The organism is Pseudomonas rhizoryzae, from assembly GCF_005250615.1.
In the GTDB taxonomy this organism is placed as follows: domain Bacteria; phylum Pseudomonadota; class Gammaproteobacteria; order Pseudomonadales; family Pseudomonadaceae; genus Chryseomonas; species Chryseomonas rhizoryzae.
This window is the reverse complement of the sequence record NZ_SULM01000001.1, coordinates 343000-552998: the sequence shown is the minus strand read 5'-3', so window position 1 is coordinate 552998 and position 209999 is coordinate 343000. Positions and strand designations below refer to the sequence as shown.

Annotated in this window: 188 protein-coding genes, 3 tRNA genes, 1 other RNA gene, 3 pseudogenes and 2 riboswitches (1 of these 197 running past the window's edge); of the genes and pseudogenes, 91 read left to right on the top strand and 104 right to left on the bottom strand. The window is 66.3% G+C overall.

Annotated elements, in window-relative coordinates:
• Nucleotides 1-155: 155 nt before the first annotated feature.
• Genes FAZ11_RS02465 through cobW form a run of 4 tightly spaced genes read right to left on the bottom strand, consistent with a single transcriptional unit; the run spans nucleotide 156 to nucleotide 6674 of the window.
• A complete protein-coding gene (locus FAZ11_RS02465; RefSeq protein ID WP_240043617.1) occupies nucleotides 156-776 on the bottom strand; it encodes a vWA domain-containing protein in 621 nt (206 codons plus the stop codon).
• A 44-nt stretch (nucleotides 777-820) separates the two neighbouring features.
• The gene (locus FAZ11_RS02460) at nucleotides 821-1864 is read right to left on the bottom strand and encodes a magnesium chelatase ATPase subunit I (RefSeq protein ID WP_058771962.1); all 1044 of its coding nucleotides are present in this window, start codon (nucleotides 1862-1864) and stop codon (nucleotides 821-823) included.
• Between the two features lies 1 nt (nucleotide 1865).
• Nucleotides 1866-5615 carry a cobaltochelatase subunit CobN gene (cobN, locus tag FAZ11_RS02455; protein ID WP_058771963.1) on the bottom strand — a complete coding sequence of 1250 codons (3750 nt, stop codon included), beginning with the start codon at nucleotides 5613-5615 and terminating at the stop codon, nucleotides 1866-1868.
• Between the two features lie 6 nt (nucleotides 5616-5621).
• Nucleotides 5622-6674, bottom strand: a complete 1053-nt coding sequence (gene cobW / locus FAZ11_RS02450) for a cobalamin biosynthesis protein CobW (RefSeq protein ID WP_058771964.1) — start codon at nucleotides 6672-6674, stop codon at nucleotides 5622-5624.
• 103 nt (nucleotides 6675-6777) lie between these two features.
• Nucleotides 6778-6954, bottom strand: a riboswitch (cobalamin riboswitch).
• 220 nt (nucleotides 6955-7174) lie between these two features.
• Nucleotides 7175-7380: riboswitch (cobalamin riboswitch) on the top strand.
• A gap of 86 nt (nucleotides 7381-7466) precedes the next feature.
• On the opposite strand from cobW, the gene FAZ11_RS02445 reads away from it, so the two are divergent.
• From FAZ11_RS02445 to FAZ11_RS02435, 3 genes are read left to right on the top strand one after another with little or no spacing between them, the layout of a single operon-like run.
• Nucleotides 7467-7652, top strand: a complete 186-nt coding sequence (locus tag FAZ11_RS02445; RefSeq protein WP_058771965.1) for a CbtB domain-containing protein — start codon at nucleotides 7467-7469, stop codon at nucleotides 7650-7652.
• An 11-nt stretch (nucleotides 7653-7663) separates the two neighbouring features.
• On the top strand, nucleotides 7664-8338 hold the full coding sequence (locus FAZ11_RS02440; RefSeq protein ID WP_058771966.1) for a CbtA family protein: 675 nt from the start codon (nucleotides 7664-7666) through the stop codon (nucleotides 8336-8338).
• Nucleotides 8338-8712, top strand: a complete 375-nt coding sequence (locus FAZ11_RS02435; protein WP_058771967.1) for a cobalamin biosynthesis protein — start codon at nucleotides 8338-8340, stop codon at nucleotides 8710-8712. Before FAZ11_RS02440 ends, FAZ11_RS02435 begins: the two co-directional genes overlap by 1 nt.
• Here the strand turns inward: FAZ11_RS02435 and FAZ11_RS02430 are convergent.
• From FAZ11_RS02430 to FAZ11_RS02420, 3 genes are all read right to left on the bottom strand, one after another.
• The gene (locus FAZ11_RS02430; RefSeq protein ID WP_167497005.1) at nucleotides 8703-9431 is read right to left on the bottom strand and encodes a segregation and condensation protein A; all 729 of its coding nucleotides are present in this window, start codon (nucleotides 9429-9431) and stop codon (nucleotides 8703-8705) included. The genes FAZ11_RS02435 and FAZ11_RS02430 overlap by 10 nt on opposite strands.
• Before the next feature lie 110 nt (nucleotides 9432-9541).
• Nucleotides 9542-10171, bottom strand: a complete 630-nt coding sequence (locus FAZ11_RS02425) for an L-threonylcarbamoyladenylate synthase (protein ID WP_058762764.1) — start codon at nucleotides 10169-10171, stop codon at nucleotides 9542-9544.
• Nucleotides 10168-11040 carry a PHP domain-containing protein gene (locus FAZ11_RS02420; protein ID WP_058762763.1) on the bottom strand — a complete coding sequence of 291 codons (873 nt, stop codon included), beginning with the start codon at nucleotides 11038-11040 and terminating at the stop codon, nucleotides 10168-10170. The genes FAZ11_RS02425 and FAZ11_RS02420 overlap by 4 nt, the downstream gene beginning before the upstream one ends.
• Before the next feature lie 61 nt (nucleotides 11041-11101).
• On the opposite strand from FAZ11_RS02420, the gene FAZ11_RS02415 reads away from it, so the two are divergent.
• The 4 genes from FAZ11_RS02415 to FAZ11_RS02400 all read left to right on the top strand — a co-directional run bounded on the left by FAZ11_RS02415 (nucleotide 11102) and on the right by FAZ11_RS02400 (nucleotide 14354).
• A complete protein-coding gene (locus FAZ11_RS02415) occupies nucleotides 11102-11686 on the top strand; it encodes a septation protein A (RefSeq protein WP_058762762.1) in 585 nt (194 codons plus the stop codon).
• A 4-nt stretch (nucleotides 11687-11690) separates the two neighbouring features.
• Nucleotides 11691-12368, top strand: coding sequence for a response regulator transcription factor (locus FAZ11_RS02410; protein ID WP_058768422.1), 678 nt, complete (start codon nucleotides 11691-11693; stop codon nucleotides 12366-12368).
• A gap of 123 nt (nucleotides 12369-12491) precedes the next feature.
• Nucleotides 12492-12926 carry a Spy/CpxP family protein refolding chaperone gene (locus FAZ11_RS02405; protein ID WP_058771969.1) on the top strand — a complete coding sequence of 145 codons (435 nt, stop codon included), beginning with the start codon at nucleotides 12492-12494 and terminating at the stop codon, nucleotides 12924-12926.
• Nucleotides 12927-12980: 54 nt separating this feature from the next.
• Nucleotides 12981-14354 carry a sensor histidine kinase gene (locus tag FAZ11_RS02400; RefSeq protein WP_058771970.1) on the top strand — a complete coding sequence of 458 codons (1374 nt, stop codon included), beginning with the start codon at nucleotides 12981-12983 and terminating at the stop codon, nucleotides 14352-14354.
• Here FAZ11_RS02400 and FAZ11_RS02395 read toward each other — a convergent pair.
• Nucleotides 14317-14895, bottom strand: coding sequence for a nitroreductase family protein (locus FAZ11_RS02395; protein ID WP_058771971.1), 579 nt, complete (start codon nucleotides 14893-14895; stop codon nucleotides 14317-14319). The genes FAZ11_RS02400 and FAZ11_RS02395 overlap by 38 nt on opposite strands.
• Before the next feature lie 200 nt (nucleotides 14896-15095).
• Between FAZ11_RS02395 and FAZ11_RS02390 the strand changes: the two genes are divergently transcribed.
• Nucleotides 15096-16478 carry an adenylate/guanylate cyclase domain-containing protein gene (locus tag FAZ11_RS02390; RefSeq protein WP_058762757.1) on the top strand — a complete coding sequence of 461 codons (1383 nt, stop codon included), beginning with the start codon at nucleotides 15096-15098 and terminating at the stop codon, nucleotides 16476-16478.
• A gap of 9 nt (nucleotides 16479-16487) precedes the next feature.
• Here the strand turns inward: FAZ11_RS02390 and FAZ11_RS02385 are convergent, their stop codons facing one another.
• A complete protein-coding gene (locus FAZ11_RS02385; protein WP_058771972.1) occupies nucleotides 16488-17333 on the bottom strand; it encodes an MBL fold metallo-hydrolase in 846 nt (281 codons plus the stop codon).
• A gap of 1 nt (nucleotide 17334) precedes the next feature.
• Nucleotides 17335-17919, bottom strand: a complete 585-nt coding sequence (locus FAZ11_RS02380) for a sugar ABC transporter (RefSeq protein WP_241495057.1) — start codon at nucleotides 17917-17919, stop codon at nucleotides 17335-17337.
• 108 nt (nucleotides 17920-18027) lie between these two features.
• On the opposite strand from FAZ11_RS02380, the gene FAZ11_RS02375 reads away from it, so the two are divergent.
• On the top strand, nucleotides 18028-18936 hold the full coding sequence (locus FAZ11_RS02375; RefSeq protein WP_058768417.1) for a LysR substrate-binding domain-containing protein: 909 nt from the start codon (nucleotides 18028-18030) through the stop codon (nucleotides 18934-18936).
• A 90-nt stretch (nucleotides 18937-19026) separates the two neighbouring features.
• Here the strand turns inward: FAZ11_RS02375 and FAZ11_RS02370 are convergent, their stop codons facing one another.
• Together FAZ11_RS02370 and FAZ11_RS02365 are read right to left on the bottom strand one after the other, a co-directional pair.
• Nucleotides 19027-20721: a DEAD/DEAH box helicase gene (locus FAZ11_RS02370; RefSeq protein ID WP_058771973.1), complete on the bottom strand. Its 1695-nt coding sequence runs from the start codon at nucleotides 20719-20721 to the stop codon at nucleotides 19027-19029.
• Nucleotides 20722-21002: 281 nt separating this feature from the next.
• Complete coding sequence (locus tag FAZ11_RS02365) at nucleotides 21003-21752, bottom strand: spermidine synthase (protein ID WP_058771974.1); 750 nt, start codon at nucleotides 21750-21752, stop codon at nucleotides 21003-21005.
• Nucleotides 21753-21864: 112 nt separating this feature from the next.
• On the opposite strand from FAZ11_RS02365, the gene FAZ11_RS02360 reads away from it, so the two are divergent.
• The gene (locus tag FAZ11_RS02360; protein WP_058762754.1) at nucleotides 21865-23211 is read left to right on the top strand and encodes a class II 3-deoxy-7-phosphoheptulonate synthase; all 1347 of its coding nucleotides are present in this window, start codon (nucleotides 21865-21867) and stop codon (nucleotides 23209-23211) included.
• 32 nt (nucleotides 23212-23243) lie between these two features.
• Here FAZ11_RS02360 and FAZ11_RS02355 read toward each other — a convergent pair whose 3' ends face one another.
• The 3 genes from FAZ11_RS02355 to FAZ11_RS02345 all read right to left on the bottom strand — a co-directional run bounded on the left by FAZ11_RS02355 (nucleotide 23244) and on the right by FAZ11_RS02345 (nucleotide 25510).
• On the bottom strand, nucleotides 23244-24443 hold the full coding sequence (locus FAZ11_RS02355; protein WP_058771975.1) for a winged helix-turn-helix domain-containing protein: 1200 nt from the start codon (nucleotides 24441-24443) through the stop codon (nucleotides 23244-23246).
• 125 nt (nucleotides 24444-24568) lie between these two features.
• Nucleotides 24569-25030 (bottom strand): hypothetical protein, encoded by a 462-nt coding sequence (locus FAZ11_RS02350; protein ID WP_058771976.1) that lies wholly within the window; start codon nucleotides 25028-25030, stop codon nucleotides 24569-24571.
• Nucleotides 25031-25258: 228 nt separating this feature from the next.
• Nucleotides 25259-25510 carry a DUF1127 domain-containing protein gene (locus FAZ11_RS02345; RefSeq protein ID WP_058771977.1) on the bottom strand — a complete coding sequence of 84 codons (252 nt, stop codon included), beginning with the start codon at nucleotides 25508-25510 and terminating at the stop codon, nucleotides 25259-25261.
• A gap of 101 nt (nucleotides 25511-25611) precedes the next feature.
• On the opposite strand from FAZ11_RS02345, the gene FAZ11_RS02340 reads away from it, so the two are divergent.
• Nucleotides 25612-26463: a LysR substrate-binding domain-containing protein gene (locus tag FAZ11_RS02340; RefSeq protein WP_058768412.1), complete on the top strand. Its 852-nt coding sequence runs from the start codon at nucleotides 25612-25614 to the stop codon at nucleotides 26461-26463.
• On the opposite strand, the gene FAZ11_RS02335 is transcribed toward FAZ11_RS02340, so the two are convergent.
• The 3 genes and pseudogenes from FAZ11_RS02335 to earP all read right to left on the bottom strand — a co-directional run.
• Nucleotides 26464-27204, bottom strand: coding sequence for a sulfite exporter TauE/SafE family protein (locus FAZ11_RS02335; RefSeq protein ID WP_058786853.1), 741 nt, complete (start codon nucleotides 27202-27204; stop codon nucleotides 26464-26466). It abuts the gene before it with no gap.
• 122 nt (nucleotides 27205-27326) lie between these two features.
• The gene (gene efp, locus FAZ11_RS24750; RefSeq protein WP_167371469.1) at nucleotides 27327-27893 is read right to left on the bottom strand and encodes an elongation factor P; all 567 of its coding nucleotides are present in this window, start codon (nucleotides 27891-27893) and stop codon (nucleotides 27327-27329) included.
• 48 nt (nucleotides 27894-27941) lie between these two features.
• Nucleotides 27942-29069: pseudogene (gene earP, locus FAZ11_RS24745) on the bottom strand (elongation factor P maturation arginine rhamnosyltransferase EarP); the annotation flags it as partial.
• Between the two features lie 138 nt (nucleotides 29070-29207).
• On the opposite strand from earP, the gene FAZ11_RS02325 reads away from it, so the two are divergent.
• Nucleotides 29208-29900, top strand: a complete 693-nt coding sequence (locus FAZ11_RS02325) for an endonuclease (RefSeq protein WP_058771979.1) — start codon at nucleotides 29208-29210, stop codon at nucleotides 29898-29900.
• Between the two features lie 6 nt (nucleotides 29901-29906).
• Here the strand turns inward: FAZ11_RS02325 and FAZ11_RS02320 are convergent, their stop codons facing one another.
• From FAZ11_RS02320 to FAZ11_RS02310, 3 genes are all read right to left on the bottom strand, one after another.
• Nucleotides 29907-30518 (bottom strand): MiaE family protein, encoded by a 612-nt coding sequence (locus tag FAZ11_RS02320; protein WP_167371470.1) that lies wholly within the window; start codon nucleotides 30516-30518, stop codon nucleotides 29907-29909.
• A 73-nt stretch (nucleotides 30519-30591) separates the two neighbouring features.
• Nucleotides 30592-31068, bottom strand: coding sequence for a DUF1289 domain-containing protein (locus FAZ11_RS02315; RefSeq protein WP_058768409.1), 477 nt, complete (start codon nucleotides 31066-31068; stop codon nucleotides 30592-30594).
• Nucleotides 31069-31164: 96 nt separating this feature from the next.
• Nucleotides 31165-32610: an NCS1 family nucleobase:cation symporter-1 gene (locus FAZ11_RS02310; protein WP_058771981.1), complete on the bottom strand. Its 1446-nt coding sequence runs from the start codon at nucleotides 32608-32610 to the stop codon at nucleotides 31165-31167.
• Nucleotides 32611-32907: 297 nt separating this feature from the next.
• On the opposite strand from FAZ11_RS02310, the gene FAZ11_RS02305 reads away from it, so the two are divergent.
• The 12 genes from FAZ11_RS02305 to FAZ11_RS02250 all read left to right on the top strand — a co-directional run bounded on the left by FAZ11_RS02305 (nucleotide 32908) and on the right by FAZ11_RS02250 (nucleotide 47284).
• On the top strand, nucleotides 32908-33612 hold the full coding sequence (locus FAZ11_RS02305; protein WP_058762745.1) for a GntR family transcriptional regulator: 705 nt from the start codon (nucleotides 32908-32910) through the stop codon (nucleotides 33610-33612).
• An 8-nt stretch (nucleotides 33613-33620) separates the two neighbouring features.
• Nucleotides 33621-34352, top strand: coding sequence for an aspartate/glutamate racemase family protein (locus FAZ11_RS02300; RefSeq protein ID WP_058771982.1), 732 nt, complete (start codon nucleotides 33621-33623; stop codon nucleotides 34350-34352).
• Nucleotides 34353-34720: 368 nt separating this feature from the next.
• Entirely contained in the window at nucleotides 34721-37321 is a 2601-nt protein-coding gene (acnB, locus tag FAZ11_RS02295) for a bifunctional aconitate hydratase 2/2-methylisocitrate dehydratase (protein WP_058771983.1), read from the top strand.
• 301 nt (nucleotides 37322-37622) lie between these two features.
• Complete coding sequence (locus FAZ11_RS02290; RefSeq protein WP_058768407.1) at nucleotides 37623-37838, top strand: hypothetical protein; 216 nt, start codon at nucleotides 37623-37625, stop codon at nucleotides 37836-37838.
• Between the two features lie 87 nt (nucleotides 37839-37925).
• Nucleotides 37926-39005 (top strand): endo-1,4-beta-xylanase, encoded by a 1080-nt coding sequence (locus tag FAZ11_RS02285; RefSeq protein WP_058771984.1) that lies wholly within the window; start codon nucleotides 37926-37928, stop codon nucleotides 39003-39005.
• A gap of 131 nt (nucleotides 39006-39136) precedes the next feature.
• Complete coding sequence (locus FAZ11_RS02280) at nucleotides 39137-39361, top strand: hypothetical protein (protein WP_058762740.1); 225 nt, start codon at nucleotides 39137-39139, stop codon at nucleotides 39359-39361.
• Between the two features lie 160 nt (nucleotides 39362-39521).
• The gene (gene kdpF / locus FAZ11_RS02275; protein ID WP_081049711.1) at nucleotides 39522-39611 is read left to right on the top strand and encodes a K(+)-transporting ATPase subunit F; all 90 of its coding nucleotides are present in this window, start codon (nucleotides 39522-39524) and stop codon (nucleotides 39609-39611) included.
• A gap of 9 nt (nucleotides 39612-39620) precedes the next feature.
• Nucleotides 39621-41318, top strand: coding sequence for a potassium-transporting ATPase subunit KdpA (kdpA, locus tag FAZ11_RS02270; protein ID WP_058771985.1), 1698 nt, complete (start codon nucleotides 39621-39623; stop codon nucleotides 41316-41318).
• Nucleotide 41319: 1 nt separating this feature from the next.
• Nucleotides 41320-43350: a potassium-transporting ATPase subunit KdpB gene (gene kdpB / locus FAZ11_RS02265; RefSeq protein WP_137279459.1), complete on the top strand. Its 2031-nt coding sequence runs from the start codon at nucleotides 41320-41322 to the stop codon at nucleotides 43348-43350.
• Nucleotides 43351-43360: 10 nt separating this feature from the next.
• Nucleotides 43361-43912, top strand: a complete 552-nt coding sequence (gene kdpC / locus FAZ11_RS02260) for a potassium-transporting ATPase subunit KdpC (RefSeq protein WP_058762663.1) — start codon at nucleotides 43361-43363, stop codon at nucleotides 43910-43912.
• Nucleotides 43909-46533 (top strand): sensor histidine kinase, encoded by a 2625-nt coding sequence (locus tag FAZ11_RS02255; protein WP_137279458.1) that lies wholly within the window; start codon nucleotides 43909-43911, stop codon nucleotides 46531-46533. Before kdpC ends, FAZ11_RS02255 begins: the two co-directional genes overlap by 4 nt.
• A gap of 61 nt (nucleotides 46534-46594) precedes the next feature.
• Nucleotides 46595-47284, top strand: a complete 690-nt coding sequence (locus FAZ11_RS02250; protein WP_058762661.1) for a response regulator — start codon at nucleotides 46595-46597, stop codon at nucleotides 47282-47284.
• A 292-nt stretch (nucleotides 47285-47576) separates the two neighbouring features.
• Here the strand turns inward: FAZ11_RS02250 and FAZ11_RS02245 are convergent, their stop codons facing one another.
• The 10 genes from FAZ11_RS02245 to FAZ11_RS02200 form a co-directional block, all read right to left on the bottom strand.
• On the bottom strand, nucleotides 47577-47951 hold the full coding sequence (locus FAZ11_RS02245; RefSeq protein ID WP_058762660.1) for a histone-like nucleoid-structuring protein, MvaT/MvaU family: 375 nt from the start codon (nucleotides 47949-47951) through the stop codon (nucleotides 47577-47579).
• A 513-nt stretch (nucleotides 47952-48464) separates the two neighbouring features.
• Entirely contained in the window at nucleotides 48465-49322 is an 858-nt protein-coding gene (locus tag FAZ11_RS02240) for a PfkB family carbohydrate kinase (RefSeq protein WP_058772905.1), read from the bottom strand.
• A 3-nt stretch (nucleotides 49323-49325) separates the two neighbouring features.
• Complete coding sequence (locus FAZ11_RS02235; RefSeq protein ID WP_058762658.1) at nucleotides 49326-50183, bottom strand: MurR/RpiR family transcriptional regulator; 858 nt, start codon at nucleotides 50181-50183, stop codon at nucleotides 49326-49328.
• The gene (locus FAZ11_RS02230) at nucleotides 50183-51154 is read right to left on the bottom strand and encodes an ABC transporter permease (RefSeq protein ID WP_058772906.1); all 972 of its coding nucleotides are present in this window, start codon (nucleotides 51152-51154) and stop codon (nucleotides 50183-50185) included. Before FAZ11_RS02230 ends, FAZ11_RS02235 begins: the two co-directional genes overlap by 1 nt.
• Nucleotides 51155-51189: 35 nt before the next feature.
• Nucleotides 51190-52689 carry a sugar ABC transporter ATP-binding protein gene (locus FAZ11_RS02225; RefSeq protein ID WP_058772907.1) on the bottom strand — a complete coding sequence of 500 codons (1500 nt, stop codon included), beginning with the start codon at nucleotides 52687-52689 and terminating at the stop codon, nucleotides 51190-51192.
• 17 nt (nucleotides 52690-52706) lie between these two features.
• Complete coding sequence (locus tag FAZ11_RS02220) at nucleotides 52707-53747, bottom strand: sugar ABC transporter substrate-binding protein (RefSeq protein WP_058772908.1); 1041 nt, start codon at nucleotides 53745-53747, stop codon at nucleotides 52707-52709.
• A gap of 62 nt (nucleotides 53748-53809) precedes the next feature.
• On the bottom strand, nucleotides 53810-54790 hold the full coding sequence (locus FAZ11_RS02215; RefSeq protein ID WP_058772909.1) for a sugar phosphate isomerase/epimerase family protein: 981 nt from the start codon (nucleotides 54788-54790) through the stop codon (nucleotides 53810-53812).
• A 344-nt stretch (nucleotides 54791-55134) separates the two neighbouring features.
• The gene (locus tag FAZ11_RS02210) at nucleotides 55135-55710 is read right to left on the bottom strand and encodes a hypothetical protein (protein ID WP_058772910.1); all 576 of its coding nucleotides are present in this window, start codon (nucleotides 55708-55710) and stop codon (nucleotides 55135-55137) included.
• A 153-nt stretch (nucleotides 55711-55863) separates the two neighbouring features.
• Nucleotides 55864-55940: transfer RNA gene (locus FAZ11_RS02205), tRNA-Asp, on the bottom strand.
• A 164-nt stretch (nucleotides 55941-56104) separates the two neighbouring features.
• On the bottom strand, nucleotides 56105-57052 hold the full coding sequence (locus FAZ11_RS02200) for a LysR family transcriptional regulator (RefSeq protein ID WP_058772911.1): 948 nt from the start codon (nucleotides 57050-57052) through the stop codon (nucleotides 56105-56107).
• A gap of 185 nt (nucleotides 57053-57237) precedes the next feature.
• Here FAZ11_RS02200 and FAZ11_RS02195 point away from each other — a divergent pair, with 185 nt between their 5' ends.
• From FAZ11_RS02195 to madM, 18 genes are all read left to right on the top strand, one after another.
• Entirely contained in the window at nucleotides 57238-58536 is a 1299-nt protein-coding gene (locus tag FAZ11_RS02195; RefSeq protein WP_058772912.1) for an MFS transporter, read from the top strand.
• A gap of 12 nt (nucleotides 58537-58548) precedes the next feature.
• Nucleotides 58549-59733 (top strand): L-rhamnonate dehydratase, encoded by a 1185-nt coding sequence (gene rhmD, locus FAZ11_RS02190; protein WP_058772913.1) that lies wholly within the window; start codon nucleotides 58549-58551, stop codon nucleotides 59731-59733.
• A gap of 21 nt (nucleotides 59734-59754) precedes the next feature.
• Nucleotides 59755-61089, top strand: a complete 1335-nt coding sequence (locus tag FAZ11_RS02185) for an MFS transporter (protein ID WP_058772914.1) — start codon at nucleotides 59755-59757, stop codon at nucleotides 61087-61089.
• Nucleotides 61090-61109: 20 nt separating this feature from the next.
• Nucleotides 61110-61910, top strand: a complete 801-nt coding sequence (locus FAZ11_RS02180) for an aldolase/citrate lyase family protein (RefSeq protein WP_058772915.1) — start codon at nucleotides 61110-61112, stop codon at nucleotides 61908-61910.
• A 25-nt stretch (nucleotides 61911-61935) separates the two neighbouring features.
• Nucleotides 61936-62118: a hypothetical protein gene (locus FAZ11_RS02175; RefSeq protein ID WP_081318285.1), complete on the top strand. Its 183-nt coding sequence runs from the start codon at nucleotides 61936-61938 to the stop codon at nucleotides 62116-62118.
• Between the two features lie 150 nt (nucleotides 62119-62268).
• The gene (locus FAZ11_RS02170; RefSeq protein WP_058772916.1) at nucleotides 62269-63303 is read left to right on the top strand and encodes a LacI family DNA-binding transcriptional regulator; all 1035 of its coding nucleotides are present in this window, start codon (nucleotides 62269-62271) and stop codon (nucleotides 63301-63303) included.
• Between the two features lie 147 nt (nucleotides 63304-63450).
• On the top strand, nucleotides 63451-64806 hold the full coding sequence (locus tag FAZ11_RS02165) for an MFS transporter (protein WP_058772917.1): 1356 nt from the start codon (nucleotides 63451-63453) through the stop codon (nucleotides 64804-64806).
• 18 nt (nucleotides 64807-64824) lie between these two features.
• On the top strand, nucleotides 64825-66183 hold the full coding sequence (gene gudD, locus FAZ11_RS02160; protein ID WP_058772918.1) for a glucarate dehydratase: 1359 nt from the start codon (nucleotides 64825-64827) through the stop codon (nucleotides 66181-66183).
• Between the two features lie 208 nt (nucleotides 66184-66391).
• Nucleotides 66392-67102, top strand: coding sequence for a YfdX family protein (locus FAZ11_RS02155; RefSeq protein ID WP_058762644.1), 711 nt, complete (start codon nucleotides 66392-66394; stop codon nucleotides 67100-67102).
• 164 nt (nucleotides 67103-67266) lie between these two features.
• Nucleotides 67267-68943 (top strand): malonate decarboxylase subunit alpha, encoded by a 1677-nt coding sequence (gene mdcA, locus FAZ11_RS02150; protein ID WP_058772919.1) that lies wholly within the window; start codon nucleotides 67267-67269, stop codon nucleotides 68941-68943.
• The gene (locus tag FAZ11_RS02145; protein ID WP_137279457.1) at nucleotides 68943-69800 is read left to right on the top strand and encodes a triphosphoribosyl-dephospho-CoA synthase; all 858 of its coding nucleotides are present in this window, start codon (nucleotides 68943-68945) and stop codon (nucleotides 69798-69800) included. The genes mdcA and FAZ11_RS02145 overlap by 1 nt, the downstream gene beginning before the upstream one ends.
• A complete protein-coding gene (locus tag FAZ11_RS02140) occupies nucleotides 69800-70114 on the top strand; it encodes a malonate decarboxylase subunit delta (protein ID WP_058766477.1) in 315 nt (104 codons plus the stop codon). Before FAZ11_RS02145 ends, FAZ11_RS02140 begins: the two co-directional genes overlap by 1 nt.
• A complete protein-coding gene (locus FAZ11_RS02135; RefSeq protein WP_137279456.1) occupies nucleotides 70107-70973 on the top strand; it encodes a biotin-independent malonate decarboxylase subunit beta in 867 nt (288 codons plus the stop codon). The genes FAZ11_RS02140 and FAZ11_RS02135 overlap by 8 nt, the downstream gene beginning before the upstream one ends.
• Complete coding sequence (gene mdcE, locus FAZ11_RS02130; protein WP_137279455.1) at nucleotides 70970-71785, top strand: biotin-independent malonate decarboxylase subunit gamma; 816 nt, start codon at nucleotides 70970-70972, stop codon at nucleotides 71783-71785. The genes FAZ11_RS02135 and mdcE overlap by 4 nt, the downstream gene beginning before the upstream one ends.
• Nucleotides 71786-71799: 14 nt before the next feature.
• Nucleotides 71800-72486 carry a malonate decarboxylase holo-ACP synthase gene (locus FAZ11_RS02125; protein WP_420849690.1) on the top strand — a complete coding sequence of 229 codons (687 nt, stop codon included), beginning with the start codon at nucleotides 71800-71802 and terminating at the stop codon, nucleotides 72484-72486.
• Nucleotides 72483-73418 carry a malonate decarboxylase subunit epsilon gene (gene mdcH, locus FAZ11_RS02120; protein ID WP_137279453.1) on the top strand — a complete coding sequence of 312 codons (936 nt, stop codon included), beginning with the start codon at nucleotides 72483-72485 and terminating at the stop codon, nucleotides 73416-73418. Before FAZ11_RS02125 ends, mdcH begins: the two co-directional genes overlap by 4 nt.
• 337 nt (nucleotides 73419-73755) lie before the next feature.
• On the top strand, nucleotides 73756-74160 hold the full coding sequence (gene madL, locus FAZ11_RS02115) for a malonate transporter subunit MadL (RefSeq protein ID WP_058762637.1): 405 nt from the start codon (nucleotides 73756-73758) through the stop codon (nucleotides 74158-74160).
• Between the two features lie 8 nt (nucleotides 74161-74168).
• On the top strand, nucleotides 74169-74936 hold the full coding sequence (gene madM / locus FAZ11_RS02110; RefSeq protein WP_137279462.1) for a malonate transporter subunit MadM: 768 nt from the start codon (nucleotides 74169-74171) through the stop codon (nucleotides 74934-74936).
• Here madM and FAZ11_RS02105 read toward each other — a convergent pair.
• From FAZ11_RS02105 to FAZ11_RS02095, 3 genes are all read right to left on the bottom strand, one after another.
• A complete protein-coding gene (locus FAZ11_RS02105) occupies nucleotides 74933-75841 on the bottom strand; it encodes a LysR family transcriptional regulator (protein ID WP_058766473.1) in 909 nt (302 codons plus the stop codon). The two genes, madM and FAZ11_RS02105, sit on opposite strands and share 4 nt — an antisense overlap.
• Nucleotides 75842-76069: 228 nt before the next feature.
• Nucleotides 76070-77368, bottom strand: a complete 1299-nt coding sequence (locus FAZ11_RS02100) for an MFS transporter (protein ID WP_058772926.1) — start codon at nucleotides 77366-77368, stop codon at nucleotides 76070-76072.
• Nucleotides 77369-77447: 79 nt separating this feature from the next.
• Nucleotides 77448-78197 carry an SDR family NAD(P)-dependent oxidoreductase gene (locus tag FAZ11_RS02095; protein ID WP_058766486.1) on the bottom strand — a complete coding sequence of 250 codons (750 nt, stop codon included), beginning with the start codon at nucleotides 78195-78197 and terminating at the stop codon, nucleotides 77448-77450.
• Nucleotides 78198-78391: 194 nt separating this feature from the next.
• On the opposite strand from FAZ11_RS02095, the gene FAZ11_RS02090 reads away from it, so the two are divergent.
• Complete coding sequence (locus FAZ11_RS02090; protein ID WP_137279452.1) at nucleotides 78392-79303, top strand: LysR substrate-binding domain-containing protein; 912 nt, start codon at nucleotides 78392-78394, stop codon at nucleotides 79301-79303.
• On the opposite strand, the gene FAZ11_RS02085 is transcribed toward FAZ11_RS02090, so the two are convergent.
• Nucleotides 79300-80181, bottom strand: a complete 882-nt coding sequence (locus tag FAZ11_RS02085; RefSeq protein WP_137279451.1) for a LysR family transcriptional regulator — start codon at nucleotides 80179-80181, stop codon at nucleotides 79300-79302. The two genes, FAZ11_RS02090 and FAZ11_RS02085, sit on opposite strands and share 4 nt — an antisense overlap.
• 128 nt (nucleotides 80182-80309) lie before the next feature.
• Between FAZ11_RS02085 and FAZ11_RS02080 the strand changes: the two genes are divergently transcribed.
• Genes FAZ11_RS02080 through FAZ11_RS02070 form a run of 3 tightly spaced genes read left to right on the top strand, consistent with a single transcriptional unit; the run spans nucleotide 80310 to nucleotide 83284 of the window.
• Nucleotides 80310-81620, top strand: coding sequence for a CitMHS family transporter (locus FAZ11_RS02080; RefSeq protein ID WP_137279450.1), 1311 nt, complete (start codon nucleotides 80310-80312; stop codon nucleotides 81618-81620).
• Complete coding sequence (locus FAZ11_RS02075) at nucleotides 81621-82973, top strand: acyclic terpene utilization AtuA family protein (protein ID WP_137279449.1); 1353 nt, start codon at nucleotides 81621-81623, stop codon at nucleotides 82971-82973. It abuts the gene before it with no gap.
• Nucleotides 82970-83284 (top strand): AtuA-related protein, encoded by a 315-nt coding sequence (locus tag FAZ11_RS02070; RefSeq protein WP_058779088.1) that lies wholly within the window; start codon nucleotides 82970-82972, stop codon nucleotides 83282-83284. The genes FAZ11_RS02075 and FAZ11_RS02070 overlap by 4 nt, the downstream gene beginning before the upstream one ends.
• A gap of 9 nt (nucleotides 83285-83293) precedes the next feature.
• Here FAZ11_RS02070 and FAZ11_RS02065 read toward each other — a convergent pair whose 3' ends face one another.
• Nucleotides 83294-83575 carry a hypothetical protein gene (locus FAZ11_RS02065; RefSeq protein WP_058786356.1) on the bottom strand — a complete coding sequence of 94 codons (282 nt, stop codon included), beginning with the start codon at nucleotides 83573-83575 and terminating at the stop codon, nucleotides 83294-83296.
• A gap of 206 nt (nucleotides 83576-83781) precedes the next feature.
• Between FAZ11_RS02065 and FAZ11_RS02060 the strand changes: the two genes are divergently transcribed.
• A complete protein-coding gene (locus FAZ11_RS02060; protein WP_137279448.1) occupies nucleotides 83782-84249 on the top strand; it encodes a type 1 periplasmic-binding domain-containing protein in 468 nt (155 codons plus the stop codon).
• Between the two features lie 199 nt (nucleotides 84250-84448).
• Here FAZ11_RS02060 and FAZ11_RS02055 read toward each other — a convergent pair whose 3' ends face one another.
• Nucleotides 84449-84898: a chemotaxis protein CheD gene (locus FAZ11_RS02055; RefSeq protein WP_240043616.1), complete on the bottom strand. Its 450-nt coding sequence runs from the start codon at nucleotides 84896-84898 to the stop codon at nucleotides 84449-84451.
• Between the two features lie 694 nt (nucleotides 84899-85592).
• Nucleotides 85593-87464, bottom strand: a complete 1872-nt coding sequence (locus tag FAZ11_RS02045) for a sigma-54-dependent Fis family transcriptional regulator (protein ID WP_058772934.1) — start codon at nucleotides 87462-87464, stop codon at nucleotides 85593-85595.
• A 301-nt stretch (nucleotides 87465-87765) separates the two neighbouring features.
• On the opposite strand from FAZ11_RS02045, the gene FAZ11_RS02040 reads away from it, so the two are divergent.
• From FAZ11_RS02040 to FAZ11_RS02015, 6 genes are read left to right on the top strand one after another with little or no spacing between them, the layout of a single operon-like run.
• A complete protein-coding gene (locus FAZ11_RS02040) occupies nucleotides 87766-88548 on the top strand; it encodes an SDR family NAD(P)-dependent oxidoreductase (protein ID WP_058762625.1) in 783 nt (260 codons plus the stop codon).
• A 10-nt stretch (nucleotides 88549-88558) separates the two neighbouring features.
• A complete protein-coding gene (locus FAZ11_RS02035) occupies nucleotides 88559-89608 on the top strand; it encodes an ATP-NAD kinase family protein (protein WP_058772935.1) in 1050 nt (349 codons plus the stop codon).
• A gap of 1 nt (nucleotide 89609) precedes the next feature.
• Nucleotides 89610-90587, top strand: a complete 978-nt coding sequence (locus FAZ11_RS02030; RefSeq protein ID WP_058772936.1) for a thiamine pyrophosphate-dependent dehydrogenase E1 component subunit alpha — start codon at nucleotides 89610-89612, stop codon at nucleotides 90585-90587.
• A 25-nt stretch (nucleotides 90588-90612) separates the two neighbouring features.
• Nucleotides 90613-91632 carry an alpha-ketoacid dehydrogenase subunit beta gene (locus FAZ11_RS02025; protein WP_058772937.1) on the top strand — a complete coding sequence of 340 codons (1020 nt, stop codon included), beginning with the start codon at nucleotides 90613-90615 and terminating at the stop codon, nucleotides 91630-91632.
• Nucleotides 91629-92750, top strand: a complete 1122-nt coding sequence (locus tag FAZ11_RS02020) for an acetoin dehydrogenase dihydrolipoyllysine-residue acetyltransferase subunit (protein WP_058772938.1) — start codon at nucleotides 91629-91631, stop codon at nucleotides 92748-92750. The genes FAZ11_RS02025 and FAZ11_RS02020 overlap by 4 nt, the downstream gene beginning before the upstream one ends.
• A gap of 12 nt (nucleotides 92751-92762) precedes the next feature.
• A complete protein-coding gene (locus tag FAZ11_RS02015) occupies nucleotides 92763-93827 on the top strand; it encodes a 2,3-butanediol dehydrogenase (protein ID WP_058772939.1) in 1065 nt (354 codons plus the stop codon).
• A 50-nt stretch (nucleotides 93828-93877) separates the two neighbouring features.
• On the opposite strand, the gene FAZ11_RS02010 is transcribed toward FAZ11_RS02015, so the two are convergent.
• The 3 genes from FAZ11_RS02010 to FAZ11_RS02000 all read right to left on the bottom strand — a co-directional run bounded on the left by FAZ11_RS02010 (nucleotide 93878) and on the right by FAZ11_RS02000 (nucleotide 97023).
• Nucleotides 93878-94456 (bottom strand): glutathione S-transferase family protein, encoded by a 579-nt coding sequence (locus tag FAZ11_RS02010; RefSeq protein WP_058772940.1) that lies wholly within the window; start codon nucleotides 94454-94456, stop codon nucleotides 93878-93880.
• A gap of 61 nt (nucleotides 94457-94517) precedes the next feature.
• The gene (locus FAZ11_RS02005; RefSeq protein ID WP_058773004.1) at nucleotides 94518-95480 is read right to left on the bottom strand and encodes a N5-glutamine methyltransferase family protein; all 963 of its coding nucleotides are present in this window, start codon (nucleotides 95478-95480) and stop codon (nucleotides 94518-94520) included.
• A 70-nt stretch (nucleotides 95481-95550) separates the two neighbouring features.
• Nucleotides 95551-97023 (bottom strand): iron-containing redox enzyme family protein, encoded by a 1473-nt coding sequence (locus FAZ11_RS02000; protein WP_058772941.1) that lies wholly within the window; start codon nucleotides 97021-97023, stop codon nucleotides 95551-95553.
• A 598-nt stretch (nucleotides 97024-97621) separates the two neighbouring features.
• Here FAZ11_RS02000 and FAZ11_RS01990 point away from each other — a divergent pair.
• On the top strand, nucleotides 97622-100717 hold the full coding sequence (locus FAZ11_RS01990) for a hybrid sensor histidine kinase/response regulator (protein WP_137279447.1): 3096 nt from the start codon (nucleotides 97622-97624) through the stop codon (nucleotides 100715-100717).
• A gap of 15 nt (nucleotides 100718-100732) precedes the next feature.
• On the opposite strand, the gene FAZ11_RS01985 is transcribed toward FAZ11_RS01990, so the two are convergent.
• The 3 genes from FAZ11_RS01985 to FAZ11_RS01975 form a co-directional block, all read right to left on the bottom strand.
• Nucleotides 100733-102049: an APC family permease gene (locus FAZ11_RS01985; protein WP_058762616.1), complete on the bottom strand. Its 1317-nt coding sequence runs from the start codon at nucleotides 102047-102049 to the stop codon at nucleotides 100733-100735.
• Nucleotides 102050-102324: 275 nt separating this feature from the next.
• Nucleotides 102325-103257: a SphA family protein gene (locus FAZ11_RS01980; RefSeq protein ID WP_167497003.1), complete on the bottom strand. Its 933-nt coding sequence runs from the start codon at nucleotides 103255-103257 to the stop codon at nucleotides 102325-102327.
• A 95-nt stretch (nucleotides 103258-103352) separates the two neighbouring features.
• Nucleotides 103353-104345: a helix-turn-helix transcriptional regulator gene (locus FAZ11_RS01975; protein WP_137279446.1), complete on the bottom strand. Its 993-nt coding sequence runs from the start codon at nucleotides 104343-104345 to the stop codon at nucleotides 103353-103355.
• A gap of 276 nt (nucleotides 104346-104621) precedes the next feature.
• On the opposite strand from FAZ11_RS01975, the gene FAZ11_RS01970 reads away from it, so the two are divergent.
• On the top strand, nucleotides 104622-105587 hold the full coding sequence (locus FAZ11_RS01970; RefSeq protein ID WP_137279445.1) for an alpha/beta hydrolase: 966 nt from the start codon (nucleotides 104622-104624) through the stop codon (nucleotides 105585-105587).
• A gap of 12 nt (nucleotides 105588-105599) precedes the next feature.
• Here FAZ11_RS01970 and FAZ11_RS01965 read toward each other — a convergent pair whose 3' ends face one another.
• The 4 genes from FAZ11_RS01965 to FAZ11_RS01950 form a co-directional block, all read right to left on the bottom strand.
• Nucleotides 105600-106769: a D-alanyl-D-alanine carboxypeptidase family protein gene (locus tag FAZ11_RS01965; RefSeq protein WP_420849687.1), complete on the bottom strand. Its 1170-nt coding sequence runs from the start codon at nucleotides 106767-106769 to the stop codon at nucleotides 105600-105602.
• A 274-nt stretch (nucleotides 106770-107043) separates the two neighbouring features.
• Nucleotides 107044-107952 (bottom strand): tetratricopeptide repeat protein, encoded by a 909-nt coding sequence (locus FAZ11_RS01960; protein ID WP_137279444.1) that lies wholly within the window; start codon nucleotides 107950-107952, stop codon nucleotides 107044-107046.
• A 228-nt stretch (nucleotides 107953-108180) separates the two neighbouring features.
• A complete protein-coding gene (locus FAZ11_RS01955) occupies nucleotides 108181-109554 on the bottom strand; it encodes a sensor histidine kinase (protein ID WP_137279443.1) in 1374 nt (457 codons plus the stop codon).
• Nucleotides 109532-110209, bottom strand: coding sequence for a response regulator transcription factor (locus tag FAZ11_RS01950; RefSeq protein WP_058789856.1), 678 nt, complete (start codon nucleotides 110207-110209; stop codon nucleotides 109532-109534). The genes FAZ11_RS01955 and FAZ11_RS01950 overlap by 23 nt, the downstream gene beginning before the upstream one ends.
• A gap of 139 nt (nucleotides 110210-110348) precedes the next feature.
• On the opposite strand from FAZ11_RS01950, the gene FAZ11_RS01945 reads away from it, so the two are divergent.
• Nucleotides 110349-111143 carry a substrate-binding domain-containing protein gene (locus FAZ11_RS01945; RefSeq protein ID WP_081323590.1) on the top strand — a complete coding sequence of 265 codons (795 nt, stop codon included), beginning with the start codon at nucleotides 110349-110351 and terminating at the stop codon, nucleotides 111141-111143.
• 165 nt (nucleotides 111144-111308) lie between these two features.
• On the opposite strand, the gene FAZ11_RS01940 is transcribed toward FAZ11_RS01945, so the two are convergent.
• From FAZ11_RS01940 to FAZ11_RS01930, 3 genes are all read right to left on the bottom strand, one after another.
• The gene (locus FAZ11_RS01940; protein ID WP_081323589.1) at nucleotides 111309-112658 is read right to left on the bottom strand and encodes a CitMHS family transporter; all 1350 of its coding nucleotides are present in this window, start codon (nucleotides 112656-112658) and stop codon (nucleotides 111309-111311) included.
• An 89-nt stretch (nucleotides 112659-112747) separates the two neighbouring features.
• On the bottom strand, nucleotides 112748-114061 hold the full coding sequence (gene dctA / locus FAZ11_RS01935) for a C4-dicarboxylate transporter DctA (RefSeq protein WP_137279442.1): 1314 nt from the start codon (nucleotides 114059-114061) through the stop codon (nucleotides 112748-112750).
• Between the two features lie 57 nt (nucleotides 114062-114118).
• Nucleotides 114119-115198, bottom strand: coding sequence for a 4-oxalomesaconate tautomerase (locus FAZ11_RS01930; RefSeq protein ID WP_137279441.1), 1080 nt, complete (start codon nucleotides 115196-115198; stop codon nucleotides 114119-114121).
• A 146-nt stretch (nucleotides 115199-115344) separates the two neighbouring features.
• Between FAZ11_RS01930 and FAZ11_RS01925 the strand changes: the two genes are divergently transcribed.
• The 5 genes from FAZ11_RS01925 (at nucleotide 115345) to FAZ11_RS01905 (ending at nucleotide 120291) form a co-directional block, all read left to right on the top strand.
• Nucleotides 115345-116244, top strand: coding sequence for a LysR family transcriptional regulator (locus tag FAZ11_RS01925; protein WP_137279440.1), 900 nt, complete (start codon nucleotides 115345-115347; stop codon nucleotides 116242-116244).
• Nucleotides 116245-116386: 142 nt separating this feature from the next.
• Entirely contained in the window at nucleotides 116387-117304 is a 918-nt protein-coding gene (locus tag FAZ11_RS01920) for a cytochrome ubiquinol oxidase subunit II (RefSeq protein WP_137279439.1), read from the top strand.
• Nucleotides 117297-119360 (top strand): cbb3-type cytochrome c oxidase subunit I, encoded by a 2064-nt coding sequence (locus tag FAZ11_RS01915; protein WP_137279438.1) that lies wholly within the window; start codon nucleotides 117297-117299, stop codon nucleotides 119358-119360. The genes FAZ11_RS01920 and FAZ11_RS01915 overlap by 8 nt, the downstream gene beginning before the upstream one ends.
• Nucleotides 119357-119986, top strand: a complete 630-nt coding sequence (locus tag FAZ11_RS01910; RefSeq protein ID WP_137279437.1) for a cytochrome (ubi)quinol oxidase subunit III — start codon at nucleotides 119357-119359, stop codon at nucleotides 119984-119986. Before FAZ11_RS01915 ends, FAZ11_RS01910 begins: the two co-directional genes overlap by 4 nt.
• The gene (locus FAZ11_RS01905; protein WP_137279436.1) at nucleotides 119983-120291 is read left to right on the top strand and encodes a cytochrome o ubiquinol oxidase subunit IV; all 309 of its coding nucleotides are present in this window, start codon (nucleotides 119983-119985) and stop codon (nucleotides 120289-120291) included. The genes FAZ11_RS01910 and FAZ11_RS01905 overlap by 4 nt, the downstream gene beginning before the upstream one ends.
• Nucleotides 120292-120315: 24 nt before the next feature.
• Here FAZ11_RS01905 and FAZ11_RS01900 read toward each other — a convergent pair whose 3' ends face one another.
• Together FAZ11_RS01900 and FAZ11_RS01895 are read right to left on the bottom strand one after the other, a co-directional pair.
• Nucleotides 120316-121611 (bottom strand): PQQ-dependent sugar dehydrogenase, encoded by a 1296-nt coding sequence (locus FAZ11_RS01900; protein ID WP_058772952.1) that lies wholly within the window; start codon nucleotides 121609-121611, stop codon nucleotides 120316-120318.
• The gene (locus FAZ11_RS01895) at nucleotides 121608-122036 is read right to left on the bottom strand and encodes a DUF2231 domain-containing protein (RefSeq protein ID WP_058766441.1); all 429 of its coding nucleotides are present in this window, start codon (nucleotides 122034-122036) and stop codon (nucleotides 121608-121610) included. The genes FAZ11_RS01900 and FAZ11_RS01895 overlap by 4 nt, the downstream gene beginning before the upstream one ends.
• 263 nt (nucleotides 122037-122299) lie before the next feature.
• On the opposite strand from FAZ11_RS01895, the gene FAZ11_RS01890 reads away from it, so the two are divergent.
• Nucleotides 122300-123424: an MFS transporter gene (locus tag FAZ11_RS01890; protein WP_058766440.1), complete on the top strand. Its 1125-nt coding sequence runs from the start codon at nucleotides 122300-122302 to the stop codon at nucleotides 123422-123424.
• A 45-nt stretch (nucleotides 123425-123469) separates the two neighbouring features.
• Here FAZ11_RS01890 and FAZ11_RS01885 read toward each other — a convergent pair whose 3' ends face one another.
• Nucleotides 123470-124795: a M20/M25/M40 family metallo-hydrolase gene (locus tag FAZ11_RS01885; protein WP_058772953.1), complete on the bottom strand. Its 1326-nt coding sequence runs from the start codon at nucleotides 124793-124795 to the stop codon at nucleotides 123470-123472.
• Nucleotides 124796-124999: 204 nt separating this feature from the next.
• The gene (locus tag FAZ11_RS01880) at nucleotides 125000-125914 is read right to left on the bottom strand and encodes a LysR substrate-binding domain-containing protein (protein ID WP_058772954.1); all 915 of its coding nucleotides are present in this window, start codon (nucleotides 125912-125914) and stop codon (nucleotides 125000-125002) included.
• A gap of 112 nt (nucleotides 125915-126026) precedes the next feature.
• Here FAZ11_RS01880 and metC point away from each other — a divergent pair, with 112 nt between their 5' ends.
• Nucleotides 126027-127178 (top strand): cystathionine beta-lyase, encoded by a 1152-nt coding sequence (gene metC / locus FAZ11_RS01875; RefSeq protein WP_058772955.1) that lies wholly within the window; start codon nucleotides 126027-126029, stop codon nucleotides 127176-127178.
• A gap of 63 nt (nucleotides 127179-127241) precedes the next feature.
• On the opposite strand, the gene FAZ11_RS01870 is transcribed toward metC, so the two are convergent.
• Nucleotides 127242-128456 carry a cyclic di-GMP phosphodiesterase gene (locus FAZ11_RS01870; protein WP_058772956.1) on the bottom strand — a complete coding sequence of 405 codons (1215 nt, stop codon included), beginning with the start codon at nucleotides 128454-128456 and terminating at the stop codon, nucleotides 127242-127244.
• A gap of 525 nt (nucleotides 128457-128981) precedes the next feature.
• Here FAZ11_RS01870 and FAZ11_RS01865 point away from each other — a divergent pair.
• The 3 genes from FAZ11_RS01865 (at nucleotide 128982) to FAZ11_RS01855 (ending at nucleotide 132735) form a co-directional block, all read left to right on the top strand.
• On the top strand, nucleotides 128982-129281 hold the full coding sequence (locus FAZ11_RS01865) for a hypothetical protein (protein ID WP_058772957.1): 300 nt from the start codon (nucleotides 128982-128984) through the stop codon (nucleotides 129279-129281).
• On the top strand, nucleotides 129278-130921 hold the full coding sequence (locus FAZ11_RS01860) for a phospholipid carrier-dependent glycosyltransferase (RefSeq protein WP_240043615.1): 1644 nt from the start codon (nucleotides 129278-129280) through the stop codon (nucleotides 130919-130921). Before FAZ11_RS01865 ends, FAZ11_RS01860 begins: the two co-directional genes overlap by 4 nt.
• Before the next feature lie 140 nt (nucleotides 130922-131061).
• Complete coding sequence (locus FAZ11_RS01855) at nucleotides 131062-132735, top strand: ArnT family glycosyltransferase (protein ID WP_058772958.1); 1674 nt, start codon at nucleotides 131062-131064, stop codon at nucleotides 132733-132735.
• Nucleotides 132736-133115: 380 nt separating this feature from the next.
• On the opposite strand, the gene FAZ11_RS01850 is transcribed toward FAZ11_RS01855, so the two are convergent.
• From FAZ11_RS01850 to FAZ11_RS01810, 10 genes and pseudogenes are all read right to left on the bottom strand, one after another.
• On the bottom strand, nucleotides 133116-134075 hold the full coding sequence (locus tag FAZ11_RS01850; protein WP_158295280.1) for a restriction endonuclease: 960 nt from the start codon (nucleotides 134073-134075) through the stop codon (nucleotides 133116-133118).
• A 124-nt stretch (nucleotides 134076-134199) separates the two neighbouring features.
• On the bottom strand, nucleotides 134200-134496 hold the full coding sequence (locus FAZ11_RS25295) for a hypothetical protein (protein WP_420849691.1): 297 nt from the start codon (nucleotides 134494-134496) through the stop codon (nucleotides 134200-134202).
• A 4-nt stretch (nucleotides 134497-134500) separates the two neighbouring features.
• Nucleotides 134501-134585: pseudogene (locus tag FAZ11_RS25290) on the bottom strand (methyl-accepting chemotaxis protein); the annotation flags it as partial.
• A gap of 283 nt (nucleotides 134586-134868) precedes the next feature.
• Nucleotides 134869-135495, bottom strand: a complete 627-nt coding sequence (locus FAZ11_RS01840; protein ID WP_058772960.1) for a response regulator transcription factor — start codon at nucleotides 135493-135495, stop codon at nucleotides 134869-134871.
• Complete coding sequence (locus FAZ11_RS01835; RefSeq protein ID WP_137279435.1) at nucleotides 135492-136550, bottom strand: sensor histidine kinase; 1059 nt, start codon at nucleotides 136548-136550, stop codon at nucleotides 135492-135494. The genes FAZ11_RS01840 and FAZ11_RS01835 overlap by 4 nt, the downstream gene beginning before the upstream one ends.
• A gap of 40 nt (nucleotides 136551-136590) precedes the next feature.
• Nucleotides 136591-136666: non-coding RNA, sX9 sRNA (locus FAZ11_RS01830), on the bottom strand.
• A gap of 61 nt (nucleotides 136667-136727) precedes the next feature.
• Complete coding sequence (locus FAZ11_RS01825) at nucleotides 136728-138035, bottom strand: ABC transporter ATP-binding protein (protein ID WP_058776888.1); 1308 nt, start codon at nucleotides 138033-138035, stop codon at nucleotides 136728-136730.
• Nucleotides 138036-138048: 13 nt separating this feature from the next.
• On the bottom strand, nucleotides 138049-139803 hold the full coding sequence (locus FAZ11_RS01820; protein ID WP_137279434.1) for an ABC transporter permease: 1755 nt from the start codon (nucleotides 139801-139803) through the stop codon (nucleotides 138049-138051).
• Nucleotides 139804-139949: 146 nt separating this feature from the next.
• The gene (locus tag FAZ11_RS01815; RefSeq protein ID WP_137279433.1) at nucleotides 139950-141128 is read right to left on the bottom strand and encodes a sensor histidine kinase; all 1179 of its coding nucleotides are present in this window, start codon (nucleotides 141126-141128) and stop codon (nucleotides 139950-139952) included.
• A complete protein-coding gene (locus FAZ11_RS01810) occupies nucleotides 141125-141811 on the bottom strand; it encodes a response regulator (RefSeq protein ID WP_058762585.1) in 687 nt (228 codons plus the stop codon). The genes FAZ11_RS01815 and FAZ11_RS01810 overlap by 4 nt, the downstream gene beginning before the upstream one ends.
• Before the next feature lie 97 nt (nucleotides 141812-141908).
• Between FAZ11_RS01810 and FAZ11_RS01805 the strand changes: the two genes are divergently transcribed.
• From FAZ11_RS01805 to FAZ11_RS01735, 15 genes are all read left to right on the top strand, one after another.
• Nucleotides 141909-143345 (top strand): efflux transporter outer membrane subunit, encoded by a 1437-nt coding sequence (locus tag FAZ11_RS01805; protein ID WP_137279432.1) that lies wholly within the window; start codon nucleotides 141909-141911, stop codon nucleotides 143343-143345.
• A gap of 11 nt (nucleotides 143346-143356) precedes the next feature.
• Nucleotides 143357-144142 (top strand): MipA/OmpV family protein, encoded by a 786-nt coding sequence (locus tag FAZ11_RS01800; RefSeq protein ID WP_137279431.1) that lies wholly within the window; start codon nucleotides 143357-143359, stop codon nucleotides 144140-144142.
• 14 nt (nucleotides 144143-144156) lie between these two features.
• A complete protein-coding gene (locus FAZ11_RS01795; RefSeq protein WP_137279430.1) occupies nucleotides 144157-145248 on the top strand; it encodes an efflux RND transporter periplasmic adaptor subunit in 1092 nt (363 codons plus the stop codon).
• Between the two features lie 4 nt (nucleotides 145249-145252).
• A complete protein-coding gene (locus FAZ11_RS01790; RefSeq protein ID WP_137279429.1) occupies nucleotides 145253-148294 on the top strand; it encodes an efflux RND transporter permease subunit in 3042 nt (1013 codons plus the stop codon).
• A gap of 90 nt (nucleotides 148295-148384) precedes the next feature.
• The gene (locus tag FAZ11_RS01785) at nucleotides 148385-149386 is read left to right on the top strand and encodes a LacI family DNA-binding transcriptional regulator (protein WP_137279428.1); all 1002 of its coding nucleotides are present in this window, start codon (nucleotides 148385-148387) and stop codon (nucleotides 149384-149386) included.
• Nucleotides 149383-150399, top strand: coding sequence for an ABC transporter substrate-binding protein (locus tag FAZ11_RS01780; RefSeq protein WP_137279427.1), 1017 nt, complete (start codon nucleotides 149383-149385; stop codon nucleotides 150397-150399). The genes FAZ11_RS01785 and FAZ11_RS01780 overlap by 4 nt, the downstream gene beginning before the upstream one ends.
• 1 nt (nucleotide 150400) lies before the next feature.
• Nucleotides 150401-151258 carry an ABC transporter permease gene (locus tag FAZ11_RS01775; RefSeq protein WP_137279426.1) on the top strand — a complete coding sequence of 286 codons (858 nt, stop codon included), beginning with the start codon at nucleotides 150401-150403 and terminating at the stop codon, nucleotides 151256-151258.
• Complete coding sequence (locus FAZ11_RS01770) at nucleotides 151255-152049, top strand: ABC transporter permease (protein WP_074527975.1); 795 nt, start codon at nucleotides 151255-151257, stop codon at nucleotides 152047-152049. Before FAZ11_RS01775 ends, FAZ11_RS01770 begins: the two co-directional genes overlap by 4 nt.
• The gene (locus tag FAZ11_RS01765; RefSeq protein ID WP_058762576.1) at nucleotides 152046-153077 is read left to right on the top strand and encodes an ABC transporter ATP-binding protein; all 1032 of its coding nucleotides are present in this window, start codon (nucleotides 152046-152048) and stop codon (nucleotides 153075-153077) included. Before FAZ11_RS01770 ends, FAZ11_RS01765 begins: the two co-directional genes overlap by 4 nt.
• 14 nt (nucleotides 153078-153091) lie before the next feature.
• Nucleotides 153092-153919 carry a phosphodiesterase gene (locus FAZ11_RS01760; protein ID WP_137279425.1) on the top strand — a complete coding sequence of 276 codons (828 nt, stop codon included), beginning with the start codon at nucleotides 153092-153094 and terminating at the stop codon, nucleotides 153917-153919.
• A gap of 223 nt (nucleotides 153920-154142) precedes the next feature.
• Nucleotides 154143-154829: a GntR family transcriptional regulator gene (locus FAZ11_RS01755; protein ID WP_058772976.1), complete on the top strand. Its 687-nt coding sequence runs from the start codon at nucleotides 154143-154145 to the stop codon at nucleotides 154827-154829.
• A 40-nt stretch (nucleotides 154830-154869) separates the two neighbouring features.
• On the top strand, nucleotides 154870-155676 hold the full coding sequence (locus tag FAZ11_RS01750) for an ABC transporter substrate-binding protein (RefSeq protein ID WP_058772977.1): 807 nt from the start codon (nucleotides 154870-154872) through the stop codon (nucleotides 155674-155676).
• 12 nt (nucleotides 155677-155688) lie between these two features.
• Entirely contained in the window at nucleotides 155689-156456 is a 768-nt protein-coding gene (locus FAZ11_RS01745) for an amino acid ABC transporter permease (protein WP_058772978.1), read from the top strand.
• A 2-nt stretch (nucleotides 156457-156458) separates the two neighbouring features.
• The gene (locus FAZ11_RS01740; RefSeq protein WP_058772979.1) at nucleotides 156459-157235 is read left to right on the top strand and encodes an amino acid ABC transporter ATP-binding protein; all 777 of its coding nucleotides are present in this window, start codon (nucleotides 156459-156461) and stop codon (nucleotides 157233-157235) included.
• Nucleotides 157236-157265: 30 nt separating this feature from the next.
• Complete coding sequence (locus FAZ11_RS01735; protein WP_058772980.1) at nucleotides 157266-158882, top strand: gamma-glutamyltransferase family protein; 1617 nt, start codon at nucleotides 157266-157268, stop codon at nucleotides 158880-158882.
• 3 nt (nucleotides 158883-158885) lie between these two features.
• Here FAZ11_RS01735 and FAZ11_RS25285 read toward each other — a convergent pair whose 3' ends face one another.
• The 21 genes and pseudogenes from FAZ11_RS25285 to leuC form a co-directional block, all read right to left on the bottom strand.
• On the bottom strand, nucleotides 158886-159716 hold the full coding sequence (locus tag FAZ11_RS25285; RefSeq protein ID WP_420849689.1) for a methyl-accepting chemotaxis protein: 831 nt from the start codon (nucleotides 159714-159716) through the stop codon (nucleotides 158886-158888).
• A gap of 27 nt (nucleotides 159717-159743) precedes the next feature.
• Nucleotides 159744-160718 (bottom strand): annotated as a pseudogene (locus FAZ11_RS25280) (methyl-accepting chemotaxis protein); the annotation flags it as partial.
• Nucleotides 160719-160929: 211 nt separating this feature from the next.
• Complete coding sequence (locus tag FAZ11_RS24645) at nucleotides 160930-161067, bottom strand: hypothetical protein (protein WP_157772788.1); 138 nt, start codon at nucleotides 161065-161067, stop codon at nucleotides 160930-160932.
• A gap of 414 nt (nucleotides 161068-161481) precedes the next feature.
• Nucleotides 161482-161558 (bottom strand) — tRNA-Asp (locus FAZ11_RS01725).
• 38 nt (nucleotides 161559-161596) lie between these two features.
• A tRNA-Val gene (locus FAZ11_RS01720) sits at nucleotides 161597-161672 on the bottom strand.
• Between the two features lie 78 nt (nucleotides 161673-161750).
• Entirely contained in the window at nucleotides 161751-162518 is a 768-nt protein-coding gene (locus tag FAZ11_RS01715; RefSeq protein ID WP_058772982.1) for an SDR family oxidoreductase, read from the bottom strand.
• Nucleotides 162515-163726 (bottom strand): O-succinylhomoserine sulfhydrylase, encoded by a 1212-nt coding sequence (locus FAZ11_RS01710; protein ID WP_058762567.1) that lies wholly within the window; start codon nucleotides 163724-163726, stop codon nucleotides 162515-162517. Before FAZ11_RS01710 ends, FAZ11_RS01715 begins: the two co-directional genes overlap by 4 nt.
• 10 nt (nucleotides 163727-163736) lie before the next feature.
• Nucleotides 163737-165245, bottom strand: a complete 1509-nt coding sequence (purF, locus tag FAZ11_RS01705) for an amidophosphoribosyltransferase (protein WP_058762566.1) — start codon at nucleotides 165243-165245, stop codon at nucleotides 163737-163739.
• A gap of 82 nt (nucleotides 165246-165327) precedes the next feature.
• The gene (locus FAZ11_RS01700) at nucleotides 165328-165873 is read right to left on the bottom strand and encodes a CvpA family protein (RefSeq protein ID WP_058762565.1); all 546 of its coding nucleotides are present in this window, start codon (nucleotides 165871-165873) and stop codon (nucleotides 165328-165330) included.
• A gap of 54 nt (nucleotides 165874-165927) precedes the next feature.
• Nucleotides 165928-166581 carry an SPOR domain-containing protein gene (locus FAZ11_RS01695; RefSeq protein ID WP_058772983.1) on the bottom strand — a complete coding sequence of 218 codons (654 nt, stop codon included), beginning with the start codon at nucleotides 166579-166581 and terminating at the stop codon, nucleotides 165928-165930.
• A 4-nt stretch (nucleotides 166582-166585) separates the two neighbouring features.
• Complete coding sequence (folC, locus tag FAZ11_RS01690; RefSeq protein ID WP_058772984.1) at nucleotides 166586-167878, bottom strand: bifunctional tetrahydrofolate synthase/dihydrofolate synthase; 1293 nt, start codon at nucleotides 167876-167878, stop codon at nucleotides 166586-166588.
• Nucleotides 167878-168747, bottom strand: coding sequence for an acetyl-CoA carboxylase, carboxyltransferase subunit beta (accD, locus tag FAZ11_RS01685; protein WP_058772985.1), 870 nt, complete (start codon nucleotides 168745-168747; stop codon nucleotides 167878-167880). Before accD ends, folC begins: the two co-directional genes overlap by 1 nt.
• Before the next feature lie 208 nt (nucleotides 168748-168955).
• Entirely contained in the window at nucleotides 168956-169585 is a 630-nt protein-coding gene (locus FAZ11_RS01680) for a phosphoribosylanthranilate isomerase (RefSeq protein ID WP_058772986.1), read from the bottom strand.
• A 60-nt stretch (nucleotides 169586-169645) separates the two neighbouring features.
• Nucleotides 169646-170491: a tRNA pseudouridine(38-40) synthase TruA gene (truA, locus tag FAZ11_RS01675; RefSeq protein ID WP_058772987.1), complete on the bottom strand. Its 846-nt coding sequence runs from the start codon at nucleotides 170489-170491 to the stop codon at nucleotides 169646-169648.
• Nucleotides 170492-170563: 72 nt separating this feature from the next.
• Nucleotides 170564-173131, bottom strand: coding sequence for a motility hub landmark protein FimV (locus FAZ11_RS01670; protein WP_081320002.1), 2568 nt, complete (start codon nucleotides 173129-173131; stop codon nucleotides 170564-170566).
• 174 nt (nucleotides 173132-173305) lie between these two features.
• Entirely contained in the window at nucleotides 173306-174301 is a 996-nt protein-coding gene (locus tag FAZ11_RS01665) for an aspartate-semialdehyde dehydrogenase (RefSeq protein ID WP_058772989.1), read from the bottom strand.
• A gap of 77 nt (nucleotides 174302-174378) precedes the next feature.
• Nucleotides 174379-175491: an aspartate-semialdehyde dehydrogenase gene (gene asd / locus FAZ11_RS01660; protein ID WP_058767622.1), complete on the bottom strand. Its 1113-nt coding sequence runs from the start codon at nucleotides 175489-175491 to the stop codon at nucleotides 174379-174381.
• Between the two features lie 56 nt (nucleotides 175492-175547).
• A complete protein-coding gene (gene leuB, locus FAZ11_RS01655) occupies nucleotides 175548-176630 on the bottom strand; it encodes a 3-isopropylmalate dehydrogenase (RefSeq protein WP_058772990.1) in 1083 nt (360 codons plus the stop codon).
• 19 nt (nucleotides 176631-176649) lie between these two features.
• Nucleotides 176650-177414, bottom strand: a complete 765-nt coding sequence (locus FAZ11_RS01650; protein WP_058762555.1) for a class I SAM-dependent methyltransferase — start codon at nucleotides 177412-177414, stop codon at nucleotides 176650-176652.
• A 44-nt stretch (nucleotides 177415-177458) separates the two neighbouring features.
• Entirely contained in the window at nucleotides 177459-178103 is a 645-nt protein-coding gene (gene leuD, locus FAZ11_RS01645; RefSeq protein ID WP_058772991.1) for a 3-isopropylmalate dehydratase small subunit, read from the bottom strand.
• Between the two features lie 11 nt (nucleotides 178104-178114).
• Nucleotides 178115-179539, bottom strand: coding sequence for a 3-isopropylmalate dehydratase large subunit (gene leuC / locus FAZ11_RS01640; RefSeq protein ID WP_058767625.1), 1425 nt, complete (start codon nucleotides 179537-179539; stop codon nucleotides 178115-178117).
• 142 nt (nucleotides 179540-179681) lie between these two features.
• Between leuC and FAZ11_RS01635 the strand changes: the two genes are divergently transcribed.
• Nucleotides 179682-180557, top strand: coding sequence for a LysR family transcriptional regulator (locus FAZ11_RS01635; protein WP_058772992.1), 876 nt, complete (start codon nucleotides 179682-179684; stop codon nucleotides 180555-180557).
• Nucleotides 180558-180816: 259 nt separating this feature from the next.
• Here the strand turns inward: FAZ11_RS01635 and FAZ11_RS01630 are convergent, their stop codons facing one another.
• The 12 genes from FAZ11_RS01630 to edd form a co-directional block, all read right to left on the bottom strand.
• The gene (locus tag FAZ11_RS01630; RefSeq protein ID WP_058762551.1) at nucleotides 180817-181053 is read right to left on the bottom strand and encodes a DUF1289 domain-containing protein; all 237 of its coding nucleotides are present in this window, start codon (nucleotides 181051-181053) and stop codon (nucleotides 180817-180819) included.
• Between the two features lie 172 nt (nucleotides 181054-181225).
• Nucleotides 181226-182626: a carbohydrate porin gene (locus FAZ11_RS01625; RefSeq protein WP_058762550.1), complete on the bottom strand. Its 1401-nt coding sequence runs from the start codon at nucleotides 182624-182626 to the stop codon at nucleotides 181226-181228.
• A 62-nt stretch (nucleotides 182627-182688) separates the two neighbouring features.
• Nucleotides 182689-183900 carry an AGE family epimerase/isomerase gene (locus FAZ11_RS01620; protein ID WP_058762549.1) on the bottom strand — a complete coding sequence of 404 codons (1212 nt, stop codon included), beginning with the start codon at nucleotides 183898-183900 and terminating at the stop codon, nucleotides 182689-182691.
• 40 nt (nucleotides 183901-183940) lie between these two features.
• Nucleotides 183941-184846, bottom strand: a complete 906-nt coding sequence (locus FAZ11_RS01615; protein ID WP_058772993.1) for a carbohydrate kinase family protein — start codon at nucleotides 184844-184846, stop codon at nucleotides 183941-183943.
• A 126-nt stretch (nucleotides 184847-184972) separates the two neighbouring features.
• A complete protein-coding gene (locus FAZ11_RS01610) occupies nucleotides 184973-186073 on the bottom strand; it encodes an ABC transporter ATP-binding protein (RefSeq protein ID WP_058762547.1) in 1101 nt (366 codons plus the stop codon).
• Between the two features lie 11 nt (nucleotides 186074-186084).
• Nucleotides 186085-186915 carry a carbohydrate ABC transporter permease gene (locus tag FAZ11_RS01605; protein WP_058762546.1) on the bottom strand — a complete coding sequence of 277 codons (831 nt, stop codon included), beginning with the start codon at nucleotides 186913-186915 and terminating at the stop codon, nucleotides 186085-186087.
• Complete coding sequence (locus FAZ11_RS01600; protein ID WP_058783482.1) at nucleotides 186908-187825, bottom strand: carbohydrate ABC transporter permease; 918 nt, start codon at nucleotides 187823-187825, stop codon at nucleotides 186908-186910. The genes FAZ11_RS01605 and FAZ11_RS01600 overlap by 8 nt, the downstream gene beginning before the upstream one ends.
• Nucleotides 187826-188004: 179 nt before the next feature.
• Complete coding sequence (locus tag FAZ11_RS01595) at nucleotides 188005-189267, bottom strand: ABC transporter substrate-binding protein (RefSeq protein WP_058783483.1); 1263 nt, start codon at nucleotides 189265-189267, stop codon at nucleotides 188005-188007.
• Between the two features lie 124 nt (nucleotides 189268-189391).
• The gene (locus tag FAZ11_RS01590; RefSeq protein WP_058762543.1) at nucleotides 189392-190840 is read right to left on the bottom strand and encodes an ATP-binding protein; all 1449 of its coding nucleotides are present in this window, start codon (nucleotides 190838-190840) and stop codon (nucleotides 189392-189394) included.
• Complete coding sequence (locus FAZ11_RS01585; protein ID WP_058762542.1) at nucleotides 190830-191570, bottom strand: response regulator; 741 nt, start codon at nucleotides 191568-191570, stop codon at nucleotides 190830-190832. Before FAZ11_RS01585 ends, FAZ11_RS01590 begins: the two co-directional genes overlap by 11 nt.
• Nucleotides 191571-191673: 103 nt before the next feature.
• Entirely contained in the window at nucleotides 191674-192651 is a 978-nt protein-coding gene (locus FAZ11_RS01580) for a glucokinase (protein ID WP_058762541.1), read from the bottom strand.
• On the bottom strand, nucleotides 192648-194477 hold the full coding sequence (edd, locus tag FAZ11_RS01575; protein WP_058789844.1) for a phosphogluconate dehydratase: 1830 nt from the start codon (nucleotides 194475-194477) through the stop codon (nucleotides 192648-192650). Before edd ends, FAZ11_RS01580 begins: the two co-directional genes overlap by 4 nt.
• Nucleotides 194478-194611: 134 nt before the next feature.
• Between edd and gap the strand changes: the two genes are divergently transcribed.
• A complete protein-coding gene (gene gap / locus FAZ11_RS01570; protein WP_058789843.1) occupies nucleotides 194612-195616 on the top strand; it encodes a type I glyceraldehyde-3-phosphate dehydrogenase in 1005 nt (334 codons plus the stop codon).
• A gap of 686 nt (nucleotides 195617-196302) precedes the next feature.
• Here gap and scpB read toward each other — a convergent pair.
• Nucleotides 196303-197046, bottom strand: coding sequence for an SMC-Scp complex subunit ScpB (gene scpB / locus FAZ11_RS01565; protein WP_058762538.1), 744 nt, complete (start codon nucleotides 197044-197046; stop codon nucleotides 196303-196305).
• 134 nt (nucleotides 197047-197180) lie between these two features.
• Here scpB and FAZ11_RS01560 point away from each other — a divergent pair, with 134 nt between their 5' ends.
• Nucleotides 197181-198167: a GlxA family transcriptional regulator gene (locus FAZ11_RS01560; RefSeq protein ID WP_058772999.1), complete on the top strand. Its 987-nt coding sequence runs from the start codon at nucleotides 197181-197183 to the stop codon at nucleotides 198165-198167.
• Between the two features lie 17 nt (nucleotides 198168-198184).
• A complete protein-coding gene (locus FAZ11_RS01555) occupies nucleotides 198185-198379 on the top strand; it encodes a DUF1272 domain-containing protein (RefSeq protein WP_074527996.1) in 195 nt (64 codons plus the stop codon).
• A gap of 155 nt (nucleotides 198380-198534) precedes the next feature.
• On the opposite strand, the gene FAZ11_RS01550 is transcribed toward FAZ11_RS01555, so the two are convergent.
• Entirely contained in the window at nucleotides 198535-199446 is a 912-nt protein-coding gene (locus tag FAZ11_RS01550) for a bestrophin family protein (RefSeq protein WP_058773000.1), read from the bottom strand.
• 206 nt (nucleotides 199447-199652) lie between these two features.
• Between FAZ11_RS01550 and FAZ11_RS01545 the strand changes: the two genes are divergently transcribed.
• Nucleotides 199653-200999, top strand: a complete 1347-nt coding sequence (locus FAZ11_RS01545; RefSeq protein WP_058773001.1) for an 8-oxoguanine deaminase — start codon at nucleotides 199653-199655, stop codon at nucleotides 200997-200999.
• Here the strand turns inward: FAZ11_RS01545 and FAZ11_RS01540 are convergent.
• Genes FAZ11_RS01540 through FAZ11_RS01530 form a run of 3 tightly spaced genes read right to left on the bottom strand, consistent with a single transcriptional unit; the run spans nucleotide 200996 to nucleotide 203447 of the window.
• On the bottom strand, nucleotides 200996-201517 hold the full coding sequence (locus FAZ11_RS01540) for a chromate transporter (protein ID WP_058782145.1): 522 nt from the start codon (nucleotides 201515-201517) through the stop codon (nucleotides 200996-200998). The two genes, FAZ11_RS01545 and FAZ11_RS01540, sit on opposite strands and share 4 nt — an antisense overlap.
• Nucleotides 201514-202065 carry a chromate transporter gene (locus tag FAZ11_RS01535; RefSeq protein ID WP_058774514.1) on the bottom strand — a complete coding sequence of 184 codons (552 nt, stop codon included), beginning with the start codon at nucleotides 202063-202065 and terminating at the stop codon, nucleotides 201514-201516. Before FAZ11_RS01535 ends, FAZ11_RS01540 begins: the two co-directional genes overlap by 4 nt.
• 14 nt (nucleotides 202066-202079) lie before the next feature.
• On the bottom strand, nucleotides 202080-203447 hold the full coding sequence (locus FAZ11_RS01530; RefSeq protein ID WP_058787336.1) for a GntT/GntP/DsdX family permease: 1368 nt from the start codon (nucleotides 203445-203447) through the stop codon (nucleotides 202080-202082).
• Between the two features lie 390 nt (nucleotides 203448-203837).
• Here FAZ11_RS01530 and FAZ11_RS01525 point away from each other — a divergent pair, with 390 nt between their 5' ends.
• The 5 genes from FAZ11_RS01525 to FAZ11_RS01505 all read left to right on the top strand — a co-directional run.
• Nucleotides 203838-204473, top strand: a complete 636-nt coding sequence (locus tag FAZ11_RS01525; RefSeq protein WP_058762526.1) for a cyclodeaminase/cyclohydrolase family protein — start codon at nucleotides 203838-203840, stop codon at nucleotides 204471-204473.
• Between the two features lie 6 nt (nucleotides 204474-204479).
• Nucleotides 204480-205748, top strand: coding sequence for a DUF2254 domain-containing protein (locus tag FAZ11_RS01520; protein ID WP_058774516.1), 1269 nt, complete (start codon nucleotides 204480-204482; stop codon nucleotides 205746-205748).
• Between the two features lie 84 nt (nucleotides 205749-205832).
• Nucleotides 205833-207548, top strand: a complete 1716-nt coding sequence (locus FAZ11_RS01515) for an amidase (protein WP_137279424.1) — start codon at nucleotides 205833-205835, stop codon at nucleotides 207546-207548.
• A gap of 505 nt (nucleotides 207549-208053) precedes the next feature.
• A complete protein-coding gene (locus FAZ11_RS01510; protein ID WP_058774507.1) occupies nucleotides 208054-209391 on the top strand; it encodes an NAD(P)/FAD-dependent oxidoreductase in 1338 nt (445 codons plus the stop codon).
• A 28-nt stretch (nucleotides 209392-209419) separates the two neighbouring features.
• On the top strand, nucleotides 209420-209999 hold the 5' end (the start) of the coding sequence (locus FAZ11_RS01505; protein WP_420849688.1) for a gamma-aminobutyraldehyde dehydrogenase. Its footprint extends 848 nt past the window's final position; the window shows 580 of its 1428 coding nt (coding positions 1-580); it begins with the start codon at nucleotides 209420-209422; its stop codon lies off the right edge, out of view.

Here is a 209999-nt window from a genome sequence, read left to right as displayed (position 1 = left end):
GTGGAGAAAGGGAGCCGGCAGGCACATTCTACGAAACAGCATCGAGTGCTCAGGTTGGGTAGGTGCTCAGCCGGCTCCGGGTAATGAGGTAGCTAATCTCATTACCCAGGAGAGATACAAGGTTGGGTTGAGCGCAGCGAAGCCCAACAGCCTGGCTAGATCTCCGGCACCTCTTCCAGGTGCCGGTACTCCGCCCCCAGACGACGGGCGAGCTCCGTAGCCCGCCCCAGCCGAACCGGTCCAAGCTCGATATCCAGTACCAAGGTCCGGCAAGCGGGCACCGTTAATCCCGTCAGATCTCGTAGCCGACCATCGGTAACCAGCAGCAGTTGGCACTCCTCGCCCGGCTGCTGACGTCGGCGCCGCTCGAGCCACGTCCGGGCCTCCTCCAGCCCGGCCAGCAATGGAGTACCACCGCCTGCGCCCAAGGTCTCCAGCCAGGCCTGTAGCGCCTGACCACTGCGTTGCCCCTGGAAGGACCATTCCGGCCGCTCGCCGGCCGCCTGGAGCACAGCGACTCTTACTCGCTGCCGATAGGCTTGCTCGAACCAATCGACCAGCAGGCCCTTGGCCTGGGCCAGAGCACCATGCCGGCGGGTGGAAGCGGAATGGTCGAGGATCACCAACCAGAGCTGGGCCGGACGGCGGCTACGCGGTTGGCGAACCAAATCAGCAGCCCGCTGTGGACGACCGCGCAGCAGGGTTGGCAGCCAGGCGATGGCGCCCTCTTCGCCCCTTGTACGGGCACCCTGACGGCCACCCGCAGTCCTGCCCACCCCGGCCTGGGCATCACGATCCGCGGTGTGGGTGGATCGGATGCCTAGGGCTTTTTTGCCACGCCCAGCCGACGGCGCGGACCACTCGCCATAGGGTCGGGCGCCAGAGCCCCCCAGGCATCACCTGCACCGCCGGGAAGCTCAGGCTCGTCCCTGCCTTGTTGATTACCTGTCTCCTGCTCCGGTGTGGAGGAAGGTGACTCATCCTTTAGGGGTGGTATTACTGACGGGGCGGCGGTTGAATCCCGGCGACGATGCCGCAGGGCGAAGTCGGCCACGGCGGCGATGTCGGCGTGTTCGATGGAGGCGCCACCGCGCCAGGCGGCGTGGGCCCGAGCCGCACGCAGCCAGACCAGGTCGGCGCGCAGGCCATCGACACCGGCCTGATGGCAGCCCTCGGTGATGGTGTCCAGCGAGGCATCATCCAGGGGAATGGTGGCGAGGCGTGCGCGCGCCTGAGCGCAGCGCTGGCGCAACTCCGCTTGCGCGGTCTCCCACTGAGCGACGAAGGCCGCGGGATCGCTATCGAAGGCCAGCCGCCGGCGTAGGATCTCGGCCCGTTCGCGCGGTGCGGGCCGGCTATCCAGCGCCAGGGCGAAGCCGAAGCGATCGAGCAACTGCGGGCGCAACTCGCCCTCCTCCGGATTCATGGTGCCCACCAGCAGGAAACGGGAGGCGTGCTCGTGGGAGATGCCATCACGCTCCACCCGGTTGACGCCGCTGGCGGCCACGTCCAGCAGCAGGTCCACCAGGTGATCCGGCAGCAGGTTGACCTCGTCGACATAGAGCACCCCGCCATCGGCGGCGGCCAGCACCCCAGGGGCGAAGCGCGCGCGCCCTTCGCCGAGAGCGGCGTCCAAGTCCAGGGTGCCGACGATACGCTCCTCGCTGGCGCCCAGCGGTAAGGTCACGAAGGGGCCCCCACCGAGCAGGTCGGCCAGGCCGCGCGCCAGGGTGGACTTGGCCATGCCGCGTGGCCCTTCGATCAGCACCCCGCCGATACGGGGATCGATGGCGTTTAGGCACAGCGCCAGCTTCAAGGATTCCGCGCCGACCACGGCGGCCAGGGGAAAGACAGGGGCGGTCATCTCAGGCTTCATCCATATCCATCAGGAGCTGTTCCAAGGCTTCGCGATAGTCGCCGGGCTCTTGCCAGAGGCCGCGTTGCTGGGCTTCCAGCAGCCGTTCGGTCATGTCGCGCAGCGCCTCGGGGTTGTGGCGCTCGACGAAGCTGCGGGTGTCACCGTCTAGCAGGTAAGCATCGGCCAGTTGCTGGTATTGATGATCCTCCACCAGCTCGGTGGTGGCACCGAAGCCGAACAGGTAGTCCACGGTAGCGGCCATCTCGAAGGCGCCCTTGTAGCCGTGGCGCTTCATGCCGGCGATCCATTTGGGATTGGCCGCTCGCGAACGCACCACCCGACCCAGCTCTTCCTTCAGGGTACGGATACGGGGCAGATCGGCCTGGGCATGATCGCCGAAGTAGCTGGCGCGGCGCTGGCCGCTCAAGGTCTCGGCGGCGGCTAGCATGCCGCCCTGGAATTGGTAGTAGTCGTTGGAATCGAGCAGGTCGTGTTCGCGGTTGTCCTGATTCTGCAGTACCGCCTGCAGACGGCCCAGACGCCGGGAAAATTCATCACGGGCAGTGGTGCCCTCATCTTCGGCGCCATAGGCGTAGCCGCCCCAATTGAGATAGGCGGTCGCCAGCTCGCTGCGGTCCTGCCATTGGCGCTCTTCTACCGCGCCCTGGACTCCGGCGCCATAGGCGCCAGGCTGGGCGCCGAAGATGCGCCAGCCGGCCTGGCGCCGCGCCTGGTCGGCCTCGGCCCCGGCGGCTTCCAATTCGGCGCGTTCGCGACGGACCTGGGCGGCAAGCGGGTTGAGGTCATCCGGCTCGTCCAACGCGGCCACCGCCTGGACGGCGGCATCGAACAGCCGCACCAGCCCGCCGAAGGCATCGCGGAAGAAGCCGGAGATGCGCAGGGTGACGTCCACCCGCGGCCGGTCCAGCAGCGATAGCGGCAGGATCTCGAAGTCCTCGACCCGGGCGCTGCCGGTCTGCCATACCGGACGCACGCCCAGCAGGGCCATGGCCTGGGCGATGTCGTCGCCGCCGGTCCTCATGGTCGCCGTACCCCAGACCGACAGGCCCAGTTGGCGCAGATGGTCGCCCTCCTCCTGCAGATGCCGCTCCAGCAGCAGGTTGGCCGACTGCCAGCCCAGGCGCCAGGCGGTCATGCTCGGCAGGTTGCGCACGTCCACGGAAAAGAAGTTGCGCCCGGTGGGCAGCACGTCCAATCGGCCGCGACTGGGCGCACCACTGGGACCGGCCGGAACGAAGCGACCGTCCAGCGCCGCCAGCAGTCCACCGAGTTCGGCAGGACCGCAGCCATCCAAAGCCGGCGCCACCTGGGCCGCCAGGTGCTCCAGCACGGGACGCGTGATGGGGAGATCGTCCAGTGCCACTGGCAGAGGCTCGTCATCCACCGTCGCCGCTACCAGGGCAAGAGCCAACAACTCCAGGCGCTCGCGGGTATCGCCCAGGGTGCGCCAAGGTTCGGCGGAAAGCCTGGCCAGGCAGGTCGGACGCACGCCCTGCCAGGGCTCGCCCAGGTCGGCGGCCAGGGGATCGAAATCCAGCTGCAGGTCTTTGGCCAGGGCCCGCAGCAGGCTGGCGTTACCGCCTTGGGCGTCGCCACGGGGAATCCGCAGCAGCGCTACCAGGGTATCGCGGCGCAGCTGTCCGGTTGGCGATTCGCCGAACACGTGCAGGCCGTCGCGGATCTGGGACTCCTTGAGATCGCAGAGATAGGCGTCCAGCTGCGGCAGCCAACTGTCCGGATCCTCGGTGATGACCAGGCCCAGCTCGCGGTCCAGAGCGGTCTCGCGCACCAGTCGCAGGATCTCGCCACGCAGTTCGGTGGCGCGACGCAGGTCCAGCAGACTGGCGTCATAGTATTCGTCGGCCAGGCGCTCCAGATCGCGTAGCGGGCCGTAGCTTTCGGCGCGGGTCAGCGGCGGCATCAGGTGGTCGATGATCACCGCCTGAGTGCGTCGCTTGGCCTGGGCGCCCTCGCCCGGATCGTTGACGATGAAGGGATAGACATTGGGCAGCGGTCCGAGGATGGCGTCCGGCCAACACTCGGCGGACATTCCCACGCCCTTGCCCGGTAGCCACTCCAGGTTGCCGTGCTTGCCCAGGTGGACCACCGCCTGGGCGCCATAGACCTCACGCAGCCAGAAGTAGAAGGCCAGATAGCCATGGGGCGGTACCAGCGACGGATCGTGGTAGACCGCGGCGGGATCGACGTCATAGCCACGGGCCGGCTGGATGCCGACGAAGGTCAGGCCGAAGCGCACCCCGGCCACCATCAGGCGACCACGCCGATGCATGGGATCGGCCTCGGGCCCGCCCCAACGCTCGGTCACCGCCTGCTGCAGGCTTTGCGGCAGCTGGGCGAACAAGCCTTGGTAGTCGTCCAGGCTCAGGCTCTGCAAGGCCGGCCGCAGATCGCGCAGGGCACTGTCATTGGTTACGCCACCGAGCAGGCGCTCGATCAGGGCGGTCCCGCTCTCCGGCAAATTGGCCACCGGATAGCCCGCGGCCTGCAAGGCCTGCAGCACCTTGAGCGCCGCCGCCGGGGTATCCAGGCCGACACCATTACCGATGCGGCCGTCGCGAGTCGGATAGTTGGCCAGGATCAGGCCGATGCGCTTGTCTGCCGCTGGGCGTCGCTGCAGCTCGACCCAGTTGCGCGCCAGCCGGGCGACGAAGGCCATGCGCTCTTCATCGGCCTGGTAGTTGACCACGTCGCTCTGGCTGCGCTCACAGCGCCAAGCGAGGCCCTTGAAGCTGATGGGTCGGGTGATAATGCGCCCGTCCAGCTCCGGCAAGGCGATGTGCATGGCCAGGTCGCGGGCGCCCAGGCCCTGGGGATTCTCCAGCCAGCGCTCGCGATTGTCCTGGGCGCAGATGGCCTGGAGCACCGGCACTGGTCGGCGGAAGGGCGCAAGATTCGGTCGCTCCGGACTGGACTGGGCAAAACCCGTGGTATTGAGGATCAGGGCCGCCTCGGTCTCGTCCAGCAGCCGCTCCACCTCGGCCAGGCAGGCGGGCTCCTTGAGGCTGGCCACGGCGATGGGCAGCGGATTCAGGCCCTGGGCCTGCAGTTGCTGGCAGAAGGCGTCGACGAAGGCGGTGTTAGCCGATTGCAGATGGGTGCGATAGAACAGCAGCGCCGCAGTCGGCCAATCCGGTCGCCAGGTCGCACGCCAGCCCTCAAGGCCCAGGCCTTCCGCCTGGTAGACCGCGACTCGCGGCAACTCCCGCGGCGGCTCATAAGAATAGTCCGCACCCAGGCATTCGGCCGCCAGGCAATGCAGGAAATCCCGCGCATTGGCCAGGCCGCCCTGGCGCAAATAGCGCCACAACCGTTCGGCCAGCTCGGGCGCCACCGTCCCCAGGGCCATCAGCTCCGGATCGGGCCGGTCACAACCGGGCACCGCGATCAGGGTCAGTCCCCGGGCGGCCAATTCCGCCAGTCGCTCCATGCCGTAGCGCCAATAACCCTGGCCACCATGCAGCGAGATGAACACCACCCGCGCCTGGCTCAGTACCTCCTCGACATAGAGATCCACCGAGGCGTGGTTCTGCAGCTGCATGGGATTGGCCAGACGCAGGCTGGGATAGCCGGCATCCAGGGTGCGGGTGGCCTCGGCCAGCAGCGCTAGGTGCGAATCGCCACTGCAAAGGACGACGATTTCACCCGGCGTCTGCGCCAGATGGGCGATGCCGTCGTCCGGGACGAAGCCGCCCGGCTGGGTACGCAGCAGATGCATCTAGGCTCAGGCCACCGCGGCGCGCAGTTGGGCGGTGATGGCCGCCTGATCCAGCTCCTGACCGATCAGCACCAGTTGGGTGCTGCGGGCCTCACCCACCTGCCAGGCACGGTCAAAGTGCTTGTCGAAGCGGGTGCCGACGCCCTGTACCAGCAGACGCAGTGGCTTGCCGGCAATGGCGGCGAAGCCCTTCACCCGTAGCACGCCATGGGTCTTGACCACCTCGCCCAGGGCCGCCAGCAAGGTCGCCTCGGCCACCTCGGGCAGCTCGACACCGAAGGAATCGAATTCGTCGTGATCGTGGTCTTCGTGCCCTTCGAGGTCATGGTGGGTCGGACGGCTGTCGATATGGGCCTCGGACTCGGCCTGCAAGCCCAGCAGCACCGACAAGGGCAGCACGCCACGACTGGCCTCCACCACCTTGACCGCGGGCGGCAATTCTTCGCTCACCTCGGCACGCACTCGCGCCAGGGCCTCGGCGTCCAGACCGTCGGTCTTGTTGAGGATCACCAGGTCGGCGCTGGCCAACTGGTCTTCGAACAGTTCGTGCAACGGCGACTCATGGTCGAGGTTGGGGTCCTGGCGACGCTGGACGTCCACCTGCTCGGGGTGAGCGGCGAAGGTCCCAGCCGCTACCGCCGGGCTGTCGACCACGGTGATCACCGCGTCCACGGTGCAGGCGTTGCGGATCTCCGGCCACTGGAAGGCCTGCACCAGCGGCTTGGGCAGGGCCAGACCGCTGGTCTCGATGAGGATGTGGTCGATGTCGCCGCGACGCGCCACCAGCTCCTTCATCACCGGGAAGAATTCTTCCTGCACGGTGCAGCACAGGCAGCCGTTGGCCAGCTCGAAAACGCGGCCCTGGGCCTCTTCTTCGGTGCAGCCGATGCTGCACTGGCGCAGGATTTCACCATCGATACCCAGCTCGCCGAATTCGTTGACGATCACCGCGATGCGGCGGCCTTCGGCGTGGTCAAGCATGTGGCGCAGCAGCGTGGTCTTGCCGGCACCGAGGAAGCCGGTGACGATGGTGACGGGGGTCTTGGCCAGGGTTTTCATGGGCTGCCCTTAGGTAGAAAGCGTAAAGAGGACGGGCAGGCATGCCGGACGCTCGCACGCTGGCGAGGCCCTGATGGCAGCCCGGATCACCCCGCCCGGTTGCGTATGGGAAACTGGCGAGGCAGGTCTCCTGGCTCGCGGCGCCCTACTCCGGCCTTCCCGCGTGAGCAGTGGCCTAGTGGAGGGGCAGAAATGCCGCTTACAGTTGCGGGGGCAGCCGCGGTATCGCACCGCGTTCCCTTTCAAGCTCTTGCATAGAGCCTGTTCATAATCTCGTGAGCTACAGACCAACAAGGCAGAAAACCCTTAGGAAGCTGGAGTTTACACAGGGTAAATGAGCATTCCGACCGGGCTGGCGAACCAGGGCGTTTTCAACGCAGTTGGGCCGACGCGCAGCAGATTATGGACAGGCTCTTAGAGCACCTCGAAGCCCGACAGGCTACGAGTGCCCCGCCGGGGTGTCAATCGAACAGGCTTGACCGGCGGACGACGCCCATGGTCTGCTGAACCTTGCTTCAGGTGTCGCGACTCCGCCATGGGTCGCGGTGAAACGGGAAGCCGGTCCGAGTCCGGCACTGCCCCCGCAACGGTAGACGAGCGCAGGATCACGATGCCACCCGGCCGGCAAGCTTGGGGAAGGCGATCCTGGTAATTGCAGCCTGCAATCCTCGTAAGTCCGGAGACCGGCCTGTCGCTTTCAAGCAACCCGCGGTGGGCGGTCGTGCTGGACGGCGGCCGCCTGCGGCTCGCTGCCTAGGCGCGTCCCTGCCGCTTCGACTCCGAGGCCTTGCCATGACCGTCGCCCGCTCCGCCGCCACCCTGCCCCAGACCCATACCCGTGCCCAGCGCCTGACCGCCACCCTGCTAGCCTGTCTCCTCGGCCTGAGCCTGGTATACCTGTCCGGCTTCTCCCATGTCGAGGCGCTGCACAACGGCGCCCACGACACCCGCCACAGCGAAGGCTTTCCCTGCCACTAGAGGAGCTCGACATGTTCCAGCGAATTGCCTTCAGTGCTGGCGTTGCCGGCCTGCTGGCCGCCCTGCTGCTCAGTGTGCTGCAAGCCTTCTGGATGACACCGCTGATTCTCCAGGCGGAAACCTACGAGGTCCAGGCCGAGGCACCGTCCATGGCCGAACACCATGACCATGGCGAAGCAGCCTGGTCACCCGCGGATGGCTGGCCACGCACCCTGTCCACCTTCGGCGGCAATCTGGTGGTGGCAGTGGGCTTCGGCCTGGTGCTGGCTGGCTTGCTCAACCTGCGCGGTCCGACGCGCGTCCATCAGGGGCTGTTCTGGGGTCTGGCCGGCTATGCCACCTTCTGTCTCGCCCCCAGTCTCGGCTTGCCGCCGGAGTTGCCGGGCACCGTCGCCGCCGACCTGACCCTGCGCCAGCTCTGGTGGATCAGCACCGCTGGTGCCACGGCGGGCGCCCTTGCCCTGCTGGTCTTCACCCGTCACCCCGGCTTCAAGATCGCCGCCCTAGGCCTGTTGGTCCTGCCGCATCTGCTCGGCGCCCCGCAGCCGGTCGAACACGCCAGCCTGGCGCCAGAAGAGCTGCAGCGACACTTCCAGATCGCCGTGCTGGCGAGCAACCTGCCGTTCTGGCTGGTACTGGGCCTGGCCTGCAGCTGGCTGTTCCAGCGCCAGAGCAGCCGCGCCTGATGACCCTGATACTAGGCCTCGGCTGCCGCCGGGGTTGTTCAGTGGAGGAACTGGCCGAGCTTGCCCAGGCGGTATTGCAAGAAGCAGGCTGCCAGGTCGACCAAGTTACGGCGCTCGCTACCCTGGATGCACGGCTGGAAGAGCCGGGTCTGCAGGAACTCGCGCGTCTCTGGCAACTGCCGCTATGGGGCTTTCCGGCCGACCACCTGGCCGCTCGACCCGGCACCACCTCTGCCAGCGCTATTGCGCTGCAGCACACCGGCAGTCCGAGCATCGCCGAAGCCGCCGCCCTCCTGGCGGCTGGCGCAAAGGCGCGATTACTAGTGAGCAAACGCAAGAGCGCCGCGGCCACGGCGGCGCTGGCCTACGCCTGAAGCCCTTCTTCCGCGGCGGCGCCGCTGACCCGGGCGCGGACGTGAATGGGGCTGAAGGGCTCGTTCTGCACCAGCTCCACCAGGGATTCCTTGACCAGCTCGAGGATGGCCATGAAGGTCACCACCACCCCGAGACGGCCTTCTTCCAGGGTGAACAGGGCGACGAAGGGCACGAAGGCACCATCCTTCAACCGTTCCAGCACCTGACTCATGCGCTCGCGGGTGGACAGGATCTCGCGGGTCACCTGGTGGCTTTCGAACAGATCCGCGCGGCGCAACACCTCGCCCATGGCCAGCAGCAACTCGCCCAGCCCCACTTCCGGCAGCAGCTTGCGCGCCCGGGCCTCGGGCGCCGGCAGCGTCGGCACCACGAAGTCGCGGCCTTCGCGCGGCAGCTCGTCGAGGTCTTCGGCGGCCTTCTTGAAGCGCTCGTATTCCTGCAGACGGCGGATCAATTCGGCGCGTGGATCTTCCTCCTCCGCCTCCAGCCCCTCGGCGCGGGGCAGCAGCATGCGCGACTTGATCTCCGCCAGCATGGCGGCCATCAGCAGGTATTCGGCTGCCAACTCAAGCTGCACAGCCTTCATCAGCTCGACATAGCTCATGTACTGCCGGGTAATCTCGGCGACCGGGATATCGAGGATATCGATGTTCTGTTTGCGGATCAGATAGAGCAACAGATCCAGCGGCCCCTCGAAGGCTTCGAGAAAGACTTCCAGGGCATCCGGCGGGATATAGAGGTCCTGGGGCAGCTCGGTGAAGGCCTCGCCATAGACCAGTGCCAGCCGTAGTTGCTCGGGTTCGAGCAACTGGGCATCGAGAGCCTCGCTCATGCTTCGATCAGGAAGGGCGTCGGATCCCCGGCCCCCACCCGGATGACCTCCGGCTCGTCGTCGGCCAGGCTGATGACGGTGGACGGCTGCAGTCCACCAGGGCCACCTTCGATGACCAGATCGACGAAGTGTTCGAGTCGCTCGCGGATTTCCCAGGCATCGCCCAGGGCCTCGTCGTCCCCTGGCAGGATGAGGCTCACGCTCATCAGCGGCTCGCCCAAGGCCTCCAGCAGCGCCAGGGTAATGGGGTGCTGGGGGACCCGCACGCCGATGGTGCGTCGCTTGGGATGCAGCAACATGCGCGGCACTTCGCGGGTGGCATTGAGGATGAAGGTGTAGGGCCCGGGCGTGTAAGCCTTGAGCAGGCGGAAGGCACTGGTGTCCACCTTGGCGTAGATGCCCAACTCGGACAGATCGCAGCACACCAGGGTGAAGTTGTGCTTGTCGTCGAGCTGGCGGATGCGACGGATGCGTTCCACCGCGCTCTTCTCACCGATACGGCAACCCAGCGCATAGGACGAATCGGTGGGATAGGCGATCACCCCACCGGACTGGATGACTTCCACGGCCTGACGAATCAGCCGCGGCTGGGGATTCTGCGGATGAATCTCGATGAACTGGCTCATTGGGGTTCCCGATTCTGTGGGTACAGCGGTTGACTGAAGCGCGCCCAGAGTGGCGGCAGATCTTCGGGCAACGGGCGGTACATCCCCAGCTCCGACCAGTCGGCCGGGGCGTGGAAATCGCTGCCCGCACTCACCATCAGACCGAATTCCCGCGCCAGAATTGCCAGGGTGCCGACCTGCTCGGCCGGCTGCACGCCATTGACGACCTCGATGGCATGGCCACCGCCGGTCACGAATTCGCCAATCAGCTTGCGCAACTTGGTGCGCGTGAAACCGTAGGCCAGTGGATGCGCCAGACTGATCCAGGCCTTGGCCGCCTTGAGCGTGTCCAGGGTTTCGGCCAGGGTCGGCCAGTGCTGCTTGACGTCGCCGAGCTTGCCACCGCCCAGCCACTTGCGGAAGGCATCGCCCCTATCCTCGACGTGACCCGCCTGCACCAGGTATTCGGCGAAATGTGGTCGTGCCGGCGCATTACGGCTATCACCGAGGGCCATCTGCACCGCCCGGGCACCTTCCAGGGTACCGGGCATACCCTTGGCGGCCAGCCGCCGGTCGATTTCCCGCGCGCGTTCCCAGCGACCCTCGTGCAACGCATTCAGCGCCGCGATCAGCGTTGGGGAGTCGGGCGCGAAGTTATAGCCCAGCACGTGCAGCGTCGCACCACCCCAGGTACAGGACATCTCGATTCCCGACAGCAGCCTGACTCCCAGGCTCTCCGCCGTCGCCATCGCTTCGGCATAGCCATCCAGGGTGTCGTGATCGGTAATCGCCAGCAGTTGGACGCCACGCTCGTGGGCACGCCTGACCACCTCGGCGGGCGCGAAGGCGCCGTCGGACGCGGTGGTATGACAGTGCAAGTCGACACGCATGGGCTTTCTCCTCCGGCTTCATCGGGTATTATGCCGCGATGCACTGCTATCGGCTGCGGTAATGAAACAATTCATCGACTTCATCCCCCTCCTGCTGTTCTTCCTCGTCTACAAGCTCGATCCGCGTCCGGTGGAATTCGCCGGGCACGCCTTCACCCTGGGCGGCATCTTCAGCGCCACGGCCGTGCTCATCATTGCCTCGCTGGTGGTCTACGGCGCCATCTATGCGACCCAACGTCGCCTGGAAAAAGGCCAATGGCTGACACTGGCGGCCTGCCTGGTGTTCGGCGGCATGACCCTGGCCTTCCACAGCGAGACCTTCCTGAAGTGGAAAGCGCCAGTGGTGAATTGGCTGTTCGCCCTGGCGTTCCTGGGCAGTCATTTCATCGGCGACAAGCCGCTCATCCAGCGCATGCTCGGCCATGCGGTCAGGCTGCCGGCACCGATCTGGACGCGCCTGAACATCGCCTGGATCGTCTTCTTCATCGTCTGTGGCTGCGCCAACCTCTACGTGGCCTTCACCTACGAAAGCTTCTGGGTCGACTTCAAGGTATTCGGCAGCCTGGCGATGACCCTGGTCTTCATGCTCGGCCAGGGCTTGTATCTGGCGCGCCATCTGCAACCCATGGATGAACCGCGAGACTAGTGCCATGAGTCAGATTCTGCTGATCGACGATGACCAGGAATTGTGCGATCTGCTCGGTGCCTGGCTGAAACAGGAAGGCTTCGAGGTCACCGCCTGCCATGCCGGTACCGATGCTCGCCGGCACCTGCGCGAGGCCACGCCCGACGTGGTGGTACTCGACGTGATGCTGCCCGACGGCAGTGGCCTGGAACTGCTCAAGCAGCTGCGCAGTGATCATCCGCAGTTGCCGGTGCTCATGCTGTCCGGTCGTGGCGAGCCGCTGGATCGGATTCTGGGTCTGGAACTGGGCGCAGACGACTATCTGGCCAAGCCCTGCGATCCGCGTGAATTGACCGCTCGCCTGAGAGCCATCCTCAGACGCAGCCATCCGGTGCAGCCCGCCGCCCGCGTGCAATTGGGCGATCTGTCCCTGAGTCTGGCGCGGGGTGTCGCCAACATCGGCGAAACCGAGATCACCCTTACCCTCACCGAAAGCCGGATTCTCGAAGCCCTGTTGCGCCAGCCAGGCGAACCCCTGGAAAAACAGGCCCTGGCCCAGGCAGCCCTGGGACGCAAGCTGACCCTCTATGATCGCAGCCTGGACATGCACGTGAGCAATCTGCGACGCAAACTCGGCAACCATGCCGACGGTCGCCCACGCATCCTCGCCTTGCGCGGTCGCGGCTACTACTACAGCGTTTAGCCTCGCCCCGCCGATACGCGCAGGCCTTTACCCCCTCTTTACCTCCGCTGACTGCCCCTGACTCCCCCGCTCCTAGACTGGGCTCATCCGGTGCTGCACCGGCCATCCCAAGGAGATTTCCAGATGCGCAAACTCATCCCCGCCGTCCTGTTCACCGCCCTGCTGCCGACCTTGACCTTGGCCGCCACCCAGGACAGCGCCGACGTCACGCCACCGCCCCCCGGCAAGATGATGGATGGTGGTCCCCATGGCGGCGGCCCCCTGCGCGGGCTCAAGCTCACCACCGAGCAACGCGAGCAGGTGGGCAAGCTGATGGGCGAGGAACGCCGGCAAGAGCGCGAGATCGTCAAGAGCTACCTGGACAAGCTGCCCGAGGATCAACGCAAGGCACTGCACGACCAGCTCGGCGGCAATCGCGACAAGACTCGCCAGGCCATTCGGGCGCTGCTCAAGCCCGACCAGCAGAAGCGCTTCGACGAAATGGAGAAGAAGCGTGAGGATCACGCCAAGGAATGGGCCGAGTTCCAGCAGTGGAAGCAAGACCACAAATCCTCGTAAACCCCGTGCGCTGCGCCGAGAGTCCTCGGCGCAGCGTCTGAACAAGGCCAGTGCATGGTTTTTCGCTCCCTCTTCTGGCGCATCTTCGCCACCTTCTGGCTAGCGATTCTGTCCGCCGTCGGCCTGACCATGCTCCTCGGCCACCTGGCCGACCAGGATTCCTGGATCCTCGCGCAACATCCGGGCTTGCGTGACCTGCCCGAACAATGGGTGCAACGCTATGAAAACGACGGTCCCGCCGCCGCCCAGGCCCTCCTCGAACAACGCAAGGGCCGCTACGGCATCGATGTGCTGGTGCTGGGCGAAAACGGTTCGCCCCTGGTGCGCGGCACCCTGCCACCGCGGATCTTCGACCAGGATCTCGACCAACCACAGCGCCTGCAGCGCACCGGCCCCGGCGCCCGCGATCCCAATCGCCCGCTGCCCTGGCGACGCCTGACCGACGAATACACCAGCCCCAACGGCCAGAGCTATCTGTTCATCTACCACCTGCCCACCCCCGAACTGGGTGCCTGGCGCCGCCAGAGCCTGTTCTGGCCGGTCGGCCTGCTGGCCATCGCCACCGTGGTTCTGACCCTTTTCAGCCTGCTGCTGACCCTGAGCCTGACGCGCCCGCTCAATCATCTGCGCCGCGCCGTGCACGACCTCGGCCAGACCGCCTACCAGCAGGACACCCTGGCACGCCTGGCGCGCCGCAAGGACGAGCTGGGCGTGCTGGCCGAGGATTTCAATCGCATGGGCGCCCATCTGCAGCGCCTCATCGACAGCCAGCGACAACTGCTGCGCGACGTCTCCCACGAACTGCGCTCGCCGCTGGCACGACTGCGTATCGCCCTGGCCCTGGCCGAGCGCTCGGATCCCCATGACCTGGGCAACATGTGGCCACGCCTGACCCTGGAATGCGATCGCCTGGAAACCCTGATCGGCGAAATCCTCGCCCTCGCCCGCCAGGAAGCGGACCCCGGTCCGCCCGAGCAGGTCGACTTGCATCCCTTGCTGAGTGGCCTGGTCGAAGACGCCCAGCTCACCGCGCCGCAACAGCGGGTCGAGCTGGACGTACCCATAGCGCTGCAGCTGGACGGCTGGCCCGATGTGCTGGAGCGAGCGCTGGACAACCTGCTGCGCAATGCCTTGCGCTTCAATCCGCCGGCGCAGCCCATCGTCATCTCGGCAGCGCCCGTCGACGGCGAGATCCGTATCCAGGTCCGCGACCACGGCCCTGGCGTCAAGGCCGATGATCTACCACGCCTGGGCGAGCCCTTCTTCCGCGCGGACCACCAGCAGGCCACCGGTTACGGTCTGGGCCTGGCCATCGCCCGCCGCGCCGTGCAGCGGCACGGCGGCGACCTGCACCTGGCCAATCATGCCGAAGGCGGCTTCGTCGCCACCGTCACCCTGCCGTTGCGGCCGGTCCTGGCCAATGGCTGACTCGATCATCCAGGCTTCTGGCCGCCGGTACCCGCGGCGCCACTTCCGGCGTGCCCAGATAGATGTAGCCCACCAGTTGCTCGGCATCGGCCAGTCCCAAGCCCTTCAGGACCCAGGGATCGTAGCTGAAGTCACCGGAACGCCACACCGCGCCCAACCCCAGAGCGAAGGCCGCATTGACCAGGCCGTGGGCGACACAGCCCGCCGTGATGACTTGCTCCTGCAGCGGTACCTTGGGGTGCTCCTGGGGGGTCGCGATCACGGCGATCACCAAAGGTGCACGCAGCGGCATCTTCCGGGCCTTGTCCAGGGCCGCCGCATCCGCCTCGGGTTCGCGACGCTGCAAGGCTTCGGCAAAAAGTTCGCCCAGGGCCATCCGTGCATCGCCCGACACCAGGATCATTCGCCACGGACGCAGCTGCTTGTGGTCCGGCGCCCGGTCCGCGGCGCGCAGGAGCAACTCCCATTGCTCGGCAGTGGGACCCGGCTCGGTCAAGCGACCGACCGATACGCGATTGCAAAGGGCCTCAAGGGCATCCATGGCGTCACTCCTGTGGAAATGTCGCAGTGTACCCTAAGGACGGAGCCCGATTTTCGATGTCACACGAGTGGATTGGGTGACATCCTTGGCCGCTACCCAAGCTCTCAGCTAAGATCGCCACAGCTTGAAAACCCGGCCGCTTTCATCGTCGCGAACGGAGTTATCCCGACCTCTCGCCTTTCACGAAACGGACCCGTCAGATGAAGTTTGCGCTCAACCGGTTCCTGGCTGCTTCCGGTGACAGCCTGGGCGTTTACTACGCTCGGGTGTTCGCCTATCTGATCGCCGCCGCCAGCGTTACCGCTGGCTACTACACCCAGGCCAACCCCGTCGGCTGGTGGCTGATCCCCTACGCCCTGCTCTATCCGCATCTGGCCCAGACCCTCAGCCTGAAACTCAGGCGCGATCGTGGCCCCCAGACCGATATCCTGTTCGCCGCCATCGATGCCATTCATGTCGGCATGGCTGCGGTGGTGCTGCGTTTTCCGCTGATGCCCACGCTGATGCTGCTGATCATGCTCGGCTATACCAGCATGCTGCGCGGCGGCCCGCGCCTGCTCGGACTCTGCCTGCTGTTCGCCACCAGCGCCGCGGCGCTGGGCAGCGCCACCTTCTTCCAGGGCGTCGACCTGACCAGTCCGCTGCTGGTGGCCGTCACCAGCGTGGTGGGCACCATGCTGCACCTCTGGGGCACCGGCTACTTCCTGCACCGGCAGCGCAAGCGTCTCATCCAGATCAACGATGACCTCAAGCGCGAGCAGGAAAAGTCGGCGATCCTGGCACACAACCTGGCCAAGTACCTCTCGCCCCAGGTGTGGGAATCGATCTTCACCGGCAAGCAGCACATCGCCTTGGGCACCCAGCGCAAGAAGATCACGGTGTTCTTCTCCGACATCAAGGGCTTCACCGAGCTGTCGGAAGAACTCGAGGCCGAGGCCCTCACCGACATGCTCAACAACTATCTCAACGAGATGTCGAAGATCGCCGTGAAATACGGCGGCACCATCGACAAGTTCGTTGGCGATAGCGTCATGGTGTTCTTCGGCGACGCCAACAGCCAGGGCGCCAAGAAGGACGCCGTGGCCGCGGTATCCATGGCCATCGCCATGCGCAAGCACATGAAGGTGCTGCGCCAACAGTGGCGCAGCCAGGGCATCAACAAGCCCCTGGAAATTCGTATGGGCCTTAACACCGGTTACTGCACGGTCGGCAACTTCGGTTCCAGCACGCGCATGGACTACACCATCATCGGCCGCGAGGTGAATCTCGCCAGCCGCCTGGAAAACGCCGCCGATGCCGGCGAGATCCTGATCAGCCACGAGACCTACTCGCTGGTCAAGGAAACCATCATGTGCCGCGACAAGAGCCAGATCACCGTCAAGGGCTTCAGCAAGCCGGTGCAGATCTACCAGGTGGTGGACTTCCGCCGCGACCTCGGTGCCTCGCCCAGCTACGTCGAGCACGAACTGCCCGGCTTCTCCATGTATCTGGATACCAACAATATCCAGAACTACGACAAGGAACGGGTCATCCAGGCGCTGCAATTGGCCGCCGAGAAGCTGCGCGACAAGGTGATCTTCTAGCCACAAGACTCAAGTGCTAGCGACTTCAACCCCGTCGCCAAGCAGTTGATAGCGGTCCCCGGCACGCCTGATACGCACGAAACCGGGCTGCCCCAGGTGCATACCAGCCACCAGAATTCCCTCGTCACTGACCTGGTCGAATATCCGCCTGCGGGTAGCCACGGCACGCGAAGGATCCTGATCGAATCGCACGGTCGCTTCCGGGCATGCCACCTGCACCCCGGGAAAGTGAACGACATCCCCCCAGACGAGTAGACTTTGACCCGCCGATTCGAGTCGGTAACCGGTATGCCCAACCGTGTGCCCGGCCAGATCCACGGCCTGAATTCCAGGCAAAACCGCTCCCGCCGACACGGTACGCACTCTTCCGGCATAGCCAGCAAAGGCCCGGCGGGCGATCAGGAAGTTGGTGCGGGATCGGCCCAGGGCACGGGCGAAAGGTCCATCGTCTTGCCAGAACTCGAATTCGCGCTGATCGAGCACGAGCTCGGCGTTGGGAAAGGCAGCGGCTCCAGCTTCATCGAGCAGGCCGCCGACATGATCGGGATGGGCATGGGTCAAGAGCACGGTATCCACGGCGGCAGGAGTCACACCCAGCTCAGCCAAGCTGCCTACCAACTGCTGGTGATCCAGACCGCTATCTATCAGTACATTGCGTCCCTGCCCACGGACCAGATAGGCATTCAGATGAATCGATCCAGGCGCGATATCATCAGCCTGGCTCTGCAAGTCGAAAGCGACGTCGGCATCGATATTGGCCAAAGAATCCATACCGATAGGCAAAGATCCGCCGCTCAACGTGACGATCAAGAACTCCCCCACTCGCCGACACGGCAAAGACTTTCTGCTGGTCATTTCAGTCTCCCGAGCCAGTGGTCTGTGCCGCCATCAGTCGAGATGTCAGCGGCGTATAGCACCAGACATCCTCCGGCAAGGATCCAGCACAGATCGCCCAAGCCTTCGCCGTAGCAGACCAGCATTTGCCTGGCGCTTTATCGAGCGCGACCGCTGTCAACGGCGTGGGGTCCAATCCGAGGCCTAGAAGAGACTCGGCCCCCGTCGCGCTCAGCACCAGAACTTCGTCTTGGCCAACGGCGGGCGCATTGGCGAGCCCTGCATAGAGATTGCGTCTCCAGTTACAGATGTGGGATTGCCATTCAGCGAAATTCCCCCCTCCCTTGAGGCGATAGTCTGCGCCCTGCAACACCGCGAGCCCCTCAACCGAATGCATGGCAAGGTATGCGGGCCCTCCTTGTCCCCACCGCTTGAAGCGCTGGGAGGAATGGAACCCTGCGACCGACAGCAGTGCGGGCAACTTCGTCCGATCATAGAAAGCGTTCCATTCCGCCTCTCGGACAGGATCGCTGAAATCACATTCGACCAGATAGATCATCGAGCACCTCTTGGCCATAACGGCCTGTTCAGGTTGATTTTCCATCATGGTATTTTCGTACTCAGTCACTGAATAACGACTTATCGGCACCCTTCATTGACTGAAGATCAAGGTGAACCCGATGAGAAGATCGTAGGAATCAGACTGAGGCTTCCCATGCGGCGCAAACTACCCAGCAACTCGGCCTTGCTTGCCTTCGAAGCGGCAGCGCGCCATGGAAGTTTCGTGCGGGCGGCGAGCGAGCTGGCACTGACCGAGGGAGCGATCAGCCGGCAGATCGGTCGATTAGAGTCCTTCTTGGATGTCACCCTGTTCGAACGAGTTGGCAACAGAGTCAGGCTGCTACCCGCTGGCCAGCGCTACGCTCGACAGGTCCGCGAGATACTCGACCGGCTGGAGCATGAAAGTCAGTCGCTACGGGGTCAATCCAAAGACAGCATCGCCCTGGATATCGCCAGTCTGCCGACGTTCGCCTGTCGTTGGCTCATTCCGCGCCTGCTAAGCTTCCAGCGCCAGCATCCCCACATCACGATACATCTGGCCGAACGCCTGGAGCCCTTCGTACTGGCAGGCAGTGGCTTCGATGCTTTCATCCATTACGTTCATCCGGCCTGGCAGGGCGCGCATACCTATCCGCTGTGGCAAGAGCTGTTGACCCCCGTCTGTCATCCCGAACTACTGGAAAATCAGCCGTCGCCCGCTCTGGACCAGCTTCCTCGCCTGCATCGGCGGCAGAGCCTGGATGCTTGGCAGCGCTATGGCGAAGAAACCGGAATTCACTTGACCCATCCCGCCGTGGGCGCACGCTATGAATTGCATGCCATGCTCCTTGAAGCAGCCTTGGCCGGCTTGGGCGTGGCGCTCGTGCCACGGCTCTATGTCGAAGCTGACATTCAGCAAGGCCGCCTAGTCGCGCCCTGGCCAGAAGGCCAAACGGTCGGCAAGACCTTCTGTCTTGTCTTGCCTCAGGCGCTGGAGTTGAGTGCTCCGCCACTTCGTGCCTTCGCGCAGTGGATACTGGAGGAAGCCAAGGCGGCGAACGCGCCCCAGGCCCTAGCGGATTAGATGCCAACCGTCCTTACATAGCAAAGCGCCCGATGCAGGGCATCGGGCGCTCCGTGTTTTGCTTGAGAAGGCCGACATTCGGCCGGAATCTCAATCTTCGCGATAGCGACGCAGGCGCAGGGCCTTGCCGGCGACGCGGGTATCCTTGAGCTTGGTCAGCAGACGCTCCAGGCCTTCCTCGGGCAGTTCCACCAGGCTGAAGGAGTCACGGATCTGGATGCGGCCGATGGCCTCGCGATCCATGCCACCCTCGTTGATGATGGCGCCGAGCAGGTTCTTGGCGGCAATACCGTCGCGGGCGCCCAGGGCGGTACGGCAGCGGACGCGACCTTCCGGCAGCGGCTGCATCGGGCGACGCTCGCCACGATCCGGACGCTCACCGCGCTCGCCACGCTCAGGACGATCGCCACGCTCGGTACGCGGACGATCGCTGCGGCCGGCGCCGGGGGTCAGCGGCTGCTCACGGCGCACGGACTCGATGTCCAGGGCACGCCCGGAGGTCAGCTTGGCCAGCAGCGCGGCAGCCAGGGTCGAAGGATCGCACTGCAGACGCTCGCAGAGTTCCTGACGCAGCGCGCCATGGGTAGCATCGGCATCGGCCAGCAGCGAGCCCACGCCATCGGCCAGGCGGGAAATACGGGCTTCCAGTACGGCTTCGGCGTCGGGCAGGCGGATCTCGCCCACGCGCTGACCGGTGACGCGCTCGATGACCTGCAGCATGCGGCGCTCACGCGGGGTGACCAGCAGCAGGGCGCGGCCTTCACGACCGGCACGGCCGGTACGGCCGATACGGTGCACGTAGGACTCCGGATCGTAGGGCATGTCCACGTTCAGGACGTGGGTGATGCGCGCCACGTCCAGGCCACGGGCGGCCACGTCGGTGGCGACCACGATGTCCAGGGAGCCGTCCTTGAGCGATTCTATGACCTTTTCACGCTGGGCCTGGGGCATGTCGCCGTTCAGGGCGCTGACGCGATAGCCCTGGCGCTCGAGCAGCTCGGCCAGGTCCAGGGTCGCCTGCTTGGTGCGGACGAAGGCGATCAGGGCGTCGAAGTTCTCCACTTCCAACAGGCGAAGCACCGAGGCCGGCTTCTGGTCGGCGTGGACCATCAAGTGGGCCTGCTCGATGCGGGCGACGGTCTGGGTCTTGGCCGCGATGCGGACGTGCTGCGGCTCCTTCAGATGACGCTCGGCGATGGCGCGGATCGACGGCGGCAGGGTCGCCGAGAACAGCACGGTCTGGCGGGATTCCGGCATGGCTTCGAAGATGAATTCGAGGTCGTCCATGAAGCCCAGCTTGAGCATCTCGTCGGCTTCGTCGAGCACCAGGTGCTGGACGGTGGCCAGCAGGTTGTCGTCGCGACGCAGGTGATCGCACAGACGACCGGGGGTGGCGACCAGTACCTGGGCACCCATGCGCAGGGACTTCAGCTGCGGCCCCATGGGCGCGCCGCCGTAGAGCGCCACGACTTTCACGCCGGGCATCTCGGTGGAATAGGTTTCGCAGGCGGTGGCTACCTGCAGGGCCAGTTCCCGAGTGGGAACCAGCACCAGGATCTGGGGTTCGCGGCGGGACGGATCGAGCTTCGACAGCAGCGGCAGGGCGAAGGCTGCGGTCTTGCCGGTACCGGTCTGGGCCTGGCCGATCATGTCATAGCCGGCGAGGATCACCGGGATCGACTGCGACTGGATGGGCGACGGCTCTTCGTAGCCAACGGCCTTGATGGCGGCCAGGATGGCGGGATTGAGATTGAGCGCAGCGAAATTGCTGGTGTCCTGGGTCATTGTCTTGCCTCGTGTGCTTCGCAAAGACCCCAAAGCCAAGAGCTGCGCTTATCCGAATGACCGAAGTCGCCCAGGCAGCCAAGGTGTGAGCTTTTTGCGAAATAGCGGATGAAAAAGGGGTGTAGCGTCTAGGATTGTTCGCCGTCGGGCGAACGCACGACCGGTATGGCCAAGGCGGCGGACCGGGAAAATGCAGTTCCTGAACGGAAGGTCAAAAAGACCGGGGCGAATAATACCCGAACCCTGGACATTTCTCCAGAGAACCTTGGGCGATCTAGAGGTCAGGTTGCCGCACGCAGGGTATCGAGATACGGCTCCAGATCGAAGCCGGCTCGCGCCGCCAGGTCCCGGACGCGCCGCCGGGTGCCCGCCTCGTCCAACGACTGCTCCAGACTCGCCGGCACCAGCAGGATGACGTTCCCCTCCACCACCGGGCATTCCCAGTAGTGATGGCGGAACAAGCCGCGCAACAGCGCAGCGCCCAGCGGCTTGCCGTCGGTGGCGCTCCACTGGTTGATCACCAACCAGCCATCCGGATTGAGCTTGGCCTGGCAGTCTTCCAGAAAGCGCCAGGCCAGGTGGGCGCTGGACGGACCGACGTCGGTATAGAGGTCGACGAAGATCAGATCGGTTGCAGAAGCCGCTTCGAGCAATTCCATGGCATCGCCGATGCGGATGCTGAGGCGCGGATCGTCGCCCAACCCTAGGTACTGCCGTGCCAGGCGTGGAACGTCCGGACGCAGCTCCAGCGCCTCTACCGCCTCCAGTGGCAGCCACTTGAGGCAAGCCTGGGTCAGGGTGCCGGCACCCAGCCCCAGAAACAGCGCGCGGCGCGGCTGCACGTGGCAAAGCGCACCCAGCAACATGGCGCGATTGTAGTCGTATTCCAGCCAGGCCGGATCGCGGGTGAAGACGCAGCTCTGTTCGACCTCTTCACCGAATTCGAGGAAGCGATAGGGACCTACCTCGACCACCCTGATCCGCCCATGGTCGTCGATGACCTCTTCCAGCAACACTTCCGTAGCGGTCATGACCACCCTCCTCTATTGACGCCCATGGTAGCCGCGATGGGCATTGTCTATCGAGCGCTACGGCCTGCTTCGGTTACCATGGAAGGCTTCGTCGATCCACTTAGAGAGAATCATGTCCGCGCCCTGGAGCCCCACCAGCTGGAGAGGCCTGCCCATCCAGCAGCAGCCCGAATATCCCGATCAAGCCCGTCTCGCCGAGGTAGAGCGCACCCTGGCCAGCTATCCGCCGTTGGTGTTCGCCGGTGAAGCCCGCGAGTTGCGTCGGCAGTTCGCCGAAGTCACCCAGGGCCGGGCCTTCCTGTTGCAGGGCGGCGATTGCGCGGAAAGCTTCTTCGAATTCTCCGCCGGCAAGATTCGCGACACCTTCAAGGTGCTGCTGCAGATGGCGGTGGTCATGACCTTCGCTGCCGGTTGCCCAGTGGTCAAGGTCGGCCGCATGGCCGGTCAGTTCGCCAAACCGCGCTCTTCCGGCGAGGAAGTTCAGGATGGCGTATCCCTGCCGGCCTACCGCGGCGACATCGTCAACGGCATCGACTTCAACGAAGGCAGTCGCATTCCCGATCCCCAGCGGCTGATCCAGGCCTACAACCAGTCCACCGCCACCCTCAACCTGTTGCGTGCCTTCGCCCAAGGTGGTTTCGCCGACCTGCACCAGGTGCATCGCTGGAACCTGGACTTCATCGCCAATTCGGCCCTGGCCGAGCGCTATCACCAGTTGGCCGACCGCATCGACGAGACCCTGGCCTTCATGCGCGCCTGCGGCCTGGACACCGCGCCCCAGGTCAAGGAAACCAACTTCTTCACCGCCCACGAAGCGCTGTTGCTCAACTACGAGGAAGCCTTCGTCCGTCGCGACAGCCTGACCGGCGACTGGTATGACTGCTCCGCGCACATGCTGTGGATCGGTGACCGCACCCGCCAACCCGATGGTGCCCATGTCGAATTCCTGCGCGGGGTGAACAACCCCATCGGCGTCAAGGTCGGCCCGTCCACCACCAGTGAGGACCTGATCCGCCTGATCGACACCCTCAACCCCGAGAACGATCCGGGTCGCCTCAACCTGATCGTGCGCATGGGCGTGGGCAAGGTCGGCGACCATCTGCCACGGTTGATCCAGACCGTGGAGCGCGAGGGCCGCCAGGTGCTGTGGAGTTCCGACCCCATGCACGGCAATACCATCAAGGCCTCCACCGGCTACAAGACCCGGGATTTCGCCAGCGTGCTGGGTGAGGTCAAGGAGTTCTTCGGGGTGCACAAGGCGGAAGGCACCTATGCCGGCGGCATCCATATCGAGATGACCGGCCAGAACGTCACCGAATGCATCGGCGGCGCCCGCCCGGTAACCGAAGACGCCCTCTCCGACCGCTACCACACCCACTGCGATCCGCGCCTGAACGCCGACCAGTCCCTGGAACTGGCCTTCATGATCGCCGAGACCCTCAAGGGCATCCGCCGTTGAGTTTGCCGGGTGGTCGCCGACGCGGCGACCACCTAGTGGCGCGCCAGCGCCTCCTGTAATAGGCGGGCCGGGCCATGCAGCTGCACCTCGTCGAGGCCGAGCCAGTCGCCCAGGCCGCGTAGTTGTCCGGCCAGGGCATCCAGTCCCTCCTCGTCCAGCCCCTTGGGCTCCAGATGCACCGCATGGACCGCCAAGCGCGAGGCCGCTCGCTCGGCACGTAGATCCACCCGCGCCGCCAGCCGCTCACGATAGAGAAAGGGCAAGACGTAATAGCCGTAGACCCGCTTAGGCGCCGGCGTGTAGAGCTCCAGCCGATAGCGGAAAGCGAACAGCTGCTCGGTGCGTTCGCGCTCCCACACCAGCGAATCGAAGGGCGACAAGAGCGCCGCCGCGCGCACCGGTCGCCCGGGATTCGGCGCCTCCGCGACATAGGCGAGCTTCGACCAGCCCTGGACCTGAGCCGACTGCAGAGCGCCCTCCTCACACAACTCGAGGATACCTTGACGGGCCTCGGCAGGACTCAGGCGAAAATAGTCACGCAGTTGGACCTCCGTCGCGACGCCCAGGGCCTGGGCGCTACGCAGCAACAGTGCTCGGCGCGCCGCCGCGGGCGTGGGCGCCGGAGCCGCCAGGATAGTCGCGGGCAGAACTCGCTCGGGCAGATCGTAGAGGCGTTCGAAACCACGCCGACCCGCCACCGTCACCTCGCCCGCGGCGAACAACCATTCCAGCGCCAGCTTGCTGGGGCTCCAGTCCCACCAGGGGCCGGCCTGGCCGGCCCGTTTCGCCAAGCTCCCGGCGCCCAGTGCGCCCCGCTCCACCACGGCCGCCAACGTCTGGGCCACCAGCTGCGGCTGCTCCGCGGCGAAGCGCGCCAGTTGCCGATAGATGCCGACCCCCTGGCGCGCCAGGTCGCGCCGCCAACGCAATTCGGCCCAGACCTCGCCCGGTACCAGCGATGCCTCGTGGGCCCAGCACTCATAGAGTCGACGCGAGCGTCCTTGCCCCCAGGCCAGGGCATCGAAGTCGGCGAAGGCGTAACGGCCCAGGCGACTGAACAACGGCAGGTAGTGGGAGCGCACCAGCGCATTGACCGAATCGATCTGCAGCACACCTAGGCGCGCTGCCTGCCGGTACAGCGCGGCCAAGCCAGCGCCACCCTTGGGCTGAGCCCCAAAGCCTTGGGCACGCAAGGCCAGACGCCGCGCTTCACGCAGGGAGAGACTGTCCATCCAGAGTCCTGACAGTAAAGGGTCGTTCCCCACCCTAGCAGTATCGGCCAAGGGCGCGATGCCTTTGGAACCTTATTCAGGACGGGATAAACGCTCAAAAAAAGCCGGCCTTGCGCAGACTCGCCTTATTCGAAGAAAACGCCTTGCTCTCGATATTCCTGCACGACGTTGTAGCCGCCGATATGGGTAAGAACCAGCCCTTCTCTCGCTTTTTTGTAGTATGACAGAATACCGCTACAATCCCAGCCAGTACGCTCTTTGTCGGTAAGCAAGGTTCCATGAAGTACGTCTAATAAGTCATAAGCCGAGACATTTACTTGAGACTTGGCAAGACTCTTTTGATAGGACTCCACCAATTTCGCGATATTCTCCGCCTCTTCGCCGGCGCCTCTATCGTTACGGCATTGACTCATGGCCTGCTCAACCATCATCAGCGTCTGCGAGAGACGCTCTGGCTTGGCCGACGCATCGAATCCCTGATCGAGCTCAACGAGAAACAATGTCACCGAGCCACTGGTAGATAGGTCTTCGGCATAGCTGACAGATGCGAATACGCTTAGTAAAAAACCTGCTGCAATCCGTTTCATCTAATACACAGCTCCATCGCCGACGCAAACAAGTCAGGCTCATTACAACTATGCAAGGCCTACTGGCGGGCGATGATCGCATAAACGGCTGGAGAAGGGATCTCGCAGTTAAATACCCCACGAAGATAGCTATTATTACCGCTCAACCATAGAACACCATGGCTGAACGGTTTAACGATGAGTGCCCAAGCGCGCGCCTCAAGCGGGTTCTTGGGCAGACTTCCCACTCTAGCGGGAGTGGCATCCGGCCTCCTCCCCAGGCTGCTTCCAGAACGGTTTGTCGGCTTCCTGCCAGGCATCGGCGCGACTCAACCCGAGGTCGCTCAAGGCAGCATCATCCAGTTGATACAACGCTTGGCGCTGACGCGAAACTTCCACCGCGCGCTGCACCCAGGCGCGCACCTGGGCGAGGCGCAGCCTTAAGTGCGAAGAAGATTTGCTGCAGGAAAGCGAAAGGTGATGCGAACTGAGTTGAGCCATGGTGAAACTCCTTCTCTAAGGGCTGTGGCTCAAGTCTCCAATCCGGCTTAACATCAATCCAACGAATCTTTCTGATGCGATCCATTCCTTAGGCTGATGAGATGAACTATCCGAGCATAGAGACTGACCTGCTGCGCACCTTCGTCGCCATCGCTGACCAGGGTGGTTTTACTCGCGCTGCCGAGGTGGTCAATCGCACCCAGTCGGCGGTCAGCATGCAGATGCGCAAACTAGAGGAAGACGTGCTGCAGCGCCGACTGTTCGAACGCGAAGGGCGCCAGGTACGCCTGACCGCGGAAGGCCAGATCCTGCTGGGCTACGCGCGGCGCATCCTCAAGCTGCACGGCGAGGTGATGACCACCCTGCGCGAGCCGCACATGGTGGGGACGGTCCGCATCGGCACGCCCGACGACTACGTCATGAGGTTCATTCCGGGCATCCTGGCCGGCTTCGCCAAGGCCTACCCCCTGGTGCAGGTGGACGTCCACTGCGAGACCACCGCTGGCCTGCTGCAACGCCAGGATCTGGATCTGACCATCGTCACCCGCGAGCCGGGCAATGAGATCGGCTTGCCGCTGCGGCGGGAACGCTTCGTCTGGGCCGAGGCGCCCGGCTTCGACGTGCACCAGCGCGATCCGCTACCGTTGGCGATGTTCAATACTTCCTGCTTCCTCAGCGAATGGGCTCGACGCGCTCTGGACAATCGCGACCGTGGCTATCGTCTGGCCTACAGTAGCCCGAGCCTGGCGGCGCTGCTGGGCATCGTCAAGGCAGGACTGGCGGTCACCGCGCAACTGGAAAGCCTGCTGCCGAGCGAGCTGCGTCGACTCGGCGAAGCCGACGGCATGCCGGACCTGCCGTCCTGCTCCATCGAGCTGTTGCGCAGTCCCCGCAGCGCCTCGCCGATCATCGACACCCTCGCCGAACACATCGCCGAGGGCTTTCGGCAATAGTCAGCGGAGCGCCAAAAGCACTGCGCAGAATAGTAGAAAACCGCAGAACAACAGACGCAGCAGCCGCTCGGGAAGCTGGTGGGCCAGTTTTACGCCCCAGCTCACGCTGAGCAGGCCACCGATTGCGAGGGGAATACCGACGCGCCAGTCCACCTCGCCATGCCAGGCATAGCTGGCCAAGGTGACGCCAGTGGTGGGCAAGGCCATGGCCAGCGACATGCCTTGGGCGGCCACCTGGGTCAGACCCATCACGCCGGCCAGGATCGGCGTGGCGATCACCGCGCCACCCACACCGAACAACCCGCCCACCAAGCCGGCCACCAGCCCCAGCACGCCCAGCCCGGTGCGACTGGGCGTGGTCAGCGGTGGCTGGCCGCGACGATAGAGCTGCCAGAGGTTGTAGACCACCAGGAGCAGCAGGAAGCCGACGAAGCCGTGGCGCATCGAGCGGGCATCCAGGGATACCGCCAGCGCCGTACCGATCAAGGCCGAGAGCATGCCGGCCGCGGCGAGCAAGGCGGCGCGCTGCCAGTCGATACGGTTGCGCTGGTTGTACTTGTAGACCGACAGCAGCACATTGGGCACCACCATCACCAGGGCCGTACCCTGCGCCAATTGCTGGTCGAGCCCGAACAGCAGCGCCAATACCGGAATGGCGATCAACCCTCCGCCGATCCCGAACAGCCCACCCACGACACCCAGTACCGCCCCAAGAGCGACATCGATCAACAAGGTAAACAGCGATTCCACGGCAGTTATATCCAGCGGCAAACGCATTTGAAGAAACCGGCCAGGCCCGCTCGCGGCGAAAGCCCAGACAGCAAAAAGCCCGGCGAACCGGGCTTTCTGTCGAGACGCCTGGTTTAGACCTTGGCGCGCGACTTGTACTCGTTGGTACGGGTGTCGATCTCGATGTGGTCACCGATATCGCAGAACTCGGACACCTTCAGCTCGTAGCCGTTGTTCAGGCGAGCGGTCTTCATGACCTTGCCCGAGGTATCGCCGCGAACGGCCGGCTCGGTGTAGGCGATCTGGCGCACGATGGTGGTGGGCAGTTCGATGGAGATGACGCGATCGTTGTAGAACACGGCTTCGCAGACGTCGGTCATGCCGTCTTCGATGAAGGCAATGGCTTCGCCCAGATCGTCTTTCTCGACTTCGTACTGGTTGTACTCAGCGTCGACGAAGACGTACAGGGGATCGGCGAAGTAGGAGTAGGTGACTTCCTTGCGATCCAGAATGACCGGCTCCAGCTTGTCGTCGGCGCGGAAGACGGTTTCCGTCGCGCTGCCGGACAGCAGGCTCTTCAGCTTCATCTTGACCACTGCAGCGTTACGGCCGGACTTGTTGTATTCAGCTTTCTGGATGACCCAGGGAGCGTTGTCGATCATGGCCACTTGGCCGGCACGGAACTCTTGTGCGGTTTTCATGCGGTTATCCGTATGGATGGAAGAACGGGATTTCGAGGCGCCATATGATAGCCAATCTGTATGGAAAAGCACCAGGCTGCTGGCAAGATCGCTATGGGAAGCCATCCGCTCGCTCCAATCGCTCGCCAGTAACCGCCAATCCGCGACCTGCATCTCGAGTGCCGACCAGGCCGCAGCCAGGTCGCCACGACCGTTCCAGGCCAGCCAGAAGCTGCTGACCGCCTGGGCCAGCGTGGGCGCAGCCATCTCGACGTAGCGGGCGAGAAAGGCTTCGAGTTTGACGAAATGGGCATCTTCTTCCTGCGGATAGATATGCCAGACGAACGAATGGCCGGCCCATTGCGCGCGAACGAAGGAATCTTCGCCACGAATGGCGTTGAAGTCGCAACACCAGAGCAGGCGGTCGTAGTCCTGCTGGGAGACGAAGGGCAGCACCTGGACCCGCAGGGCACCGCGACCGTGGCCATCGCCCGCCTTGAGCCAGTCGACGCCCAGCCAGGCCGCTACGTTGGCCAGCACCCGCCCTTCCGGCACGAGCAGGCAGGTAGGTTGAGTACTCGCACTGAGGACATCCAGCCAGTCGATCAGCGCCGGGTTTTCGTAGGCGAACAGGGAAAACAGGCGCTCCCCTGGCTGGCGCTGAACACCCAGGCCGGCGAGAAAGTCAGCGCGGGCCCCGGGGGCGGCAAGAAAGCCGTCGCGCCGGGTCAACAGGTCCTGCTCGCGCAACAGTCCCCCTACCTTGGGGGTGAAGCCCGGAAAGAAGAAATACTTGTTCAGGCCGGTGGGCTGCAGGGAGGGCAAGGCATGGCAGCCTTCGATCCATTCCTCGGCGCTCAGGTACTCCAGGTTCAGCCACAGCGGCCGCTCGGCACGCCGCGCCATGGCGGCGATGAAGCCTTCCGGCAACTGGCAGGCGAAGGCCTCCACCACCACGTCGCCCGGCTCGGCGCCCTTCCAATCGGCATGCCAGAGACGGACCTCGACCCCCCGATGCCACTGCTGCTCGGCTGCCCTGTCGACCCCCGGCTGGATGCGCGCCAGCGGATAGAGATCGTCGATCCAGAGACGGACCTGCTGCCCGTGCTCGGCAACCAGTTGGTGGGCGAGACGCCAGGTGATGCCCGCGTCACCATAGTTGTCCACCACCGTGCAGAAGATGTCCCAGGCGGCCATGCCTTACCTCTAAGTCATTGATATCGAATTCTTTCCGCAACAGAATGCGGGCACGAGCGGGACGGCTTCCAGTGAACCCAGTCACACCGCGACCTCATGCGGGTCGGTAGTATCCGCGCTTTTTCGGACGGATTCTCCATGTCGTTGCGCCCCGCCCTGCTGCTCTGCCTGACCCTGGCCTCCCTGACAGCCCTGGCGACCCCTGAACCACCCCGCACCTTTCGCGAGGCCAAGGTGGTAGCCGCCAAGCTCTACGCCAAGCAGAGCGTGGACTTCTATTGCGGCTGCCATTACAGCGGCAAGACCGTGGATCTCAAGAGTTGCGGCTATGTCCCGCGCAAGAGCGCCCAGCGCGCCAGCCGGATCGAGTGGGAACACATCGTGCCGGCCTGGGTGATCGGCCATCAGCGGCAGTGCTGGCAGAAAGGCGGTCGCAAGAACTGCACGGCCCACGATCCGGTGTATCAGCAGGCCGAGGCGGATCTGTTCAACCTGGTACCGGTGGTCGGCGAGGTGAATGGCGACCGCAGCAATTTCACCTTCGGCTGGCTACCGCAGAAGCCGACCCAGTACGGCGCCTGCCAGATGGTGGTGGACTTCAAGGCCAAGACCGCCATGCCCCGCCCGGAGATCCGCGGCATGGTGGCGCGCACCTACTTCTATATGAGCGACCGCTACGGCCTGCGCCTGTCCAAGCAGGATCGCCAGCTCTACACCGCCTGGACCAAGCAGTATCCGCCGGAGGCCTGGGAGCGCCAGCGCAACCAGCGCCTGGCCTGCATCATGGGCCGCGGCAACCCCTACGTCGGCGAGACCAAGGCCTGCAAATGAGCTGGGTCAGGCCGCGGAAGGGATGCCGCTGTGGAATCTCATCTCCTGATCACTGGAGGTGATCAGCTCTACTTCCAGAGCGCGGACCTCGGCGATCTTGGCGTCGACGTCGTCCCTTTCGCCATAGAGATAGGCGAGCTTGAGATAATCCTGAAAATGCCGCGCCTCGGAGGCCAGCAGGCCGCTGTAGAACTTGCCCAGTTCTTCGTCGAGATGAGGCGCCACCGCACCGAAGCGCTCGCAAGAGCGGCATTCGATGAAGGCGCCGATCACCAGGCTATCGGTCAGCTTCAGCGGCTCGTGATTGCGGCAGAGCTTGCGCAGGGCACCGGCATAGCGGGCCGAACTGACGTTGCGGTGCTCGATGCCGCGGCGCTTCATGATCTGCAGCACCTGCTCGAAATGGCGCAGTTCTTCCCGGGCGATGCGCGACATCTTCCACGACAGCTCGGCGCGGTTGGAATAGGTGAACAGATAGTGGAAGGCGGCGCCGGCGGCCTTCTTCTCGTTGTTGGCGTGGTCTTGCAGCAACGTCGGCAGATCCTGCAGCGCGGCCTCGACCCAGGCATCCGGCGTGCGGCAACCGAGGAAGTCATTCATCTCGGGCAAGGACATCAGCGTAATCCCGTGCAAAAGCCGCGCATTATAGAGAAAGGTGCGCGCCTGGGCAGCGCCGCTCGCCTGACGACGCTCAGACGCGACTCTCGACGCCTTCGATGAGAAAGCGCGGGGCGATGTAGCGGTCGTAATGGGCCTCGGAGAGCAGGAAGAATTCCCGGTCGATGGCGTCGCGCAACTCGGCCAGGGGGCGCTCGCGAAATTCCGGCAGCAGGCGAATGCCATAGGCGTCCAGTTGCTGGATATGGCGCGCGCCGCGGGCCAGCAGCTGATAGGCCCAGCAATATTCCGACTGATCCGGGCGGAAGCGAATGCTGCGCTGCTGCAGTTGCTGGCGCAACAGCGCCGGATCGAAGACGTCGACCTTGGCCGACACCACCTGCACCAGCAGCAGCTCGAGGCGCGCCCAGACGGCCAGGCGCTCCTCTTCGCTATAGAGATTCCAGTTCACCACCTCATGATGGAATCTCTTGCAGCCACGACAGACGTGATCGCCGAACATCGTCGAGCAGAGGCCGACGCAGGGCGTCTTGATGACAGGAGTGGACATGGGTGAAGCGCCTTGGAGCAAAACGCCTAGTCTAGCCCGAAACGCCAGCGGCCGGAGCAGGTAGCCCACTCCGGCCGCTGGGGATCAGCGGGTCGATCAGACGGCGGTGGCGCCGCCAGCCGGCAGCGGACTGGTGCTGCGGCGGCTCAGGGCATAGAAGAACAGCCCGCCCAGGAAGCAGCCAGTGAACCAGGCGAAGTTGGCGATAGGCTTGAACCAGGGCACGAAGGTGAAGCACAGCCCAATCAGCGCCGCGGCGACCAGGGCCTGGACGGCCACCCAGTTGACCCCGCCGCTGTACCAGTAGGCACCAGTGGGGGTGTCATCGAACAGGGCATCGACGTCGATCTGGCCTTTGCGCAGCAGGTAGTAGTCCACCAGCAGGATGCCGAACAGCGGGCCGATGCAGGCGGCCAGGACATCCAGGGTGTAGTGGATCACCTCGGGGTTGTTGAACAGGTTCCAGGGGGTGATGAAGATCGAGGCCACGGCCGCGATCATGCCGCCGGCGCGCCAGCTGATCTTGCTCGGCGCCACGTTGGCGAAGTCGAAGGCCGGCGAGACGAAGTTGGCCACGATGTTGATGCCGATGGTGGCGGTGACGAAGGTGAAGGCGCCCAGCAGCACGGCGGTGGTGTTGTCGATGCGGGCCACGGTGGCGATGGGGTCGTGGATCATCTCGCCGAACACCGGCAGGGTGCCGGAGACGATCACCACGGTGACCAGGGAGAAGGCCAGGAAGTTGATCGGCAAGCCCCAGAAGTTGCCACGCCGGACGTCCTGCATGGAACGGCAGTAGCGGCTGAAGTCACCGAAGTTGAGCGTGGGCCCGGAGAAGTAGGACACCACCAGGGCGATGGCCATGATCACCTGGCCGAAGGCGGCCCAACCGGTCAATTGCTTCTCCGCCAGGGTGAAGCTGATGTTGCTCCAGCCGGCGCGCCAGACGATCCAGGCGGCGAGCACGAACATCACGGCGTACACGGCAGGACCGGCCCAGTCGATGAAGCGGCGGATCGATTCCATGCCGGCCCAGAACACGCAGGCCTGCAACACCCAGAGCGTCAGGAAACCCATCCAGCCGAGATAGGACAGGCCGAGGAAGTGGGTGTCGCCATAGACGGCCAGGGCCGGGAAAAAGCGGAGCACCACGATGACCAGCGCACTGGAGGCCAGGTACGTCTGGATGCCGTACCAGGCCACCGCGATCAGACCGCGGATCACTGCCGGGATGTTCGCGCCGAAGACGCCGAAGGCCAACCGACAGATCACCGGATAGGGCACGGCCGCCTGCTGGCTGGGGCGGGCGACCAGGTTGGCGATCACCTGGATGATGCAGATGCCCACCAGCAGCGCGATCAGCACCTGCCAACTGGCGAGGCCCAGGGCGAACAGGCTGGCGGCGAAGACGTAGCCACCCACGCTGTGCACATCGCTCATCCAGAAAGCGAAGATGTTGTACCAGCTCCATTTTTGCTCGACCGGGCCGAGATCTTCGTTATACAGACGTGGGCTGTAGCCCGGTGGAATGTGCTGGGTCACGAATCGCCTCCTCCGTGGTGGCAGGCACCTGCGTACGATGCCTGCCTGATTTTGTATACAATCCACCAGGCAGAGAACGTGCCAGTTACTCAAGAATCTAGTTAACTAGTTGGCTGAGCAAAGGAATTTATCGGCAAACCGCTCTGGCACAACGACAACACACAGTGCAGATGTGCACTTCTCTGGGGCATTTGGTATCAGTGAAGCGCTACCTTGGCGCATAACCGCTCAGCCTTTTTCTCGTCGTCGCCAACCAGAATTTTGTATACAATTCACGCAAATCGCCGGAGCACGCCCATGAGTGCAGTACCTTCGCCACTCGCCGTTGCCGCTTCCCCCCGAGACGAGCGGATCTATCAGGACATCCTCGAAGCCATCGTCGAACATCGCCTGGCGCCCGGTACCCGATTGCCGGAAGACACCTTGGCGGAGACCTTCGGTATCAGCCGCACCGGCATCCGCAAGGTGCTGCAGCGCCTGGCGCTGGAGCGCCTGGTGACCCTACGCGCCAACCGCGGCGCCCAGGTCGCCCAGCCCAGCGCCAAGGAAGCCCAGGACATCCTGGCTGCGCGGCAATTGATCGAGCCCGCACTGATGCCCCTGGTCGCCACCCGCGTGGACGCAGCACAACTGGCCCCGCTGCGACAACTCTGTATAGAGGAGCATGAGGCCCAGCACAGCGGTCGCCACAGCCTGGCGATCCAGCTGTCCGCCCGCTTCCACGTCGAACTCGCGGCCCTGGCCGACAACCAGGTGCTGACCGAACAGGTCGCCCAGCTAGCCAGTCGCTCGTCGCTGTTGATCGCCATCTATGGCTCGCGCCACAGCCTGGGCTGCGATTGCGGCCAGCACGGCGAGCTGCTGGACCTGCTCGCCCAGGGCGACGGGACCGCCGCCAGCGACTGGATGGCGCAGCACCTGCGCCTGATTCGCGAATCCTTGCGGATCGATCGGCCCACGGCGGCCGAGCCGGATTTCCGCAGCATCTTCAAACGCAGTTGAGGCACCCCATGCAGATTCAGGTCATCAATCCCAACACCAGCGCCGCCATGACCGCCAAGATCGGTCACGCGGCCCAGGCCGTCGCCCGTCCGGGCACCACCATTCTCGCCAGCAATCCAGACGCTGGCCCGGTGTCCATCGAAAGCCACTACGACGAGGCGGTGGCCGCGGTCGGGGTGATCGAGGAGATGCGCAAGGGCGTCGAGGCGGGCTGCGCGGCCCACGTCATCGCCTGCTTTGGCGATCCGGGGCTGCTGGCCGCACGGGAAATGGCCAAGGGGCCGGTGCTGGGCATCGCCGAGGCCGGCTTCCACCTGGCCAGCCTGCTGGCCACCCGCTTCGCCGTGGTGACCACCCTCACCCGCACCCGCATCATCGCCGAGCATCTGCTGCAGAGATACGGCTTCGCCGAGCTGTGCACCTCGGTGCGCTGTATCGACCTGCCGGTGCTGGCGCTGGAAGCTGCCGATGACAGCCTGATCGAGCTGATCGCCGCCGAAGGCCGGCGAGCGCGGGACGAAGAAGGCGCCGGCGCCATCGTGCTCGGCTGCGGCGGCATGGCCGATCTGCGCGAAGCCCTGAGCGAAGCCATCGGCATCCCGGTGATCGAAGGCGTCAGCGCCGCGGTCAAGCTGGCCGAGGCGCTGGTCGACCTGGGTCTGGGTACCAGCAAGCACGGGGACCTGGCCTATCCCATTGGCAAGCCCTTCACCGGTCGCTTTGCCCATCTGGGTCGCTAGGCTGCGACCAAGGTCCAACCTCGCGACGCCAAGATGCGACAACGCAGCGCTTAACTTCGCCAAAGGCTTGGCGTAGAATTGGGCAGCCTTATAGGCGCAATGTCCGATACGAAGCTGTTTTCAAAGCGTCACGAGCAAAGTTTCCGGCGACCGATCATTCGGCGACCTGGGCAGCGGCGGCCTCATCAACCGCTCGCTGCCCCACCTGCCCTGCGGCAGCCGGCGTAAAACTTTGAAAACAGCTTCTAGCGGAATGCGTCCGGCGCGACGGCGGTCCTGCCCGCAGCCTCCCCCGTCACCCCTGCCGGATACATTTCGGGGCGTCAGCCCCCGGACGCAATATTTGGACCACTGATGAGGGTCAACCTGTGCTTGAAGCCTATCGTAAACACGTAGAAGAGCGTGCCGCCCAGGGCATCGTGCCCCAGCCGCTGAACGCCGAGCAAACGGCCGGTCTGGTCGAGCTGCTGAAGAATCCCCCCGCCGGCGAAGAAGATTTCCTCGTCGATCTCATCACCAACCGTGTTCCGCCGGGCGTCGACGAAGCCGCCTACGTCAAGGCCGGTTTCCTCTCCGCCATCGCCAAGGGCGAAGCCCAGTCCCCGCTGATCTCCAAGCAGCGCGCCACCGAGCTGCTGGGCACCATGCAGGGCGGCTACAACATCGCCACCCTGGTCGAACTGCTGGATGACGCCGAACTGGGCGCCGTCGCCGCCGAACAACTCAAGCACACCCTGCTGATGTTCGACGCCTTCCATGACGTGGCCGAGAAAGCCAAGGCGGGCAATGCCCACGCCAAGGCCGTGATGCAGTCCTGGGCCGAAGGTGAGTGGTACCAGAAGCGTCCGGAAATCGCCGAGAAGTACACCCTGACCGTGTTCAAGGTGCCTGGCGAAACCAACACCGACGACCTCTCCCCCGCCCCCGACGCCTGGTCGCGCCCGGACATCCCGCTGCACGCCCTGGCCATGCTGAAGATGGCCCGCGACGGCATCGTCCCCGAGCAGCAAGGCAGCATCGGTCCGCTGAAGCAGATCGAGGAAGTGCGCGCCAAGGGTTTCCCGGTCGCCTACGTCGGTGACGTGGTCGGTACCGGTTCGTCCCGTAAGTCCGCCACCAACTCGGTGCTGTGGTTCTTCGGCGACGACATCCCCTACGTGCCCAACAAGCGCGCCGGTGGTTTCTGCTTCGGCTCCAAGATCGCCCCGATCTTCTACAACACCATGGAAGACGCCGGCGCCCTGCCGATCGAATTCGACGTGTCCGCCCTGGAAATGGGTGACGTCATCGACGTCTATCCGAAGGCCGGCAAGGTCACCCGCCACGGCAGCGACGAGGTGCTCGCCACCTTCGAACTCAAGACCCCCGTGCTGCTGGACGAAGTCCGCGCCGGCGGCCGTATCCCGCTGATCGTCGGCCGTGGCCTGACTGAAAAAGCGCGTGCCGAACTGGGCATGGGCCCGTCCGACCTGTTCAACAAGCCGGACCAGCCGGCCGAGAGCAGCAAGGGCTACACCCTGGCGCAGAAGATGGTCGGCCAGGCCTGTGGCGTCGCGGGCGTACGTCCCGGCACCTACTGCGAGCCGAAGATGACCACCGTCGGCTCCCAGGACACCACCGGTCCTATGACCCGTGACGAACTGAAGGACCTGGCCTGCCTGGGCTTCTCCGCCGACCTGGTGATGCAGTCCTTCTGCCACACCGCGGCCTATCCCAAGCCCATCGACGTCAAGACCCACCACACCCTGCCGGATTTCATCCGCACCCGTGGCGGCGTCTCCCTGCGTCCCGGTGACGGCATCATCCACAGCTGGCTGAACCGCATGCTGCTGCCCGACACCGTCGGCACCGGTGGCGATTCCCACACCCGCTTCCCGATCGGCATCTCCTTCCCGGCCGGTTCCGGCCTGGTGGCCTTCGCCGCCGCCACCGGCGTCATGCCGCTGGACATGCCGGAATCCGTGCTGGTGCGCTTCAAGGGCAAGATGCAGCCCGGGATCACCCTGCGTGACCTGGTGCATGCCATCCCCTACTACGCCATCCAGAAAGGCCTGCTGACCGTCGAAAAGAAGGGCAAGAAGAACATCTTCTCCGGCCGCATCCTCGAGATCGAAGGCCTGGAAGACCTGACCGTGGAGCAGGCGTTCGAGCTGTCCGATGCCTCCGCCGAGCGTTCCGCCGCCGGTTGCACCATCAAGCTGTCGCCCGAGTCGATCACCGAGTACCTGCAGTCCAACATCACCCTGCTGCGCTGGATGATCGAGGAAGGCTACGGTGACCCGCGCACCCTGGAGCGCCGTGCGCGCGCCATGGAAGCCTGGATCGCCAACCCGGAACTGCTCTCCGCCGATGCCGACGCCGAATACAGCGAAGTCATCGAGATCGACCTGGCCGAAGTCACCGAGCCGGTACTGTGCGCCCCGAACGATCCGGACGACGCCCGCCTGCTGTCCCAAGTGGCCGGCGACAAGATCGACGAGGTGTTCATCGGTTCCTGCATGACCAACATCGGTCACTTCCGCGCGGCCGGCAAGCTGCTGGACAAAGTCAAGGGCTCGATCCCGACCCGCCTGTGGCTGTCGCCGCCGACCAAGATGGACCAGCACCAGCTGACCGAGGAAGGCTACTACGGCATCTACGGCAAGGCCGGCGCGCGCATGGAAATGCCGGGCTGCTCGCTGTGCATGGGCAACCAGGCCCGCGTGGCCGCCAACGCCACCGTGGTCTCCACCTCCACCCGTAACTTCCCCAACCGCCTGGGCGACGGCGCCAACGTCTACCTGGCGTCGGCGGAACTGGCGGCGGTGGCCTCGATCCTGGGCAAGCTACCCACCGTCGAGGAGTACATGGAATACGCGAAGAGCATCGACAGCATGGCCGCGGACGTCTACCGCTACCTGAGCTTCGATCAGATCGCCGAATTCCGTGAAAGCGCCGAGAAGGCCCGCATCGCCGCCGTCGAAGTCTGACGCTAGCGTTCGGTACTGAAAAACCGCCCTTCGGGGCGGTTTTTTTATGGTGATCTCGCAGCAGGGTGGACAACGCGAGGCTTGTCCACGCGGGAGACCAAGAGAGGCATCGGTGGCTATCGGTGGCTATCGGTGGAAAAGGCTGCGCCGTTTTCCACGCTACGGGAGCCTCGCTGTGTCCGAGCAGTGTGGGGCCTGGCTGACGCGTTCGATACAGTGCGCGAAGAAGGCACGCGCCTTAAGCGCCAGTTAACCCTGCCGCCCTTACCCTCGGATCTCCATCAAGCCCGAGGTCCCTTTCATGAAACGTCTTGCTGCCATCACCCTGACCGCCCTGCTGCTCGGCCTCAGCCAGACGAGCATGGCAGCCGGTTGTATCAAGGGCGCCGTGGTGGGCGGTGTGGCCGGGCATGTCGCCGGTCACCATGCCATCGCGGGCGCGGTCGCCGGTTGTGTCATTGGCCATCACATGGCGGAGAAGGCCAAGCAGGAAGATCACCCGCACCATTTCCTCTGAGGTCAATGGTCTGCTCCTGACGGGATGCCGGAAAGCAGCGCTGCCTCGTTACGAGGCCATACTAGGGTCCCCAAGGGAATCTCGAAAATGCCGCCCTCCGTCATCGCCCTGCTGTTGTTTCTCGGTCTCTTGAATGCCAGCGCTATCGCCCTGGCGGCCAATTCAGAGATGCCGGCTGCCACCCGCTCCCTGGCCGCAGCCTATGGCGGGCGGCTGAAGATCGGCGCCGCCATCGAGCCCAGCCAGCTCGCAAGTCCTGATGGCACGCTGCTGGCGCAGCAGTTCAGCAGTGTGGTCGCCGAGAACGCCATGAAGCCCCTGCAGATCCATCCCCAGGAGGATCGCTACGTCTTCGGGCCGGCCGATGCCATCGTCGACTTCGCCCAGCACAATGGCCTGGCGATCCGCGGCCATACCCTGCTCTGGGGCAGCCATACGCCGGACTGGTTCTGGCAAGGGGATGATGGCCAGCCGGCCTCGCGCGAGCAGGTGCTGCAGCGACTGCGCCAGCACATCGCCACGGTGGTCGGGCGCTACCGCGGTCGGGTCTACGCCTGGGACGTGGTCAACGAGGTCATAGACGCCAACCAGCCAGGCTGCCTGCGCAACGACCGCTGGCTGCAGGTGGTCGGCCCCGGCTATCTCGCCGAGGCCTTTCGTGCGGCCCATGCCGCCGATCCCCAGGCGCGGCTGTTCATCAATGAGTTCAATACCCATGAACCGGCCAAGCGCGACTGCCTGGCGCGGGTGGTGAAGGGGCTGCTGGCCGAGGGCGTGCCGGTACAGGGCATCGGCCACCAGACCCATATCAGTATCTATTGGCCGTCCCTGGCGGCCATCGACCAGTCGCTCACGACGTTCACGCGGCTGGGCCTGGAAAACCAGATCACCGAACTGGACATGAGTCTCTATCAGCACCATGACTATCGACCCACGCTAACCTTGCAACAGCGTTTGGGGCTGCAAGCCGAACGCTATCGCGACCTGCTGGCCATGGTCCTGACGCATCCCGAGGTCACCGCCGTGACCTGGTGGGGGGTAGCCGATGACCACAGCTATCTCAACAACCAACCAGGTGTGCCGGGCGATGACCAGCCCTTGCTGTTCGATCGCCAGCAGCGACCGAAGCCAGCCTACTGGGCGGTGCTGCATCTCAGACCGCAGTAGCGACCTCATTCGCCGGTGCCTCTAGCTCGCGGCTTTTCGTCGGAAGAATGCTTTGCACGGGCGAACTGGCAGGACGCCCACCCGGTCAATTGTTGCAGGACATTACTTCGCACCCACGAGAGGTCGCCACCATGAAGCTCCTGCCTACCCTTGCTCTTTCTGCCCTGCTACTGGGCGCCAGCCAAGCCACCTTCGCCGCCGGTTGCATCAAGGGCGCCGTGGTGGGCGGCGCCGCGGGTCACGTCGCCGGCGGGCATGGTGTCGCCGGCGCCGCTGCCGGTTGCGCCATCGGTCACCACGAGGCCAACAAGAAGGCCAAGCAGGAACAGCAGCAACAGAGCGCCCCGCAACAGTGATGATCTGCAGGCCCCGCCACTCCTGGGTGGCGGGACCGATTTAACGCTTTCTTTACGCCCCCTCGCCCAGCCGCGCCTCGCTTCTTTACAGCCCTCCTCACGACAATTTCTCCACGCGGCAATCGCCGCTCGAGGAGCCTCAAGTCGTGGAGAGCGTGCAATGAATCCCTGGAATATCCTGGCCCTGCTGTTGGCAGCGGGCCTGTTCGTCTATCTGCTGGCGGCGCTGCTGCGCGCCGGCCGGTCCTAGGGAGGCGGCATGGACAGCCAAGCCGCGTTCCTGATCCTGGCCTTCCTGGCCCTGACCTTTCTTCCTGCGCCCTTTCTCGGGCGCTATTTCTATCGTGCGCTGGAAGGCGAGCGGACCTGGCTCACCTTCCTCGGTGCCCCTCTGGAGCGCCTGACGCTCAAGCTGGCCGGCACCGACGGTCGTGGCCAGGACTGGCGCACCTACGCCCTCGCCCTGATGCTGTTCAACATCCTGGGCATCGCCCTGCTGTTCGCCATCCTGGTGCTGCAGGGCGAATTGCCGCTCAATCCGCAGCACCTGCCCGGACTGGAATGGACGCTGGCTCTGAACACCGCCATCAGCTTCGTCACCAACACCAACTGGCAGGCCTATAGCGGCGAAGCCTCGCTGAGCTACTTCAGCCAGATGGTCGGCCTGGGCGTGCAGAATTTCGTCAGCGCCTCGGTGGGGGTGGCCGTGCTGGCCGCCCTGGCCCGGGGTATCGCCCGGCGTAGCGCCAAGGAGATCGGTAATTTCTGGGTCGATCTGTTCCGCGCGACCTTCTATGTGCTGCTGCCGCTGAGCGTGCCGCTGGCGCTGCTGTTGATCTGGCAAGGCGTGCCCCAGACCTTCGCCGCCTACGTGGACGCCACCACCCTACAGGGCGCGACCCAGAGCCTGCCGCTCGGCCCGGCCGCCAGCCAGATCGCCATCAAGCAACTCGGCACCAACGGTGGCGGCTTCTTCGGCGTCAATTCCGCGCATCCCTTCGAGAACCCCACGGCCCTGAGCGATCTACTGGAACTGTCCGCCATCCTGTTGATCCCGGCCGCCCTGGTGTTCAGCTTTGGCCATTACGTGAAGGACCGGCGGCAGAGTTGGGCGATCTTCGCCGCCATGTTCGGTCTGCTGGTGCTCGGCGCGGTGGTCGCCATCGCGGCCCAGGGCCACGCCAACCCCCTGCTGGCCAACCTGCCGATCACCCAGGGCGCCTCCATGGAAGGCCTGGAAACCCGCTTCGGCGCCACGGCTTCGGCGCTCTGGGCCACGGTCACCACCGCCGCGTCCAACGGCTCGGTGAATTCCATGCACGATAGCCTGGCACCGCTCACCGGCCTGATCGCCCTGTTCAACATGATGCTCGGCGAGGTGATCTTCGGCGGTGTCGGCGCTGGCCTGTACAGCATGCTACTGAATGTGCTGATCGCCGTGTTCATCGCCGGGCTGATGGTCGGCCGCACCCCGGAGTACCTGGGCAAGAAGCTGGAAGCACCCGAAGTACGCCTGCTGGTGGCGACCCTGCTGGTGATGCCGCTGGGCGTCCTGGTGCTGGGTGCCATCGCCGCCAGTCTGCCGGCGGGCGTAGCCGGCATCGCCGCCAACGGCCCGCACGGCTTCAGCCAGCTGCTGTACGCCTATACCTCGGCCACCGCCAACAATGGCTCGGCCTTCGGCGGTTTCGGCGCCAACACTCCCTTCCACAACCTGATGCTCAGCCTGGCGCTGCTGATCGGTCGCTTCGGCTACATCCTGCCGATCCTGGCCATCGCCGGCAGCCTGGCCGCCAAGCGCGCCGTCCCGGTCGGCCCCAACAGCTTCCCGACCCATGGCCCGCTCTTCGTCACCCTGTTGGTCGTCACCATCCTGCTGGTGGGCGGCCTGACCTTCCTGCCGACGCTCGCCCTGGGGCCGATCGCCGACCAATTGCAACTGTTCGGAGTCCGCTGAAATGGATGCCCAGACCCACACCCTGCCCACCCCCACCGCCGGCACCCTGTGGCGCCAGGCGCTGCGGCAGGCCTTCGTCAAGCTCGATCCACGCCAGCAGATCCGCTCGCCGGTGATGTTCGTGGTGGAGATCACCGCGCTGTTCTCCACCCTGCTGTGCCTGGCGCCGGACAATGGCGTCGCCACCGGGGTAGCGGTGCAGATCACCCTCTGGCTGTGGTTCACCCTGCTGTTCGCCAACTTCGCCGAGGCCCTGGCCGAAGGCCGCGGCAAGGCCCGCGCCGACAGCCTCAAAGGCATCGGCCAGAACCTGGCCGCGCGCCTGGAAGAGAACGGCAACCACCGCATGGTGCCGGCCAGCTCCCTGCGCAAGGGCCAGATCGTGCGTGTCGAAGCGGGTGAGCTGATCCCCGGCGATGGCGAGATCATCGAGGGCGTGGCGGCGGTCAACGAGGCGGCCATCACCGGCGAATCGGCGCCCGTTATCCGCGAATCGGGCGGCGATCGCTCGGCGGTCACCGGCAACACCCGGGTGGTGTCGGACTGGATTCGGGTGCGTATCACCGCCAATCCGGGCGAATCGACCCTGGACCGCATGATCGCCCTGGTGGAAGGCGCCAAGCGCCAGAAGACCCCCAACGAGGTCGCCCTGGACATCCTGTTGATCGGCCTCACGCTGATCTTCCTGCTGGTGGTGGTGACCCTGCAGCCCTTCGCCGTCCTGGCCGGCGGCCAGTTGCCCCTGCTGTTCCTGGTGGCCCTGCTGGTGACCCTGATCCCCACCACCATCGGCGGCTTGCTCTCGGCCATCGGCATCGCCGGCATGGATCGCCTGGTGCGGCTCAATGTGATCGCCACCTCGGGGCGCGCCGTGGAAGCCGCGGGTGACGTCCACACCCTGCTGCTGGACAAGACCGGCACCATCACCTTTGGCAATCGTCGCTGCAGCGCCCTGTACGCCACCCCCGGCGTCACCCCCAAGGCGCTGGCCGAAGGCGCGCTCTATGCCTCCCTGGCCGACGAAACCCCGGAAGGCCGTTCGATCATCGAGTACCTGCGCAATCTGCATCCGCTGGAGGAGCCGCCGCGCACCCAGGTCACGGCTATCCCCTTCAGTGCCGAGACGCGACTGTCGGGGATCGACTGGCTGGGTCGCGAGTATCGCAAGGGTGCGGTGGACGCCGTCCTGACCTTCCTCGGCCAGACCCGCGCCGACCTGCCGGACGTGCTGGCCCGTGAGGTCGAGACCATCGCCAAAAGCGGTGGCACTCCGCTGCTGGTCTGCGGCGAGGGCCAACTCCTCGGGGCGATCCACCTCAAGGATGTGGTCAAGCCGGGCATCCGCGAGCGCTTCGCCGAACTGCGCACCCTGGGTATCCGCACCGTGATGGTGACCGGCGACAACCCCCTGACCGCCACCGCCATCGCCGCCGAAGCCGGGGTGGATGACGTCATCGCCGAGGCCACCCCGGAGAAGAAGCTGGAGCGCATCCGCAGCGAACAGGCCGAGGGCAAGCTGGTGGCCATGTGCGGTGATGGCGCCAACGACGCCCCCGCGCTGGCCCAGGCCGACGTGGGTATGGCCATGAACGACGGCACCCAGGCCGCTCGCGAGGCCGCCAACCTGGTGGATCTGGATTCCGACCCCACCAAGTTGCTGGACGTGGTGCAGGTGGGCAAGGAGCTGCTGGTGACCCGCGGCGCCCTGACCACCTTCTCGGTGGCCAACGACGTGGCCAAGTACTTCGCCATCCTGCCGGCGCTGTTCGCCGGCATCTATCCGCAGCTGAACGTGCTCAACGTGATGCACCTGGCCAGCCCGCAGAGCGCCATTCTCTCGGCCATCGTCTTCAACGCGCTGATCATCGTCGCGCTGATTCCCCTGGCGCTGCGCGGGGTGCGGGTCAAGGCCGCCAGCGCCGCCGCCCTGCTGCGCCGCAACCTGCTGATCTACGGCCTCGGTGGTATCGCCGTGCCCTTCGTCGGCATCAAAGTCATCGACCTGGCGCTCGGCGCCCTCGGTCTGGTCTGAGGAGACCGCCATGCTCATGCAACTTCGTTCCGCCGTGCTGATGCTCGCGCTGCTCACGGCCCTCACCGGCGGCGTCTATCCGCTGCTGGTCACGGTGCTCGGCCAGGCGTTGTTCGCCGACCAGGCCGGCGGCAGTCTCATCCAGCGTGCCGATGGCAGCGTCGTCGGCTCGCGGCTGATCGCGCAGAAATTCACCGGTCCCGAGTGGTTCCAGCCGCGCCCCTCGGCCGGTGACTACGCCACCGTCTCCAGCAGCGCCAGCAACCTGGCGCAATCCGCGCCGGCACTGCGCGAGCGGATCGAGAAGGCGCTGCCGGACGTGCAGGTCCAGGCTCAGGGTCCCGTTCCCCAGGAGCTGGTGACCACCTCCGCCAGCGGCCTGGACCCGGATCTCACCCCGGCCGGCGCCCGCTATCAGATCGCCCGCATCGCCGCGGCCCGCGGCCTGGCCCCGGAGCGCCTGGAGGCCCTGGTGCGCGAGCAGACGCACACCTCGCTCTTCGGCCCGGCAACGGTTAATGTCCTGCTTCTCAACCTGGCCCTGGCGGAACTGAGTCAATGACCGACAGTACCGGGCGCGCCGAAGCGCTGCTCGCCGAACATCGCGAAGGCCGCGGCCGCCTCAAGGTCTTTCTCGGTGCCGCCCCTGGGGTGGGCAAGACCTACGCCATGCTGCAGGCGGCCCAGACCGCCCTGCGCCAGGGCCGCCGGGTGCGCGCCGGGATCGTGGAGACCCATGGACGGCGGGAGACCGCCGCCCTGCTCGCCGGTCTGCCGCAGCAACCGCTGCGGCGCGTCGAGCACCGCGGGCTCAAGCTCACCGAACTGGACCTGGAGGGCTTGTTGGCCGAGCCGCCGGAACTGGTGCTGGTGGACGAGCTGGCCCATAGCAACGCCCCGGGCAGTCGCCACGCCAAGCGCTGGCAGGACGTGGCCGACCTGCTCGCCGCCGGTATCCACGTCTTCACCACGGTCAACGTCCAACACCTGGAAAGCCTCAACGACGAGGTGCGGGACATCACCGGGGTGCAGGTGCGCGAGACCGTGCCGGACCAGGTGCTGCTCGATGCCGACGAACTGGTGCTCATCGACCTGCCGCCACGGGAGTTGCTGGAGCGACTGCGCGACGGCAAGGTCTACGTGCCCGAGCAGGCCCGCGCCGCCATCGACGCCTTCTTCAGCCAGACCAACCTCACCGCCCTGCGCGAATTGGCCATGCGTACCGCCGCCGCCCAGGTGGATTCGGCGCTGGCGCTGCGCTATCGCCAGCAGGGCCAGGCCGCGCCGCCGCTACTGGGGCGCCTGATCGTCGGCGCCGGTACCTCACCTTCGGCGGAACGCCTGGTGCGTCATGCCAGCCGCCTGGCGGAACAGCGTCATCTGCCCTGGACGCTGGTCCACGTCGATACCGGCCAACCCTTGGACGACAACGCCCGCGCCAATCTGCAAGCCAGCCAGCGCCTGGCCGAACGGCTCGGCGGCGAGGTCCTGACCCTGCGCGACAGCGACCCCGTCCGCGCCCTGGTCCGCCATGCCCGCGATCAAAGAGCCAGCGTGCTCCTGATCGGCCGCGGGCGACCGCGCGGCTTCAGCCTGAGGCGCCGCCTGGCCAACCGACTCTTGCGCCTGGCCCAGGGCCTGGAGATCGCCATCCTCGATCTGGATCGCGATGCCCCGCCCACTGCCCGCTCGAAGCGCCCCTGGCGGCCCGGGCCCTATGGCGCGGCCATCCTGGCGACCGGCGTGGCCGCGGCCATCGCCGAAGGCGTCTCAGGGCTGCTGGAGCTGCCCAACATCTCACTGGTCTTCCTCGCCGCAGTGCTGCTGGTGGCGGTGCGCAGCAGTCGTGGACCGGCGTTGTTCTGCGCCCTGCTCGGCTTTCTCGCCTACGATTTCCTGTTCATTCCGCCGGCCTTTTCGCTGACCATCAATCGCGAACAGGATGTACTCACCCTGGCCTTCTTCCTGCTCATGGCGCTGCTCACCGGCGACCTCGCCGCCCGCCAGCGCCGGCAGTTGCAGGCCCTACGTCTGACCCAGCGCGAAACCCTGGCACTGCTGGATTTCACCCGACAACTGAGCGCCGCCAGCGACCGCCAGGCGGTGGTCAGCGTCACCCTCAAGCACCTCAGCGACAAAGGGCAGCATGTCTGCCTGCTCGTCCCTGAAGACAAGACCGGACTCGCTCTCCACCCTGCCGATCTGACGCTGGCCGATAACGAGCGCATCGCCGCCGAATGGGCCTGGAAGCAGGAAAAGCCGGCGGGCTGTGGTACCGACACCCTGCCCTCCGGCGGCTGGTGGTGGTGGCCGCTGCTGGCCGAGAGCGGCAGTCTCGCGGTCCTTGGCGTACGCCGCGCGGACGCCCAACCGCTGGACCATGGGGAACGTCGTCAGCTCGCCAGCCTTGCCCAACCCTTGGCCCAGGCTCTGGCGCGGGTCCGTCTCAGCGAGGATCTGGAGGCCGCCCGCCTGCATGGCGAAACCGAGCAACTGCGCAGCGCCCTGCTGGCCTCCGTCTCCCATGACCTGCGCACACCCCTGACCGTGATGCGCGGCTCCATCGATGCCCTGGCGACCCTTGGCGAGGCCATTCCCGCCAGTGACCGCCAGGAGCTGCTGGATGCCACGCGCCAGGAAGCCGAGCGCCTCGATCGCTACATCCAGAACCTGCTGGACATGACCCGCCTGGGGCACGGCAGCCTGCAACTGGCCCGCGACTGGGTCGACCCGGGCGACATCCTCGCCAGCGCCCTGCAGCGCCTGCAGCCCTTGCTGGCCGATCTGCAAGTGACCACCCGGGTGGAGCCCGGTCTACCGCTGCTGTGGGTCCATCCGGCGCTGATCGAGCAGGCGCTGGTGAATGTGCTGGAAAACGCCATCCGCTTTTCCGCACCCGGTGGACGGCTGGAGATCAGCCTGTCGCGCCAGGGTGGCGAACTGCAGATCGCCGTCGCCGATGAAGGCCCAGGCATTCCGCCAGAGGACCGGACGCGGATCTTCGACATGTTCTATACCGCGGCGCGCGGCGATCGGGGCGGCCAGGGCACCGGCCTGGGCCTGGCGATCTGCCAGGGCATGGTCGGCGCCCATGGCGGAAGGGTCAGCGTCGACGACGGACTGGACGGTCGCGGCACCACGATGCGGATGCATCTGCCGCTGCCCGCGCCTCCCGCCGAGTAGTCCCGGCCACCAAAGAACCCGGGGGCGCTATGATGGCGCCTCTTCGCGTGGAACCCCGCAGATGCCCGCTCATGTCCTCGTCGTCGACGACGAACCCCAGATCCGCAAATTCCTGCGCATCAGCCTCGCCGCCCAGGGCTACCAGGTGAGCGAAGCGGCCACCGGTACGGACGGGCTGGCCCAGGCGGCGCTCGGCCAGCCCGACCTGGTGATCCTCGATCTCGGGCTGCCGGATCGCGACGGCCAGGAGGTGCTGGCCGAATTGCGCGAATGGTCGGCGGTGCCGGTGCTCGTCCTCTCCGTACGGGCCGACGAACGCGAGAAGGTCCGCGCCCTGGACGCCGGTGCCAACGACTACGTGACCAAACCCTTCGGCATCCAGGAATTCCTCGCCCGTGTCCGCGCCCTGCTCCGCCAGACGCCAGGCAACGCCACCGCGCAGGTTGCCGCCCTGGAGGTAGGCGAATTGCGCGTGGACTTCGCCTATCGACGAGTCACCCTGGCAGACAATGAAATCGCCCTGACGCGCAAGGAGTACGCCGTTCTAGCGGCCCTCGCCCAGCATCCCGGACGGGTCGTGACGCAACGCCAGTTGTTGATCGATATCTGGGGACCCACCCATGCCCAGGACAGCCATTACCTACGCATCGTCATCGGCCATCTGCGGCAGAAGTTGGCCGATGATCCCGTGGCACCGCGTTTTATCGTGACCGAAGCAGGCGTGGGTTATCGCTTGCGTGACGATGCCTGAACGACACCTGTCCATTAGTAGAAAGAACGGGGGCGGACCTTGGCCAGACTGCCGACTTACGCTTTCCAGCGAGGAAACCCAATAGGCTGAAACACAGGAAAGAATTCGCTGCCGGTGCAACACCGTCGCCAAAGTGACCTTTCGGTCAAGTTAGCGCAAAGAACGCGAGGGGTGGAGACTAGACGGCGAACACCTCGGTGCTGGCCGAATTCGTAGTACTCGTTGAAACCGGATAACGTTCAAGCCGGCGACCAGACATTGCGTCTGGCGCCGGCCGAAACGTAATGAAGCTTTACTGCAACCAACCTTCGACGGTATCGGCCCCGTGCTCGGCTTTCCAGGCCTTGAGCACCTTGTGATTGCCGCCCTTGGTCTCGATGACTTCGCCGGTCTGGGGGTGCTGATAACGCTTGGTGGTACGCGGACGCCGCTTGCCAGCTGGCTTTTCCGGATGCGGTGTCTGCTCCTTGTGCTTGGGGGCGGCATTCGGATCCAGGATGCCGATGATGTCGCCCAGGTTCATGTGGTACTCGTCCATCAGCGATTGCAGCTTGCTCTCGAACTCGATTTCTTTCTGCAGGGAACTGTCCTGCTTCAGATCTTCGAGCAACTGCAGCTGGGCGCGAAGTTGCTCTTCGGCGGCGCGGAATTCGGCGAGACGGGACATATTAGCTCCTGATGAAAAGTAAGAGACGAAGGCTGAGACTCCGTCATAGGAGAAAAGTTAGCGTGCGACGATAAATCATCCCGCGACACTATGCCAGCGATTAATTAAGCACGGATGCCCGGGAAAGCAAGATGTAAATTTTTCGCCGTTACTTAAGGTAATCCTAAGTAAGGCATCCCCCGGCAGGGCCAGCGGGAGAACTAGCCGAATGGCTGTAGGAGTCGAACATTAACGAAATAATTTTCGTCCCCTAGAGGCAGGGGTTGCTTTTCGATACTTCACCGATTGCGCTGGCGTCTCGGCGCTAGACAAGGATGGGCGCGCTGATCGAGATGGTTTTAGGCGCAAGTTTAGGCGGGAGGATGACTGCGGCAGCGGTCGGCAGGCAGCCGAAGACTGGCAACCTTGCCATCGCGTTCGGCAAGGTAAGGCAGCCATCGCTGGAGACGTGGTTGCCGCTCGACTCGATGTGGTCGAGCGGCCTCCTGGGGATACAGTCGGGAGACAACGCCCTCAGGCGACGCGCGAGACGTGCTCCGCGGCCGCTGCGTTGGCCGCTGCCACGGCGCTAGCCAGCGTCTGGCCTTGTGCGAGCGCACGACTCAGTACGCCGACGAAGCAGTCTCCCGCACCGTGGGTGCTGACCAGCTTGACCGGCTTGGCCGGCAACACGGCGCTCTGGCCCTTTTCACTGAAGGCCACGCCGTGCTCGCCAGCGGTCACCACCACCTGCGGGAAGGTCGCGGCCAGCGCCTGAGCTGCCCGCTCCGCATCGCGCAAATTGGTGACGGTGATCCCACTCATGTCCCGCGCCTCCACGGCATTGACCACCAGCACGTCGATACACGCCGCCAGCTCCGGCTGCAGCGCGCGCGCCGGGGCGGCGTTGAGGCACACGGGCACCCCTCGGGCCCGGGCCGCGCGGGCGGCCTGCAGATTGAGGGCCGGGGACACTTCGTTCTGCAGTACCAGCATCGCTACGTCGCTCCAGAAATCCGGCGCCTGGAAGATCTCCAGCGCGATGTGCTGGTTGGCGTTGGAAACCACTGCCGCGCCATAGTCGCCGTCGGCGTCGGTGATCGCCACACTCATGCCCGACGCGATACCCGGCACGATGCGCACCGCGGAGGCATCGACCCCCGCCGCCGCCAGATGCCTGAGCAGGAAACGGCCGTGCTCGTCATCCCCGACCGCACCGACGAATCGCACCCGAGCGCCCGCTTGCGCCGCCGCTATCGCCTGGTTCCCTCCCTTGCCACCGAACTTGTAATGGCAGGCGGTGCCCATCACCGTTTCGCCTTTCTCGGGGCGATGGTCGGCATCCAGCATGATGTCGTAGTGCAGACTGCCGGTGACCAGAATATCGTTCATTGTCTAGAGTTCTCGCAGATCCTGGACCGCACGCTGGGTTTTCATCAGGTTCTTTTCCGCTCGCTGCAAATCCTTCTTCGCGATCGCGACGAACAAGGCGTCGAGAATATTGAGTTGCGCGATCCGCGAAGCGGCGTTTTCCCCTAACAGGTGCGACCCTTGGGAGGTTGAATTGAGTACCACATGCGCATGGCGCGCGATGGGCGATTCGGCATAGTTGGTGATGGCTATTACACGGGCGCCATTGCGCGCCGCCAGCACGACCGGGTCGTTGACCGCCCGGGTTGCGCCGGAATGACTGATCGCGATGACGACATCGTCGTCGGACAGGACCGCCGCGGACATCAACATGATGTGCGCATCGTCATAGGCGGTGGACTTGATCCCGATCTTGAGCATCTTGTGCGACAGATCGCGGGCGACCGCCGCAGAGCCACCCACGGCATAGAGATCGATATGACGCGCCTTGAAAATGATCTCCGCGGCCCGGTTGAACTCCGCTATATCCAGGATCGACATCGTTTCCTCGATTGCCTGGATGGATGTCCTGAAGACTTTCGCCAGTAGTTGCTCCGACGAATCGTCGGGCTCTATTTCCGCATGCAACCCCGCTACTTCAGACGCGTAGTAATAAATCAGGCTGCTTCTGAAGTCCCTGAACCCGGTGAAACTCAGCTTCTTGGTGATCTTGACGATCATGGCCTCGGAGACGCCGTTTTCTTGCGCGATCTCTTTCAGCGAAGTGTGTTCGGTCATATCCGGGCGGGCGATGACGGCTTCTATCACTCGTCGTTCGAGTGGCGTCAACTGGGGCAAACGCATGCGAATTTGAGCACCGATGGCTCGCGGATCCTGCTTCATCACTTGCCTCGTGTGGCCCTGTCTATCAACATCGCCACGATAATAATCAGGCCAATGGCGAGCAACTGATAAAAGGCCTGAATATTGAGCAGGGTCAGGCCGTTACGTAAGGCGCCAAGAATGACGACGCCGATGAGCGTGCCGAAGATGCTGCCCTTGCCCCCCATCAGCGATGCCCCACCGATGGCAGCCGCCGCGATGGCGTCCAGCTCCCACAGATTGCCGATGGTGGGCTCCGCAGCGCCCAGCCGACCGATCAGGATCAGCGACGCCAGGGACGCCAACATTCCCGAGATGACGTAGACGATCACCTTGGTTCTTTTCACCGGCACGCCCGCCACCCGAGCGGCTTCTTCGTTACCGCCGATCGCCAGGATGTATTCACCCAACGGCGTTTTGTTCATCACCACCCACAGCGCCAGAGCGATGACCGCGACCACCACGATGGGCACGGGAATGCCCAGCAGGGTGCTGTTGACCAGGCCGCGGAAGGTCGGCGGAATACCGAAGACCGGGTTGCCGCCGGTGAAGATCAGCGCCATGGCCCGAAACAGCGACAGGCCCCCCAGGGTGACGATGAAGGGTTGCAGGCCGGCATAGGCGATCAGGCTGCCGCTGAACACGCCACTGCTCAGGCCGACGGCGAGCGTCGCCACTATCGCCAGGGGGACGGGTACCCCCGCCACCATCAGCGTCGCGCCAAGGACCGCCGACAGCGCCGCGGTGGGGCCGACCGAGAGATCGATCCCGCCGGAGATGATCACCAGCGTCATGCCCAGGGCGATCAAGGCATTGATCGACGACTGCTGCAGGATGTTCAGCAGGTTCGGCACGGTGAAGAACACCGGCGACAGCAGTGAAAACGTCACCACGATGATCAGTAGCCCGATCAGGGTACCGGCATCGCGCAGATTGAAACGGATGAGTGCAGCAGGACGTCCCAGGCGCTGGGAGTCGATATGAGTCATCATGATAGGTGCCTTCCAGGTGAGTGACGCGACGGGTGTCAGGCCGCTTCCAGATCCTTGATCGCGAAGCGGGCGATGTTCTCTTCGGTGATCGCGTCCCCCGAGAGCTCCTGGGTGATCCTGCCTTCACGCATGACCAATACGCGGTCCGCTATGCGCAGGAGTTCCGTCATTTCCGAAGAGACGACGACGATGGCCTTGCCCGCCTGCGCCAGGCGTTCGATCAGGTTGTAGATCTCCGCCTTGGCGCCGATGTCGATCCCACGCGTGGGTTCATCGAAGAGGAATACCTTGGCGTCGGCGGCCACCCAGCGCCCGATGATCACCTTCTGCTGGTTACCGCCGCTGAGGGTACCGATGGTCTTTTCGATATCCAGCGGGCGCAGCTTCAGGTCGCTCATGACCTCGTGGGCGAGGTGATTGAGCTTCAGCCGCCGGATGATGCCGCCCACGGTGAACTGCCCCATGGAGGGCAAGGCGAGGTTCATCTTGACGGCGCGAGCCTTGACGATGCCCTCCTTCTTGCGGTCTTCCGGCACCAGGCCGATTCCCGCCTTGATGGCGGCGCGGACATCGTGATTGGGCACGGCTTGGCCATTCACCCAGACCTCACCGCCACTGCGTCGATCCAGCCCGGCGATGAGCTTGAGCAACTCGGTGCGACCGGCGCCCACCAACCCGGCGATACCCAGCACCTCGCCGGCCCTGACGCTGAAGGTCGCCGGCGCCACGGCCGTGTCGCGGGCCAGGTTCTCGACGCGCAGAACCTCGTCGGCCGTGACGTAGCTGTTGTGCTCGAACTTTTCCAGCGCGCGCCCGACCATCTTGGCCACGATGCTTTCTTCGTTCTCGTCACGGATCTCGACGACACCGACCTGGCGCCCATCGCGCATGATGGTGGCCCGGTCGCAGACCTTGAAGATCTCGTTCATCTTGTGCGAGACGTAGATGAGCGAGACCCCCATGGCCTTCAGCTCGCCGATCAGCTCCGCCAGCCGCTCGAATTCCCGCGGCGTCAGACTGGAGGTGGGTTCATCCATGGCGATGATCTTGGCATCGTCGAGCAGCGCCCGGGCGATCTCGACGATCTGCTGCTGAGAGACCTTGAGATGCTTGATCGCACTAGCGGGATCGATGCTGGGATCGAGCTGGGCAAGGATCTGCCTGGCGCGGGTGAGCTGCGCCGACTTGTCGACCAGGCAGCCGCCCGCCTTCGTCAGTGGGCGGCCGAGAAACATGTTCTGCGCTACCGAGAGCTCTGGAACATGCTGCAATTCCTGATGGATCATCGCGATCCCCGCCTGGCGGGCGCTGAGCGGAGTTTTCATCTGCACCGGTTGGCCGTTGACGAGGATCTCCCCCTCATCGGCCGCGCGGACGCCGGAGAGAATATTGAGCAGGGTGGATTTTCCCGCGCCATTCTCACCAATCAGGGCATGCACCTCGCCGGGCTTCACGCAGAAGTCGACATTCTGTAAAGCGGCGGCGTTACCGTAGGTTTTGCTGATGCCCCGCATCATCAAGCGATACTGTTCCATGCTCCCCTCCGTCCGGCCTATTGAGCCGTCAGCAGTTGACGCAGCTTCTCGTTGTCCTTGGTCGAGAAGGCCTCGGCGTTGTCCCGCGTGATCAGTGCCTGGGGCGTCGCCACGACCCGCGAGACCTGCTGGCCATTGATCAGCCGCAGCATCACGTCCATGGCGACCTCCCCGGTGAGGACGGGGAAGCTGTCCACGGTGCCGGTCAGTTCGCCGCGCTTGATCGAGGCGTAGGCATCGGAAATGCCGTCGGTGCCGAAGATGGCGACCTGCCCGGCCTTGTTCTGCGCCCGCACCGCCTCGACGACGCCGAGGGCCATGGTGTCGTTGTTGGCATAGAAACCGATCAGGTCGGGATGCTGCTGCAGGATGGTCGAGGCAGCGTTGTAGGCCTGCTCGCGGCTCCAGTTGGCCGGCACGCTGGCCACCACGCTGAAGGCGCTGTTCGGCGCGAGGGTCTCCTTGAAGCCAAGGGTGCGCTGACCCGCGGCATAGACGCCGGGCTGACCTTCGATCACCGCCAGCTTGCCACCCTGGGGATGATGCTGGATGAACCACCTGGCCACCCGCACGCCGTTGTCCTTCTGCACGTTACCCACATAGTGGGGGGCGTTGGGCATCACGGCATCGTTCACGTTGACCAGGGGAATGCGCTTGTCGTTGGCGGTCTGCAGCGCCGGCTCCAGGTTGATGTCGGTCTGCGGCGACACCAGCAAGCCGTTGAAGCCCTGGGACAGCATGGTTTCCGCGATGGACAACTGGCCGAGTTGATCGTCCTCGTTGGCGGCCGCCTGGTATTCCACGGTGACGCCGTACTTCTTCGCCGCGCTCTGATAACCCTGGCCGAGCAGACGCCAGTATTCGTTGGTCAGGGTCTTGGACACTCCGCCGATTTTCAGCGGCTTGTCGACCTTGGGCAGAGGTCCGTAGCGGCTGTCGAGCTGGGACCAGTCGGTCCGATCCGGCTCGCTGTCTGACTTCAAGGGGGCCAAGTCGGCGGCCTGGACACTGGCGCACAGCACTGCAGATACCACTGCGGAGAGCAACAGTCTTTTCATTTTTCAGCCTTCTGTTCTTATTGTTGGGGGTTGAGCGTTGGAAAAGCGCGGCGGGTGAGCGATCAGCTCGCCAGCAGGAGGTCGTTGATGATCTGTTGCGAGGCGACGGCGTCCTGGCGGCTGATGGCTTCCGCCAATGCCGGGTTGTCATTCAGCCGGGTGCTAAGCTTGAGCAACCGCTTCACCGTGGCGATGTTGGTTTCGGCCTCGCGGACCGGGTCCAGGCCGCTGGCATCCGGGAAGGTGTCGAAGTAATAGGCGCCCTGGTAGCCGTCGCGCTGCATCTGCCAGAGGAATTCCAGCGTGGCGCGCGGATTGACCGAGCCGACCATCAGGCCGTCGTCGCGCTTGCCCCAGCCATCGTTGAGATCAAGCCCCAGCAGACGGGAGCGGCGGGCCACCATGGCCGCGGCAAAGGCCGGGACTTCGTTGGCGAACAGCACGTGGGCGAAGTCCAGCGTGATACCCAGGTTGGCGCAGCCGGCTTCTTCCACGGCCAGCAAGCAGGTGGTGGCATTGGGGAAGATGCTGTAGGCGCGCGGCTCGTTGGGCTTGTATTCGATGCTGACGTCCACGTCCGGCGCGTATTCCGCCACCTCGCGGACGGCGCTGACGGCGTCTTCCCAGAGCTTCTTGTAGTCGGCCTGGAAGCAATAATCGAAGCCGTCCTGCCCCATCCACAGGGTCATCAAGGACGCCCCGAATTCGCGCCCGGCATCGATGCCCCGCTTGGTCAGCTCGATGGCTTCGCGACGGATACGGGCGTCGGGGTGGGTGAAGGCGCCGATCTTGAACTGGGGAGCATCCCAGCGCATCTGCATGCCATTGACCGCCAGTCCGGCATCCTCGATCCCGTGCCTCAGGGTCTGGATGTCGGTGGTGAGGTGTTGCGGATAATTGAGATCGAGGTGCGTCAGCCCCTTGGCGGTGCCTGCGCGGGCCACCATCTGCAGCACCGACGGCTTGCCCTGCTGCTCGGGCCAATAGAGATGCGCCCCGGAGGCGAACGAGTTCAGCCGTGTTGCAAACTTGAGTTCAGACATGAGGTCCGTCCTTTGCTAACCCTGTAAAGTGCTTTCCATCTTTACGTTTATCCGTAAAGTTATGTGCAATCTACACTTCTCGTGCCGTTACGCAAGAGGGGATTCATGATTGCCGTCACGGAAATAGCCGCGCTCAGGGAGGGCTGGCGCTTCGAGGAGCCCATCGGGAGCGGTCGTTCGAGGGGGCAAGGTGGCGACCGAGAGAGAGACGGAGAAGCAGGCTGCTGGACGTGACGAAGCGCGGCAGGCGGATTGCGCCCGCCGGTCCGGATCAAGGCGTGGTCGTCGCGGTGACGAAAGAACCGCTCGCAGGCGCTGAGCGGGGTGGCCCCTGGCTATCCCCGCTAGGCGCGGCGCTCCTCGTCCAGGTTGGCCTCGGCCACCGGTCGCCAACCGAAAGTCCGTTGGAACAGTCGGCGGTAGGCGGTATCGATGGCCACTGGCGTACGGCGAATGTAATCCCGGGCGTGAGCCTGACGTTCCGGGTCGAGGGTGCGCAGGTAGGTCAGAGCCGCCTCGGGCGAAGGCATGCGCTGGTTGAGCCCACCGCTGCGCGGGGGCAAGGCGGTCCAGACCACGGCGTCCAGTTGCTGCTTTCGCGCCCAGTCGCCGATGACGTCCTGGAAGGCCGTATCCGGCCCCGCCGGCCAACTGCCGATACACTCCGGTTGCTCGCTGGGCACCCCCTCGCGTTCACGCAAGGCTTCGCGGGCGGCGTCCAGATCGTCGACGCTCAGCAGGGCCCAGAGCACCTGCACCTCGGCCACGCCGTCGCAGAGCACCGTGGCCAGCTCGCCGCTATCGCCCTCCCGGGCGAATTCGATGGGCAGCCAGGGGCCATCGGCGAACCAGTCCGAGGCGACCGGCAATTCCGCCGGCTTCCAAATCAACGAACCCCAGCCCAGACAGGCGATCTTCATGACCCTTCCTACGCATCGACGATGACTATTGGAGGTCGGCGAAGCGCAGCGGTTTCGCCGCCGCAAGACGGGGCGACAAAAAGGCGGGACGAAAAAAAGCGGCCACCAGGGCCGCTTTCTTCGATACCCCAGAGCGAGTTCTGGAGCTTTATATGGCGCAGCGGACGGGACTCGAACCCGCGACCCCCGGCGTGACAGGCCGGTATTCTAACCGACTGAACTACCGCTGCGCATGGAAGCCTTGCGGCATCCGGCTGGCTTGAGCGGAGAACCTGTTCAGCGGGGTTCTCTGCACCAGCGGCCGCTAAGATACTGATTTATCAGGGAAGAAACAACAGGCTTAGGAAAATATTTCTGGCTTGCGCGGCGCGGCCCATGGATACCCCGGCCGGACTCAACCGTTAGCGTTGCCCGCCTGCCGCCTAAGCAGCTCGAGAAAGCCTTGCAGGGCCGTGCCCGGCACCTGCCCCGCCCGCAGCAGGATGCCGAAGGGTGTCAGGGGTTCGATGATCTCGAGGTCGAGCGGCACCATGAGGCCGGTACGCAGATGATCGCGCACCACGGCCTCGGTCAGCACCAGGATGGCGTCGGTGATCTGCACCAGTTGCAGCATGGCGAACACCGAGCCGCACTCGATGATGTCCGCCGGGGGCGGTAGCTGGCGGCGGGCGAAGGCAGCCTCTAGGGCGACCCGCGCCGGGCTCGCCTCGGGTTGCAGGATCCAGGGCCACTCCTCGACCAGTTCGGCCAGATCCGGTACGGCGCGCCCGGCCAGGGGATGCCCGGTGCGGACCACCACCGCCAGGTGCTCATTACCCAACGGCTCGAAGGTGAAGCGCCCGAGATCGGCCGGGCTGGTGAAGCGGGCGATGGCGACATCGATCCGCTCCTGCTCCAGCAACTCGGTGAGCTGGTCGCTGGTATCGCCGAGGATGCGCAACTGCAAGCCCGGTTGGCGCGCCTTGCTCTCGGCGATGGCGCGAACCACCAGATCGGGCAAGGCGCCCATGATGGCACCCACCGCCAGATGACCGTAGCCGCCCAAGCGCCGCGCATCGAGATCCTCGGTGCAGCGATCCAGGCTGCTCAGGGCGCGGCGAGCGAAGTCCACCACCTGCTCGCCCAGGGCCGTGGGGCGCAAACCGCGCGCCTTTCGCTCGAACAACGCGCAGCCAAAGGCCTCCTCGACGTCCTGCAGCATCCGAGTTGTCGCCGGCTGGGACAGGTGCAGGGCTTCCGCGGCCCGGTGCAGGTTACGGGTACCAGCCAGGGTCACCAGCATCAACAGGTGCTTGTAGCGCAGGCGATTGAACAGCGCGCGGGCATGCGGGGAGGCGTTCATCGGCAGCGTCCTGGTGGCGTGATCGGCGACGCGTGCGCGTCCTGAGCGTGGCAAGGCTCTGGTCGCGCCCTTTTCGCGTACCGATACCCTAAGGGTATCGGTCCTAAACAAAAAGCGATTATTCCGGCATTGCAACTGCGACTACCTTGACCCGTGGCCGAATCACAACAACAAGAGAGATCGCCATGCATACCACCCTGTCTCCAGGGCTGGTCGCCAAGGTCACCCGGCGCCTGCTGCCCTTCCTGCTGCTGATGTACGTCATGGCCTTTCTCGACCGGGCCAACGTGGGCTTCGCCAAGGTCGCCTTCCAGGCCGACACCGGCATCTCCGATGCGGCCTTCGCCTTTGGCGCCGGGGTCTTCTTCGTCGGCTATGCCTTTCTCGAAATTCCCAGCAACCTGATCATGCACCGTGTCGGCGCCCGGCTGTGGATGTGCCGGATCATGGTCAGCTGGGGCCTGATCTCCGCCGCCATGCTGTTCGCCCACACGGCGACGGCCTTCTATGTGCTGCGTTTTCTGCTCGGGGTGGCCGAAGCCGGCTTCTTTCCCGGCGTCATCCTTTACCTCACCTACTGGTTTCCCTCGCGCTATCGCGCCCGGGCGCTGGGCTTCTTCTATTTCGGCGCGCCCCTGGCCTTCATCTTCGGTAGTCCGCTGTCGGGGCTGCTGCTGGAATTCGACGGCTTCGGCGGTCTGCATGGCTGGCAGTGGCTGTTCCTGGTCGAGGGTGTGCTGGCCAGCTTGGTGGGCGTCTGGGCCTGGCTCTACCTGGACAATCGGCCGCGCGATGCCCGCTGGCTGAGCGACGCTGAAAAGCAGACCCTGCAACAGGCCCTGGATACCGAAGACGCCGCCAAGCCGCACCATGGCGGTCTGCTGCGCCTACTCGGCCAGCCGCGCATCCTGCTGCTGTGCAGCATCTACCTGCTGATCCAGGCCAGCGTCTATGGCGTGGTCTTCTATCTGCCGACCCAGGTAGCCGGCCTGCTCGGGCAGAAGGTCGGGCTGCTGGTCGGCCTGGTCTCGGCAATTCCCTGGGTCTGTGCCCTGCTCGCCGCCTGGCTGATCCCGAGCTGGTCGGATCGCACCGGCGAGCGCCGCCGCACCGCGGCCGCCACCCTGGCCCTTTCCGGCCTGGGCATCGCCGCCTCGGTGACCTTCTCGCCGCTCTATGCGCTGATCGCCCTGTGCTTCGCCGCCGCCGGCTTCATCGCCGTGCAGCCGCTGTTCTGGACCTTTCCGTCCGACCAGTTGCGCGGCCATGCCGCAGCCGGCGGTATCGCCCTGATGAACACCTGCGGCGCCATCGGCGGCTTCATCGCCCCCCTCGCCAAGCGCTGGGCCGAGGTGACCTTCGCCGCCCCAGGCGCCGGCCTCTATCTCCTCGCCGGCACCACCCTGGTGGCAGCCGCCCTGATCCTCGGCCTGCGCCAGCGCGACCAAGCCGATCCCCAACCCCAGCTCACGCCCAGTCACTAAGGGAGCCTCGCCATGACCCTACCCACCATCAAGCAGGTGCGCGCCTACACCCTTCGCGGCGGCGGCGCCGACTACCACGACCAGGGCGACGGCCACTGGATCGACGACCACATCGCCACGCCCATGGCCAAGTACCCGGAATACCGCCAGAGCCGGCGCAGCTTCGGCATCAATGTGCTGGGCACCCTGGTGGTGGAAGTGGAGGCCAGCGACGGCACCGTCGGCTTCGCCGTCACCACCGGTGGGGAGTTGGGCGCCTTCATCGTCGAGCGGCACCTGGCGCGCTTCCTGGAAGGCGCCAAGGTCACCGACCTGGAGAAGATCTGGGACCAGATGTATCTCTCCACCCTCTACTACGGGCGCAAGGGCATCGTGCTCAACACCATTTCCGGGGTGGATCTCGCGCTCTGGGATCTGCTCGGCAAGCTGCGCCAGGAGCCGGTGCACCAGCTGCTCGGCGGCGCGGTGCGTGACGAATTGCAGTTCTATGCCACCGGCGCCCGGCCGGACCTGGCCAAGGAGATGGGCTTCATCGGCGGCAAGCTGCCACTGCAGCACGGCCCGGCCGAGGGCGAGGAAGGCCTGCGCAAGAACCTGGAGGCCCTGGCGACCATGCGCGAGCGGGTCGGCGACGACTTCTGGCTGATGCTCGACTGCTGGATGAGCCTGGACCTCAACTACGCCACCCGCCTGGCCCAGGGCGCCCAGCAGTTCGGTCTCAAGTGGATCGAAGAGGCGCTGCCACCGGACGACTACTGGGGCTACGCCGAACTCAGACGCAACGTGCCACGCGGCATGCTGGTGACCACCGGCGAGCACGAGGCCACTCGCTGGGGTTTCCGCCTGCTGCTGGAGATGGGTTGCTGCGACATCCTCCAGCCCGACGTGGGCTGGTGCGGCGGCCTCACCGAGCTGATCCGCATCTCGGCCCTGGCCGATGCCCACAACGCCCTGGTAGTGCCCCACGGCTCCTCGGTCTACAGCTATCACTTCGTCATCACCCGCACCAACAGCCCCTTCGCCGAGTTCCTGATGATGGCGCCCAAGGCCGACGAGGTGGTGCCCATGTTCCATCCGCAACTCCTCGACGAACCCGTCCCGGTGCGCGGCCGCCTGCGCGCCTCGGCGCTGGATCGACCCGGCTTCGGCGTGCGCCTCAATCCGGAGTGCGCCCTGGAACGTCCCTATCACCACTGAGGCCTTGCCCGGGAGGGCTGGATGAAAGCGACCCAAGAGACCCTGGCGGCCCCGCTGCCAGAGACAAGACCCGCCGCGACGCCGCTACCCCCCAAGAGCGCACGACTGAAGCGCGTGCAGGTGATCGCCCTGACGCTGCTGGTGCTGGCCGGCTTCGTCAACTACCTGGACCGCAGCACCCTGGCCATCGCCAACCAGACCATCAGTGGCGAGCTGGGCTTCACGCCAACCGAGATGGGCCTGCTGCTGTCGGCCTTCGCCTGGGCCTACGCCTTCGCCCAGTTGCCCATCGGCGGCCTGCTGGATCGCTTCGGCGCGCGCCTGACGCTGGGCCTGGGCATCTGCCTCTGGTCCCTCGCCCAGGGCGTGCTGGGGCTGCTCAGCAGCCTGCACCTGATGATCCTCGCCCGCGTCGGCCTGGGCATCGGCGAGGCGCCGCAATTCCCGGCCGGCGCCAAGGTGGTCAGCGAGTGGTTCAACGTGCGTGAGCGCGGCCTGCCCTCGGGCATCTTCAACCTGTCCTCTTCCCTGGGGCCGGCGATCTCCCAGCCGATCCTCACCGCCCTGCTGCTGTGGCTCGGCTGGCGGCAGATGTTCATCGCCATGGGCGTACTGGGCATCGCCGTGGCAGTGCTCTGGTACCTGAGCTATCGCGACCGGGTGCAGGTAGCGCTGGACGCCGCCGAGCGAGCGCACCTGGATGCGGGCCTGGCGGCCCGGGACGCCGGCCAGCGACTGACCTTCACCGACTGGCTGGGCCTGTTTCGCCGGCGCCTGACCTGGGGCGTGGTGATCGGCTACGTGGGCATCATCTACATGCTGTCGCTGTTCCTGACCTGGCTGCCCGCCTACCTGGAACGGGTCCACCACCTGTCCCTGGCCCAGGCCGGCTGGGTGGCCAGCCTGCCGTTCCTGGCCGGGGCCTGCGGTGTCATCGGCGGCGGCCTGCTGGTGGATCGCCTGACCCGCAGCGGGCGCAGCCTGGCCTTCAGCCGCAAGCTGCCGATCTGTGGCGGCCTGGCCGCGGCCGGGCTATTCGCCCTGTGCAGCGCCGGCGTGACCGGCATCGGCAGCGTCATCCTCTGCTTCAGTCTGGCACTGTTCAGCCTCAACGTGGCGATAGCCGGCACCTGGTCGCTGGTCAGCGTCGCCGTGCCCTCGCACCAGGTGGCCTCGCTGGCCAGCATCCAGAATTTCGGTGGTTATTTCGGCGGCGCCTTCGCCCCGGTCATCACCGGCATGATCGTCCAGCAGACCGGTTCCTTCGGCCTCGCCCTCGGCATCGCCGCCGCCATCGCGGTGGCCGGTGCCCTGAGCTACGGCCTGCTGGTGCGCCTGCCCGACACCCCTTCTTAATTCCCCTGGAGACCATTGTCATGGACCTGCCCCGCAATCCCTTCAAGACCCGCCTAACGGGCCGCGACACCCTCTATGGCCTCTGGGCCGGCTTCGCCACCGGCTATGCCGCGGAGATCGCCGCCAGCACCGGCTACGACTGGCTGCTGATCGATGGCGAGCACGCCCCCAACACGGTGCCGAGCATCCTCGCCCAGTTGCAGTCGGTGGCGCCCTACCCCACGGCGCCGGTGGTGCGCTGCGTGACCGGCGATGCGGTACTGATCAAGCAGTTGCTCGACATCGGCGTGCAGACGCTGATGGTACCCATGGTGGAGACCGCCGAGCAGGCCCGCGCCCTGGTGCGGGCGATGCGCTATCCGCCCCACGGTATCCGCGGGGTCGGCGGTGGCCTGACCCGGGCCACCCGCTGGGATGCGGTCCCGGACTACCTGCATACCGCCCATACCGAGCTGTGCTTGATCGTCCAGGTGGAGTCGCGCCTGGGCAGCGACAACGTCGCCGAGATCGCCGCGGTGGAGGGCGTGGATGCGATCTTCGTCGGGCCGGCGGACCTCTCCAGCGGCCTGGGCCATGCCGGCAATCCGGGCCACCCCGAGGTACAGGCGCGCATCCGCACGGCCATCGAGGCGACCCTGGCCGCCGGCAAGGTGGCCGGCATCCTGGCGCCCCAGGAAGACGATGCCCGGCGCTATCGCGACTGGGGTTGCCAGTTCGTCGCCGTCGGCATCGACATCAGCCTGTTCCGCCAGGCGGCGCTGGCCAACCTGGCTCGCTATCGCCCGCTGGATGAGTCCCAGCCGCCCTCTCATACCTACTGATCCGGAGTCCGCCGAGGACTTCCTCGTGCACGGGGTCGCCACCGAGGTGGACGTCCCTCTGAGCCAGGAAGCCCGGCTGGTCACCGGCAGCAGCCGCGCCGATCTCGGTCGTGGCTGGCATGGCCAACCCACGGTGCTGGTCCGCGCAGTACGGGCCCGGCGCCCGCCAAGGGCTGAGGCCGACCCGTCACCGAAATGCACCCGGTGACGGGAGCTGGGGCGGCCATCCAGGGTCTGAATAGAATCGCGGCATAGCCTTTCGCCGTACCCTTGCTGTCTCGGACACCAGAACCCGTGCCCATGGCCAGCCCTGTCGCTTGCTTCCATAATGACGGCCTCGCCCTTCCAAGGAGCCGTCTTGGCCAGGAAATCCCGCCGTGAACTCGCCCAGCAGAGCGGCAGCTCCGAGCTGCCCCTCACCGTGCGCGAAGTCGCTCTCGCCGCCGGGGTGTCGCCCATCACCGTCTCGCGCGCGCTGCACCGACCCACGCTGGTAAGCGAAGCCACTCGCGAGCATGTGTTGGCAGTGGTCAAGGAACTGGGCTATGTGCCCAATCTGCTGGCGGGGAGCCTCGCCTCCAGCAAGAGCAAGCTGGTGGCCATCCTGCTGCCCACCATCGCCAACTCCATCTATGCCACCGTGGTGCAGACGCTCATGGAGCACCTCACCGAGGCGGGCTACCAGGCGTTGATCGGTCCCACCGGCTATTCGCCGGAAAAGGAAGAGGAACTGCTCGAAGCCATCCTCGGCCGCCGGCCCGATGGCATCGTCCTTACCGGCACCCTGCACACCCCGGCCAGTCGCGAGCGCTTGGCGGCCCTTAACATCCCGGTGGTGGAAGCCTGGGATCTCAGCGAAGAGGCCCTGGACATGCAGGTCGGCTTTTCCCATGAGCAGGTCGGCATAGCGCTCGCCGATCACTTCGTCGCCCGCGGCTATCGCCGTTTCGGGGTGATCTCGGTGGACGATCCCCGCGCCCTGCGCCGCAACCTGGCGCTGCAGGCGCGGTTGGCCGAACTGGGGATCACCGAACTGCCCAGGGAAATCCTGCCGTTACCCGCCACCTGGGAAGTCGGTCGGATCGGCCTATCCCGCTTGCTGGAACGTCCGGAGCCACCGGAGCTGGTGCTGTGCAGCTCCGACACCCTCGCCCTCGGCGTGTGCGCCGAGGCCAGCAGTCGCGGCCTGCGCATCCCCGAGCAGTTGGGGGTGGTCGGCTTCGGCGATACCACCAACGGTCGCTTCGCCACCCCGGCGCTGTCCACGGTCAGTGTCAATGCCGACGCCATGGGGCGCCGCGTCGCCCAGTCGCTGCTCAACCGCCTCGCCGGTGAGCGGACGGCGGTCCGCTTCGATACCGGATTCGAATTGCTCGAACGCCAGAGCTCCTAGCGACTTTTTTGCACCCACTCACCGATTAGCGGTTGAACGCTCGCGTTATCTGTTTAATGATAGCGCTATCGTTGTCAGACGACTTACAACTTAAGCCCGCTACACAACGTTAGCCCGCACACAAAAACAAACCAGTGGGAGCTTTTCATGCACGAAACCAAGCAGACCCGCGTCCGCTATCTGATCCTGTTCATGCTCTTCGTAGTGACCACGATCAACTACGCCGACCGCGCCACCATCTCCATCGCCGGCTCCAGCCTGCAGAAAGACCTCGGCATCAGTGCCGTCTCCCTCGGCTACATCTTCTCCGCCTTCGGCTGGGCCTATGTGCTCGGCCAGATTCCCGGCGGCTGGCTGCTCGATCGCTTCGGCTCGAAGAAGGTTTATGCGGCGAGCATCTTCACCTGGTCGGTGTTCACCATGCTGCAAGGCTACATCGGTGAATTCGGCATCGGCACCGCGGTGTTCCTGCTGTTCGCCCTGAGATTCATGGTCGGCCTGGCCGAAGCGCCTTCCTTCCCCGGCAATGCCCGCATCGTCGCCGCCTGGTTCCCCACCAAGGAGCGCGGCACCGCCTCGGCGATCTTCAACTCGGCGCAGTACTTCGCCACCGTGCTGTTCGCGCCGCTGATGGGCTGGATCGTCTACCACTTCGGCTGGCAGCACGTCTTCGTGGTGATGGGCGCCCTGGGCATCGCCTTCTCGGTGGTCTGGATGGCGGTGATCTATAGCCCCCGCGAACATCCGCGCGCCAACGCCGCCGAGGTCGAGTACATCGCCAGCAACGGCGGCCTGGTCGACCTGGACACCCCCGGCAAGAAGAGCGAAGGCCCCAAGTGGAGCTACATCGGCCAGTTGCTGACCAATCGCATGATGGCCGGCATCTACCTGGGCCAGTTCTGCATCAACGCCCTCACCTACTTCTTCCTGACCTGGTTCCCCGTGTACCTGGTACAGGAACGCGGCATGACCATCCTCAAGGCCGGCATCATCGCCTCCCTGCCGGCCATCTGCGGCTTCATCGGCGGCGTGCTGGGCGGGGTGATCTCCGACTGGCTGCTGCGCCGCGGCAACAGCCTGAGCGTGGCGCGCAAGACGCCCATCGTCGCCGGCATGCTGCTGTCGATGAGCATGATCCTCTGCAACTACGTCGACGCCGACTGGATGGTGGTGGGCTTCATGGCCATGGCCTTCTTCGGCAAGGGTATCGGCGCCCTGGGCTGGGCGGTGGTCTCGGACACCTCTCCCAAGCAGATCGCCGGTCTCTCCGGTGGCCTGTTCAACACCATCGGCAACCTGTCCTCGATCACCACCCCGATCATCATCGGCTACATCATCGCCGCTACCGGCTCCTTCAAGATGGCCCTGGTGTTCGTCGGCGCCAACGCCCTGGTGGCGGCCATCAGTTACCTGTTCATCGTCGGCGAGATCAAGCGGGTCGAGTTGCGCGGCGTCGCCACGCCGCCCACCGAAGCGCCCCTCGCCGCTGAAACCTCTCGCTGATCGACAAGGAACCCGACCATGACGCAATTCAACGCCACCCCCGCCCTGCACAGCAGCACCCCGGTGGTTACCTCCCTGGAAGTCGTGCCCGTCGCCGGCCAGGACAGCATGCTGCTCAACCTGAGCGGCGCCCACGGTCCCTACTTCACCCGCAACGTGCTGATCCTCAAGGACAACGCCGGTCGCACCGGCGTCGGCGAGGTGCCCGGCGGCGAGAGCATTCGCCAGACGCTGGAAGACGCTCGCCAATTCCTCATCGGCCAGCCGCTGGGTCAGTACCAGCGCATCCTCGGCCAGGTGCGCCAGGCCTTCGCCGGGCGCGATGCCGGTGGGCGCGGCCTGCAGACCTTCGACCTGCGCATCACCATCCATGCCGTCACCGCCCTGGAAGCCGCCCTGCTCGACCTGCTCGGCCAGCACCTGGAGGTGCCGGTGGCCGCCCTGCTCGGCGAAGGCCAGCAGCGCGACGCCGTGGAGATGCTTGGCTATCTGTTCTATGTCGGTGACCGCAACAAGACCACCCTGGACTACCGCAGCGAAGCCGAGAGCGACGACGCCTGGTTCCGCGTGCGCAACGAGGAAGCCTTGACCCCCGAGACCGTAGTGCGCCTGGCCGAAGCCGCCTACGACCGCTACGGCTTCAAGGACTTCAAGCTCAAGGGCGGCGTGCTCAGTGGCGATGCCGAGATCGAGGCGGTCACCGCCCTGGCCGAACGCTTCCCCGAGGCGCGCGTGACCCTGGACCCCAATGGTGCCTGGTCGCTCAAGGAAGCCATCCGCCTGTGCCGCGACCAGCACCACGTGCTGGCCTATGCCGAGGATCCCTGTGGCGCCGAGAACGGCTATTCCGGCCGCGAGGTGATGGCCGAATTCCGCCGCGCCACCGGCCTGCCCACCGCCACCAACATGATCGCCACCGACTGGCGCCAGATGGGCCATGCCATCCAGCTGCAATCGGTGGACATCCCCCTGGCCGATCCGCACTTCTGGACCATGCAGGGCTCGGTTCGCGTCGCCCAGATGTGCAACGACTGGGGCCTGACCTGGGGTTCGCACTCCAACAACCACTTCGACATCTCCCTGGCCATGTTCACCCACGTCGCCGCTGCGGCACCGGGCAAGATCACCGCCATCGACACCCACTGGATCTGGCAGGACGGCCAGCGCCTGACCCGGCAGCCCCTGGAAATCAAGGGCGGCCTAGTAGCGGTGCCGCAGCAGGGTGGCCTGGGCGTGGAGCTGGATCTGGACGCCCTGGCCCGGGCCCACGAGCTGTACAAGGCCAAGGGCCTCGGCGCGCGCGACGATGCCCTGGCCATGCAATTCCTCTCGCCCAATTGGACGTTCGATAACAAGCGGCCCTGCCTGGTGCGCTAAATCCCTTATCGGGTAGTAGGAGGTCGCCACGGATGAGCTGTGGTGACCGCCTTCCGATGCCCCACCCACGACGAAAAATCTAGTTACATTTACCGATAGCTAGCTAAGCGTTCGTTAAGCTCGCCGGATCGACACTGACCTCACGGTATCTCGCAGCCCTGCCCGATACCTTCGCGGTTCCAGTTACTTTCGTATTCGGGAGAAGCACATGAACCTCAATCGTCGTTTCACCAAAGGCATTCTCGTCGTGGCCATCGCCTCGCTGTTTTCCAGCGCCGCCTTCGCCGATGCCCGCCCCGACGTCGCCAGCCAACAGGTCGCCACCCTGCCGGCGATTTCCCAGCAAGGCCAGAAGGCCTTCATGGACGTCGTCGCCGCCCGCCAGGATCTGTTCAACGGCCAGACCGACCAGGCCAAACAGCAACTGAACGCCGCCGAAACCGCGCTGCACCTGGCCCAGACCGACAACACCGCCTATATGAAGCCGGCCAAGGATCTGCGGGGCCAGAACGGCCAAGCCGTCAAGGTGGCGGAGCAAGACGCCAAGGCCACCGCCTGGCTGCCGATCTGGAGCGGCATGACCCTGAAGGACGACTACGTCGCCACCCCGGCCAAGAACCAGGCCGTGGCCCAGGCCAGCGACAAGATCCAGCAGGGCGATACCAAGGGCGCTGCCGAGATCCTCAAGGTGGCCGGTGTCGACGTGGACTACTCCACCGCCGTGCTGCCGGCCGAGCAGACCGCCGATCTGGTCCACCAGGCCAACCAGCTCATGGCCCATGACCAGTTCTACCAAGCCAACCTGGTGCTCAAGAACGTGGAGAACAGCCTCCGCTACGATAACGCCAACGTGAACGTCACCCCGTCCAGTTGGTTCACCAAGAGCACTTCGATCTTCACCCCGGTCGACAAGACCTGAGGGGAGCGCGGGCCACGCGGATGCCCCCAACCGCTGGCCCGCAAAACAACCGTCCGGGCAGGAAAACGTTAACTTCAGCGTAACGATCGACCTTCCAGGTTGATTGAAGGCCCGGCAGTCGAGGTCTAGGGTGACTCCACGACAGGTGATTCGTGGAGACCCCAATGACAACGACATCCTCCCCACCGGCTCGGATCCCCAGGCGCCGCAGCGACAAGCAGCAGCGCCTGGACCGGGTGGCCGCATTGGCCGATGGCAAGGTGCTGCCCAGCGCATCCATCGTCGCGGCGCTGGAACAGCTGCTGGCCCCCGGCGACCGGGTGGTGCTGGAAGGCAACAACCAGAAGCAGGCCGACTTCCTCTCCCGCGCTCTGGCCCAGGTCGATCCGGCCAAGCTGCACGACCTGCACCTGATCATGCCCAGCGTCGGCCGCCCCGAGCACCTGGACCTGTTCGAACGCGGTATCGCCCGCAAGTTGGACTTCTCCTTTGCCGGCACCCAGAGCCTGAGGATCAGCCAGCTGCTGGAGGATGGCCTGCTGGAAGTGGGCGCCATCCATACCTATATCGAACTCTATGCCCGGCTGCTGGTGGACCTGATCCCCAAGGTGGTGCTCAGCGCCGGCTTCATGGCCGACCGCGCCGGCAACATCTACACCGGGCCCAGCACCGAGGACAGCCCGGCGCTGATAGAGCCGGCGGCCTTCAGTGACGGCATCGTCATCGTCCAGGTCAACCAACTGGTGGACGACGTGTCCGAATTGCCACGGGTCGACATCCCGGCGGACTGGGTGGATTTCGTGGTGGTGGCCGACCGGCCCTTCTATATCGAACCGCTGTTCACCCGCGATCCGCGCCACATCAAGCCGGTGCACGTGCTGATGGCGATGATGGCGATCCGCGGCATCTACGAACGCCACCAGGTGCAGTCGCTCAATCACGGCATCGGTTTCAACACCGCGGCCATCGAGCTGATCCTGCCCACCTACGGCGAGCGCCTGGGCCTCAAGGGCAAGATCTGCCGGCACTGGACGCTCAATCCCCATCCCACCTTGATCCCCGCCATCGAGAGCGGCTGGGTGGAAAGCGTGCACTGCTTCGGCACCGAGCTGGGTATGGAGGGCTACATCGCCCAGCGCCCGGACGTCTTCTTCACCGGTCGCGACGGTTCGCTGAGATCCAACCGCCTGCTCTGCCAACTGGCCGGCCAGTACGCCGTGGACCTCTTCATCGGCGCCACCCTGCAGGTGGATGGCGACGGCCACTCCTCCACCGTCACCCGTGGGCGCCTGGCCGGCTTCGGCGGCGCGCCCAACATGGGCCATGACCCCCACGGTCGCCGCCACCCCACCCCGGCCTGGCTGGACATGCGCCAGCAGACGGGCGACAGCGCCCCGGCGCTGTTGGAGCGCGGCAAGAAGCTGGTGGTGCAGATGGTCGAGACCTTCCAGGAAGGCGGCAAACCCACCTTCGTCGACACCCTGGATGCGGTGGAGGTGGCGCGCAAGAGCGGCATGCCCCTGGCGCCCATCATGGTCTATGGCGACGACGTCACCCACCTGCTCACCGAGGAAGGTATCGCCTACCTCTATCGTGCCCGCTCCCTGGAAGAGCGCCGGGCGATGATCGCCGCCGTGGCCGGGGTCACCGCCATCGGCCTGCGCAGCGATCCGGCCGAGGCGCGGCGCCTACGCCAGGAAGGCCTGGTGGCCCTGCCGGAAGACCTCGGCATCCGCCGCACCGATGCCAGCCGCGAACTGCTCGCCGCCAAGAGCATCGGCGAACTGGTGGAGTGGTCCGGCGGCCTCTATCAACCTCCGGCCAAGTTCAGGAGCTGGTAATGCGCGCCCTTGCCCGTCTTGCCCCGTCTCCCGCCGAGCGCCTGGCTGACCTGGCCGTGGCCGCTCTAATAGACGAAGCCGAACTCTCACCCAAGCCGGCCCTGGTGGATCGCCGCGGCCAGGGTGCCCACCAGGACCTCAGCCTGGGCCTGATGCTGACCTCGGCCCAGGCGTTGCGGCCCTGCTTCCAGGCCATGGCCGAAGCCGCCGAGCTGGGGCTGCCCGCGGAGGAACTGCGCCGTTTGATCGGCCGCCTGGGTCGCGATGGCGAAGCCGCCATGCTGCAGGTCACCGGCGGGGTCAATACCCACCGTGGCGCCATCTGGGCGCTGGGGCTGCTGGTGACGGCGGCGGTACAGGCGCGTCCTGGCTCTGCGCAGGCCTTGTGCCTTGCGGCAGGTCGCCTGGCTAGCCTGCCCGATCCGGACGCACCCCACACCGCGCCCAGCCATGGCCAGCGCGTCGCCCAGCGTTACGGTGTCGGTGGCGCCCGCGCCGAAGCCGCCGCGGGCTTTCCCGCCATCCACGGGCGCGGCCTGCCGCAACTGCGCGCCAGCCGCCAGGCCGGTGCCGGCGAGCAGAACGCCCGCCTGGATGCCCTGCTGGCAATCATGACCCGGCTGGACGACACCTGCGTGCTGCACCGCGCCGGTCCCGCCGCCCTCAGCGCCATGCACCAAGGTGCCCAGGCCGTACTGGACGCCGGTGGCAGCGCCAGTCTGGCTGGCCGCCGCCAGTTGCTGGCCCTGGACCGGGAGTTGCTGGCCGCCAATGCCTCGCCCGGCGGCGCCGCCGACCTGCTGGCCGCCACCCTTCTCGTCGATCGCCTGGAGCCACGGCTCCCTGGAGACCTCTGATGGAACATTTCAGCTGCAGCTATCCCGCCAGCCAGCGCCGCCGGGGTCGTGCCCTGGTGGGCTGCGTCGGCTCGGGGGACCTCGAAGTCCTCCTCGAACCTGCCGACTCTGGCTTCACCCTTAGGGTGACCACCTCGGTCAATGGCAGCGAACCGCGCTGGCGCGCCCTCTTCGATCGGCTGTTCGCCGCCCGTGACGACCTGCCGGCCCTGACCCTGGACATCCACGACTTCGGCGCCACCCCCGGCGTGGTCCGCTTGCGCCTGGAGCAGGGTCTGGAAACCCTGGAGCTGGAGGAAAGCGCCCATGTCTGAAGCCACCCTTCCCGCTGTGCAGGAATTGCTGCACAGCCGCAGCTTCGTCGAACTCGGCGCCCGCGAACGGGCGCGCACGGTGCTCGATGCCGGCAGCTTTCGCGAGCTGGTCGGGCCCTTCGAGCGGCTAATGTCGCCCTGGCTGCCCAAGCAAGGCATCGTCTGCCAGGCCGATGACGGCGTGGTGGTGGCCAAGGGGCTGATCGACGGCCAGCCCGCGGTGGTCTGCGCCATCGAAGGCGCCTTCCAGGGCGGCAGCATGGGCGAAGTGGGGGGCGCCAAGATCGCCGGCGCCCTGGAGTTGGCGCTGGAAGACAACCTCGCTGGCACCCCGACCCGTGCCGTGTTGCTGTTGGAAACCGGCGGTGTGCGCCTGCAGGAAGCCAACCTGGGCCTGGCCGCCATCGCCGAGATCCAGGCGGCCATCGTCGCCCTGCGCAGCCACCAGCCGGTGATCGGCGTGATCGCCGGCAGCGTCGGCTGCTTTGGCGGCATGTCCATCGCCGCGGGGCTGTGTAGTCAGTTGATCGTCACCCGCGAGGCACGGCTGGGGCTCAACGGTCCCCAGGTGATCGAGCAGGAAGCCGGGATCGAGGAATACGACTCCCGCGACCGGCCCTTCATCTGGAGCCTGACCGGCGGCGAACAGCGGGTCGCCACGGGCCTGGCCGATGTTTTCGTCGCCGACGACAGCAACGCCGTGACCAACGCTATCCGCCAGGCGTTCGCCGCTGGCGTCACTACTCCCCTGCGCAGTCAGCAAGCCGACCGTTATCTGGCACGCCTTGCCGATCTCGATACCGAACCCCAGGCGGACGCCGCCGCGGTTCGTCACCTCTATGCCGGAGACCAGCCATGAGCACCCTGCCCTCACAACGCGGCCTGACCTGGTTCGAGGCCTTGGCCGGCCAGGGTCAGGCTGTTACCGGCCTGCCCGCCTCCCTACGCGTCGCCGACCTCGAACTGGCCGGACGCCCGGCGCGCTGGCTGGCGGTGGTAGCGGATGCCGGCAATCCCTTCCCCCGCGCCCGCCAGGGCGAGGTGGGTCTGCTGGAGGGCTGGGGCCTGGCCCGGGCCATCCAGCAGGCCATCGCCGAGGATCGTGACAGCGCGGTAAAACGCACCCTGGTGGCCCTGGTGGACGTGCCCAGCCAGGCCTATGGCCGTCGCGAAGAAGCCTATGGCATCCACCAAGCCCTGGCCGGGGCCGCCGGGGCCTACGCCGAGGCGCGCCTGGCCGGGCATCCGGTGCTGGGGCTGCTGGTGGGCAAGGCCATGTCCGGCGGCTTTCTCGCCCATGGCTACCAGGCCAATCGCCTGCTGGCCCTGCGCGATCCCCAGGTGCAGGTGCATGCGATGGGCAAGGCCTCGGCGGCGCGCGTCACCCTGCGCAGTGTCGAGGACCTGGAACGCCTGGCGGCCGATATTCCACCCATGGCCTATGACCTGGACAGCTATGCCTCCCTGGGCCTGCTCTGGCGCCAGCTGGAAGTGGCCCAGCCTGACCACCCTACCGAGACCGATCTGCAGCGGGTCCGCCAGGCCCTGGCCGAGGCCCAGGCGGATGTCCTCGCCAGCGGTAGCACCGATCTCAAGCTGCGGCTGGACGGCGCCAACCGCGCCGCCTCCCGTGAGGTGCGCGAGCGGCTGCGGGCGGGATGGAGCGCGTGATGAGCGGGCGGATGGTGGGATCGTTGGGCTTCGCTGCGCTCAACCCAACCTACGGCGCTCCAGTAGGTTGGGTTGAGCGCAGCGAAGCCCAACACAGACCCCACGACCTGCTCTGGGGCCTGACGCCGGATGCCCTCCCACCAGAAGCTCCGGCCTGGGCAACAGGGGTAGCCCAGGCCGGCCTGCCGGTGGTGGTACGGCGGGCAGCACCCGAGACAGGCTGCATCCCAGTCGGCCTGCGCGGCTCTACTCGGGCCGAGCGGCTCGCGACCTGGCTGGAGTCCGCTGCCGTGCTGCAACACTGCGCCCCCGAGGTCCTGAGAATCTCGAGTGGTTGCCGTGACCTACCCGTGTTCGACACCCTGGCCCGCCTGCAAACGTTACTGGATGACCTGGGCCTACCCTGGGGCCCCACCGGTGCCGCCGGCTACGAGCTGGCCTCAGGCTGGCCCGCGTTGCATGAGGGGAGCGATCTGGATCTGCTGATCCGCTGCACCGCCCCGCTGCCGCGCGACCAGGCACGGGCACTGCTGGCGTCCCTGCAGGCGCAGGCGCTGTGCCGCCTGGACATTATCTTGGAAACCCCGCTCGGCGGCGTGGCCTTAGCCGATTGGGCTGGGAACGCGCCAAGGGTGCTGCACAAGACCGCTGCCGGTCCTCGGTTGGTGACCGATCCGTGGCCAGGGGAGCACGCCGCATGAGTACCCTCTTCCAGTTTCCCGGCCAGGGCGCCCAACGCCCCGGCATGCTGCACGCGCTGCCCGAGCACGCCGAGGTCCGGCGTACCCTGGAGGAAGCGGCCGAGGTGCTGGAAAGCGATCCGTTGAACCTGGATACCGCCACGGCCCTGGAACACACCCGCGCGGTGCAGCTCTGCCTGCTGATCGCCGGTGTTGCCACCGCGCGGCTGTTGTTGAGTCGCGGTCCGGCGCCGCAGTTGGTGGCCGGGCTGTCCATCGGTGCCTATGCCGCAGCGGTGGTGGCGGACGCCCTGGACTTCGCCGACGCCCTGCGCCTGGTAGCGCGGCGTGGCGAGCTGATGCAGGCGGCCTATCCACGCGGCTACGGCATGCTGGCGGTGCTTGGCTTGGGTCGAGGTGCGGTGGAGCGCCTGGTCGCCAGCCACCAGCGTCCCGAAGCGCCGCTGTATCTGGCCAACGCCAATGCCGAGCAGCAGTACGTGGTGGCGGGGAGCGACGCGGGCCTGGCGGTGCTGGCTGAGGCGGCTCGCCTTCAGGGCGCTGCGGCCGCCAAGCGCCTGGCCATGAGCGTGCCGTCCCACTGCCCGCTATTGGCGGAAGCCGCCGAATGCCTGAACCAAGACTTCACTGGCGTCGAGCTGCGGGCGCCGCGCTTGGCCTATCTCAGCGGTACTTCGGCACGGCGGCTGGTGCGCGCCGAGCAGTTGCGCGACGACCTGGCCTTCAACATGGCCCGGCCCATCGAATGGCACGCCACCCTGGAGGCCGCGCGCGAGCGCGGCGTGCGCCTGGCCATCGAACTGGCACCGGGCAGTGTGCTTACCCAGTTGGCCAAACGCGTGCTGCCCGCGGCCGGGGTGCTGGCCTGGCAGGATACCCACCCCGAGACACTGGACGCGCTGCGGCGCGAGGAGGCAGCGCGACTGGACTGAGCTTTTCGCACAAGGCGGCTACCCTCACCCCAGCCCTCTCCCCAAGGGAGAGGGGGCAAGAGCGGGAGCGGTGCCCAGGCTTCAGCCCATCCAAGCACAACCAAGGATAGACAAGGATTTTAGAACACGGCGGCTGCCCTCACCCCAGCCCTCTCCCTCAGGGAGAGGGGGGTAAGAGCGAGAGCGGTGCCCAGGCTTCCATCCGAACCACACAGGACCCAAAGAGATCGTCAAACACAGCAGCGCCCTCACCCCAGCCCTCTCCCCGAGGGAGAGGGGGTAAAGCGAGAGCGGTGCCAGGCTTCACCCACCCCAAGCACAACCGAGGACAACAACAATGATCATCTACGGTGTCGCTTTACTCTCCCTCTGCACCCTGGCCGGCATCTTCGTCGGCGAAGTTCTGGGCCGGCTCATCGGCGTACCCGCCAACGTCGGCGGTGTCGGCATCGCCATGTTGCTGCTGATCTTTTTCAGCAGTTGGATCAGCAACCGAGGCACCGGACTTGCGGCCAAGACCGAACAGGGCGTGGAGTTCTGGAGTGCCATCTACATTCCCATCGTGGTCGCCATGGCGGCGCAGCAGAACGTGGTGGGCGCCCTGCACAGCGGTCCCATGGCCATCCTCGCCGGCCTGACGGCTGTGGGTATCGCCTTCGCACTGGTCCCGGTGCTCGACCGCCTGGGCCGCAAGAAGCCCGCGACCACGACTCCCGCCCCCCTTAGCCAGACCGCCCGGTGACCGCCATGCTGATCGAAGCCCTGAGCAAGACCACCCAGTCCTACGGTTTGATCGCGTCCTTCGCCATCATCGGCGTCATCATGTGGGTCTCCTACTGGCTCTCCGACAAGCTCACCCGCGGTCGCCTGCACGGCTCGGCCATCGCCATCTTTCTCGGCCTGCTGCTCGCCTATGTCGGCGGGGTCATCAGTGGCGGCCAGAAGGGCCTGGTCGACTTGCCGCTGCTGGGGGGCCTGGGCCTGCTCGGTGGCGCCATGCTGCGCGACTTCGCCATCGCCGCGACGGCCTTTGGCGTCAACATGCGCGAGCTGCGCGAGGCGGGCATCGCTGGTGTCATCGCGCTGCTGATGGGGGTGTTCTCCTCCTTCATCGCGGGCGTCGCCATCGCCCTGGCGTTTGGCTACACCGACGCGGTCAGCCTGACCACCATAGGTGCGGGCGCAGTGACCTATATCGTCGGCCCGGTGACCGGTGCGGCCATCGGCGCCAGCTCTGACGTCATGGCGCTGTCCATCGCCGCCGGCCTGGTGAAGTCCATCGTGGTGATGATCGCCACGCCCTTCCTGGCGCCCTACATCGGCCTGAACAATCCGCGCACCGCGGTGATCTTCGGCGGTCTGATGGGCACCTCCAGCGGCGTCGCAGGGGGCCTGGCGGCGACCGATCCGCGGTTGGTGCCCTACGGCTGCCTGACCGCGGCCTTCTACACCGCCCTGGGGTGCCTGCTCGGTCCGTCGCTGTTGTTCCTGGCGACCCGCGCGCTCGTTGGCGGCTAGCTCCGCGCGTACATCCGGCACTCGGCAACGAAGGCCAGCAGATTGGGATCGCGCTCGCGGCTGCGCAGGAAGACCGCGCCGATGCGCTGTTGCAGGCGGTAGCGCGGCGCCAGGGGCAAGAGCTTGAGGCGGTTCTGGTAGACCGCCTCGACCCGCCCCGGCAGCAGCGCATAGCCCACCCCGGAGCTGACCATGCTCATCAGCGAGAAGATGTCGTTGACCTGCATGATCACCTCCGGCTCGAAGCCGGCCTGGGCGAACACCTGGCGGCCGTCGCGAAAGGTGGCGAAGCCCTGGGTCAGGGTCACGAAGGGCACCCCGGCCAGGTCGCGCAGGTCCACCTCGGCCTGGTCGGCAAAGGGCGAGTCGCTAGGTGCGGCCAGGAAGATGTCGTCGCTGAACAGCTCCACACTCTCGCAGTCGGCATTTACCACGGCGTCGTCCAAGGCCACCAGCATGGCGTCCAGCTTGAAATCGTGCAGCTGCTCGGCGAGATCGGCGTTGGAACCCAGCACCAGGTCGATATTGAGTTCGCTGCGCCTGAGCTTGAGGCCCATGATCAGCTGGGGCACGGTCTTGACCGTCAGCGAATAGAGCGCGCCCAGGCGAAAGCGATCGGCCGAGAAGCCCGCTGCCTGCCGGGTGAGCCGTACCGTCTCGGCCAGGTCCTGCATCAGTCGCTCGGCGCGCGCTTCCAGCACGAAGGCGCCGTCCAGCGGCGTCAAGGTGCGCCCCTCGTGCTTGAACAGCGGACAACGCAGGGCGCTCTCCAGCGAATGGATGGCGCGGTGCACGCTGACATGGCTGGTGCCCAGCTCGGCGGCGGCCCGCGCCAGGTTACGGCTGCGCATGAAGGCCAGAAAGATCTCCAGCTTGCGCAGGGTGAGGTCATCGTTATCGGACATGGCGGACAGCGGGTGGTGGAAGTCAGCTGTTCACCTTGCCCGGATGGGCCGGCGGCGTCGAGGGCTGGGGCGCCTGGTTAGCCGGATAACGGCAGGCGCCCTCTTTCCTCCACCCCTACAACCGGCCCTCGATCTGCTGGCAGACCGCCGTGGTGGAGCTGCCGTAGCGGTCGTGCGGCGTAGGCAATACGAGCTATGGCGAAGAAGCGGTCATGAGCTGTACCTCGATTAACGATTGACCAAGGCGGCGGGGATGCGCAGGACCAGCGTGGCGCCGATCACCAGTACCCCGGTGATGAGGAACATGCCGATGGCGCTTGAGCCGGTGCTGGTGGTGATCCAGCCGATCAGGTAGGGCGAGCAGAAGCCGGCCAGGTTGGCGAAGCTGTTCACCGCGGCGATGCCGGCGGCGGCGGTGACCCCGCCCAGCAGCGTGGTGGGCAGCATCCAGAACAGCGAGGACGCGGAAAGGATGCCGGCCGCGGCCAGGCACAGGCTGAGGATCGACAGGGTGACGTTGTGGCCGAAGACCGCGGCGAGGCTGAGGCCGCAGGCGCCCAGCAGCATGGGAATCACCAGGTGCCAGCGGCGTTCGCGGTGCTTGTCCCCGCTGCGCCCGGCCAGCAGCATGGCGACGATGGCGCACATGTAGGGCAGGCTGGTGAGCAGGCCGATCTGTAGCGGATCGGCGACGCCCGAATTGCGCACCAGGGTCGGCAGCCAGAAGGTGATGGCGTACTGGCCCATGACCACGCAGAAGTAGATGCCGGCCAGCAGCCACAGGCGGCGATCACCGATGAAGTCGCGCGCGTTGGCGTGTTCGGTCTTGTGCTGGTTGTCCTCGGCCAGCTCCTTCTGGATCAGCGCCTTTTCTTCGTCGTCCAGCCAGGTCGCCTGGTGCACGCCGTCCTTGAGGTAACCCAGCACCATCAGGCCAACCACTCCCGTGGGAATGGCTTCGATGACGAACATCCACTGCCAGCCGGCCCAGCCATGGACACCGGCGAACTGATTCATGATCCAGCCCGACAACGGCCCGCCGATCATCCCCGACAGGGGTATGGCGACGAACCAGAGCACCGTCATGCGGGCGCGGCGGTAGGAGGGAAACCAGAAGGTGAGATAGAGCAGCAGGCCCGGCGCCAGCCCCGCCTCGGCCACGCCGAGCAGGAAGCGCAGCAGATAGAACTGCCAGGCCGTCTCGACGAAGGCGAACATCGCCGAGAGGATGCCCCAGGTGATCATGATGCGGGCGATCCAGCGGCGGGCGCCGACCTTGTGCAGGATGATGTTGCTGGGTACCTCGCAGAGGAAATAGCCGAGGAAGAACATGCCGGCGCCGAGGCCGTAGACGGCTTCGCTCAGGGCCAGGTCGTTCATCATCTGCAGCTTGGCGAAACCGACGTTGACCCGGTCCAGATAGGCGCAGAAGTAGCACAGCATGAGGAAGGGCATCAGCCGCCAGGCGGTCTTGCGATAGGCATTGGCGCGCGCGGAGGCGGTTGCCGTCAGGGTGAGCGTAGTCATGGTCTGATCTCTTGTTGTTATGGGCGCCGCAGCCGCTGGCGCCCTCTTCGATGCAGAGCGTTGAGAACGAGGGGGGCGATCAGTGGATCAGCATGCCGCCATTGACGTCCAGGGTGACGCCGGTCAGGTAGCTGGAGAGATCGCTGGCCAGGAACAGCGCGGCATTGGCCACGTCCTGGGGTTCGCCAAGGCGGCCCAGGGGGATGCCGTCGATGATCGACTGGCGGCGCTCGTCGTGCATCAGGCCGCCGGTGATGTCGGTCTGGATCAGGCCGGGCGTGAGGGCGTTGACGCGGATGCCATCCGGGCCGAATTCCCGCGCCATGGCCTTGGTCAGGCCCAGCACCCCGGCCTTGGCGGCGCTGTAGTGCGGGCCGCCGAAGATGCCGCCGCCGCGCTGGGCGGAGACCGAGGACAGGCAGACGATGCTGCCACCGCCCTGCTCGCGCATGGCCGGAATCACCGCCTGGGACATCAGCAGGGTGCCGCGCAGGTTGACGTCGAGGATGCGGTCGTAATCGGCGCGGCCGATCTCCAGGGTCTTCACCGGCTGGGTGATGCCGGCGTTGTTGACCAGCACATCGAGGCGCCCGTACTGGGCGAGCGCCTGCTCGACCGCGGCCTTGACCTGGGCTTCGTCGGCCACGTTGGCGGCCAGGCCCAGATGACCTTCGCCGAGACTGGCCGCGGCGTCGCGAGCGGCGCTGGCATCGAGGTCGAGGATGATGACCCGCGCGCCCTGGGCGGCGAAGGCCTGGGCGGTGGCGCGACCGATACCGCGGGCGGAGGCGGCACCGGTGACGAGGGCGATCTTGTCTTGCAGCAGCAGGGAGTGCAGGGGCATGGCGCTATCCTTCTTGTTGTTGTGGAGGTCTATCGCTGGTCGTCAGCGTGCCCCTGCCCCAGGGCCCCAGCAACGCAGCCTGCGTCAGACCGTGCTGAATAAAATTCACGCCTGCGGCTTGGCAGTCTGGCCTGGTCGATCAAGAATCAGCTTCGAACTGGCCAAAGGACTCACGCCTCATGGACTCCGGCAAGCCGCTTTCCCTGCCACCACTGAAAGCCCTTCAAGCCTTCGAGCAGACCGCCCGCTTCGCCAACGTCGCCCGCGCCGCCGAGCAACTGGCGCTGACGCCCTCGGCGGTCAGCCATCAGCTGGCCAAGCTGGAAGCCCTGGTGGGTCGCGCCCTCTTCGTCCGCGGGGCGCGCGGCATGACCCTGACTCCGGCCGGGGAGCAATACCTGGAAGAGGTCAGCGAGGTGCTGCACCGGCTTGCAATGGCCACGGATCGCGCGACCAGCGATGCCGGCCTGGAATGCCTGCGCCTGCACTCGGCGCCGAGCTTCGGCCTGCTCTGGCTGATGCCGCGACTGGAGCTATTCCGCCAGAGCCATCCCGACCTGCAGCTCAATCTCTCCTGCTCCTACGAGTCCCTGCATTTCAGTCGCGACAAGGTCGATATCGACATCCGCCACGGCCTGCCCAACTGGCCGAACCTGGAGATCCGCACCCTGCAGCGTGAACGCTTGGCGGTGCTGGCCGCACCGAAGCTACTGGAGAAGCGGCCGATCCACTCGCCGGCGGATCTGTTGCACAGCGAACTCATCCTGTCCGAAGCGACGCTGATGAAGTGGCCCAACTGGTTCGCCCAGCAGGGCCTGGCGCTGCCGGAACGGCCCTACACCCTGAGTTTCGACCGTTCCTATATGAGCCTGGAAGCCGCCCGCCATGGCCTGGGCTTCGCCCTGGAAAGCACGGTGCTGGCGGCGGACTATCTGGCCCGCGGCGATCTGGTGCGGGTGCTGCCCCAGGATGACGACCTACCGGTGGCCGCACACCACTTGGTGTTTCCCCGGGCGCACTCGCGCTACGCCCGGGTGCGACGCTTTCTCGACTGGCTGCAGCAGGAGCTGGGGCAGCCCTTCGAGTACTAGAGCACCTGCAGCCGCTCCCTGAGCAACTCGACAAAGGCCTGGGCCGCCGGGGTGAGGCTGCGCCCGGTGGGGGTGAGGATGCCCAGCGGCCGGGCCAGGCTCTCGCCGCGGACCGGCAGGGCCACCACCGGGGCCTCGCCACCGGCCGATTCCGGTAGCAAAGCCAGGCCCTGCCCAGCCGCCACCAGGGCCAGCAAGGTGCTCATGTAGTTGGCCTCCAGCGCCACCACCAGGCGCAGGCCGGCGGCGGCGAAGGCGAAGTCCAGGCATTCGCGCACGCTGCTGTCGCGACCGGTCAGCAACAGCGGCACCGCGTCGAGTTCGGCCAGGGTGATTTCCGCACGGTCCGCCCAAGGATGGTCGCGGGGCACGAAGAGATGCAGGTGATCGACGTACAGCGGCTGGAAGTCCAGGCCCACGGCGCGCGGGCGGACGCCGATGCCCAGGTCCACCTGCCCTTCCCTGACCTGCGCCTCGACCCGCCCGGCCACCACGTCCTGCAGGCGGATCTCGATGGCCGGATGGCGCGCCTGGAAGGTCTTCAGCAACTCGGGAAAGGGCCCCATGAAAAAGGACGGCAAGGCCGCCAGGGTGATCCGCCCGCGGCGCAGGCCGGCCAGGTCGCGGGCGTGGGTCTGGACATCGCCCAGGTCCAGCAGGATGCGCTCCAGCGGGCCGCGCAGCTCTTCACCGGCGGTGGTGAGCTGGACCCGGCGCGGGGTGCGCTCCAGCAGCTGTACTTCCAGCCAGGCTTCGAGTTGCTGGATCTGCACGGTGAGCGCCGGGGGTGACAGGTGCAATTCCTCCGCGGCGCGGGCGAAGGAGCCCTGGCGGGCCACGGCGAGAAAGGCCTGCACATGCTGGAGCAGATTCTTCATTTTGTTTTTCTGAACGCTGCTTCGGAAGATTCCAATTTACAGGACATCGGACGTCTTCGAATACTGGACCCACAACAACAAAACCTCCCGTGCGCCCGCCTGCCGCGCCACGGTCCAAGGAGTCCGCCATGCTCGCCCTGCTCGGTGTCGTCACCATCCTTACGTTGCTCGTCGCGGTCATGAGCAAACGCGTTTCGCCCCTGGTCGCCCTGATCGTCATCCCCATCGCCGCGGCCCTGATCGGTGGCTTCGGCCTGGGCACCAGCGCCTTCATCATCGCCGGCATCAAGGGCGTCGCCCCGGTGATCGGCATGTTCGTCTTCGCCATCCTGTTCTTCGGCATCATGACCGACGCCGGGATGCTCGATCCCATCATCGACCGCATCCTGCGCACCGTCGGCACCCGGCCGACGCGCATCGTCTGCGGCAGCGCCCTCCTCGCCCTGCTGGTGCACCTGGACGGCTCCGGCGCGGTGACCTTCCTGGTGACCATTCCCGCCATGCTGCCGCTCTATACCCGCCTGGGCCTGGACCGGCGCATCCTCGCCTGCGTGGCGGCCATGGCCGCCGGGGTCAACTTCCTGCCCTGGACCGGGCCGGTGCTGCGCTCGTCGGCCGCCCTGCACGTGCCGGTGGCCGAGCTGTTCCAGCCGCTGATCCCGGTGCAGCTGGTGGGCCTGGCCTTCGTCTTCGCCAGCGCCTGGTGGCTCGGGCGGCGCGAGGAGAAGCGCCTGACCCTGGCCGGCCAGGCGCCCTGGCTGGCCGGCGGCGGGGCCGGTGCCGCGCCGGAGCGAGTGCTCAGCGACGCCGAGCGCGCCCTGCGGCGTCCGGACCGCTTCTGGATCAACCTACTGCTGACCCTGGTGGTGATGGGCGTGATGATCGCCGGCTGGGTCGATCCGGTGGTGATGTTCATGCTCGGTACCGTGGCCGCGCTGAGCCTGAACTACCCTTCGGTGGACGCCCAGAAGGCGCGCATCGATGCCCACGCCAAGACCGCCCTGACCATGGCCAGCATCCTCTTCGCCGCCGGCGTCTTCACCGGCATCATGCAGGGCAGCGGCATGCTCAAGGCCATGGCCCAGGTGGCGGTGGCCGGCATCCCGGCCGGGCATGGCCAGTTGATCCCAGCGGTAGTGGGTTTCCTGTCCATGCCGCTGAGCCTGCTGTTCGATCCGGATTCCTACTATTTCGGCGTCATGCCGGTGATCGCCGAGGTGGGCCGCAACCTGGGCGTGGATCCGGTGCAGGTGGCCCAGGCCTCGCTGCTCGGGGTGCACACCACCGGCTTCCCGGTGAGCCCCCTGACCCCGGCGACCTTCCTGCTGGTGGGCCTGTGCAAATTGGATCTCGCCGATCACCAGCGCTTCACCATCCCCTTCCTGTTCGCGGCCTCGGTGCTGATGACCCTGACCGCCCTGCTCCTGGGAGTCTTCTAGATGAGCCGTCTTCTTCGCATCGGCTGCGGCGCCGGCTATTCCGGCGATCGCCTCGAACCCGCCGTGGAGCTGGCCGAGCACGGCCGGCTCGACTACCTGGTCTTCGAATGCCTGGCCGAGCGCACCATCGCCCTGGCGCAACAGGCACGGCTTGCCGATCCCGAAGCGGGTTTCGATCCGCTGCTAGAGGCGCGGATGCGCCGTATCCTGCCGCTGCTGCGCCAGGCCGGGCGGTCGCGGTTGCGGGTGATCACCAACATGGGTGCCGCCAATCCGACCGCTGCGGCGCGCAAGGTCGCGGCGCTGGCCAGGGAGCTGGGCGTGACGGGGCTGAAGATCGCCGCCGTGGCCGGCGACGACGTGCTGGCCCAGTTGCCCACCGACGCCGTGCTGGACAATGGCCAGACCCTAGCCGAGCTGGGCGACCGACTGATCTCGGCCAATGCCTACCTGGGGGTGGAAGGCATCGTCCAGGCACTGCAGGCGGACGCCGATGTCATCATCACCGGGCGAGTGGCCGATCCCTCGCTGTTCCTGGCACCGCTGGTGCACGAATTCGGCTGGGCGGCGGACGACTGGGAACGTCGCGGACGCGGCACCCTGGTCGGTCACCTGCTGGAATGCGCCGGCCAGGTCACCGGTGGCTACTTCGCCGACCCTGGCTACAAGGACGTCCCCGACCTCGCGCGCCTGGGCTTTCCCCTGGCCGAGGTGGACGCCGACGGCCAGGCGACCCTCACCAAGGTGGCCGGCTCCGGCGGCTGCGTGACCCCGGCGACCTGTACCGAGCAGTTGCTCTACGAGGTGCATGACCCGGCGGCCTATCTGACGCCGGACGTGACCGCCGACTTTTCCGGCGTTGCCCTGCAGCAGGCGGCGCCCGACCGGGTGGCAGTCAGCGGTGCCCGGGGTAAGCCGCGCCCGGAACAGCTCAAGGTCTCGGTGGGCTATCGCGACGGCTGGCATGGCGAAGGCCAGATCTCCTACGCCGGCCCAGGCGCCGTCGCCCGGGCCCGACTGGCAGCCGCCGTGGTGCGCGAGCGCCTGCAACTCTGTGGTGTACCGGTGGAAGAGCTGCGCTGCGAACTGATCGGCTGCGACGCCCTGCATGGGGAAACCCTGGCGGCCCGGGCCGCTGGCGAACCCTGGGAGGTGCGGCTGCGCGTCGTCGGCCGCTGCGCCAGCCGGGCGGCGGCGGTGCAGATCGGTAACGAGGTGGAAACCCTCTACACCAATGGCCCGGCCGGCGGTGGCGGCGCCACCAAGGCGGTCCGCGAGGTCATCGCCGTGGCCTCGCTGCTGTGGCCGCGTGCGGCCGTCACCCCAACCCTGGAGCTGGAGACACTGCCATGAAATTGCGCGAGATCGCCCACGTCCGTACCGGCGACAAGGGCGACATTTCGAACATGGCGGTGATCGCCTATCGCCGCGAAGACTTCGAGCGCCTGCGCCAGGCGCTCACCGCGGAACGGGTCGCCGCCTGGTTCGTCGATAGCCGTCCGGCCGACGCCGCGCCCGTGCGCCGCTACGAGTTGCCGGCCCTGGGCGCGCTGAATTTCGTGCTACCCGGCGCCCTGCGCGGCGGCGTCACCCGCTCGCTGGCGCTGGACGCCCATGGCAAGGGCCTGGGCGCGGCGCTGCTGGATCTGGAGTTGGAAGACTAAGCCTGGCGCTCAGCCAGGAGACCCTACCCGGTCGCTCGGCAAGCTCGTCAACAGCACGGTGTCCTTGTCGAGCGGCACCTGGGCGCCCTTGCGGCGCAGTTCATTGATGGCGTGCAGCAGAACCAGATTGATCCGCTCGATGCTCTGCATGTCTTCGGCCTTGATCAGGCGCGATACCTGGGCGTTGTGATCCGACTCGATGAGCGTGATCAACAGGCCATCGCTACGCCGCTCCAGTTGATGGCGGACGGGCGGATCGAGTTTGGCCAAACGTTCGTGCAACCTGTCCATGCGCAGGCTCCTGACTAAGGAACGTCACCTTTGCAGGCTAGCCGTCGCGCTGAGGAACGCAAGCCTCTATAAGGTACCTTTCGGCTGGCCAAGGCTATCCATGAGGCGCTGGGTAGTCGCTAAGACAAGGCGTTGTCACGAAGCTGCCATCGGTCGCCGGTAAGCTGAGTCTCTTGACCGCCCACCGCCGCGGCAGAGGCCAACCGATGGATACCCGCCCCGCCGTCCACCTGTTCAGCGCCCTCGCCGCCCCGCTGCAACGCCTGAGCCCCAGCGCCGAAGCGGTCCGCTGCCTCTCGGCCCGGGGGCGCGGCCAGCGCATCGCCCGGGCTACCCGGCAGCTCCTCGCGCTCGGTCATCGCCGCATCCTGCTGGTGTCGGGACCGGAGCAAGACGTCAGGCTCACCAATGCCGACATGTACGGCCACGCCCAGGTCATGCTGGCGGAAGGACTGCCGCTACTGCCCCGCCTGGAACTCGGCGCGACGCCGGAGTCGGTCTGGCCGGAGTTGCTGGCATTATTGGAAGAGCTGGCGCCCAGCGTATTGCTGGGCACCCAGGAAGCCGTCGTTGCTGACCTTGAGAGCGCCGTGCGCCACCATGCAGGGTTTGCCAAGCTGCTGATCGTGGGCCCTGAGACCCGTATGACGGGGCCGGGGGCTATTCGGCATTGACCCGTCCCGCGCAGGCTCGCCACCCCCTAGAAAGTCGCTCCCCGGACGCCCTGCCCGGCCCAGGCGGCAGCCAGGGTACCAAGCAGTCAGCCGCGCTAGCGACGCGGAGCAAACTCGGTAACTGGGATTTGCTGACGACATAATCGAAACCCAGCAACCTCGAGCCTGGTCCTCGATCCCAAGAAAGCAAAAGCTCCCGTTATAGGGCCATCTGTTTGGGCGGCGTAACCTGGGCGGGCTCCACCTGCCGTACCAGCACCTGACCGTTGGTGAGGTCCAGGGACAGCGTGCGATGACCGGCGCCGCGAACGTGAGTACGGACGGGGCAGAGACCCTGTTGGGCCAGCTGCGCCAACGCCACATCGACATTGACGTCACCGATATTCCTGACCCGCCCGCGCAGGATCTGGGGAAACATGTTGCCGCCCCCATAGACGTGCACCTGGTAGCCGGAAAGGTCACCGCCATGACGGGCAACCTCACCTAGCATGAGGGTGAGGGATTCATCGACGTATTGCCCATTGGCAGCGGTACCGAGGGCAGCCTGCTGGCGCGTGGGCAGCAAGGCATGGGTCACGCCGCCAAGGCGCCGGCGCGGATGCCAGAAGACGAAGGCCACACAGGAGCCCAGGATGGTACGGATGCGCACCTCACCCCTGCCAAAGCTCCACTCACCGGGACGTAGGAAAAGCTCCGCCGTGGCAGCCATGGCTAGAACACCCGTGAATGGATAGGGAAGACGGCCATCGCCAGGGCGTCAGCCGACTCACCAGCAGTCGGCCCATCGCCATAGGTGTCGTTGCTGGCCGGTAGATCCCCGGATCTTTGACGATCCCTCGTTAGCCTGTCGCTCATTTGTCACACTCATTCCAGAATCAAAAAGGAACTACGTAAATTATTATCGCAACATCTATTTCGTTGTGACTTGGCGCTAGTTGATGCCGGGCCTGGGCACAGCGTTAACGTCAGAATCAGCGTTCGAGACGCCTTCCGCTCCGTGTCAGCATAGAGAGCTTCAACGTTTTCAACAGTCAGCAAAGCTAATGGAGGCGATAGCTTTCGCAGGGCTGGACGGTAGATCTCCAGTCATCGGGCAGCCAGGTCGACCCTGGGGATTCTTGCACCCGTCGACTGACGTGGTCGGCGACCGACTCAGAAACGAATGAGAGCGGTAGCAGGCACCGTTGTCCGTCATGACTCGCTGAAAGTGGACGCCCAGCCCGCGGTAGCAAGGCACCGTCTGCAACGGGGCTCGACAGGCGCTACCGCCGCGCTCGTCCGGGTGCAGGCTGGTGAAGGCCAGCCGAGACGCATCATCGAGCGCAGGCATTTTTTGTACAGAGCTAAGGCTGCCGGTGCGGCATGGCGATACCGTAAAGCTTTAGCCGCCGATAGAGGGTGGCCCGGGAGATACCGAGCGCCCGGGCGGCGGGGATGGCCTTCCAGCGGTGGCGAACCAGGGCAGCGAGAATCGCCCGCCGTTCGGGGCTGTCGAGCTGGGGCTCCGGCTCGCTGGCCAGCGGCTGCTCCGGGTGCAGGCTGGCCGGCAGGTGGTCGAGGGTGATGAGGGTGCCCTCGCAGAGCGCGCCGGCATAGCGCAGCACGTTACGCAGCTCGCGCACGTTGCCCGGCCAGTCGTGGGCCAGGATGGCCTCTTGCACCTGGGGCGCGAGGTCCGGTGCGGGGCGGTCAGCGCACTCCTCCGCCAGTAGCCGCCGCGCCAGGGCCAGACGGTCGGCGCGTTCGCGCAACGGGGGCAACTGGAAGACGGCGCCATTGAGGCGATAGAGCAAATCTTCCCGAAACAGCCCGGCGGCCACCCGCTCGATGAGATTCCGGTGGGTGGCGCAGACCAGGCGCACGTCCACCCGTCGCGGCCTGGCGCTGCCTACCGGCAGCACCTCGCCCTCGGCCAGCACCCGCAGCAGCCGGGTCTGCAGGGCCAGTGGCATGTCGCCGATCTCGTCGAGGAACAGGGTGCCGCCATCGGCCGCGACGATCAGGCCGTCGCGGCCCTGGCGCTGGGCCCCGGTGAAGGCACCGGGGGCATGGCCGAAGAGTTCGCTCTCGATCAGGCTCTCGGGCAGGGCCGCGCAGTTGAGGGCGACGAAGGGCCGGGCCGCCCGGTCGCCACCGGCATGCAGGGCGCGGGCGAAGACTTCCTTGCCGGTGCCGGTCTCGCCGGTGACCAGGATCGGCAGGCCGTGGCGATAGAGACGCACGGCGGTGTCCAGGGCGCGGGTGACGCGGAGCTCCTCTTCCGGCTCGGCATTGGTTCGCACCAGGGGGATGATCGCGCCCAGGCGCGGACGCGGCGGCCTGACGCGCCCATGGAAGCGTGCCTCGCCGAGGCGCAGGGGCTCGGCGTCGTCCTCCCGCAGCCGGGCCGCGGCGTCACGGCCGAACAACTCGTCGAGGCGTTGCGGCAGGTAGCCGAGCTGGCTCAGGCAGAGGTGCCGCGCCGGGCGGTTGAGACCGGTCAGACGACCACTGGCGTCCCAGGCCAGCAGGAATTCCGGCTGGGTCTCCAGGTAGCTGGCCTGGGCATGGCCGCAGAGTACCCAGTCGCCGCGGGCGCTGTGCATGAAGTAGGCGTTCTCGATGCGCTGGGCGCTGTCGCGGGTGAATTGCTGGATCAGCAACTGGCTGCGGCGGTCGTCCGGTGAACGCGGCGCCGAGACGTCCAGCACCCCGAGCAGTTCGCCACCCGGGGCGAACACCGGTGCGGCGGTACAGGTGAGGCCGGTGAAGGCGACGCGGAAATGATCGGCCTTGTGCACCGTCACCGGCGCCCGGTCGGTGAGCACCGCCGCGACGCCGCAGGTGCCCTCCTCCTGCTCGGACCAGCAGGTGCCCAGGTAGAGGCCGGCGCGGCGGCATTCGTCATCCAGGCGATCGCTTACCCGGTAGTCCAGAGTGTGGCCCTGGGCATCGGCCAGCAGCACGCAGTAGTCGGCCGCCTCCACCCGCGCATGCAGGGCGCCCAGCTCACCGTCGGCGACGCGCAGGAAATCCTCCGCCGCCTGCTGGTGCTGGCGCAGTTCGTAGCGCGAGAGGATGCGCGGGCCGTGCAGGCAGCCCGGATCGAGATGGTGCTGCTCGAAGGAGCGGCGCCAGGATTCGAGGATGCGCCCGGGCGGGCTAAGGCTGCGCAGCGGCGCGCGCAGGGCCTGGTCGATGGCACGGGCGTGGTGGTGCGCCTGGGCAGACGGCATGGGGTGTCTCTCCCTCGGTTCCGGTCATGGCGTGGAAGGCCGGTCATTGTTCTGCCCTTCATTTAGCGCCCCCCTCGCCCGCCGTTCAAGTCGCCCCGCCGGTGAGACGAATCGTCTCAGCGTCTCGCCGCGCGGCTGCGGCGCTGAGACGTCCCGGCTCGTCCAGCCACCCTGACCAGCCCGACCTTCCATCGCTGCAAGCCGCGCCAGGCCTGGATTACAGGAAGTTCGAAGCGACCTGGCACCGGCCTTGCTCAGGGCTCTGCGACGCTCCCATCACAACGACAAGAGGGCCAGACCCATGAGCGCACCCCTGCTTGGCAAGACCGCCCTGGTGACGGGCGGTGGACGTGGCATCGGCCTGGGCATCGTCACCGCCCTGGCCGAAGCCGGCGCCGATGTCGCCGTGGCCGACCTGACGCTGGACCTGGCGCGACAGGGCGTCGCCGCCGTGGAGGCAGCCGGCCGCCGCAGCCTGGCCATTGCCGTGGACGTCCGCGACGCCGCCAGTGTCCAGGCCATGGTGCAGCACTGCCAGCGCGAATGGAGCCGGCTGGACATCGCCGTGAACAATGCCGGTGTCATCAGCATCGCCTCGGTGCGCGAGCTGGACGAAGCGGCCTGGGACCGGGTCATGGACGTCAACGCCAAAGGCGTCTTCCTCTGCTGCCAGGCCGAGCTGGAGCTCATGCGTCCGCACGGCTTCGGCCGCATCGTCAACACCGCCTCCATCGCCGGCAGGGTCGGCTTTCCCGATCTCGCCCACTACAGCGCCTCCAAGTTCGCCGTGATCGGGTTCAGCAATGCGCTGGCCAAGGAAGTGGCGCGCGAAGGCATTACCGTCAACGCACTCTGCCCCGGCATCGTCGGTACTGGCATGTGGCGCGGCGACGACGGCCTTTCCGGGCGCTGGCGCCAAGCCGGGGAAAGCGAGGAGCAGTCCTGGGCCCGCCACCAGGCCACCCTGCTGCCCCAGGGCGAGGCCCAGACCGAAGCCGACATGGGTCAACTGGTGGTCTACCTGGCCCAGGCGCCCCACGTCACCGGCCAGGCCATCGCCGTGGACGGCGGCTTTTCCCTCTAGGAGCGCCGCCATGCCCATCACCGTCGGCATCCTGCCCAACCCCGCTTCCGGGCGTGACCTACGCCGGCTGACCGGCAACGCCGCCCTCACCTCCAGCACCGACAAGGCCGGGGTGGTCATGCGCCTGCTGGCGGCCTTTGGTGCCACCGGGGTAGAGCGGGTGCTGCTGCCGCCCGATATGACCGGCATCGCCGCCGCCGTGCTCAAGGCCAGCGGCAGCCGCCAGGCCCGCGAGCAGCGCTGGCCGGAGCTGGTATTCCTCGACCTGCCGCTGACCCAGACGGTGGACGACACCCGCCGCGCCGCCCGGCTGTTGCTGGCGCAAGGGGCCGCCGTGATCGCCGTGCTCGGCGGCGACGGCACCCACAAGGCGGTGGCCGCCGAGGTGGGCGACCTGCCGCTGTTGACCCTCTCCACCGGCACCAACAACGCCTTTCCCGAATTGCGCGAGGCCACCAGCGCTGGCCTGGCCGGCGGCCTGGTGGCCAGCGGCCGGGTCGAGCCAGCCCTGGCGCTGCGGCGCAACAAGCGGCTGCGGGTGGAGGTCCCCGAGCGCGGCATTCGCGACTGGGCGCTGGTGGACGTGGCGGTCTGTCGCCAGGCCTATCTCGGCGCCCGGGCGGTGACCCAGGTGGAGGACCTGGTCGAGGTCTTCACCACCTTCGCCGAACCCTGGGCCATCGGCCTCTCGGCACTGTGCGGCCTGTGGCACCCGGTAGGTCGCGACGCCCCTCACGGCGGCTGGGTGCGCCTGGACCCGAGTGCCCTGGCGCAACTCACCGTGCCCCTCGCCCCCGGCGTGCTGGCCCAGGCCGGTATCGCCGCCAGCGGCCTGCTCTTGCCGGGGGAGCCGCGCAGCCTGTCGCTGGCGGCCGGCACCCTGGCGCTGGATGGCGAGCGCGAAATCGAATTCGGCCCCGAGGCGCGTCCGCAGGTGACGCTGGACCTCGACGGCCCCCTGAGCATCGACGTGGAGCGGGTGCTGGAGTTGGCGGCGCAGCAGCGCCTGCTGGTCCGCCGCCTACCCGCGTCGCCCCTCGGCAATCCTGGAGAACAATAAGATGAGCGAGACCCCAAGCGTCGACCAACTGAGCCATGCCTACCGGGTGATGCGCACCATCCGCGCCTTCGAGGAGCGGCTGCACGTGGAATTCGCCACCGGCGAGATCCCCGGCTTCGTCCACCTCTATGCCGGCGAAGAGGCCTCGGCGGCCGGCGTCATGGCCCACCTGGGCCACGAGGACAGCATCGCCTCCACCCACCGCGGCCACGGCCACTGCATCGCCAAGGGCGTGGACGTCTACGGCATGATGGCCGAGATCTACGGCAAGAAGACCGGGGTCTGCGGGGGCAAGGGCGGCTCCATGCACATCGCCGACCTGGAAAAGGGCATGCTCGGCGCCAACGGCATCGTCGGCGCCGGGGCGCCCCTGGCTGCCGGTGCCGCCCTGGCGGCCAAGCTCAAGGGCAGCGACGCCGTGGCCGTGGCCTTCTTCGGCGATGGCGGCTCCAACGAGGGCGCGGTGTTCGAGGCCATGAACCTGGCGTCGGTGTGGAATCTCCCCTGCATCTTCGTCGCCGAGAACAACGGCTATGCCGAGGCCACCGCCTCCAACTGGTCGGTGGCCTGCGATCACATCGCCGACCGCGCCGCCGGCTTCGGCATGCCCGGGGTGACGGTGGACGGCTTCGACTTCTTCGCCGTCCATGAAGCCGCTGCGGCCGCCGTGGCCCGCGCCCGAGCCGGCGAAGGCCCCTCGCTGATCGAAGTGAAGTTCACCCGCTACTTCGGCCACTTCGAGGGCGACGCCCAGACCTATCGCGATCCCAACGAGGTCAAGCAGGCCCGCGAGCAGCGTGACTGCCTCATGCAATTCCGCGAGCGGGTGACGCGCTCCGGCCAGCTGCAACCCGCCCTGCTCGACAGCATCGACCAGGAGGTGGAGCAGCTCATCGAGGACGCCGTGCGCAAGGCCAAGGCCGATCCCAAGCCCGGCCCGGAAGACCTGCTCACCGACGTCTACGTCACCTACGCCTGATCGGAAAACAACAAGGAGCGCCACCATGGCCAGAAAGATCAGCTACCAGCAAGCCATCAACGAAGCCCTGGAACAGGAGATGCGCCGCGATCCCACCGTCTTCCTCATGGGCGAGGACAACGCCGGCGGCGCCGGGGCGCCCGGCGAACAGGACGCCTGGGGCGGCGTGCTCGGCGTCACCAAGGGTCTCTACCACAAGTTTCCCGGCCGGGTACTGGACACCCCGCTGTCCGAGATCGGCTACGTCGGCGCGGCGGTAGGCGCCGCGGCCCGTGGCACCCGGCCGGTGTGCGAACTGATGTTCGTCGACTTCGCCGGCTGCTGCCTGGACCAGATCCTCAACCAGGCGGCGAAATTCCGCTACATGTTCGGCGGCAAGGCGGTCACCCCGCTGGTGCTGCGCACCATGGTCGGTGCGGGCCTCAGGGCTGCGGCGCAGCACTCGCAGATGCTCACCGCCTGGTGGACCCATATCCCCGGCCTCAAGGTGGTCTGCCCGGCCACCCCCTACGACGCCAAGGGGCTGCTGATCCAGGCCATCCGCGACAACGACCCGGTGATCTTCTGCGAGCACAAGCTGCTCTACGGGATGCAGGGCGAGGTGCCCGAGGAGTCCTATGCCATCCCCTTCGGCGAGGCCAGCTTCCTGCGCGAGGGCGACGACGTCAGCCTCATCACCTATGGCCGCATGGTGCACCTGGCCATGGACGCCGCCGCCAACCTGGCGCGCCAGGGCATCTCCTGCGAGGTGCTCGACCTGCGCACCACCAGCCCGCTGGATAGCGACAGCATCCTGGAAAGCGTGGAGAAGACTGGCCGCGCGGTGGTCATCGACGAGGCCAATCCGCGCTGCTCGGTAGCCACCGACATCGCCGCCCTGCTCGCCGAACAGGCCTTCGACGACCTGCGCGCCCCGGTGCAGCTGGTGACCGCGCCCCATACGCCGGTGCCCTTCTCCGATGCCCTGGAAGACCTCTATATCCCCGACGCGGTCAAGATCGAGCGCGCCGTGCTGAAGATCACCCAAGGGAGGCAGGCCGCATGAGCCAGATCCATACCCTGACCATGCCTAAGTGGGGCCTTTCCATGAGCGAGGGTCGGGTCAACGCCTGGCTCAAGGCCGAGGGCGACAGCATCGCCAAGGGCGACGAGGTGCTCGACGTCGAGACCGACAAGATCAGCAGCAGCGTCGAGGCGCCCTTCTCCGGCGTCCTGCGGCGATGCCTGGCGCGGGAGGACGAGACCCTCGCCGTGGGCGCCCTGCTGGCCATCGTGGTGGAAGGCGAAGCCAGCGAGGCCGAGATCGACGCCGTGATCGCCCGCTTCGAGGAAGACTTCGTACCGGGTGGCGAAGACGCCGCCGAGGCCGGTCCCCAGGCCCAGCGCATCGAACTCGACGGCCGGCCGCTGCGCTATCTGGAACGCGGTGAAGGTGGCCTGCCGCTGGTGCTGATCCATGGTTTCTCCGGCGATCTGGACAACTGGCTGTTCAACCACGAGGCCCTGGCCACCGAGCGCCGGGTGATCACCCTGGACCTGCCCGGCCATGGGCAGTCCGGCAAGACGCTGGCCACCGGAGACCTCCCCGAGTTAGGCGCCGCGGTGCTCGGCCTGCTGGATCATCTGGACATCCCCCGCGCCGTGCTGGTCGGCCATTCCATGGGCGGCGCCGTGGCGCTGCACCTGGCGCAGGTGGCGCCGCAGCGGGTCGCCGGCCTGGTGCTGATCGGCAGCGCCGGCCTGGGTGCGGAGATCAACGGCGACTACCTGCAAGGCTTCGTCGCCGCCACCAGCCGCAACCAGCTCAAGGGGCCGGTCAGCCTGCTGTTCAGCGATCCCGGCCTGGTCACCCGACCGCTGCTGGAAGACCTGCTCAAGTACAAGCGGCTGGAAGGCGTGGACGCGGCGCTGCACCAGCTGGCCGGCAACCTCTTCCCCGGCGGTCGCCAGGCGCAGGTGCTACGCGACGTCCTGAGCGGGGATATCCCCGCCCTGCTGATCTGGGGCAAGGCCGACGCCATCATTCCGGCCGAGCATGCCGAAGGCCTGCCCGAAGCGGTCCAGGTCGAGATCCTGGAGGGCCAGGGCCACATGGTGCAGATGGAAGCCGCCGACCGGGTCAACGCCCTGATCCAGGCCTTTCTGCCCCGCTGCCAACGCTAGAGGAGTCTCATCATGAAAGCTGCTCGTTTCCATGCCGCCCGCGATATCCGGGTGGAAGACGTCCCGCCGCCCGGCGCGCCGGGTCCGAGCCAGGTGCTGGTGAAAAACCAGTTCTGCGGCATCTGCGGTACCGATCTGCACGAGTATGTCGGCGGCCCCATCTTCATCCCCACCGAACCCCATAGCTATACCGGCGGCCAGGTGCCCCAGATCCTCGGCCACGAGTATTCCGGCGTGGTGGAGGCCGTGGGCAGCCAGGTGACCTCCGTCAAGCCCGGCGACCGGGTGTCCATCCAGCCCATGGTCTCGCCGCGGGACGACTATTACGGCCGCCGCGGCCAGTACCAGCTCAGCGAGCAGCTGGCGATCATCGGCCTGTCGCATCCTTGGGGCGGCATGGCCGAATACTCCCTGGTGGAGGACTACAACGCCATCCCCATGCCGGACGACCTCAGCACCGAACATGCGGCGCTGATCGAGCCCACGGCGGTCGCCGTCTACGCCACCCACAGGGGCGGAGTGAAACCCGGCGACAGCGTGCTGGTGGCCGGTGCCGGACCCATCGGCCAGTTGCAGGTGCTGGCCGCCCGCGCCGCCGGGGCGACCCGCATCTTCCTGGTGGATCTCAACGACAACCGCCTGGAAATGGCCCATCGCCTGGTGGACGGCCTTATCACCCTGAATCCCGGCAGCAGCGACGTGCTGCGCGAGGTGCGCGCCCACACCGCCGGTGGCGTGGGGGTGGATGTGGCCTTCGAATGCGTGGGCGCCGAGGCGCCGCTGGGGCTATGCCTGGAGGCTGTGCGCCGCCAGGGCGTGGTGGTCCAGGTGGGGATGCAGGGCAAGCCGCCAGCGCTGGATGGCTTCACCCTCACCTACAAGGACGTCGACCTGCGCGGTTCCTGGTGCTACTCGACGCTGATGTGGCCCCAGGTAGCCGCGCTCATCGCCAGCGGGCAGCTACCGGCGGAGAAGGTCGTCACCCGCCATATCGCCCTGGACGAGGTGGTGGAACAGGGCTTCGACGCGCTGCTCGACAAGGGCGGGACCCAACTGAAGATCCTCATTGAGCTCTAGGGCTTTCCCACGCGGCCGGCGGGGGCCGCCGCGTGGGGCTTTTCACTGACTTACTGGAAGGTCGTCGCGGTGAAACTGGGTCGCGCCGTGAGGCGCTGATGGAAGGCCACTAGCCGCGCGCGAGCGGACCAGTCGATTTCCGGCAGGCGGAAGTTCAGATAGTCCAGGCCGACTGCTGCCAGGTAATGGCCGAAGTCCAGGCGCTCCTCGTCCAGCGTTGCGGTTGCCTCCAGGCGCTCCAGGAGCCGGTCGATGGCCGCCAGCCGACGGGCACCCAGCACCGAGTCATCCTGGGCCGCGCCGCCATGCTTACGCCCGATCACGGTAGCGAAGGTGGCGTCGATCAGGCCCTGCCCCAGGCCGGCCAGTTGCAGTCGCTCGGCCGCCAGCGCACTGCCGCCCGCCAGCTGGTGCAGATGGAGGCAGATCAGCAGGGTTTCGCTGAGGGCGATGCCCTCGTCGGTGATCAACACGGGCACCTTGTTCGCCGGGTTGGCCGCCAGCAGTCGCGCGTCCTCGTTCCAAGGGTCGCTCCACACCAGCTCCAGGCGCGCGCCGAAACCGGCTTCCAGGGCGGTGACACGCGCGGCGCGGGCGTAGGGCGAGGTCTGGTTCAGCAGCAGTTGCATGGCAGGCTCCTAGGCTAGACGAAGAGGTTCCGCCCGCCAGTGTAGCGCTCCTTGAGTGACGTCAGTTCGGTCGTGTCACCGTCAAGACGACCGCCGCGATGCGGTCGGTATGGGCGTAGACGCCCGCCTCCAGCTCTTCGCCAAAAACGTCCGGGTCCAGCTCACGATAGCGCCAGGCGAAGGCGCTATCGGCCAGGCGCGTCTGGACCTCCGCCAGAAAGGGATCGCGCCCCTCGACCATGGCCACCCCGGTGTAGAGCAACAGGGTGCCGCCCGGCGCCAGCCGCTCCAGCGCGGTCTCCAGGATCGCAAGTGATAGCCCGGCACCCAGCGGGCCGCCGCCATGGCGATAAGCACGCTCGCCCGGGTCGACCAGATAGGGCGGATTGGAGAGGATGAAGTCGAAGTCGCCATCCACGTCCTTGAGCAGATCGCTGTAGCCCGCCCTGACGTTGGCGGCCCCGGCCAGCTCGGCGTTGATCCGGGTCAGGGCCAGGGCGCGCTCGTTGATGTCCACCGCCAGCACCTCGGCGTCGGGCCGCGCCAGGGCCACCAGGATGGCGCCGGGGCCGGCGCCGCTGCCGATGTCCACCGCCCGGCGGATGGCACCGGTGTCATGGCGCAGCTGGGCTTCCAGGGCGTTGGCATAGCGGTAGGTGTCGGGGCCGAAGAACACCGCATCGGTCTCGTCGGTGGGATAGGCGGAATGCACGAACAGCTGGTCAGCCAGACTGGATATCCGCACCCGGCTGCGCCAGCCGCCGGGCACAGGGGTCAGCAGCTCGGCCGCCGCCAGGGCCTCGATGAGGGCTTCCGGCAGCAGCTCGGCGGAGAACGGCCGACTCCAGCCGAAGATCCCTTGCAGGTCCCGCGCCCAGGCATTGCCGGGACGGGCGTTGACCCGCGCATGGGACGCGGGGGTCGGGGTGATGAACTGATAGTCCGCTGCACGCAGCGTTTCGATCAGCAGTTTCAGCGCCGCGGCGGGATCGGGGGTAGCAGCGGTACGTTCGGGATATTCCATGGCCGTCACGGGCAGATCCTTGAATGGCAATCGAAATGAAAAAGGACCCTCGCGGGTCCTGTATTGGGTCTTAGCCAAGCAGGTCGACGAATAGCCGCGTCGCCAGCAGGCCGGCGCGGCTGTGGTGACGGGCTGGCGACAGCTGCTCGACCAGCAGAGCCATGGCAGCGGCACGACTGGGCTGGCTGGCCAGGCGTTGCTGCAGGGCCGCCTCGTCCCTATCGCAGTCACTCGCCTGGGCGCTCGCGGCGTTGGCCGCCATGCCCTGCTCCGTCGCCAGCGCCGGACACAGCCGTTCCTGCTGCCGCTGGCGGGCACGAAAGCTGATCTCGCGGCGCGGCACTACCGCGACGCGCTCGGCAGCGGTGCGCTGCTTGGCGCCGCTATGGATGAAGTCACCGGCGATCCAGTCATGGATCAGCTGCTGCTCATAGGCGGTGAAAACGCCGAACATCTCCGCGCGCTCGCCCTGAATCAGGCGCCAGAAGCGGCTGTTGGTGGGGTCTTGGTGACGCTTGATCCAGCCCTGCTCCTGCATCACCTGGAGGAAGTCGGGGATCTGCGCCGGATCGCCTAGCCAGTCGCTGACGCTGCGCCCGCCAATCCGGCAGTAATCGGAGTGCACGTAGCGGCCGACGCTGCTCTTTTCCGCCAGGACCTCGATCACCGCCTGCTCCAGATCGAAGCTTTCGATCACCGATGTAGTGCTGGCACCCAGTTCGTTGAGCAGGTAACCCTGCACCACTCGCCGATAGAAGGCTGCGCGGCCGTCGGCCGGCATGGCGTCGTGCACCGCCTGCAGCGCCTTGCGCGCATGGCCGGTGCCGGCGTTATCCACCGTTACGTGCAGGGTGAAGTAGTAGGGATCGATGCCTAGCTCGTTGAGTTCGTAGGCCGTGATCAACAGGTGCAGCGGCAGTTGCTCGTAACCCAGGTTGAAGCCGAGCACCTCGGGCAGGTAGCGATCAGCGTGGTGGGCCAGCGCCAGTTGGATGGCACCCTGCACATAGTGATCGTCGCTCAGTGGCGACAGGTCCTCGCAGCCGTGGTTGGCCAGCAGCTTGCGATAGAGCACCACGTGATTCTTGTCCGGCTGGCCATCGCCCAGCTCTTCCAGGTAGATCTGGATGGCCGCGCGATAGCGTAGGTCGTCCCAGTGGGCGAGCGTGCCATAGAGCCAGGCACCATCCACCAGCTTGGTGGGTGCGACGCCCCTCAGGAAGTACAGCGCCTGGGCCTTGCTGCCGAAGTAACGCCGCGGGGCACCGGCCTTGCGCGCGGCCAGGTAGTCGCGGTACTGGGCGCCGACCCGAGCGGTGTTCTCCAGCATCCAGGCTTCCAGGCTCTCGGGGTCTTCCGGCAGATCGGCCGCGAGAGGACTCACGAGCTGCAACTGATCGGCGAGGTAGTGGCCTGCCCGCTCCCGTGCGGCGGCGCTGGGCTGAGGTACCAGCAACTCGGCGTAGAGCGACTTGGCAGGCTCGAAGGTGACGGGCGTGGGCGCCTGGTACTGGCCGGTAACGGCTCTTGTAGTGGTCTGCATAAGGGGCACATCTGGCAGCTGATGATCACAGCGTTCGGCCCAGCGGACCGGGCTTGGTTCCACCCTGGCGCCCGCGCCCACCGGGACCGTCCCGCTTGCGGACGTCAACGCCGAGGGACTCCCGGAGGTACCACTCGTCGGCGGCCGAAACCGGGAACTGCCGCCAGGCGCGACACCTCGTGGGCCGCCGCGGTGCTCTGATGGGCACCGGCGGAGATCTGGATCGATAGGTCGCGAAGGCTCACCAGGTTGAGATCCATCGAACGGGCGACCTGCCCCTGTTCCTCCGCAGCGATGTCGATGAGGAAGTTGATCTCGGTGATCGAGCGATCCCCGCCAGCACCGTCCCGGGGTCGCGGGTGATCTTCAGGGTGGCGTTCGCGTCGTCGCGACTGCGCTGCCTGGCCTGCATGGCGCCTTCCAAAGTGGCGTTGAACCGCCCATTCATCGCCGATGAACGGGCGCTTCGTTTACAGTCGCAACCTAGAGCGGGCGCGGGCTCCAGGGGTATTTACCGCTCTCGCGAAGGCAACGTTTTTTCGACGAACGACCCTTGGGTATCCGGCTAGAATCCAAACTTTCCGCCACTGAGGCCGACATGTCGCCGTCGACCAATCCCCCCGCGCGCCTGATCCCTCTGCGCAACCGCCTGCTGGCGATCGCCTTCGCCGGGATCGTTCCCCTGGCCCTGGTCGCCGGGCTGGGCCTTTGGCTGCTGGTGCATCATCAGCAACACGAAGCCGAACAACGAGCGCTGGAGTCCAGCCGCCAGGCGGCCACCACCATCGAAAGCGAATTGCGCCGCGCCGTGACCATCCTGCAGGCGCTCGCCCAGTCGCCCTTGCTGCTGGCCGGGAACCTGGACGATTTCGCCACCCTGGTCGGGCGGGTACTGCCGCTGGTACCGGGTTGGCGGACGATCTTGCTCGCCACGCCCGATGGGCAGATCGTGCGACGGATGTCCACCCAGGGGCAGGCGCCGGGCGGTCCCCTGGCCGAACCGGCGAGTTTCGCCGAGGTGATCGCCCAGCGCCGGCCGGTGGTCGGGCAACTGGCCAAAGGCCCTACCGGGCTGCTGGCCTTTCCGGTTCGGGTACCGGTACTGCGCAACGGCCAGGTGAGCTTCGTGCTGACCGCCGTGATGACGCCGGACAGCATCCGTGCGGCGCGCCTGACCCGCACCCTGCCCGAGCACTGGGTCGGCTCGGTGTTCGATCGCAATGGCTTGCGGATCGCCCGTACCACGTTGCACGAGGAAACCCTGGGCAAACCGGCCCTGCCAGAACTGGCCAAGCTGCTGGCGCAACCCGGCGATGAAGGCATCGGCGTGGCCCAGGCCCGTGAAGGTCAAGAGGTCTACGCGGCCTTCGTCCGCCTGCCCGAGTCCGGTTGGACGGTTACCACCGGCATTCCCACCGCCGAGATGTCGGCGGCGGCCACCCGCTCCTTCGCCCTCTACGGCGGCGGCCTGATCCTTTCGGTGGCCTTCGCCTGGACGGTCGCCCTGGTCCTGTCGCGACGCATCAGCCGGCCGGTGCAGGCGCTCCAGGAAGCGGCCCAGGCCTTCGGCCAGCGGCAGCAACCGGTACTGCCGACCAGCGATGTGCTGGAGATCCAACAGGTAGGCGAGGCACTGCTGGCCGCGGCCGAAGCGCGCCGCCTCACCGAAGAAGAGCGTGACGACTACCTGCACGGCCTACAGCGGAGCCAGGAGGAGCTGAGGCTCCAGGTCGCCGACCTGGAGATCCTGCAACGCTTGAATCACCGGCTGCTACAACTGCCGTCCCTGCCGCAACAGCTGCAGGAGATCCTCGAGGTGCTCTGCCGCTTCCACCAGACGCCCTTCGGCTGCCTGTCGCTACTGGACGACGCCCAGCAGGCCCAGCTGTATTTCGCCGCCGGTTTCTCGGCCGAGGCCCGGGAGCGGCTAGCTGCCCTCAGGCCCGAGGAAAGCGCCTGCGACGTCGCCATCCGCACCCATGACCGCGTCCTGGTCGGTGATCTCGGAACCTCGGCGGACTTCGCCGCACTGGCCGCCATCGGCCGAGGCGAAGGCTTCGCCGCCCTGCATGCCGTGCCCTTGCGCAGCACCCTGCACGGCACTCTCGGCGCCGTGACGATCCAGTTGCCGGAGCCGCGCGAACCCACGGCACGGGAGCAACGCCTGGCCGATCTCTGCGCCTCCAAGGCGGTGCTGGTGATCGACCGGGCCCGTATCCAGGAGGCGGCGCTGCGCTCGCAACGGCGCCTGCACGTGGCGCTGGAAAGTTCGCTGGTGTGCTTCGGTATCGCCGTGCCCAAGGCCGAAGGGGCCTTCGCCTGGGACTATCTCAACCCCATCGGCGCGACGACGCTGGGGGTGACGGCGAATGCCCGGCCCGAGGCGACCGCCACGCTGGAGTGGGCCAGCGCCCGTATCCTCCAGCTCTGCCAGGAGCACAGCGGCAGCGAAGGCGCCTGGTCGGCGGAATTGCAGGGGCCGGATGCCGCCGGCGCCCGGCACTGGCTGGAGGTCAGCGCGACGCCCTTCGATGGCAACGTCGCGGTCTGGTTCCAGGACATCAGCGAGCGCAAGCACCAGGAAAAGCTGTTGCGCGACGCCGACCGGCAAAAGGACGAATTCCTCGCCGTCCTGGCCCACGAACTGCGCAATCCCCTGGCGCCCATTCGCCACGCGGCGGCGCTGATCGCCGCGCCGGAGGTCTCGCCCGCACAGCAGCAACGCAGTTGCCAGACCATCGAACGGCAGGTGGAGCGCATGGGCGCGCTGCTCAACGACCTGCTGGATATCTCCCGCATCACCTTTGGCCGGATCACCCTGCACCACGCCTTCGTCACCCTGCAATCCGTGCTCGACTCGGCGGCCGACGCGGCGCAGGTGCTGATGCAGGACAAGGGCCATGCCTTCGAGCTGCACCTGCCCACGGCGCCGCTCTGGCTGTATGCCGACCCCTTACGCCTGGAGCAGATCTTCCTCAATCTGCTGGGCAATGCGGCCCGCTATACACCACCGGGCGGGCGGATCGCCCTGACCGTGGAGGCGGCGGACGACGAGGTACGGGTGGTGATCACCGACAACGGCATCGGCATCGCGGCGGATCGCCTGGATGCGCTGTTCCAGATGTTCGGCCAGATCGATCCGCGCCAGGCGGAACGCGCGGCGGGACTGGGCATCGGCCTGGCGCTGTCGCGCGAGCTGGCGCGGCTGCAGGGGGGCGACATCACAGCGCAAAGCGCGGGACTCGGCCTGGGCAGCCGTTTCACCGTGACCCTGCCGATCACCGTCGCGCCGCCGGCGACCCTGCCCGAGGTGCCCGCAGCGGCAACGGCGGTAGCGGCCCAGCGGCGCATCCTGGTGGCGGACGATAACCCGGACATCGCCGATACCATCGCTGAATTGCTGGAGCTGGACGGCCACCAGGTACGGATCGCCTATGACGGCCAACAAGCCCTGGAGGCCTTCCACAGCTACGGTCCCGACATCGTCATCTCCGATATCGGCATGCCGGGCCTGACTGGTTATCAACTGGCGCGGGCGATCCGCCAGACCACCACGGGCCGGGCGATCAAGCTGATCGCCATGACCGGCTGGGGCCAGCCCCAGGACCAGGCCGAAGCCCTGGCGGCCGGCTTCGATCATCACCTGACCAAACCCGCCGACATGAAGACCCTCTATGAACTGGTCGCCTCCTGACGCCGGCCGGGCGCCTCAGGCCTCGGCCGGGCGCGTCCCGGCCAGCCGGGTCAGCCCATAGAGCACCCCGCCCACCAGCAACATCAGCCCGGCGCGCAGCCAGGTCGCCCCGCCCTGCTGGGCCACCAGCAGCGCGCAGGAAGCCAAGGCCAGCACCGGAAAGATCCAGTGCACCCGGAAGTGCGGGTGGTCCACACTCTCGCGCTTGAGCACCAGCACCGCCAGGTTGGTGCTGATGAACACCACCAGCAGGAGCAGCACCACGGTTTCGGCCAGCACGTCCAGGGTGCTGGTGAAGCTCAGGGCGATGGCCACGGCGGTGGTGGCGAGGATGGCCACGCCAGGCGTACGGCGCCGCGGCAGCACCCAGCCGAGCACGCCGGGCAACAGGCCCTGGCGCGCCATGCCGTAGGCCAGGCGGCTGGCCATGATCAGGGTCAGCAGGGTGCCGTTGGCCACCGCGATCAGGGCGATGACGGCGAACAGGCGGGTCGGCACGCCCAGGCCCGAGGCGCCCAGCACATCCATCAACGGCGCCCCCGAGGTCTTGAGCTGGTCGAGGGGCAGCACCAACGCCGCCCCGGCGCCCACCAGCAGGTAGACGACACCGGCGATGAGCAAGGCGCCGAACAGCGCCCTTGGATAGACACGGCTGACATCGCGCACCTCTTCGGCCAGGTTGGCCGAGGTCTCGAAGCCGACGAAGGAATAGAAGGCCAGCAAGGCGGCGCTGAGGATGGCCAGGCTGGCCGAGGGTGCATCGACCTCCAGCAGTCGCGCCGGATCGCCCCGCCCCTGCAGCAGAAACCAGCCGGCGGCGACGATGACCAGCACCAGGCCGGACAATTCGATCAGCGTCAGCACCAGATTGACCGACAGCGACTCCTTGATCCCCCGGGCATTGAGCAGTCCCACCAGCAGCAGGAAGCCCAGGCAAACCCAGCCAGGCGACCAGGGCACCAGCGCCTGCAGATAACCCCCGGCGAAGGCCACTGCCAGCCCCGCGGCACTGGTGACGCCGGCGGCCAGCATCGAGAAGCCCACCAGGAAGGACAGCCAGGGCCGGCCGAAGGCACGCTCGGCGAACACCGCCGCCCCACCCGCCTTGGGATACTTGGTCACCAGTTCGGCGTAGGACGCCGCCGTGAGCAGGGCGAACAGCAAGGCGAGCAGCAACGGCGCCCAGAGCGCGCCCCCGACGCGGCCGGCAATGGTACCCGCCAGGGCATAGACGCCGGCGCCGAGCACGTCGCCGAGAATGAAGAACAGCAGCATGGGCAGGGTGATGGCGCGTTTGAGCGTCGCGGGGGCGGTCGAGGATTCCTGGGCCATGCCGGCAGAGCTCCTGAGAGGACGGAGGGGCGATTCGACGGCGCACAGCCGTCGCCTGCTTCCGTAGAGATTCGGCCCAGCAGGCGGGTTCCAGGCCCGGCCAGCACCGCGGTCGACGCCCGCAAGCCTGAGCGAGACGGCGTCAGTCCTGGGCGTTGCCGCTTGGTCCGCTCTGCTTCGCGGCCTCGTGCTACCCCTGCGGCTTCGTTGCCGCGCCGGGCATCCGTCCCCCTCCTCCCTTCACGAGTCGATGAGTGGCAGCGTCCCGCCTGGGCCTAGAAGCTCACCCCGAGCTTGAGGGCGACGGTATAGCCCTCCGCCCGATTGCGCGCGTCGAATTCCTTGTAGGCGTGCAACCAGATCGCCGGCAGCCCGGAGCGGGGTTGGAAGAAGCTCACCGCCGGCCCCAACGCCACCACCCGGGCGCGATTGCCGCGGGTCAGGCCGGGGGCGTCGTCATCGCTGAGCTGGCGGTAGTAGTAGCCGCCCAAGCCGACGGTCCAGTCGCCGAGGTGCTGGCCGACGGCGAATTCGTGACGATACTCCACCCCGCTGCGGTAGTCGGTAGCCGGATTGCGCGCATTGATGTCGACCTGGAAGCTGGACGACAGCTCCAGCCCGCGCGGGCTGATGTAGCTGGCATTGAGGATTGGCGAGAGCGTCCAGTGGTGGGTGCCGGGGCTGATCAGGCGATCCTTGTCGTAGTCGCCGGTGGGCGCCTGGATCGACAACTGGGTGTTGATGCCCACTCCCGGTGCCGGCCGCCAATCGAGGATCAGCGGAATCAGCTGCAGATCCGCCGGGCGAAACAGCTGGGCGCTGTCGCTGAACACCCGCTGGCCACCGGCGTTGACGCCGAGGTTGGCGTCCATGCGAAAGAACACCGACACGGCGCCGAAGCCGTAGCGCGCGCCCAGTAATTGCTGGTCGGTCATGCGCAGGTAGGCCAGGCCGATGGCCAGGACGTTGATGTCGAAGTCATTGCCATCGTCACGGCCGTGGCTGTCCTTGATCACCCGCGCCTGGTAGTCGCTGATGCGCATGCCCAGGGTGCCGAAGGGCGTCGACGGCGGCATGAAGCCGGCACCGAAATCCTGCACCCCGGCAGCGGTGGTCGGCATGCCCTTCTCGGTGGCGTGGGCGGTGGTGGCCAGCGCCGCGAGCGCCAGGATGGCGGCACGGGTCAGGATTCCAGGCGAGCGGGACATGGCAAGACTCCTCAAGACTTTCGAGCGAACGAGCGCGGCCGCACCGGGCGCGGTGGGCGCCCAGGGGTGGCGAAAGGGTCAGCGAAGGGGTGGGATCAGTCGGGCGCGGCCGCGACCTGTTGCGCGATCTGCGCCTTGCGATTGACGCCGAGCTTTTCGTAGATGCGCCTCAGGTGGTGGCGCACCGTGGCTGGCGCCATGCCCAGGGTGCGGGCGACTTCCTTGTAGGTCTGGCCGAGGGCGAAACACTGGGCCACTTCCAACTCGCGGGCGCTGAGGCGCTCCGCCGCGCTGCGCCGGCGGGCCTTGAGCAACAGCAGATCGCCCAGCGGCTGGGCGTCGAGTTGCAGGGTGCGGCCCTGGTAGCTGTCCTGGGGATCGCAGCCGACGGGCAGGCGATTGCCCTGCCAGCCCTGCCACTCCGCCGCCAGCAGGGCGGCGAAACCCGGCTCCATGGACAGCAACACGCCATAGCGGTCGCTTACCGCCAGGGCCAGTTCGTCGAAGCTGCCCTGGCTGTCCCTAAGCGTCGCCAGGGTGCGCAGGCAACTCTCCCGTTCGGCATGCAGCAGATGGGGCATCAGCCATTCGAGCAACTGGCATTCCAGCGGTGTGAAAGGGTTGCCTGGGTCCTGCCGGAACAGCGTCAGGTGCACGCCCAGGCGGGTCTGGTCGTCGGTCAGCACGATGCGCAGGCCATGGGCCAAGCCGTAGCGGCGCCCCAGGGCGGCCAGTGCCGGCGAGGCTTGCTCATCGTGACAATCGAATACCTGGCAACGGCCCTGCACCTGGTGCAAGTCGCCGAGGTCACGGTCCTGGGTCTTGAGGGCGTCCCATTCCCGGGTATAGGCACTGGGCAGGCCCAGCAGGAAGGCGCTGTGCGCCACCGGCACCCCGTCGCGCCAGGTGGAGTTGCCCCACCAGGCCTTGTCGAAGGCGACCAGGAGGTGCAACTGCTCAAGGGCCTGGGCGTGGAATTCAGTAATGGCCCCGCCGCGCAGACGGGACTGCAAGGCCAGGACGACCTGGCTGAAGCGTGCGACCACCGCGGCGGGCACACTGCAGGAAATGGCGGCTGACTGGGCCATGCTACCCCCTTTGTTTTGATTGTCTTGGGTAGAGCGCCGGCCCCCGAACGGGGCCTGGCTAGGGTCCGAGTCTACCGGAGCGCCACGGCCCGCCTATCGTTCAGATGCAGGATAGTCCCCTGAAGCCTGACCTTAAGCGCAACGGTCGTCCGTTAGCGGTGGTCTCACCCCAGACGCCATCGTTCATCTGATCGATAGACCGCCCGCAGGAGCTCCGGCGAGGCTGGCGGCGAACCGGCGTCGGCCTTGGCGCCCAGCTTACCCAGGAGAAGCCCCATGTCCGACGTCTTCGCGCGCCTCGATCCCCAGGTCGCCCACCTGCTGGCGCAACTGGCCGCGCAGCCGCAACCGCCGATCGAAAGCCTCACGCCCGAGCAGGCCCGCGCCGCCTATGTGCAGCTGAATCGCGCCCTGGGCCTGCCGCCGGCACCCATGGCACGCATCCAGGAACTGGCCGCACCGGGGCCGCTGGGCCCCATTCCCCTGCGCCTCTATCGACCCCAGGCCGAGGACGCCAGGCCCTCGCCGGTGGTGGTCTATCTGCACGGCGGTGGCTGGGTGATCGGCGACCTGGATAGCCACGACTCCCTCTGTCGCCAGATCGCCCTGGGTACGGATTGCGCGGTCCTGGCGGTGCACTACGCCCTCGCCCCCGAACATCCGGCGCCGGCCAGCCCCGACGACGTCCTGGCCGCCCTGCACTGGCTGGTCGAGGCCGGCGCGGCCTTCAATCTCGACACCCAGAGGGTCGCCGTGGCCGGCGACAGTGCCGGCGGTGGCCTCGCCGCCATGGCCGCCCTGCACCTGCGCGGGGGAGCGCTTAGACTCAGGGCCCAGGTGCTGATCTACCCCGGGGTGGACAACACTCCCGCCGCCTGGGACCACCCCTCTCGGGTCGAGAACGCCCAGGTGCCACCGCTGACCAGACCGCTGATGGACTACTTTTCCGGCATGTACCTCAAGGATGCGGACACCCTGGACCCGCGGGTATCGCCGCTCTATGCGCCCTCCCACGCCGGCTTGCCACCCGCGCTGATCTTCGGCGCCGAATGCGATGCCCTGCGCGACGACGCCCGCCTCTATGCCCAGGCCCTGATCAAGGCCGGCAACAGCGTCGAGTACCACGAGCTACCCGGCATGATCCACGGCTTCATCGAGATGCTCGGGGTACTGCCCAACGTGCGCTGGACCCTGGCGCGGATGAATGCCTTTCTGCGCGAACAACTGCACCGCGACGCCTGAGCCCGGCGCGGACTAGATCCGCCCCAGCCAGTGCAGCACCAACCGATAGAGGTGCTGCGGCCAGCGCGACCACCAACCGCCCTGCTCGGCGTCCGCCAGGGCCACCAGGGGTCGCGTCTGCAACACCCGCTCGCCATCCACCAGCTCCAGACGACCGACCACGTCTCCCTGGGTGATGGGCGCCACCAGCGGTTCGTTGATGACCAGACGCTGCTGCGGCGTGTGCTGGCCCTTGGGACGGGTCAGTACCACGTCCTGGGTCACGCCCACCGGCAGGGTCGAACGCGCGGCCTCCCACACCGCCGGGGTACCCAGGGCAACGCCGGCCGTATCAAAAGTCTGGTTCTCAAAGAAACGAAAGCCATAGGTGAGCAATTTCTGGGTATCGGCCGCCCTGTTGTTGAGCGAGGTGGAGCCGAACACCGCGGTGATCAGCCGGCGCCCGTCGCGTAGCGCCGAGGTCACCATGCAAAAGCCCGCGGCCTCGGTGTGGCCGGTCTTGAGTCCGTCCACGGTGTGATCGCGCCAGAGCAGCAGGTTGCGATTGGGCTGGCGGATGCCGTTCCAGGTGAAGTACTTCTTGGCATAGAGCTCGTAGTAGGCCGACTCGTCCTGGATGATGGCGCGGGCCAGCAGCGCCATGTCGTAGGGCGAGGAAAAATGCTCGGGATCGGGCAGCCCGGTGGGATTCATGAAGTGGGTATCGTGCAGGCCGAGGCGCTGGGCGGTGGCGTTCATCAGGCTGGCGAAACTCTCTTCGCTGCCGGCGATGTGCTCGGCCAGGGCCACGCTGGCGTCGTTGCCGGAGTCGATGACAATGCCCTGCAGGAGATCGTGCACCGACACCTGGCTGCGCGGATCGAGAAACATCCGCGAGCCTTGGGTACGCCAGGCGTTCTCGCTGACGGTGACCTGGTCATCCGCCTTGAGCCGCCCGGCCTGGATGTCGCGGGTCGCCACGTACACGGTCATCAGCTTGGTCAGGCTGGCCGGCGGCAGGTGCGCGTGGGAGTCCTCTTCGGCGATCACCTGGCCGGTGGTGGCGTCCACCAGCACCCAGGCCTTGGCCGACAGCTGGGGTGGCGAGGGAATCAGGGCATCGGCGATGGGCGCGGCGTCCACCTGGCCGAGCCAGGCGAGACCCAGGGCAGCGAGGCCCAGACAGAGCAAGGGGTGTTTCACGAGCGGCGAGTCCGGTTCAGCAGGAGGGCCCGCCACCCTAGGCAAGGCCCGGAAGGCTCGCAAATGAAGGAAAATGAAGAAAAATTTAGGAAACGTTTTGCTTCAGACTCAAGAAACGATTTTACCTGCGACTACTATCATCAATAGTCACCACAAGCGCATGACTCGACACCACAGCTAATTAGCATCAAAAAAGCAGCAGCTTTCGCAAAAACCTTATAACCATAAAAAAATAGAAGCCCGCGACAAAATGCGAGGCGCGCGCCTATAGTCACTACCTAACGATATAGGGATCAATCGAAAAGTTAACCTGAATTTCTTGTGATCGCCGCCCATTTGGCAGCACCAGAAATTCTTTCATTTCTATCCTTTCCATTACGCTCACAACTATCGAATCATGCAAAGCATTTCCGGAAGGCTCCTGCATCGTCACAACAGGATTGCTCACCCCCTCATCGAACCGCATCTTGAGCCGATACACTTTTTTCGGCCCATCCGTCTTCAGAACAGGCCTCAACTTCTCTCGATACTCGCCAGACACCAACCTTAACGAACTCTGTAGCCGTGCAACCCAAAGACCGTTATATCTAGCGGCCTGTTGCTCGCTCATTTTGACACCGCGAGCTCTGAGTAGCGTCACCACTTTCCAGGCGTCGTCTCCGTATCGCTTAGAATTTTCCAAGGCAATTGCCATAGCTTGAACTTCGTCCTGGCTTCCTCCTTTGCCATCCGCCAGATATTCAGCGTACTTGGCAGCGCCCTCTGGCCCACCAGCCTTATAAGACCTCTCATAAAGCGCTCTTGCTCCAGCCAAATCCACTGGCCCGCCTTTACCAGTCTCCAACATTGATGCTAGAAAGTTATAGGACTCAGGATGTGCATCACCTAATTTTTGAAACACAGAGCGTGCTTTGGCGTAATCTTGAGGCACCCCACGCCCCAATTCATACATTACGCCCAGCATAACCTGGCACATCTCATTTCCGCCTTTTGCCTTGCTTTTTACGTATGCGACTTGTTCAGAAGTAGGCGAAGTTTGATCCTTTACACCCCAGCATCTGAAGCCGTCGGCTGTTTTCTGACTCATACCAGACGGATCAGCCACTTCGGGTGGAGGCGTGTTACAAGCCGACAGGAGACTCAAGGGAAAAGCTAAAATGCTGACTGCCCAGATATTCTTCATCCTGATCGCTTCTCCCTATTGATCAATTGCGAAAGAGGGCTCTGCCTGCCCAATGATGCTAGACATGCTCGCCGGTGATGCCCTCAAACGTTCTCCTAGCACGCTTGCTAGCCGATCGTGGAAGGCTGCGATCACGCCTCGTAGGTAAGTGTCAACCTCACAGTTATCTGTGGATATTATCTCGGGTATGTCGCTGTTGGCAGTGTCGCAAGAATCTTAGGCGAGCCATCAGCACATAATGGCGATGACTACTCTGGCGCCCCCCTGCTCCGCCCCCTCGATACGCAGCTGGAAACCATGCAGCCGCACGATGGCCGCCACCAGCGACAGCCCCAGGCCATAGCCTGGCTGCTGGCGGCTGGCATCGCCGCGGCAGAGCCGCCGCAGCACGCTTTCGCGCTCGGCCTCGGGGATGCCGGGGCCGTCGTCGCTGACCTCGATGCGTACCCCGCCCGCGGCGCTCCGCGCCAGCAGGCGCACCTGGCCGCCCACGGGGGCGAACTTGATGGCGTTGTCCAGCAGGTTGACCAGCGCTTCGAACAGCAGCGAGGCATCGCCCTGGACGTCCGGCAGGTCCTCGGCCAGCTCCAGGGTCAGGGTCTGGGCCTTTTCCTGGGCCATGGGCTCGTAGAATTCATGGGCCTGGCGCAGCAGCGCGGCCAGGTCCAGCGAGGCGAAGGCCAGGCGTCGCCGGGTGTCCTCCAGTTCGGAGATGCGCAGCAGGCCCTGGAAGCGCGACATGATGGCCTCGGTCTCGGCCAGTGCCTCGCCCAGGCTGTCGGCCTGGGGCGCCGCCAGCGGCAGTTGCTGGAGTTGGTGCAGCCGCGCGCGCAGGCGGGTCAGCGGGGTGCGCAGGTCGTGGGCGATGCCGTCGCAGACGTCCTTCACCTCGTGCATCGAGCGCTCCAGCTGAGCCAGGGTGGTATTGACCGCATCGGCCAGCATGTCCAGTTCGTCGTGACGCTTGGACAGCGGCAGACGCTCGTCCAGATGGCCGGCGACGATGAGCTCCAGGCTGTCCTGCAGGCGCTCGACCCGGCGCAGCGGGCGCCGGCGCAACAGGTGCCAGCCGATCAAGCCCGGAATCAGGGTGAGCGACAGCCCCCAGAACAGCGCCTGGCCGATGATGCCGCCCACCGCCGAGATGGAGCCGCCGTCGCGGGCCAGCACCAGGATGCGCCCGTCCGCCCGGCGTTGCAGGAAGGCATGGCTACTGCGCGGCTCGTCCAGGGTATCGGCGGTCTTGAGGCCGCGTTGCAGGTAGTGCACCCGGCCATCGTCGGGCAGGCTGCGCAGGAGCTTTACCAGGCTGCCGGCCAGGTAGCGTCCGTCGGCCTCGAACAGCCCATAGGCATCGATGCCGGGAATCGAATAGACCTCGCTGGCCTGGAGTTCGCCCAGCAGATCGGCGTCGGCGACCTTGCGGTAGTAGTGGGCCCGCTGCAGCAGGGTGCGTTCCGCGACCTCGCCCAGGTAGGCGGAGATCTGCCAGTAGAGCACCCCGGTGAACACCGCGCCCCAGGCCGCGAAGAACAGCGCATAGAGGGCCAGCAAGCGACTGCTGCCTGAGCGCCAGCGCCTAGTCCGGGACGACGAGGACATAGCCGGCCCCACGCACGGTATGCACCAGCGGCTGCCCCGCCCTTTCGATCTTGCGTCTCAGCCGGCCCATGTGCACATCGATGATGTTGGTGCCCGGATCGAAGTGATAGCCCCAGACCTGCTCGAACAGCATGGTGCGGGTCACCAGTTGCCCGGCGTTGCGCATCAGGTAGGTGAGGATCTTGAATTCGGTGGGCAGCAAGGCGATGGCCTCGCCGGCGCGGGTCAGGGTGTTGTCGATGAGGTCCAGGGTCAGCTCGCCTACCTTCAGCTGGTGGCTGGCGGTCTGGGCGACCGGACGCCGCAGCAGCGCTTCCAGGCGCGCCACCATCTCCACCAGGGAAAAGGGCTTGGTCAGGTAGTCATCGCCACCGCACCTCAGGCCACGCACCCGCTCGTCGACATCGGACAGGGCGCTGAGCATCAGCACCGGGGTGGCGATGCCGAGGCCGCGCAGGGTACTGACGATGGTCAGGCCATCGAAGTCTGGCAGCATGCGGTCGAGGGTGATGATGTCGTGCCCGCCGGCGATGGCGGCGGCCAGGCCCTCGCGCCCGGTGCTTTCCCAGCGTACTTGGTAGTCTTGGGCCTGCAACTCGCTGGCAATGGAATGGGCGGTCACCGCGTCGTCTTCGATGACCAAAGCCTGGGTCATGCTGGCCTCCCGGTCTGGCGGACCGCACACCCTAGGGAAAACCGCCGGACCGGTAAACTAAATTTTTTTTCATCCGGCCTCACGCGCCAAGGTCGCGCGCGAGGTCTATCGTCCGTCTTTTCCATCGAGAGTCTCTGCCATGTTCCGACGTCTACCCGCCCTCGCCCTCGGCACCCTGCTGCTCGCCGCCGCCACGCCGCTGCTGGCCGCGCAACCCGCCACCACCCTCACGGTGCTGAGCTCGGGCGGCATCATGGGCGCCATCCGCGAAGCGGCCCCGGCCTATGAAAAGGCCACTGGCGTGAAGCTGGACATCGCCGCCGCGCCCTCCATGGGTGATACGCCCCAGGCCATCCCCAATCGCCTGGCGCGCCACGAGCCGGCCGACGTGGTGCTGATGGTGGGTTCGGCACTGGACAAGCTGATCGCCGAGGGCCAGGCGCTGAAGGACAGCCGCGTCGACCTCGGCCAATCCTTCATCGCCATGGCGGTCCGCCAGGGGGCGCCCAAGCCGGATATCTCGACCATGGACGCCTTCAAGCAGACCCTGGAAAACGCCCAGTCGGTGGCCTATTCCGATAGCGCCAGCGGCGTCTACCTGTCGCGCATCCTCTTTCCGCGCATGCAACTGAGTGACGCCTTCAAGGCCAAGGCGCGCATGATCCCCGCCGAGCCGGTGGGCGAAGTGGTGGCCCGTGGCGAGGCGCAGCTCGGCTTCCAGCAACTGAGCGAACTCAAGCCGGTGCAAGGCATCGACATCGTCGGCCTGATTCCCGACCAGGCGCAGAAGATGACCCTCTACTCCGGCGCCGTGGTCACCCATAGCCAGCATCCGGAAGCCGCCCGTGCCCTGCTCCAGTACCTGGCTTCCAAGGACGCCGCCAAGGCCATCGAGGACAGCGGTCTCAAGCCCATCCCCGCGCAGCAGCAATAAGGCAGCCCCACCGGCCGCCGTAGGTTGGGTTGAGCGCAGCGAAGCCCAATATTGGCTCGGCACGCAAGCAATGTTGGGCTTCGACGATAGAGCCGTCTCAACCCAGCCTACGGTCTATCGCGGCGCACCGGCATGGCCGCGATCAAGACCGTTGCTCCAACGGCGTCAGACGAAAAAGGAAATGGCGCCGGTCAGCAGGGCGATGGCGGTAATGACCAGAGAGGTCAGCACCGCCCATTTCACGGTGGCCTTCTGGAAGTCACCGATATCGCGGTCGACCATGCCCACCAGCAGCAAGGTGGACGCCACCAGCGGACTCATCAGGTGCACCGGCTGACCGAGCACCGAGGCGCGGGCGATTTCCACCGGATCGATGCCATAGGCCGCGGCGGCATTGGCCAGGATCGGCACCACGCCGAAGTAGTAGGCATCGTTGGACAGCACGAAGGTCAGCGGCATGCTGGTGATGGCCACCACCAGCGGGAACCAGTGGCCCCAGGCCGGCGGAATCCAGTCCACCAGGGTCTGCGCCAGGGCGTCGACCATCTTGGTGCCGGAGAAGATGCCAGCGAAGATGCCCGCGGCGAACACCAGCAGCACCACGGTCATGGCGTTGCCGGAATGCGCCAGGATGCGTTCCTTCTGCAGTTCCAGTTGCGGATAGTTGATCATCAGCGCCAGCACGAAGCCGATCATGAACAGGATGGCGGCGTGCATGAGCCCCATGACCAGGGCGGTCATCACCGCGATCACCAGCACCAGGTTGACGTAGGCCAGGCGCGGCCGCTTGGTGGGCGAATCACCGAGGATCTCTTCGATATAGCACTTGCCGCCATTGGCCCCGCCGCTCGCCAGGCTGACGTTGCCGATGCGGGCGCGCTCGCGGCGGCCGAGCAGGAAGGCGGTGAACACCACCCAGGCGCCCCCGCCGATCACCGTGGGCAGCATGGGAATGAAGTAGGCGGTGGCGTCCAGGCCCAGGGCCGCGATGGCGCGGGTGGCCGGACCGCCCCAGGGACTCATGCCGCTCATGATGCTCAGCGAGAGCATGGAGACGGTCGCCAGCACCATGGGATTCATGCCGATGCGCTTGTACAGCGGCAGCATGGCGGCGCAGGTGATCATGTAGGTGGTGGTGCCGTCGCCATCCAGGGCGACCAGCAGCGAAAGCAGCGCCGTGCCGATGGCGATCTTCACCGGATCGCCGTTGACGCGCTTGAGGATCTTGCGGATCAGCGGATCGAACAGCCCCGCATCGATCATCAGGCCGAAGAAGAGGATGGCGAACAGCAGCAGGGCAGCCGAGGGCGCCACCATCTTCAGGCCGTCGAGCATCATCTTGCCGGTGGTGGGGGCGAATCCGCCGATCAGGGCGAAGACGATGGGCACCACGGTGAGCGCCACGATGGGCGACAGGCGTTTGCTCATGATCAGGTAGGTGAAGGTCACCACCATGATCAAACCGAGGAGTGCGAGCATGGGCGTATTCCGGATTGTTGTTGTGATTATTGGCATGACCACGGCCGTGCGCGGCGCAGCCGATCCCTACCTCCGGCCAGCTGACGGCGCGGAGGTGGGCTGAAACGGTGGTCAGGGTGTAGCGATCAGGCGTGGGGACGAACGTCCGGCGCGGTCCACTCGGCGGCTTCGGGTACCGCCACGGGTTCGGCCTTGCCGCTGGCCAGGGTACGCATCAGCCGCTCCCGGTCACAGGCGCCTTCGGACAGCGAGATCACCACGGTGGCCACGGCGTTGCTGGCCAGGCTGGTCAGGGCGCGGGCTTCGGACATGAAGCGGTCGATGCCGATGAGCAGCGCCAGGCCGGCCAGGGGGATGTCGTGGATCACCGTGAGGGTCGAGGCCAGGGCGACGAAGCCGCTGCCGGTGACGCCCGCCGCGCCCTTGGAGGACAGCAGCATGATCGCCAGCATGGTCAGGGTCTGGCCGACCGTGAGGTCGATATTGCAGGCCTGGGCGATGAAGATGGCCGCCAGCGACAGGTAGATGGCGGTGCCGTCCAGGTTGAAGGAGTAGCCGGTGGGCAGCACCAGGCCGACCACGCCCTTCTTGCAACCCAGGGCTTCGAGCTTCTGCAGCATGCGCGGCAGCACCGGCTCGGTGGATGAGGTGCCCAGCACCACCAGGAATTCCTCGCGGAAGTAGCGCAAGAGCTGCCACAGGCTGAAACCCCGCGCGCGGCACAGCGCGCCCAGCACCACGAAGACGAAGAAGGCGCAGGCGATGTACAGCGTCATGATCAGCTTGGCCAGGGAGCCCAGCGAGGTGATGCCGTACTGGCCCACGGTAAAGGCCAGGGCGCCGAAGGCACCGACCGGGGCGAAGCGCATCAGGTAGCCGAAGATGCGGAAGACCATCTGCGAAGCCGACTCCAGTACGTTCAGCACCGGCTTGCCGCGCTCGCCCATGGAGGACAGGGCGAAGCCGCAGAGCACGGCGATGAACAGCACCGGCAGCACCTCACCCTTGTTGAACGCCCCCATGAAGGTGTCCGGGATGATGTGCATGAAGAAGTCGACCACGCTGAGCTTGGCCGCCGACGCCGTGTACTGGGCGATGCTGGCGGTGCTCAGGGTCGCGGGATCGATGTTCATGCCCACGCCGGGCTGGAACAGATAGACCGCGCCGAGGCCGATGACCAGGCTGATCACGGTGAGCACCAGGAACAGCAGCAGGGTCTTGCCCATCAGCCGGCCCAGGCTGCTCTTGTCGGTCATCCCGGCGATGCCGGTGACGATGGTGCAGAACACCACGGGCGCGATCATCATCTTGATCAGCTTGATGAAGGCGTCGCCCAGGGGCTTGAGCGCCACCGCCTGTTGCGCCCAGAAGTGACCGACCACTACCCCGAGCACCACGGCGCAGAGGATCTGGAAGTACAGCGATTTCGCGAGTTTCATGAGGCATCACCGTTTATTGAAGTTGTGCGGATGCGCTGGTGGTTGGGGGGTATTACATCAGCCGGCGAGCCTTTGCGCGGTGGGCGCGTAGACATGGCCGGAGAATAGCCGGCGGGCGGTGCGGACGACCGACGCCTGGATGGTAGTGCCGTCCGCGCCGCCGCGCGACAGCACCACGTCGATACCGCCGCTGGGGTGTTCGAGGCGTACCTGGGTAAGGTCTGCCGCGCCCTCGCCCAACAGCGCCATCACCACGGTTCCCGGGGTGACGCAGGCAGTGGCCAGGCCGATGGAACCGGTGATGGCCAGGGCGCGGTGGCAGTTGTGCGGCATGAAGTAGCGCACCTGCAGGGTGCCGCCGTGCTGGGGCCGGGAGATCAGCACCGGCTTGGGAATCACCTTGCCGCTGACATCGCCCAGACCCATGGCCCGACCGGCTTGCAGCCGCAGGGCTTCCAGCCGCGCCAGCAAGGCCGCGTTGGCATCCAGCTCGGCGGGCCGTTCGCTACCGGTCACGCCCAGGTGGCGGGCCTCGACGATCATCATCGGCATGGCCATGTCGATGCAGGTCACCGGCACGCCATCGAAGACATCGCTGGCCTGGCCGGTGGGAAAGAGCTGGCCGGTCTTGCTGCCGACGGCGTCGAGAAAGGTCAGCTGGACCGGCGCGGCGGTGCCGGGCACGCCGTCGATGGCGGTGTCGCCTTCGTAGCGCACCTGGCCACCGGGGGTCTGCACCAGGGAGTCGACGAAGCTGTTGGTATTGAGGTTGCGGATGCGCACCAGGGTCTTGCCCTCGCGCGCAGCGACTAGGCCCTGCTCGACCGCGAAGGGGCCCACGGCGCAGAGCATGTTGCCGCAATTGGGCGCGGTATCGACGCGACGCTCGGCGACCATCACCTGGACGAACAGATAGTCCACGTCGGCGTCGGGATGGCTGGAGGGGCTGATGATGGCGACCTTGCTGGTCTGGGGGCTGCCGCCACCGATGCCGTCGATTTCCAGCTCGTGGCCGGCGCCCATGAGGTCGATCAGCATCTCGTCGCGCGCGGCGGGATCGCTGGGCAGGTCGCTGGCATGGAAGAAGGGGCCCTTGGAGGTACCGCCCCGCATGAGAACGCACGGAATACGTTGCATGACTGCTGACTCTTGTTGATCAATAGCGGTTATTGATGTTCTGGAGACAAGATTGGCAGTCCCGCATAAATCTATCCAATGCAAATATCGTCGCTATTATTCCACCTAGATAATCAATAATTCCGTCGCTCGGGCAGGGGCCATTCATGGATTACGAGCTGCAAGACATTCGATCTTTCGTGAAAATCGCCGAACTGGGCAGCTTCCACGAGGCCGCCGATGCGCTGCACCTGTCCCAACCCGCCCTTAGCCGCCGCATCAAGAAGCTGGAAGACGGACTCGGCACGCCCCTGCTCGAACGCACCACTCGTCGGGTGGGCCTCACCAGCGTGGGTCGGGATTTCCTGCCCAAGGCGCGCCGGCTGCTGGACGACTTCGAGGACTCCATCCTCAGCATCCGCGAGCTGGCCGAACGCCAGACCGGTCAGGTCACCCTGGCCTGCATCCCCACCGCGGCCTTCTACTTCCTGCCCTCGGTGATCCGCCAGTACAACGAGCAATACCCCAAGATCCGCATCCGCCTGCTCGACCTCAGCGCCAACGATGGCCTGGAAGCCGTGCTGCGCGGTGAGGCCGACTTCGGCATCAACATGCTCAGCGGCCAGCACCCGGACATCGAATTCGTGCCCCTGGTGCAGGAGCAATTCGTGCTCGCCTGCCGCCGCGACCACGCCTTGGCCGAGCGCAGTTCGGTCAGTTGGGCCGAACTGGTCGATCATCGCTTGATCGGCGTGGGCCGCCTGAGCGGCAACCGGGTGCTGCTCGACCACGCCCTCTCCGCCCGCGGCATTCGCCCCAAGTGGTTCTATGAGGTGCAGCACCTGTCCACGTCGCTGGGTATGGTGGAAGCCGGCCTGGGGGTCTCGGCCATGCCCAGCCTGGCCATGCCGGACGCCGATCACCCGACCCTGGTCAGTGTGCCCCTCAGCGAACCCGAGGTGACGCGCACCCTGGGCCTGGTCTCGCGCCGGGGCGCCTCGCTGTCGCCTGCCGCCGAGAAATTCGTCGCCATCCTGCTCGGCCAGTGGAAAACCGAGCCCAGCTGACCAGTCGCCGAAAAGCCCATGCCAGAGCGGCGGACCAGGGTGAGGGCGAAGCGCCACGCTAGCCAAGGGCCAGCCAGTGGTGAACGCCCGCCGCTTGCCTGGGGTCTGTTGGCTGCAATAACTGGTTACGGTCCGATCGCCCATGTCCCTCGCGAGTCCCTCGCCTTCCACCGGCAGCCGCCGCGCAGTCCACTCGGGATGCCTGCTGTCGCTCCTGTTCTCGCTGGGTGGCTGCTCGCCGCTGCAGCATGGCTTTCTCGCCCCGGCGGGCCTCGCCGCCAGTGGCGAACGCGACCTGCTGCTGTGGATCGTCGGCCTGACGCTGATCGTGGTGCTGCCGGTGATCCTGCTCACCCCGTTGATCGTCTGGCGTTATCGCCACGGCAATGACCGCGCCGCCTACCGGCCACGCTGGGAATTCTCCTGGTTGCTGGACGTCTTCGCCTGGGGCGTGCCGGCGCTGGTGGTGGCGGTCCTGGCGGTGCTGGTCTGGACCCGCACCCACAGCCTCGATCCCTATCGCTCGCCGACGCCCAACGAGGCGCCCCTGGAAGTCCAGGTGATCGGCCTGGACTGGAAATGGCTGTTCCTCTATCCCGAGCAGGGCATCGCGACAGTCAACGAACTGGTGCTACCGGCGGGTCGGCCGGTGCAGCTCAGACTCACCAGCGATACGGTGATGCAGTCCCTGCTGCTGCCGCGCCTGGGCGGCCAGATCTACGCCATGGCCGGTATGCAGACTCAACGCTTCCTGCAGATCCCGGCCCCCGGCCAGTTCGAGGGCCGCAACGCCCAGTACAGCGGCGAGGGCTTCCAGGACCAGCACTTCCCGGTCCGGGTGCTGGACGCGCAGGACTTCCAAGCCTGGACCCAGAGCGTGCGCCAGTCCCGTGCGGCCCTGGACTGCGCTCATTACCAGGTACTGGCCCGCCCCGGCACCCTGGAGCAGGCCACCGAGCTGCGCCTGACCCAACCCGCCCTCTTCGCCTGGGTGCTGGCGCGCTATCGCCAACACCCGGTGCCCGCCTGCGACGCTTTCAAGGGAGCCGACCATGACTGAATCCTCGGCCCTCTGGCACTTCCTCTTCGGTCGCCTGGGCTATGACGCCCTGCCGTTCTACAGCCTGGTCGCCACCTGCGGCGCCAGCGTGGTCATCCTCGGCGCCCTGGCTACCGCCGGGGTGATCACCTGGCTCGGCAAGTGGCGCTATCTCTGGCAGGAGTGGTTCACCAGCCTGGACCACAAGCGCATCGGCATCATGTATGTGGTGCTAGCCCTGGTGATGTTCAGCCGCGGCGTGGTGGAAGGGGTGATGATGCGCACCCAGCAGGCCCTGGCGGTCGATGCACCCGGCTATCTGCCGCCCGAGCACTTCGGCCAGTTGTTCAGCACCCACGGCACCATCATGGTGTTCTTCGTCGCCATGCCCTTCCTCACCGGGCTGATCAACTTCGCCATGCCGCTGCAGATCGGCGCCCGCGACGTGCGCTTTCCGCTGCTCAATGCCATCAGTCTCTGGCTGACCGTGGCCGGCGCGGCGCTGGTGATGGTGTCCCTGGTGCTGGGCCGCTTCTCCACCGGTGGCTGGAGCGGCTATCCCCCCTATACCGGCGTCGAATACCAGCCCGGCGTCGGCCCCGACTACTGGATCTGGGCGCTGACCCTGAGCTCCCTCGGCAGCACCCTCACCGGCCTGAACTTCGCCGTTACCCTCTACAAGGAAAGAGCGCCGGGCATGCGTCTGTTCCATATGACGCTGTTCAGCTGGACGGCGCTGTGCACCAGCATCCTGATGATCTTCGCCATGCCGCCGCTGACCGTGGCCACCCTGCTGCTAGCCCTGGACCGCTACCTGGACTTCCACTTCTTCACCAACACCCAGGGCGGCAACCTGATGAACTACATCAACCTGTTCTGGTTGTTCGGCCACCCGGAGGTGTACATCCTCATCCTGCCGGCCTTCGGCGTCTTCTCCGAGGTGTTCTCGACCTTTTCCACCAAGCGACTCTATGGCTACCACTCGCTGGTCTGGGCCACCCTGGTGATCGCCGTGCTGTCCTTCACCGTCTGGCTGCACCACTTCTTCACCATGGGCCAGTCGCCGAAGATCAACGCGGTGTTCGGCATCGCCACCATGCTCATTGGCATTCCCACCGGGGTGAAGATCTACGACTGGATGGCGACCATGTTCCGTGGCCGCATCCGCCTGACCACGCCGCTGATCTATGCGGTGATGTTCATCATGCTGTTCGTCATCGGCGGCCTCACTGGCATCACCCTGGCCACGCCACCGGTGGACTACCAGGTGCACAACACCGTCTACCTGGTCGCCCACTTCCACAACATGCTGATCCCGGGAATGCTGTTCGGCATGCTGGCCGGCTACCACTTCTGGTTTCCCAAGGCCTTCGGCTTCCGCCTCGACGAGCGCTGGGGGCGCATCGCCGCCTTGAATTTCGGCCTGGGCTTCATCCTGGCCTTCATGCCGCTGTACGTGCTGGGCGCCTCCGGCCTGCCGCGGCGCAGCCAGGCCATCCACAATCCGGATTTCGCCCCGCTGCTGTGGGTCGCCGAGGTGGGTGCGGTCCTGCTGCTGGCCGCCCTGGCGAGTCTGGTGATCCAGCTGGTGGTGAGCATCCGCCACCGCGACCAGGCACGCGTACCGGTGGGCGACCCCTGGAATGGCCGCACTCTAGAATGGGCCGTGGCCGCGCCGCCGCCGGCATACAACTTCGCCGTGCCGCTGCCAATCAACGACCGCGATCCCTTCACCTGGCTCAAGGAACAGGGCCTGGCCTATGACCGGCCGCGCAGCTATGCCGACATCGAGCTGCCCAAGAACAGCGCCGTGCCGGCCATCGTCGGGGCGGCGGGCTTCGCCTGCGCCTTCGGCCTGGTCTGGCACATCGGCTGGCTGGCCGTGCTCGGCCTGGTGGTGGCCTGGGGCGCGGTGATAGCGCGCAGCTTCCAGCGCGATACCGAGCGACTGATCTCGGCGGCGGATGTCCGACGCGAGCACGAGGCCTGGCTGGACCTGGTCGCCGCGACCCGCCCGGTCAAGCGCGACGAGGAAACCACCCCGGCCAATCGCGGCCTGGCGGAGATGGGCCCATGAGTCCGCGCGATATGAACCACGCCGGCCTCAACGTCGGTGCCACCGATCACGCCACCCACGCCGAGGCCGAGTATTCGTTATTCGGCTTCTGGATCTTCCTGATGAGCGACGCCCTGCTGTTCGCGCTGCTGTTCGCCATCTACGCGACGCTGCAGCACGCTACCGCTGGCGGTCCGGTCGCCCGCGACGTGTTCGAGATCGGCAGCGTGACCCTGCAGACCCTGGTGCTGCTGGCCAGCAGCTTCACCTATGGCCTGGCGTCACTGGCGATGAAATACCACGAGGGCCGCCTGAGACCCCTGGTGACCTGGCTGCTGGTCACCCTGGCCCTGGGCCTGGTCTTTCTCGGCCTGGAGCTGCACGACTTCCTGGGCATGGCGGACAAGGGCGCCCTGCCCCAGCGCAGCGCCTTTCTTTCGGCATTCTTCGCCCTGGTGGGCATGCACGGCGTCCACGTCGCCAGCGGTTGCCTGTGGCTGGTGGTGATGCTGGTACAACTCCGGGTGTTCGGCCTGGATACCCCGGTGAAGACCCGGCTGATGCGCCTGGGCCTGTTCTGGCATTTTCTCGATATCGTCTGGGTCGCCATCCTCTCGGTGGTCTACCTGCAAGGACTCCTGCCATGAAGCGAGATGACTATCGACGGGAGCTGGCGAGTTATGTGATCGGCTTGGGGCTGGCGGTGACGCTGAGCCTGGTCCCCATCGCCCTGGTCCAGTTTCCGACCTGGCCACGCGGAACCACCCTGGCCATCGTCTTCGGCCTGGGCCTGCTGCAGATCCTGGTACACCTGCGCTGTTTCCTGCATGTCAGCCTGGGCCGCTCGCACCGCCACGACCTCTATCTGTTGCTCTTCACCAGCCTGATCCTGGTGCTGATGGTGGTGGGCAGTCTGGTGGTATTGGGCGATCTGCATCACCGTATGGGCTGATGCAGATCGCCCAATGACGCGGGCTCACTGAGTCCGCGTCACCCGCCAGACGGTGTTGGCCAGGTCGTCCGCGATAAGGACACCGCCGCGCTGGTCCACCGCGACACCTACTGGTCTGCCACGGGTCTTGCCATCGTCGCCGTAGAAGCCGGTGGCGAAGTCGATGGGTTCACCGGCTGGACGCCCCTGCTGGAAGGGTACGAAGACCACGCGGTAGCCCACCGGCTTGTCGCGGTTCCAGCTGCCGTGTTCGCCGACGAAGACGCCATCGGTGAACTGCCCGCCCACCGCCGCGGTGGAAAAGGCCACGCCCAGGGCGGCGACGTGGGAACCCAGGCTGTAGTCGGGCTTGATGGCCGCGGCCACCTTGGCCGGATCCTGCGGCTGGGCTCGAGTGTCGACGTTCTGCCCCCAGTAGCTGTACGGCCAGCCATAGAAGCCGCCTTCGCGGATGGAGGTCAGGTAATCCGGCACCAGGTCGGGACCGATTTCGTCGCGTTCGTTGGCCACCGCCCACAGCTGGCCGCTGCCGGGCTGCATGGCCAGGGCGGTGGGATTGCGCACCCCGGTGGCATAGTTCTTGTGCGCACCGCTCTGGGCATCGATCTGCCAGATCACCGCGCGATCCACCTCGACGTCCATGCCCCGCTCACCGACGTTGCTGTTGGAGCCGATACCGACATAGAGGTAGCGACCATCGGGGCTCACGGTGAGCGCCTTGGTCCAGTGGTGGTTGATCGCCGCCGGCAGATCCACCAGCTTGACCGGCGCCCCGACAGCCTGGGTTTGACCGTCCTGGTAAGGGAAGCTGACCAGGGCGTCCTGGTTGGCCACATAGATGCGGCCATTGGCGAAGGCCAGGCCGTAGGGCGCGTTGAGATTCTCGGCGAACACCGTCTTGAGTTCGTAGGTACCGTCGCCATCGGCATCGCGCAGCAGGGTCAGGCGATTGCCACCCTTCACCTGGGTGTTGCCCTGGGCCTTGATGTAGCCAGCGATGACGTCCTTGGGCTTGAGTTTGGGCGCATTGCCGCCGCGGCCCTCGGCCACCAGGATGTCGCCATTGGGCAGCACTAGCATCTGCCGGGGAATGCGCAGGTCAGTAGCGATGGCGGTGATCTTGTAGCCTTGCGGCACGGTGGGGACGCGATCGCCCCAGGGCGCCGGCTCGGCGATCTTCATGCTCGGCAAGAGGCCGCGCTGGGGTTCGGGCAGCTTGGGATCGGGACCGCGGGCCTGGGTGTCGGCGCCGCCCTCGTTGCCGCAGGCAGCCAGCAGCACAGCTAGACCGAGGACGCTCAAGGCTCTTGGAGTGCTCATCGAACCACCTCCGAACGTAGGTTGGAGAGGCCGATCCAGGCGGCCACCAGGCTCAGCACAGTGACGATCACCGAGAGGATCAGCCCGGCGGGCATCACCGCCCAGGCGTCCTTGGCATGTTCGAAGGCATTGACCAGCCCCAGCACCCAGGCCAGCAGCAGCAAGAGAAAATAGGCTGCGGGTCGCCGGCCGCGGAAACGGGCGCCGAAGAGATTACCCAGGGCGAACAGCAGGGCCAGGCCGGACAGCAACAGAGCTCCGGCGATCAGCCAGGCGGCGAAGTTGGCCCACTGGATCTGCTGGGTCTGGTAGTAGGCGATGTCGCTGAGCAAGCCGCCGATGAACAGCGGCACGGAGCCGGCCAGCAGCAGCGCATGCAGCGGGCCGGGCCGGACGGGGTGGTAATGGTGGGCAGCTACGGTCACTGACGACTCCTTTTCATGACGGGACGTGGCAGGGCTGGACAGCCACTGCGCGGCAAGACGCACTGAAAAGGATTGCCCGCGCGCCGGGTTAGTTCAGCCGTTTCGCCTGGCGGACACCTCTTGCAAAAGAAGAGATAATGACAGTCTCGTTGCAGTAGCCCCCTCTGCCAGGCGACTGTCCGGCACAGCCCTCCCCTGCAATCCGCTGTCCAGCCGCCGACCGAAGGGCTGGACGTCACCTCCGCTACAGGAATCCCTTGCGCATGACCTCTTCCCGGTCCGTCGATCAGGCCTCCCGGCGCGCGGCCATCGTCCTCGCCTGCTGCCTGCCCAGCGACGTGCTGCTCTATCTCGTCCTGCCCATGTACGCCCCAAGCTTCGGCATCAGCCTGATCGAGGCCGGCATCCTGCTGGCCGCCAACCGGGTGATCCGCATCATCGGCTATCGCTATGTGGTGCAGCTCTATGCTCGCTTCGGCGATCGCCGCAGCCTGGTGGTGGCCGCCGCGGTGGCCGCGCTCTGCGCCCTGGGCAACGCCAATCTCTCGGGTTTCTGGGCACTGGTGGGGTTGCGCCTGGCCTGGGGCCTCAGCTTCGCCACCTTCAACCTGTCCACCCAGGTGCTGGCCACGGCCGATCCAGCCGGCGCCGCCCGGCGCACCGGCACCTCGCGGGCGCTGATCGCCATCGGCCCCATGCTCGCCCTCTCCGTGGGCGCCTGGCTGACCCTGCAGTACGGTCCGCGTGCGGTGCTACTGCTGAGCAGCGGACTCTGCCTGGTCGGCCTGCTGCTGGCCCTGGGACTGCCCCGCGCCGGGCACGAATTGCCGGCGCCCGGACGCCGCCTGCGCTGGCCGGATCGCATCGTCACCTGGTCCTTCATCGAAGGGGTGACCCTGGATGGCCTGTTCATCTTCGGTTTGTCGGCCTTTTCCCAGGCGGTGCTGGGCGGCAACGCCGTGCTGGTCGCCGGACTGCTGATGGCGCTGCGGTATCTGTCCGACATGCTGCTCAGCCCCCTCGGCGGTCGGGCGGCGGACCGCTATGGCGCGGCGCCCATGCTGGTGGTCTGCTCGACGCTGACCGCGCTGTTCCTCGTCGCCTTCGGCTGCCACTGGCTGATCCTCGGCGCCGGCGGGGTGCTGATCCTGCGCGCCCTGCAGATCCCCCTGGTGGTGACCCTGGTCGCCAGCCGTCATCCGGGCCAGGCGCGCCTGCCGGCCCTGGCCTCCAACGCCATGTGGCGCGACGTGGGCGCCAGCGTGGGGCCGCTGCTGGCTGGGGTGCTCATTCCGCTGGTGCCAGCCACCCTGCTGTATCCGCTGTCCGGCCTGGCGATCCTGGTCAGCTCCCTGGCTTGCCTGAGATTGCAGCCCGCGCGCGAATGAGGGCGCCGGCCTTGGCAACTGTCCGCCACCAGGGCCGGCCCAGCGTTACTGGCCGTGAGCCTGCAGCACCGGCTCGCTGACCCCCTTGATGCCCACCAGGATCAGGCTCGTCAGCAGCACGTTCTGCGGCCCCTGGTAGGCGTTGACCGGCTTGTACCATTCCGCCAGCGAATGGGCGCTGCCGCCCTCCCCGCCACCGCTGATGGTCATGGCCGGCACGCCCAGGGACATGGCGGTGTTGGAGTCAGTACTGCCACCACTCAGGCTGACCTTGGCACCACCGGTCACCGCGGCGATGGCGCGCTGCGCCGTCCGCACCATGGGCGAATCCTCCGCTGTGCCACCGGCCGGACGATCCCCGATCAGCTTGATGTCGACGGTGATCTGATCGGTCTCCCAGCGCTGGTTCTCTTCCTTCACCGCGTCCTGCACCAGGGCCAGGATCTCCTTCTCCTCGGCCAACAGCGCGGCTTCCTCGTTGGATCTCATGTCCAGGGTCAGCCGCGCCTCGCCGGCGATGGCATTGACCGAGGTGCCACCCTGCACCGTACCCACGGTGAAGGTGGTCTTGGGCTCCTTGGGTGGCCGCACCTCGGCGATCTTGGCGATGGCGCGGCCCATGGCATGGATGGCACTGGGGCGACCGAATTCGGCGAAGCTGTGGCCACCCGGCCCCTTGAAGGTCATCTCGTATCTGTGGCTGCCGGTACCGCGATTGACGATGCGGCGCACGTCGATGCCGTCCACCGAGATGAAGCCATCGATGCCCTGGCGATCCTTGAACAGCGCCTTCACTCCGCGCAGGTTGCCCAATTCTTCCTCGCCCACGGTGCCGACGAAGATCAGGTCGCCCACCGTCTCGATGCCGCTCTTGTCGAGGGCGTCGATCACCGACAGCAGCGCCGCCAGGCCCCGGGCGTCATCGCCGATGCCGGGTCCGTAGGTCTTGCCGTCCTGTTCCTTGAGTTTGAGGTCCGTACCCTCGGGAAACACCGTATCCAGATGCGCCGACACCACCAGTTGCGGTCCCTGGCCACTGCCCTTGCGGGTGGCGATCACATAGCCCTCCGGGGCGATGCTGGCATCCTTGAGCCCCAGTTCCTGGAAGCGCTTGAGGTAATACTCCGCGCGCACCTGTTCCTTGAACGGCGGCGCGGGGATCTGGGCGATGCGCTTCTGTTCCTCGAAGGTGCGCCCATCATCGGCGCGCAGGACTTCCAGTGCCTTGGTGACGCGGGCATCGCCCTGCACGGCGGTAAAGGCATCTTCGACGCCGGACGCGGCGGCCAGGGGCAACGCCAGGGTGGCGGTGGCGGCGGTAAGGACTATTGCGGAAAAGCGGTTGGCCAAAGCCGAACGAGCAAAAGACATCTGACACTCCCATTGCCTAGGTGATGTTCCACAGCGCGCGCAATTGTCAGACAAATGCGCAACCTCTTGACCCTAGGTGGGAGTGGAGGAGTCGTCAAAAAACGCGCCGTAACGGGATGTGGCAAGGCCGTCAACGCCTGGCGCCCGCTCAGGCAACGCTGGCCTCTTGTCGTGCAATCCATTCCCGACCACTGCCTCACCCGTTCACGGCGCCAGGTGGTGCCTGATCGCCGCGAGGTCCTTCGCGAGCTGTATGCGCATGGTAGCGAGCAGTTTGCGCGCATTGTCCGAGAGGGGTTTGCCAGGGCGGAAAACCAGCAGGCTGCGAGTCCTGATATCCAGGTCGAAGGGCCTGACCACCAGACCTCGGCCAACGAAATCCACCGCCGCCAACGGATTGATGAAGGCTATGCCCAGCCCCCTCATCACCAGATTGCAGATCGTATGCAGATAGGCGGTTTCCACCCTCACCTTCAGCGCAATGCCCTCGGCGTCGAGGGCGACTTCCAGCCGGCGACGACTGCTGTCTTCCGGATTGAGGGCGATGAAGTCATGACGTCCCAACTCCTCGGCGGAAATGGAGGCTTTCAGCGCGAGGGGATGTCCCTCCGGCAGGGCGATCACCCCGGACTCATTCAAGAATTCGGAATGTTCGAGTCCCACGGCAGGCATTTCATCCGCCATGAGCCCGAAGTCGCACAGCCCCGCCGAGACTTCCTGGTGGACCTCCCGCGAGCTTTGCACGCGCAAGGCCACGCGGACATCACGCTGCGCCAGGTCGAAGGCGGCCAGCGCCCGGGGCATGAATGCCGTGCCAACCAAGGGGTGTACGGCGATGGCCAGCCTGCCGGTACCGAACTGCTTCAGGCTCTTGATGCGGTGCTCGATGGCATCCATGCCCACGAACAGCTTGTCGACATCGATCATCAACGCCCGGGCTTCCTCGGTGGGAAGCAGACGTCCATGCGCGCGGTGGAAGAGTTGCAGTCCCGCGCTGCTTTCCAGCTTGCGAATCGACTGGCTGACGGCCGGCTGGCTGATGCCGAGCACCTGGGCGGCCTTGCTGGTACTTCCCGCGTTCATCACCACGCGGAACACCTCGATATCGCGCACCCCCATCCCCGCACCCTATAAGCCTGGCTTATCGAGTCAATAATCCTAGAGCTAGCCGAACGGTCGCGTCCAGCCAACAATGCCGCCATACATTGGCTTTGCGAACAGGTAACGCACCATGAAAATCAACGATTTCGCCGGTAACCCCTATGCGAGCCTCGCGCCACCGGTGTGGCGCGGCTCCACCGTGGTTTTCGATAGCTTCGAAGACTTCGTCAACCGCAAGACCCGTCACCCGGACGGCTACAGCTATGGCAGCACCGGCACGCCCACCGCCCGCCAGTTGGAGCTCAAGATCGCCCGACTCGAAGGTGCCCGCCATTGCCTGGTGCTCCCCTCCGGCGCCTCGGCCCTGATCACCACGGTGCTCTCCTTCGTCCGCGGTGGTGATCACCTGCTGATCGCTGAGTCCTGCTATGGCGCGTTGCAGGCTTTCGCGCAGCTATGGCTGCAACGCATGGGCGTAGACGTCGAGTTCTATCCACCGACCTTGGATGCGGGCATCGAGGCGTTGATCCGTCCGAACACCCGGCTGATCTGCCTGGAAGCCCCTGGCACGATCACCATGGAGATGCAGGACATCGACGCCATCACCCGCATCGCGCGGCGGCATAACGTCCTCACCCTGATGGACAACACCTGGGCCAGCCCGCTGTTTTTCCAGGCCCTCGATCACGGCGTGGATTTCGTCGTGCAGGCCGTCACCAAATACCTGGGCGGTCACTCGGACCTGCTGATGGGCAGTGTCAGCCTCAACGACGGGCAGCACTACGCCACCCTGCGGGAAACCCAAAGCGTGTTCGGGCAGGCGACCAGTCCGGACGACTGCTTCCTGGTCGAGCGGGGCCTGCAAACCTACCCCCTGCGGCTCCGCGAACAGAGTCGCAAAGCGCTGAACATCGCGCGCTGGCTGGAGACACAGCCCCTGGTCGAAAAGGTGCTCTTCCCCGCCCTGGAGAGCGATCCGGGCCATCGGATCTGGCGAGAACAGTTTCAAGGCTGTGGCTGCCTGCTGTCGGTCATCCTGCAGCCCGCCGAACGGGAAGCGGCCTACGGCGCCTTTTTCGATACGCTCGAGTTGTTCCCCATCGGTGCGAGCTGGGGAGGAACCTCCAGTCTGATCGCCTACTATCCCGCCGAGTTGCAGCGGGCCCGTCGCCACTCACCCACCGATCAGCCGGTGGTGCGGATTTCCGTGGGTCTGGAAGACGAGAACCTGTTGCTTCAAGACCTGGAACGGGCCTTGAGGGCCTATGCCGTGGCGCGCTGAACAGCGCCAGCCGCTCAGCAGGCGACGCGGGCCTGGCGCTCTCCACCGAGACACCCTTGCGTATCAGCCCGGTATCAACAGCCCCTTGGCCCGGTAGGCATCGATATCGATGCCATATGCACCCGAGGGCTTGACCGCGCGCACGCTCACGAAGCCGCCCTGGGCATCGAGGGGATCGCGCGCCAGATCGAGTACGCGCTCCGGGCATGGCCGCTTGTCGCCGTCCAGGACGATCAGGAGACGCGGCTTCAATTTGGTCCCGGCATCGAAGCCGATGACGATCCCCACCTCGCCAGTGCTCAGCTCGACGATCTCGCCGGGCGGATAGACACCGATCAACTGGATGAAGGCCAGGACGACGGCTTCGTCGAATTGCGAGCCCCTGGCTTCGAAGAGAATCCGCAAGGCTTCCAGACTCGAACGACCCTTGCTGTAGGGGCGGTCGCTGGTGATGGCGTCGTAGGCATCCACCACGGCGATGATCTTGGCCTTGAAGGGAATGCGCTGCGCCGACAGTTGCCGGGGATAGCCCTTGCCATCCATGCGTTCATGGTGGGTATGGGCGACGTCGACGGCCGCGGGCGGCACCTCGCTGTTGCCCATCAGCAATTGATAGCCGTAGGTGGTATGGGCCTGCATGACGCGAAATTCTTCGTCGGTCAGGCGGCCCGGCTTGTTGAGGATCTCTTCGGGCACCTTGAGCTTGCCGACGTCATGCAGCATGCCGCAGACCCCTAGCTCCTCCAGCTCCAGGGGCAGCATCCCCAGCTCCTTGCCCAGGGCGATGGCATAGAGCGACACCCGCAGGCAGTGCTCCGCCGTGTAGTGATCACGCTGCTTGATCCGCGCCAGCCAGAGGCTGGCCGCCGGGTGCTTGAGCACGCTCTCGACGCACTCCCCCACGGCACGTCGCACTTCAACGACATTGAGTTCCTGACCGAACTTGACGGCGTCGAGCATCCGCATCGACACGGCCCGGGCTTCCCGCCACACCGGTTCGGTGACCTTGACCGCTTCCCGGTAATCGATGGCATAGGTCTTGGTTTGCTCGCCCAGCGACCCCGTCGCGGCGGGCGGCGCCGACGAGCCGGTCTGCCGCCGATCCACCCAGACGAATTCGCAGGTTTCCTGCAGCGCGCGAAGATCGTCAATACTCTGGATCGGAAAACCCTGGAACAGAAAGGGCGTACCCGCCCACGGACGGTCCAGTTCGCAAACGTACATGCCCAACTGCAATTGGGAGACGGGCACTCTGATGCTGTATTGGGGCAGCGCCATGGGTTCTCTGAGAGAAGGTAAGTGGAATGGCCAAATAGGTATCGCAATAATCTTTAATACCAAAAAGCCAGCATTCGCGGAAGCTCCTACCCTGCTCGTGCCGATGAAGTAGCAAAAACGAGTGGTCAGAGGTGAGTTGTCATACAAAAGAGTTGCCGGTAGCCAGCCTATCCAAGCACTCAAAGCCACAGAGCCAACCACGGTGGCTCAGGGTACGCCCCCATCCACCGAAGACGCGCGCAATCCGGTTCGAACGACCGGTATCCGCCTGAACGATAGCAGGAACGCCGCTATGCGCAGGATATGGCCCAGACACTCGCCCTGGGGAGACAGCCCTACCTGTCGTACCTGAAAAGCAGCGGCTTAGCTTTTTTTCATGGGGGCATGACTAATTTTTGACAAGCCAGGCGCGATGATGCGCGCCTCGCCGGCCATCCAGGTGCCCTCCAACTAAGCATCGCCGAGCGTAGGCCCTTTTCGTACGGACTCTGGTGCGATGGCAGGGGTGATGGCAGGGATGATGAAATGCTGATCCCGACCAGCCTGAGCATCGAGGTAGACGCCTATCGCGGCACCCGCGAAGGGGTACCGCGGCTGCTCGATCTGCTGGAGGAAAGGCACAATGTCTACACTCTGCCACCCGAGGTGGACGACAGCGCCTTCGCCAGGGACTTCCGCGCTCTGCTCAGGGCCGCGCGGGAGCGGGGAATCCCTGTCGGGCCGCTGGGCGACCGCCTGCCCGATGATCCACGAGAGCTTCCGGAAGGAAGCGTTGTCCGCGGCAGCCTTGCAGGGCGCCAGGGATGGTTAGGAGTCCAACGATGAGTCGTGTGCGTTTGCTGTTGTTACTGCCCGTGGCGCTCCTGGCGTACGTGCTGCCCGTGAATTGGCGCGGTCTGTGGATTCCCGATGAGTCGCGCTATGCGCAGATCGGCCAGGAGCTCTGGCGCAGCGGCGATTGGGTAGTGCCGTACTTCCTCGGGTTGCCCTATTTCGAGAAGCCCATCGGCGGCTACTGGACGCAGGCCATCGCCCAGGCCTGGCTCGGCGATTCGCTGCTGAGCGTACGGGTGGTGCCGCTGCTGGCCAGCTTCGCCACCGCAGCCCTGGTCGTGCGCCTGACGCGGCTGATCTGGGGCGATCGCCGGCTGGCGCTGCTCACCGGCGTCCTCTACCTGTCGTGCCTGGCGGTGGCGGGCTTGGCCACCTATGTGACCCTGGACGCCCAATTCGCCTTCTGGACCACCCTCGCCTTGCTCGCCCTCTGGCAAGCCCAGGCCGCTACCACCCGTGGCGCAGCCTTGCGAAACTGGGCACTGTTGGGCCTGGCGTGCGGCGGTGGTCTCCTGACCAAGGGCTTTCTGGCCCTGGTATTGCCGGTGCTGGTGGCGGTGCCCTTCTTCCTCTGGCAACGCCGCTTCCTGGAGCTGATTTGCCGCGGCCCCGTGGCGGTCATCGTCGCGGCCCTGGTAGTCGCGCCCTGGGCGCTGTGGGTGGCCCACCGCGATCCGGACTTCTGGAATTTCTTCTTCTGGCACGAGCACATCCAGCGTTTCGCCAGCGCTGACGCCCAGCACGAGCGGCCATTCTGGTTCTATGGCCCTATCCTGCTGGTGGCCCTCCTACCCTGGGCCGGCTTGCTACCCCGCACCCTGGGACGTCTTTGGCAGGAGCGCAAACACAGCGGCACGGCCTTCCTGGGAATCGCCTTCGTCAGCCAGTTGATCTTCTTCAGCCTCAGCCGCGGCAAGCTGCCCACCTATCTGCTACCAGCCATGGCGGCCCTGGTGCCCTTGCTCGCCCGCGCGCTCTTCGAGTCCTATCAAAAAGGCGACTGGCGCGCGCTAAGGCTCAATGGCGTCGTCAATCTACTGCTGGGAGGCCTGGGTTTCATGGCCCTGATGGTCTTCGACGACCGCCTCTATGGCGGCGCCGACAACCTGGCCTGGGGCCTGGCCTTGCTGGCCCCCCTCGGCTTCGCCTTGGCCGGCCTGGGCGCCCTGCTCTGGCCAAGGGAAACCGCCTTGGTACCCGCTCTGGCGCTGTGGTTGGTACTGCCGCTCCTGACCGTCGCGCTGCCCAAGGGCCTGCTCTACAACAAGCTGCCTAGCGTCTTCATCCAGGAGCACCTGGGCGCGCTGCAATCGGCGCACTGGCTGGTGAGCAATGACCTGGGGCCGGCGGCCAGCCTCGCCTGGGCGACCCATCGCACCGATGTCGTCCTGGTCGGCGGACCGGGCGAGCTGAAATACGGCTTCGCACGCCAGCCTGACAGCGGACGGCTGATGCCCGACGGCGAACTGCCCGCCTGGATCGACAGGCACCGTCGCCAGGGCTCCATCGCCGTGCTGCTGAGAATGAGTGGCGACAGTGACGAGCGCCTGCTGGCGAGTCTGCCAGCGGCCAACGCAAGACTCACCCAGGAACGGCTCGTCCTGCTGATCTATTCGCGGAGGGCACCGTGACAGCCACCGTCTTCAACAACCGCTGATCTTCTTTGGCAGCAATCTCCACGCCCCCGAGCGTGAGGCGCGCCGGGCTTCGTGCTCGGCCGCGGCACATCCCTGACCGCCCCTGACCTTGCCGTTCCCCTGGACAGTGCTCAATGAACACCTTGCCGTTATCCATCGCTAAAACCTCACCGACTGCCACTCGAGCCAAGCTAAGCGCCGAAAGTCTGCTGGTATTCGTGGCCGCACTGGCGCTCTTCACGCTAGGGATCTGGGATCAGGCTCCGCAGGGCTTCGATTACCGCTGGGCAGTGTTCCTGAACGAAATGTTCCGCCACGGTCCTGCGTTCTTTCCCACCACCTATGGACAGCCCTATCCGGACTATCCCGGCACCGCGACCTGGCTGAGCTGGCTCGCCGCCCGAGTAATAGGCGCGCCGAACCAACTCGCCAATGTGCTGCCCACGGCGCTGGCCGCCGCCGGGGTACTGGGCTTGACCTATCGCATCCTCGCGGACCGCAGCCGCGCCTGGGCGTTACTGACCATCCTGCTCGTGGCGCTGACTCCCCAGTGGCTGGAAAAGGCCCGTGCGGTGTGCCTGGATCAGTTGGTCGCCCTCATCGTGCTGGGGTGTTTCTACCTCTTCTACAGCGCTGACCGTGACCAGCGCCCCAGCCGCCGCCTGCTGGTATTGCCACTGTTCGCGCTCGGCTTCGCCATCCGTGGACCGCTGGGGCTGATCGAGCCCTGCGGCATCGTCAGCGTCTATTGGCTGGTGACCGCCTGGTGCGATCCGCAACGCCGGCCAGCCGCGCTGCGGGGTCTGATCGGCTATGGCGTGGCCGGCCTCGTCCTCCTGAGCCTGTGCTGGTGGACGCTGATGCAGTTGGCGCGCCTGGAGGGCGGTGAGGCCTTCGCCGCCGAGGTCTGGCATATGCAGGTCACCGGGCGCCTGGACGAGAGCGGCAAACCCTTCTGGTTCTATCTGCAGCTGGGCCTGTATCGCTATCTGCCGGTGCTGCCGCTGGCCCTGGTGGCGCTGTGGGCCTGGCGGCGCGAACTGCTGTTCAGCCCGGACAGCGCCGACCGCCGCCAATTGCTGTGGCTGGCCGGCTGCGGCCTGACGATCCTGGTGGGCCTGTCCATCCCGAACTTCAAGCGAGCCTATTACGTAGTCCCCATGGTGCCCTTCCTGGCCGCGCTAGCCGCCTTCGCCCTGCTGCAGGCGGCGTCACGGCTACGCTGGATGGAGGTGGCCTATCGGCTGCTGGTAGGGCTGTTGCCGGGCCTGGCGTTGGTAGCCCTGCTGGTCGGCCAGCATCTTTGGAAAAAGCAAGGCTATTGGCCCGACCTGGCCTTGCCCGCCCTCATCGTCTGCTTCGCCGGACTCCAGTTGCTCAGCCTGCTGAAGTGGCGCAGCCAGCGAGGCGCCAAGCGTCTGTTGACCCTCAGCGCCCTGGCGTTCGCCGCCCAGTGGACGATACTGGCAGCCGTGGTCGAGCCGGTCCAGGACCTGGAGTACGACACCCGCGGCTTCGTCCAGCAGGTGGAGGGACTGCGCCAAGCGCAGCCGGGGCCGCTGGTGTTCTTCGGCATCGACCATGACGGCGAGGCGATCCGCTACATGATGAACCTCAAGCATGATGAACAACCCCTCTTCATCGCTCGCGAGCAGAAGGCACAGCTGGATAGCCTACCGGCGGGGTCCTGGATAATCCTCGCCCGAAAAGACCGTGACCTGCTCCAGAGCACGCGCCTGGAGCAGCTGCAACCGGTGGTGGAGCGCCGTTTTAACCGGAATCCCTGCCTGGTCTATCGATTGCCCTGACGTTTCGCGAGCGCTGGACGATGCCCCGACGGCCAGAAATCCCTACACCTGGCCGTGGGCATCGCTCAGATGCTCGTGTGCTCACTGCTCCGCGCTGGTCACGAGGCCTGGCTCGCATATATCGAGGCGCCAAAGGGGTTTCAGATCCTAAGCTATCGAGCAGCTCCGAACGATCAGAAAGGCCATACAACGACCCGCTTGGCAAAATTAAAATCGGCTTACAGCCTCGGGTCGCTCGACTGTCATCAAGCTCGACATTGCGATTCGCAGCTAATCACTTCGCAAAATGACTAACCGTAGGCTCGCAAGTCTGATCCGTATTGCTCCGAGTCACCTACTGCCGGCTTGTTCGACTAAAAGTGAATCGAGACCAGCTCGAATCACACCCTCCCGATACCCTGCTCGATCAACATCTTCGCAAACTGTTCACCATCGACTAGCTCAATGGGAGTACCGGTAGACTCCATGTAGGAGATAGCAGCTTTTACGGCACTCTGGTCGATTACTCCTGAAGTGATGACCATCCCAAGATTGGCTCCACTTGCCTCGATACCTTCAACGAGCTGCTCAACCACACTATTCGTCACAGGAGCGCTTGAATCCCAGTGTTTGGCCTGAACAGCAAGTGTGTACTGGAAGGTCTCTGCGATTCGGAAGGTTGCCAGAACATCCGCTCCTTTATCCAGCCGCCGCGCTACCACCTGCGCCGTTTTCGCCCCCATCTCGATTAGCAATTCTTTAATTAACTCTTCAAATCCAAAGCTATCCATATGCCCGGACCGAAGATGATCCACTGTTTTTGCAACAAGAGCACTTTGTAACTCACTTTTGAAGGAAGGCTTTTTCCCTAATGGCGCTCGCGCAAGTGCGTCCTCAATATCACTCAACAGGTCTGTCGCCAAAGCTGACGTCCCGTAGACTTTCATCCGAGAAATAAGTGCAGCCTTTGCGTAACTTCTTGGAATGGGCTTCTTGTCATTCAGCCATTCTACAGGACGGCGATAGCTCGTATCTTCATTGGCTTTTTCAGGAATATAAAAAGCATCCCCTGTAATTTTAGCCACATAGAATTTTGAGCCATAAGGAACGACCACCCAATCCCCGATCTGCATATCACGCGCAAATCGCCACATATGCCCAGCAGCGGCACCAGCGCGATGGAGAGTTTTATCTTCAGCGTAATGCTCGAAATGGATTTTTTCTCTGAATTTTTTCCAGGAGAGCGAAGCATCAAGCAGCCCAGGCGTTTCTGACCAACCAATAATTATCTGATTACTTTCCAGTGCCTCAGGTAACCTATCCACATTGCTAGGGGCGATCCTAAGAATAAAAGCCTGCATGATTCCATTCACCTTCAAAAACATACGATAAATTATAACACATGAAGTTGCTTCATGATTTATTTAGCGTTGAAGAAATTGAGGGATAGACAAGCAAAGACCCGCCCTCATTTTCTGCCAATACTCACACCAACCTAAACCGCCTTACCCAGGTTTCCAGCTCCCCCGCCAACCCGGACAGCTGCTCGCTGGCACCTACCGTTTGCCGATTGCCATCGCTGGTCTGCACCGAGAGGTCGCGGATGCTGATGAGGTTGCGGTCCACCTCGCGGGAGACATGGGCCTGTTCTTCGGCGGCGGTGGCGATCTGCAGGTTGCGTTCGTCGATCAGGCGGACGGCCTGGAGGATGTCGTTCAGGGCGCGGCCGGCGTCCTGGGCGATCTCGTAGGTCGCGTGGGCCTGGCTGGTGCTGAGGCGCATCGAGTCCACGACCCTGCTCGCCGGCGCGGGCCGCTTCGATGGCGGCGTTCAGCGCCAGCCGGTTGGCGCTGCTCGGCGATGGCGCCGATCACGCTCAATACCTGGCTGATGTCCTGGGCCTGCCCGGTCGGGCCTTCGACCTGGACCGAGGTCGATTGCACCTGTTGGCTGAGGCACTGCAGGGCGTCGAGCGCCTGGCCGACCTTGGCGTTGCCGCTTTCCGCGGCGGCGCTGGACTCACACGCCGCCTGGGAGGTAGAGGCCGCGTTACGGGCCACCTCTTCCTCAGTTCTTTAGCGCAACGGCAATTGGTAACGCCAACGTACTTCGCCTCGGGCGCTGGTCGCGGCGACCGCCTGCCACGCCGACGGGCTAGGCCCGCATCGCTTCCAACCGCTCCACCATCTTGACCAACTCCGCCAGCGAACCGGCCTGCAGCTTGCGCATGAGGGCGGCGCGGCGCACCTTGACGGTGATTTCGCTGACGCCCAGCTGAGCGGCGATCTGCTTGTTGAGCAGGCCGGTGACCACCCGCGCCAGCACGGCGCGCTCGCCGTCGTTGAGGGTCTCGACCCGGGCCTGCAACTCCTGCAGTTGCGCCCGCTGCGCATGGCTCTCCTGGGCCTTGCGCAGGGCTTGGTCGATGGCGTCGAGTAGATCCTGGTCGCGGAAGGGCTTGGTGAGGAATTCCAGGGCGCCCTGCTTCATGGCCCGTACCGACATGGGGATGTCGCCGTGACCGGTGATGAAGATGATCGGCAGGGCCAGTTCGCGGCGCTGCAGCTCTTGCTGCAGATCCAGGCCGTTCATGCCCGGCATGCGCACATCGAGCACCAGGCAGGCCGGGACGTCGAAGCGGGCCCGGTCGAGGAAGTCGGCCGCCGACACATAGCTATGGGTGTTGAGCCCCACGGACGCCAGTAGGTCTTCCAGGGCGGCGCGCACCGAGGCGTCGTCGTCCACCAGGTGGACCAGGGTGGGTGAAGCGAGCTCCGTCATGGTTCCTGATCCTTCGGCAGGCTGCAGTAGACGCCGGTCCCCCCCTCGGGCAACGAGGTGGCCCAGATCCGGCCGCCATGAGCTTCGACGATGGAGCGACTGAGCGCCAGCCCCAGGCCCATGCCCTGCTCCTTGGTGGTGTAGAAGGCTTCGAACATCTGCTCGCGAGCCGCAGGACTCAGGCCGCGACCGCTGTCTTCCACCCCCAGGCGGATACAGCCGGCGGTGTCCAGCGCCACCTGGATGATCACCCGGCGTTGCTCGGGCGGTACGCCCTCCAGGGCATCGAGGGCATTGAGCAGCAGATTGAGCACGACCTGCTGCAACTGACTGCGGTCGGCCAGCAACGGCGGCAGGCCCTCCTGCAGACGCACGTCCACCGCCACCTGACGCTGGACCAGCTCGGCCCGGACGAAGTCGAGCACCTGTTCCACGGTGTCGGCGACGTTCAGCCAATCCTTGGCCACCTGGGCCTGACGCACCAGGCCGCGCACCCGGGCGATCACCTCGCTGGCGCGATGGGCGTCGTCGATGACCCGTTGCGCCGCCTGTACCGCGCGCTCCACCTGCGGTGGCTGATTGGTCAGCCAGCGTTGGCAGGCATTGCCGCTGGCGGCGATGGCGGTGAGCGGCTGGTTGATCTCGTGGGCGATGGAGGCCGCCAGCTCGCCAAGCTGGCTCAGGCGCCCGGCCTGGGTCAGGCGCGTCCGTGCTGCCTCGGCGGCGCGCTTGGCAGCGTCCAGGCGCAAGGCCAGGGCGGCGACCGCGACGATGGCCAGCAGGCTGATGACGCAGTTGACCAGCCCGGCATCGCGGTCGCCGGTGCGGGTGATGACATAGCTGCACAGCACCAGCAGCGCACAGCCCAGCGCCGTGACGGTGACGCCGCGGGTGGAGAGAAAGCCCGCGGCCAGCAGCACCACCACCACTTGGAAGACGCCGATGGCGATCTCCCGGTCGGTGAAGGTATCCAGCAGCGCGATGCCGAGCGCCAGGGCGCAGAGGCCACCCAGGCGCAGCCAGTGGGTGGTGGTGGCGAAAGGTCGTCGATCCATGGCCAGTCTCTCGTTCGTAGTCGCGTGGACGTCCTAGAGCGGCTAACAAAACGTAGCGAGCGGCTGTCAGGCGGGTGCGCGCGGCGCGCAGGAACCGCAGTGTATGGGGGATACATGAGGATTCCGAGCACTGCACGCGCCCGTCTGGCGGACGCGCAGTAGTTTTATTAGTCGCTCTTAGCCCGGATTTTCCAGGCTGAACATGTCGGCCGCCTGATCATAGGCGAAGAGTTCACCATAGCGCCCCCATTGGATGGCGCTGCCAAGGGTGCGGGCGGCATCGGCCTCGTCCATGAAGTCCTCCAGCTCGTCGCGGAAACGCCGCGCCGGCGCAGTGTGGCCCTGGCGATCGTCCAGCACCCGACGGATATGGCCGACCAGGGGCACGAAGTTGAGCAATTGCCGGGCGAACAGTTGCTTGCGCACGTCCACGCCGGCTTCGACATAGGCGCGACCCGGCGCGAGCAGGCGCAGATCGCCGCCTTCCAGCACCGCGAAGCGCAGCAATTGCAGCACCTCGGCCAGGGGAAAGAGTTCATCCAGCGCGTAGCCCAGGCCCCCGGCCAATTCCGGCAGGTCGGCGCGGCCATTGTAGGGCGCGGCATGGACCGCCTCCAGCAGGCCGGCCAGGGCGTTGGTGGAGACGGTGGGCAGCAGCATGCCCAGGCCATTGCCGGGGAAGCCCCCCTCCTGGGCGGCCGGCGTGGCCTCCCCGGTCATGCGCACGTAGATTTCCTCCACCAGCTCGCGGAAGGCCGGATCGTGGCGATTGCGCGGCTGCGGCAGGTCGATGCGGATCTCGCTGGCGACCCGGCCCGGATTGCTGGAGAAGATCAGCACCCGGTCGCAGAGCAGCACCGCCTCGGCGATGTTGTGGGTGACCATGAGGATGGAGCGGATCGGCATGCGCCCCTCGACCCAGAGATCGAGCAGATCGGTGCGCAGGGTCTCGGCGGTGAGCACGTCCAGCGCCGAGAAGGGTTCGTCCATCAGCAGCACGTCCGGATGCACCACCAGGGCACGGGCCAGGCCGACGCGCTGGCGCATGCCGCCGGAGAGCTCCTTGGGATAGGCGCTTTCGAAGCCGTCCAGGCCGATCAGGTCGATGGCCGCCAGGGCGCGGCGGCGGCGTTCATCCAGCGGTACGTGCAGCGCCTCCAGGCCGATCTCGACGTTTTGCAGCACGGTCAGCCAGGGGAACAGGGCGAAGCTCTGGAACACCATGCTGACACGGGCGCGCTGGCCGTCGTCCTTGGGCGGAAAATCGACGGTGCCGCCGCTGGGAGTGATCAGCCCGGCGATGGACCTCAACAGGGTCGACTTGCCCGAGCCGGAACGGCCCAGCAGGCCGACGATCTCGTTTTCGTGCAGGGTCAGGGAGACCCCGTCGAGCACCACACGGGCCGGGCCGCCGGCGTTGCCGTAGAGCTGACGGACATCCTGGACGTCGATCAAGGGACGGGAATTTAGCGCGGTCAGGTTCATGGCGTTTCTCCTCTTAGTCGAGCCGCAGGCGCCGTTCGGCGTAGGCATACAAGGGCCGCCAGAGCAGCCGGTTGAATCCGAGCACGAAGACCGACATCACCACGATGCCCAGGGCCACGCGGGGGAAATCCCCGGCGGTGGTCATCTGCGCGATGTAGGCGCCCAGGCCATGGGCCTGCAGACGCTCGTTACCCCAGCTCACCACCTCGGCGACGATGCTGGCGTTCCAGGAGCCGCCGGCGGCGGTCAGGGCGCCGGTGACGTAGTAGGGAAAGATCGCCGGCAGGGCCAGTTGCCGCCACCACTGCCAGCGCTTGAGGCCGAACAACCGGGCCGCTTCGCGCAGGTCGTTGGGCACCACGCTGGCGCCGGCGATGACGTTGAACAGGATGTACCACTGGGTACCCAGCACCATCAGCGGCGACAGCCAGATGTCCGGATTCAGGTGGAAGCTGACGATGCCCACCACTGCCACCGGGAACAGCACGTTGGCTGGGAAGGCGGCGAGGAACTGGGCCACCGCCTGCAGCCGCTGCGACCAGCCCGGGCGCATGCCGATCCAGACCCCGATCGGCACCCAGATCAGGCTGGCGATGAGGATCAGCAGCAGGACCCGGACCATGGTGATCAGCCCCAGGCCGAACACCGAGATCACCTCGACCCAATAGACGCTCGCGGCGATGAAGCGGAACAGCGCATAGACCGCGTAGGGCAGCACCAGCAGCAGCAAGGCATACCAGAGCACGTCCAGCCCGCGCTGCAGCCAGGCGCGCCCCTGCGGCGCCAGGTGCCAGTGCGGCCAGGCCCGGCGGATCCGCGGGGTGGCGAGCTGGGTGCAGAAGCTGCCGAAGCCGGCCAGCACGCGACCCAGGCGGGCGCGGCGGACCAGGTCGTAGACCCAGGAGCGCGGCACCTGTTGGCTGGCGGTCTGCTCGACGCGGAAGCGATCGGCCCAGGCCACCACCGGCCGGAAGCACAGCTGGTCGTAGAGCAGGATCACCAGGCCCATGGCCAGCACCGCCCAGCCGATGGCGGCGATGTCCTGCTTGGCGATGGCCAGCGCCAGCCAGGAGCCGATGCCCGGCAGGTTGATGGTGTTGTCGCCGACGGTGATGGCTTCCGAGGCCACCACGAAGAACCAGCCACCGGACATGGACATCATGGTGTTCCACACCAGGCCGGGAATGGCGAAGGGCAGTTCCAGGCGGAAGAAACGGCGCCAGGGGGAGAGGCCGAACTGGCGACTCACCTGTTGCAGGTCCTCGGGCACGGTGCGCAGCGACTGGTAGAAGCCGAAGGCCATGTTCCACGCCTGGCTGGTGAAGATGGCGAAGATCGCCGCGCACTCGGCGCCCAGCTCCCGGCCGGGGAACAGGCCCATGAAGAAGCTCACGGTGAAGGTCAGGAAGCCGAGGATGGGCACCGACTGCAGGATGTCGATGGCCGGCAGGATGATCATCTCAGCCTTGCGGCTCTTGGCTGCCAGGGTGGCGAAGACGAAGGTGAACAGCAGCGAGGCGCCCAGGGCGATGAACATGCGCAGGGTGGTACGCAGGGCATACTCGGGCAGGCGCGCCAGGTCCAGGGTCACGGGATCGGCGTCCAGCACGGCCAGCGGCTCGCGCATCTCGCTGAAGCCGTGCCAGATGAGCGCCAGGGCGAGCAGGCCCAGCAGCAGGCAGAGGCCATCGGCCCAGAGGGAAGTCGGACGTTGCCGCGGCAGGCGCGGCGCCACGGCAGGGGCGTAGAGGCCAGGAAGGGTCTTCATGGCGTACCTCGTAGATCAGCGGGCCTAGGGAAACGGCCTGGCCCCTGCCGCGCAGGTTCCAGCCGCCGGGCTAATCTAGGTCCGCCGCGGCATCCAAGCCATTGAAACGATGGATGTCTGGCTATACCAAGGTATAGGTCAGGCGATCACAGCGGGGCGGCGACTCGCCCGGGCAACTCGATCCGCAGCAGCGCGCCGCCGCCGGGCCGCTCCAGCGCGCGGATCTGCCCCTGGTGGGCGACGCAGATGGCGCGGGCGATGGATAGCCCCAACCCGCTGCCGCCCAGGTGCCGCGCGCGGGAACTCTCGGCGCGCCAGAAGCGATGGAAGACCCGCTCCCGGTCGGCCTCCGGGATACCCGGGCCGCGGTCGCGGAATTCCAGGATCAGGCCGTCGGCCTGGGCCTGCTGGACGATCTGCAGCTCGCCCCCGCTGGCGCCATAGCGCAGGAAGTTTTCCAGCAGGATGGTGAGCAACTGGCCGATGCGCTCCCGGTCGGCGAACAGCTGCTGGCGCTCGTCCAGCTGCAGCTCGACGCGGACGCCCTCGGCCTGCAACTGCGGGGCGAACCAGGCCAGCCGCTCCTCCACCAGCGCCGCCAGGACGAAGGGCCGTCGATCCAGAGCCAGTTGCCCGGCCTCGGCGAGCGACAGGGTGTGCAGGTCGCCGACCAGGGTATTGAGCAGGTCGAGCTGGCGCTTGACCTGCTGCAACTGGCGGGCGTCGGCGGGCAAGACCTCGTCGAGGATGCCCTGCACCCGCACCGAGGCCGCGTTGAGCGGGGTGCGCAATTCATGGGCGAGGATGGCGCTGGAGTCGCGCACGTCATTTTCGTATTGCTGTAGGCGCGCGGTGAGGCTGTTGAAGTCCAGCGCCAGGCGCCGCACTTCCGCCGGTGCCGTCTCGGCCACGTCCAGCCGGGTGTCCAGCTCGCCCGAGGCGACCCGACGCGCGGCGGCAGCGATGGCGGAGAACTGGCTCGACAGCGGGCGCGACAGGCGGAAACCGGCCAGCAGGATCAGGGGTACGGCGGCCAACAGCAGGCCGGCCAGCACCCACCAGTCGCGGCTGGCGATGCCGGGCAGGAAATAGCGCACCGGGTAGTAGTGACTGAACAGCTCCCACAGCCGCGCCTCGTTCTGCTGCGGATCGGCGCGCAGCTGGAGGATTTCCGCCCGCGCCGCCGCTGGCACCTGGCGCAGCACCCACCAGTCGCCGAACAGGAACCAGAGGTACATGCCAGCGGCGATCGCCAGCACCGCGCCCAGCGCCAGCAGGCTCATGCGCCAGCCGACCCAGCGACCCAGGGGTGGCTGGCGGCTCATGCGAAGCGGTAACCGACGGCGCGGACCGTCACCGGCACTCCGGGTACGCCAGCGCTTTCCAGCTTGCGCCTGAGGTTGTGCAGATGGGTATCCACCACCCGCGCCAAGGCCTCGCTCTCCGGCAGGCAGCGCTCCAGCAATTCGTCGCGGGTAAAGGCCTTGTGCGGGGTACGCATCAGGGTGGTGAGCAGGCCGAACTCGGTGGGGGTCAACTCCAGCGCGCGCGGTTGGCCGCCCTGCTCCACCGTGGCGCTGAAACTCTCCAGGTCCACCGTCAGGGCGCCGTGGCGCAGCCAGCGCTCGTCGCGCGGCGCCTGGTGGCAGCGGCGCAGCACGGCATGCACCCGGGCCACCACCTCCTTGGGGTTGTAGGGCTTGACCACGTAGTCGTCGGCGCCATAGCGCAGCGCGCCGAGTTTTTCCGGCTCGTCGCCGATGGCGGTCACCATGATGACCGGGGTATCCCCCCTTCGACGGATCTGCGCCAGCACCTCGGTGCCGCCGAGCCGCGGCAGCATCATGTCCAGCAGCACCAGGTCGGGCTGCCGACGCTGGAACAGCTCCAGCCCCTGGTGGCCGTCTTCCGCGAGGACCACCGCGAAGCCGTCGCGCAGCAGATAGGCTTCCAGCACGCTGGCGCTGTCCGGGTCGTCCTCGACGATGAGTATGAGTTTGTCGCCCACGTCCGCTCTCTTGATCGAATCTCGACAATTCGCCGAAGGAATCTTGATCCGGCGTTCCTAGGCTGGCGATCAGCCTCTCAAGCCTGGTCGTCTCGCCATGTCCGTCGTCGCCCATTTCGCCCTGCGTTCGCTCGCCCTTGCCGCCTTGCTCGGCCTGGCGGGCTGTTCGCTGATTCCCGCCTATCAACGCCCGGCGCTGCCGATCCCGGCGCAGCAGGGCCAGCCCCTACGGGCGGCAGTCCCGCCGGCGGACCTCGCCCTGAGCCAGGACGAGCGGCAGTTACTCGCCGCGGTCAGTGACGAAGCCCTGTTGCCTGAACTGGTGATCCAGGCGTTGGCGGGCAATCGAGACTACCGGATAACGCAACTCAGGGTCGAGCAGGCCCGGGCGCAACTGGGGCTGCGCCAAGCCGAGCGCTGGCCCACCCTGGGCCTGGCCGTGCAGCGGCCCCGCCAGCGCTTCGCCGATCCGGCGCTGGACGAACGCTACCAGCAGGACCTGGCCACCGCCACGCTCGGCACGGACGACTTCGAGCTGGATTTCTTCGGTCGCCTGGCCAGCCTCGGTGAGGCGGCCCGGCACCAACTGCTGGCCAGCGAATACGGCCAGCAGGCCGCCCGCGGTGCCCTGGTGGCCGAGGTGGCGCGGCTGTTCCTGCTGGCGCGGGAGGCCGATGACCAGGTCGCCAGCAGCCAGGCACTGGACGCCCTCAGCGAGCAGCTGGTGCAACGCACCCAGGCCCTTATCAGCGCGGGTGAGCTGCCCGCGGCCGCCCTGGAACCCGTCAGCCAGGCCGCCCTGGAAAGCGGCCAGCAGGCGCGGCAGGCCCTGGCTCAGCGCGCCCAGGCCTACCAGGCGCTGGCCTGGGTCAGCGGATATCGACTGAGTCCGGCGCCCAGTGCACCCCGGCCGCTTTCCACCGGGCTGCCGGAAGCGCCCGGGGAGCTGGCCGACCTGCCCTCCACCCGCCTGCTGGAGCGTCTCGATGTCCGCGCTGCGGAAGAGCGGCTGCAGGCCGCCAACGCCAGTATCGGCGCCGCCCGCGCGGCCTTCTTGCCGAGCATCCGCCTGAGTACCGCCATCGGCCTGGCAAGCCCGGACCTGCAGAGTCTGCTCAGCGCCGGCCACGGCCTGCGCCTGCTCACCCCATCGCTGTCGCTACCGCTGCTCGACGGCGGGCGCAACCAAGCCAACCTGGACGCCGCGCGCATCGAGCGCGACCTGGCCGTCGCCGCCTACGAACGCACCCTGCAGGACGCCTTTCGCGAGGTGGCCGATGGCCTGGAAGAACGCCGCCAGCTGCTCGATCAATGGCGCAGCGGGGATGCCCAGGTACGCCTGGCCCGGGAGCGCAGCCAACGCCTGGAGCGCCAGTGGCAGGCCGGCGCCGGTAGCCCCACCGCCATCCTGGAAGCCGCACTCGACGACCTGCGCCGCACCGCTGCCTGGCGCCAGGCCGATCACGCCCTGCGGCTCAATCGCCTACGCCTGTATCGCGCTCTGCACGGCCTGGACAACCCCTCCGCTACCTGAGAGAACCCGTCATGCAACGTCCCCTCCTCCTACCGTTGTTGTTCTGCCTGCTACCCGCGGCCAGCCGTGCTACCGAGACCTCGCCCTGGGGCGACCATACCGAGGTCAACCTGGGCCTGGTGGCTGGCGTCGTCAGCCGCTACCTGGGCTCGGCCGACTATCGGCCGCAACTCCTGCCGCTGGTGGCAGTGCAGCGTGGCCTGTTCTTCGCCGACACCACTCGCGGCCTCGGCCTGCAATGGCTATCCGCCGGCGGCCTGACCCTGAGCGGCGCCCTGAACTATGACTTCGGTCGCGACGACCGGGACAACGCCTCGCGTCCCGGCGCCGATCGCCTGCGAGGCCTGGGCGAGGTCGGCGGCGCCAGCGTGCTCGATCTCAACCTGAGCCAGGCCCTGGCGCCCTGGCTCAGCCTCAACGCGGAGGGGGAATGGCGTCTGGCCGGCGCCCAGCGTGGCACGCGCTATCGCCTGGGGCTGGAAGCCATCGGCCTGCACACCGACCGCGACACCCTGGCCCTGGACCTGGATGCCCACGCCGGCGACCAGCGTTTCAACCAGACCTACTTCGGCGTCGACGCCGCCCAGAGCGCCGCCAGTGGCTTCGCCCAGGCGCGGCCGGACGCCGGCATCTATGCCTATTCGCTGGCCCTGAACTGGCTGCACAGCTTCGATCCGCACTGGAGTTCGGTCGCCACCCTGACCACGACCGATTACGGCGACCAGGTCCGCGACAGCCCCCTGCTGCAACGCGCCACTGCGACCACCGCCCAATTCGCCCTGACCTACAGTTTCTGATCCTGGAGCCTGCCATGCCCGGCCCGCACGCCCTCGTCCTGCCCCTCCTGCTCAGCGTGCTGCTGGGCGGCTGCTCACCGAGCGAAAGCCCCGCTCCTCAACCCGTACGGACCGTCAAGCTCGCGGAGGTGGGTAGCCTGGTGCCGCGCGCACCGCTGCTGCCGGGCCTGGTGCGCCAGCCGCGGGCGGCGATCCTGGCCTTCGAGAATCCCGGCCGGGTCCTCCAGGTGCTGGTGGAGGTAGGTACCCGGGTCGCGGCCGGCCAGGTGCTGGCAGAGCAGGATGCCGAGCCGGCGCGCCTGCGCCTCGCCCAGGCACAGGCGCGCCTCCAGGCCGCCAAAGTGGAGCTCGACCAGCGCCGCACCAGCCAGCGCCGTGCCAAGCGCCTGTCCGCCGACGGCAACCTCTCCGCCGCCGAGGTGGAGGCGGCCAACGCCGCTCAGGGCGCCGCCCAGGCCCAGCAGCGCGAGGCCGAAGCCGAACTGGCACTGGCACAGCGCGCCCTGGCGCAGACCCGGTTGCAGGCGCCCTTCGCCGGGCGGATCGTCAGTCGCATCGCCGCGCCCCTGCGCCTGGTCGGTGCCGGCGAGCCCCTGTTCGAGCTGCAGGCCGAGGGCGAACGCCAGGTGGTGGTGAACATCCCGGTCGCCCTCGCCAGCCAGTTGCAGCCGAATGCCACGGCCCAGGCATTCGCCAGCGGCGGCGGCACGCCCTTGGCGTTGCGCCTGGTTGGCGTCTCACCCCAGGCCGAGCAGGGTCTGTTGCAGGAGGCCATCTTCACCCTGGACCCCAGCGCCAACGCCCTGCCCAGCGGCAGCCTGCTGGACGTGCGCCTGCCCCTGCCCCTCGCCGACACCCTGGCGGTGCCCCTGGGCGCCCTGCTGCCAGGCCAGGACGGTAATACCGGCAACGTTTACGTCTATCAGGCCGCGACCCAGCAGGTGCACGCGCGCGCCGTGACCTTCGGCGCCCTGCAGGACGGCCAGGTGCTGATCGACGGTGGCCTGGCGGCAGGCGAGCGGATCGTGGTGGCCGGGGCCGCCTTCCTGCGCAGCGGTGAACGCGTGCAGCCCTATCAACCCAGCACCCTGCTCACCCGGGAGTAAGGCCATGTCCCTGACCTATCTCGCCCTGGCTCGCGGCCGCCTGGTGCTGTTTCTCGCCATCGCACTGCTGCTGGGCGGCGCCCGTGCCTTCCTCGGTTTTCCGTCCCAGGAGGAACCCAGCGTGACCATCCGCGACGCCCTGGTCAGCGTCGCCTTGCCCGGTCTACCCAGTGACCGGGTCGAAGAACTGCTGGCCAAGCCCCTGGAGGACCGCCTGCGCGAATTGCCCGAACTCAAGACCCTGGTGACCACCCTCAGACCGGGCCAGGCCATCATCCAGCTCACCGCCCGCGACGAGATCAAGGACCTGCCCGCACTCTGGCAGCGGGTGCGCAACAAGGTCGGCGAGGTCGCCGCGAGTCTGCCGGAAGGCACCCAGGGCCCCCAGGTGGACGACGACTTCGGCCGGGTGGCGGTGGCGTCCATCGCCGTGACCGCACCCGGCTTCTCCCTGGCCGAGCTGCGCGGCGAGGTCGAACGGCTGCGGCGTGCTCTCTATGACCTGCCGGGGGTGGAACGTATCGCCCTCTATGGCCTTCAGCAGGATCGCCTCGTGCTGGAGCTTGCGCCCACCGTCCTGGCCCGCCTGGGACTGACACCCCAGGGGCTGCTCGCGCAACTGCGCGCGCGCAATCTGCTAGTCAGCGGCGGCAATGCGCGGCAGGGGGGCCGCGATCTGAGCCTGGCCATCAGCGGGGAGCTGTCCGACCCCGCCGCACTCCGCACCCTGCCGATCCAATTGCCCGACGGTCGCGCCCTGCCCCTGGGCGAGCTGGCCCAGGTCGACGTCGAACCCGAGCAGGCTCCGCAGAGCGCCGCCTTCTACCGGGGCGAGCGGGCGGTGGTCCTGGGCATCGCCATGCTGCCGGGGCGCAGCGTCGAGGCCTTCGGCGAAGCGCTGCACGCTCGCCTGAAGGAACTGCAAGGCACCCTGCCCTCCGGCTTCGCCCTGCACCGGGTGACCTTCCAACCCGAGGTGGTGCACCACGCCATGGACCGCATGCAGCACGTGCTGCTGGAAACCATGGCCATCGTCATGGCGGTGGTCATGCTGTTCCTGGGCTGGCGCCTCGGCCTCATCGTCGGCACCATCGTGCCGCTCACCGTGCTGGCGACCCTGCTGGTCATGCGCGCCCTGGGCATCGAGCTGCAGACGGTGTCCATCGCCGCCCTCATCCTCGCCCTGGGCCTCCTGGTGGACAATGGCATCGTCATCGCCGAGGACATCGAGCGGCGTCTACGTGCCGGCGAGGGGCGCCGCGCCGCCTGCGAGGCCGCCGGGCGGACCCTGGCGGTGCCGCTGCTGACCTCCTCGCTGGTGATCATCCTGGCCTTCTCGCCGTTCTTCCTCGGCCAGACCAGCACCAATGAATACCTGAGGTCCCTGGCCGTGGTGCTGGCCCTCACCCTGCTGGGCTCCTGGGTACTGAGCCTGACCGTGACGCCGCTGCTCTGCCTGCGCCTGGTACCCGATCCGGTCCACGCCACCGCTGTCGCCAGCGGCGCCCTGCACGGTGGCTACCGACGCCTGCTGCAGGTGCTCTTGCGGTACCGGGTCGCCTACCTCCTGGCCATGCTGGCCCTCCTCGCCGTGGCCACGCTCAAGCTACTCAGCCTGCCCTACGATTTTCTGCCGCCCTCGGACCGCAACCAATTCCAGATCCCCCTCCAGCTGGAGCCCGGCACCCAGACCGCGCGCACCCTGGAACGCATGCAGGCATTCAGCCGTTGGCTGGGCGAAGACCCGGACATCGTCGAGAGCATCGGCTACGTCGCCGACGGCGGCCCGCGTATCGTGCTTGGCCTCAATCCGCCGCTGCCGGGTGCCAACGTCGCCTATTTCACCGTCACCACCCGCCCCGACGCCGACCTCGAGCAGGTCATGGCCCGGGTGGGCGACTACCTGGCACGCCAGTACCCCGACGTCCGCGCCCAGCCCAAGCGCTTCTCCCTGGGCACCACCGAGAGTGGCCTGGCGGTTTACCGCCTGAGCGGTCCGGACGAAGCCACCCTGCGCCGACTCGGCGCGCAACTGGAGGAACTGCTCGCCGCCGTGCCCGGCACGCGGGACATCCAGAACGACTGGGGCCCGCGCCTGCTGCGCTACCGCGTCCAGGTCGACCAGGCCCTAGCCCGCGCTGCCGGGGTCGACAGCCAAGACCTGGCCCAGGCTCTGCAACTGGTCGGTGACGGTCTCGGCGGCGCCCAGCTGCGCGATGGTCAATATAGGGTCGACGTCGTCGCACGCAGCCGCCGAGCCCTCCCCGGCGCGCTGGCCGACACCCTGGTCTATCCCCATGGCGGTGGCCCGTCGCTCCCCCTCGCCGCCATCGCCCAGGTCGAACTCGGCAGCGAGGCCGGGGTGAAGGTCCGGCGCAACCTGATTCCCACCCTCACCGTCAGCGCGCGCAATCCCGGGATGACCGCCGCTACCCTGGTCGCGACGCTCGCCCCCCAGTTGCCCACCTTGCAGTTGCCAGCCGGTTACCGCCTGGAGCTGGGTGGCGAGATCGAGGATTCCGCCGCCGCCAACGATGCCCTGCTGCGCTACCTCCCCCTGGCGGTGGTGGCCATGCTGCTGCTCTTCCTCTGGCAATTCGATTCCTGGCGCAAGGTGCTCATCATCGTCGCCAGCATCCCCTTCATCCTCATCGGCGTCGCCCTGGCGCTCTGGCTCAGCGGCTACCCCTTCGGCTTCATGGCCACCTTCGGCCTGCTGTCCCTGGGCGGCATCATCGTCAACAACGCGGTACTCCTGCTCGAACGCATCGAGATCGAGCGGCAAGCCGGCAAAGCCCTGGTGCCCGCGCTGCTGGACGCCGCCGGCGAACGACTGCGACCCATCCTCATGACCAAGCTCACCTGCATCCTCGGGCTCATCCCGCTCATGCTCTTCGGCGGCCCGCTGTGGACCGGCATGGCCATCAGCATGATCGGTGGCCTGGCCCTGGGCACCCTGGTGACCCTGGGGCTGATCCCGGTGCTCTACGGACTGCTGTATGAACCGCGCCCGCCTGGACAGCCGAACTCGTCTCGCCCGCGCTGAGCGGCGAAATTTCATCTGACTGTCATCGCAACGACACAGACGGCGGGCACTGTCTGCACTCGATGAGATCGATCTCAAAACGAGGCAGGCATGACCGATCTGAAACAGGTGGCGCAGCAGGCCGGGGTATCCCGGGCCACGGCGGCGCGGGCTTTCGCCAACCCCGAGCAGGTACGCGAGAGGACCCGTGAGCGGGTGCTGGACGCCGCACGCAAACTCAATTTCCGCCCCAATCTGCTGGGCCGCCAGTTGCGCCAGCAGAGCACCCGGCTGATCGGCGTGGTGGTACCCAGTCTGCTCAACCCGGTGTTCGCCGAACAATTGCACGCCATGGAGCGCAGCGCCCGCAGCCAGGGCTATTCGCTGGTGATCGCCACCACCGACTACCAGCCCGAGCGCGAGGCGGCAGTGGTGGAAGAACTCTTGCGCCAGCGCGTCGCCGGCCTGGTGCTGACGGTGGCCGATGCCGACCGCAGCCAGGTGCTGGCCGAGCTGAGTCGCGAGCGCACGCCCTTCATCCTCGCCTATCACGAACCCCAGAAACCCTATGCGGCGGTAGCGGTGGACAACCGCCAAGGCATGGCCATGGCCACCGAGCACCTGCTCGGCCTGGGTCATCGCCGCATCGCCCTGGTCTCGGGTCCGGCGCTGCAGTCGGATCGCAGCGAGCGCCGCTTCGCCGGCTATTGCCAGGCCATGGCCGCCGCCGGCCTGCCGCCGCTGCCGCGCCTGGAGCTGGCCAGCCACACCGACGCCGACTGGGCCGAACTCGCCCCGCGCCTGGAGCGCGACGCCCCGACCGCCTTGCTGTGCACCAACGATCTGCTGGCGCTGAGTGTCATCGCCGAGTTGCAACGCCACGGGGTGCCGGTACCCGGCGACCTCTCGGTGGTGGGCTTCGATGGCATCGCCATGGGTGCGCGCCTCGAACCCAGCCTGTGCAGCGTCATGCAGCCCCTGCAGAGCCTGGGCGCCCTCCTCGTCACCGAATTGCTGGCGCTGATCGCCGGCAGTGCCATCTACCAGCAGTGCCTGCCCTGCCTCGTCCGTCCCGGCACCAGTGCCGGTCCCCTGAAGGAGCCTTGCCAATGAAATCCCGCTTCCCGTTACGTCATCTCCTGGCCGGTCTGGCCCTGGCCTGCGGTCTGGCCAGCGCCCAGGCCGCCGAAGAAACCGCCATCTGCTACAACTGCCCGCTGGAGTGGGCCGATTGGGGTGAACAGCTCAAGGCCATCGCCGCCGATACCGGCATCCACGTCCCCCAGGACAACAAGAACTCCGGCCAGGCCCTGGCCCAGCTGGTCGCCGAGCGCGACGCGCCGGTGGCCGACGTCGTCTACTACGGGGTGACTTTCGGCATCCAGGCGGAAAAAGCTGGGGTACTGGCCCCCTACCAGCCCAAGCACTGGGACCAGGTGCCCGCCGGCCTGAAGGACCCCAAGGGTGAATGGACCGCCATCCACTCCGGCACCCTCGGCTTCATGGTCAACACCCAGGCGCTGGGCGGCAAGCCGGTCCCGCAGAGCTGGGCCGATTTGCTCAAGCCCGAGTACCGCGGCCTGGTGGGTTACCTGGACCCGTCCAGCGCCTTCGTCGGCTACGTGACGGCGGTGGCGGTCAACCAGGCCATGGGCGGCGATCTCGACAACTTCGGCCCAGCGCTGAGTTTCTTCAAGAAGCTGGCCGCCAACGACCCCATCGTGCCCAAGCAGACCGCCTATGCGCGAGTGCTCTCGGGTGAGATCCCGATCCTGGTCGACTATGACTTCAACGCCTATCGCGCCCGCTATAAGGACAACGCCCCGGTGACCTTCGTGATCCCCCAGGAAGGCAGCCTGACGGTGCCCTACACCATGAGCCTGGTGAAGGGTGCGCCGCACCGCGCCAATGGCGAGAAGGTGCTGGACTTCGTGCTGTCGGACAAGGGCCAGGAACTCTGGGCCAAGGCCTATCTGCGCCCGGTGCGCGACGTGCCGCTGCCCGCCGAGGTGAAGTCGCGCTTCCTGCCGGCCGCCGACTATGCCCGCGCCCACACGGTGGACTATGGCCACATGGCGGCGGTCCAGGAAGCCTTCGCCAAGCGCTATCAGGCCGAGGTGCGCTGACATGCAGGACCTCGCCGTCTCCCTCGGGCGCCAAAGGGTGCCGCGCCGGCTACCCTGGCCGGTCCTCGTCGCCCTGGCGCCGGCGAGTGCCTTCCTGCTGGCCGCCTGGCTGCTGCCACTGGCGCACCTGCTGGTACTCGGCGCCAGCCGCGATGACAGCGGCACCTCGGGCTACTGGGCGGTGCTGACCAGCAGCGCCTATCTCTCCGGGCTGGGGCAGACGGTGGTCCTGGCCGCCGTCACCACCCTGGCCACCCTCGTCGTGGCCGGCATCGCCGGCTGCTTCCTGGCGCGCCATGCCTTCGTCGGGCGTAGTCTGCTGGTGGCCCTGCTGACCTTTCCGCTGGCCTTTCCCGGCGTGGTGGTGGGCTTTCTCATCATCCTGCTCGGCGGCCGCCAGGGCCTGTTCGCCGACCTGGGCCGCAGCCTCTTCGGTGAGCCCTGGGTGTTCGCCTATTCGCTGTTCGGCCTGTTCCTCGGCTATCTCTACTTCTCCATCCCGCGGGTGATCCTCACGGTGATGGCCGCCTGCGAAACCCTCGACACCAGTCTCGAAGAAGCCGCCCGCTCCCTGGGCGCCGGCCTCTTCGCCGTGGTGCGCGACGTGCTGATCCCAGGCCTGATGCCGGCGCTGCTGTCCAGCGGCGCCCTCTGCTTCGCCACCGCCATGGGCGCCTTCGGCACCGCCTTCACCCTGGGCACGCGCCTGGCGGTGACGCCGGTCGCCATCTACGACACCTTTACCAACTTCGCCAACTTCAGCGTGGCCGCGGCGCTCTCGGTGGTTCTCGGCCTGGTCACCTGGCTGGTACTGCTACTGGCGCGGCGCCTGGGCGGGACCGAAGGAGACCTGCGATGAACCGACCCCTGCGTTTCTGGCTGCAACTGCTGTTCACCCTGCTGGTGGCGGCGTTCCTGCTGGTGCCGGTTCTGCTCTCGGTACTGGCCGGCCTCACCCGCAACTACTTCCAGGGCCTCGCCAGCGGCCTCACCTTCGAGTGGGTGGTGCAGGTCTGGCAGGCCTATGCGCCCACCGTCTGGCTGTCGCTGCAACTGGCGCTGGGCACGGCGGCGCTTGCGGTACTGCTCGGGGTGCCGGCGGCCTATGCCCTGGTGCGGCTGGACAACAGGTTCGCCCGCGCCTTCGAGGAATTGCTGGTGCTGCCGGTGGCCATGCCCGGCTTCGCCTCGGCCCTGGCGCTGTTGCTGACCTACGGCCATTTCGGCGGCTTTCGCCGCAGCCCGGCGATCATCCTGGTCGGCCACCTGCTGTTCACCCTGCCGTTCCTGATCCGCCCGGTGATGGCCGTGCTGCGCCGCTGCCAGCTGCCGCTGTTGGAAGAAGCCGCGGCCAGCCTCGGTGCCGGCCCCTGGCGGCGCTTCTTCGGTGTGGTGGTGCCCAACGCCCGCGCCGGCATCCTGGCCGGCAGCCTGATGGTGATCACCCTGTCGCTGGGTGAATTCAACCTCACCTGGATGCTGCATACCCCCATGACCAAGACCCTGCCGGTGGGCCTGGCCGACAGCTACGCCTCGGCGCGGTTGGAAGTCGGCTCCGCCTACACCCTGATCTTCCTCTGTCTGATCGTGCCGCTGCTGATCGCCCTCCAGGCCCTCAGCGCCCGCCTCTCCCGTGGAGCCCTGCGATGACCCAAGGTACCGCCGTCCGCCTGCGCCACTGCGCCAAGACCTTTGCCGGAGGCCGCCAGGTGCTGCAGCCCCTGGACCTCGACATCCACCCGGGCGAGACCCTGGTGTTCCTCGGCCCCTCCGGCTGTGGCAAGACCACCACCCTGCGGCTGATCGCAGGCCTGGAGCAGCCCGACGCCGGCGGCCAGGTGCTGTTCGACGACCGCGACGTCACCGCCCTGCCCATCGAACGCCGCGACGTCGGCATGGTGTTCCAGAACTACGCCCTGTTCCCCAACCTGGACGTGGCCGGCAACATCGCCTACGGCCTGAAGATCCGCGGCCTGGCGCGTGCCGAGCGCGACGCCCGGGTCGCCGAATTGCTGGCCATGATGCAATTGGAGGCCCTGGCCGAGCGGCGCATCCAGCAACTCTCCGGCGGCCAGCGCCAGCGTGTGGCCCTGGCCCGCGCCCTGGCGCCGCGGCCACGGGTGCTGCTGTTCGACGAACCCCTGGCGGCGCTCGATGCCCAGTTGCGCGAGCAATTGCGCGCCGACATCGGCGCCTTGCTGCGCGAACTGGGCACCACCGCGGTCTATGTCACCCACGACCAGCAGGAAGCCCTGGCCCTGGGCGATCGCATCGTGGTGATGGGCGAAGGCCGCATCGCCCAGATCGGTACTCCGGCGCAGATCTATCGGACACCGGCCAGCCGGTTCGTCGCCGGCTTCGTCGGCCAGCTCAACCGCTTCGAGGTACGCAGCCAGGTCGGCAGCGAGGTGGCGGTCGCCGGCGGCCGTCTACCCTGGAACGGCCAGGCCACCACCCTGTTCTGCCGCCCGGAGCACCTGGAACCCAGCCCGACACCCGCGCACCTCACCGGCGTCCTGGTTGGCCAATTCTTCCAGGGCACCCATTCGCGATTGCTGGTGGAAGTAGGTGCCGATCAACCCCTGCTGGTGGACACCGCCCAGAACATCGCTGCCCAACCGGGCGATCTGCTGCACCTGAGCGTCAGCCCCGCCGCCCTCTTCACCCTGGCTTCTTGATCCTGGAGCTTTCGATGTCCGAATCCTTTCTGTTGGCTCACCTGAGCGACCTGCACATCAAGGCCGGCGGCCGGCTGTCCTACGGGGTGGTCGACACCCTCAACGCCCTGCGCACCGCCGTGGCCTGCCTCAACGCCCTGCAACCACGCCCGGACGCCCTGGTCATCACCGGCGACCTGGTGGACTTCGGCACGCCCGAGGAATACGCCACCCTGCGCGAGGTACTGGCCGAGCTGGCGATGCCCTTCTTTGTCATCCCCGGCAACCATGACGACCGCGCCGCCCTGCGCGCCGCCTTCGCCGATCACCCCTACCTGCCGGCCAGCGGCACCCTGGAGTGGCAGCAGGACTGCGGCCCGCTGCGACTGATCGGGCTGGACACCCATATTCCCGGCGAGCACGGCGGTCGGCTCGACGCCGCGCAATTGGCCTGGCTCGACGACCAGCTCGGCCGGGCACCCGCCCAGCCGACCCTGGTCCTGCTGCACCATCCTCCGTTCAGCGTCGGCATCGGCCACATGGATCGCATCGGCCTGGAGGGCAGCGCCGAGCTGGAAGCCGTGATCCGCCGCCATCCCCAGGTGGAGCGCCTGCTCTGCGGTCACCTGCACCGGCTGATCCAGCGCCGCTTCGGCGGCACCCTGGCCTGCGTCTGCCCCGGCGTCTCGCACCAGGTCGACCTGGACCTGCGCGAGGCGGCGCCTTCGCGCTTCCGCCTGGAGCCGCCGGGCCTGTTGCTGCATCGCTGGGCCGACGGCGCGCTGGTCACCCACTATCTGCCGCTGGGCGACTATCCGGGTCCCTATCCCTTCTTCGCCGCCGATGGGCAGTTGCTGGACTGACAGCCAGGCGGACGGGCGCCCGGTGCGCCCGTTCCGCTGCGCGGCAGCGTGCCCTGCTTCGGGTCCTCGGGTAGCGGAGAAGATCCCGCGCGAACCAAGGTGGTGCAAAAGGTAACGCCCTCCAGGGGCGCTCTACCTCGCGGCTCAGCAAAGGCGCGCCCTCCGCCCCCTGGCATGTCCCTTGCCTTGGCAGATTGGATACAAAAATCCAGGAAGCCAGTTCATGCCGCTATCCGCCCTGTCCCGTTCCGCGCCGCTCAGCGCCGAAGAAGAGGCCTATCGCCACCTGCTGCAGGCCATTTGCGCCGGGCGTTATCGCAACGGTGACCGGCTGATCGCCGAGGACATCGCCAGCAGCCTGGGCATGAGCCGTATGCCGGTGCGCAGCGCCTTCCAGCGCCTGGCCGCCGAAGGCCTGGTGACCCTGAGGCCGCACCGCGGCGCCGTGGTGAGCGGCCTGGACCTGGCCGACATGCGCGAGGTGTTCGAGATGCGCAGCGCCCTGGAAGGCCTGGCCATCCGCCTGGCCACGCCCCAGGTCGGTCCGCGAGAAATGACCCGCCTGGAACGCCTGCTGGAAGACCTGGACGAGGAAGACGACCCCAGCGCCTGGGTCGCGCAGCACCGCGCCTTCCACGAATACCTGTGCAGCTTGGCCGAACGGCCGCGGCTGTTGCGGCAGATCACCAGCCTCTATGCGCTGATCGAGCCGCACATGCTGCTCTGGCTGCACGTCGACCGCCCCCAGTCGGCGCGCGACGAGCACGCGCCCATCCTCGCCGCCCTGCGCGCCGGCGATGCCGCCGCGGCCGAGCGGGTCCTGCGCGAGCACATCGAGAGCACGGTGCCCGACCTGCTGACCTTCATCGAACGATCGGGCGATCAGACCCGAAGTGAACCCCGAAGCTGAGCCATCCGCCCTGCCGCCCCTCGTCCTCCCGGAGTTGACCATGTCCCGCCACCGGCTTTCCTGCAGTCTGCTCGCCCTGACCCTCGCCGCCGGCCTCGCCCAGGCCGCTCCCCAGATTCCCGAACGCCTGGCCAAGGCGCCGAAGATCACCTATTGCGGTGCCCTGGATACCCCGCCGATCGGCTTCTTCGATGCCAACCAGAAACCCCAGGGCCTGACCGTCGACCTCGGCGCCGAGATCGCCAAGCGCCTTGGCGACAAGAAGGTCGACTGGCGCGTAGTGCCCTTCTCCGGGCTGATCCCGGCGCTGCTCGCCGGCCAGTGCGATCTGCTGGTCGACCAGTTGTTCGACAAGCCCGAGCGCCGCCAGGTGATCGACATCGTCGACTACATGTACTCCAGCCAGGCGGTGGTGGTGCCGGCCGGCAACAAGGCCGGCATCCATACCCTGGACGACCTCACCGGCAAGAAGGTGGCGGTACTCAACGGCTCCACCATCCGCACCCTGCTCGAAGCCCACAACGAGGAGCTGAAGAAGGCCGGCAAGGCGCCCATGAAGCTGGTGGCCTACAACACCGACACCGATGCCTTCCAGGCCCTGCGCCTGGGCCAGACCGACGCCTACGGCACCACGGTGGAAACCGCCGCCTATTACCAGAGCGTGGCGCCCGGCCAGTTCGAGACCGGCGTGCCGGCCTTCGCCCGCATCCTCACCGGGATCGGGGTGCGCAAGGACGACACCCAGCTCAGCGTCGCCCTCACCCAGATCCTCAAGGACATGCAGGCCGACGGCAGCTACGCCGCCCTCATGGCGAAGTGGCACCTGGAAGGCGACAAGCTCGACTAAAGGAAGGGCACGATGAACTTCAGCTGGCCGGTGTTCTGGCAGTACCTGCTGCACCCGAGCGACGTCTACCTCTACGGCCTCGGGCTGACCTGCGTCATCGCCATCAGCGCCATGCTGCTGGGCTGCGCGCTCGGGCTCTTGGCGGCGCTGGCACGACTGTCGCGCTACCGGGCGCTGCAGTACCCGGTGCGCTTCTATGTCTGGCTGATGCGTGGCACGCCGCTGCTGGTGCAGATCGTCTTCCTCTACACGGCCCTGGCGGCTGGCGGCATCTTTCGCTTCGAGGACCTCGACCTGGGCTTTTTGGTGATCCCCGGCAACATCCAGGCGGCCATCATCGCCCTGGGGTTGAACGAAGGCGCCTACATGGCCGAGATCATCCGCGCCGGCATCGGCGCGGTGGATCGCGGCCAGTACGAGGCGGCCCGCTCCCTGGGCATGACGCCGGCCAAGCTGATGCGGCGCATCGTGCTGCCCCAGGCGCTGCGGGTGATCATTCCGCCGCTCGGCAACGAGTTCAACGTGATGCTCAAGAACACCACCCTGGTCAGCGTCATCGGGGTGCAGGAGCTGCTGCTCAGCACCCAGATGATCACCTCGGCGACCTTCCGCGTCTTCGAGCTGTACCTGGTGGTGGCCATCTACTTCCTGGTGCTGACCACCCTCTGGGGCGTCTTCCAGGCCTGGCTGGAGCGGCGCTTCGGCAAGGCCGACGGTCACAGGCCAACCGCCACCGGCCGGCTGTTCAGCCTGCAAGCCTTCAAGCTGAGAGGACGCTAGCCATGCCGACCACGCAAGAACCCGTGATCCAGGCGCTGGAGGTGCACAAGGCCTTCGGCGAGCTGGACATCCTCAAGGGTGTGACCCTGGAGGTGCACCGCGGCGAGGTGGTGGTGCTGATCGGCGCCTCCGGCTCGGGCAAGACCACCTTCATCCGCTGCCTCAACCACCTGGAAGACATCCAGGGCGGCACCATCCGCGTCAACGGCGAGTTGATGGGCTTTCGTGAGCGCCCCGACGGCAGCCGGGTGCGCGACTCGGAACGCAACATCGCCCGTCGCCGCCGCGACATCGGCATGGTCTTTCAGAGATTCAATCTGTTCCCGCACATGACGGTGCTGGAAAACATCATCGAGGCACCCATCCAGGTGCTCGGCGTGGCGCGCGCCGCCGCCGTGGAGCAGGCCCGCGCCCTGCTCGCCCGGGTGCGGCTGTCCGACAAGGCCGACCACTATCCGGCGCAACTCTCCGGTGGCCAGCAGCAGCGCGTGGCCATCGCCCGCGCCCTGGCCATGAAGCCCCAGGCCATGCTGTTCGACGAACCCACCAGTGCCCTCGACCCGGAAACCGTGGGCGAGGTGCTGCAGGTGATGAAGGAACTGGCCGAGGACGGCATGACCATGGTGGTGGTGACCCACGAGATGGGCTTCGCCCGCGAGGTGGCCGACCGCGTGGTGGTGCTGCACCAGGGCGAACTGATCGAGGAAGGTCCACCGGCCCAGGTGTTCGGCAATCCCACCCATCCGCGCACCCGCGAATTCCTGAGCCGCGTGCTCTGATCCAACCTAGATCTTGAAGACGAGCCTGCCATGCTGACGTTCTCCGCCCACGACTACCCCTATGCCTCGCAACGCCAGAGTGTCTATGCCCGTAACGGCATGGTCGCCACCTCCCAGCCGCTGGCCGCCGAGGCCGGCATCGCCATGCTGCGCCAGGGCGGCAACGCCATAGACGCGGCCATCGCCACCGCCGCCGCCCTGACCGTGGTGGAGCCCACCGGCAATGCCATCGGCGGCGACGCCTTCGCCCTGGTCTGGGTCAAGGATAAGCTCCACGGCCTGGACGCCAGCGGCCATGCCCCGGCCAGCCTGGACATCGCCACGGTCAAGGCCGCCGGCCACCAACGCATGCCGGTGCACGGCTGGCTGCCGGTCACGGTGCCGGGGTGCCCGGCGGCCTGGGCCGAGTTGTCGCGGCGTTTCGGCAAGCTGCCCTTCGCCACCCTGTTCGAACCCGCCATCGCCCTGGCCCGCGACGGCTTTCCGGTCTCCCCGGTGGTGGCCCACCAGTGGCGCATCGCCCAGGCCGAGTACCAGGCCTGCCGGGATCAGGCGCCCGAACTGGAAGCCTGGTTCGACACCTTCCTCATCGACGGCAAGGCCCCGGTCGCCGGCCAGCTGTTCCGCAACCCGGCCCAGGCGCGCACCCTGGAAGAATTGGCCCAGACCGGGTGCGAAAGCTTCTACCGCGGCGCCCTCGCCCAGCGCCTGGCCGCCCATGCCGCCGCGACGGGCGGTCACCTGACCGCCGCGGATCTCGCTGGCTACCGGCCGCGCTGGGTCGAGCCGATCAAGGTCGACTACCGCGGCTATCAGGTCTGGGAGATCCCGCCGAGCGGCCAGGGCCTTATCGCCCTCATGACCCTGAACATCCTCAAGGGCTATGACTTCGACCAGCGCGACAGTCAGCTCACCTGGCACCGCCAGCTGGAAGCCATGAAAAAGGCCTATGCCGACGGTCTGCACTACATCACCGATCCCGAGCACATGAGGGTCGCCGCCAGCGTCCTGCTGGACGACGCCTACGCCGAGCGCCGCCGCGCCGAGATCACCGACCAGGCCCAACCACCGCTGCACGGCGATCCCCAGGCCAGTGGCACCGTCTACATCGCCACCGCCGATGGCGAGGGCAATATGGTGTCCTTCATCCAGAGCGCCTACCACGGCTTCGGCTCCGGCGTGGTGCTGCCCGACAGCGGCATCGGTCTGCAAAATCGCGGCTCGGAGTTCAGCCTGGACCCGGCCCACTCCAACGCCCTGGCGCCGGGCAAGCAGACCTTCCACACCATCATCCCCGGCTTCCTGACCCAGGGTGACGTGCCCATCGGCCCCTTCGGCGTCATGGGTGGCTACATGCAGCCCCAGGGCCATGTGCAGATGGTGATGAACCTGGTGGACTTCGGCCTGAATCCCCAGGCGGCGCTGGATGCGCCGCGCTGGCAGTGGCTGGGCGGTATGAAGGTCGGCATCGAACAGGCGGCTTCCCGCGCCCTGGCCAGTGGCCTGGCGCGGCGCGGTCACCAGATCGAGATCGCCCACGACTCCACCGACTTCGGCCGCGGCCAGATCATCGTCCGCGACCCGGAGACCGGCGTGCTTTGTGGCGGCACCGAGCCCCGGGCGGATTCGCACATCGCGGTGTGCTGAACCTCACACCTTGAAACGCGCCGTCATCTCCTGCAGGCGGACGCTGACGCGCGCCAACTCCAGGCTCGACGACGACGTTTCCTCGCTGGCGGCGGCCGTCTGGTCGGAGATGTCGCGCACGTTGGTCACGTTGCGGCTGATCTCTTCACCGGCGGCACTCTGCTGCTCGGCGGCGCAGGCGATCTGCTCGTTCATGGCTTCGATGTCCTTGACCGACCGGGTGATGCGCTTGAGCATCTCGCCGGCTTCACGCGACAGGCCGACACTGCTGTCGGTCAGCGCCACGTTCTGTTCGAGTACCTCGGCCATCTGGTCGGTACTCTGGTTCAAGCCCGTAATCAGTTGAGCGATCTCGTCGGTCGAGGAACGGGTGCGCTGGGCCAGCCCACGCACCTCATCGGCCACCACGGCGAAGCCCCGACCGGCTTCTCCTGCCCGGGCCGCCTCGATGGCCGCGTTCAGCGCCAGCAGGTTGGTCTGCTCGGACACCGCCTTGATCACGTCCAGGACGCCGCCGATGCTTTCCGCATGGCTGCGCAGCGTCGCCATGGCGGTCTTGGTCGAAGCCATCTCGCGGGCGAGCAGTTCGATCTGGGTAACGGCCTTGTCCACGGCCTGGTCGCCCTGCAGTGCTTGCTGGCTGGCGTTCAGCGCCGACTTGGCGGCCTCACCCGCATTGCGCGACACCTCGTGGGTCGTGGCGGTCATTTCCTGCATGGCCGTGGCGATCTGATCGGTTTCCACCTTTTGCGCCTGTACTCCGGCGCTGGTCTGCTCGGTCACCGCCGACAGTTGCTCGGCGGCACTGGCCACCTGCACCACGCCATCCTTCATCTCGCCGATGAGGCCGCGCAGATTGGTCGTCATGCGCTGCATGCTGGCCTGCAGCGCACCCAGCTCATCCTTGCGGGTCACTACCTGCTGCCCCGTCAGGTCGCCACTGGCCACCGTCTCGGCCAGGGCGACGGTTTCCTGCAGCGGACGGACGATGGAGCGGGTGATCAACCAGGCGCCAAGCAGACCGAGGACGATGGCAAAGGCGAGCCAGACCAGCAGCATCTGCCGGGCGTGGGCGACATCGGTTTCCCGGAAGTCCTGCTGGATGGCGGTCAGCTTGTCGGAGATGGACAGCAGCGAAGTGATGGTAGTGGTGATGCTACCCTGGGCCTCTTCGACCTTTGCCTGCAGGGTCACCAGTTGCTGTAGCCGCTGTTGATAGCCGTCGAGTTCCCCGGCCAGTTTTTGCACCAGGTCAGCGGGCAAAGCCGTGGCCTCGAGTACCTTGACCTGCTTGAGGACCTCGTTGAAGGCGTTACGTGCGGCTTCTTCGGTCTCCTTGCTCGGCAGCGCCGTGTAGCTGCGGACATCGACGCGCAGCTTCTGGATGGCGATGAACAACTTCGCCACCTGCTGGCTGTCCGCCGGACGACCGCCTTCGCCACTGGCCGCGGTGGACAGCGCCAGGAGCAGCGCATTGGCCGCGTCCATCGAGGTTGCCGCCACCTTGCGCGTGGCCTCCCGCTCCCGAGTGGCGGCGACCGTCTGCTGGTAGAACTCACGATAGCGCTTCAGCGCATCACTGGCCTCGTTCATCAAGGCCTTGTTAGCCGGCGAGTCGAAGCTCGGCATGATGCCGTGCAGCTGGCTCTCGGTCTTGTCCAGCGCCGCCAGCCACTTCGCGGCCTGGGCGTCATCGGCCTTGGTGAAGTACACCAGGCGCTCGATGCGCATGTCCCGGGCCACGGTGCTGAAACCCGCGATATCACGCATGCGCTCGCTACGATCACGCAAGGTGTCGGTGGCCTGCCAGCCGGTATAGGCCACCAACAAAATCATGCCGATGAGCAGTGAAAAGCCTAGGGCGAGCTTGGCCCGCACACTGAGATTACTGAAGAAATTCCAGCCATTGGGATGCATATGGACTACCTGGATAGCGAAGCTAAGGACGGCGAAACCACCTGGATCTCACCGCGTACAGTGCGGTTACGAAAGCTTCTTCGAATCGGACAGCCCTGCTGGAGCCAGGACCGCCACTGAGCTTTTGGCATTAGCTGCCAGTGACCGCGGGAGGACCTGCAACGACTGCCGTCGGCCAGCCGCCATCGCCGCTGTTCTTGACCAGGCACAGGATCAGGGTAAGCGTGGTCAGGACGATCAGCAGGTTACGGAGCGTGATGTTCTTCAAGGCAGCACTCTCAAGCAGGTCGCGCAATAGACCGGGATCGGCTCTGGAATGCGAAATCTACCGATGGGCTGCAAAAAACGCGGGACAGCCGGCAAGATGCAGAGATGCAAGGCCCCAGGTGTAAATTCATATGACGGTAATTTGGAAAAACCTGCCTAACGCCGCTGTGGGCGACAGGTCCGCTGGCTGAAGCCAGTAGGTGATCCTCATCGAGCACGCGGAGCGCCAGAGGGTACTCGTCCCGTGCTTGCGACAGGCATTCAGCTCAAGATGACCAGGGCAGCTGAGGGGAAATTTCGGCTGAAAGCTCGGGCGGTTTTCCCGACAGGCTTTTACCGGGCACAAAAAAAGCTGCCCTAGGGCAGCTCTCGTTGTCTCATCCGGGCGTTCAGCGGACCCAGGACGAACTCTAGATGGCGCGGCGGACGGGACTCGAACCCGCGACCCCCGGCGTGACAGGCCGGTATTCTAACCGACTGAACTACCGCCGCGCATTGCGTGTACCTTGCGGAACACTCCCCGAAGAGTTTGGTGGCTGATGACGGGATCGAACCGCCGACCCCCTGCGTGTGATGCAGGTGCTCTCCCAGCTGAGCTAATCAGCCATCCCCTTCGGGTGACGCGCATTCTGCTCGTAGCTCCTTGATCCGTCAAGGATTTTTCCATTTATTTTCTACCGAGCGCTATTCGGCGTAGATCATCTTGCGGGTCATGCCGCCATCCAGGGTGATGGCCTCGCCACTGATGAAGCCGGCATTGCCCCCGAGCAACCAGGCGACGCAGGCCGCCACATCCTCGACCGTCCCTACCCGTCCGACCGGATGCTGGGCATGATCGGCCGTGGACAGCGGCTCGGCTTCCCGTACATGGGGATCGCGGGCGTCGATCCAGCCGGGACAGAGGACGTTCACCCGCACCTCCGGCCCCAGGCTGATCGCCAGGGCATGGGTCAGGGCCAACAGCCCGCCCTTGCTGGCGGCATAGGCTTCGCTGTGCGGCTCGGATTGCTGGGCGCGGGTCGAGGCGATGTTGACGATGGCGCCCTGCTGCTCGCGGAGATAGGGCGCGCAGTGCTTGGCCATGAGCATGGGACCGTCCAGATTCACCCCGAGCACCCGACGCCATTCGCCGAGCGCCAGGCTTTCCAGCGGTTGGCCCTGGGCGGTGGCCAGGCCAGCATTGTTGACCAGGGCGTCCAGCCGACCGAATTGGCCGATCACCTGGGCGACGGCGGACTCGACCTGGCTCTCGTCGGCCACATCCAGGGCGACGAAGCAGGCCCGCTCGCCCAGGGCGGTCGCGACCTTGGCACCCCGCTCCTGCTCGATGTCCGCCACCACCACGCGCCACCCCTCGGCGATCAGCCAGGCGGCGATGCCCAGGCCAATGCCGCGGGCCGCGCCCGTGACCAGGGCGACCCGCGGTTCCACCGGTGCGAACGTCAGACTCATAGCGCCGCCAGTCCGCGGGCCAGATCCTGCTGCAGATCACCCAGGTCTTCGAGACCCACGGCAACCCGGATCAGACTGTCTTTGATACCGGCATTGGCCCGCTCGGCGGGCGACAGGCGCCCATGGGAGGTAGTCGCCGGGTGGGCGATGGTGGTCTTGGTATCACCCAGGTTGGTGGTGATGGAGATCATCCGGGTGGCATCGATGAAGCGCCAGGCAGCGTCGCGTCCGCCTGCCACCTCGAAGCTGACCACGGCGCCGAAGGCCGACTGCTGGCGGCGGGCCAGGTCGTGCTGCGGATGGCTTTCCAGGCCGGCGTAGTGAACCCGCTCGATACCGGGCTGCGCTTCCAGCCAACGGGCCAGCTCCAGCGCGGTCTGGCTGTGCGCCTGCATGCGGATCTTCAGCGTCTCCAGGCCCTTGAGGAACAGCCAGGCATTGAAGGGGCTGAGGGTCGGCCCCGCGGTACGCAGGAAGCCCACGACTTCCTTCATCTGCTCGGCACGACCCGCCACCACGCCGCCCATGCCACGGCCCTGGCCGTCGATGTACTTGGTGGCCGAATGGATGACGATGTCGGCGCCCAGCGCCAGCGGCTTTTGCAGCGCCGGGGTGCAGAAGCAGTTATCGACCGCCAGCAGCGCGCCCTGGGCATGGGCGATCTCGGCCAGGGCGGCGATATCCACCAGCTCGGCGAGGGGGTTGGACGGCGACTCGACGAAGAACAGCCGGGTATTGGGCTTGCAGGCGGCCTGCCAGGCGCCGAGATCGGCCAGCGGCGGATAGTCCACCTCGATGCCGAAGCGCTTGAAGTACTTCTCGAACAGGCTGATGGTCGAGCCGAACACGCTGCGCGAGACCAGCACGTGGTCGCCAGCGCTGCACAGGCTCATCACCATGGCCAGGATGGCCGACATGCCCGAGGCGGTGGCCACCGCCTGCTCCGCCCCTTCCAGCGCCGCGATACGGGTCTCGAAGGTGCGCACCGTGGGATTGGTGTAGCGCGAATAGACGTTACCCGGCACCTCGCCGGCAAACCGCGCCGCCGCATCGGCGGCGGTACGGAACACGTAGCTGCTGGTGAGGAACAGGGCTTCGCCGTGCTCGCCTTCCGGCGAGCGCTGCTGCCCTGCCCGCACCGCCAAGGTCTCGAAGGCCGCGCCCTCGAGATCACTGTCCAGGCGTCCGGCTTCCCAGTCTTGGCTCATGTGCAGCTCCTCAGTCGTTGTAGAGATCGATGATGGCGCTCACCGCCTGGTGCTTGACCTTGGCGGCATCGTTGCGCGCCTGTTCGATGCGGTTGAGATAGGCCGCATCGACGTCGCCGGTGATGTATTCGCCATCGAACACCGCGCAGTCGAACTGCTCGACCTTGGGCGCCTTGCGGGTGCGCACGGCTTCCTTGAGGTCCTGCAGGTCCTGATACAGCAGCCAATCGGCGCCGATCAGCTCGCCCACTTCCTCGGTGGTACGACCATGGGCGATCAGCTCGTGCACGCTGGGCATGTCGATGCCATAGACGTTGGGGAAACGCACCGCCGGGGCCGCCGAGCAGAAGTAGACCTTCTTGGCACCGGCTTCGCGGGCCATCTGGATGATCTGCTTGCAGGTGGTGCCGCGAACGATGGAGTCGTCCACCAGCATCACGTTCTTGCCGCGGAATTCCAGCTCGATGGCGTTGAGCTTCTGGCGTACCGACTTCTTGCGCGCGGCCTGGCCGGGCATGATGAAGGTCCGGCCGATGTAGCGATTCTTGACGAAGCCCTCGCGGAACTTGACGCCCAGGTGGTTGGCCAGCTCCAGCGCCGCGGTGCGGCTGGTATCCGGAATCGGGATGACCACGTCGATGTCATGGTCGGGCCGCTCGCGCTGGATCTTCTCGGCGAGCTTCTCGCCCATGCGCAGGCGCGCCTTGTAGACCGAGATGCCATCGATGATGGAATCCGGACGGGCCAGGTAGACGTGCTCGAAGATGCAGGGCGCGTACTGGGGGTTCTGCGCGCACTGACGGGTGTAGAGGCGGCCGTCTTCGGTGATGTAGACCGCTTCGCCCGGTTCCAGGTCGCGAATCAGGGTGAAGCCGAGCACGTCGAGGGCGACGCTCTCGGAGGCGATCATGTATTCCACGCCGTATTCGGTATGACGCTGACCGAAGACGATGGGGCGGATGGCATTGGGATCGCGGAAGCCGACGATGCCGTAACCGGTGATCATGGCCACCACGGCATAGCCACCGCGGCAGCGCTCGTGCACCTCGGAGACCGCGGCGAAGACGTCGTCCTCGGTCGGTTGCAGCTTGTTGCGCACCGCCAGCTCGTGGGCGAAGACGTTGAGCAGCACCTCGGAATCGGAGGTGGTGTTCACGTGCCGCAGGTCGGATTCGTAGATCTCGCGCGAGAGCTGCTCGACGTTGGTCAGGTTGCCGTTGTGCGCCAGGGTGATGCCGTAGGGCGAGTTCACGTAGAACGGCTGCGCCTCGGCGGAGCTGGAGCTGCCGGCCGTGGGATAGCGGACATGGGCGATGCCCATATGGCCCACCAGGTGCTGCATGTGCCGCTGCTGGAAGACATCGCGGACCAGGCCGTTGTCCTTGCGCAGGTACAGCTTGCCATCCAGGCTGGTGACGATACCGGCGGCATCCTGACCCCGATGTTGAAGGACGGTGAGCGCGTCGTACAACGACTGGTTGACGTTAGTCTTGCCCACGATACCTACGATGCCACACATGTGACGCGACCCCACTGTTTCAAGTGATGCGACGGCGAACCATCGCAGGATGACCCCGCAAGGCGAGGCCTGGAAAACCGCTTCAAGGAGCCTTGGGCCCCAGCTGCGGCAACAACTGCAGACTTGGCATGGGCGTGGAGCCCAGCCATTGGCCGGCAAAGCCCAACAGCAGATTCTTCGACCAATCGGCCACCAGGAGAAAATGCGGCACCAGTACCGACTGCTGCCACCAGCCGTCCTGCTGGACCGGCCCGAGGCTCAGCAGCCCTACCGCCACGGTCACCAACAGAGCGCCCCGTGCCGCCCCGAAGGCCATGCCTAGAAAACGATCGGTGCCCGACAATCCGGTGACGCGGATCAATTCGCCAAGCAAGAAACTCACCAGGGCACCGACCAGCAGGGTCAGTACGAAGAGAATGACACAGGCGGCGATCACCCGCCCGGAAGGCACCTGGATATAGTCCACCAGGTAGGTGGAGAGCGCTCCGCCGAATACCCAGGCCACCCCACCGGCGACGATCCAGGTGGCCAGCGACAAGGCTTCCTTGACGAAGCCGCGCCTGAGACTGATCAGGCTGGAAACGACGACGATGGCGACGATCGCCCAGTCCACCCAGGTGAAGCCCACGGCAAGGTCCACTTACAAAAAGGCCCTGCATTCTAGCAGAGCCTTGTGACCGGGTTAACCGCGCTCCGGCTGAAAGCGTACGACGAAGCCCTTGACGCCATTCTGCTTGTTGAGCTGATCGCGCAGACGATCCGCCTCGGTGCGCTCTATCACCGGCCCGACGAAAACCCGGTTCATGCCGTCGGCACTGCGCACATAGGCGTTATAGCCCTGGCTACGCAGCTTGGCTTGCAGGGCATCGGCACTGGGGCGCGACGACAGGCTGGCGAGCTGGACCGACCAGCTGTTCGGCAGGTTGGCGGCACCCAGACGGCTTTCCGGCTTGGCCGCGGGCGCCGGGGTTGCCGCTGCCGCGGGTGCTGCCGGGGCTGCGACGGCCGGCGCCTTGGCGACCGGGGCCGCCTGGGGCTGGGCGGGCGGCGTGCTTGCCGGGGCATTCTGTACTGGCGCCTGCCCGGCGGTGCCGGCGATGGGCGTCTGCGGCTTGCCGAGCGGCTTGCCCGGATCATCGGGGACTACTTCCACCGGCGGTGCCTCCGGTGTTTGCACCGCCTGCACCTCGGTGTTGGGCACGACCGGCGCGGCCGGTTGCGGCGGCGCCTCGACCACCACCTTGCGGGCGTCGTCCTGGCGATTGAACAGCATGGGCACGAAGATGATGATCAGTGCCAGCAGCACCAGCGCGCCTATGACTCTTTGCTTGAGCATGAGCTTATGCCTCCGCGGATTCGGATGGAGAAGTGAGCTGCGCGAGCACCTCGGCGACACTGTAGAAGGAGCCGAACACCACCACCTCGTCGCCAGGCGCACTGGCCGCCAGTTGGGCAGCGAAGGCCTCTACCAGGGTGGGGTGGACCTGCACCTGGGCACCTCGGGCGGCCAGGAGCGCAGCCACCTCACTACCCTCTCGGCTACGGCCGGTGGGTAGCGTCGCCACCGCCCACTCGGCGAACAGGCGCTCGAGCGGTGCCAGGATACCGTCCAGGTCCTTGTCGGCCAGCACGCCGAACACCGCGCGACGCACACCTGCGACGGGCTTCATGGCCAGCCGTCGGGCGAGATACTCGGCGGCATGGGGGTTGTGCGCCACATCCAGCAGAACATTGAGAGTTTCACCTGCCCGCTCGACCTGGCGGCGATCCAGGCGGCCGGTCATGCGCGTCGCCAGCAGGGCGGCGGCGATCCGTTCGGGCACCCAGGGCCGGTCGAGTAGCGCATAGGCCTGTAGTGCCAGGGCGGCGTTTTCCATGGGCAGGTCCAGCAGCGGCAAGCCGGGCAACGACAGCTCGTTGCCCTGGGCATCACGACCGCGCCAGAACCAGCTGGCAGCCTCGATCCGCAGGTCGAAGGCCTCACCGCGTTGCAGGAAAGGTGCCCCCAGGCGCTCGGCCGCCTGCGCGAGCTCCGCCGGCGGTTGCAGATCGCCGCACAGGGCCGGCTTGCCGGAGCGGAAGATGCCCGCCTTCTCCACGGCCACGCTTTCCCGGGTATTGCCCAGCCATTCGGCGTGATCCAGGCCGATGCTGGTCACCAGCGCCAGGTCGGCATCGATCAGATTCACCGCATCCAGGCGCCCGCCGAGGCCGACTTCGAGCACGGCGGCATCCAGCTGGGCCCGCTCGAACAGCCAGAAAGCCGCCAAGGTACCCATCTCGAAATAGGTCAGGCTGATCTCGCCGCGGGCGGCTTCCACCGCGGCGAAGGCGGTGCAGAGTTCGTCATCGCTGGCCAGGCTACCGTCGACATCGACGCGCTCGTTGTAGCGCACCAGATGCGGCGAGGCATAGACCCCCACCCGCTGCCCGCTGGCGCGCAGCAGGCTGGCCAGGAAGGCACAGGTGGAGCCCTTGCCGTTGGTGCCGGTCACGATCACCACCAAGGGCGCGGGCCGGGTCAGACCCAGCCGCTGCGCGACCTCGCGCACCCGGTCCAGGCCCATGTCGATCGCCGACGGATGCAGCTGCTCGAGATAGGCCAGCCACTGCGCGAGGCTGCGCGAAGCCATCAGGCCGCCGGAGCCGGCTGGTGCTGGAAGGTCGCCAGCAGGCGCGCCAGGCGGTCACGCAATTCCTTGCGCGGCACGATGATGTCGACGGCGCCATGGTCCAGCAGGAATTCGCTGCGCTGGAAGCCTTCCGGCAGCTTTTCGCGCACGGTCTGCTCGATCACGCGCGGACCGGCGAAGCCGATCAGCGCCTTGGGTTCGGCGACGATGACGTCGCCGAGCATGGCCAGACTGGCGGAGACGCCGCCATAGACCGGATCGGTCAGCACGGAGATGAAGGGAATGCCCTCTTCGCGCAGGCGCGCCAGCACCGCCGAGGTCTTGGCCATCTGCATCAGGGAGATCAGGGCTTCCTGCATCCGCGCACCACCCGAGGCGGAGAAGCAGATCAGCGGGCAGCGCTGCTCCAGCGCCACGTTGGCGGCGCGGACGAAGCGCTCCCCCACCACGGCGCCCATGGAGCCACCCATGAAGGAGAATTCGAAGGCACAGACCGCTACCGGCATGCCCTTGAGGGTACCGCGCATGGAAATCAGCGCGTCTTTCTCGCCGGTTTCCTTCTGCGCCGCGGTGAAGCGATCCTTGTACTTCTTGCTGTCGCGGAATTTCAGGCGATCCACCGGCTCCAGCTCGATACCCAGCTCTTCACGCCCTTCGGCGTCGAGGAAGATGTCCAGGCGGCGACGCGCATTGATGCGCATGTGGTGACCGCACTTCAGGCAGACGTCCAGGTTCTTTTCCAGCTCCGGACGATAGAGGACCGCTTCGCAGGCCGGACACTTGTGCCAAAGACCTTCCGGTACCGAACTGCGCTTCACCTCGGACCGCATGATGGAAGGAATCAGTTTGTCGACCAGCCAATTGCTCATGCATCTCTCTCCACTTGCATGGGCTCCCAGCGCGACCTAGGCCACGCCTTCCTTGAGCATCTGTAATAGGTTCGGCAACACCCGCTATTTCCCGGGCGCTACCTCGTTGTCTAGTGCCGACTCCACCGGAGCCGGACTTCAGGCCTGCCTGGGCATGCCTGTCGAATATGTCGCAGGTGTGGACGGCGACCACCCCGCGAGGGTCACATCAGGCGACCGGGGCCTCCCGTACCGCCGCGATGAAGCGGGCGATCTCGGCGGCGTCCTTGATACCCTTGGCCTGCTCTACGCCGCCGCTCACGTCCACGCCATAGGGCCGCGCCGCAGTGATCGCCGTGGCGACGTTGCCGGCCTCCAAGCCGCCTGCGACGATCAGCGGCAGCGCCAGGTCCTGAGGCACTCGCGTCCAGTCGAAGGCCTGGCCGGTGCCACCGGGTACACCGGCGACATAGGTATCGAGCAACAGACCGCGCGCCCCGGCGTAGTCGCGGGCGATGGCGGCGAGATCGATGTCCTCGCGCATGCGCAGCGCCTTGATATAGGGCCGCCGGTAACGCGCGCACTGCGCCGGCGATTCATCGCCATGGAATTGCAGGAGATCCAACGGCACCGCATCCAGCGTTTCCTCGATCTCGCAGGGCGCGGCATCGACGAAGAGCCCGACACTGGTCACGAAGGGCGGCAAGGCCGCCACGATCTGGCGGGCCTGGGCGGCGCTGACGGCTCTTGGGCTCCGGGCATAGAACACCAGGCCGATGGCATCGGCACCGGCCGCCGCGGCGGCCAGCGCATCCTCGACCCGGGTGATCCCGCAGATCTTCACTCGAACGTTAGCCAAACCGGGATGACCTCGTTCCAAAACCAAGAATGGTAGCAGACCGCCCGCGCAGCGTCAGCCTTACGGGATTTCCAACTCCGGCACCCGCCCCAGGAACAGCGGCCCCAGCGGACGCTCGGGCAGTTGCAGGTTGTCGGGATATTCCACCCGCACCAGGTAGAGTCCGAAAGGATGAGCCGTGACCCCGCCCTGGCGCCGTTCGCGCGCGGCCAGCACCTCGGCGACCCAGGCCACCGGACGATCACCGCAACCGACCGCCATCAGCACCCCGGCGATATTGCGCACCATGTGGTGCAGGAAGGCGTTGGCGCGGATGTCCAACACCAGCAGCCGATCGTTCTGCCAGAGGCGCAGGTGTTGCACGGTCTTGATCGGCGACTTGGCCTGGCATTCCTTGGCCCGGAAGGAGGTGAAGTCATGGGTGCCGATCAACACCTGGGCCGCCTCGCGCATCCGCTCGATGTCCAGCGGGCGATGGTTCCAGGTGACCTCCTCCGCCAGGTGTGCGGGTCGAATGGGATCGTTGTAGATCACATAGCGGTAACGCCGGGCCATGGCACTGAAGCGGGCATGGAAGTCGTCACCGACCGGCTGCACCCAGGTCACGCTGATGTCCGGTGGCAGGTTGGCGTTGGTACCGAGCACCCAGGCCTTGAGCGGTCGTTCGACCGGGGAATCGAAGTGCACCACCTGGCCGCTGGCATGGACGCCGGCATCGGTCCGCCCGGCGCAGCTGATGCTGATGGGCGCCGCCGCCACCTTGGACAGTGCCGCTTCCAGGGTCTCCTGGACCGAGCGGACACCTGGCTGCTGGCGTTGCCAGCCACGATAGCGGGCGCCCTTGTATTCGACACCGAGGGCGATGCGTTGCGGAGGAACGATGACGGTGGGGTCTAGAAAATCCACGGCGGCAGCCAGGCGAAAAAAAGGGGAGGCAGCTTATCGGTGCCTCCCCTCCTCTGCCAAGCCTGGCAGCCGTCAGCTGAGCTGGGCGAGGATCTCCCGGGCTTCCTGCTGCTGCCCGGCGTTACCCTCGGCCAGTACTTCGTCGAGGATGTCGCGGGCACCTTCGGGATCGCCCATGTCGATGTAGGCGCGGGCAAGGTCCAGCTTGGTGGCGGTCTCGTCTTCGCCGGACAGGAAGTCGAAATCGTCCAGGCTTTCTTCGGTGGCCGAATCCTTCGTCGTCTCGGCATCGAACTGGCGCGAGGCCTCCTGCAGGCGCGCGGCGAATTCTTCATCACTCTCGCGCTTGGCGGCGGGTTGCTCCTCGAAATCGGCCAGATCGAAATTGGCCGGCAGCTCGGCAGCCGGCTCTTCCCGGGCATCCAGCGGCTCATCGAAGGCCGAGGCGGCGGGCGTCTCGTCGCGCGCCAGATCGCCCTGACGCTCGAACTCGCTGAAGTCCAGGGCGAAGTCATCGTCCTTGGCGGCAGGAGTGGTAGCGGCGGCAGGCTCGGGATCGAAGTTGAGGTCGAAGTCGAAGTCGTCGCGCGAATCGGCGGCCTTGGCCTGGGCATCGGCGAAAGCCTCGCCGAACAGGGGCTCTTCGGCCGGACCGGCCGGCTGGGACGAGCGGCCATCGTCGGTACCGAAGTCATCCAGGGACAGATCGAAGTCCTGGCTGTCCTCGGTGGCCGAGAAGCCCTGGTTACGCGACTGTTCTTCGCTCAGCTCATGGGCGGCAGCCAGAGCAGCGGCACCGACGGCTGCAGCGCCCACGGCGACGGTGGCCATGGCCGGATAACGCGACTTCAGATGATCGACCGCGGGCTGGGCGCCACCGATTTCCTTGAGTTCACGCTCCTCACGCAAGAAGCCATCCTTGTCGCCCATCTCGGCATAGACTTCCATGAGCTTGAGTCGCAGATCGGCGCGATGGGGCTCCTGGTCGCTGGCCTTCTTGAGCACTTCAGCCGCCTGGCTGAAGCGGCCATAGGCCATGTAGATGTCCGCCTGCCCCAGGGCATCGTCCTGGGCATCGGCGTCGCGCGCGCCGTCCTGAACGCCCGGATTCAGATCCAGGCCGGCCAGCCCATGATGATCGCCCAGCTCTGGATCCGGATCGAAGGCCGTCTCGGTGCGTGCGGCTTCGGCCTCACGCTCACGCTCGGCCTCCTTCACCGCATTGCGTCGGGAATTGATCATCAACAACACCAGCAACGCCAGCAGCGCGCTACCGCCGATGAGGCCGAGCCACAGGGGGTTGCTGAGGATATCGTCGAGGAAACTGTTGGTAGCCTCGGTCGGCTGGGTCGCCGGAGTGCTGGGGGTGACCGGAATGACCTTGGGCTCGCTCGGGCTGGCAGCGGGCGGCGCACTGCCGGTTCCCGCTTCGCTGGCCGGGGGCGTCGAGGCGTTCTCTGCCGGCGGTGTCGTGGCGGCAGCCGCCGGCTCCTGGGGAGTGGTCGCGGGCGGCGTGGCGGCCGCAGCCTCTGGTGCCGTCGGTGCCGGCTGACCCGCCGCCTGGGGATTGGCCATGCTGGCCTGCATCCGCGCGAGCTGGGCGTCCTTGAGCTGCATGATCTTTTGCAACTTGTCGAGCTGCGACTGGAGATCACCCAGGCGGCTCTTGAGTTCTTCGTTCTCGCGCCGCGTGGTATCCAGGCTTTCCTGGGTCACGGCGAGACGATCGGCGAGAGCCTGATCGCTACCCTTGCCGCCCTTCGCCCCTGCCGATTCACCCGTGTGCTCGGAGGACTGGCCGGATAGCAGCTTGAGCTTGTCCTTGGGCGCCGCCGTGGCCGGTGCTTCGCTGGCATTGGGTTGCTCGGCAGCATCCACTTGCCGCCGCGGCGTACCGGCCGCAGCGCTGTCGCCACCCTGCTTCCAGGCGCGGGTCTGGCGCGCGATTTCCGCCACGGCCTCACGCTGGGAGCGTGCCTTGGCCTGGGCCTGGTCGGGCAAGCGCAGCACCTGACCGCTCTTCATGAGGTTGATGTTGTGGTCGATGAAGGCGTCCGGATTCAGCGTCTGGATCGCCAGCATGGTCTGGTCGACGGTGACGCTGGAGGACGGCCGATTGCGCGCCGCCACCTCCCAGAGGGTATCGCGCCTTTCGGTGGTGTAGGTACCGGGCGCACTGGGCACTTGTGCAGCCGGCGGGGCGGCCGGCGCAGGCACAGCCGGCGCGGCGGCACGCGGGCGCGGAGTGGCCGGGACCTGGGGTGCAAAGGGCGCCGCGGCGGCCTGCGGGGTGTACAGCGGCGGATCGAGCAGCACCGTGTACTCGCGCACGATCCGGCCACTGGGCCAGTTCACTTCGAGCAGGAAATTGAGGTAAGGCTCGCGTACCGGGCGCGCCGAGGTGATGTGAATGACGGTGCGGCCATTGCGCACCTCGGGGGTGAACTTCAGGTCATTCAGGAAGAAGGCGCGATCGACGCCGGCTCGGCTGAACTCTGCAGCGGAAGCGAGACTGGGGCGCAAATCGGCCGTACCGAGATCACGCAGGTCCGACAGATTAACGGTGGCATCGAGGGGCTGATTGAGGGCGGAGTTGAGCTGGATCTCCCCCAGACTCAGCGCCTCTGCGGCGCCAGACATCAAGGCACTCGCCGCCGCTATTGCCCGCACCAGTTGCTGAACTCGAACCATGACCGTCCCTTTTTAGAATCTGTCGACCGCGCCACCGAAGCCGCGCCTGTGTCCATCGCTGCGTGCCATTGCCGCTGCGCCGTGGCTCTTGCCAAGGGGACGAAGCGTTTCACGAAGTATCTTTTAGGCCGACTGTTTAAGCAACAATTCGGCCAGTTGAGTAGCCGTAAGCGCCGCTAGCCTGACGTTATCCGCCACCAGCCAGCATTCCAGCCGCCGGGCATCCCGTGGATGACGGCGCACGCGTCCCACTAGCACCTCTTCCCGCCCCAGGGCATCGCCCACCGCCGAGGGGCAGTCCAGGTCCTCCTCGAAGGATAGCCCGGGCTCGTCCCCCAGGGCTTCCAGCACCTGCTCCAGCACCCAGGCTTCCTGGCCACGTACGCTCAGGGCGAGACTGTCGCCAAAGAATACCGGGGCCTGCACGGCGGTGACGTCCAGCACCGGCAACGCCTCACCCAGCACCTGCTGACACTCATCCAACAGCCGATGTTCCTGGGCAGTATAGCCATCCGCCGCGGGAGTACCGGTACGACCGAGCAGATTGAAGGCCAGCTGGCCGTCGAACAGCCGTGCTTCGACGGGGCGGCCATTGAGCAACTCGGCGGCCTGACGGGCCAGCTCCTCGACGCCGCCCCGCCCCGCACCGGAGGCCGCCAGGCAGGCGGTCAGGGACGCGTCGACCAGGGTATTGAGACGCGCCAGCACGGCCGCCACGCTGGCGGCCGCCTGGGCAGCGGCGAGCGGTACGCCGAGCCAGGCTGCGGGAGGCAGGTCATCGAGTTGCGCACCGTTGATGCGAGGCAGGACACAGGCGCCCGCCGAGGCGCCACTGAGATCGAGCACGGCACAGCCGGCCTTGGCCAGTTGCGGCCTCAGACCCTCTACGACCGCCGCGGGCACCGCAAGGATGGCGATACCGACCTGGGCGAAATCGAAACCTTCGAGGCCGATGACTCTCAGATTGCTGCCTCGGAACGGCAGATTCTGACCCGCCGACTCACCGCTGGCGAGCAGGTGCAGGCGCCCGAGGGGGACGTCACGCTCGTCCAGCAGCTCGCGAATGGCTTCACCGTAGGCGCTGGTCGCACCGACGAGGGCGATATCTCTGGCAGTCATGATAGGGGCGTCCAAAACGAAAGAGGGCCGCACTTTACTGGCGGCCCTCCTCGATAGGCAAACGTTTAGCTAACGGCTCACTGCTCCAGCAGGATCCGCAGCATGCGCCGCAGCGGCTCCGCGGCGCCCCACAGGAGCTGGTCGCCGACGGTGAAGGCGCCCAGGTACTGGGAACCCATGTTGAGCTTGCGCAGACGGCCGACCGGGACGCTCAGGGTGCCGGTCACGGCAGCCGGCGTGAGTTCGCGCATGCTGACCTCGCGGTTGTTCGGCACCAGCTTGACCCAGGGGTTGTGCTGGCTGATCAGACCATGCAGGTCGGACAACGGCACGTCCTTGTTCAGCTTGATGGTCAGCGCCTGGCTGTGGCAACGCATGGCGCCGATGCGCACGCAGATGCCATCCACCGGGATGGGATTCTTGAAGCGGCCGAGAATCTTGTTGGTTTCGGCCTGGGCCTTCCACTCTTCGCGGCTTTGGCCGTTGGGCAGTTCCTTGTCGATCCAGGGGATCAGGCTGCCGGCCAGGGGTACGCCGAACTGCTCGGTGGGGAAGGCTTCGCTGCGCAGGGTCTCGGCCACCTGACGGTCGATGTCGAGGATGGCGCTGGCCGGATCGGCCAGGCTGTCGGCTACGGCGGCGTGGGTCGCGCCCATCTGGCGGATCAGCTCGCGCATGTTCTGGGCGCCGGCGCCGGAGGCGGCCTGGTAGGTCATGGCGCTCATCCAGTCCACCAGACCGGCTTCGAACAGCCCGCCCAGGGCCATCAGCATCAGGCTGACGGTGCAGTTGCCGCCGATGAAGTCCTTGCGACCGTCGACCAGGGCCTGGTCGATGACGCGACGGTTGACCGGGTCCAGCACGATGACGGCGTCATCCTGCATGCGCAGGCTGGAGGCCGCGTCGATCCAGTAGCCCTTCCAGCCGGCCTGGCGCAGCTTGGGGAACACCTCGCTGGTGTAGTCGCCACCTTGGCAGGTGAGGATGACGTCGAGGGTCTTGAGCTCGTCGATGCTGTAGGCATCCTTGAGCGGCGCCACGCTCTTGCCAATGGCGGGGCCTTCACCGCCGACGTTGGAGGTGGTGAAGAACACGGGTTCGATCAAGTCGAAATCCCGCTCTTCGAGCATGCGCTGCATGAGCACGGAGCCCACCATGCCACGCCAACCGATCAGACCTACACGCTTCATCGCTACTGCACCTTTATTGTCTTGAGGACGGCCGCCTCCCCCGGCGGCCGATCAGATTAACGCCTTCCGAGGGCGGCTACCACTGCCTCGCCCATCTCGCGGGTACCGACCCGCTGCTTGCCTTCCGACCAGATGTCGCCGGTCCGCAGCCCCTGGTCGAGCACCTTGCCCACGGCGGTCTCGATGGCTGCTGCAGCCTCGGCCGCGCCGAAGGTATATCTGAGCATCATGGCGACCGAAAGGATGGTCGCCAGCGGATTGGCCACGCCCTGGCCGGCGATATCCGGCGCCGAGCCGTGGCAGGGTTCGTACATGCCCTTGTTATTGGCATCCAGGGAGGCCGAGGGCAGCATGCCGATGGAGCCGGTGAGCATCGAGGCTTCGTCGGAGAGGATGTCGCCGAACATGTTGTCGGTGACGATCACATCGAATTGCTTGGGCGCCCGGACCAGCTGCATGGCGGCGTTGTCGACGTACATGTGGCTGAGTTCGACGTCCGGGTAGTCCTTGGCCACCTCCTCCACCACTTCGCGCCACAGGCGGCTGGATTCGAGGACGTTGGCCTTGTCCACCGAGCACAGCTTCTTGCCGCGCAGGCGGGCCATGTCGAAACCGACGCGGGCGATGCGGCGGATCTCGCCTTCGCTGTACGGCAGGGTATCGAAGGCCTGGCGCTCGCCATTCTCCAGCACCCGGGTCTCGCGCGGCGAGCCGAAGTAGATGCCGCCGGTCAGTTCGCGAACGATGAGGATGTCCAGACCGGACACCACCTCGGGCTTGAGGGTGGACGCCTCGGCCAGTTGCGGATAGAGGATGGCCGGACGCAGGTTGCCGAACAGGCCCAGGGCGGAGCGGATCTTCAACAGGCCGCGCTCGGGACGGATGTCGCGCTCGAGCTTGTCCCACTTGGGACCGCCGACGGCGCCCAGCAGCACGGCATCGGCGGCGCGGGCACGGGCCAGGGTCTCGTCGGCCAGGGGCACGCCGTAGCGGTCGATGGCGGCGCCGCCCAGGTCGTCGTGGACCAGCTCGAAGCCCAGGTCGTAGTCCTGATTGACCTTCTCCAGCACCTTGACCGCTTCGGCCATGATCTCCGGACCGATGCCGTCGCCCGGCAGGATGAGGATCTGCTTGCTCATTGTCTTTTCCTGTTCCAAATCAGATGGGCTGGGCCCAGAGAACCATGACGTCGACGGTGAAGGAGCCGTCGTGGTCGATTTCGAAATACTGGCGCACTTCCTGGCCGATCTTCTTCTGCAGGCTGCGAATGGCCTGGCACTGGGGCTCGGGCGTGCGCATGCGCTCGGTCCAGCTGGCGAAATTCAGATGCAGCCGCTGGCGTACGCAGCGGGTCACGCCGAGGCGCGCAGTATCCAGCAGCCGATGCCACTCAGCCAGGGAGTAGTTCCGCACGTGGCTGATGTCGCGCAGGATCTCCACCGTCTGCAGGTAGGTATCCAGGCGCGGGTTGGCCGGCGAGACCACGTCGATGATGGCCATCTCACCGCCAGGCCGCAGTACCCGACGCACTTCCCGCAGCGCGGCGCCGATGTCGCGCCAGTGGTGGGCGGAATACCGGCTGAAGACGAAATCGAAGCTGGCATCGCCGAACGGCAGGTGCTCGGCCATGCCGGGCTGGACGCTGATGTTATCCAGGCCCTGCTCGGCGGCGCTGCGCTTGACCACCGAGAGCATCTCTTCGGCCAGGTCCAGGGCGACCACCTGCCCCGCTACCGGCGCCACGTTGTAGCTGACGTGACCGCCACCGCAGCCGAGGTCCAGCACCTTGGCGTTCTCGCGCCGGGCGACCGCGTCACGCAGTTCGAGGAGTTCGGCCCCCTGGGCATGGACGGCACTGGTCAGATAGGCCTCGGCGGTAGCGCCGAATTGCTGCTGTACGTGTTGCTCGTGTTCACCGCTCATGGAGCCTCCGGGGAGAACGCCGATCGCTGGATCGGCGGCTGGGTTCAAGCGTTGGGGAACATCCAGGGACTGCTCTGGCGATAGCGGTTTTCAAAGCTCGCGATGGCGTCGGCATCCTGCAGGGTCAGGCCGATGTCGTCCAGGCCGTTGAGCAGGCAGTGCTTGCGGAAGGCATCGATCTCGAAGGGCAGCGCGACACCGTCGGGACGGCGCACGGTCTGGCTCTCCAGATCGACTACCAACTGGTAGCCCTCGGTGGCCTCGACCTGACGGAACAGCTCGTCGACGTCGGCATCGTTGAGGATGATCGGCAGCAGGCCGTTCTTGAAGCTGTTGTTGAAGAAGATGTCGGCGAAGCTGGGGGCGATCACCGAGCGGAAGCCATAGCCGTCCAGGGCCCAGGGCGCGTGCTCGCGACTGGAGCCGCAGCCGAAGTTCTCCCGGGCCAGCAGGATGCTGGCGCCCTGGTAGCGCGGTTGGTTGAGCACGAACTCGGGGTTCAGCGGCCGCTTGCTGTTGTCCTGGCCGGGCTGGCCGACATCCAGGTAACGCCATTCGTCGAACAGGTTGGGGCCGAAGCCGGTGCGCTTGATCGACTTGAGGAATTGCTTGGGAATGATCTGGTCGGTGTCGACGTTAGCGCGATCCAGGGGGGCGACCAAACCGCTGTGTTGGGTAAAGGCTTGCATGGTCAGGCTCCTCAGGCGGTGGCGAAGTCGCGGACGTCGACGAAACGACCGGCGATGGCGGCAGCGGCGGCCATGGCCGGGCTCACCAGGTGGGTACGGCCACCGGCGCCCTGACGGCCTTCGAAGTTACGGTTGGAAGTGGAGGCGCAATGCTCGCCGCTTTCCAGGCGGTCGGCGTTCATCGCCAGGCACATGGAGCAGCCCGGCTCGCGCCACTCGAAGCCCGCCTCGATGAAGACCTTGTCCAAGCCTTCCCGCTCGGCCTGGGCCTTGACCAGGCCGGAGCCCGGCACCACCAGCGCCTGCTTGAGGGTGGCGGCGACCTTGCGGCCCTTGGCCACGGCGGCGGCGGCGCGCAGATCCTCGATGCGGGAGTTGGTGCAGGAGCCGATGAAGACGCGGTCCAGCACGATGTCGGTGATCGGCTGGTTGGCCTTGAGGCCCATGTATTTCAGGGCGCGCTCGATGGAACCCCGCTTGACTGGATCGGTTTCGCGAGCCGGGTCCGGCACCTGCTGGTCGACGGCCAGGACCATCTCGGGCGAGGTGCCCCAGCTGACCTGCGGCTTGAGCTGGGCGGCGTCGAGTTCGACCACGGTGTCGAAGTGGGCATCGGCATCGGACACCAGGCCCCGCCACTGAGCCACGGCGGCTTCCCAGACGGCCCCGGTGGGCGCGAAGGGACGACCCTCGACGTAGTCGATGGTGGTCTGGTCTACGGCGACCATGCCCACCCGGGCACCGGCCTCGATGGACATGTTGCAGATGGTCATGCGGCCTTCCATGGACAGGCCACGGATGGCGCTGCCGGCGAACTCGATGGCATGGCCATTACCACCGGCGGTACCGATCTTGCCGATGACGGCGAGGACGATGTCCTTGGCGGTGACACCGAAGGGCAGCTCGCCCTCCACCTTCACCAGCATGTTCTTCATCTTCTTGGCCACCAGGCACTGGGTGGCGAGCACGTGCTCGACCTCGGAGGTACCGATGCCATGGGCCAGGGCGGCGAAGGCGCCATTGGTGGAGGTGTGGGAATCACCGCAGACCACGGTCATGCCAGGCAGCACGGCGCCCTGCTCCGGGCCGATCACGTGGACGATGCCCTGGCGCACGTCGTTCATCTTGAACTGGGTGATGCCGAAGTCGTCGCAGTTCTCGTCCAGGGTGCGGACCTGGATGCGCGAGGTCTCGTCCTTGATGGACTCGAGGCCTTCCTTGCGATCCGGGGTGGTGGGCACGTTGTGGTCGGGGGTCGCGAGGTTGGCATCCAGGCGCCAGGGCTTGCGACCGGCCAGACGCAGGCCTTCGAAGGCCTGGGGCGAGGTCACTTCGTGGATGATGTGGCGGTCGATGTAGAGCAGCGCGGAACCGTCGTCGCGCTGCTTGACCAGGTGCATATCCCAGAGTTTGTCGTAGAGCGTCTTGCCAGCCATGGATCGATTCCTCATCAGGCGTGGAGCGGCACGGGCCTTTGGCATGCCCTTGGTGCTTGTGGGGTCAAAGATACCGCGCTAGGCTCGCATGAAACAAATTCATCTTTTTCATGAAGCGCATAACCAACAGGAATTCGAAGTCGTGGATCTCGCCAATCTGAATGCCTTCGTCGCCGTGGCCGAGACAGGCGGCTTCTCCGACGCCGGCGAGCGCCTGCACCTGACCCAGCCGGCGGTGAGCAAGCGCATCGCCGCCCTGGAGCAGCAACTCGACCTGCGCCTGTTCGATCGCATCGGCCGCGAGGTCAGCCTCACCGAGGCCGGCCGTGCCCTGCTCCCCCGGGCCTATCAGATCCTAGGGGTGATCGATGACACCAAACGCGCGCTCACCAATCTCAATGGTGCCATCGGCGGACGCCTGACGTTGGCGACCAGTCACCATATCGGCCTGCACCGGCTACCGCCTATCCTGCGGCGCTTCACCCGGGAATATCCGGAGGTGGCGCTGGACATCCGCTTTCTCGATTCGGAAGCCGCCTACGACGAGATCCTGCATGGCCGGGTGGAGCTGGCGATCATCACCCTGGCGCCCCAGACCGCGGCGCCCATCCGCGCGGTGCCGGTGTGGAGCGATCCGCTGGATTTCGTGGCGGCCCCGGAGCATGCGCTGGCGAACCAGGAGCGGGTCACTCTGGCCGATGTGGCGCGGCATCCGGCGGTGTTTCCCGGCGGCAATACCTTTACCCGGCTGATCGTGCATGGGCTGTTCGATGCCCAGGGGCTGACACCCAATATCGCCATGAGCACCAATTATCTGGAGACCATCAAGATGCTGGTATCCATCGGCCTGGCCTGGAGTGTGCTGCCGCGTACCCTGCTGGATGACCAGGTGCGCCGCCTGCCGTTGCCGGGGATTCAGTTGGAGCGTCGGCTGGGGTACATCCTGCATACCGAGCGCACCCATTCGAATGCGGCCCAGGCGTTCATGGGATTATTGGATGAGGTGGAGCGGGAGTAGCGAGAGCCGTTCGCTGGCCCCGGTTAACCGTAGCGTGGAAAACGGCGCAGCCTCTTCCACCAGGGTGTTCGGTGGTGTGGAGCGCCCTCACCCCAACCCTCTCCCGCAGGGAGAGGGGGCTGGGCGAGCAGGCGGTGGGCTCCCTCAGACATAGGTTGGGTTGAGACGGCTTTATCGTCGAAGCCCAACAGTTGGGGGTGGCTCGGCATTGTTGGGCTTCGCTGCGCTCAACCCAACCTACGGTGATGGCGGAATCGACTCAGCCCTTCTTGAGCTTCTTCAGGCGCTTCCTGGATTTATCGATCACTTCCTTGCGCTCGCGGTCCTTCAGTTCCTTCCATCCTTTGATCTCGGCGCGTTTGCGGCCACATCCCTGGCAGACGTCGTCTTTGATCTTGCACTGGCTGATGCAGGGACTTTCGACCTTACCCACGGCAACCTCGGAAATGAAAAAGGCCCTGCAGTATAACCACTGCAGGGCCTTGGCCAGCGCCATCCGGCTGGAGGGCGGGCTATGGGGGTGATTGATAAGACCGACTGAAACTCGCCGAGCGACGGTGAGGTCAGGCGAAAACCGGTGAGGAAGCGCAGTTTACAAAGCGTAAATGAGCATTCCGAACCGGTTTTCAACGCAGCATCGCCGCCGCGCAGGCAGTTTCAGGCGAGTCTTAGAAGACCGCTTGAACCTTCAGGCCTCCTACCACGGCATTGTCGACCTCACGTACACCACCCGGATTCTTGATGTACTGGAGGTTCGGACGCAGCGTCAGCCAGTTGGTGACGTGGACGCCGTAATAGATCTCGGCGTCATACTCGTTGTGCTGCAGCGGAGTGTAGGCCGGATCGTCGTAATCCGTCGCACCGGCGGCCTGGTTGAGGGCGCGCTGGTTGTCGCGGAAGTCGCTGTTGGTGCTGATGCGCGCGACGCCGAAGCCGATGTCATCCTTGGGACGACCGTCGAAGGGGCCCTTGTACACCAGGCCGGCCTGGACGTAGTTGCTGACCTTGTTGACGTCCTTGGCATGGGCGGTGAAGTTGGCGAAGACCGACAGGCCGCGACTCGGGTCATCGTTGTGCGCGGTGATCTGCTGACGGGCCACGACCCAGTAGCCGTGCTTGCTGGAATGCTCCTTGTAATCCAGCCCGGTGAGGGCCGCGGAATTGCCGTTGACGTCTTCGTAGACGTCGTTGGCCTTGGCGGTGCTGTAGTAGTAGCCAACGCGGTATTCGCCCGGCAGGCCGTTGACCTTGGGCGACCAGACCATTTCCACCGGCAGGACCGCACCCTTGGTGCCGCTGCCGTTGAGCTTGAAGCCGTTGCCGGTTTCCAGCAGCGACGGGTTCTGCTCGTAGGCGCCGACCTGCACGAACAACTCGGGGGTCAGGCTGTACTTCACGCGCAGGGCCCACTGGCTGACCGGCCAGTTGTACCAGACGCCTTCCCAGTTGCCGACCTGGGAGCCACAGAACGCCAGGTTCTGGAAATCACACTCGAAGGAGTTGAAGTCCTCGCCTTCGCCGAAGCGACCGGCCTTGATGTCCAGACGACCGTCGAAGAAGCCCTTGGACAGCCACAGCTGGGTCAGACGCCAGGTCTGGCCACGGCCGTAGACTTCCTGCACCGAGGAGTAGCCGCCGACGCGCGGATCGGTGATGCGGTCGTCGGTCAGGTTGCGGCCGTCACGGGAAGTAATGGCGACCTTGAACACCGAGTTCTCCCAACCGGCGATCTTGTTCATGTCGCCCCACAGGCCGAACATGTACTGGGAGCTCCAGCGGCCGGTGCGATCATCGTCGTAGCCGCCGCGCAGGTTGGTGGCGCCCTCGCCCACGTATTCGAGCTTGATGTCCCAGCCCTTGTCGCGCAGGTCCTTGCGCACGCCACCCCAGTCGCCGGTCATGGTGTTGCCCAGCGGTTGGAAGGCGGCCTCGGTGTTGTTCACCCCACTGAAGTTGCCACCCGGGTTGGCCTGGGGTGCCGCCTGAGCACCGGCGGCGACCGCCAGGGCGAGCAGCGAGACCAGGGGCAGTGCGTTACCCCGACGATTCTTGAGCTTCTGACTGTTCATTACTGAGATCCCTTTTTATAGAAGTGATGACACCCAGGGCCCGAAACCCGCGTCTCTAATACTTACGGCAGGACGTTGAGGACTTCGTAACAGGCACCCATGGTGTGGTAGTCGACCTTGCCGGCCGGACTCTTGTCGTCGGAGTACTTGTGGTTCCGACGGTCGAGCAGGCGCCACCACGCGCCGTGCTCGTGATCGATGAAATGCGTCCAGCTGTAGCGCCAGAGCGCCTCATAGTGTTCCCAATAGCGCGCTTCGCCACTGCGCTCGGCCAGCAGCGCCGCGGCGGCCAGGGCCTCGGCCTGGACCCAGAAGTACTTGTCCGGATCGCAGGGCGAGCCGTCCGGGGCGAAGCCGTAGAAGAGGCCGCCATGCTCGGCGTCCCAGCTCAGGCGCCAGGAGATGTCGAACAGCGCCTGAGCCCGCGGCAGCAGCCAGGGCAGCGGGCGATGGCGTTCGAGGATCAGCAACAGCTTGGCCCATTCGATCTGGTGCCCCGGCTGGAAGCCCCAGGGGCGGAACAGATTGGCCGGATCGTCGCGGTTGTAGTCCCAGTCGATGGACCAGTCGCTGTGGTAGTGCTCCCAGATCAGGCCGCCGGGGACCTGATCGGCCGCCCCACCCTGCCCCTGGGTCAGCGCGGCCTGGCGCTGGGTCATGTTGCGCGCCAGGGTCTCGGCGCGATCCAGGTAGCGCACTTCGCCGCTGGCTTCGAAGGCGGCCAGCAGGGCTTCACAGGCGTGCATGTTGGCGTTCTGGCCGCGGTACGGCGAGACGGTCTGCCAGTCGGCGCTGATCTCGTCGACATAGAGCCCGTCGGCCTCGCGCCAGAAATGGGTTTCCAGGGATTCCCAGGCTTCGCTGAGCCAGCCGCGGGCCTCTTCGATACCCGCCTGCAGGCCATGGGCATAGGCCAACACCACGAAGGCCAGGCCGTAGCAATGGTTGGTGCCATCCACCACGGTGTCGCCCTCGAGCAACCAGGCATAGCCGCCGTTGGCCTGGCGATGACGCTCGCGCAGGTATCTCAGGCCGTGCCGGGTCGCGTCCAGAAAGGCCGGATCGCCGTAGTGTCGGTAGGCCATGGCGAAATCGAAGACGAAGCGGGTGCTGGAGACCAGGTGACGGGTCTGGTGATCGTAGATCGTGCCGTCGTCCTTGAAGAAGTGATAGAAGCCGCCTTGCGGATCGACACAGCGGGGATGATAGAACGCCAGCGTCTGGCGGACGTGCTCCAGCAGGGTGTCGCGACGACGAAAATCGGGGAAGTCCATCGGGTTTCCTTGGCGGCTATTGTTGTTGTGGGAAAACGGTTCAGTGCGGGCTCACCTGCAGCAGGGCTTCGACATCGGCACGGGTCGGCGCATAGGCGCCGGCATGACGGCAGGAAACCGACGCACTGGCAGCGGCGAACCTGAGGCGCTGCTGGGGATCGGTCAGACCCAGCAGGCCGGAGGCCAGCCAGCCGGCCATGCTGGCGTCGCCTGCACCCACGGTGTCGACGACGTCCACGGCGATGGCAGGCTGCTGCCATTCGCCGTCCGGCGTGTAGAGCACCAGGCCGTGTTCGCCACGGGTGAAGAGGATGCGCGCCTGGGGATTGAGGGCGCGCAGTTCGTCCAGCGCGGCGCGCTCGTCCAGGCCGGGATAGATCTGGCGGATGTCTTCATCGGACAGCTTGATGTCGTCAGCCAGGCGCACCAGCTCGGGGAAGGTCTGCTGGCGGTAGCGCTCGTCCATCAGGTTGCGCCAGTTGGGGTCGTAGCTCAGGCGCTTGCCGGCGGCCTTGGCCTGGCGCGCCAGGTCGAGCAGGGTGTCGGCCAGCGGGTGGCGGGCCAGGCTGATGCAGCTGAAATGGCAGACCTCGGCGGTGTCCAGCCAGCCCGCGGGCAGCAGCGCGGGATCGAACTGGAGGTCGGCTTCACCGGCGAAGAAATAGCGCGGAGGACGGCTCGACGGCACGATGGCCACTAGCGGATCGGCATTGACCCGTTGCAGGAAGCGGGTATCGAGGCCGGCGGTTTCCGATTGCCAGGCGATCTCATCGCCCAGGCTGTCCTGACTGATGGCGCCGCCGAAGGCACTTTCCACCCCCAGCCGGGCCAGGCCACGGGCCACGTTCCAGGGGGCACCACCCGGATAACCCCGCCATTCGCCAGGATTACCCTGGACGATGTCGGTAAGGGCTTCGCCAAAGACCACGACGCGGGGTAGTGCCATTCTTGTTCTCCTGTCTGTCACGGCGACCAAGGACTACCCTGGTCTCTGGTAGGGCCGCGACCCGACGTCAGGCGCGGCGGCGGGCGGACCTTACCATTGCTGTAACGTTTCAGCCATGAGCCACGCTCAAGAAAGTCGTCGACCACTCGCCGGGTCGAACAATACCGCCCGTCGCGGATCGATGCGCCAGAGCACCTGATCGCCGGCACGCGGAGCCTCGCCCGGGGCGACCCGACAGCAGACCTTGGTACCGTTCCACTCGGCATATAGCAGAGTGTCCGGACCGGTCGGCTCCACCACCTGGACCCGCGTCAGGATGCCGGGTACGGCGCTATCAGCCGGATGCGCGGACTGGATCTGCTCCGGGCGCACCCCAAGGATAGCCTCTCTGCCCGCCAATGCCGGATCGAGATCAGACAACTCCACCACACTTTCACCGGTATCGCCGGTGACGCGGGCCACCACCCTGCCCGCCTGGGCCTCCAGGCGCACCGGCACGAAGTTCATCGGCGGCGAGCCGATGAAGCTGGCGACGAAGAGATTGGCGGGGTCGTTGTAGATCTCCTCGGGGGTGCCGAATTGCTGCACCTCGCCGTCCTTCATCACCGCCACCCGGTCGCCCAGGGTCATGGCTTCGATCTGGTCATGGGTGACGTAGACGGTGGTGGTCTGCAGCCGCTGGTGCATCAGTTTGATCTCGGTGCGCATCTCCACCCGCAGCTTGGCGTCGAGGTTGGAGAGCGGCTCGTCGAACAGATAGAGCTTGGGCCGGCGAGCCAGGGCGCGACCCATGGCGACGCGCTGCTGCTGACCGCCGGAGAGTTGCGCCGGCTTGCGCTCGAGCAGGTGCTCGATCTGCAGGAGCTTGCTGACCCGCGCCACCTCGGCGTCGATCTGCTCCTTGGGCGTCTTGCGGATCTTCAGGCCGAAGGCGATGTTCTCGCGCACGGTCATGGTCGGATACAGGGCATAGGACTGGAACACCATGGCGATGTCTCTGTCCTTGGGCTCGACCTGGGTGACATCCTCGCCATCCAGGCAGATGGCGCCGCTGCTGATGTCTTCGAGGCCGGCGATGGCGTTCATCAGGGTGGATTTGCCGCAGCCGGAGGGTCCGACCAGGATGAGGAACTGGCCGGCGTCGATGCGGATGTCGATGCCCTTGAGGGCTTCCTGGGCGGCGTTGCCGTAGGTCTTGCGTACGCTTTTGAGTTCGAGAGCTGCCATGGTGGCCGTCCTTATCCTTTGACCACGCCCGAGGTCAGACCCCGGACGAAATATTTACCCGCGAAGATGTAGACCAGCAGGGTCGGCAGCGCGGCGATCATGGCGGCAGCCATGTCGACGTTGTATTCCTTGGCGCCGGTGCTGGTGTTGACCAGGTTGTTCAGGGCTACGGTGATGGGCTGCGACGAACCGCTGGCGAACACCACGCCGAACAGGAAGTCGTTCCAGACCTGGGTGAATTGCCAGATCAGGCTGACCATGACGATGGGCGTGGACAGCGGCAGCAGGATCTTGAAGAAGATGGTGAAGAAGCCCGCACCGTCCAGCCGCGCTGCCTTGATCAGGGCGTCGGGAATGCCGACGTAGTAGTTGCGGAAGAACAGCGTGGTGAAGGCCAGGCCGTAGATCACGTGGACCAGCACCAGGCCGGCGGTGGTGTTGGCCAGGCCCAGTTGGCCGAGGGTGAAGGACATCGGCAGCAGGATCACCTGAAAGGGAATGAAGCAGCCGAACAGCAGCAGACTGAACAGCAGATTCGAGCCGCGGAACTGCCACTTCGACAGGGCGTAGCCGTTGAGCGCGCCGATGAAGGTGGAGATGAGCACCGCGGGCACGGTGATCATGAAGGAGTTCCAGAAGTAGCTGTGCACCACGTCCCAGGCCTTGAGCCAGCCGATCACCGTCCAGTCCAGCGGTAGGCTCAGCAGGTTGCCGGTGCGGACATCGTCCGGGGTCTTGAAGCTGGTCAGCAACATCACCAGCAGCGGCACCAGATAGACCGCGCAGGCGACGATCAGGGTGGCGTGGATGGCCACGCGATTGACGTTCAGAGCCTTAGCCATTTCGCTTGCTCCGCAGTTCCGAGTAGAGATAGGGCACCAGCACCGCCAGCACCGCGCCGAGCATCAGCACCGCGCTGGCCGAACCGAGGCCCATCTGGCCGCGGGTGAAGGTGTGCTGGTACATGAACACCGCCGGCAGGTCCGAGGCGTAGCCAGGGCCGCCCGCGGTCATGGCCATGACCAGATCGAAGCTCTTGATGGCGATGTGGGCGAGGATCATCACGGCGCTGAAGAACACCGGTCGCAGGCTGGGCAGGACGATGCGCAGGTAGATGGTCGGCAGCCCTGCCCCGTCGACCTGGGCGGCTCTGAGGATGGAGGAATCCACGCCACGCAGCCCGGCGAGGAACATGGCCATGACGAAGCCCGAGGCCTGCCAGAGGGCGGCGATCAGCAGGCAGTAGATGACCCGATCGGGGTCCACCAGCCAGTCGAAGCGAAAGCCTTCCCAGCCCCAGTCGCGCAAGAGCTTGTCCAGGCCCATGCCGGGGTTGAGCAGCCACTTCCAGGCGGTGCCGGTGACGATCATCGACAGCGCCATGGGATAGAGATAGATGGTGCGGATGAAGCCTTCACGACGGATGCGCTGGTCCAGCAGGATGGCGAAGAAGACGCCGATGGCCAGACTCAGCAGGATGAACAGGCCGCCGAAGATCGCCAGGTTCTTGCAAGCCACCAGCCAGCGATCGTTTTCCATGAGCCGCGCGTACTGGGCGAAGCCGGCGAAGTTGTAGCTGGGCAGGAAGCGCGAGTTGGTGAAGGAGATCACCGCCGTCCACAGCATGTAGCCATAGAGGCAGACGACCATGGCAATGGCCGTGGGCGCCAGCACCAGCTTGGGCAGCAGGCGCTGCAGCCGGTCCGGGCGGCGACTGACGGCTACGGTGGGTAGGGTTTCGGTAAGGGCCATGAGGCACTCCCAGGGGTGGTATTATCTAGAGGCCAGGTATCAGGTCGATCGCGGCGATGGCGGGCCGTCGTAGGTTGGGTTGCGCGCAGCGAAGCCCAACCTTGCCTCGGAGCCCGACAATGTTGGGCTTCGACGATGGAGCCGTCTCAACCCAACCTAAGGTCTGGCCGCAAACGGCCTTACTTGGCGGCCTGGATCGCGGCGACCAATTGCTCGGTGGCCTTCTTCGGATCGGCGTTGGCGTCGTTGAAGAAGTTGGTCACCACATCGAAGATCGCACCCTGCACGTAGCTGGTGTTCGCCATGCTGTGCGCCATGCTCGGCTCGGCCTTGCCGTCGGCGTTGGCGGTCTGGAAGTCCTTGGCGGACTGCTGGGCGCAGCTATCGAACTTGGCGAGGTCGATGTCGTTACGCACCGGGATGGAGCCCTTGTTGAGGTTGAATACCTCCTGGAAGGGCTTGTCGATGACGGTGCGCACCAGGTCGTCCTGCGCCTTCTGGTTGTCCTTGTTCTTGATCTTGAACATGGCCAGGGAGTCGATGTTGTAGATGAAGTCGCCCTGGGTACCCGGCATCACCACGCATTCGTAGTCGACGCCCGGCTTCTTGCCGGCGGCGGCGAATTCGGCCTTGGCCCAGTCGCCCATGATCTGCATGCCCGCCTTGCCCTCGATGACCATGGCGGTGGCCAGGTTCCAGTCGCGGCCGGCGGCGTTGGGATCGACGTAACCCTTGATGCGCTTGAAGGTCTTGAACACCTCGACCATCTTGTCGCTGCGGATGGTGTCGGCATCGGTCTGCACGAAGACCTTGTCGTAGCCTTCCGGGCCCATGATGGCCATGACCAGGGATTCGAAGATGGTGCCGTCTTGCCAGTTCTGGCCACCATGGGCCAGGGGCACGACGCCGGCGGCCTTGAGCTTGTCGGCGGCCTCGAAGAATTCGTCCAGGGTGGTGGGGACCTTGGCACCGGCCTTCTTGAACACGGCGGGGTTGATCCACAGCCAGTTGATGCGGTGGATGCCAGCCGGTACGGCGACGTATTCGCCGTCGTGCTGCATGGTCTGGGCCACGCGCTTGGGCAAGATGGTGTCCCAGTTGCCCTGCTTGGCGATGTCGCTGATGTTGGCCAGGAAGCCCATGCTGGCCCACTCCTGGATGTCGGGGCCTTTGAGCTGGGCGGCGGACGGCGGATTGCCGGAGACGGCGCGGGTCTTGAGCACGGTCATGGCGGCCTCGCCGGCGCCACCGGCCACGGCGAAGTCCTTCCAGGTGTCGCCCTGTTTCTGCATCAGCTGCTTGAGGACATCGACGGCGCGGGCCTCGCCACCGGAGGTCCACCAGTGCAACACCTCGACCTCACCGGCATGGGCGGTCAGGGGAGCGGCGATGGCGGCGCAGGAGAGAGAAACGGCGAGAGCGAGACGATTCAACGCATTCATGAGGGGTCGTTCCTTGTTGTTTTTTTATTGGAGCTGGGCCGAGTCTAGTCAGACGACTGCGCTCGTGGGTAACGAAGGGAAAGAGAATTGTCACGACCCGGTGACATTAAGGTCGGACTACTATCTAGGCGCGCGGCAGGGTCAGGGTGACCCTCAGACCGCCCTCGCGGCGATTGCGCAGCTCTACCTCGCCACCATGGGCGTGGGCCAGATTGCGGGCGATGCCCAAGCCCAGCCCGTAACCCTGGCGGTCGGTGGCCAGGCGCACATGGGGCTGGAAGACTTGCTCCAGCTCCTGCTCCGGCACGCCGGGGCCTTCGTCGTCCACGTGCAGGACGAAGGTCTGGCCGTCGTCTTCCACCTGTAGGTGGGCGCGATAGCCATACTTGAGGGCGTTGTCCACCAGATTGCCGATGCAGCGCCTGAGCGCCAGTGGCTTGCCTAGCAGACTGCCGTGGGCTTCCCCGGTAAGACGCACCCGCGGCGGTTGTTCCTGGGTGAAGGGCTCCACCAGTTGCACCAGCAGCGCCTGGAGATCGACCGGCTCCAGATTCTCGTGGATGTCGGTGTCCTTGACGCACTGCAAGGCACCCTTGACCAGCAGATCCAGCTCGTCGAGATCACGCACCAGCTTGGCCTGCATCACCTCGTCGTCCACCAGCTCGGCGCGCAGGCGCAGCCGGGTGATGGGGGTACGCAGGTCATGGGAGATGGCGCTGAACAGTTGGGCGCGCTCATCCAGGTAACGGGCGATGCGCTCGCGCATGGCGTTGAAGGCACGGGTCACCTCGCGGATTTCCTGGGCGCCCTCCTCGCGCACCGGTGGCGTGTGCACCTCCAGCGACAACTCCCGCGCCGCGCGGGACAGGCGCTTGAGCGGGCGACTCTGCCAGCGGATCAGCAGACCGATGAACAGCAGCAGGAAGGCGCTGCTGAAGACCATGAACAGCACCTGCTGCAACGGCAACCAGGATTCGTCCAGGCTGTAGTAAGGCGCCGGCATCAGGGTCGCCAGATACACCCACTCCCCTTCGCCGATGCGGATCTGGGTGACCAGTACCGGCGGCTCCAGGGGCTCCAGACTCAGGGCGTAGTGGGCCCAGGAGCGCGGCAACTCGTCGAGTGCCACGGCGCCGTTGAACAGGCGCAGCTGTTGCGGGCCGATGAACTCCACGTACATCGGCATGGTGGCGCCCAGGCGCTCGCGCAGCACCGTCTCGACCTCCTGCAGCACGGCGCGCCGCCCCGGTGTCGCGGGCAGCGCTTGCATGGTCAGCGGCTTTTCGTTGAGCGAGACGAAGAAGCGCGTGCCGCCCATGTTGCGCAGTTGCTCGAGCACCAGCGGCCGATAGGCCGGCGGCAGCAGGCTGAAATAGCGCACGCTGGCGGCGATGGAATAGCCCAGGCTGCGGGCGGCGGTCTGCAGCCCCTGGTTGCGGTCGCTGCGCAGGGAGGCGGACCAGAACAGCGCCGAGGCGCCCTGGGCCAGGAGCACCGCCAGCAAGGTCAGCAACAGCATCCGTGCCAACAGAGAGCGCGGCACCAGCCGCGCGAGCGGCGCGCTACACCGCATCGGCGACCAGTCCGCTGACCTCGGCGGCGAGCAGGTAGCCGGAGCCCCGGACGGTGCGGATCAGCCGCGGCGACTTGCCGGTGTCACGCAGGCGCTGGCGCAGACGACTCACCGCCATGTCGACGATGCGCTCCAGCGGCAGCACCTCGCGCCCGCGGGTGGCGTTGGCGATGGTGTCGCGGTCGAGAATCTGCTGGGGATGATCGAGGAACAGCTTGAGCAGCGTGAAGTCCGCGCCCGAGAGGATGACCTCCTCGCCGTCGCGGTGGAACAGCCGATGGCTCACCGGGTCCAGGCGCCAGTCGTCGAAGGTCAGCAGACCGGTGGCCGCCGGGCGCGTCTCGCCGAAGCCGGCGCGGCGCAGCAGCGCCTTGATGCGGGCCAGCAATTCGCGCGGACTGAAGGGCTTGCCCAGGTAATCGTCGGCGCCCAATTCCAGGCCGATCACGCGGTCGGCTTCGTCGGAGCTGGCGGTGAGCATGATGATGGGCACCTGGCGACAGGCGGACTGTTCACGCGTCCAGCGGCAGAGGGCGAAGCCGTCTTCGCCAGGCAGCATGACGTCGAGGATCAGCAGGTCGGGGACGAAGTCGCCCAGGGCGCGGCGCAACTCACGGCCATCGCCGACGGTGCGCACCAGATAGCCGGCGCGGGTGAGATAGGTATCGAGAAGTTCGCGGATTTCCTCGTCGTCGTCGACGACCAGGAGGGATTTGCCCAGGGTGGACATGGCGATTTTCGCTCTTGTTGTTCTGGCCGGAGGCCAGCTACCGGTGGTGCCGGCAGCATACCGGGGCCGGGCGACCTTGAGTAGTCGCCCGGCCCGGTGGGGATCAGCGTTGACGCGCCTCGGCGATGGTCTGATCCAGGGCGACGCCGGCGCCGAACAGGCCCGGATACTCGGCGGTGACGAGCCAGGCCGGGATATCCTTCAGGTAGGCGCTGCTGGTCTTGCCCTTGTCGGCGAAGGCATGGGCGAAAGCCCCGCTCTGGAAGCGCTCGACGAAGCGCGGCAGGATGCCCCCGGCGATGTAGACGCCACCCAGGGCGCCCAGGGTCAGGGCGGCGTTGCCGGCGACCCGTGCCAGCCAGATGAAGAATTGCTCCAGCACCGCATCGGCGTAGGGATCGCCCTTGAGCGCCAGCTCGCAGATGTCCGCCGCGCTGTGCAGGGCAGCGGTGCGGCCGTCCAGTTCGCAGCTGGCGTGATAGAGATTGACCAGGCCGCTGCCGGAGACCACGCGCTCGGCGGAGACGTGGTTGCCGAACTGGCGCTTGAGGATCTTCCAGATATCGAATTCGCGCTGGGTGTTGATCGGCAGGTCGACGTGACCACCCTCGCTGGGCAGCACGATCCAGCGATCCTTGCCGCTCGGCACCAGGCTCGCGACGCCCAGACCGGTACCGGGACCTATCACCAGGCGGGTCCGGGTCGGCAGCGCGACGCCATCACGCACCTGGACGCAATCCGCCGGATCCAGCCGGGCCACGGCCCAGGCCATGGAGGTGAAGTCGTTGATCAGCAGCAGATGGGTCAGGCCCAACTGCTGGCAGAATTGCTCACGCCGGATCACCCAGTGGTTGTTGGTGAAGTGGAAGTCGCCCTCGCCTACCGGACCGGCACAGGCCAGGCACACGGCGGTGATGTCGTCCAGGGCTACCCCGGTTTGCGCCAGGTACTTGCGCACCGCGTCTTCCGGACAGGCGTAATCCGCACAGGCGAAGACCTCGATGGCCTCCAGGCGACCGTCGCGCCACAGAGCGAAGCGGGCATTGGTGCCCCCGATGTCGCCAACCAAAGCCAAACTCATTTCAGCGCCTCCAGGCTGGAAGTAAATGCACTGGCACCCGATTCTGCCGTGCTCATGGCGCCGCGCATGAAGGCGAACAGCTCACGACCACAACCCACCCCGGTGCCCTGGGGCGCTTCGACCGCCGTCCGGGCCATCCATTCGTCGGCCGGCACCAGAATCTTCAGCTCGCCGGTACGGCCGTCGACCCGAATGAGATCGCCGTCACAGACCTTGGCCAGCGGACCGCCATCGATGGCTTCCGGGCAGACATGGATAGCTGCCGGAACCTTGCCCGAGGCGCCGGACATGCGCCCGTCGGTGACCAACGCCACCTTGAAACCGCGATCCTGCAGCACACCCATGTAAGGAGTGAGCTTGTGCAATTCCGGCATGCCCAGCGCCTTGGGCCCCTGGAAGCGTACCACTGCCACGAAATCGCGCTCCAGCTCGCCGGCCTTGAAAGCCTCCGCCAACTCGCTCTGGTCGTGGAAGACCCGCGCCGGCGCTTCCACCAGCTGGTGCTGGGGCGCCACCGCCGACACCTTCATCACGCCACGGCCGAGGTTGCCGTGCATGACGCGCAGGCCGCCCTCTTCGTTGAACGGCCGGCTGGCCGGACGCAGGATATCTTCGTCCAGACTCTCGGCGCGCCCGGTGCGCCATTCCAGCTTGCCGTCCACCAGGAAGGGTTCCTGCAGGTAGCGCGACAGGCCACGGCCCATGATGGTGTTGACGTCTTCATGCAGCAGCCCGGCTTCGAGCAGGGTGTGGATCATGAAGTTGACGCCGCCAGCGGCGTGGAAGTGGTTCACGTCGGCCTTGCCGTTGGGATAGACCTGGGCCAGGGTCGGGGTCACCGCCGAGATCTCGGCCATGTCGTCCCAGGTCAGCTGGATGCCGGCGGCCTGGGCGATGGCCGGGATGTGCAGGGTGTGGTTGGTCGAGCCGCCGGTGGCGCTCAGGGCCACCACCGAGTTGACGATGGCCTTCTCGTCGACGATCTCGCCCAGCGGCATGAAGTTGCCACCCTGCTGGGTGATGCGGGTCACCTGGCGCGCGGCTTCGCGGGTGAGCTCGTCACGCAGCGGGGTGTAGGGATTGACGAAGGAAGAACCCGGCAGGTGCAGGCCCATGACTTCCATCACCACCTGGTTGGTGTTGGCGGTGCCATAGAAGGTGCAGGTGCCCGGGCTGTGGTAGGACTTCATCTCCGACTCCAGCAGCTCTTCGCGAGTGGCCTTGCCCTCGGCGAAGGCCTGGCGGACGCGGGCCTTTTCCTTGTTGGAGATGCCCGAGAGCATGGGGCCGCCCGGAACGAAGATCATCGGCAGGTGACCGAAGCGCAGCGCGCCGATCATCAGGCCGGGGATGATCTTGTCGCAGATGCCGAGCAGCAGGGCGGCATCGAACATGTTGTGCGAGAGGGCCACGGCGGTGGACATGGCGATGACCTCGCGGCTCGCCAGGCTCAGTTCCATGCCGGCCTCGCCCTGGGTCACGCCGTCGCACATGGCGGGTACGCCACCGGCGAACTGACCGACGGAGCCGATCTCGCGTAAGGCCTGCTTAATGATCTCGGGATAGTGTTCGTAGGGCTGGTGAGCCGACAACATGTCGTTGTAGCTGGAAACGATGGCGACGTTGGCCTGGTCCATCAAACGGAGACGCTGCTTGTCCGTCGACGAGCCACAACCAGCAACGCCATGGGCGAAATTGGCGCACTGCAGCTTGGCGCGTTGCGGGCCGTCGCTGGCAGCCGCCCGGATCATGGCAAGGTAACGCTCACGGGTCGGACGACTGCGTTCCACCAACCGCTGTGTGACTTCGAGGACGCGAGGATGCATGGTTTCGATTCTCCACCAGGCTAAATTTGTTGTTATTTAAAACATTCACCGAATTTGGCGCTATTATTCACGGCAGCAAGCGCCATGTGTAATGTTTTTTACAACAAAACCCAGCTATCGCGAGGTTTCTCTCAATGAGTATTCGTATTGCCATCAACGGTTTTGGCCGCATCGGCCGCAATGTATTGCGGGCGCTGTACACCGAAGGGTATCGGCAGGACCTGGAGGTCGTGGCCATCAACGACCTCGGCGACGCCGCCATCAACGCCCATCTCCTACAGTATGACAGCGTCCATGACCGTTTCCCGGCCGAGGTGTCCGTCGAGGGCGACAAACTGGTGGTCAATGGCGATCGCATCGCCGTCACCGCCATCCGCAATCCGGCCGAGCTGCCCTGGAAGGACCTGAAGGTCGACGTGGTGTTCGAGTGCACCGGCCTCTTCACCAGCCGCGACAAGGCCGCCGCCCACCTGAGCGCCGGCGCCTCCAAGGTGATCATCTCCGCGCCCGGCAAGGACGTGGACGCCACCATCGTCTATGGCGTCAACGACAGCATCCTGCGCCAGTCGCACCAGATCATCTCCAACGCCTCTTGCACCACCAACTGCCTGGCGCCGGTCGCCCAGGTGCTGCAGCGCGAGCTGGGTATCGAGAATGGTCTGATGACCACCATCCATGCCTACACCAACGACCAGAACCTGTCGGATGTCTACCACTCCGACCCCTTCCGCGCGCGTTCGGCCACCCAGTCGATGATCCCGACCAAGACCGGTGCCGCCGAAGCCGTCGGCCTGGTACTGCCGGAGCTGCAAGGCAAGTTCAGCGGCATGGCCGTACGCGTCCCGACCATCAACGTGTCGCTGGTGGACCTGACCATCCAGACCGCCAAGGAAACCGACGCCAAGACCATCAATGCCTTCATGAAGGCCGCCGCCGAAGCTTCGCCGGTGCTGGGCTACAACGACAAGCCGCTGGTTTCCATCGACTTCAACCACAACCGCCTGTCGTCGATCTTCGACGCCAACCACACCAAGGTGAGCGGCAAGCTGGTGAAGATCATGGCCTGGTACGACAACGAGTGGGGTTTCTCCAACCGGATGCTCGACACCTGCAAGGCGCTGGTCAACGCGCCGGCCTGAGGTTCCTAGGTCGTGCAGAAAAGCGCCTTCGGGCGCTTTTTTCGTTTTGGGCGGGAATGTTGGGCTTCGCTGCGCTCAGCGCCAACCTACGGGAGTGCGGGAGTTAGCGAGCCGTAGCGTGGAAAACGGTGCAGCCTTTTCCGCTCGGGCATTCACCGTGAAACGCGCCCTCACCCCAGCCCTCTCCCCGAGGGAGAGGGGGCTATCCGAGCGAGGGATCGTCTTCCGGGGTCAGGGGAACTCCGTAGCGTGGAAAACGGCGCAGCCTTTTCCGCTTGGCATTCACCCTGAATCGCGCCCTCACCCCAGCCCTCTCCCCGAGGGAGAGGGGGCTATTCGAGCGAGGGGTCGTCTTCCGGGGTCAGGGGAACACCGTAGCGTGGAAAACGGCGCAGCCTTTTCCGCTCGGGCGTTCACCGTGAAGCGTGCCCTCACCCCAGCCCTCTCCCCGAGGGAGAGGGGGCTGTTCGAGCGAGGGATCGTCTTCCGGGGTCAGGGGAACACCGTAGCGTGGAAAACGGCGCAGCCTTTTCCGCTTGGGCATTCACCGTGAAACGCGCCCTTACCCCAGCCCTCTCCCCGAGGGAGAGGGGGCTGTTCGAGCGAGGGGTCGTCTTCCGCAGACCACCATGGCCGCGCCGGACCTGTAGGTTGGGTTGAGCGCAGCGAAGCCCAACGGGCCAGGCTCAAACCTCGTCTTCCTCGTCCACCGCCTGGCGCAGGTCGTCGAAGTCGGTCTTGAGGCCGGTCTCCATGGCGTCCAGCTCGGTGAGCAGGGTGCGGAAGCTGGTGCGCTCGGGGATCACCAATGTGCCCTCTTCTTCCTCCGCGCCTCCTACTTCCAGGGCCGCCAGGCTCAGTTCCGGGTCCTCCAGCACCGAGGCCGGCTCGGGTTCCAACTGGCGGACCTCGGCCAGCGGCGGCAGTTGGTCGAGGCTGCGCAGGTCGAAGTAGTCGAGGAAGGTCTTGGTGGTGGCGAACATGGCCGGTCGACCGGGGACGTCGCGATAGCCGACCACGCGGATCCAGTCGCGCTCCAGCAGCGTCTTGACGATCTGGCTGTTGACCGCCACGCCACGCACCTCCTCGATCTCGCCGCGGGTGATGGGCTGGCGGTAGGCGATCAGCGCCAGGGTCTCCAGCATGGCGCGGGAATAGCGCGGTGGCCGTTCCTCCCACAGCCGCCCGACCCAGGGCGCATATTTTTCGCGTACCTGCAGGCGATAGCCGGAGGCCACCTCCTTGAGTTCGAAGCCGCGCTTGCGACAGGAGCCGCCGAGCACGGCGAGGCCCGCACGCAAGTGGGCGGGCTCGGGGCGTTCGTACTCGTCGAAGAGTTCGGCCAGGCGCTCCAGGGTGAGCGGACGGCCAGCGGCGAGCAGGATGGCTTCCAGCAGCGGCGCCAGTTGCTTGGGATCGGTGTAATTCATGGGCGGCGATGATAAGGCCGGGCGCGGGCGACGCCAAATCGGAGCTGCCAGGACTGGCCAGATCCGTGGGGTCTTTGACCTTGTCGCCAGACAGGGGCGAAGGCATGCTCGGCGCATCGCCATGGAGAGCCCTCATGCCGCTCATCGCTTCCCTGCTTTACCCCGACGTCATGAGCCTGGACGTCACCGGCCCGTTGCAGGTGTTCGCCTCGGCCAACCTGGAGCGCGAGCGGCAGGGATTGCCGCCCCACTACGAGCTGCGCCTGCTGGGTGCCGTCGAGGGTCTGGTGCGGACCTCGGCCGGCATCGGCATCCAGGCGGAACAGGGCTGGTACGAGATCGATATCGAGCAGGTGGATACCCTGCTGATCCCCGGCGGCGTGGGGATCGGCGCCCTGCGCCAGGACCCCGGTCTGCTGGCCTGGCTGCGTGACCTGCAACCGCGGATACGTCGCCTGGGCTCGGTCTGCTCCGGTGCCTTGCTGCTGGCCAGCGCCGGCCTGCTGGATGGTCGGCGCGCCACTACCCACTGGGCCTACGTGGAAGAGCTCGCTGCCTTCCCCGCCATCGAGGTGCAGGGCGACCGGCTGCACACCTACGATCCGCTGGGACGCGATGGCGATCCCCAGGTGTTCACCTCGGCGGGCGTCACCGCCGGTATCGACTTGGCGCTGGCGCTGGTCGAGGCGGACCTGGGTCGGTCGCTGGCCTTGGCGGTGGCGCGGCGGCTGGTGATGTTCCTGCGTCGTCCCGGTGGCCAGGCGCAATTCAGCGCCTGCCTCGCGCCCGACCCGGGGCGGACGCCACGGCTGGCCGCCCTGCTCGACTGGATTCCCGGTCACCTGGGCGAAGACCTCGGCCTGGAACTCCTGGCCGAGCGAGCTCACATGGCACCGCGCACCCTGTCGCGGCTGTTCAGCCGCGAGGTGGGCATGGGGCCGGGTCGCTATGTCGAACAGGTCCGCCTGGAGACCGCGCGGGTGCTGCTGCAGGATGGCCAGGCTTCCATCGCCACGGTCTCGCGCCTGTGCGGCTTCGGCCACCCGGAGAATCTGCGGCGCACCTTCCACAAGCACCTGGCGGTAAGCCCCCAGGACTACGCGGCGCGCTTTGGCGCCTGATTCGAGGAGTGACGACCATGCTGGAGATGCGTACGGTTTGTGAACACTGCGCCTCTGCTCTACCCGCGGAGAGCGAGAACGCGGTGATCTGCTCCTACGAATGCACCTTTTGTAAGGACTGCGCCCAGGGGCCATTGCAGGGCCGCTGTCCGAATTGCCAGGGGGAGTTGGTCAAACGGCCGCGACGGGTGGTGAAGGAGCCAGGCAGTTAGGTGCGGGCCGCTCCTAAAGGCCGCCGTAGGTTGGGTTGAGCGCAGCGAAGCCCAACAGTGTCTCGGGACCCGGCAATGTTGGGCTTCGACGATAGAGCAGTCTCAACCCAACCTACGGTCTATCGCGGCCATGGCTGCGCTGAGCTATCCATTCTTTACCGCAACAACCCCGCCTCCGCCTTGATCGGCTCGGGGGTCGGCTCGCCCAGCAAGTCGAGCACGGCGATCTCCAGGCCGCGGCTGAGGGCATCCAGTGGCAGGTGGTTGGGCTGGGTGCCGAAGGGATCGGCGATCTGGTCACCCAGGGCGTCCAGGCCGAAGAAGGTGTAAGCCAGTACCAGCACCGCCAGCGGCGTGAACCAACCCAGGCTGTCCACCAGGCAGAACGGCAGCAGGAAGCAATAGACGTGCACCACCCGGTGCAGCATCAGGATGTAGGGATAGGGAATGGGCGTCTGGCGGATGCGTTCGCAACCGCTGAGCACCGTGGTCAGCCGGTTCAGTTGCTCATCGATATTGGCGATCAAGGGATCGCCCAGTCCTTCGCGCCTGCTGCAGGCGATCAGTTCGGTGCCGAATCGGCGGATCAGGGCGCTGGGTCTATGCGGCGCCGCCAGCAGCCCCTCTTCCCCTTGCAACAGCCGTTGCAGATCGGCGGACGGCGACTCGCGCCGCAGGTGATCGCGCAGCGCATAGCCGAAGGCCAGCAGCGGCGTGAGCAGTCGACGCCGCTCGACCGCGCTCAGGCCGGGCAGCAGGGTCTCGACCTGTCGCGCCAGGTTGCGTCCGGCGATCAGCAGCTCGCCCCATAGGCCGCGGGCCTCCCAAAAGCGCTGGTAGGCGGTGGTGTTGCGAAAGCCGAGGAAGATCGCCAGGGTCAGGCCCCAGAGGGTCAGCGGCGTGGTGGTCAGGCCGAAGTCGAAGCTCAGGATGACGCCATGGCTCAGGGTCACCGCCAGGCTCAGCAGCACCACATAGAGCAGCTTGCGCCAGATGGCCTGGACGATGGAGCCGCGCACCGCGAACAGCAATTCCGGCAGCGAGGGATTCTGAGGACGGGTGATCATGGCGGGCCTGCTGCGGAGGTGAGACGCCATGCTGCCCGCCGGGTCAAGTTCCTCGCAAGGCTAGCCGTCGGCAGCCGGCGCCAGGTCGCCTCCTTGTCAACCGACCGATCTCTCGCCTACCCTTGCTGCTGCGCGCGTGCGCCCCTGGATCAGCAGACAGGGCCTAACTGAGCTGGCTTCCCCTTCATCCACCAAGAGGAGCCGCCATGTCGCGCCTGTGGATCCAGAACCCCCTCGCCGTTTTCACCGCCAATGACCAGGACGCCCGCGGCGGTCTGGTCGTCGACCAGGGCCTCATCACCGAACTGGTGCCAGCCGGCGGCCAGCCCCGCCAACCGGTCGCGACCACCTTCGATGCCCGTGAGCTGGTGCTGCTGCCCGGGCTGATCAATACCCACCACCACTTCTACCAGACCCTCACCCGCGCCTGGGCACCGGTGGTCAATCAACCCTTGTTTCCCTGGCTGCAACGGCTGTACCCGGTCTGGGCACGACTGACCGCCGACCAGTTGCACCTGGCCACCCAGGTGGCGCTGGCCGAATTGCTGCTCTCGGGCTGCACCACCGCGGCCGACCATCACTATCTCTTTCCCGACGGCCTGGAACAGGCCATCGACGTACAGGTGGCAGCCGCCGCCGACCTCGGGCTGCGGGTCCATCTGACGCGCGGCTCCATGAGCCTGGGCGAAGCCGAGGGAGGCTTGCCGCCGCAGTCCACGGTACAGCCGCCGGAGCTGATCCTGGCCGACAGCGAGCGCCTGGTCGCGCGCCATCACCAACGCGGCGCCGGCGCCCGGGTGCAGATCGCCCTGGCCCCCTGCTCGCCCTTCTCCGTGACGCCCAGCATCATGCGCGAGAGCGCGGAGCTGGCCAGGCGGTTGGACGTGCGGCTGCATACCCACCTGGCCGAGACCCTGGACGAGGAAGCCTTCTGCCAACAGCGTTTCGGGGTGCGCACGGTGGACTACCTGGACAGCGTCGGCTGGCTCGGCCCGCGTACCTGGCTGGCCCATGGCATCCACTTCGACGCCGCCGAGATCGCCCGCCTGGGCGCCGCGGGCACCGGCATCTGCCACTGCCCCCACTCGAACATGCGCCTGGCGTCCGGCATCTGCCCGACCCTCGACCTGGAGGCGGCGGGCGCCCCCATCGGCCTGGGCGTGGACGGCTCGGCCTCGGGCGATGCCTCCAATCTGCTGCTGGAAGCCCGCCAGGCGCTCTATCTGCAGCGCTTGCGCTACGGTGCCGAGTGCATCACCCCCGAATTGGCCCTGACGTGGGCCACCCGCGGTTCGGCACGACTGCTCGGCCGCGACGACCTCGGCGAGCTGGCAGTGGGCAAGCAGGCCGACCTGGCCCTGTTCCGGCTCGATGAGCTGCGCTTTTCCGGCAGCCACGATCCGCTGGCCGCGCTGCTGCTCTGCGGCGCCGATCGCGCGGACCGAGTGATGGTGGGCGGCGAGTGGCGCGTCATCGACGGTGCCATCGTCGACCTGGATGTAGCGGCCCTGATCGCCCGCCACCGGCAGGCCGCGTGCCGATTAATGGCCTAACCGAACAGCACCCCGACCAGGGCGCCACCCGCCAGCAGCCAGAGCGGATGCCAGCGGGTGAGCAGCGAGCCCAGCGCCGCCGCGACCAGCACCAGCACCCATAGCGGCGTGGTGGCCACGCTCGCGCCGACCAACCAGGCGCTGGCCATGATCAGGCCCACGGTGACCGGCACCAGGCCGGCCTGCAGATGGCGACGCCAGGGTCGTTCCTCGAAGCGACGCCAGGCCTGCAGCACCGCCATGACCAGGATCGACGAGGGGCCGAAGCAGGCAGCGGAGGTCACCAGCAGGCCAGACCAGCCGGCCACGTGCCAGCCGATCAGCGGCACGATCATCATGTTGGGACCGGGGGCCGCCCGGGCCAGGGCGAACAGCGCGGCGAAATCGGCATCGCTCATCCAGCCGTGCACCGCCACCACCTGGCGCTGCATTTCAGGCAGTACCGAGTTGCCGCCGCCGAAGGCCAGCAAGGAAAACTGGGCGAAGATCAGCGCCAGGGTCAGCAGGGTACCGTTCATAGCCCCCACCGATAGCTGAGCAGCACGCTGATGGGGGTGAGCAGCAGCATGGTCCACAGCAGCGGCAGCTGGAACAGCGCCAGGAGGACGAAGACCAGCAGAGCAATCCCCAGGGCCAGCCAGCGCCCCCGCAGCGGCTTGAGCAAGGTGATCGCCATGGCGACCAGCAGGCCGGCCGCTGCCGCAGCCAGGCCGGCGAAGGCACGGCCTACCAGGGGATCGTCGTGGTAGCGGTCATAGAGCACGCCCAAGCCGACCACCACCAGCGTCGGTCCGACCAGCAGGCCGGCGACCGCGGCCAGGGCGCCGCTGCAGCCAGCGAATCTCATGCCCACCGCCACCGACAGGTTGATGATGTTGCCGCCCGGCAGGAACTGGCAGAGGCTGAGCAATTCGGTGAATTCCTCAGCCGACAGCCAGCGCCGCTTCTCCACCAGATAGCGCCGCGCCAGGGGCAGCACCCCACCGAAGGCGGTGATGCCCAGGCTGAAGAAACCGAGGAAGAGATCGCGGCGACGGGGACGACTCGGGGTGGGGGCTGGGTCCATCGGCGTGCCTCTGCTTATAGCCAGAGCGACAACAATAGCGTGCCCGCCAGGCCAGTGAGAGACACCAGGGTCTGCAACACCGACCAGACCCACAGCGTCTGCTTGAGCTGCAGGCCGAAGTACTCGCGCACCATCCAGAAGCCGGCGTCGTTGACGTGGCAGAAGAACACCGAGCCAGCGCCGATGGCCAGGGCGACCAGCGACGCCTGGGGCCCGGCCAGCCCCGCCACCACCGGGGCCAGGATGCCGGCCGTGGTGGTGGTCGCCACCGTCGCCGAGCCGGTCGCCTGGCGCAGGGCCACGGCAATCAGCCAGGCCAGCAGGATATAGGGCAGATGGGCGAGTTCGGCCACCTTGGCCACGGTATGGCTGACGCCGGCATCCAGCAGCGTCTGCTTGAGGCCGCCGCCCGCGCCGATGGTGAGCAGCAAGGCGGCGATGGGCGCCAGGCTCTTGCGCAGCACCCCGCCTACCCGCTCGCGCGGCATGCCACTGCCCCAGCCGAGCAGCACGGTAGCTGCCAGCACGGCGAGGCCCAGGGCGATCAGGGGTTCGCCAAGGAATTTCAGCCCTTCCGCCAGACCACTGTGGGGATCGAGGGCGACCTTGGCGAAGGTGCTGCCCAACATCAGCAGCACCGGCAGCAGGATGACCAGCAGTGACAGGCCGAAACCCGGCTGGTGGGCGCCAGGCTCCCGGGCGCTGAACAGCTCGCCCAGCTCGGCCGGCGGCTGGATCACCATCCGCCGCGACAGCCAGCCGCCATAGAGCGGCCCGGCGAGGATCACCGCCGGCACGGCGATGACGAAGCCCAGCAGCATGGTCAGCCCTAGATCGGCGTGCAGCGCTGCCACCGCGATCAGCGGGCCGGGATGCGGCGGCAACAGCGCATGCAGGGTGGTCATGCCAGCCAGCGCCGGAATGGCGATGCGCAACAGCGGCTGGCCGGAGCGCTGCGCCATGACGAAGATGATGGGCACCATCAGTACCAGCCCGACTTCGAAGAACAGCGGCAGGCCGATCACCATGGCCACCAGCGCCATTACCCAGGGCAGGCTGCGCCCCTTGCCCAGCCCCAGCAGGGTACTGGCGATGCGATCGGCGGCGCCGGATTCGGCCATCAGCGCGCCGAGCATGGAGCCGAGGGCGATGATGATACCGGCCTCGCCGAGAATCCCGCCCGCGCCCTTGCTGAACGCCTTGGCCACCGCCTCGGCCGGCAGCCCGGCGCCCAGGCCGGCGATGAAGGTGCCGATGAGGATGGACAGGAACGGCGGCAGACGGGTGACGCCGATCAGGATGACGATGGCCAGGATGGCGGCCAGACAGCAGAAGATCAGCCGGGTGTCATGGGCGACCCAGGCGAGCGCAGCGGGATCCACAGGTGACTCCTCTTGTAACTTATTATTTCAAAGTCACCATACCCGAAGCGGTGCCGGTGGTACGACTGGAATCGAACTGCCACCTAAACAAATCCTGTCGCTTATTGCGCTTAGCTCGCGAACCTCAGCCGTTCCGTACGATCCTAGGCTCTGTACGAGCCTGTTCATAATCTCGCGAGCTAGAGCCAAACAAGGCGAAAATGGCTGAGGAAGCGGAGTTTACGAGTGGTAAATGAGCATTCCGAAGCCATTTTCAACGCGGTTTGGCCGACGCGCAGCAGATTTTGAACAGGCTCTAAGAAGAGTCGCCGAGCGCCGGGACTTTTCGTGCGGCGTCCAATAGCGGTCGGTCGTGACCGAATCCCCTCCCTTTGCTAGCAGGCGGTTGGCATGAACGAAACCTTTACCCTTTGGCAGCAGACCCTCGCCCAATTCCGTGACGGGACCGGCTCCACCCTGCCCACGCCTGGCAGTGGCTCGGCGGCCACCGTGGCGGCGGTGCTGGGGGTCGCGCTGGTCCTCAAGGGCTTGAAGATCAGCCAGCAACGGCAACCGGTGACCCGTCATGCCGAGCTGATCGCCCTGGGCGAGCGGCTGCAGGAAGCCTTGAGCACCTGCGCCGATGCCGATGTCCAGGCGTTCGCCAACTACCTGGAGGCGGATCGCCAGGCCAACGGCGCCGCCAGCGAGGAAGGCGAACGGCGCCAGCAGGCGCTCAACCTGGCCGCGGCCAACGCCATCCAGATTCCCATCGCCACGGCGCAACTGTGCCTGGAGGGCCTGGACCTCGCCGTCATCGCCACGCCGCTCACCGTCGAACCGCTACGCAGCGATGCCCTGGCGGGCGGTCGGCTGCTGCATGGGGCCCTGGGCGCGGTGCTCACCACGGTCGATGCCGACCGCAACGGCCTGAAATCCGGCGATGCCCGCGAAGCCGCCCGGCAGATGCGCGACAAGCTCCAGCAGCAGGCCGACCAGCGACTCGCCCAGCTGCGCGCCACTCCCGTTCCCCAGACCATGGGCTGACGGCTGATGCTGGCACGCCTGGGCTGGGTCCTACGGGGACTCCAGCGACGCCTCTGGTTTCGCGCCACGCTGTTCTCGGTCGCCGGGGTGGCGACCGCCCTGCTCGCCCTGCTGCTGCGCGACCATATTCCGGCGAGCCTGCCGGCCAAGATCGGCGCCGATGCCGTCGACAAGATCCTCACCATCATCGCCAGCAGCATGCTGGCGGTGACCACCTTTTCCCTGAGCACCATGGTGACGGCCTACAACGCCGCTGCCAGCGGCGTGACCCCGCGCGCCTATCCGCTGCTGCTGGAAGACAGCACCACCCAGAACGCCCTGGCCACCTTTCTCGGCTCCTTCCTGTTCAGCCTGGTCGGCATCATCGCCCTGAGCACCGGTCTCTATGGCGACAACGGCCGCGTGGTGCTCTTTGCCGTGACCCTGGTGGTCATCCTGCTGATCGTCTTCACCCTGCTGCGCTGGATCGACCACCTCTCGCGGCTCGGCCAGCTGGATGCCACCAGCGACAGCATCGAGGTGGCCGCCCAACACAGCCTAAAGCGTTGGTTGGCTACTCCATACCTGGGCGGAGTGGCCGCGCCGGTCGACGAGCCGCCACCGGGTCGCCCGCTGCTGGCCGACCGCACCGGCTACCTGCAACGAATCGACATGCCATTGCTGGCCGATCTCTGCGGCGAACAGGGTCGCCTGCGCCTGGCCGCCCTGCCCGGCGCCTTCGTCGACCCGGCGCAGCCGCTGCTCTGGGTCGAGGGCCTGCCGCCCGAGCAGGACGACCGCCTGCGCGCCGCCTTCACCCTGGACGTCCGTCGCCTGCACGACCAGGACCCACGCTTCGGCCTCACCGTGCTGGGCGAGATCGCCACCGGCGCCCTGGTGCCCTCGCGCAGCGACTCGGGCACCGCCATCGCCATCCTCGGTCGCGCCCAGCGACTGCTGACCATGCTCACCGAGCCCCGCGAACCGGTCGAACCCCTGTATCCGCGAATCGAGGTGCCGGAGCTGTCACTGGACGATCTGTTCGACGACTTCTTCCTGCCGGTGGGCCGCGATGCCGCGCCCCTGGTGGAGGTGGGCATGCGCCTGCAAAAAGCCCTAGCGCGCCTGGCGGTACAGGGTGATGCGCGGCTCAAGCGTGAGTGCCTGCGCCACTCCCGGTTGGCCCTGGCCCGCGCCGAGGCGACGCTCGGCCAGGCCGAGGACCGCGCCATCCTCCAGCAACTCGCGGCGGACGTCGAACGTCTCTGCCAGCCGACCGACGCTCGCGTGGCTTAGTCGAGCGCATTGGCCACCCCGTGCCCAGGCTGCCCGGGGCGGCTATCATGACGCGCTAGAGGAATTCCCATACGGCGACTGCTCATGATCGAAGTAACCGAACGCTCCATTGCCGAACTGCACGCCGCCCTGGAATCCGGCCAGGTCACCGCGGTGCAACTGGTCGAAGCCTATCTGGCCCGTATCGATGCCTATGACGCCCCCGGCACCGCCACCGCCCTCAACGCCGTGGTGGTGCGCAACCCGGAGGCCTTGGCCGAGGCCGCCGAAGCCGACCGCCGCCGCGCCCGCGGCGAGACCCTGGGACCGCTGGACGGCATCCCCTATACCGCCAAGGACAGCTACCTGGTCAAGGGCCTCACCGCCGCTTCCGGCAGCCCGGCCTTCAAGGACCTGGTGGCCCAGCGCGACGCCTTCACCATCGAGCGCCTGCGCGCCGCCGGCGCCATCTGCCTGGGCAAGACCAACATGCCGCCCATGGCTAACGGCGGCATGCAGCGCGGCGTCTATGGACGCGCCGAGAGCCCCTACAACGCCGGCTACCTCACCGCGCCCTTCGCCTCCGGTTCCTCCAACGGCGCCGGTACCGCCACCGCCGCCAGCTTCGCCGCCTTCGGCCTGGCGGAGGAAACCTGGTCCAGTGGTCGCGGCCCGGCCTCCAATAACGGCCTTTGCGCCTACACCCCCTCGCGGGGCGTCATCTCCGTGCGCGGCAACTGGCCGCTGACACCGACCATGGACGTGGTGGTGCCCTATGCGCGCACCATGGCCGACCTGCTGGAAGTGCTCGACGTGGTGGTGGCGGACGACCCCGACACCTCCGGCGACCTCTGGCGCCTGCAACCCTGGGTCCCGCTGCCCCAGGCCTCGGCGGTGCGCCCCGCGCGCTACCAGTCCCTGGCCACCGGCCCCAACGCCCTGGCCGGCCAGCGCCTCGGCGTGCCGCGCATGTTCATCAACCAGGATCCGGACGCCGGCACCAGCGAGAATCCCGGCATCGGCGGGCCCACCGGCCAGCGCATCCACACCCGCGACTCGGTGATCGCGCTCTGGGAGCAGGCCCGCGCCGCCCTGGAAGCCGCCGGCGCCACCGTGATCGAGGTGGACTTTCCGCTGGTCTCCAATTGCGAAGGCGACCGCCCTGGCGCGCCCACGGTGTTCAACCGCGGCATCGTCGCCAAGGAATTCCTCCACGACGAACTCTGGGACCTCTCCGCCTGGGGCTTCGATGCCTTCCTGCGCGACAACGGCGATCCCCAGCTGAATCGCCTGGTCGACGTCGACGGCGAGCTGATCTTCCCCCACGAACCCGGCACCCTGCCCAACCGTGAAGGCGATCTCGCCGCCGGCATGGCCGAATACGTGCGCATGGCCGAGCGCGGGCTCAAGTCCTGGGACCAGATCGCCACCCTCCCCGACGGCCTGCGCGGCCTGGAACGCACCCGCCAGCTCGACCTGGAAGACTGGATGCAGGCCCTCGGCCTGGACGCCGTGCTCTTCCCGACCGTGGCCGACGTGGCCCCCGCCGACGCCGACGTCAACCCGGCGTCCGCCGACATCGCCTGGAGCAACGGCGTCTGGGTGGCCAACGGCAACCTCGCCATCCGCCACCTGGGCGTGCCCACCGTCACCGTGCCCATGGGCCTGATGGCCGACATCGGCATGCCGGTGGGCCTGACCTTCGCTGGCCGGGCCTATGACGATTCCAACCTGCTGAGGCTGGCGGCGGCCTTCGAGGCGACCGGATCGAAGCGGGTGGTGCCGCCGCGGACGCCCCCTCTCGTCGACGTCGCACCCTGAGGCACGAAGCACAACGGGTGACCACTCGGGCTGGAACCGGCTAAGCCGCAAGGGCGTGGCGGGTTCCAGCCTTGGACCTGCCGCTCGGCCTTCGCCGTGAAGACCAGCGGCACACCGCGCCTCCTGGGCTGCAACAGCTTCACTGCTGGGGCGACTCCTCAGTAGCAACGCGTCGGTAAGCGCCGACCGACCTGGACGGTCATCCCCCCCGCCCCTCCCGCCCGCTAGCTCCCCCGCACGCCAGGCGCCACTCGACAGCGCTCGCGGCATACATCTTCTCCCACCGGCGCCGCCCTCCCGCTCGGGCACTTCCAACGCCAGGTACAGGGCCCCGAAGACCCCGCGCCCCAGTTCGCCGCGACGACCAGATCGCCATCGACCTCTGCTGATGCTTGAGCGAGCGAACACCGCTAACGCGCATATTTCATTTGACCTGAATCAAAATTGAAAATAAATTATATGAAATTGATTTACTTATATCGCACAGCGATACGAGGTAAGCAAATTGTACGATCCCCTAGTCAATTCCACTCCTGGTCGCGCTCAACCTCATTCGCCGTCCTACTGGGCGCAGACGGTCGCGACCGAGCCGCCTGATGACGGCGTATGGGCAGGAGAGCGGGAGGTCGAGGTCGCCATCATCGGCGGTGGTTACACCGGATTGAGCTGCGCTCTGCACCTGGCCAGGGACCATGGCGTCGAGGCGGTCGTCCTCGAAGCCAATCGCACGGCCTGGGGCTGTAGTGGGCGCAACGGCAGCTTCGCGCGCATCTCCGGCGGCCGCGTCCCCTTGAGTGAACTCATCACGCGTTACGGCGAGGATCTGGCCCGGCGCTACTTCGAGGAGATGCGTGCCGGGCTGGCCACCACCCGGGCGCTGATCGCCGAGGGCGACATCCAGTGCGATGCACAACCGGACGGCGCCTTCAAAGTCGCCAGCAAGGCCAGCCACCTGGAGGCGCTACGGCGCGAAGAGCGGCTCTACCAGGATGTACTCAAGTACCCTGCCCGCTTCGTCACCGCCGAAGACATCCAATCGGTGCATGCCGGCGCCGAGTCGTTCGGAGCGCTCCACATGCCCGATGGCTTCAGCCTGCACCCGCTGAAACTGGCGTGGGGCATCCAGCGTCTCGCCCGTCAGGCGGGTGCCAGGGTGCATCCCGGTTCGCCAGTCACCGACTGGACCAGCCACCCGACCGGCCACCGCCTGGTGACACCCAGCGGCGTGGTCCGGGCGCGTCGAGTAGTGGTGGCCACCAATGGCTATACCTCACCGCAGTTGCATGGTGAATTGGCCGGCCGAATCCTGCCGGTGCATTCTCAAATCATCGTGACCCGGCCGCTCAGCGACGAGGAACGGCGGCTGAGCATTCCGGGTACCGAGTGCCTCTTCGATACCCGCAACCTGCTGTTCTACTACCGTCGCCTACCGGACAACCGCATCCTCTTCGGCGGGCGTAGCGCCGTAAACGGCCGCGACGCCGAGAATCCCCTGCATCGCGAGCGGCTGCTGGCAGCGCTGGTGCGCAAGTTTCCCGTTCTGAACGGCATCCGCGTCGACTACAACTGGGGCGGCTGGGTGGCGGTTTCCCACAGTTCGCTCCCCCACTGCTATCGAGTGCCGGGGCTGCAAGACGTCTTCGCCGGGGGCGGCTATGCCGGCAGTGGCGTGTCCTTCTCCCTGCAGACCGGCAAGCGCCTGGCGCAGATGCTGGCCGGGGATGCCCAGCCCACCGCCGTGCCCTTCCTGCATCAAGCGCCCCAACGTTTTCCGCTGCAGCCCTTTCTGCGCCTGGGTCAACGCCTGGCCTACGCCTGGTATCGCTTCAAGGACGCCGAGTGACCTCGTTTTCACCTGGGAGATAGTGATGATCCACAAAGAATTCCTCATCGATGGCCAGTTGGTGACCGGCAACGGCGACCTCGAACCCGTGCTGGCACCAGCCGATGAAAGCCTCATCTATGAGCTGGCCAGCGCCACCGCAGCCCAGCTCGACGAAGCGGTAGACGCCGCCGAGCGCGCCTTTGCGGGCTGGTCCCGCACCCCTCCCGGAAAACGTGCGGGATTGCTACTCAAACTGGCCGACCGCATCGAGGCCAGCGCCCAGGAACTTGGCACCCTGGAAAGCCGCAATTGTGGCAAACCGCTGCAGAAGGCCATCCATCACGAGGTGCCCGCGGTGGCCGATGTCTTCCGCTTCTTCGCCGGCGCCTCGCGTTGCCTGCAGGGCAGCGCGGCGGGTGAATACGTGGAAGGCTCGACCAGCATGATCCGCCGTGACCCGCTGGGCGTCGTCGGCCTGATCGCCCCCTGGAACTATCCTCTGCTGATGGCCGCCTGGAAACTCGCCCCGGCCCTGGCCGCCGGCAATACGGTCGTCTTCAAGCCGTCCGAACTCACCCCCCTGACCGCCCTGTACCTGGCACGCCTCTGCGCCGAGATCTTCCCGC

Coding starts and splice junctions, on each gene's coding strand:
- FAZ11_RS02460 (WP_058771962.1), bottom strand. CDS start 1,864: ATGACCGCCCCTGTCTTTCCCCTGGCCGCCGTGGTCGGCGCGGAATCC.
- cobN (WP_058771963.1), bottom strand. CDS start 5,615: ATGCATCTGCTGCGTACCCAGCCGGGCGGCTTCGTCCCGGACGACGGC.
- cobW (WP_058771964.1), bottom strand. CDS start 6,674: ATGAAAACCCTGGCCAAGACCCCCGTCACCATCGTCACCGGCTTCCTC.
- FAZ11_RS02445 (WP_058771965.1), top strand. CDS start 7,467: ATGACCGTCGCCCGCTCCGCCGCCACCCTGCCCCAGACCCATACCCGT.
- FAZ11_RS02440 (WP_058771966.1), top strand. CDS start 7,664: ATGTTCCAGCGAATTGCCTTCAGTGCTGGCGTTGCCGGCCTGCTGGCC.
- FAZ11_RS02435 (WP_058771967.1), top strand. CDS start 8,338: ATGACCCTGATACTAGGCCTCGGCTGCCGCCGGGGTTGTTCAGTGGAG.
- FAZ11_RS02425 (WP_058762764.1), bottom strand. CDS start 10,171: ATGAGCCAGTTCATCGAGATTCATCCGCAGAATCCCCAGCCGCGGCTG.
- FAZ11_RS02420 (WP_058762763.1), bottom strand. CDS start 11,040: ATGCGTGTCGACTTGCACTGTCATACCACCGCGTCCGACGGCGCCTTC.
- FAZ11_RS02415 (WP_058762762.1), top strand. CDS start 11,102: ATGAAACAATTCATCGACTTCATCCCCCTCCTGCTGTTCTTCCTCGTC.
- FAZ11_RS02410 (WP_058768422.1), top strand. CDS start 11,691: ATGAGTCAGATTCTGCTGATCGACGATGACCAGGAATTGTGCGATCTG.
- FAZ11_RS02405 (WP_058771969.1), top strand. CDS start 12,492: ATGCGCAAACTCATCCCCGCCGTCCTGTTCACCGCCCTGCTGCCGACC.
- FAZ11_RS02400 (WP_058771970.1), top strand. CDS start 12,981: ATGGTTTTTCGCTCCCTCTTCTGGCGCATCTTCGCCACCTTCTGGCTA.
- FAZ11_RS02395 (WP_058771971.1), bottom strand. CDS start 14,895: ATGGATGCCCTTGAGGCCCTTTGCAATCGCGTATCGGTCGGTCGCTTG.
- FAZ11_RS02390 (WP_058762757.1), top strand. CDS start 15,096: ATGAAGTTTGCGCTCAACCGGTTCCTGGCTGCTTCCGGTGACAGCCTG.
- FAZ11_RS02385 (WP_058771972.1), bottom strand. CDS start 17,333: ATGACCAGCAGAAAGTCTTTGCCGTGTCGGCGAGTGGGGGAGTTCTTG.
- FAZ11_RS02380 (WP_241495057.1), bottom strand. CDS start 17,919: ATGATGGAAAATCAACCTGAACAGGCCGTTATGGCCAAGAGGTGCTCG.
- FAZ11_RS02375 (WP_058768417.1), top strand. CDS start 18,028: ATGCGGCGCAAACTACCCAGCAACTCGGCCTTGCTTGCCTTCGAAGCG.
- FAZ11_RS02370 (WP_058771973.1), bottom strand. CDS start 20,721: ATGACCCAGGACACCAGCAATTTCGCTGCGCTCAATCTCAATCCCGCC.
- FAZ11_RS02365 (WP_058771974.1), bottom strand. CDS start 21,752: ATGACCGCTACGGAAGTGTTGCTGGAAGAGGTCATCGACGACCATGGG.
- FAZ11_RS02360 (WP_058762754.1), top strand. CDS start 21,865: ATGTCCGCGCCCTGGAGCCCCACCAGCTGGAGAGGCCTGCCCATCCAG.
- FAZ11_RS02355 (WP_058771975.1), bottom strand. CDS start 24,443: ATGGACAGTCTCTCCCTGCGTGAAGCGCGGCGTCTGGCCTTGCGTGCC.
- FAZ11_RS02350 (WP_058771976.1), bottom strand. CDS start 25,030: ATGAAACGGATTGCAGCAGGTTTTTTACTAAGCGTATTCGCATCTGTC.
- FAZ11_RS02345 (WP_058771977.1), bottom strand. CDS start 25,510: ATGGCTCAACTCAGTTCGCATCACCTTTCGCTTTCCTGCAGCAAATCT.
- FAZ11_RS02340 (WP_058768412.1), top strand. CDS start 25,612: ATGAACTATCCGAGCATAGAGACTGACCTGCTGCGCACCTTCGTCGCC.
- efp (WP_167371469.1), bottom strand. CDS start 27,893: ATGAAAACCGCACAAGAGTTCCGTGCCGGCCAAGTGGCCATGATCGAC.
- FAZ11_RS02325 (WP_058771979.1), top strand. CDS start 29,208: ATGTCGTTGCGCCCCGCCCTGCTGCTCTGCCTGACCCTGGCCTCCCTG.
- FAZ11_RS02315 (WP_058768409.1), bottom strand. CDS start 31,068: ATGTCCACTCCTGTCATCAAGACGCCCTGCGTCGGCCTCTGCTCGACG.
- FAZ11_RS02305 (WP_058762745.1), top strand. CDS start 32,908: ATGAGTGCAGTACCTTCGCCACTCGCCGTTGCCGCTTCCCCCCGAGAC.
- FAZ11_RS02300 (WP_058771982.1), top strand. CDS start 33,621: ATGCAGATTCAGGTCATCAATCCCAACACCAGCGCCGCCATGACCGCC.
- FAZ11_RS02290 (WP_058768407.1), top strand. CDS start 37,623: ATGAAACGTCTTGCTGCCATCACCCTGACCGCCCTGCTGCTCGGCCTC.
- FAZ11_RS02285 (WP_058771984.1), top strand. CDS start 37,926: ATGCCGCCCTCCGTCATCGCCCTGCTGTTGTTTCTCGGTCTCTTGAAT.
- FAZ11_RS02280 (WP_058762740.1), top strand. CDS start 39,137: ATGAAGCTCCTGCCTACCCTTGCTCTTTCTGCCCTGCTACTGGGCGCC.
- kdpF (WP_081049711.1), top strand. CDS start 39,522: ATGAATCCCTGGAATATCCTGGCCCTGCTGTTGGCAGCGGGCCTGTTC.
- kdpA (WP_058771985.1), top strand. CDS start 39,621: ATGGACAGCCAAGCCGCGTTCCTGATCCTGGCCTTCCTGGCCCTGACC.
- kdpB (WP_137279459.1), top strand. CDS start 41,320: ATGGATGCCCAGACCCACACCCTGCCCACCCCCACCGCCGGCACCCTG.
- kdpC (WP_058762663.1), top strand. CDS start 43,361: ATGCTCATGCAACTTCGTTCCGCCGTGCTGATGCTCGCGCTGCTCACG.
- FAZ11_RS02255 (WP_137279458.1), top strand. CDS start 43,909: ATGACCGACAGTACCGGGCGCGCCGAAGCGCTGCTCGCCGAACATCGC.
- FAZ11_RS02250 (WP_058762661.1), top strand. CDS start 46,595: ATGCCCGCTCATGTCCTCGTCGTCGACGACGAACCCCAGATCCGCAAA.
- FAZ11_RS02245 (WP_058762660.1), bottom strand. CDS start 47,951: ATGTCCCGTCTCGCCGAATTCCGCGCCGCCGAAGAGCAACTTCGCGCC.
- FAZ11_RS02240 (WP_058772905.1), bottom strand. CDS start 49,322: ATGAACGATATTCTGGTCACCGGCAGTCTGCACTACGACATCATGCTG.
- FAZ11_RS02235 (WP_058762658.1), bottom strand. CDS start 50,183: ATGAAGCAGGATCCGCGAGCCATCGGTGCTCAAATTCGCATGCGTTTG.
- FAZ11_RS02230 (WP_058772906.1), bottom strand. CDS start 51,154: ATGATGACTCATATCGACTCCCAGCGCCTGGGACGTCCTGCTGCACTC.
- FAZ11_RS02225 (WP_058772907.1), bottom strand. CDS start 52,689: ATGGAACAGTATCGCTTGATGATGCGGGGCATCAGCAAAACCTACGGT.
- FAZ11_RS02220 (WP_058772908.1), bottom strand. CDS start 53,747: ATGAAAAGACTGTTGCTCTCCGCAGTGGTATCTGCAGTGCTGTGCGCC.
- FAZ11_RS02215 (WP_058772909.1), bottom strand. CDS start 54,790: ATGTCTGAACTCAAGTTTGCAACACGGCTGAACTCGTTCGCCTCCGGG.
- FAZ11_RS02210 (WP_058772910.1), bottom strand. CDS start 55,710: ATGAAGATCGCCTGTCTGGGCTGGGGTTCGTTGATTTGGAAGCCGGCG.
- FAZ11_RS02200 (WP_058772911.1), bottom strand. CDS start 57,052: ATGAACGCCTCCCCGCATGCCCGCGCGCTGTTCAATCGCCTGCGCTAC.
- FAZ11_RS02195 (WP_058772912.1), top strand. CDS start 57,238: ATGCATACCACCCTGTCTCCAGGGCTGGTCGCCAAGGTCACCCGGCGC.
- rhmD (WP_058772913.1), top strand. CDS start 58,549: ATGACCCTACCCACCATCAAGCAGGTGCGCGCCTACACCCTTCGCGGC.
- FAZ11_RS02185 (WP_058772914.1), top strand. CDS start 59,755: ATGAAAGCGACCCAAGAGACCCTGGCGGCCCCGCTGCCAGAGACAAGA.
- FAZ11_RS02180 (WP_058772915.1), top strand. CDS start 61,110: ATGGACCTGCCCCGCAATCCCTTCAAGACCCGCCTAACGGGCCGCGAC.
- FAZ11_RS02165 (WP_058772917.1), top strand. CDS start 63,451: ATGCACGAAACCAAGCAGACCCGCGTCCGCTATCTGATCCTGTTCATG.
- gudD (WP_058772918.1), top strand. CDS start 64,825: ATGACGCAATTCAACGCCACCCCCGCCCTGCACAGCAGCACCCCGGTG.
- FAZ11_RS02155 (WP_058762644.1), top strand. CDS start 66,392: ATGAACCTCAATCGTCGTTTCACCAAAGGCATTCTCGTCGTGGCCATC.
- mdcA (WP_058772919.1), top strand. CDS start 67,267: ATGACAACGACATCCTCCCCACCGGCTCGGATCCCCAGGCGCCGCAGC.
- FAZ11_RS02145 (WP_137279457.1), top strand. CDS start 68,943: ATGCGCGCCCTTGCCCGTCTTGCCCCGTCTCCCGCCGAGCGCCTGGCT.
- FAZ11_RS02140 (WP_058766477.1), top strand. CDS start 69,800: ATGGAACATTTCAGCTGCAGCTATCCCGCCAGCCAGCGCCGCCGGGGT.
- FAZ11_RS02135 (WP_137279456.1), top strand. CDS start 70,107: ATGTCTGAAGCCACCCTTCCCGCTGTGCAGGAATTGCTGCACAGCCGC.
- mdcE (WP_137279455.1), top strand. CDS start 70,970: ATGAGCACCCTGCCCTCACAACGCGGCCTGACCTGGTTCGAGGCCTTG.
- mdcH (WP_137279453.1), top strand. CDS start 72,483: ATGAGTACCCTCTTCCAGTTTCCCGGCCAGGGCGCCCAACGCCCCGGC.
- madL (WP_058762637.1), top strand. CDS start 73,756: ATGATCATCTACGGTGTCGCTTTACTCTCCCTCTGCACCCTGGCCGGC.
- FAZ11_RS02105 (WP_058766473.1), bottom strand. CDS start 75,841: ATGTCCGATAACGATGACCTCACCCTGCGCAAGCTGGAGATCTTTCTG.
- FAZ11_RS02100 (WP_058772926.1), bottom strand. CDS start 77,368: ATGACTACGCTCACCCTGACGGCAACCGCCTCCGCGCGCGCCAATGCC.
- FAZ11_RS02090 (WP_137279452.1), top strand. CDS start 78,392: ATGGACTCCGGCAAGCCGCTTTCCCTGCCACCACTGAAAGCCCTTCAA.
- FAZ11_RS02085 (WP_137279451.1), bottom strand. CDS start 80,181: ATGAAGAATCTGCTCCAGCATGTGCAGGCCTTTCTCGCCGTGGCCCGC.
- FAZ11_RS02080 (WP_137279450.1), top strand. CDS start 80,310: ATGCTCGCCCTGCTCGGTGTCGTCACCATCCTTACGTTGCTCGTCGCG.
- FAZ11_RS02075 (WP_137279449.1), top strand. CDS start 81,621: ATGAGCCGTCTTCTTCGCATCGGCTGCGGCGCCGGCTATTCCGGCGAT.
- FAZ11_RS02070 (WP_058779088.1), top strand. CDS start 82,970: ATGAAATTGCGCGAGATCGCCCACGTCCGTACCGGCGACAAGGGCGAC.
- FAZ11_RS02065 (WP_058786356.1), bottom strand. CDS start 83,575: ATGGACAGGTTGCACGAACGTTTGGCCAAACTCGATCCGCCCGTCCGC.
- FAZ11_RS02060 (WP_137279448.1), top strand. CDS start 83,782: ATGGATACCCGCCCCGCCGTCCACCTGTTCAGCGCCCTCGCCGCCCCG.
- FAZ11_RS02045 (WP_058772934.1), bottom strand. CDS start 87,464: ATGCCGTCTGCCCAGGCGCACCACCACGCCCGTGCCATCGACCAGGCC.
- FAZ11_RS02040 (WP_058762625.1), top strand. CDS start 87,766: ATGAGCGCACCCCTGCTTGGCAAGACCGCCCTGGTGACGGGCGGTGGA.
- FAZ11_RS02035 (WP_058772935.1), top strand. CDS start 88,559: ATGCCCATCACCGTCGGCATCCTGCCCAACCCCGCTTCCGGGCGTGAC.
- FAZ11_RS02030 (WP_058772936.1), top strand. CDS start 89,610: ATGAGCGAGACCCCAAGCGTCGACCAACTGAGCCATGCCTACCGGGTG.
- FAZ11_RS02025 (WP_058772937.1), top strand. CDS start 90,613: ATGGCCAGAAAGATCAGCTACCAGCAAGCCATCAACGAAGCCCTGGAA.
- FAZ11_RS02020 (WP_058772938.1), top strand. CDS start 91,629: ATGAGCCAGATCCATACCCTGACCATGCCTAAGTGGGGCCTTTCCATG.
- FAZ11_RS02015 (WP_058772939.1), top strand. CDS start 92,763: ATGAAAGCTGCTCGTTTCCATGCCGCCCGCGATATCCGGGTGGAAGAC.
- FAZ11_RS02010 (WP_058772940.1), bottom strand. CDS start 94,456: ATGCAACTGCTGCTGAACCAGACCTCGCCCTACGCCCGCGCCGCGCGT.
- FAZ11_RS02005 (WP_058773004.1), bottom strand. CDS start 95,480: ATGGAATATCCCGAACGTACCGCTGCTACCCCCGATCCCGCCGCGGCG.
- FAZ11_RS02000 (WP_058772941.1), bottom strand. CDS start 97,023: ATGCAGACCACTACAAGAGCCGTTACCGGCCAGTACCAGGCGCCCACG.
- FAZ11_RS01990 (WP_137279447.1), top strand. CDS start 97,622: ATGTCGCCGTCGACCAATCCCCCCGCGCGCCTGATCCCTCTGCGCAAC.
- FAZ11_RS01985 (WP_058762616.1), bottom strand. CDS start 102,049: ATGGCCCAGGAATCCTCGACCGCCCCCGCGACGCTCAAACGCGCCATC.
- FAZ11_RS01980 (WP_167497003.1), bottom strand. CDS start 103,257: ATGTCCCGCTCGCCTGGAATCCTGACCCGTGCCGCCATCCTGGCGCTC.
- FAZ11_RS01975 (WP_137279446.1), bottom strand. CDS start 104,345: ATGGCCCAGTCAGCCGCCATTTCCTGCAGTGTGCCCGCCGCGGTGGTC.
- FAZ11_RS01970 (WP_137279445.1), top strand. CDS start 104,622: ATGTCCGACGTCTTCGCGCGCCTCGATCCCCAGGTCGCCCACCTGCTG.
- FAZ11_RS01960 (WP_137279444.1), bottom strand. CDS start 107,952: ATGAAGAATATCTGGGCAGTCAGCATTTTAGCTTTTCCCTTGAGTCTC.
- FAZ11_RS01955 (WP_137279443.1), bottom strand. CDS start 109,554: ATGTCCTCGTCGTCCCGGACTAGGCGCTGGCGCTCAGGCAGCAGTCGC.
- FAZ11_RS01950 (WP_058789856.1), bottom strand. CDS start 110,209: ATGACCCAGGCTTTGGTCATCGAAGACGACGCGGTGACCGCCCATTCC.
- FAZ11_RS01945 (WP_081323590.1), top strand. CDS start 110,349: ATGTTCCGACGTCTACCCGCCCTCGCCCTCGGCACCCTGCTGCTCGCC.
- FAZ11_RS01940 (WP_081323589.1), bottom strand. CDS start 112,658: ATGCCAATAATCACAACAACAATCCGGAATACGCCCATGCTCGCACTC.
- dctA (WP_137279442.1), bottom strand. CDS start 114,061: ATGAAACTCGCGAAATCGCTGTACTTCCAGATCCTCTGCGCCGTGGTG.
- FAZ11_RS01930 (WP_137279441.1), bottom strand. CDS start 115,198: ATGCAACGTATTCCGTGCGTTCTCATGCGGGGCGGTACCTCCAAGGGC.
- FAZ11_RS01925 (WP_137279440.1), top strand. CDS start 115,345: ATGGATTACGAGCTGCAAGACATTCGATCTTTCGTGAAAATCGCCGAA.
- FAZ11_RS01920 (WP_137279439.1), top strand. CDS start 116,387: ATGTCCCTCGCGAGTCCCTCGCCTTCCACCGGCAGCCGCCGCGCAGTC.
- FAZ11_RS01915 (WP_137279438.1), top strand. CDS start 117,297: ATGACTGAATCCTCGGCCCTCTGGCACTTCCTCTTCGGTCGCCTGGGC.
- FAZ11_RS01910 (WP_137279437.1), top strand. CDS start 119,357: ATGAGTCCGCGCGATATGAACCACGCCGGCCTCAACGTCGGTGCCACC.
- FAZ11_RS01905 (WP_137279436.1), top strand. CDS start 119,983: ATGAAGCGAGATGACTATCGACGGGAGCTGGCGAGTTATGTGATCGGC.
- FAZ11_RS01900 (WP_058772952.1), bottom strand. CDS start 121,611: ATGAGCACTCCAAGAGCCTTGAGCGTCCTCGGTCTAGCTGTGCTGCTG.
- FAZ11_RS01890 (WP_058766440.1), top strand. CDS start 122,300: ATGACCTCTTCCCGGTCCGTCGATCAGGCCTCCCGGCGCGCGGCCATC.
- FAZ11_RS01885 (WP_058772953.1), bottom strand. CDS start 124,795: ATGTCTTTTGCTCGTTCGGCTTTGGCCAACCGCTTTTCCGCAATAGTC.
- FAZ11_RS01880 (WP_058772954.1), bottom strand. CDS start 125,914: ATGGGGGTGCGCGATATCGAGGTGTTCCGCGTGGTGATGAACGCGGGA.
- metC (WP_058772955.1), top strand. CDS start 126,027: ATGAAAATCAACGATTTCGCCGGTAACCCCTATGCGAGCCTCGCGCCA.
- FAZ11_RS01870 (WP_058772956.1), bottom strand. CDS start 128,456: ATGGCGCTGCCCCAATACAGCATCAGAGTGCCCGTCTCCCAATTGCAG.
- FAZ11_RS01865 (WP_058772957.1), top strand. CDS start 128,982: ATGCTGATCCCGACCAGCCTGAGCATCGAGGTAGACGCCTATCGCGGC.
- FAZ11_RS01860 (WP_240043615.1), top strand. CDS start 129,278: ATGAGTCGTGTGCGTTTGCTGTTGTTACTGCCCGTGGCGCTCCTGGCG.
- FAZ11_RS01855 (WP_058772958.1), top strand. CDS start 131,062: ATGAACACCTTGCCGTTATCCATCGCTAAAACCTCACCGACTGCCACT.
- FAZ11_RS01850 (WP_158295280.1), bottom strand. CDS start 134,075: ATGCAGGCTTTTATTCTTAGGATCGCCCCTAGCAATGTGGATAGGTTA.
- FAZ11_RS25295 (WP_420849691.1), bottom strand. CDS start 134,496: ATGCGCCTCAGCACCAGCCAGGCCCACGCGACCTACGAGATCGCCCAG.
- FAZ11_RS01840 (WP_058772960.1), bottom strand. CDS start 135,495: ATGACGGAGCTCGCTTCACCCACCCTGGTCCACCTGGTGGACGACGAC.
- FAZ11_RS01835 (WP_137279435.1), bottom strand. CDS start 136,550: ATGGATCGACGACCTTTCGCCACCACCACCCACTGGCTGCGCCTGGGT.
- FAZ11_RS01825 (WP_058776888.1), bottom strand. CDS start 138,035: ATGAACCTGACCGCGCTAAATTCCCGTCCCTTGATCGACGTCCAGGAT.
- FAZ11_RS01820 (WP_137279434.1), bottom strand. CDS start 139,803: ATGAAGACCCTTCCTGGCCTCTACGCCCCTGCCGTGGCGCCGCGCCTG.
- FAZ11_RS01815 (WP_137279433.1), bottom strand. CDS start 141,128: ATGAGCCGCCAGCCACCCCTGGGTCGCTGGGTCGGCTGGCGCATGAGC.
- FAZ11_RS01805 (WP_137279432.1), top strand. CDS start 141,909: ATGTCCGTCGTCGCCCATTTCGCCCTGCGTTCGCTCGCCCTTGCCGCC.
- FAZ11_RS01800 (WP_137279431.1), top strand. CDS start 143,357: ATGCAACGTCCCCTCCTCCTACCGTTGTTGTTCTGCCTGCTACCCGCG.
- FAZ11_RS01795 (WP_137279430.1), top strand. CDS start 144,157: ATGCCCGGCCCGCACGCCCTCGTCCTGCCCCTCCTGCTCAGCGTGCTG.
- FAZ11_RS01790 (WP_137279429.1), top strand. CDS start 145,253: ATGTCCCTGACCTATCTCGCCCTGGCTCGCGGCCGCCTGGTGCTGTTT.
- FAZ11_RS01785 (WP_137279428.1), top strand. CDS start 148,385: ATGACCGATCTGAAACAGGTGGCGCAGCAGGCCGGGGTATCCCGGGCC.
- FAZ11_RS01780 (WP_137279427.1), top strand. CDS start 149,383: ATGAAATCCCGCTTCCCGTTACGTCATCTCCTGGCCGGTCTGGCCCTG.
- FAZ11_RS01775 (WP_137279426.1), top strand. CDS start 150,401: ATGCAGGACCTCGCCGTCTCCCTCGGGCGCCAAAGGGTGCCGCGCCGG.
- FAZ11_RS01770 (WP_074527975.1), top strand. CDS start 151,255: ATGAACCGACCCCTGCGTTTCTGGCTGCAACTGCTGTTCACCCTGCTG.
- FAZ11_RS01765 (WP_058762576.1), top strand. CDS start 152,046: ATGACCCAAGGTACCGCCGTCCGCCTGCGCCACTGCGCCAAGACCTTT.
- FAZ11_RS01760 (WP_137279425.1), top strand. CDS start 153,092: ATGTCCGAATCCTTTCTGTTGGCTCACCTGAGCGACCTGCACATCAAG.
- FAZ11_RS01755 (WP_058772976.1), top strand. CDS start 154,143: ATGCCGCTATCCGCCCTGTCCCGTTCCGCGCCGCTCAGCGCCGAAGAA.
- FAZ11_RS01750 (WP_058772977.1), top strand. CDS start 154,870: ATGTCCCGCCACCGGCTTTCCTGCAGTCTGCTCGCCCTGACCCTCGCC.
- FAZ11_RS01745 (WP_058772978.1), top strand. CDS start 155,689: ATGAACTTCAGCTGGCCGGTGTTCTGGCAGTACCTGCTGCACCCGAGC.
- FAZ11_RS01740 (WP_058772979.1), top strand. CDS start 156,459: ATGCCGACCACGCAAGAACCCGTGATCCAGGCGCTGGAGGTGCACAAG.
- FAZ11_RS01735 (WP_058772980.1), top strand. CDS start 157,266: ATGCTGACGTTCTCCGCCCACGACTACCCCTATGCCTCGCAACGCCAG.
- FAZ11_RS25285 (WP_420849689.1), bottom strand. CDS start 159,716: ATGAAGGATGGCGTGGTGCAGGTGGCCAGTGCCGCCGAGCAACTGTCG.
- FAZ11_RS01715 (WP_058772982.1), bottom strand. CDS start 162,518: ATGAGTCTGACGTTCGCACCGGTGGAACCGCGGGTCGCCCTGGTCACG.
- FAZ11_RS01710 (WP_058762567.1), bottom strand. CDS start 163,726: ATGAGCCAAGACTGGGAAGCCGGACGCCTGGACAGTGATCTCGAGGGC.
- purF (WP_058762566.1), bottom strand. CDS start 165,245: ATGTGTGGCATCGTAGGTATCGTGGGCAAGACTAACGTCAACCAGTCG.
- FAZ11_RS01695 (WP_058772983.1), bottom strand. CDS start 166,581: ATGCTCAAGCAAAGAGTCATAGGCGCGCTGGTGCTGCTGGCACTGATC.
- folC (WP_058772984.1), bottom strand. CDS start 167,878: ATGGCTTCGCGCAGCCTCGCGCAGTGGCTGGCCTATCTCGAGCAGCTG.
- accD (WP_058772985.1), bottom strand. CDS start 168,747: ATGAGCAATTGGCTGGTCGACAAACTGATTCCTTCCATCATGCGGTCC.
- FAZ11_RS01670 (WP_081320002.1), bottom strand. CDS start 173,131: ATGTCTGGCGCCGCAGAGGCGCTGAGTCTGGGGGAGATCCAGCTCAAC.
- FAZ11_RS01665 (WP_058772989.1), bottom strand. CDS start 174,301: ATGACTGCCAGAGATATCGCCCTCGTCGGTGCGACCAGCGCCTACGGT.
- asd (WP_058767622.1), bottom strand. CDS start 175,491: ATGAAGCGTGTAGGTCTGATCGGTTGGCGTGGCATGGTGGGCTCCGTG.
- leuB (WP_058772990.1), bottom strand. CDS start 176,630: ATGAGCAAGCAGATCCTCATCCTGCCGGGCGACGGCATCGGTCCGGAG.
- FAZ11_RS01650 (WP_058762555.1), bottom strand. CDS start 177,414: ATGAGCGGTGAACACGAGCAACACGTACAGCAGCAATTCGGCGCTACC.
- leuD (WP_058772991.1), bottom strand. CDS start 178,103: ATGCAAGCCTTTACCCAACACAGCGGTTTGGTCGCCCCCCTGGATCGC.
- leuC (WP_058767625.1), bottom strand. CDS start 179,539: ATGGCTGGCAAGACGCTCTACGACAAACTCTGGGATATGCACCTGGTC.
- FAZ11_RS01630 (WP_058762551.1), bottom strand. CDS start 181,053: ATGGCGCTGGCCAAGGCCCTGCAGTGGTTATACTGCAGGGCCTTTTTC.
- FAZ11_RS01625 (WP_058762550.1), bottom strand. CDS start 182,626: ATGAACAGTCAGAAGCTCAAGAATCGTCGGGGTAACGCACTGCCCCTG.
- FAZ11_RS01620 (WP_058762549.1), bottom strand. CDS start 183,900: ATGGACTTCCCCGATTTTCGTCGTCGCGACACCCTGCTGGAGCACGTC.
- FAZ11_RS01615 (WP_058772993.1), bottom strand. CDS start 184,846: ATGGCACTACCCCGCGTCGTGGTCTTTGGCGAAGCCCTTACCGACATC.
- FAZ11_RS01610 (WP_058762547.1), bottom strand. CDS start 186,073: ATGGCAGCTCTCGAACTCAAAAGCGTACGCAAGACCTACGGCAACGCC.
- FAZ11_RS01605 (WP_058762546.1), bottom strand. CDS start 186,915: ATGGCTAAGGCTCTGAACGTCAATCGCGTGGCCATCCACGCCACCCTG.
- FAZ11_RS01600 (WP_058783482.1), bottom strand. CDS start 187,825: ATGGCCCTTACCGAAACCCTACCCACCGTAGCCGTCAGTCGCCGCCCG.
- FAZ11_RS01595 (WP_058783483.1), bottom strand. CDS start 189,267: ATGAATGCGTTGAATCGTCTCGCTCTCGCCGTTTCTCTCTCCTGCGCC.
- FAZ11_RS01590 (WP_058762543.1), bottom strand. CDS start 190,840: ATGCGGTGTAGCGCGCCGCTCGCGCGGCTGGTGCCGCGCTCTCTGTTG.
- FAZ11_RS01585 (WP_058762542.1), bottom strand. CDS start 191,570: ATGTCCACCCTGGGCAAATCCCTCCTGGTCGTCGACGACGACGAGGAA.
- FAZ11_RS01580 (WP_058762541.1), bottom strand. CDS start 192,651: ATGAGTTTGGCTTTGGTTGGCGACATCGGGGGCACCAATGCCCGCTTC.
- edd (WP_058789844.1), bottom strand. CDS start 194,477: ATGCATCCTCGCGTCCTCGAAGTCACACAGCGGTTGGTGGAACGCAGT.
- gap (WP_058789843.1), top strand. CDS start 194,612: ATGAGTATTCGTATTGCCATCAACGGTTTTGGCCGCATCGGCCGCAAT.
- scpB (WP_058762538.1), bottom strand. CDS start 197,046: ATGAATTACACCGATCCCAAGCAACTGGCGCCGCTGCTGGAAGCCATC.
- FAZ11_RS01560 (WP_058772999.1), top strand. CDS start 197,181: ATGCCGCTCATCGCTTCCCTGCTTTACCCCGACGTCATGAGCCTGGAC.
- FAZ11_RS01555 (WP_074527996.1), top strand. CDS start 198,185: ATGCTGGAGATGCGTACGGTTTGTGAACACTGCGCCTCTGCTCTACCC.
- FAZ11_RS01550 (WP_058773000.1), bottom strand. CDS start 199,446: ATGATCACCCGTCCTCAGAATCCCTCGCTGCCGGAATTGCTGTTCGCG.
- FAZ11_RS01545 (WP_058773001.1), top strand. CDS start 199,653: ATGTCGCGCCTGTGGATCCAGAACCCCCTCGCCGTTTTCACCGCCAAT.
- FAZ11_RS01540 (WP_058782145.1), bottom strand. CDS start 201,517: ATGAACGGTACCCTGCTGACCCTGGCGCTGATCTTCGCCCAGTTTTCC.
- FAZ11_RS01535 (WP_058774514.1), bottom strand. CDS start 202,065: ATGGACCCAGCCCCCACCCCGAGTCGTCCCCGTCGCCGCGATCTCTTC.
- FAZ11_RS01525 (WP_058762526.1), top strand. CDS start 203,838: ATGAACGAAACCTTTACCCTTTGGCAGCAGACCCTCGCCCAATTCCGT.
- FAZ11_RS01520 (WP_058774516.1), top strand. CDS start 204,480: ATGCTGGCACGCCTGGGCTGGGTCCTACGGGGACTCCAGCGACGCCTC.
- FAZ11_RS01515 (WP_137279424.1), top strand. CDS start 205,833: ATGATCGAAGTAACCGAACGCTCCATTGCCGAACTGCACGCCGCCCTG.